This is a genomic window from Pseudoalteromonas sp. ATL1, assembly GCF_058933015.1.
Genome location: NZ_JBZYXL010000001.1, coordinates 3,651,885 through 3,882,570, shown reverse-complemented (window position 1 = coordinate 3,882,570; position 230,686 = coordinate 3,651,885). Strand labels below are relative to the sequence as shown.

Below are 230,686 nucleotides of genomic sequence, written 5' to 3'. Positions count from 1 at the left end.
GTCGCCATTCATACGTGGCATTTCATTATCGGCAATAATAACGGATATATCGGGATTGTTTGTTAAAACTTCCAGCCCTTCGACACCATCAGCTGCCTCAAGGGTTTGATACTTATGCCTAGCGAGTAAACTAGTGATATACATTCTCGCATGACGAGAGTCTTCAACAACAAGTACCTTAACATTTTCATTTCGGGGAAGACGTTGTAACTGCCTTTTAAGATATTGGTACGCCTGAGTGTTCTCTTTAGTGATGTAATCAATGATTGGGTACTTTTCGACAGTTTCTCTGGTTTTTTGGTCGATATTCCCAGTCATAACAATCGTTGGAATGTCCGCTTCAACCGTATAGGGGATCGCTTCCCCTTTTGGGGCGTCAGGCAAGATAAAGTCAACAACGGCACAAAAATACTGATTTGTTAGAAGTAGCTCTTTGGCGTGTGCAAGTGATGGCGCAATATCAACCTCATAATCACACGATTCAGCGATGTGTTTTTGAACCTTGGCGATGGCCGGTGTATCTTCAATGATTAAAATACGGCGAGTCAACGGAGTTTGCCTTAACAAAGTTGTGTCATTAAATAGTTGTAAACCGTTCTTGGTTAAAAAGCAATTTGAATAGCGAGAGAAGTCACATTAATATTTGTGAAATAAATAGTTACGGCAAAAAAGCTTAGGGAAAAGTAGGGAAGGTGCATAGAGGAATGCACCTTAAATATTTAGAGTTCGTCGTCAGCGCTACTGTATTGTATTTGAGAAGCGTCAGGTGCAATACGAGAGCGTCCAAACAGGGTGTGAAACTTGCTTTTGCAAGTTGTCAGCTTTAGGTATTTAGCCCATGCACGTTCAATTACATTGCTTGGTGGGAGTTGTCCTTCCATGACATTAACAAATTGAAGTTGAAAACTATTTTGTGGTTCGCAATCTTTGTTGTATAAGCTTTTTAATAATACACCGTGTTGCTCAAGAGCTTGAGCTTCAGCGAGGGTGAAATGACCGCTGCGGCTAAAACCTCTTGGAAAGTTGGCATCATCATAAAACGCGCGCGGGCTTACAAAAGCATTGCGTAAATTCGCTTGGTTCTGATCCATAACTCAATCCTCACATTGATATTGGGTGGAGTATGGATCAGGATTAGAGTTTTTTTAAACAAGTTTTTTTTATCGTAAGGAACAAAAGTGGACATAGATCTATTAAAAACTTTTGTCGAAGTAGTAAAGACCCGTCATTTTGGCCGCGCAGCTGAAAATTTATATATAACTCAATCAGCTGTCAGCTTTAGGATCCGCCAATTAGAGCAAAGCTTGGGGGTCAATTTATTTATCCGTCAGCGTAATAATATTCAGCTTACGGCTCCAGGCGAACGTTTACTCCCCCATGCTACGATGATTTTAACGGGTATGCAAAGAGCTAAAGTGGATGTTGCCTTAGCAAACAATATGCATAAACAACTGTCATTGTCGGGTACCCCTAATATTTGGGACGCCTTTTTGCAATTTGGAATTAACAATATTGTTGCGGCGATGCCTGGGGTATCGCTAGTCGCTGAAGTGAAAGCACAGCAGGAGAGTACAAGACTGTTACTAGAGCGTACACTTGATTTAGCGGTATTGTTTGACCCGCCTAAAGTGGATGAATTAGTGGTACAGCCAATTCGAGATCTGCCTATTATTCCTGTCAGTACTTTTGAATGTGAGGATGCATTGGCATTTTTTAATAATCAATATGTCTATGTTGATTGGGGTACGGCATTTTCACTTTGGCATGCAAAGCAGTTTTCAGGCAGCACACCACCTTATTTCAGAACAAGCACAGGTCGTATTGCACTCGATTTGATTATGCAGTGTGGCGGCAGTGCTTTTATTCCACAGGCACTTGCTCAAGATATGATAGAGCAAAAGAAACTATTTCATATTGATTGTGTTGATCAGGTTTCAAGAGAAATATTCATTGCCTATCACAAGGACAATGAACAAAAAGAGCAGATTGAAACGATAACTAGCTTGCTTACCTCTCTTGATTAGTTTCACTTTTATGAACAAAGCGTGACATGTTTTTGTTGTGGGTACTTTCATTAAGTATTTGTTTTTATTTTACTTAATGAATAAATGTCAAAATGATTTCAAAAATAAGTCAGTTTTTTTACCGTAATTGTTTGAGTGTAATATTTCTGTCACTTATCGCTGTCACACTGCGCATGTTTTGAATACTACGTGTTGCGATATTGAGGAAATACACATGAAACTGACTAAATCTGCTCTTTTGTTATCAATATTGAGTGCCCTGTCATTAAACGCCTATGCTGATGTGTCAGTGTATGGCAAAGCAAATGTATCACTACAATCAAGTGATGAAGGCGAAGGCTCTGCAACTGAGATCAAGAGCAATGCTTCTCGCTTTGGTTTTAAAGGTGGTGAAAAGCTAAATGACGGCTTGGAAGTTATTTACAAGTTAGAGTTTCAGGTGGATTTATCGGATGCCGATTCTAAAAATGGCAAAGATAACATTACGGCACGTAACCAATATGTTGGTTTGAAAGGTAGTTTTGGTGAGGTGGTTATTGGCCGAAATGACACGGCTTTCAAACAATCTCAGGGTAAGTTGGATTTGTTCAATGACCTTGAAGGCGATATCAAGAATTTATTCAAAGGTGAAAACCGTTTAGGTGACTCGATTTCATACAAATCGGCAAGCTTTAATGGCTTTAAGTTTTTGGGTACCTTTATTGCCGAAGATAGCAAAGACGGCAAAAATGGTTATTCAACAGCGCTTACCTATGGCGACAGCAAACTTAAAGACAGCGCATTGTATGCTTCTGTAGCGGTTGACAGTGAAGTGAATGGTCGTGACGCGGTACGCTTTGCTGTGCAGGGCAAAGTAGCTGATTTTAAATTGGGCGCTATGTACCAAACGCAAGAAAAAGTAGATGGCTCTGAGGAAGCGGATGGCTACATGCTAAATGCAGCCTATAGCTTTGGTGCAAATACGCTTAAAGCACAATACCAAGTACTAGACTTTGACCAAGGTGATAAGCTGGACGGCGTTTCTGTCGGGATTGATCATAAGCTAAACAAAGCAACTAAATTATACGCATTCTATTCAACGTTTGACGGTGACAGTCAAGAAGAGCGTGACTATTTTGGTATTGGTATGGAATATAAGTTCTAATCAACGAACTTATTCGAATGCGAAAAAGGCTCAACGTTTGTTGAGCCTTTTTGCGTTTTACGCTTGACCGGTTAAGCGCAAGTATTTTTCGGCCAAGGTATCCAAGTCTTCCTTATGATTAGGGTCGGGCTTGATACAATCAATCGGGCACACACTGACACAGGTAGGTGTGTCATAGTGGCCAACGCATTCGGTACATTTATTTGGGTCGATTTCATAAATCTTGTCACCAAAATAAATGGCCTGATTTGGACACTCCGGATCGCACATATCACAATTGATACACTTGCTGTTGATCATCAAAGCCATGACTAAGCCTTTTTGAATGGGTTACGCGTATCTTGGTGGTTATCTAAATTACGCATTAAGATTGCGTGGTCTAAATTGATATCCTCGGGCAGTGGTATTTTCACTATGTGGCCTGAGCCTTTTGCATCATCGATACGCTCGCCTTTTTTATTCTCCATGTGTTCAAGGTTAAAGGCGATATTGCCCTGTGGCGTCATGAGTTCCAAGCTGTGACCCGTGCAGAACTTGTTTTTTACATCAATTTCCACAAGGCCATTGTCAAGGTGGCCAAGTACTTCACCAACAAACTGCTGTTTATCAGATACCGAGTGCCCATATTCGTAGTTTTGGTAATCTTGATGTGCGTGACGCTTTAAGAAGCCTTCGGTGTAACCTCGATGTGCAAGGTTTTCAAGCGTGTGCATTAAGTTTGCGTCAAATGGCTTACCTGCCACAGCGTCGTCAATGGCTTTACGGTATACCTGAGCGGTACGCGCTACATAATAGAATGACTTAGTACGGCCTTCAATTTTTAAGCTATGTACGCCCATTTTAGTGAGCTGATCAACGTACTGTACCGCGCGCAAATCTTTTGAGTTCATGATGTAAGTGCCATGTTCATCTTCAAACGCTGGCATGTATTCCCCTGGGCGACCTTGCTCTTCAAGCATAAATACTTCAGATGTAGGCTGCCCTTCGCCCAAGGTTGGGATCACCGATTTAGGATCGATTTTATGCACCACATCGCCCGTTTCGGTTTCTTTGCCCGGTTTGACGTCATATTCCCAACGGCAGGCATTCGTGCAGGTCCCTTGGTTTGGATCGCGTTTATTAATGTAACCAGACAATAGGCAACGGCCAGAATACGCCATGCAAAGAGCACCGTGCACAAACACTTCTAACTCTGTTTGTGGGCATAGTTCACGAATTTCAGCGATTTCTTCAAGTGAAAGCTCGCGGGACAAAATAACACGTTCGATACCTTGCTTGGCCCAAAACTGCACGCTGGCATAGTTCACCGCGTTTGCTTGCACTGATAAATGAATGGGCATATCTGGCCATTTGTCACGTACCAGCATGATTAAACCAGGATCAGACATGATCAGCGCATCGGGTTTCATAGCGATAACAGGCTCAATATCGCGTAAGTAAGTTTTCACTTTACTGTTGTGAGGCGCGATATTGGATACCACATAGAGCTTTTTGTTCTGTTGGTGGGCTTCATTAATACCCAGTGCTAAGTTGTCTAAATCAAACTCATTATTACGAACACGTAAGCTGTAACGTGGTTGACCGGCGTAAACGGCGTCAGCGCCATACGCAAAAGCGTAACGCATATTTTTTAAACTACCCGCAGGTGAAAGGAGTTCTGGTACAAACATGATAAAAACCTCATACATCGAACTGGGTGCAAGCCAGCTGTTGGGGTCAAAATTGACTCGAAATAAAAAAGTGGCGCAGTATAAATGATGGCTGAGTGATGAGTTTTGATTTAGATCATGATTTATTTTACCAAGAAGGATGTTTGCTTGCGCATAAACCAAACCACATAACAGGTAAATGTAGTAGGTTTTTGCGTCTAAAACGCGTATAATTCGCGCCCGTTAATAATCACAACTTTTTTGGAGCAAAAAAGATGGCTTTAGAGCGTACTTTTTCAATCATCAAGCCTGATGCGGTAGCTAAAAACCACATCGGTGCAATCTACAACCGTTTCGAATCAGCTGGTCTTAAGATCGTTGCTTCTAAAATGGTTCACCTTTCTCAAGAGAAAGCTGAAGGTTTCTACGCAGAGCACAAAGAGCGTCCTTTCTTTGGTGCACTAGTTTCTTTCATGACTTCTGGCCCAGTGATGGTTCAAGTTCTTGAAGGTGAAGATGCAGTTCGTAAGAACCGTGAAATCATGGGTGCTACTAACCCTGCTGAAGCACTAGCTGGTACTTTACGTGCTGACTATGCAGACAGCATCGACGAAAACGCGGTACACGGTTCAGACGCACCTGAGTCAGCTGCTCGCGAAATCGCTTACTTCTTCGCTGAAGAAGAACTTTGCCCACGTACTCGTTAATTTCGAGTTTCTGAGCAAATGAAAGAAGGGCTTTCGAGCCCTTTTTTCGTCCCAGTTGCTTTTTCATAAAATATGATATGGCAAATGTTTCGCTAAATACTCATGGTTTTGAGCATTTAGCAAAGCAATTCGCTAAGATTGTTATTGTTGCATGTTTTTTGTACAATGTGCGGCTGCTTAATTAATGTTATACCGTCACTTGAATTGAGGTTGTTTCATGGCCACTACTGAAAAAAAGATTAACTTACTTGATTTAAACCGCGAGGGCATGCGTGAGCTATTTGCCACTTTCGGTGAGAAGCCATTTCGTGCCGATCAAGTAATGAAATGGATCTACCATTTTGGTGTGGATGACTTTGAACAAATGAGCAACATCAATAAGAAGTTAAAAGCCAAACTGACTGCCGAGTGTGAGATCAGAGCGCCAGAAATTTCAGTTAAACAAGTCGCAAGTGATGGCACAATCAAATATGCCTTGTTGCTTGACGGTGGCCAAGAAGTCGAGACCGTTTGGATCCCAGAAAAAGAGCGCGCAACCTTGTGTGTGTCTTCTCAAGTGGGCTGTGCGTTGGAATGTACTTTTTGTTCAACAGCCCAACAGGGCTTTAACCGTAACTTGAAGGTCTCAGAGATCATCGGCCAGGTTTGGCGTGTTGCGAAAGACATTGGACTTCACGACGGCGACAGCACCAAGCGTCCGATCACCAACGTGGTGATGATGGGCATGGGGGAGCCGTTGCTTAACATTAATAATGTTGTGCCAGCGATGGAATTAATGATGGACGATTGGGCGTTTGGCTTGTCTAAACGTCGCGTTACATTGAGCACATCAGGTGTCGTGCCCGCGCTTGATATTCTGAAAGAAAAGATTGATGTTGCTTTAGCTATTTCACTTCACGCGCCGAATAACGAGCTACGTGATGTGTTGGTGCCAATCAACAAAAAGTATCCAATTGAAGAGTTTTTGGCGGCATGTCGTCGTTATATCGATGGTTCTAAAGCTAACAAAGACGTCACTATCGAGTACGTGATGCTGCAAGGCGTGAACGACAGCACAGATCATGCTCACGAGCTGGTTAAAGTGCTAAAAGGTACACCGTCTAAAATTAACTTGATCCCATTTAACCCGTTCCCGGGTAATGAATATGGTCGTTCAAGTAACAGCCGTATTGACCGTTTTTCTAAAGTGCTACAAGCCGCGGGCTTAACGTGTATCGTACGTCGTACGCGTGGTGATGATATTGACGCAGCATGTGGTCAGTTGGTGGGTGACGTAGTGGATAGAACGAAACGTTTAGCCAAAAAACAACAGCGCGACGAGAATGCGATTGCTGTTAATGTGCAAACAGGCTAATACTTCAGTTAAAAAGCCGTCCTTATGATAAAAAAGAGATGAATTGTAAGGACTTTTAGGTAGTATAAGAGCTCAGCGTAATAACAGGATAGGTGGTGCATGCGTTCTTGGTTGAGTGTACTTTTGGGAGTAAGCCTGCTGTCAGGCTGTGTAACGCAAACGAGTTCAGTCACTCGTAACAAGCCCAGTGTACGAAGCGAAGTAAACAATCAAGAAGCGGCCAAAACCCGTATTACACTTGCTTTGCAGTACCTTAGAGTGGGCAATAATAGCCAAGCTAAGTTTAATCTTGAGAAAGCCTTACAACTTGCACCAGACCTACCGCAAGGGCACTATTCATTGGCTTATTATTATGAGCAAGTAGGCGAAACGCAGCGCGCCGATAAAGCTTATCAAAAAGCACTGAGTTTAGAGCCCAATGATCCAAATACACTCAACAACTACGGTGCGTTTTTATGTCGCATTGGTCAGTATGATGTAGCAAGTGAGCAGTTTTTCAAAGCGATAAATGTGCCAAGCTACCTGCGTGTTTCAAGTAGTTATGAAAACTTGGCGCTATGTGCCATTAAGCAAGACAATTTTAGCCAAGCGCAAGACTATCTCAACAGCGCGATTGCGCATGACGGCCGCAGCCAATCTGCGTTGATCAGCTTGGCTGCTCTGTTCTACGCTAAAAGTGATTTACATCAAGCTTTGGGGGTATTAAAAAATTATGCCGACAAAGGCTTTATTTCGGCACGAAGTTTATTACTAGAGCATTTGTTGCACGCAAGTATGGGACATCTGCAAAAGGCTCAAAAGTTAGCTGATTTACTCATTCAAACTTACCCTGATTCATATCAAGCACAAGTGCTGATAGCCAACACGCTCGAGAAAAGTGAATTTGTGCGTTTAAAAGAGCAATACCGAGTAGCTCAACTTAAAAAAATCACACAAAAGTCGCCAGCGCATATGAGTATGCAACCGCAAATTAAAATTAAGCGTAAGACGCCCAGTGACGTGACTCAGCCAAGCAAATTGGATAAAGGTGTGAATAGCGCGAGTGTTTCTTTAAAACCGCAGCCTCAGTTCACAGCGGATTCAGATAAAGCGACTAACATAGCGCAGCAACAAGCCAGCACTGTATTGCAAGAAAAACCAACTGAAACAGCGTTGACATCTAACTCGTCTGGACAAGTCCGTTTTTACGAGCCAGATCCGAGTGAAGTGCGTTTTAAACCAAACTCAGGCGTATTAGTTCAACAGCCGCAAGTGCAGCGCAATGTATCATTACATTCTTTACCTCTTTTAAATGAGGATGTGCGAACGCCGAAAGTGCCATATCATGTGCTCGAATTTGGTGAAAACTTATTTAGTTTGTCGGTAAAATACGACATAAAGCTCGCTAAATTGCTGCAATGGAATAATTTAAAGGAATCCGATAAAGTGGTTGCAGGACAAAAGATTTACTTGAATAATCCCGCAATCACCCATGCGATACAAGCTGGCGATACTTTACTCAAAATTGCGACTCAGCATGGATTGTTGATCGATGACTTAATGCGATGGAATAAGTTAACGCCCGACGTGGCCTTACGAGAAGGTCATGGCATATTGATAGTGGACCCTGATAGTTACGTCTTATGAAACCAGAAAATATAGAAATGGAAGAACAGGCACTTAGCCTCGGACAATCATTACATGCGGCCAGAAGTGCGGCCGGATTGAGCATTGAGGATATTTCTGCGCGATTAAAATTAACAGAGTCTCAGATAGTTAAACTAGAACAAGATGATTATCTCGATCTTGGCCCCATTACATTTGTGCGAGGCTATGTTAGAGCGTATAGCCAGCTGCTGGGCTTAGATGTTGAGCAGATGCTGTCTTTAGTGTCATCGCCAAGCGCGGCTGAGTCGACCAAGAAGATGCAAAGCTTTTCAAGGCGCACTGAAAAAGAAGCCAGCGATAATCGTCTTATGATCATCAGCTATTTAATTTTAGCGTTGGTGATAGGCTCGTCTGGTCTCTGGTGGTGGCAAACCAGTACTGAGACCGTGGTTCAACCCCAACCGACGCCGTCCAGCACTTTAAGCAACTCAGCCCAGTCTACAGAAAGTAGCGCGGAGAAAGGGGAGAAGCATGTTGATGATGAAACAAATGAACAAGTATCAGAACCTGAACAAGCAGATAACGCTGTTACAGCAGACAGTGTAGATGCGACAACATCAACTCTGACAACAGAGCAAACGCCAGAGACGCCAGCGTTGGAGACGCAACAAGCCGAACAGGTTGTGGCAACTCAGACTATTGAGCAGTCAAACGTGTCAGTGGCAGCGCCAAAAACACAAGAAAATGGTGACTTAAACACCGTGATTATGCGTTTTAGTGATGATAGCTGGGTCGAGATTTTTGACGCGACTGAAGAGCGCATAGCCTTTGGCATTAAAAAAGCGGGCTATATCATGACCGTGCAAGGCAAAGCACCTTTTTCGGTGGTACTTGGCAAGCATCAAGTGGTTGAGGTGGAACTTGATGGCCAGTTGATAGACTTATCAGCACTACCTCGTAATCGTTTAGCAAAATTTAAATTACCGTTAGCAGAGTAACCGTCTATGTTTTCAGAATCACCCATTAAGCGCAGAAAATCAACACGCATATACGTGGGCAATGTGCCTATTGGTGATGGTGCGCCTATCGCTGTGCAGTCGATGACGAATACCAATACTATGGATGTGGATGCCACTGTTGCCCAGATAAGAGCCATCCAAAATGCTGGGGCAGACATTGTACGTGTCTCAGTACCAACCATGGATGCTGCAGAAGCCTTCAAGAGCATAAAAGAGCAAGTGGATATCCCATTGGTTACCGATATCCATTTTGATTATCGAATTGCGCTAAAAGTGGCTGAATATGGCGCCGATTGTTTACGTATCAATCCGGGTAATATTGGCTCTGAAGATCGCATTCGCGCCGTGGTTGATGCTGCGGCTGAGCGTAATATTCCTATCCGTATTGGCGTTAACGGCGGCTCTTTAGAACGCGATTTACAAGAAAAATATGGTGAGCCAACACCAGAAGCCCTTTTAGAATCTGCGATGCGTCATGTAGAGATATTGCAGCGCTTAAACTTCGACCAGTTCAAAGTGTCGGTTAAAGCATCTGACGTATTTTTAGCAGTGGGCGCTTATCGTTTATTGGCCAAAGAAATTGACCAGCCTTTACATTTGGGGATCACGGAAGCGGGTGGTTTTCGCTCTGGTTCGGTTAAATCTGCCGTTGGTCTGGGTATGTTATTGGCCGAGGGGATCGGGGATACGCTACGTGTGTCGTTAGCGGCTGATCCGGTGCAAGAGATCAAAGTTGGTTTTGATATTTTAAAGTCACTGAGAATACGTTCTCGTGGCATTAACTTTATTGCTTGCCCAAGTTGTTCTCGCCAAGAGTTCGATGTTGTGAATACAATGAATCAACTTGAAGAGCGTTTGGAAGACATTACCACGCCTATTTCTGTATCAGTGATTGGTTGTGTTGTTAATGGTCCAGGTGAGGCTTTGGTGAGCGATATTGGTTTAGCAGGGGCTAACCGCCGTTCAGGTCTTTATATTAATGGTGAACGCCAAAAATTGAGAATTGATAACGACAACATCGTTGCACAGTTAGAAGAACAAGTGCGCGACTTTGTTGCTAAAAAAGAGCAGCAAGGCGAAATCGATATCAAGATTGTAGAGTAATCCAAGACTTATATTTTTTAGAACCTCAGTGCATCTTGCCATGTTGGCCATTAGGTCGCATTTTTAGCCGGTTTGGGTATAATGAGCGATTAATTTTTAGGTTAGTCGGGCTCATTGCGGCGATTGCATTGATAATAAACAGATTTATTTAGGAATTTCAGTGGCAAAACAAATTCAAGCAGTTCGTGGTATGAACGACTGTCTGCCGGGTACAACGCAAATTTGGCAGAAAGTAGAAGACACTTTAAGAAAAACCGTTGCATCTTATGGCTACCAAGAGATCCGCTTTCCTATTGTAGAGTCAACAGACTTGTTCAAGCGTTCGATTGGTGAAGTAACCGATATCGTAGAAAAAGAGATGTACACCTTTGAAGATCGTAGTGGTGATAGCTTAACGCTACGTCCTGAAGGGACTGCGGTATGTGTGCGTGCGGGTAACCAAGCTGGATTACTGTACAATCAGGAACAGCGTTTATGGTATATGGGTCCAATGTTCCGCCACGAACGTCCGCAAAAAGGCCGTTATCGTCAATTCCACCAGTTTGGTGTTGAAACGTTTGGGATGGCAACGGCGGACATTGATGCCGAAGTTATTTTGATGACAGCGCGTTTATGGAAAGAGTTTGGTATTAGTCAATACGTGACATTAGAGCTGAATTCTTTAGGCTCCAATGAAGCGAGAGCTACTTACCGAGATGCGCTTGTGGCATTCTTAGAGCAACATGTTGATAGCCTTGATGAAGACAGCAAGCGCCGTATGCACAGTAATCCACTACGTGTGCTTGATAGCAAAAATGCGGATGTGCAGGCACTATTAGCTGACGCACCTAAGTTATCTGAATACTTAGACGAAGAGTCACAGGCACATTTTAAAAATTTATGTGAACGTTTAGATGCGGCAGGCGTCGAATACCAAGTTAATCACAAGCTGGTTCGCGGCTTAGATTACTATAACCGTACCGTATTTGAATGGGTAACAGATAGTCTCGGCGCACAAGGTACAGTTTGTGCGGGTGGCCGTTACGATGGACTCGTTGAGCAATTAGGCGGTAAAGCAACCCCTGCAGTGGGCTTTGCGATGGGTCTAGAGCGTTTAGTGCTCATGCTTCAAGAACTTGAATGCGTAGGTGATATCCGCCGTAATGCGGATGTATATGTTGCAGCAATGGGAGATAAAGCGAGTATTCAAGCGCCTGTTATTGCTGAACAGCTACGCAATGATGTGACTGGACTACGCGTGATGGTTCACGCCGGTGGCGGTAATTTTAAGAAACAACTAAAGCGCGCAGATAAAAGCGATGCCTTGGTGGCGTTGATCTTAGGTGAAGATGAGCTAGCCGAAGGTAAAGTAACAGTGAAATATCTGCGAGAACAAAAAGAACAGATCACAGTGTCGTTGGATGAGGTTAAAACTCTATTACAAGCGCTGGTAGCATAAGAGGTTAGAATGGAAATTTACTCAACAGAAGAACAACAAGCCGAAGCAATAAAACGATTTTTTCGTGAAAATGGCGTGTCTTTAGCGTTGGGCATCGTGATTGGTCTTGGTGGTTTGTATGGCTGGAAAGCGTACAACCAACATCAAATCGACACAGCAGAAGCCGCATCTGAAGCTTACAACAAGTTTGTAGAAAGTGATGATGTTGTTGCCGCAAGCGAAAGCTTCGTAAAAGAGAATGCAGATTCTAACTATGCGGTGTTAGCTGCATTTGTTGCTGCAAAAGAAGCGGCTGACAAGCAGCAGCTTGATGTTGCAGCACAAAAACTACAATGGGCTGCTGATAACGTAAAAAGTGAAGAGTTAAAAGCAACGGCTTTAATTCGCCTTGCTCGTGTTCAACTTGCGCAAGCGCAATTTGATACGGCTGTTGCAACGTTAAACAAACCAATGCCAGAGAGTTTTAAAGCACAAGTTGCCGAAATCAAAGGCGATGTGTTCTTAGCGAAAGGTGATAAAGCACAAGCGAAAGTACAGTACCAAGCTGCTTTGGATGCGTCTAAAGATGGTGCGAACAACCTGCTAAAGATTAAGTTAGACGATTTAGCTACAGCGCAACCTGCAGCCTAGGAGTCGTCATGAGAAAGCTTAGTATGGCCACCTTGGCGCTATGTATGGCGTCGTTGTTGGGATGTTCATCGAGTGATGAAGAAGAGTTGGTGTTACCTGAAATTAATAACCAATTCGAAACACAGGTTGTTTGGCAAGAGTCGGTCGGCAGTGGTGTTGAGCACTATTTTTCTCGATTAAGTCCAACGGTATACAAAGACACTGTTTTCGTTGCAGAACGATATGGTGTGGTTAAAGCGCTGAACTTGGAGACGGGCAAAACGCTGTGGGAGACTGACACTCGTAAAGACCCTGCTTTTTGGCCTTGGGAAGATAACGATAGTGCTAAGCTTTCGGGCGGTATCTTGCAGGCTTACGGCAATATTTATATTGGTTCTGAGCATGGTGAAGTCATTGCCTTAAACAGAGATTCGGGCGAGATAGTCTGGCGTAAAAATGTACCGGGTGAAGCGCTGTCATCACCTGCAGCAGGTGACGGTTTAGTGTATGTGAACCTAGGCTCTGGTAAACTGTTGGCCCTGCATCCTGACACGGGTGAAGAACGTTGGCGCCATGAGCAGGAAGTGCCAGCACTGACACTTCGCGGACTTAGCTCACCGACAGCAGGCAATGGCGGGGTATTATTTGGCGAGGAAAGTGGCAAGCTTTCAGTATTAATTGCTGAAAATGGCTATACCGCTTGGAGTGCCGATGTATCACTTGCAGAGGGTGCTTCTGAGTTTGAACGTTTGGTTGATGTTGATACGCAACCGGTTGTGAGTGGCTCACTTGCTTATGCAATCGGCTATAATGGTAACTTAGTTGCTGTTGATGTGCGTAGTGGCAATGTTGTATGGAAACGTGAATACAGCAGCTACCGTGATTTAACCATTGAGTTAAATGTTATCTATTTGGTTGACAGTGAAGGCGTGATTTACGCTTTAGATAAAGATTCAGGTATTGAACGTTGGAGCCAACCTGCACTGAGAGGATGGTATTTAACGGCACCTGCAGTCGCGGGTAATTATCTCGCAGTTGGCGATCAAGAAGGTAACTTACATTGGTTGGATAAACAAACGGGTCAACTCGTTGCGAGAGAATCGTTTGATAGCTCAGGCTTTTTTGTTCAACCAATCACGGCTGACGACAAGCTGATTTTATACACCCGTGATGGTGAAGTGAGCGCAGTAAAAATTCCATAACACTTAATGTAAGTTAAGTATGTTAAGGCTTCGCATTGCGAAGCCTTTTGTTGTTTATTAAAGAGGTAGTCTATGCTTCCGGTGATCGCTCTTGTTGGGCGACCTAATGTGGGCAAATCCACACTGTTTAACCGCTTAACGCGTACTCGAGATGCTCTTGTGGCTGATTTTCCAGGTCTGACACGTGACCGCAAATATGGCCAAGCCAACTATGATGGCTACGAGTTTATTGTGGTTGATACAGGCGGTATCGATGGTTCTGAAGAAGGCATTGAAACAGAAATGGCTGAACAATCGCTATTGGCGATTGAGGAAGCCGATATTGTCTTGTTTCTAGTCGATGCAAGAGCCGGCATGAATGCGGCTGACCAAGCAATTGCGCAGCACTTGCGTAAGCAACAAAAGAAATGTTTTGTGGTTGCAAACAAAACGGATGGTATTGATGCTGACTCTAGCTGCGCTGAGTTTTATCAACTCGCTTTGGGTGAGGTACACCAAATCGCGGCTGCACATGGCCGAGGTGTAACTCAATTACTTGATTTAACACTTCAACCAGTGATCGCTGAGCTGGCAGAGCAAGATGATGATATTGCGCTAGACGACAGCGAGATAGCGGATCTATACCTCGAAGGTGAAGACGCTGAAGATGGCAAAACAGGCTTTGAAGATAAGCCAATTAAACTTGCTATCATTGGTCGCCCAAATGTAGGTAAATCTACGCTGACTAACCGTATTTTGGGTGAAGAGCGCGTGATTGTGTACGATATGCCGGGTACCACGCGTGACTCAATCTACATTCCTATGACTCGTAATGAGCGTGAGTATGTTCTTATTGATACTGCGGGTGTACGTAAGCGTAAAAAAGTCAGTGATGTAGTTGAAAAATTCTCAGTGATCAAAACCCTCAAAGCGATAGAAGATGCCAACGTAGTATTGCTGGTTGTAGATGCAAGAGAGGGCATCTCTGATCAGGATTTAAGCCTACTTGGTTTTGCATTAAACTCTGGACGTTCGCTGGTGATTGCGGTGAACAAATGGGATGGGCTTGATGATTACGTGAAAGAGCGTATTAAGTCAGAACTTGACCGTCGTCTTGGTTTCATTGATTTTGCGCGTTTGCATTTTATCTCAGCACTGCACGGTACGGGCGTTGGCCACCTGTTTGAATCGGTTGACGAAGCTTATGAGTCGGCAACTAAGCGTATTAGTACAGCAATGCTGCGTAGAATTATGGATATGGCGCAAGCTGACCATCAACCACCATTGGTACGAGGTCGTCGCGTTAAGCTTAAATATGCGCACGCTGGTGGTTACAATCCGCCTAGGATCGTTATTCACGGTAACCAAGTGCATGATTTACCTGACAGCTACAAACGCTATTTGATGAATTACTACCGTAAAGCATTGAATATCATGGGGACACCAATCAAGATTGAGTTCCGTGAAGGGGACAACCCATACGCTGGTCGCAGCAATAAAATGACTTTATCGCAAAAGCGCAAATTAAGGGCATTTACTAAAGAAAATCGCAACAAGTCGTAGCGATAACCTTTATGCAAATTGATAAAAGGCGGCACTTTACAGTGCCGTTTTTTATGCTTTTCTACCTAGTGCATCTCTTTTAAGAAATTGTTTTACTGATAATTTTTATACTACCGGTTGTATTTTGCCCACTTTTGACTTTATGCTTAGTATGCTGCTTTTTCTTATCTGGGTGAGTTATGACACGGTTTGCAAAAACAATCATATACGTTGATAACGTAGAAGAAGTGCTCGATTTTTACTATCAAGCATTTGGCTTGAGCACGCTATCGCTCAATGAAAATGCCAGTTATGGTGAGTTAGATACAGGTGAAGTGATCTTAGCATTTGCCAATCATCCATTGGCTCAGGCGCAGTTTAAGCAAAGTTATATTCGTGCCCAACCTAAACAACCGGCACTGGGGTTTGAACTCACTTTATGTTGTCAAAATGTCAGTGAAAGCTACGATAAAGCAGTGATTGCGGGCGCGGAGCCATTAATGCCACCCAATGCAAAAGGTGAGCACGCACAAGCTTATGTACGTGCAATAGAAGGGACTTTAGTGGCGTTAGTCAACGAGCGCACGCGCTAAGCCAACAGGCTCAATCTCTAAGCAAACGTTGTCATCATTCCAGTTTAAGCCGAATAATGCTTGGTCTTCATTCAAATCTTCGACCCATTCATCTAAAAACTCGTCCAAAGAAATCTCAATGGGCGTGTAGTCCTGCCATTCCTCTTTACATTGTGCTTTTGCTTTTTGTTCGCTGTCCCAAACGAGTAGCACATCCGTCTCTTCAAATTGATTAGACTCAACAACTACTACGCCACCATCGTCCGCACCCAATGCCCAAATTTGCGCATTCAAACGAACTTGTTCTACGAAGGTGACTAATTCTGATTCTATTTCGATGTCGCTCATTGCGGTTACCTTAAAAGTTTGGCGGTTGAATCCTAGGATCAGAAGCTTCACTACCTGCAAGTGAGTGATGCGCTTTTAGGAAGCTTTGCAACTCACTGTATTGACTAAGATCGCTTAAGCTTCTGAATTCAATCCAATCTAGCAAGCAGTATAAACTGATCTTGAGATAGTCGCAGTCTAAAAACGCACTTTTTGTGCATTGTGTATTAAGTTCAGTCAGTACCGCATCGATACGTTCGCGCTGTAAGTTAAAAAATATTACATCGCTTTGTGTATCAAAGCCTGAGCGGCTACATAACAGTAGCTCTACGAGCGAATCATTACATGCATTAATTTGTACTAGCTGATTCTCTTGCCAATATGACAACTGCGGTAACGAAAACTTGTCGACAAGGTATCGATGGATCAAATTTGAGTCGCATATGCGATGTTCACCGTCAACAATAAATGGGATTTTTCTTGCTGGATTGTTAGCGACCAGCGTCGCTCTGTCTTGCTCGTTAAAGATGTCTAGGTGTTGGTAGCTAATGTTAAGATTGTGGTGTGCGATCAACATTCTAATGCGTCGAGCGTATGGGGAAGTGTTGGAACCAAACAGTTGCATAAAAAATCCTTGTGATCATAAATACAAAAAAAGCCGCATGTAGCGGCTTCTCCAATAAATGCTAAATTACTCCGAGCGGCTTGTCACTTCAAGTAGATGAAAACCAAATTGTGTTTGCACCGGGCCTTGTACTTCGTTAATAGGCGCTGAAAAAACCACTTTATCAAATTCGGGCACCATCATACCTGGACCAAACTCTCCAAGTGCTCCGCCATCTTGACCTGATGGACAACTTGAGTACTGTTTAGCTAGTTCCGCAAAGTCTTCGCCCGCAGCAATGCGTGCTTTCAAATCTAAGCACTCGGCTTCACTTTCTACCAAGATATGTCTTGCGCTTGCAACCGTCATACACTCTCCAATATTCGCCTGTTATTTTTATTGCGTATTTTTTATTCTAATACAAGAGTGCCAAAATCACACTATTTCGCTTTCAGTGCTTTTTCAATCGCAGTAGTGAGTTCCTCCGATAGCGGCTTAGTACGACTGTTAAAACGGCTTACTGTTTTACGGTCAGCTGACACGAGATATTTATAAAAATTCCAGTTTGGTGAACTCGTTTGCTCGTTTAAATGTTTAAAAATGGGGTTCGCATCACTGCCTCTTACTTCAGAAGTCGCGAACATAGTAAAGGTAACGCCATAATTCACAAAGCACACTTTAGCGGTCTCTTTTTCATCGTTTTCTTCTTGAAAAAAGTCATCCGATGGAAAGCCTAAAACAACCAAACCTTGTTCTTTATATTTTTGATTGAGAGCTTCGAGATCTTTGAATTGATCGGTAAAGCCACAGTTGCTTGCTGTATTTACAATGAGCAAAGGCTTGTTTTTAAAGTCGCATAGATTGATCTTTTGCTCAGAGCGAAGCTTACGTAACTCGACGTTGGTAAAATCGTTACATTCACTCGCAGATAAACTGCCACTAGAGATTAAAGTACTTAGTAACAATGACAGACTTAATGATTTTTTAAACATCTGCTTTCCTTAAAATATTAACTTCACTTATCATACGCCATTATTCAGTGTGACGATCAGGTTTTATGGTGATATGACAATTAGACGAGCCAAGTTAAGCGATCTCAAGCGTATTGTGGAGATCTATAACGAGACGATAGCCAGTAGGATGGTCACCGCTGACACTGAGCCCACTACGGTGGAAAAACGACTTGAGTGGTTTCATGCGCATCACGATGAGCGGCCCTTGTTTGTTTTCGAGCATGAAGCGCAGGTAGTTGCTTGGCTCAGTTTTAAATCATTTTATGGGCGCCCAGCCTATGATGGCACATGTGAGATCAGTATTTATATCACTCAAAGTGCTAGAGGTCAGGGATTGGGAAATAAACTACTAGAGTTCGCTCACACCCATGCCCCGAGTATTAAAATTTCAAATATTCTCGGCTTTATTTTTAGCCACAACAAACCGAGTATTCGATTATTTGAGCGTCACGGCTACGTTAAATGGGGAGAGCTACCCAATATAGCCTGTATGGATAAACAACACTTCAGCCTAACTATTATGGGAAAGTCTTTGATTGAGGATTGTACAAACTCATAATTTAAAATCTCGTCTACACTAGGTAAATGCAAGGACAAAACCATGTAGACTCATGACTAACAAAGTATTGATCATCGACAGTAACAGTGTTCTGGCAATGCGTTTAAAGGTGTTATTTGAACTTCTAGGCGGAGATGTAGAGCACATCCATTATCGAATGCTCAGCCAAGTCACTGATTTCGAACAATATGATGCAATCACCATTGCCAATGGTATCCCCAATCGATATTTGGATTTGCTGTCAGAATTACGCCAGCATGAAAAACTCATTTTACTTGCACCCAAACCTGATAATGCAGCGCAACTTGAACTGTTTAGTCAGTTCAATAAAGTGCTACCTAATGGCATTGTTGTTTATCCTTTTTTCTCAAACAAAGAAATTACCAATTTACTAGAGCGGGTTTTTGAAATAGGTGGCGAGCACGGCATTATCCTACCATCTGTGCTTATTGTTGATGATGTTCTTGAGCGACTGGCTAAGTTGGCCACCAGTTTATCTGGTGCGCAACTGCATGTATACACAGCAAGCACTACCGCTGAAGCGTTGGCTCAAGCTCAAAGGCAAAGCATCGATGTACTCATTAGCGCGTTTCACTCGCATGACAAGTCAGCAATCAGTCTATTCAAAGAACTCAAGCTACTAAACCCAAATTGTCGTTGTTTGTTGTTCACAGACAAAGCGGATCAGGTGGATATGCTACAGGCTATTCGACAAGGAGTAGATGATGTTTTGATAAGTCCGTTCGACGATGGAGACATGCTTAAGTCCCTTCATAAACTTTGGCAAACGGAGTTGTTGAAAAGGCATAACCAAGAGCTTGTCGAGCGCCTGCAAGATACCGTGGATGCGCTCATAGAGCGCGATAGCCTATTACGCGTGATATACAAACATACGCCGGACCCCATTATGTTGTTTACGCGAGATGGCAACATTATCGAGGGCAATGATGCATGTGTTGAGTTATTCCACTCATCACCGGAGCAGATGCAATCTAGTTCAATATTTGACATTTTTGACCGAGAGTCAGTCGCGAATTTGAAAGCGCAGATATTTGAATTAAAAGGTGGAAGAAGTTTTGATTGTGAGCTTTTACTTCCCACTGAAGAAGCGCCCATCCCACTTATGGGCACGTTTCATGAAATAGATCATCATGGTGAATTAGCATTTTCTGTCATTTTAAAAAATGTCACATATCTTAAGAAAAAACAGCAGGTATTAGAGGAAGCGAAAGAGGTGCTTGAGGCGGAGGTGCAAGCTAGAACCGCACAACTTCAAAAAGCAAAAGAAGCAGCGGAAGCGGCGAACATCAGCAAATCAGAATTCTTAGCAAACATGTCTCATGAGCTTCGCACTCCGATGCACTCAATTTTAAGTTTTGCTAGATTCGGTATCGAAAAGCTCGAAGCGGGTGAAGTGCCAATAGACAAGCTAGAGAAATACCTATCCCGAATAGAAACCAGTGGCGAACGTTTATTAAGGTTACTTAACAACTTGTTGGATTTATCCAAATTGGATGCGGGTCGATTTCCATTCTCCCCTGAGTCACATGACTTGGTTGGTATCATTAAAACGGGTATCGATGACGTATCAGGATCGGCGTTGGCTAAGCATATAGAATTTCAACTTGAATGTGCAGAAAGCTCGCTGCTCACTTCCTGTGATAAAGAACAAATCAATCAGGTGATGAGAAATCTACTGGGGAATGCTGTTAAGTTTAGCCCTGAGTATGGGCATATTTGCATCGCTATCATGCAATTAGAAGGCAAAGTTAAAATTGAGATACGGGATCAAGGTGTTGGTATTCCAGAAGATGAGTTAAGCCAAATATTTTCAAAGTTTGTACAAAGTAGTACAACGAATAGCGGCGCAGGTGGCACCGGTTTAGGCTTAGCCATTTGTAAAGAGTTTGTGCTACTTCATAAAGGCTGTATTTGGGCAACAAACAATGAGCCTAAGGGGGCAATCATGCATATTGAACTCCCATTGAATCATCATTAGTTGATGATAATTAGCGCAATGTTAAAAGCAAGACTATAACTAATTTAGGTAACCATTTTTTAGAAGGAGTTTGTGTATGGCACTGCAACGTGTTCTCGCCGTGGATGATGAGCCATTCAACCTCGAAATTATCGAAGAAATTCTTGAAGACTTAGACTTTGACTTAAAAACTGCAAGTAGTGGCCCAGAGTGCTTAGACATGCTTAAAGAGTTTGATCCTCAAGTGGTTTTACTCGATGTCAGCATGCCTAAAATGAACGGTTATGAAGTATGTCGAGCTATCAAAGCCAACCCAGAAACGAGCCACATAGTGGTGATGTTTGTATCTGCTAGAGGCTCTGTTGAAGAAAGAATGGAAGGCTATGCGGTGGGCGCTGAAGACTACATCGTCAAGCCGTTCGGACAAGGCGAATTGACGACTAAGTTGATAAAGTTGGGTCAAATGCTGTTGGAAAAAGATATTTTAGAGCAACAGGTGGAAGACGCCACAACCACTGCGTTTAGCGCGATGGCCAACAGCAGTGAAATGGGCCAAATAGTGAATTATATTGAACATATTGGTTCAATCGATAATATTCCCAATCTTGCAAACGCACTCATAAACTGCTTATCAAACTTTGGTTTGAGCTGTAACTTAGAAGTTCGAGCTGAGGAAGATAGGCTACATTACGCCACTTCTGGCATATGTTCACCTATAGTGCTGGAGCTTTTCGAAATACTTAAATCGAAAGGGCGCTTACACGAATTTACTAATCGCATTTTAGTTAACTACGATAACATCAGTGCACTAATATTGAATATGCCCGAAGACGACAATGAGAAACATGGTCGTATCAGAGATCATATTTGTTTTATTGTGAGTGTGACTGAGCAACAGTTATTGGCCATTATGACGCGCAATGAATTGCGTTCGCAGCAACAAAATTTGAATGGTGCGATAGCGATGATCAATAGTAAATTCAAATGTTTGCTGCAACTTTTGGAGAATAATCGCAAGCAAAACGAAAAGGTTTTTAGAAAGTTACAAGAGCAATTTGAGCATCGTATCCCAACCATGGGTCTCGATGAGGATCAGGAGCTTTTCATCTATCAACACGTTGATAATGCAATTCAAAAGTCTGTTGCAAGAGAAGAGTCACTAGTGCAAGTGAAACTGGCGTTCAGTGAAATAGAATCCGACTTGTCTGCTTTAAGTCATAAAGTAGACGAAACATAAAATGCCTGAAGGTGCAGTGTGTTTTGCACCTTATGCATCTCTAGGTAAGCCCTTTTCGATAATGCGTATTAAGCGATTATGCTTTCGGTTTTCAGCATTTTGTTTTGCTGTTTGTTGGTCGATTGCCCAACGAATGTGTTCTGCTACCAGTTGAGAAGCTGAGTCTAGATTCGCTTCGAGCGCTTTAACAATCTCTGGGCTAAAAGGCGCATTGCCTAGTCCGACAGCGAGGTTGCGTAGCCACCTTTCATGGCCGATACGTCGAATAGGGCTTCCTTCTGTATTTTTCAAAAAGGTTTGTTCATCCCACATAAACAGCTCTAGTAATGTCCTGTCTTTCAAGGCAGCACGAGGAGCAAAGTCCGGCTCTTTGGTCAATTGACCAAAGCGATTCCAAGGGCAAACGAGCTGGCAATCATCACAACCATACACTCTGTTTCCTATGAGTGAGCGATACTGCTCGGGGATTGGACCTTGTAGTTCAATAGTAAGATAAGAGATACATTTACGTGCATCAACTACATAGGGCTCCACAATCGCACCAGTCGGGCAAAGGGTTATGCATGCGTTACATTGCCCACATCCTTCAGTGATTTGCGGCTCATCGATAGGGAGTGGTATATCAACAAACAACTCACCTAAAAAAAACCAAGACCCCGCTTTTTTTTGGATCAGTAAGCTATTTTTGCCACGCCACCCAAGCCCCGCTTTTTCAGCCAGTTGTCTTTCTAAAACGGGTGCCGAATCGACAAAGGGTCGAAATCCCAATTCAGAGACTTCATCCGCGATCTTTTTACCCAAATGCTTGAGCCGGTTGCGAATCAGCTTGTGGTAGTCACGACCTAAAGCATAACGGCTGATGTATGCGTTGTCTTTATTGGCGAGTGTTTTTGCAAAACTTGCATCGGGTGGCAGATAGTGCATGGTAACGCTGATCACGCGTTGCGTGCCCGGTACTAGTTCCGCAGGACGAGCACGCTTCATACCGTGTGCAGCCATATAGTCCATTTCTCCGTGATAGCCGTTATCTAACCAACGTTGTAGCTGAGCCTCATGTTTGGCAAGGTCGATATCGGTGATCGCGACATCGGCGAAGCCTAGCTCATTACCCCATTGCTTAATTTTTTTGGCCAGTTCAATATAATTAATACTATCTGTAGTCACGGAACGTTTATCTTGGAAGCTAAATACACCGCTAATTTACCACAAGTCGCCTACAGCGCACAGCAAGTGAAACAATTTGAAGAGCAGGCTGCTCAACTTGCTGGGTTTACTTTATCACAGCTTATGCAATTTGCCGGTGAGGCGCTTTTCTCTCTTTTCGATCATGAATTAGTCAGTGCTCAACGCGTACTCGTTTTAGCGGGTAAAGGAAATAACGCGGGCGATGCTTATGTACTGGCTGCGTTACTTCATCAATCGGGACGAGACGTGTTGGTTTATAGTCTTGAGCCACCTGAACAGTTAGTTGGCGACGCCAAAAATGCTTATCATGCTGCGCTAAAGCTAGCTGTACCAATGAGCGAACAACGGCCAATGCTTGATAATTTCTGTGTCATTGTTGATGGTGTGTTTGGTACCGGTTTTAAGGGGCAGCTCACGGAAGAGCTGAAGTCACTTTTTAAAGCTTGTAAGAAGAGTAATGCAATACGCTTGAGTATTGATATTCCAAGTGGGGTGAATGGTACTTCAGCCCAAGTCGCAGATGCTGCGTTTGAAGCAAATATAACCATGACGTTTATTGGTCTCAAGCAAGGATGTTTAACCGGCGCTGCAAAGGCACATTGTGGCAAGTTGTTCTATGCGCCTCTGGAAGTGGGGGAAGAATTTGCAGAACTAGTGCAAAGCTCAACCTTATTACTTGCGCAAAAAAGCTTATTCGAGTTGGCGCCCAAAAGAGCGCTCACCAGTTATAAAAACCAGTGTGGGCATGTACTTTTGGTTGGTGGTAACAAGGGAATGGCGGGCGCTATTCGTTTGGCTGCAGAGGCGTGTTTACGTAGTGGCGCAGGACTGGTCAGTGTTGCGACTCACCCTGATAATGTGGCTATGGTTTTACAAGGGCGCTACGAGTTAATGGTGCATGGTGTTGATTCTGAAAGTGATTTAGCCGCGCTACTGACAAAGGCGGATGTATTGGTAATTGGCCCTGGGATGGGACAAGATGACTGGGCACACCGTCTTTTTAACGCTTGTTTATCATTTACAAAGCCAGTTGTCTGTGATGCAGATGGTTTAAATATGCTGGCAAAAAGTGAGCTGCATTTTAATCGAGCGGTGCTTACGCCGCATATTGGTGAAGCAAAGCGCTTGATAGCCGACACAAGCGATTTTGATGAGCATGCGCGTTACCACATCGTTACGCAATTGGTGGTGCAATACGCAGCAACGGTGGTGTTAAAAGGACCGGGCTCTCTCATCGGCGATAGTCGTGGCATAAATATTAACCGTTCAGGCTGTGCTGCGATGGCTAGTGCTGGGATGGGGGACGTGTTGTCTGGTATAATCGGCGGATTATTAGCGCAGGGTATGCCGATATTTGCTGCAACTTGTTTAGCTGTGTATATTCATGGTTTAGCTGCACAAATTGCCGCCAAAGACGGTGAAAAAGGGCTCCTTGCCAGCGATTTATTTATTTATATTCGACGTTTACTGGGGTAAATATGAACAATACTTTCAGCCTTCACCTTGCTGACGAGGCGCAAACCGTTGCGATGGGCACGCGTTTAAGTCAATTGATTAAAGAAGGTGCGGTGTTGTTTTTACATGGCGATTTAGGTGCTGGTAAAACCACACTGACGCGCGGTATTGTGCAAGGCCTTGGTCATACGGGCAAAGTAAAAAGTCCAACCTATACTTTAGTTGAACCCTATGAGTTAAATGATGTCTCAATATATCATTTTGATTTATATCGTTTAGGCGATCCTGAAGAGCTCGAATATATGGGCATACGAGACTATTTTAGCCCACAAGCTGTTTGTGTGATTGAGTGGCCTGAGAAAGGTTTTGGGTTTATTCCAACGCCTGACTTGAATGTGGAAATGTCATATCAGGGCGAACAGCGAAAAATAACAATAAGCGCTGAGACACAGCGAGGACAGAAAGTCATAGATAGTTTAGGACATGATGCGTAGTTTCCAAAACATTAAATATTGGATTTGGTGTGCTCTTTTGCTCACTGTGAGTAACTTGGCATGCGCACAAAATAAGATGGAAGGCGTGCGCGTTTGGCCATCTCCAGATAGCACTCGGGTGGTATTCGATTTATCACAAAAGCCCGACTACAGCTATTTTATGCTCAAAAACCCTTTACGCCTTGTGGTGGATTTAAACGACACCAAAAAAGTGGATTCACTGCCTGAGATCCCAGTTGAGCACCGTATCATAAAGAAGCTCAGATACAGCACTGCAAAAAATTCACGTAGCACGAGAGTCGTGTTTGATTTATCCAGAAGTGCGAAACCAGTTGTGCTTGCGCTTGCTCCCGCTGGGCCTTATAAAAACCGATTAGTGATTGATTTGTATGCACAGCAAACAAGCTTGTATAGCAATGACAGCAGTCAACCGAAAAAACGCGACCGTTTGACGGACAGAGACATTATTGTTGCGATTGATGCAGGCCACGGTGGTGAGGACCCAGGGTCGATTGGTCCATCAGGTACCTATGAAAAAAATGTCACTTTGCCTATCGCAAAGCGTTTAGCTCGGTTGATTGATAAGCAACCCGGCATGAAAGCGAGGCTAACGCGTACGGGAGACTACTTTTTAAAGCTCAATACACGTACGGTGAAAGCGCGTGAAAAACGGGCTGATTTTTTTGTCTCAATTCATGCGGATGCGTTTTCAAGTCCAGGGCCGAGTGGCTCGTCTGTTTGGGTATTATCGCTGCGCAGAGCAAACTCTGAAGTGGGTAAGTGGCTAGAAGATAAAGAAAAGCACTCTCAGCTTCTGGGTGGCGCCGCTGAACTGATAAAAGACACTGAAAATGAAAAATATTTGGCAAAGGCACTGTTAGACATGTCGATGGACCACTCAATGAAAACCGCAGTTCAAGTGGCTGAAGAAGTGGTCGGCGAGCTAAAAAAGGTCACAAAGCTGCACAAGAAAAAGCCGCAGTCTGCTAATTTTGGTGTGCTTAAATCTCCTGATATACCTTCTATTTTGGTAGAAACTGGCTTTATCTCTAATCCACGAGAGGAACGTTTGTTAACGTCTTCAACCCACCAAGAGAAATTGGCGCGTGCTATTTTTAAATCCATTAAAAACTACTACAAACGTTATCCGCCCGATGACTCTTTGTTTGCTCGATTAAAAGAGCCGGATCAGCATGTTGTAAAAAGTGGTGAGTCTTTAAGTGTATTAGCAAGTCGCTATGGGGTGTCTATTTCAGCACTCAAGCAGGCTAACCAACTGAAAAATAACATACTTTATGTAGGCCAAGTGCTTACTATTCCCAAGGCGTAATTCTAATGACAATTGAAGTGTTGCCTGCTCGCCTTGCTAACCAGATCGCTGCCGGCGAAGTAGTAGAGCGCCCAGCCTCTGTGGTTAAAGAACTCGTTGAAAATAGCATCGATGCTGGGGCGACCAAAGTACATATAGATATTGAACGAGGTGGTCACAAGTTGATCCGAATTCGTGACAACGGGCATGGTATTGTAAAAGACGAACTGACATTAGCATTGTCGCGCCATGCGACAAGTAAATTGAAAAGCCTAGATGATTTAGAGTGTATTGCATCGTTAGGGTTTAGAGGCGAAGCACTGGCATCGATCAGCTCGGTCTCGCGTTTAACTCTAAGTTCTAAGCCTGCAGAGCAAGAAACTGCTTGGCAAGCTTTTGCCGAAGGGCGAGATATGGCGGTGCAAGTGCAACCAACAGCACATCCAAATGGTACCACGATTGAAGTAAAAGACTTGTTTTTCAATACACCAGCAAGACGCAAGTTTTTACGTACAGAAAAAACCGAGTTTAGTCATATCGATGAACTTGTGAAACGTATAGCATTGAGTCGTTTTGATGTCGCAATTACCTTAACACATAACCAAAAAGTAGTGCGCCAGTATCGAGCGCGCACACGCGAGGAAGGTGTTAAGCGCGTTGCTCAGGTTGCGGGAAAAGCATTTGAACAACAAGCCACCTTCATAGAATCCGGTTCTGAAGGATTGATGTTGTTTGCTTGGGTGTTGCCTGTTGGAAGTAGTAATAGCACTCAGTACACTTACGTCAATGGGCGGATGATGCGTGATAAGCTAATTCTGCATGCGATCCGTCAAGCCTTTGAGGAGATGATTGGAGAACAAGAACTACCGGGGTTTGTCGTCTATTTGGAAATTGATCCTCGGCAGGTTGATGTCAATGTGCATCCAGCAAAACATGAAGTGCGTTTTCATCAAGCGCGATTGGTGCATGATTTTATCGTGCAAGCAATCAAGCAAGCAGTCACACCCGCAGAGCAGACTTTTCAAGAAGTTGGGGCTTCTTCTTTCGTTGCAGAGGCTGACCATAACAGTTATCGAAGTAGTCTGCGGCCAAGCTTTGATTCACATATGGTGTCGTCACCAGAAAATGCGCCGACAAATTGGTCGTCAACATTTGACAGTGAGCCGAGTCAATCGAGCAAGTCTACAGCGGGAGGGGTTAGCCGAGCGGAGCAAAAAACGCAGAGCTCGCGCCAATATAATGTTAATCAACTCTATCAAGGGTTGAGTTATCATCAAGCCAACGAGTTTGAGCAACCTGTGGAAACCGAGGATATTGCGTCGTTTACTACGCATGTAACATCACTTTTACCAATTGCAGATGGTGCGGTTTTATTGTCAAAGCAAGCTCAAGTATACGTTTCACACTGTAAGTATGCATTAGAACCATATTGGCTAGAGCAATTACAACAAGATGCTAGTTTGCAAAGCAAAGCGTTACTTTTACCTGTGCGCGTTAACCTTGAGTCTTCAGAAATAGCTTTACTGACAACGCAGCAATCTTGGTTGACCTTGTTGGGCTTTGAACTACAGTGTTTCGGCGGTTATGTGATGGTTAAAAAGCTGCCCGTAAGCCTGTATAATATTGACGTTGGTGTGTTTATTTCAAAGGTATTAGACGCTTGTTCGAGTCGTCATGACAGTATTGAAAGTTGGCTAAGCTGGCTTGCGATAAATACGCCTGAAAAATACTTTATATCTGAGCAATTTACTAAAGTTCAGCAATATATGGAAAAAAGTGCTAAATGTTTGGCGCGCATTCAGGAAAAAGCAGTTAAAATAGACCATAAGATGTTTTTACAATTATTACCGCAAGAGTTTTAGAGTTGAGTAAGTTACCTGTTATCACCCTGATGGGACCAACAGCAGCTGGTAAGACAGCGTTAGCAATAGAGTTGTGCCAAAGGTTAAATACCGAAGTCATCAGTGTTGACTCAGCCTTAGTATACAAAGGAATGGATATTGGTACAGCTAAACCAGATGCGGATGAACTTGCGCTTGCGCCACATCACTTAATTAATATTCTCGATCCCAGTGAAAGTTATTCGGTGGCAGATTTTCGCAAAGATGCCTGTCGTCAAATAGATGAGCTACACCAACAAGGTAAGGTTCCCATTTTAGTGGGTGGGACGATGATGTATTACAAAGGGTTGATTGAAGGTCTCTCTCCATTGCCAGAGGCTGATCCTCAAGAGCGCGCAATACTTGAGCAAGAAGCCAACATGTTGGGTTGGCCCGCATTACATAAACAATTGGCAGAGATAGACCCAGAAGCGGCTGAAAAAATCAGCGAGAATGATTCTCAGCGTATTAATCGAGCCCTAGAGGTGTATCGTATCTCTGGTAAAACGATGACTGAGTTGCAACAGCAAAAACAGCCTCCTTTACCTTATGAATTTCACCAGTTTGCGATTGCGCCAAGTGATCGTAAAGTTCTACACGAGCGTATCGAAAAAAGATTCCAAATAATGTTGGAACAAGGGTTTAAAAACGAAGTTTTGGCCTTATATCAACGAGGTGATTTACATTCTGATCTGCCATCGATTCGCTGTGTCGGATATCGACAAATGTGGGAGCATTTAGCTGGAGAGTGCGACTACGAAGAAATGGTTTTCAAAGGCGTTGCAGCCACAAGGCAACTTGCAAAAAGGCAACTCACTTGGTTGAGAGGATGGCCTGATGTAACTTGGTTAGAAACCGATGACCAACAAAACTTGCAACGTGTACTAACTTCGCTAAGCTAATATGTAGTTGTTAAATCAAACTACTTAGATTTATTAACGGCGAAACTAATAATAACACCTAGAACGAAGGAAAAGAAAATGGCAAAAGGCCAATCGTTACAAGACCCGTTTTTGAATGTCTTACGTCGTGAGCGCATTCCTGTTTCAATTTTTTTAGTTAACGGCATAAAATTGCAAGGTAAAATTCAATCATTTGATCAGTTTGTTATTTTATTAGAAAACACAGTAAACCAAATGGTTTATAAGCACGCTATCTCAACTGTTGTGCCGGCACGCGCGGTTAATTTCCAAAGTGCAACTGGTACTGATGGCAGTGAGCACAACGACGATGGTAATTTTTAATATTTTTTAGGAGCGTAATGCTTGTTTGACCGTTATGAAGCCGGCGAACAGGCAGTCTTAGTGCATATCGACTTTCAAAACGAAGGAGATCGAGAAGATCTTCGCGAATTGGAAATGTTGGTATCTTCAGCAGGTGTTAGCAGTTTGGCGGTTGTGCAAGGCAGTCGCCAAGCACCACATGCCAAGCTTTTCGTCGGAACAGGTAAAGCAGAAGAAATCGCTGAGATTGTCAAAATCCACAATGCAGATGTCGTAATTTTCAATCACCAACTGAGTCCTTCTCAAGAAAGAAACCTAGAGCGAGTATGTCAATGCCGAGTCCTCGATAGGACGACTTTGATTCTGGATATTTTTGCCCAACGTGCACGTACACATGAAGGTAAGTTACAAGTTGAACTTGCCCAGTTGCGCCATATTTCTACACGATTGATCCGTGGCTGGACGCACTTGGAAAGGCAAAAGGGGGGGATCGGGTTACGTGGCCCCGGTGAAACTCAGCTTGAAACAGATAGACGATTGCTTCGAGAACGAATTAAAAGTATTCGTAAACGACTAGATAAAGTGGCAACCGTGCGTGAGCAAGGCCGTCGAGCGCGTAGTCGTAATGAAGTGCCTACGGTGTCGCTGGTTGGATATACCAATGCGGGTAAGTCAACCTTGTTTAATTTAGTCACCAATTCAGACGTATATGCGGCGGATCAGCTCTTCGCAACACTTGATCCCACTTTGCGCAAACTCCATATAGATGATATCGGCCCGGTTATTTTTGCCGATACGGTGGGGTTTATTCGTCATTTACCGCATGATTTAGTGGCGGCGTTTAAAGCGACTCTGACAGAAACTCGAGAGGCGGATCTGCAGCTTCATGTGATTGATGTGGCAGATAATCGACGCAAAGAAAATATCGCAGAAGTGCAGTCTGTGTTAAAGGAAATAGAAGCTGACGAAATCCCACAGTTGTTGGTTTACAACAAAATTGATTTGCTCGAGGACGTTAGGCCACGTATTGACTACAATGATGAAGGTCAACCGATCCGTGTTTGGTTGTCGGCGCATAGTGGTGAAGGAACAGAGCTGTTATCAGAGGCAATATCACAATTGCTGGCTAAAAAGATTTTTAATCATACCTTACGTATTCCACCTGCTTTTGGGCGTTTAAGAGGAGCGCTATTTAATTTAAATGCGGTCCAGCAAGAGGGATATGATGAGTCGGGCAACTGGTTGGTATCGGTACGTTTACCGGCTGTAGATTGGGAAAGACTCAAAAAAGAACAAGGTATGGAAATCGAAAAGTTTATAGAAATATAAATTTTAACCAGAAAAATGTAGATTTGTACGCATTTGGGTATGAGAAACGCGACAGATTTGTTAGATTTATCCTAATTAACTTTAATAACAATGGAGTATAGCTATGGCCTGGAATGAACCGGGTAATAATGGCAATGATAACGATCCGTGGAAAAACCGCGGGGGTCGGGATCAAGGCCCACCTGATCTAGACGAGGTATTCCGTAAATTCAGCAACAAGTTTGGTGGTCTATTTGGCGGTAAGTCCGGAGGCAATGGTGGTGGTCTAGGTGGCGCCGGTGTTACTTTTATTTTTCTTATCGCTTTAGTTGTTTGGGCATTGAGTGGTATTTACACAGTCAAAGAAGCTGAACGTGGTATTGTTCTGCAATTTGGTCAATTTGATCGCATCGCTGAGCCGGGTTTGCGCTGGAAAATGACTTTCATAGAACAAGTTATTCCAATTGATATTGAAGCAGTGCGTTCGCTGTCAGCATCTGGTTTTATGTTGACGGAAGATGAAAACGTGGTGAGCGTTGAGTTTGAGGTTCAGTATCGTGTCATGGATCCTAGACTATACAAATTCAGTGTCACCGATGCGGATCACAGCCTTCAACAGTCGCTAGATAGTGCGCTGCGCTATGTTGTTGGTCATTCTCGAATGGACCAAGTATTGACGACGGGTCGTGAACTCGTGCGTCAAAGAACTTGGGACGAATTAAACAAAATCATCGAACCTTATAACTTAGGTATTCTAGTGACTGACGTGAACTTTAAAGATTCTCGTCCGCCATCAGAAGTCAAAGATGCGTTTGACGATGCGATTGCTGCGCAAGAAGATGAAGAGCGTTTCATTCGTGAAGCTGAAGCGTATGCGAGAGAAATTGAACCAAGAGCACGTGGTCAAGTTACGCGTATGACTCAAGAAGCGGAAGCTTATCGTGAGCGTGTTACTTTAGAAGCTCGAGGTGAAGTTGAACGTTTCGAAAAACTATTGCCTGAATATCAAGCGGCAAAAGAAGTAACGAGACAGCGCTTATATATCGACGCGATGGAAGATGTACTAGGTCGCAGCACCAAGGTACTTGTCGACGTAAAAGGTGGTAATAACATGATGTATTTGCCATTAGATAAGATCATGGGTCAAAGTGGTTCTGGAAGTCAGGTAACCTTGCCAAGTAAAAATGACATCAACGAGCTACGTAAGACTTTAGGTCAATCGCGCAATAGTTCAGTGAATAGTGGTGGCGACCGCTTTTCACAAGACAGATTTAACAACGGGAGATAAGCGCAATGAAGAATTTTAGTATTGTGATTTTACTTGCCGCTGTATTGATGTCGTTCTCGTCGGTATTCGTTGTTACAGAAGGTCAGCGAGCGATTGTTTTACTTTTTAGTAAAGTTCAAAAAGACGCTGATGATAATGCTGTTGTTTATGCGCCGGGCTTGCACTTTAAAGTGCCATTTTTCAGTCAGGTTCGTAAACTAGATGCACGTATTCAAACACTCGATGGTGCACCAGATCGCTTTGTAACAAGTGAGAAAAAAGACTTAATCGTTGACTCATTTGTAAAATGGCGTGTGAACGACTTTAGTGCCTTTTACTTGCGCGCTCGTGGTGATAAGCAATATGCAGAAACACTCCTGAAACAAAAAGTGAACAATGGCTTGAGAACCAACTTTGGTTCGCGCACTATTCGCGAGATTGTGTCTGGTGAGCGTAGTGAGTTAATGGAAGAGGCACTTGTGCAAGCTTCTGAAAGTGCTCAGGAGTTAGGTATAGAAGTACTGGATGTGCGCGTTAAGCAAATCAATCTTCCTAATGAAGTCAGTAGCTCTATTTTCCAACGTATGCGTGCTGAGCGTACGGCAGTGGCAAAAGAACACCGTTCGGAAGGTCAGGAAAAAGCAGAAACAATTCGAGCTGAGGTGGACCGCCGCGTTACTGTAATGCTTGCTGATGCAGAACGAAATGCACGTGCTGTAAAAGGTCAAGGTGATGCTACGGCTGCGAAGGTTTATGCTGATGCTTACAACAAAGACCCTGAGTTTTTCAGCTTTGTGCGTTCTTTAGAAGCGTATAGACAAACTTTCAAAGACAAAGGTGACGTGATGGTGTTATCACCTGACAGTGAGTTCTTTGACTACATGAAAGCTGCAAAGGGTAGATAATACTAATTTTGTTGCTTAAATTTGAAAAGCTCTGAAATTATTCAGAGCTTTTTTTGTTTTATATCAGTTATTTTGCACACTATTTTCGTGAATGAAGAAAAAACAACCAAAACGGGATGATCTCCTCCCTGCTTTTCTGGTAAAATCTGCGCCTAATTTTTTCTAAGTGAATTTGCAATGGGTAAAAACGTCGTTGTATTAGGCACCCAATGGGGTGACGAAGGTAAAGGTAAGGTTGTAGACTTACTAACAGATAAAGCTTCTTTAGTTGTTCGTTATCAAGGTGGTCATAACGCTGGCCATACTTTGGTAATTAACGGTGAGAAAACGGTATTGCACTTAATTCCATCTGGTGTTTTACGTGATAACGTAAAATGCGTGATTGGTAATGGTGTGGTATTAGCACCGGACGCATTGATGAAAGAAATTGGTATGCTGGAAGAGCGTGGCGTGCCGGTTCGTGAGCGTTTGTTGATCAGTGAAGCATGTCCTTTAATCTTGCCTTACCATGTTGCACTTGACCAAGCGCGTGAGCTTGCTCGTGGCGAAAAAGCAATTGGTACAACGGGTCGTGGTATTGGTCCAGCATACGAAGATAAAGTGGCTCGTCGCGGTCTTCGTGTTGGTGACTTATTTAACCCAGAGCAATTCGCAGCGAAATTGAAAGAGGTACTTGAGTACCACAACTTTACATTAGTAAATTACTACAAAGTTGATGCTGTAGACTTCCAAAAAACATTTGATGATGCAATGGCGGTTGCTGAAATCTTGAAGTCAATGGTTGTTGATGTCACTGAGCTACTAGACCAAACACGTATAGCTGGTGATAACATTCTGTTTGAGGGTGCTCAAGGTACGTTACTAGATATCGACCACGGTACTTATCCATATGTAACGTCGTCTAACACTACGGCTGGTGGTGTGGCGACAGGCGCAGGCTTTGGTCCTCTACATCTCGATTATGTTTTAGGTATTGTTAAAGCTTACACGACACGCGTAGGTTCAGGCCCATTCCCAACTGAGCTTTATGATGGCCAAGATAAGCAAGACCCGGTTGGTAAGCACTTGGGTGAGAAAGGTCATGAGTTTGGCGCAACGACTGGTCGTTTACGCCGCACAGGTTGGTTTGATGCCGTTGCAATGCGTCGTGCTGTGCAAATTAACAGTATTTCAGGTTTCTGTTTAACGAAGCTAGATGTTTTGGATGGCGTTGAAACTATCAAGATCTGTACTGGCTATCAGTTAGAAGATGGTACAGTGACTAACGTTACGCCTCTGGCTGCAGAAGGCTATGAAAAAGTAACGCCAGTATACGAAGAGATGCCTGGTTGGAGCGAAAATACGTTTGGTGCGACTGCAATTGAGCAGTTACCACAAGCGGCTATCAACTACATCAAACGTTTAGAAGAAATTACAGGCGTACCAGTTGATATTATTTCAACAGGTCCAGACCGCATTGAGACTATGATCGTACGCAACCCATTTGGCGCGTAATCACAGTTAAATGAAAAAAGCTGCTTAATGCAGCTTTTTTTTGTGCCTATAATTAGGGTAACTTCGAAAGAACTTAATGAAAGATCATTGTTGGTATGTTCTTTGTATATATTTTGAGAGCATGTCAAAGATACTGGGTTAGTTATGATTAAAAAGTGGTGCTGTTTAGCGTTCTTGATGAGTACAACTGTGATAGCGCAGGAGCAAATTACTGCGGTGCCTTTGTATACGCAAGCAGAATTAATAGAATTAATTAAGAATAACCAGCACTTACAGCGTGTTAAAGATGACGAATGTCAGTTAGTCAAAGATATTGAAGCGCGCGCCGAGACAATGGCATTGCCATCTTATCAGTTCTTATATGGCGATATGCTCGCCTATGCCGTGTGTGTTGATCGAAACGTCGAGCTGGGTTTGTACTACATGCGTCAAGCTGCCGAGCAAGGTTTATCCTCTGCGCTTGAACAGCTAGGACGCTATTACGATGTTGGACAACTTGTACAAGCTGATAAAGCGATGGCGGTGGTTTATTTACGAGAGGCGGCTTCACAAGGGAACCTAAATGCACAGTTGCGTTTAGTTAACTTATTTAATGCCGGATATGGCAGCCCGAGAGATTACGAAGATGCGTATCGCTGGCTATTTCATTCTGCGGTTGCTGACAAAACGTTACATAAGCAAATCGAGCAAGCGCTTGCTTTGTTAGCACAGAAAATGCCGCAAAGCGCCATTCGCCGAGCGCGCCTTCCTATGTAGCCTTGGGTCATCAAGTGTTTGATGACCCTGATAGCGTGCTGGTTAGTTGCCTAATTTTTCTCCCAGCGATGTGTGCGTATCTTTATTTTGAGTTGGTTCTTTCAATACAGACATTTTAGGAGGTTGTAGGGCAACGATACGTTCGCCTTGCATAGGCGGTTTTTTGTTGTCTATCACAAATGGCCTGATCTGCTGTGTTTCTTCGTTGCCTGTTTCTGTGATAATAAATAACGGTATCGCTTCTTTGTTGACCTCTTGATATTGGTTCCAATCAAATTCTTCTGATAAGCGAGTCGCACTCACTTTGCCACCTTTTGCTATCAAGCTACTGAGTCGTGCGTAGTAGCCTTGCTCTCCAAATAATATTTGTCTGGACAGGAATGTCGCACTATCTTTGTTTGCTTTAGCGTGGTTGGTAGATGAACGTAGAGAAAATACGCTTTGTTCATTTAATAAATGTGAAAAGTACTGAACCCCTAACGCATTGTGATGACGGTTTGGAGAAAGTGCCAATACGGAGTTAATCGAAGTCAGAGGCAGATAACGCTCAGCATGCTCGGATTGAGGATTCCCATAGTAGCAGGGTAGCCCATCCATTCTTGCCATTTTACAGTTTTCCCAAGCCGGATCGGATAGATAAACGTCAATATTTTGCTCTTTCAAGCCCTTGGCTATGGCACGTGCAACATGATTAGCACCGATTATCAGCATGGTATTTGGACTAGGTTGACGCACGCCAAGTAATCTTGCCAGCGGTGTCGCAGTTAAGCTTTGCAAAACCACAGTCACAATGATCACCGTAAAAATCAAAGGCACCAGCTTATTGGCATCGGTAATTTGTGATTCCATCATGCTTAGCGCAAATACAGAGCCAACTGCTGCTGCAACAATGCCTCGAGGTGCTATCCAAGAGAGTAATATTCGTGATTTGAGTGGTAAGTCGGAATTATATGTTGATATAGCGATGCAGATAGGCCGTGCTACAAACAGCACAATAGCTAAAAAGATAAAGGTCTCTACGCCTAGTAGCATTAAATCGCTTAGCTGTAAACGTGCAGCGAGCAAAATAAAGAGACTAGATATTAATATCATCGAGAGATCTTCTTTAAACTCCAGCACAGAATCGATCTCTAAGTCATCTTGGTTAGCTAGCCATATGCCAAATATGGTGACGGCCAATAAACCGGATTCATGAGCAAGGTGGTTAGAAGCGGTGAAGCTAAACAAGACGAGTGCTAAAATACCAAACTTATGTAGCTCATAGGGCAGCCATTCTCGACGGATCAACGCACTGGTTATCCAACCGGCTACAATGCCCACACTTAAACCCACTCCCAGAGTAGAAAACAATGCAATGAGTGTATGGCTTAACACCTCACCTTGGCCCACAAAGCTGACTGCTTCAAATACGAGTACGGCAAACAGTGCACCGATTGGGTCAATAACAATTCCTTCCCAGCGCAGCACTCGGTCAATGTTCTGTGTTGGGCGCATAGCGTTGAGCATGGGGGCAATGACGGTAGGCCCCGTTACAACCAATACTGCCCCTAATACTGCGGCGACTCGCCAATCCAAATTAAGCACAAAGTAACCACTTAATGCCACGATCACGAAAGTGGCGAACATACCAATAGAGCACAAGTTACGAACAATACGGCCAATGCCTTTCAGTTCTCTGAAGTGAAGTGTGAGTGCGCCTTCAAATAATATGATGGCAACTGACAAAGAGACCACAGGTAATAGCAAGTCTCCTAACAAGTCATCTGGACTCAACTGACTGGTAAGCGGGCCTAAAATTAGGCCAATCAATAATAAAAACAAGATAGCGGGTACTTTTAATGCCCAAGCGAGCCATTGTGCAAGTACCGAAAAAACTGCTATTCCAGCAATATAAATAGCTGACATACATTCTCCAGTTAACCATTAAGTTAACAAAGTTGATATGGTATTCAATGGGTTATATCACAGTTATGTGGTAGCTACGACTGTGCCCTTGAAGAAAAACCAAATATAATTTTATAACCATAGTTCTTATGGGGAAAAATGGATCATATCTACACAATCCAATGTACCTATAAAGATTTATTTATTCTATTTATGATCACTATAAGCGTTAATTTCGTTTCTCAGTTGAAAGGCTTCTACAATTTACGTTAAGCTATAAAGCGTTTGGTGCGAGTCACCAAAAAGTCTCTTTGGTTTTGCTATAGCAACTATAGTGAGCTAGCTTTCGGTACGAAGTAGTAATTGATGAACATTAATTCTATGGTGTGCTGTTCAACAACTTAACAATTCTTTGCGCAATCATTCATTGCGGCTTAGGTCTTTTCAGCCTCATCAAACCATGATGTACCTGCTGAAAACGGCTCGACATTGCTCTAAAAGAGTAAGGTCACAATCCAAATTTTAGTAAAGCGACAGCCAGTGTTGGGCACTTTTGTGTGAACGCGTAAGCTGTATATATATTGTTCGACTCTGGTTGTTTTTACTCACTCATGCAGATCTTTACTCTGTATGGTGAATTAATTTTAAGTAAAGGTAACGACAGGAAACAGTATGAACATTTCTAATTCTCGGCGCATAGTGATAAAAATTGGTAGCGCATTAATTGCACCAGACCAAGATGGCTGTAGAGCTCGCTATTTATTGACCATTGCCCAGTTTATTGTGCGTTGCCGTGCTATGGGCAAAGAAGTGGTTTTGGTCTCTTCAGGTTCTGTAGCGGCAGGATCTCACTTGTTTCCAGCAGATCCTAAAAATTCATCAGTGGTATTAAAAAAAGCCATGGCCGCCGCAGGGCAAACCGAAATGATGGCAACATGGGATCGGTTTTTTGATTTTCCATCGGCGCAAATATTATTAACACACGGTGATTTACGAGATCTTGAGCGATATAACAGTATCCGTGAAACGATATTCACTTTACTTGAACATGGCATCTTACCTATTATCAATGAAAATGACGCGGTGACCACTGACGAGCTTAAAGTTGGCGACAATGATAACCTGTCGGCTATGGTTGCGGCTGCTGCGGATGCGGACATATTGTTGATGTGCTCTGACGTCGATGGTCTCTATGATAAAAACCCAAACTTACATGAAGATGCCCAGCTGATCCCTCAGGTAGCGGAGATCTCGGAAGATATTTATGCCATGGCTGGATGCGCAACCAGTCAAGTTGGCACCGGCGGGATGAAAACAAAAATTGAAGCTGCAGAGAAAGCAACATCACATGGCATAAGCACATACATAGTAAACGGTTTTAAAGAGCAAACTTTCGAGAAGTTACTCAAGGGTGAAAACCCCGGCACGGTCTTTTTACCGTACGATGAACCGATGCACGCGCAACAGCATTGGATGACGCATACCGCATCAGAGCAAGGGGAGATCGTGGTTGAACACGGTTATGCAGAAGAGCTTAAAGATCACGCCGAGCCGCTCGGTGCAGAAAATATCTCTCAGGTGAACGGAGAATTTTCGGTCGGAGACACGGTGCTCGTGCGCACAGAAAAAGGTGAGCGCTTAGCTAAAGCCACAACCAATTACAGTAGCTGTTTGCTGAACTTTTTAGCAGAGCAAGAGCAAACAGCAGATAATGGGCATTTACAGCAAAGCATAGGCCCCGTTATTTCAGAACAAGATATCGCAATTTTGGAGAAGTCGTAACTCATGAGTTTAATTACAGATTTATCACAACAAGCAGCGAAAGCAGCAAAGCAGTTAGCGTTATTGAGCACGGCACAAAAAAATGCCGTACTGAGCGATATGGCCAATGCTTTGGTTGCAAATTCTGACACTATTTTAGCTGCTAACGAACATGATCTTTCACACGCTCGCGATAATCAGTTAGCGCCGTCCATGATCGACCGTTTAACGCTGACACCTGAACGAATTCAAGATATGGCGGATGGCATTAAAACCATTGTTGAGTTAGACGACCCTGTTGGCTTAACTCGGGATATGGGAGTCAGACCAAATGGCATTAAAATCAGTAAAATGCGTGTGCCCCTTGGTGTTGTGTGCATGATTTATGAAGCGCGACCAAACGTAACGGCTGATGCGGGGGCGTTGTGCTTTAAATCGGGTAATGGGGTAATTTTACGTGGTGGTAAAGAAGCATTACAAAGCTCTCAAGCGATTGCAAAAGTGATGCATTCAGTACTTGAACAGCATAATTTACCCAGTGCGCTTATCACGGTAGTACCGGACCCTGACCGCGCGCTGTTGATGGAGTTGATGCAGCAAAAAGCGTATATCGACCTTATCATTCCTCGTGGTGGAGAAGGGTTGATTAACTTTGTTACTGAAAATAGTACTATTCCCGTGATCCAGCATTTTAAAGGTGTGTGTCACCTGTATGTTGATGACGAGGCTGATTTAGATATTGCCCTTAAGTTGGCACTTAATGGCAAAACTCAACGCACAGGTGTTTGTAATGCTCTTGAGGGGATTGTTGTGCACAAGTCGGTAGCGGCTACTTTTTTACCTCGCTTACAAAAGGTATTTGCACATAAGCAAGTTGTGATCAATGCAGATAGCAAAGCTGCAGAGTACCTTGAAGGCGCGAATGTGATAGATGAAGCGCAATTTGGTGAAGAATACCTGAGCCTTGAAGTGGCTATTCGAGTTGTTGATGACTTTAATGCGGCACTGGAACACATCGATCGTTTTGGTAGTCACCATACCGAGGTGATCTGTACTCAAAATGTTCAAACTGGAGAGCTATTTCAGCGCAGTGTTGACGCTTCGGTGGTGATGGTGAATGCTTCATCGCGCTTTTCAGATGGCTCACAACTTGGGTTAGGTGCGGAAATTGGTATTGCTACTACGAAGCTTCACGCTTATGGGCCAATGGGCCTAGAATCGTTAACGACAGAAAAGTTCTTAGTTAACGGTGAAGGGCAAGTGCGCGATTAGTACCACAGCAATTTATTCAGAGCGGGCAATTAGGTCCGCTTTTTTTGTGCCTAAAACTGACAGAAACAATAGGGAATATTTTAATATAAAGGATTAATTTGATGTTCTACGAGGAGGTAAAAGAGGAAAGTGGTGGAGCTAAGCAGGATCGAACTGCTGACCTCCTGCGTGCAAGGCAGGCGCTCTCCCAGCTGAGCTATAGCCCCACATTCCGTTTTGAACGAAGCGAAATTTAAAGGTTTTTGTAAGTTCCGTCAAGACTTCTTGGGCAAAAAATTTTCACATTTTTAAACGCACCTTTGATAGACTGAACGAAATTCTCATTTCGTATTGTTGCCAATGTATTTGAACAAATTCAACTTTTTATTTTTAAGTATCGTTTTTTGGGCCTTATCAGGATGTGTATCAGCGCCAGAGCAGCCAGAATTCCAGATTGTTGAACAAAAGCTCCATACCAAAACGGAAAACTCAGGTGCTCAGTTGTTCGTGTATATCGTGACGGTGGAAGCAACCCCCCATGTAAAAGTAAACGCCAACAAACCCATGTCACGCTCTGAGCTTAGAAAGTTTGCCGAATTTCAGCGAGTGGAAGATTCACCAGAGTTGAAGCTTCAGTTGGAAGAGCGGGCTGTAGAGCTCTTAAAAGACGAGCTAGCAGCAAAAAGCTATTGCCCAAGTGGTTACGAGATTGAACAAGTTTATTGGCGCCAACGTAGCGTGCAATTAAGAGGCACTTGTTTGTAATGACAAGTGCACAACAACAGCTCGCATTGACTTTACAGCAACTAAATATTGAACCACTTAAATATGAGCATGCGCCTTTACCGACCTGTGAAGACGCCGATAGGTTAAATCTTGAGCGAGCGGGTACTCGAATTAAGAATTTGTTTTTAAGGGACAATTACGGCCGTCGCCATGTTTTGTTACTACTACGTGCGCATTTGAAAGTGGACCTAAAAGCATTATCACAACAACAGCAAATATCGCGACTTGGTTTCGCATCCGCTGAACGCTTAGAACAATATTTACACCTCAAACCCGGTTGTGTATCTGCGCTTGCTTTAATCAACGATACGCAGCAGCAAGTTGAATTGTGGATTGATGAGGGATTATGGCAGGCAGAGCTATGGCAATGTCATCCGCTTGATAATGACAAAACCTGGGTGTTGAGCAAAGACCAGCTACAGCAGTTTTGGCAATTTACGGGTCATACGCCAGTTTTGATTGATGTGCCTTGTGTGTAGGTGAGATAGCTCAAACCAAAGCCAATTGCGCAAATACACAGCAGCGCCATTAAGAAAATGTGGTAACCCATGTACTGCAAGACTAACCCTGGTAAAAATGAGCCCAATGCGCCACCACTGTAGTAAAACGAGACATATGCCCCATTGGTAACGGTTGCGGGTGCATCACTAAGTTTGTTAGCCAGTGGCGCCGCGCTTGAGTGGATCATAAACATACAGGCGCAAAACACCGTAAACGCGACGAAAAACACAATGAGTGTATTTAGATGCATCGCGACTAAAGTGATGCAATAAAGCAAAAATAAACTAGTTAAAAATAGCCATTGATCACTAATAAACTTACTCACATAGGGGGCACTCATTGCTAATACTGCACCAATTAAATAGCCAGTGTAAACCCAACCTACTTGCTTTGGGTCAGTAATATTAAACTCGGTTTTCAAAATAAACGGCAGGTAATTGAGCAGCGCCGCAAAACAAAAAAACATACAAAATACACATAAGAATAATCGCACAAGTACTGCTTGTTTTAGTGGTGCTAAATAAGCTCGAGGTGACGCGGCTTGATGAGAGGGGGCATGTGTGCTGCTTGGTTTAATACATAGCGCCATGATAAATAATGAGGCTGCCAAAACGTAATAAAAACTTTGCCATGAAAACCAACTAGCAAAGTTGGCGGCTAACATCCTGCCTAAATACCCTCCAAGAATAGAGCTGCCAATGTAGCGGGTCATATTTTGTTGCAGCAGTGTGCCTTTGTATTGCTGACCAATGTAGCCGGTCATGGCTGTGAGCGCCGCAGGTAGGGTGAGGCCTTGAATAAAACGAATACTCAGCAACAACTCAAAAGACGGAGCAAAAGCAAACAGTAAACTACTTATTGCGAGTATCAGCATGGCTATTTTTAAAATGATCAGCGGATTCTTACGAGCAAATATCAGGCCATAGCAAATTGGGGCAATGGCAAGAGGGAGCATAGTAACGGACATCAACCCACCACTGGCTGCCATAGATACGTTAAAACTTTGGGCAAACGTTGCGAGCAAAGGCTGTGGAGCGTACAACACGAAAAAAATAAACACAGACGCAAGAAGTAATTGAAGAAAAGGCATAAGTCCATTTTTTATGACACGCAATTGAATGAATATTATGCCGTTAATTTCGCCAATTGGACAGTTTTATATCAATTACTTAGCCACTCTTTGCGCTAAATCATGATCTTGCTTGCTGTGCTTTGATAAGTTACAACAAAAGCGGAAAAAATGGCTTAACAACGGCTATTGTATATGGTCAAAAAAAACCACTGCGTTAGAATATGACAAAACGTATTTCATGGAGCATGCACAATGGGTTCATTACAAGAGCAGCTACTCAAAGCAGGGTTAACGACCGAGCATCAAGCTAAGGTTGCTAAGTCGGAAAAGCGCAAAGCACAAAAGAAGAAAAAGAAAAAGGGCGCGACCAGTGATCCAAGCGATCTACAAAAACATATTGAGCAAACAAAACTAGAGCAACAGAAGAAAGCCGAAGAGCTGAACAAAGCGAAGCAGGCTGAACTGAAAGAGAAAGAGCAAGTGGCGCGTGTTAAGCAGATCCTGGAACACCATAATCAGGATGCGATTCGTGGCGATGTGACTTTTAACTTTACCTATAAAAACAAAGTGAAAGAGCTTGATGTAAACGAACAAACAAAACAGGCGTTAGCAAAAGGTCGATTAGCAATTTGTGTGTTAGAAGAGCAGTTTTACGTGCTGCAAGATGAACCGGCTAGGAAAATTGCGGAAGTGGATGAAAAGTATATTGTTTTCCATGTGGAAGATGAAAGCAATGGCCCTGATGATGACGATCCATATGCAGGCTATGAAGTGCCAGATGATTTAGTTTGGTAAGAAAGTTTTGCCAAAAACCGTTCTCTTGATACGCACGTAAGCGGCATGGGTGTAGTTGAATAAATGGTCTACACTGTAAGGGATTTATCCATTAATTAATAAAAAGAGTAATGTTATGAGCAAGATAAAAACAATAGTCTGTGGTTTAGGGTTATCAATTGCCGCGCTAGGTGCAATGTCAGCACAAGCCGCCGACGGCAAAGCATTGTATACGGCAAAAATGTGTCAAACTTGTCATGGCGCAGAAGGTAAAGCACCGATTATGGGTATGTACCCTAAACTTAATGGTCAGAATAAAGACTACCTAGCGGCACAAATGAAAGACATTAAATCAGGTGCACGTAGCAACGGCATGTCAGCGGCAATGAAAGCGATGGTTGCCAATGTGTCTGATGCTGAAATTGATGCCATCGCGGAATACTTATCGCAAGTTAAATAACACCGCATTTGGCAGTAAAAAAACCACCGCATGTCGGTGGTTTTTATTTTGTTGAACTATCGCCCTGACTAATTTAGACTTCTATACATCTATTCGTGGGCGTTGTTGTAAGGACCCTCTATGTTTGAACTACCTAAACTCAACTTAAAAGGCAAAGTATCTGAGCAAGAATGGCAACTGCGCGTTGACTTAGCTGCTTGCTATCGTTTGGTTGAACATATGCGCTGGGGTGATTTAATTTACACCCATATGTCGGCTCGTTTGCCAGGAACCGATCAATATTTGGTGAATGCATTTGGGTTGAGTTTTGATGAAGTCACTGCGTCAAACTTAGTGAAGGTTGATTTACAAGGCAATATCCTTGACGACACACCGTTTGAAATTAATCCCGCAGGTTTTACCATTCACAGCGCGATTCACGAAGTACGAGAAGACGCCCACTGTGTTATTCATTTGCATACCAAGGAAACAGTCGCTGTGGCGAGTCTTGAATGTGGCTTATTGCCACTGAGCCAGCACTCCATGTTTTCGTTACCTTCACTTTCATATCATGGCTATGAAGGGCTTGCGGTCAATGCAGATGAGAAAAAGCGCCTACAAGATGATTTAGGCACAACCAATCATATGTTATTGGTGAATCATGGCGGTTTAACCGTTGGTCCAACCGTGGGTGATGCGTTTATGCGTTTTTACGACTTACAACGCGCCTGTGAAATTCAAGTGGCTATTCAGGCGACAGGTCAAAAAGCGGTGCCAGTGCCTCAGCCCATTATTGATAATATCTACAATCAAGCAAATGTTGTCCACAGTGGCAGTACCGGAGGTCAATTAGCCTGGCCTGCGATGCTTAGAAAAGCCTACCGTTTGGACCCCAGTTTTGCGCAATAGGAATCTATATGAAAGTTAATCGCGTCGAAGTTTTTGATATACATTGTCCAGATAGACCCGCATGGACTCCCGTGTTTGTGCGTATTCATACCGATGAAGGGATCAGTGGTGTCGGTGAGGCTGGCCTAGCGTATGACTTAGGGCATAGCGCAGCAGCAAGCATGATCAAAGAAATGGCTGAGGCTTTTTTAATTGGCCACGACCCGTTTCAAACCGAGTTGCTTTGGTCACGTATGTTACGTGAAAGCTTTTGGGGTTTAGGGGGGGGACCTGTAGTTTACGCAGCCATGAGCGCGATTGACACCGCGCTTTGGGATATCAAAGGTAAAGCGCTTAACCTGCCTGTTTATCAATTGTTAGGCGGCAAAGTAAACCCTGAGCTGAGAACTTATGCTTCACAACTACAGTTTGACTGGGATAGTGAGTTTAAAGCCCTTATTGAGCCACAGGAATACGCAGAAGCGGCATTGAAGGCCATAGCTGAGGGTTACGATGCGGTGAAGGTTGACCCTATCATGTACGATAAAAACGGTAATACCTATTACGACCGTACCAAACTGATTTCGCGCGCTGAGATGAAATTATATCGTGCGCGTATGCAAGCTATCCGTGAAGCCGTGGGTGATGAAGTGGACATTATTTTTGAATGCCACAGCTTACCAGGCGCCACTTCAGCCATTCAAATTGGCGAAATAGCAGAAGAATTCGATTGTATGTATTACGAAGAGCCGGTGAACTACCTTAATCACTCTTTGCATGCCAAAGTAGCCGATAAAGTGGCGGTGCCTATCGCCGGTGGTGAGCGCTTGTATAACCGCTGGGGTGTGCGTCCTTACTTAGAAGATCAAAGTATTGACGTATTACAACCGGATATAGGCCTATGTGGCGGCTTCACCGAAACCAAAAAAGTGTGTGACTACGCCGATATTTTTGATGTACGTATTCAAGCCCATGTGTGTGGCGGCCCGGTTGCAACAGCGGCATCATTACACTTAGAAACGGCCATTCCTAACTTTTTAATTCACGAGCACCATACGTATGCTATTAAAAAGTGGAACCGCGAGTTATGTATTCAAGACCCACAACCTAAAAATGGTGTGTTTAAAGTCTCAGAAGCACCGGGTATTGGTATTGAACTAAACGACGAAGTGGTGATGCGCTCGCAACGAGTGGAAATAAAGTAACCACCTTAGGTTAAATTGGACGCCTAAACATGAACCGGGTAAATTGTATTTTATCCGGTTTTTTAACCCCGCTTTTTTCTTCATTACAGCTTTTAACCACCTAATTTTGTTGTTATTTTTTAATTTTAAAAATTCTACTATTGCGCAATTTGGCATGTATATTTTCATATTCTTACCAATAATTTATTTGTTGAACGTACCCTGAACCAGTAACATAACTTTGGCTATACGCTTTGGACTACAAAGCTTTGCGGCGAAACTATGAAAAAATTCATACAAACCAAACTCTTGTGAGTAATTGGATAATAACTTTGTTGCTGGTTTGTACACAAAAAGTTACCATTACCACGCTGAGGTAGGGATGTATGTCGATAAATAAGGACTGGATTATGAAAACCTCAATTAAATTAAATTTAAAAGCAAAGAAATTAAAGACATTGTCGAAAGAGCATTCAGAAAAAGTTGTGGGTGGTGGCCCCGTCATTACAACTGAGCCAAATCAAATGAGAGCTGGGTATTTTGTTTTGCCGACTTTATTCGACAGTTGCAATTGTTAGGAACAGTAATTAAGGAATAATGCATGAATGATATTCTCTACGCTATTGGGTGGGTTGCTATCGGGATAGAATTATTTGTAGTCTTATTTTGGTTAAACAAGTTCTCTAGTATGCGCTGGAAATTATTTTTTGGTGTTAAAAGGGATCTAGTTACGATTCAGCATCATGAACTTCATTCATGCTTTTTAAGTTCAGTTTGTTTCTTGGCTTTTCACTTAATAGCGTACGAGTCTGAAAGTTACTTATTATCATTAGAAATGGAAAAAATGGCCCATATTGAGCTTTTTTATACGAGTATGATAGTTATACAATTTGCTTTTGCGTTAACGCTGTTTTGTGCCCACCTAGTAAGAGGGTGTACTTTTTCACCAACGGCAAGAATGTGTATGTATACGACTATTTTGGTTATGACTCTACAGACGATGCAATTAATGGCGAGGGGGTATTATAACTACCATGAGTTAAGTTTTATATATAAAGTAGGTATCTCGATTTGCAACTTTATTGCAATTAGCGCATTAGCAACTTACCCTCTGCGGTCTTTAAAAGCTTATTTTAAAGAAAGGCAACAAGCTTAAATAGGATGATGTTGTAGTAATTAATGTGCTATGCCTAATGTTTTTAAGGCAACAAAGTTATGCAAAAAGGATGATGCATCAATGAATCAGCTACTCTACCAATTAGGCTGGATCGTCAAGGGCTTTGAATTATTAGCGGTGCTATTTTTTTGCTAAAGTATTGGAAGGAACACCGCTGGGCACTGTTATTTGCTCGCCACCGAGCATTATCATCCATGCAATTGCACGACATGCATTCCTGTTTTATGACAGCGCTTGTCATTTTCTTGTTTCATCTTTTTAGCAGTGAAGTGGAGCAATATCTCGTCTCGCTGAATTTTGAGCAAGTGCATCGCATAAAGGTTTTTTACACGGGCCTGATGGTGCAGAAGTTTACTTTACTGGTGGCTATATATACGTTCCATCGAGTAAATGGGTGTTTATTTTCACAAACCGCGCGCATCTGTATGTATATGACCTTGTTTTTTATGGCACTGCTCATGATGCAACTTATCGCGAGAGGGTATTTTAACTATCACCATTTGAGCCCTTACTATAAGGTGGGTGTTTGGTGCTCTAACCTTGCCATTTTGTTTTCTCTATATATTTATCCCACTCGTGAAACGCTTAAATATTTTGTTGAACGTCGCGAACACACTGATAAGTAGGCTGGAAAAGCCACAGGCGAATTCCTACTACACCTAAAGGAACTGAAGCTATGAATGAGCTTGTTTATCAACTAGGTTGGCTCGTTAAAAAATACGAATTGCTTGTTATATTTTGGTTTTTGGTCACGCAATTACCAAAACATGGATGGTCATTCTTTTTTGCTCGCCATAGTTCCCTTAATACTCTAGAGCTCCATGAATTGCATTCTTGCTTTATGGCGGCACTTGTATTTTTTTTATTTCATGTGTTTAGTTCAGAAGTGGAGCGTTACTTACTCTCATTGAGCTTTGAAAGGGATGCGCTCATTAAGGTTTTTTACACTGGAATTATGGCGCAAAAGTTTTTATTTTTGGTGGCTTTATATGTTACTCATCGTCTACGAGGTTGTTTGTTTTCAAAAACGGCGCGTGTGTGTATGTATATGGCATTAATCTATATGGCTTTGCTGCTTGTGGAATTAATCGCTAGGGGCTATTTCGATTATCATAAGTTAGGCATGATTTATCGTGCAGGGTGTTGGCTTACGACTTTGGTGACCATATCAGCTCTCTCTATTTATCCAATCCGGCAAACACTGAAATACTTCACCGAGCGCCGTGAACAAGCTGCAAACTGAGTAGGTTGGAAAACCCGATGCGTCTGTCAACAAGGAAGAGCTAATATGAAGGAGCAGTTTACGTGAATGAGTTTTTATATGAGCTAGGCTGGATAGCCAAAAAGTATGAATTGCTGGTGATATGTTGGTTTTTAATCACGCAACTACCAAAGTATGGATGGTCATTGTTTTTTGCCCGTCACCAAGGTTTAAATTCATTAGCGTTGCACGAGTTGCATTCATGCTTTTTGGCTGCCATTGTTTTCTTCATATCTCACTTTTTAGGAACGAGCGTTGAACAAGCCTTAGTGAACTTGGATTTTGACCAACTTAACCGCATTAAGGTTTTTTATACAGGTATGATGGCGCAGCAGTTTGTGATACTCGTGATTATATACGTAGTGCATAGGCTAAAAGGTTGCTTATTTTCGCGAACTGCACGCATTTGTATGTATATGATCTTGTTCTATATGCTGTTATCGTTTATTCAGCTTATCGCCAGAGGATATTTTGACTATCATCGTTTAAACTTGGCTTATTCGATAGGGTGTTGGATGAGTAATTTAGTCGCCCTGTTGGCCATCTCCACCTATCCCGTGCGTCACACTTTAAGACACATTGCTGAGTACCGCAAACAAGATGCAAATTAGATAGGTTAAAAAAGTCGAAGGCGCCTTCCAATGTAGGAAAGCACCATCAATCTACTCAACCCCGCTAGCAGCTAAACTTAGCTATTTCCGTTTCTAGCTTCACGGTGAGCTCTTTAATACTATCGGTTGCATGGTGTGCTTTTTCTGACACGGCAGCGGTTTGTGCCGCAGTATCTGAAATGGTTACCACACGACGGGCGGTGTCTTCACCTGCTTCTAGCTGCTCTTTAGCCGCATGGGCAATTTGGTGGCTCATTTGCGATATTTCACCGAGTGAACGTGCCACGCGGCGCAGCTCTTCACCGGCTTCTTTTGACATGGTGACGGTTTTTTCACTGGTACTGATACTGACCGTTACTGACGATTTGGCCTCTTGTGTTGCCGATTGCAGCTTACCTATCATGGTATGAATTTCTTCGGTGCTGCTTTGTGTGCGTTGGGCTAGTTGCCTTACTTCATCTGCAACCACAGCAAAGCCGCGGCCTTGCTCGCCAGCACGAGCGGCTTCAATCGCGGCATTCAGTGCCAGTAGGTTGGTTTGTTCGGCAATACTTTGAATAACACTCAGCACGTTGGCAATATTGGTGACTTCTTCATCTAGGGTTTGAATATTATTGCCTGCGCTATCAATTTGTTGCTCTAACAAGGCAATGGTTTTTGCCGCCTCTGTAGTGAGCTTATCGGCATTTTGCCCTTGGTTTTCAGCTTCTTGTACAGAGTTGGCGGTTTGCTCCGCATGCTCCACTACGGTTTGCGCCGATGCGGTGAGTTCAGTAATTGCAGAAGCCACCATTTGTGTTTCATCGTTGAGGCTTAGTGTTAGCTGTTCAAGCTCGTTGGAGCGCTTTTCACCATCGTTACTTTGTGATTTTAATGTATCACTCACGGTTGCAATACCACCTACAACCCCTTGTAAGCTTTTTTGCATATAGCTCATTGCAGCGATGATACTGTCGTCTTTGGCGTTTGAGGTGTTAATTGATGAACTTAAATTACCGCGCGATACTTGTTTTACAATGGTGAGTACATCATCTAACTCGCCGCCCAATTTGTTTGAGATACCCAAGCCAAATCTAGCCAGTGCAAAAGTGAGGGCGACGGCGATAACCAGCGACAAAGTTAGCAACCAGCGTGCAGTATTCCAGTAACGTTCGTCTACTTCCTTGGCGCTGATCCCAGTGCCCACATACCAACCAAAAACAGGTGTTTTTTGCACCACAGAGGTCAAATCTACGACCTCTCCCTCACGTCTCGAATCCCATTCATAGGTGATGATTTGGTTGGTTTTGTTACCAACAAGGCGTTTTACCATTTGGCCAATACTATTGCCTCTGGAGTCTTTAAAATCGTTAAAGCTGGTGCCATGTAGTTGTGGGTCGTGTGGCGTGGCAACAAAGTTAAGCGCGTCGTCAACTACGTACACATACTCAGAGTCATGATATTTATTTTCCCTTAGCATTTGTGTTGCTAGGGTTTTAGCTTGAGCTTCACTCAAGGTGCCCGATTCCACATATTGCTCAAATTGCTCAACAATGTTGACGGTGCTTTTCATGAGTTGATTGATGCGCGCGATATTGTCTGTCTCGCTGGCATGGCGCAATGCCTGTAATCCTAAAATGGCGACTAGCAAAAGTGAGAGGAAAATAGCCGCAGCGAAAAGTATTATTTTAGTTCTTAGTGTTAAACCTGATAGCACAATACGCCCCTTTCAGATAATAGTTATTATTATCTACCATGTTTAAATGGATCATGTAAGTAACGTATAGTGGAATTTGCCTTAAATAGAGATGATATTTCCTCATGCACATGAGGAAATATGACTAATTTGCATTAATTATGTCGATTTCTTGCTGTGTTAAAGGGCGGTATTCACCACTTTGTAAATCAGCATCTAATGCGATTTCTGCAATGCTTTCTCTATGTAATTCAACTACTTTATTGCCAACCGCGGCCAGCATTCTTTTAACTTGGTGGTATTTACCTTCGCAAATAGACAAGCGAAGGCTATAGCTTGCTAAACGTTCGGCTTGTGCGGGCAACGTGAGTTCTTTTTCATTGTGTAACTGTACACCTGAACGCAATTGTTCAAGTGCTTCATCGGTAATAGCTTCTTGGGTTTCAACCAAGTAGGTCTTGTATTTTTGCTTTTTTGGAGAGGTGATTTGATGGGACCAATCACCATCGTTAGTGATCAACACTAAACCGGTTGTATCAATGTCAAGACGACCTGCAACATGAAAATCTTTTAAGTTAGGCTCATCGATTAGTTCAAACACAGTTGCGAGCATCTCATCACTATTGGCACACACATAGCCTGTAGGTTTGTTCAGCATGAAATAGCGTTTACCTAGATATTTCAAAGGCTCACCTTGCCAAGTAACATCATCATCCTGAGTAATCGAATGATCAAATTTGGTGATCACTTCACCATTAACGGTAACATAACGTTTCTTAATACCAGCTTTGACTTTGGTGCGAGGCAGCTCACACAGGTGGCTCAAAAATTTATCCAAGCGACACGGAAATTTCATAGTGTTTTATCTGTAATTTGAACAAAGGCACATTATACGCAATTGCAGTATTTTAATCAGTTCTTTGTGTAAACCTGTTGAAGTAGGTCGTATGGGTGAACACTCAACAACCAGTTATCATCAAATTCTTCTTGTAGCGCGTACAGTAGGGTATGGCTTAGCAGTTGTTTTTGTAATTCACTGCGACCATGCATGATGTGAGCTTGAATGTGTACAAAACCAGCTTTGCCAGCTTGGATTTGATAATGCTCAAAACTTTGCGCGCGCGTTTTAATGGTAGTGGCATCGAATAATGCGGTGCTTTGCGCTGCTTCATGAACCAGTGATACAAGCTCCTGCACGTCTATGGGTAGGTTATTAGAATGTTCAATGATGATGTGTGGCATGATGACTTATGGCCTCATTTATGCGTAAATGGGCGTTATAGTATGTGATTTATTTGGAAACACCAGATGTATAACAAGAAAGTTTGGCTCAGCGCTCTGGCGTGTTTTGTTTTAGCTGGCTGTAGCGATGACGCCGCTAAAGTCAGTTTAGGTTTGTTTACCACTAAAGATGTAGTGGTTTCGGCACAGCAAGATCCAATAGTGACGGGGGTGACTTGCCACATCAGCCACGTCGAGGCAAATTTGGACTTTTCAGACCCTTCGGATATGTCCATAGCCTGTCGCCAAACCGGTGAGATCACCGCTGAGCAAATGCAGCAGATTGATTTATCGAAAGACGGTGAAGTGGTTTTCAAAACCTCAAAAAGTATTTTGTTTAAATCATTAAAAGTGCGTCGTATTTATGATGCGAAAACACGTACGTTGTTGTATTTGTCTTATTCAACTAAAGAAACCAGCGGTAGCCATCATCACGCGTTGTCAACAGTGCCGCTATACAATACAAAAGCCTGGGACTGGGCAACAAGAGTAGAGAAATAAATGTTAGGGTTATTTAAATCAAAGCCGTTGCTGAGCGACCCTGAGGTTGCATGGTTAATCGATACCTTTGTTTGGGCGTGTGAAAATTTTGATGGGCAATATTTTTTGTCTAACACGCAAATTATTGAACCAACGGGTAAGTATTTTCCTGATCAGGTTTCAAGTGTTGAACAAATGGCTGAAACCGTATTTACCCGTGTGCGAGAATACGCAGGTATGCAAGCATGGCCGTTGCAGCTTGTTAGCCCTATGCAATTACCCGCACAGCAAACCATGCCGGTATTTCATTTTAACGGTGTGCAGCGTGGTGAGGGCGCGAATTTAGCAGTACAGCCTTCACATGCTTTGATGCTTTCTTATAACCCGAATCAAATCAATCAGCCACAGGACTTGGTCGCGAGTTTCGCTGGTAGTTTAGCGACTATGATGATCTATCAAAAAGGCTGTTTACCACCCGGCGGCGAAGAACAAATTGCTGCAGCCAGTGATGCGCTAGCTTGTTTTATGGGCTTTGGTGTGATGATGAGCAATACCGTCTATCAATTTAAAGGGGGCTGTGGCTCTTGTTACAACCCATACGCAAACCGCCAAGCGTCGTTGACTGAAGCGCAAACCGTGTTTATGCATGCGTTAGTTTGTCACTTTAAACCTGATGCAGATGGTAAAAAGCATCTTAAGCCCCATTTAAAGGGGGTATATAAACAGGCGCAAAAGCAAATTAAAGGCTATTTGCAAGACACGCCAAACCCTGCGTTATTGATGTTAAAGGAACAAGTGAGTGCTTGAGTATTTAGATGAGTTTTTATTAATCGCCGTTGCGCATTTTTTTGCAGTAGCAAGCCCTGGACCCGACTTTGCTATAGTGCTCAAGCAGAGTATTCAGCGAGGTCGCGCCAATGCATTGTGGACGAGCGGAGGCGTGGCGCTGGGTATCCTAGTACATGTGACATACTGCTTACTGGGCGTGGCCATTGTACTCTCGCAATCTCCAACCTTATTCAATGTTTTGAAATATGTGGCTGGTGCTTACTTGGCGTATATGGGCGTGCAGGCCCTGCGCGCTAAACCTACCGCAGCGCAAAAAGCAGAGCAAGTGACGCATAAACCTCATGAGTCTGCTTGGCATGCATTACGTCGTGGCTTTTTGGTCAACGCATTGAACCCAAAAGCGACTTTGTTCTTTTTATCGCTCTTCACCTTGGTGATAGCCCCAACAACACCTAGCTCGGTACAAGCGGTTTATGGTTTGTATATGGCATTGGCCACTTGGGTGTGGTTTTCATTTTTATCTATTATTTTAAGTAAAGAGGCGGTACGGGCGTTTTTCCAGCGTGCAGGACATTGGTTTGATAGAGGCATAGGTGTGGTGTTAATTGCACTGGCTGTGCGTGTTGTGATTTAAGGTTGTTAATCGTTGTATGAGTAATAAACCCCATATAAATTTTGCATTTGGCTCTAATTTATCAACAAAACGTTTATTGGCGCGTTTGCCTAATGCACAGTGTTTGGGCGTTGCGAAGCTAAGCGCTTATCAATTGACATTTAATATGCTCAGCACAGATGGTTCAGCGAAATGCACCATCGAGCAGACGAGTGATGATGCGGATCATGTACTTGGCGTGATGTATGCGCTGAACGATTTAGAGCTAGCCAAACTCGATGTTATTGAAGGTACGCGCTACGACCGTGTGGCGCTCAATGTTGAAACATTGCAAGGTGAACCGGTGCAAGCACATTGTTACATTGCCAATACGTTTGTAGAGACGCAGTTGCCGTTTGATTGGTATGTTCAACATGTATTGCAAGGCGCAATAGAACATGGTTTTCCTGCGCAGTATATCGATTATATTAAGTCCCATAGCCATGTGAGAGATGCACATCAGGAGCGAGCAATACGCGAGTGGCAACTACACGGTTTGACACCAAATAAATTAAAACCTTAGCAGGCAAAGCCGCAGCAGTTTACACCAAAGTCGCAAAGCGTCTAATGCTTGGCCTTGTTACACTGAGAAAAAAGACAAAGAGATCGCGATGCGTACAGCCGTAATAAGCCATCCAAATTGTAGAAAGCACAAAGTACATGCCGAGCACCCCGAATGCCCTGAGCGCGTTGATGCCATTGCCGATAGGCTATTGGCGTCAGGGCTTGATATTGCCATCACGCAATTACCAGCGCCTAAAGCCGATATATCTAAAATCGCTTTGGTACATGAGCAAGCACACATTGAACAAGTACTAAGCAGTATGCCACAAGAGGGGTTGAGCGAACTCGATGCCGATACTTGGTTATGCCCAGACTCATTTAAAGCCATTGAGCGAGCTGTGGGCGCGGGTATTTTAGCGGTTGATGAAGTGCTTGCTGGTAACTTGGATGCCGCGTTTTGTAACGTACGCCCGCCTGGACATCATGCCAATCAATCAAGCTCTTCAGGGTTTTGTGTCTTCAATAATTTAGCGATAGCGGTTGAGCATGCTAAATCATTAGGGGTTGAACGCATAGCCATATTAGATATTGATGTACACCATGGCAATGGCACGCAAGATATTTATAGAGCACGTCCTGATGTGTTATTTTGTTCTTTGTTCCAGCACCCTTTTTATCCAAACTCCGACGTTGAAAATACCGAACATATTGTGAACTCACCGCTTGCGCTCGGCAGCGATGGCGACGATCTAAAAACGCTTTTTAATCAACAATGGTTACCTAAGTTACTAGATTTTAATGCGCAATTGATTTTTATCAGTGCCGGATTTGATGCTCACCTTGAAGATGACATGGGGGGGTTAAAATTTGTTGAGGCGGACTACCAGTGGCTGACTGAGCAAGTGGTAGAACTTGCTAAAAATACACAAGCACTGGGGATTATTTCCTTTCTAGAAGGGGGTTATGATCTTTCAGCATTGGGGCGCAGTGCAGTCACGCATATTAAGGCGCTGGTGGATGCCAACTGGTAAACCTGAGAGGTTATTGCATTTGTTTGAGCAATGCAAAGGCCTGTGGGATAGTGTTTATTACGACTTTATCAACACAGCATTCACCTTCCAACATTAGGGCTTCACGAACTTTGTTAGTGAGTAGTTGCATACTAGGTGTGTCCACTAATTGTCCTCGTAAGTCGCTGCTCTGACCATTTTCAAGCAAACAAATTGCGGTGTCTATTTGTTCTGCCGGTAGGTTGTGTAAGGCGTGATCGAGCGCAACGTTGTCGCTAATGAACTCAATACTTTCTTCCAGAAGGAGCAAGAATGGGTAATATTTTAGTGTCATAGTTTGTTCTCAATCAAAGTATAAATCCTGTGCAATATTATACTGGGCAACCAAGTTAAAATGCGAGGTTGTGCTTAATGGTATCAGATAGTCGTCAATTACAAATCAAAGATATTTTCTCCAACCAATTGTTGTCATGTGATCATCAAACGCCGTTAGCAGAGGCTGTTCGCTTGATGCGAGAGCGCCGTGTTAGCTCTATTTTTGTGATGAGAGATAAACAGATAGTGGGTATTTGGACGGAATCTGACTGCGTTAAGCTGAATTTTAGCGATCCTGATTTTGCTACAATGCCAATTGCTTCAACGATGACTTCACCCGTGCACGATATTTTAATCGATAAAACTCTGAGTGAGGCCACCATTAAGTTTCATCAGCTGGGTATACGCCATTTATTGGTGAAAGATCAACACAACACCCCTGTTGGCGTGGTGTCTTTGTCTGATATTGTGCGCAATCAAGGGCTCGATCACTACCTGCACTTTCGACCGATTGACGACCACTACAATCGTAATGTGGTGATCCTAAAAGCGGACGATTGTGTCTCTAAAGTGATAGAAGTTATGCGTGTCAAACGGGTGACAGCGGTGTTGGTGTATAACCATCAACTAGCGGAGTACGGCATCATTACGCAGCGTGACATTGCTTATATGCTGCTGAATCCTGACTGGCGTATGCCGTGTTGGGATCTGGCTACATACCCTTTGCTACAAGTTTCGCCAAAAGACAGCTTATTTGATGCTTATCGTTTAATGACCGCCGAATCAATCCGTCATCTTGTGGTGAAAGAGCCGTGCTCGGGTAAAGTAATCGGCCTGTTGCCACTAAAAAATGTGCTGACCGAAATTGAAACCGCTTATTGCAGTGAGCTTGAAAAAGTCTTGGAACAAAGAGACTTAGCGCTAAAAAAATCGGAGAGTAATCTGTATTTAGCGAATCGCATTATTGATGCCTCACTCGATGGCATTATGATCACTCGCGGCGATGGTGAAATTTTACAAGTCAACCCCGCCTTTAGTGCTTTGACGGGTTATCAAGAATATGAAGTAATCGGTAAGAACCCGAGTATGTTGAGTTCAGGCGTGCATGGTAAAGATTACTACGACCAAATGTGGGCACAACTGAGAAAGAGTGGCGTGTGGCAAGGGGAGATCTGCAATCGTAAAAAAAGTGGTGATGTGTATGTTGAATGGCTCACAATCATTCAAATTAACGAGCCGTATAGCGATGAAATACTCTATGCCGCCATTTTTAGTGATATTACCGAGCGTAAGAATGCGGAAGAAAAAATAGCCCGCCTTGCTTATTTTGATGAGTTAACAGGACTGCCCAATAGACGCTTGTTCTACGATAGATTGTCGATGGCATTGGCCTCTGCCCACCGAGACAATCATAAGTTGGCGGTGATGTTTATCGATCTTGACCGCTTTAAGGAGGTCAATGATTCTTTAGGCCATAGCGCGGGTGATGAGCTGCTGGTGCAGGTGAGTGAGCGTATCAAAGGCATGCTCAAAGAAGGCGATACCTTAGCGCGCTTGGGCGGCGACGAATTTGTGGTGCTGCTGACCGAAGTAGCACACATTTCTGATGTAGTGAGCTTCGCCAATGGCATATTGGAAAAGTTGAGTGTGGCCTTCGAACTGAATGATATCTGTGTGAGTGCGACAGCGTCATTGGGGGCGGCGATTTACCCAGAGGATGGTGCTGACAGCGAAACCTTACTAAAGCATGCGGATGTTGCCATGTATCGCTCTAAAGAAGTGGGTCGTAATTCGTTCCAATTATACAAAGCATCAATGAATGCACGCTCACTTGAGCGACTTTCTATGTTAAGCCGTTTTCAACATGCTCTCGATAATGACGAGTTTGAGTTATTTTTTCAGCCCCTACAGTGTCTTGCTAGTGGTCGAGTCTCCAGTGTGGAATGTTTATTACGTTGGAATGACCCAAATTTAGGGGTGATCTCGCCTGCGCAGTTTATTCCTTTGGCCGAAGAGCTTGGCTTGATCATTAAACTCGATCAATGGGTGATCAATAAAGCGTGTGAAAAAATGGCACTTTGGCGGCGACAGGGGAGTGATGTTAGGCGTATTGCCATTAATGTATCGGCACAACATCTTTGCCAAGGTGAGTTAGCAATTACCGTCGCGGCTGCGCTGAATAAGCATGGTATCAATGGCAAATTTATTGAGTTAGAACTCACCGAAAGCAGTTTTATTAGCAACCTGCATGAGGCGAAGAGTGAATTACAAAAGCTGAAAAGTCTGGGAGTGTCCATCGCTCTGGATGACTTTGGTACGGGTTATTCCGCACTGAGCTATTTAACGAAGTTACCTATCGATACGTTAAAAATAGACGCCAGCTTTGTGGCGAAAGTACCGGACGAATATGGCAATAGTGAAATTGTCAGCGCCATCGTTGCGATGGCGAAGGCGCTGAATTTACATGTCGTGGCTGAAGGGGTAGAAAAACAAGAGCAGCACCAGTTTTTACAACGGCTGGGCTGCAACACCATTCAAGGTTATATGTTTTGTAAACCACTCAATTGTGATGATTGGTTACGTTTCTATCAGTCAGAAAAAGTCACTTCGTAAGCGGTAAACTTGCGAATATTGATCACGCCAGTATCGAAAATCAGGTACTGGCCTTTTATACCCTGCAATACGCCACTGACTTGTGGATCTTTATCAAAATTAAACGAGGTGATCTTGGTTGGAAATTGCTCGACCGGAAAGCTCAAATCTACCACTTCTTCATCTAATCGTTCGATGGCGGTTGCGCCAAAAAGCTCGGCAAGTTCGTCTAACTTGGCTTGAATTTGTGGGATCAGTTGTTCAGCCGCTTGCTTCAAATCTACGTCGTTAGTAACGCCTTTTAGCATGTTACGCCAGTTGGTTTTATCGGCGATAAACTCTGCCAATGCCACTTCCACAAGGCCCGATTGTAAGCGCGTTTGTACTTTAAAAATTGGCAGTGCTTGGGTTGCACCTTGATCTATCCATCGTGTTGGAATTTGTGTGTGGCGCGTTATCCCCACTTTTAGACCAGACGTGTTCGCCAAGTATACATAGTGAGGGATCATGCAATTTGCTTCACCCCACTCAGGCTCACGACAAGTGCCTTGCTCAAAGTGGCAAGTTTCGGGCTTCATGATACACATGTCGCAACTTGCTAGCTTTTTCATACAAACAAAGCAGTGACCCTGAGAGTAACTTTTTTTGGTTTTTTTACCACAGCTACAACAAAAAATATTACCAGTGTGCGTGAGGGTAATGTGTGTACCAAAATAGTCGTTCAGGTTGATAAGCCCATCGCCAATGGGAAGATGATATTGGATTGGTTGAGTTAACTGCGCTTTTAATTTGCTTAAAGTGCCTTGCATCTTTACGCCCCTAAAGATGTTAAAAGGGCGATACTAGCAAGCCAGTTCACAAGTCACAATATTAAAGGGTTAAAAGCAAAAAATGGTGTGCGCAGGGAGCGCACACCACAGGTTGGAACATTTAAATTAGTATTTTGCCGAGCGTGTTTGGCTTTTTAGTGATGCTTTAATAAAGTCACGTAAGTCGTCATTTGATGTTTTAAGGTCTTCATGGCGAAGATACATCATATGGCCCGAACGGTAGCCTTTAAAGCTTAAACGGTCTTTCATCTTGCCGCTTGGATCTAGCTGCCACATAGTGTACTTAGCGTCAAAATAGTTGGTTGCGCCATCGTAGTAGCCAGCTTGGATCAACACATTTAAGTATGGGTTTTCAGCCATGGCTTCGCGTAGTTGTTCTCCGGTGTGGTTGTTTGTGCTATCCCATGGATGCACATCAGCCAGCATGTTGTACTGAACATCCGTTTTGTAATTTAGCTCTTCACGCAGATAGTGGTTAAGAGCTGGTGTAAAGGCATGCAGCCAAGCACTTAGTTCAGGGAAGTAATCAGGACTATCACCCGCATCGCGTTTGTCGATACCCAAATAGCGAGAATCTAAGCGGCCAAGAATAACGCCTTTGTCGCGCAGTAACTCTTTCCAAAAAGCATCATCGCTAATTTCGATATTGTTTTGTGATACAAACTGCTTTGATAAGCCACTGAAGTAAGCCACACGCTCAACAATGTGCGCGCGCTCGTCTTTGCTAATGAATGAGCCTTTGGCCAAAGCGGGTAAGTACTCATTGAGCGTAAATACTTCGACTTCTTTAAGTACTTCTAATAAATCTTTTTGCTGCAATGCATTGGGGAGTGCTTTGTGGTGCCAAGCGGTTGCTGCAAAGTAAGGCAAGCGATTGGCCGCTTTTACAGGGCCGTCACGTTTGATGCCAATGTCAGTTGGAGATACCAAAATAACCCCGTTTAAAAACCACCAATGAGACTCTTGTAACTCTTTTGCAAGCCCTGATACTCGTGTCGTGCCATAGCTTTCACCGATTAAAAACTTAGGTGATAGCGCGCGGTTATTGCGAGTAACAAACGTGTTGATCCAACTAGCGAGGTATTCAATGTCGGCATTAACACCAAAGAACATTTTCTGCTGCTCTTCTTTACTTGGCATTTTACCTTCTTTGTTTGGCAATACACGTGAATAACCCGTGTTTACTGGGTTTACAAATACAATGTCAGCCACATCGAGTATTGAATAAGGATTATCTTTGATGCCATATGGTTGTACTGGATAGCCTTCGTCATCAATTTTCAAAATACGAGGACCCGTGTAGGCGATGTGCATCCACACCGATGCGGAGCCAGGGCCACCATTAAATGAGATAAGTAGAGGGCGTTTGCTGATGTCGTCTACTTTGTCTTTTTTGTAGTAGTTGTAATACAAGGTCGCGATTGGTTCGCCATTGTCATTCCAAACAGGTTGTGTGCCGGACGTGACTTGATAACTCAGTCTTTCGCCGTTAATCGTTGCTTTATGGTTGGTGATGACTTGGCTATCGATATCGATTTTACGTTCATGTTCAGATGCGTTACTCGCTAGGCTAACTAGCATTGTAAGCACCACGAGCACTCTTGTTAGAAACATGGTTTTCCCCGAAACATAAAAATATTCATATTAAAGTTGCTTTTAATGCAACTTTCAAAGGTTATGAGTCAAATTGCCGCTTTGACGAGTTAGTTGCCAACGACACGCGCCAAAAAACGAAAGGTTAAATGGTGCGCACCATCAGTGAGCAGGCTGGAGTATTTTGCACTTTCATGGTGCGTAATCACATTGTAAATTCAAAAGTTAAAAAGTAAGCATTTGAAAATATTGCTTTTTACTTTGTGGCACGAAGGTTGGATTAGCTGATACAACAGGATAAGCCTGTCCTAAGGGGACTAACAATGAAAATGATAAGTGCAATAATAAAACCATTTAAATTGGACGAAGTACGCGAAGCGCTTGCGGATTTAGGCGTAGAAGGGATGACAGTCGTTGATGTAAAAGGATTTGGCCGCCAAAGGGGGCATACCGAGTTGTATCGCGGTGCGGAGTATCAAGTCGACTTTATACCAAAAATAAAAATAGAAATTGCCACACGCACAGAGAATACGCAACGCGTGGTCGATACACTTACCAAAGCTGCCAGTACCGGAAAAATTGGTGACGGAAAAATATTTGTTTATGACTTAGATCAAATCGTGCGGATCCGTACCGGCGAATTAGACGAAGAAGCAATTTAAGGGGCCGATGATGGAAAGCGCAATTGTAGAACTCAAATTTTCACTTAATACTTTTTACTTTTTAATTTCAGGTGTGCTGGTCATGTGGATGGCTGCTGGCTTTGCGATGTTAGAGGCTGGGTTAGTTCGCTCGAAAAACACTACAGAAATTTTGACTAAAAATATCGCCTTGTATGCTATCGCCTGCACCATGTTCTTGCTGGTGGGCTACAACATCATGTATGTGGGCAATACCGAGGGTGGGATTGTACCAAGCTTTGGTGCCTTGATTGGTGATGCGGCGGCTGATGCGGATCATGCTCTGGAATCAGATTTTTTCTTCCAAGTGGTTTTTGTCGCTACCGCCATGTCAATTGTCTCTGGTGCAGTTGCTGAACGTATGAAGCTGTGGGCATTTTTGGCGTTTACGGTGGTGCTAACAGGTTTTATCTATCCAATTGAAGGTTATTGGACTTGGGGCGGCGGATTTTTATCTCAGCTTGGTTTTGTTGATTTTGCGGGTTCTGCCATCGTGCATGGTGCAGGAGCCGCAGCCGCTTTATCGGGCGTGCTCTTGCTAGGTGCTCGTAAAGGTAAATATGGTAAAAATGGCGAAATTTATCCAATACCTGGCTCAAATATGCCCTTGGCAACCTTAGGCACATTCATTTTATGGATGGGATGGTTTGGTTTCAACGGTGGTTCGCAGCTGTTCTTAGCGGACAAAGCGAATGCCATAGCCGTGAGCCAAATTATGTTGAACACTAATGCTGCGGCAGCGGCCGGTGCGGTAGCTGCGTTGTTAGTGTGTAAGGCTCTTTGGGGTAAAGCCGATTTAACTATGGTGTTAAATGGTGCGCTTGCTGGATTGGTTGTGATCACCGCAGAGCCTGCATCTCCAACCCCATTGTTAGCTTGCTTACTGGGTGCCTTGGGGGGGTCTTTGGTTGTATTTAGCATCGTCTTTTTGGATAAAGCAAAAATTGATGACCCTGTGGGCGCGATTTCAGTGCATGGTACTTGCGGCATGTTAGGGGCTATGTTGGTGCCATTGTCAAACTCCGACGCGACATTTATGAATCAACTCATTGGTTTGATCTGTATTCTTGGCTTTGTATTTATCATCTCTTATTTAGTTTGGGCGCTACTTAAAGCAACCATGGGTATTCGAGTTGGCGAAGAAGAAGAGATCAATGGCATGGATCAACATGACTGCGGCATTGATGCTTATCCTGAATTTGTGACTGTGCGCGGACAGTAAGCAAAATTTATTGCTCATGTGATCAATTAGAGCGGGCTTTGGCCCGCTTTTGCTTTCAGGCTTGGTTAATCTAAGGTACCCTATGCTTCGACCTATTTAATCAGATAAAACAGTCAAAGTGGCATGGTAGATAAAAGCAATAACGACACCTCAAAAGCGAAAAAAAAATCCACCAGAGCATCTTCAAAATCAGCGACAACAAGCACACGACAAAAGCCAACTAAAAAAGCGTCTACTGCGGGGCTGTCAAAATTCGCACGTTTCAAGCAACGGGTTCTGCAAACCTGCTGGAATTTGTTGTGGAAGGGAACAATTGCGGTCATCGTGCTTGTGAGCTTTTATGTGATCTACCTTGATTCAAAAGTTACACGGCAGTTTGAAGGCAGCAAGTGGCAGTTACCGGTGCAAGTATATGCCCGAGCAATGCGCTTTTATCCAGAGCAATTTTTATCTGAACAAGAGGTTCTTTGGGAGCTTAAACGCTTAAACTATTCTCAAGTAAATCGTATTAGCCGCACCGGTCAATATGTTGTGCAAGGGCGAACAATAACGATACACCGACGTGCATTTGAGTTTTATAACGGGGCAGAAAATGGCGTGGTGTTCACATTAAATTTTGCGGGTAAACGACTCGCGAGCATTGTGGACAGCAACGGCAGGCGATTGCAGCAGGCGAGGTTAGAGCCAGTACAAATTGCGCGCATAGGCAACGAATCAAAACAAGACCGCGAATTTGTGCCATTGGAAAAATTCCCAAATTTACTCAAAGACGCCTTACTTGTGGTAGAAGACCGAGATTTTTATCAACACCATGGTGTGTCTGTGTGGTCTATTCTGCGTGCCCTATATACAAACATTAAAGCGGGTCGTACCGTTCAAGGTGGCAGTACACTCACTCAGCAATTGGCTAAAAACTTTTATCTGTCACGTGAACGTTCTTTGGTGCGCAAAGTGAATGAGGCTTTTATCGCACTGATCCTCGATTATCGTTACAGTAAAGATGAAATTTTAGAAGCCTATCTCAATGAAGTATTCATGGGCCAAGCATACAACCAAGGTGTGCATGGCATGGGCTTAGCCTCTGAGTTTTATTTCGCGAAGCCAGTCGATGAATTAGAGTTTGATCAAATCGCGATGCTGGTGGCCATGGTCAAAGGGCCTTCGTTTTATAATCCGCGCCGCTATCCAGAGAGGGTGCGAGAACGTAGAGATTTGGTGCTGAGATTACTTGCCGAGCAGGGCTATATATCGCCCAATGAATTACGCCAATCTTTGGTGAGACCAATTAAAATTCAGCCACTGAAGAAAAGCCACTTACAAACTTATCCCGGGTATCTAGAACTCGTCGATCGGGAATTACGCAGCTTGCTTACCAATCAAGAACTAATAAACGCAGGTGTTCGAGTCTTTACTTACTTTGACTTGCAAAAACAAACGGCGATGGAAGAGGCGGTCAAAAGTGGTCTGCCATATCTTGAGCGCCGCTTTGATGCTGAAAAGCTCGAAACAGCGATGATCTCAGTCAATATTGAAAAGGGAGGTGTTTCCGCACTCGTTGCTGGCCGAGAGTTTAGATTTGATGGCTTTAATCGTGTGTTAGATACAAAAAGAAATATCGGTTCTTTGGTCAAGCCTGCTGTTTATCTAACCGCATTAGAAAAGCCAGAATACAACTTGGGTACTTTGCTTGAAGATGGTCCTTTGCAAGTGACCGATGAATCGGGTGACATTTGGAAGCCTGAAAACTTTGACCATAAGTATCGAGGGATTTTACCGTTATATCAGGCTTTTAGTAACAGTATTAATATTCCAGCGGTTAATCTAGGTTTGGATGTTGGCGTTCACAATGTCGCACAAACACTGAAAAAACTTGGGGTTAATGAATCAATAAACCAATATCCATCATTGTTGTTAGGTGCCTTAGAGTTATCCAGTTTTGAGGTTGCGCAAATGTACACAACGCTCGCTGGCAATGGTCAATATCGACAACTCACCAGTATTTCAGCGATGACGAATGCTACGGGTAAAGTACTGTATGAACACGAAGTCGACAGCCGAACAAGGTTTAGTGCTCAGGCCAGTTACATGACCAAGTATGGCCTCAAAAAGGTGACCAAAGAGGGCACAGCAAAACGGTTAAATGCCCATTTCCCATCTATTCAATTGGCAGGCAAAACAGGCACCAGTAATGATTTACGAGATAGCTGGTTTACGGGCTTTGATCACAATACCGTGACAGTCACTTGGCTTGGACGTGATGATAACCAAAGTACAGGATTAACGGGGGCGACTGGTGCGCTAGAGCTTTATATTCGTTACCTTAAACCACTTAATCCACAAGCCATTGCCGATAACAGGCCTGATAGTATTCGTTGGGCGTTTGTTAATCCTGCTACAGGCAAGCAAGCGCCGCCAGGCTGTGGCAAAGTCATTCAGTTACCAGTGCGAGCAAGTGAGTTTGAACCTAGGCCGAAGTGTGAGTAAAACAGGACTCACACTTTAAATTGGCCCATGGCTTTTTGTAAATTATGTGCCAACGCGGCGAGCTTTGTGGCGTCTTGCTCGGTTGCGATGGCTGAACTGAGTGTATGTTCAGCCAATTCATTTATTTCACTGGCCTCATTAAGTGCCTGTTGCGTTGCCCGTGTTTGTTGTTGCACAAGGTCAGCAATTTGATGTCCTTGTTTGTCGATGTCTTCCATACTTTGCTGAGCAAGTTGTAACACTTGGTTTGTTTGCTCCGCGGCTTCAACCCCTTGTTCCATTTTTTCTACACTGGAGCGCATTTTAGTTTGTGTATCATTTGAGGCTTTTTGCAGTGCATTGATGATGGTGTGGATCTCTTCAGTTTGTTGCTGTGTGCGCTGAGCAAGCGTACGAACTTCATCGGCAACCACGGCAAAGCCGCGACCCTGCTCACCTGCACGAGCGGCTTCAATGGCGGCGTTGAGCGCCAGTAAATTTGTTTGTTCTGCAATTTCACTGATAGCGGCGCTCACCTTGCTGATGTTCTGACTATCTTGTGCCAGTCTATCTAATGCTTCGCGGCTGTCTTCAAACTCTTGTTGTAACAAAGTCATATGTTGTGCCAGTTCAGTGGTATTCATTGAACCTTGTTTAACATGTTCAGCAGCGGTGGAAGCAAGCTCGGTGGCATGTTGTGCCGAGTGCTCAACTGAATCAGCAACATGGGCCATTTCTCCCAACGCACCATGAATGGTGCTAATTTTGTGCTGTTGTTGATCAACATCACTGCGGGTGTCTTGGCTTATTTGGCTCAATTTGGTTGTGGCATTGTCCAAGTCGACACTGCTGCTATTGACCTCTTGTAAAATAGAAATAAAGGCGCTCAGAACTTTATTGTACTGCTCAACAATGATGGACATTTCATCGTTGCCAAATGGGGTGGCTTTGACCCTAAGATCGCCCTTAGCCGCTTGTGATGCCGTATGAGAAAACGATGAAATACTGTCTACCACGGCAAAATAAAAACCTAGCATCAGATAGATGGCAATCATTAGACTCAGTGCGGCGGCAATGCCTACGCTGTTTCGAATGACTGTTTGCTCACTGACTTTTTCAGCTAATAAATCTTTAAGAAGCGGCGTACTGGTATCAATGAGCTGCTCAATGCTGGTTAATACTAGATTATGCACTTGCTTAAACTGGCTTTGTGAAAGTTGTAATTCGTCAGGGTCTAGTAGCTTTTGTTTGATGGTATTTTGGTAATTGTTTAGGCTGCGGCCAAGTGCACTGATGGTCGGTTCTAGCGCTTGCTTTGCTTGTTGATTTTCGCGCATAGCCACGGTCATTTTGCTTTTTAACTGCTCATAAAAAGTGGGTAAGACTTTATTTAAGTTGGACAAGGCAATAAAGCTGTCTGGTGTAAATTTACCTTGCTCTATGACTAACTTAGTTTGTTCAGCCAGCAAGTTTACTTGTTCAAGTAAGCGGGGCACAGATTCGACCAAAGAGCGGTTAATGTAAGAACGAGTTAGGTCATCATCAATAGCAAGCCTCGACTGGATTGAGATCTGCTCTATCACCGAATCATTCGCGTTAATGTTGTAATGAGCTTGGCGAGCAAGTGCTTCGTTCGCCTCGATATCCATTACAGTGATATTGCCAAGCAGCTTTGGATACAAACTCAGTCCCGCCTGCTGTTGGTGGCTGATATTGATCGAATGAGACAGTATATTGGTTAGGAAAAACAAACTCAGTCCAAGCGGTACCAGTAAGATACCAAATACCAGACTAATTTTGGTTTTGTACTTAAGCCCTGCCATAAGGCGAATTGCAGGTGCGCAAAATGATCTTAATCCTTGCATAGGGTTCACTTTTTATAAATATGAGCTAATAAAGACCTGTTAAATGCTAATACTAGTTCAAGTTTTTATATTAAGTGACGGTGCGAGTTGATTGAGAGAGATAATTTTAAGAAAAAATGTTGAAAAGCAGCAGGCTAGTGAAACTCACTCACCTGCTGAATTGGTAATTGTGTTTACAATTTTGCAAATGCGCGTTTAGCGGCATCAATGGTATTTTGGATATCTTGCTCGGTGTGCATGGTGCTCACAAAGCCAGCTTCAAATGCGGAAGGCGCTAAATAGACACCTTCTTCCAGCATGAAATGGAAGAACTGCTTAAAGCGCTCTAAGTTACACTCGGTCGCTTGTTGGAAACTATTCACGCTTTGTGCTTCGGTAAAGAAGAAGCCGAACATGCCACCGGCATAGTTCGTGGTTAATGGAATACCTGCTTCATCCGCCGCTTGTTGGAAGCCATCGCATAGTGCTTTACTCTTCGCTTCTAGCTGCGCATGCAAGCCTTCTTCACTGAGTAGCTCTAATGCTTTCAAACCAGCTGCCATAGCAATTGGGTTACCCGACAGCGTACCGGCTTGATACACAGGTCCTACTGGCGCGATGTAGTCCATGATTGCTTGTTTACCGCCGAATGCGCCTACAGGCATACCGCCACCAATGACTTTACCCAAACAGGTCAGATCCGGTTGGATGTTGTAATACTGCTGAGCGCCACCTAAAGCAACGCGGAAGCCCGTCATTACTTCGTCAAAAATAAGTACCGAGCCATGCTTGTCACATACTTCACGTAGGCCTTCTAAAAAGCCCGGTAGTGGTGGAATGCAATTCATGTTACCGGCGACAGGCTCAACGATAATACAAGCAATTTCGTCTTTATATTGTTCAAAAATGGCTTTCACTTCACCCAAGTTGTTGAACGAAACTGTGAGTGTATGCTTGGCAAAATCAGCAGGAATACCCGGTGAATTTGGCACCCCCATGGTCAGAGCGCCAGAACCGGCTTTGACCAAAAGAGAGTCTGCGTGACCGTGGTAACAGCCTTCAAATTTAAGAATTTTGTCACGACCGGTGTAACCACGTGCAAGGCGAATGGCACTCATGGTCGCTTCAGTACCAGAACTAACCATGCGCACCTTTTCAATAGATGGCACCAATTCTTTGACCTTTTCAGCCATTAAAATTTCGGTTTCAGTCGGCGCGCCATAGCTTAAGCCATTTTCTACCGCATCAAGCACAGCTTGCTTAATTTGTGGGTGATTGTGACCTAAAATCATTGGGCCCCATGAGCCGACGTAATCAATATATTTGTTAGCGTCAGCGTCAAAGGTGTACGGGCCTTCGGCCTTGGTAATAAATAAAGGTGTGCCACCGACACCGTTGAATGCGCGAACAGGGGAGTTCACGCCACCAGGAATTGAGGCTTGAGCGCGTGCGAATAAGTCTTGGCTAATCGTCATGATTGTTCCTATTTTTTAGCTATTACGTTTGCGGCTAAACCAAGGCACGTCTGCTTCGTACTTTTCTACTTGGTTTTCTACCCCTAAGGTCAGGGCAAACAATGCCATACGGATCAGTACACCATTTTGTACTTGGCGGAAAATAGCAAGGTTGTCGTTGTTGTTTAAATCGTTGTCTAATTCGTTTGCTTCACTGCGGCTATCGCGCGGCAATGGATGCATCAATACCGAGCTAGGCTTACAGTGTGCGTTATAAATCGCTTGGCTGATCCTATAACCGCCACGGTATTTGTTAGCTTCTTCTTGCGACGGGAAACGCTCTTCTTGAATACGTGTTTGATACACAATATCGGCGGCTAGGTTGCCTTCCATTTGTGAAACAAGCTCAATTTTATGTCCCGCATTGCTGACGCTATCCAAAATGTAGTCTGGCATTTGTAGGCCATCTGGCGCGACCATAGTAAAGCGCACGTCCTTATAGTGACACAGTAACTTGGATAATGAATGTACGGTGCGGCCGTACTTTAAGTCACCAACTAGCGCGATATGCAACCCGTCGATACCTCGCTCAAAACGGCCAAGTTCACGTTCAATAGTCAATAAATCCAGCAAGGCTTGTGTTGGGTGTTCGTTTGGACCATCGCCGCCATTGATAACAGGCACATCAGAGCCTGTTGCAAACTCGCTGACAGAGCCAGCATCAGGGTGACGCATGGCAACCGCATCTGCATACGCAGAGATCACACGAGCGGTATCATAGAGAGATTCGCCTTTTGCTAGGGCGGAGCTTTGCATGCCTGTAGTTTCTCGAACGAGGCCGCCTAATAGATTAAATGCAGTACCAAAGCTGACACGCGTACGGGTACTTGGTTCAAAAAAGAGATTCGCTAGTATTGCCCCTTCAAGCACGCGAGTACGCTTAAGCTTTTTCGCATAAGGCTCCATTTTTTTAGCGACGGCAAAGATATGTTCTATGGCTTCTCTGTCTAACTGATTGACAGAAAGAATGTTTTCACCTTGGAAACTTAACATGAGGCGGTTCCTAATCACAAATTAACAACGGGTTGTACGTTATGGATACACCCAACCGTGATAACGCGCACATAACATAGCGGTTATTTGGCGCGCTATCATAGCATAGTTATAGATTAGGTTTGAGTATTGCGAGCATCACAATGGCTAATAAAAGTAGTACTGGAAACTCGTTAAAATAGCGGTAAAAACGATCGCTGCGTTTGTTACGGTCATGTTTAAAGTCAGCAAGTAGTTTAAAGCAATAGCCATGGTAGATATAAAGTATAATCACGAGCACAAATTTATAGTGCAGCCACATGCTATGGCGGAACCATTCACGACCATATTCATAAATGGTCAGGACACCAAAGAGCAGCGTAAACAGCGCAAATGGTGTAACAAAATAGAGTAATCGCCTTTCCATAATTTTTAGCATCGCGCTGCAAGACTTCTCTTCAGTCAGCGCGTGATAGACAAATAGGCGCGGTAAATAAAAAATCCCTGCAAACCAGGCAATCATGAAAAAAACATGCAGTGCCTTATAAATTAAAAGTGCGCTCATAACATCCCCGTTAAAGTAAGCTGTTGCGAATGGTCAATATGTGGCGAATTTGGTCCCACCTCAGTATACCCATAATTTGTTGATTATCTTTTTGGTTAAACACATAGACGGCACCGCTACGCTTATCTTTTAAAATATCAAAGGCGTCTGAAAGCGTTGCTTGGCTGCTCAATCCCTCTAATGGGATATAAGATATACCAACACTTTGATCGCTCATCAAACTCAAGTCATATTCAGCAAGACGGTAGCCGTTGTCTTCATCATATACGATCAATGGCGTTTGACTGTTTACTGCACCCAGTGTTTCTTTTATTTGCTCTTTGTCACTGGAATATAAGAGCTTAAAGTTTTCATCCATTTCTTCCATTATCCCCACTTTTTGCAGGGCCTCACTGGCTGGCGAAACCTGATAGGGCAGTCCTTGAAAATCAAGCTGTTGCAAGAATATTGAGCGGTTTCCAAAAACCTGCAGTGCGGTAATATACGCGGCAGAGATGACAAGCATGGCAGGCACAATAATTTTTGGATTTGAAGTCAGCTCCATGACGGCAGTCAGTGCGGCAAGTGGCGCGTGTAATGTCGCGGCTAGTAAGCCCGCCATCCCTAATACGCCATAAGTGCCACTCACATCAGTGCCCGGAGAAATAAACTGCGCAAAAAATGCCATCAGCGTGCCCATCACAACGCCTAACCCAATCACTGGACCGATCAGGCCGCCTGGGATCCCTAAGCCAATGGCGAATAAAGTGGCTAACAATTTTGCGATAAGAACCGTCGTGAGCAGCTGCATATTATCGGGCGATTCCACCGCTAAACGAATCGCACTCATGCCTGAGCCCATTGCTTCTGGCACAAGATAACCTATAAAACCAGCGATAAGTCCTGCCAATAATAAGCGAGGAAACATATTGACGGATTTAAAGGTTTTAATGACAACCATTAAATTTTGATTAAAGGCAAAGGCAATCGCCCCAAGCACCGCACCACATAAAATCAAGTACGGGTAATGCCAAAAGCTCAATGTGGCGATACTGATCAAAGCGAGTTCACTGTCGTGACCAAACACAAACTGTGTCGCCAGCGCACCTGTCACGGCAGCAAGCATGATAGGTACAAATATGTGGACTTTGTATTCACGTAATACCACCTCCATCACAAATATAACAGCCGCGAGAGGGGTATTAAATGACGCAGCAATACCCGCTGCGACACCACAGCCAGCTAAGGTTCTTGCCGCGTTAAGAGGCAAGTGTAATCGCTCGGCTAGAATGCTTGCCCCAGTTGCCCCCATGTGTACTGAAGGGCCTTCACGACCAACGGAAAAACCGCTGATCAAGGCGACCGCGCCGCCAAAAAATTGGTTGGCAGTATTCCAAATTGGCATTTGTCCGTAATGATGTTTTATACGGTGGATCACAAAAGGAATGCCGAGTCGGTAGTGCTTAAAGCCGGTTAAATCAGCGAACACAGCAATCATTAGTGCGGCAACAACGGGAAAAATAACACGTTCAATTTGCGATAAGGTTGAAAAGTCATCGGGAGTTTCTAAGAAAAACCCTTGAACTAAGCTAATGGTGAGGCGAAATAGAATAATTAAAACAGCCGCAATTAAGCCCGCCGCAACGCCGAGTAAGCATAGTTGTACGGAGGTTTTTGGTTTTGCGAGACGGCGCCTTAATGTATCCAGCGACATGTTTGATTTCCAAGTCATAATAAGGACTTAAGTTTATCAAAAAAATGTCATACCGTCCTTAATAAACGCATAGATAAGTGAGGTTGAAGCGATAAATCTGACCAAGAGGCGACAAGAACTATACTTGATTAAAACACTCAGGTATTAGATAATCGCGACATTAAATGGTCAAGAGTTTGTGAGTATGTCTGAACAGTTACCGATTCAATTTAGTGATGCGGCAGCCAATAGAGTGAAAGAGCTTATCGCCGAGGAAGAAAACCCAGACCTTAAGTTGCGCGTATACGTCACCGGTGGTGGCTGCTCTGGTTTTCAGTATGGTTTTACGTTTGATGAAAAAGTAAACCCAGGTGATCTGGAAATTGAAAAAAATGGTGTCACTATGGTTGTTGATCCAATGAGTATTCAATACCTCATCGACGGTGTGGTAGATTACACAGAAGGTCTAGAAGGCGCACGCTTTTTTGTTAATAACCCAAATGCCACGACAACGTGTGGATGTGGTGCAAGTTTTAGCGTTTGATCACACCTTATTAAAGAAAAAAGCCACACTCTGCTGTGGCTTTTTTACGCCCATCTCTTATGCATGTCATAGTCTTTTTGTAAGCTTCAACTAATGTTGAGTAACAAAAATCATCAACGCGAAAAAGCCTAATACGAAGGTGCTAAAAGCTAAAATGTAGATAAATCCACGCTTACCTTGGCGAATTGGGACTTTATTAGTGCGTAAAAGGCAATACCAAGCGAAGCAGAGTAAAATTGGTAATAAAAACAGCAATCTAATCATTAATATTCAGCCTAGGTTATGGTTGATATGTTAATCTTATCTGTAACTATATATTTTTTAAAGAAAAATAATTTATTATTAAAAGTGGTACATTTTATAAAATTTTTGTTAAAGTTAAAGGGTTCTGTCACTTATACGAAAACTGAAAAATAAGTGAAATTTTAATTAGGTGTTAAAAGAATTTTAGGCTATACCTAATTGGGTACATAGGAACAAAGAAAGTAGATACTTTCAAAAGCTATAGTATACAATCTTAGCAACTTGAACGAGACGGGCATATTTCGTTCAATGTTTTATTAATTATCATCGAGTAGGAGATGTTTAATATGATGGGAAAAACTGTTTCTTCAGAAGAGAACGGTAAGCTAACTAAGTGGCTTAAGTCTAAGCGTCATGAAAAAGGTCATACAATGCGTAGCCTTGCTCAAGTATTGGGTACACCGCATTCTTTTATCGGTAAAATTGAAAACCAAGAACGTCGTTTAGATGTGATTGAATTCTTACGTTACTGCGAAGCATTAGAAGTAGACCCATATGAAGGTCTTCATTTATTGAAAGACGAGCAGTAAGCTGCTTGTTAGCATCAAGGTGCAAGGATTTGCACCTCCATTCTTTTTTTATCAGTCACTCAATTCTAAGATTTAACTACTTGCCTGTGTTGCTATGATAAGTCGCTTCTATTGCATATAGCTTGTGTCGTATGAGATATAAAAATGTCAATGAGGGCAATACCATCAGTGCCGTGATTGCGAAAAACACAGCCCAGTTCCCATTCAACCAATCATCAATAACCACACCGCTGTAGCTGGAAATAACCGTTCTTCCTAAACTGCTGAGTGATGCTAGTAGTGCGTAATGGGTTGCACTAAATGCGCGATCACAGAGCATGGAAATAAAGGCCACCATGGCGACTAAGGACCATGCTTGAGTAAAACCATCCACGACGATTGCCATGGCATATAAATGCTCTTTGGGGCCGGCTATTGCTATCCAAGAAAACATTAAATTGGATGCTGCCATCGCCAATCCACTGACAAATAACCCTTTCACAATGCCATATTTATGATTAAAAATACTGCCTAGGAAAGCGAAAACAATGGTGATCACGCCAGTTCCAAGCTTAGAGTATTGGGCAATTTGACTGTTACTAAAGCCGACTTCTTTATAAAACACGATGGACATTCGGGCTAAAAATGACTCACCGATTTTAAATAAAAACACGAATGCAAGTAGGGCTAGGGCGGTTTTAACGCCATTCTTTCTAAAAAAGCTTCTAAATGGCTCAACGAGTGTAACAGCAAGCCAAGCGGTGAGTTGGCTGAGTCTTCCTGGCGCTAAATCTGCAAGCTTAGCTTGGTAAGCTTGCTCTAGTTGTGCTTGCACTACCTCTCTATTTGATTGCGGCTCTTTAGCTAAAAGAGTGACGACTATCAGTGAGGCCATGATACACGCTAATATCACATAGATACCTGGCCAATTAAAGCTGGGTAGATCGGCTAAAAAGAAGGGTAAAGCGCCGAATAGCGCATATCCTGTCCACCAACCCGATGTGGCCATTGCCGCAGCTGCGGTGGCTTTCTCACTTTCGTTTTCAGGGAGAGAGTCAATACGAAAAGCGTCTATGGCAATATCGTGGGTGGCGGATGCAATAGCAATGACAAAGCACAATAATGCAGCGGTAAATAGTTGTTCTTTAAGCACTATTGTGGACATTAACAAGGTTGCGCAAGCTGTGATGAACTGACAAAGAGCAATCCAACTACGTCGTTGTCCGAGTAACTTTTCGAGCAAAGGAAGCTTGATCCTGTCAAGCAAGGGCGACCATAAAAAGTTCACTGTGTAAGCAGCAAACACAATACCAAACAAACCAATCATGCTACGGCTTAGGCCTTCATCTTTCAGCCATGCTGACATCACTGAGCCTATCAAGACCCAAGGGAAACCACTGCTGATCCCCAACATAAAAATGGTGACTAGGCGTCGGTCAGTATAGTAACTCAAATATTCGCGCAAACTGGCTTTAAGGATCATGATAGGCCTTATTAAAGTTTAGGTGCTTCGAGCATGCTTACATCAAAGATGATAACTGGCGTTTTCGGAATAAAGGTATAGCCGAGTTTGCTGTTATAGCCCGTTTCAACTTGCATAATTTTATCTAGCGTTTCAAAGCCTTCAACTACGTTACCAAAAACCGCAAAGCCCCAATCTCTGCCCGGATTTAAATGGTCGTTATCGTTCATATTAAAAAAGAACTGACGTGTGCCAGAGTGAGGTTTATTGTCTTGATATGCCATAGCGACTGAGTACATATCGTTTTTTAGGCCATTACCACTTTCGTTAAAGATAGGGGCACGCTCAAACATGCCGTCGTACTCTTTATCATAGCCGCCTCCTTGAATGACAAAGTCTGTCTCATTGGCTTCGTCTCGCTCGACGCGGTGAAATACTGAGCCTTTGTAGTCGCCATTGATCACATAAGTAAGAAAATTATTGACGGTAATAGGCGCGCGCGAACGGTCAAGCTCAATGATGATATCGCCTTTACTGGTGACCATTTTCACTCGGGGAAATAAGTTATCTTTTTGAACAAAACTGCCTTCCTTATTAGCGCTAAAGGCATGACAAGAAAGCAATAGAAGTGACAAGTAAACGACAATATTTTTCATTTTTTATCCCTGTAAAAATTCAATCAGTTCTTTATCTGACACAATGCGAGTGATCAAAAGCTCAGTCAAATTATTGAGTTGACCTTCAATTTTAGCTTGCTCATGTTTGAGTGGGCCACTCAAGTGTGATTTTGCGTTATAGCTTTTTTCAAAGTGACGGCCGCCGTTGCTGACTTCAATACGAAGTTTTGCCTTGGCGTGGCTCTGATGCTTTGTCATTGATTCGCTTACTGTTGCAACAAACTCGTCGATATGCAGGACAACTTTGTTTGTTGCATGTGGAGAGATGTTTGCACTGTTTGCTAACAAAGCTTGTTGAAATGCTTTATCAACAAGCAGTGGAAGTGCAGCATCAGGCAGGTAAAGTGCCGGTTCCTGATCTACAACTCGAATCGTGAAATTACTAGTTCTATTATCTTCAACTAGCAGGTGTAACGATGCATTTATCTGGCTCACACTTGTGCCTGAGTAACTGGGATTTAAAATCACCGCTTTGGGTGATGTGGCACATCCATTAAGTAACAATAATATTAATAAGGAGATAATTCTCATTTTTAGCCTCTTCTCGTTGCGCTTAACACAATGAATTTTTTATTATTTCCAATAACTTTACAATTTCCAAATAAGCGATTGAGTTTGTCTTGATAGTCAAGGTGACGATTACCAATGATCCTCAACTCTCCCCCTTTTTTTAACACATGCTTTGCTTGTGCAAACATCTGCCACGCTATATGGTCGGTAATAGCCTGCGCTTGATGGAATGGAGGGTTACATAACACCAGATCAACTGAACCTGACGTGAAGTCCGTTAAACAGTCGTTTTGTATAAATTCACAGCGCTCGCTTGCTTCGGGTAAGTTTTGTTCGATATTGAGCTTGGCACTGGCGACCGCCATCGCTGATTCATCAACAAAGGTGACTTGAGCATTGGGCATTTTGCTGAGTGTATGCAAGCCGATAACACCATTACCGCATCCTAAATCGACTATTTTCATGGGTTTTTTACCTTGTGGTAGGTAATTCATGAAAAATCGAGCGCCGATATCTAATGAATCTCTAGAAAATACGTTAGCGTGGTTGGTGAGTGTAAATTCACTTTTTTCCAGGGCCCAACTTATAGGAAATTTACTGTCTACCGGTTTTCCCGTGGTTTGAGAAAATATCAAACGTGCTTTTTTCACCGCGAGACTCGTGCTCGGTTCGCTCACAAAGTGACTAAAGCTTTTCAATGTTGAAGTATGGATCTCTTTTGCTTTACCAGCCGCAATAATAGTTATATCTGCGGGTAAGTGGCTGAGTTGCGATAGCTGGTACTGCAAAAAGCCAGCATTTTTAGGTACTTTGAGCAATATAAGGTCAATACCGTCGGGTAAAGTAGCTAGGCTGTCCAGATAACTTACCCGTGTACTCGGTAACTGGTTTTCTTCTAGATTATATTTGCATGCCTGTTGGCTTACAAAAGAGTCATTGCTGTGAGAGATATGAGTACTTTCGTTATTGTGCGCCAGCAAACTGCAAGTGAGTGCACCAAAGCTGTCATTAAGTACCAATACATGCTGGGCTTGGTTATGATGTTCTTGAACATACTCAATCAGGTACTCATCTGCTGCATCCCATGCTTGTAGACTGCGATTTTTTTGTTCTAGAGGAAAACGGTGTAAAGTAAGGGCACAGCCACCTAATAACGCATCAGTTGTCATATATATAAAGTAACAAGTAGTGAATAGGTAAATGGTATCATGACATTGGCTCAGCCCAAACAGCTCTTACCTAGTGGGTTTGACTATTCCCCTCAAGTGATGAGCTTATCGAAAAGCATTGCACTGTATGATTTTTTAGTGGCGAATCTGGATTGGCAGCAGCCGAGTATTCAAGTGTTTGGTAAATCACACCCCATTCCTCGTAAGCAATGTTTTATTGCTGATAGTAATGTGGCGTACGGTTATTCACAGAAAATATTAGATAACTCACCATGGCCTGATGTGTTGCTGGCTATGCGTAAACGCCTGCAAATGGCGTACGGCTGCGAATTTAATGCGCTACTTGCCAATTGGTACCGCAATGGGCATGACAAAATGGGTTGGCATAGTGACGATGAGGCTGAGCTAGGTATAGAGCCTTGTATTGTTTCTATTTCCCTAGGTGCAGCACGCAAATTTAAGATTAAGCACAAAGTGAGTGGGCAGCAGTACGAGCTATTGTTAGAAAGCGGCAGTTGCTTATTAATGCATGGACAAAGTCAATTACAATACCTACATGCATTACCTGCGCAAACCAAAGTCACAGGTGGTCGCATTAATTTAACCTTTAGAACGGTTGGTCAAGCCTCAACAAAAGCGTATAGTAGCGGCCATTAATAAATTTAAATGAAGGGGTTAGCATGTCGATGCAAGAACAAATTCACGACAAGCTGGCAAATGCCATTAGTTGTAAACATCTTAATGTGGTTAATGAAAGCCATATGCATAGTCGTGGTGAAGAGTCTCACTTTAAGGTGATAATTGTCAGCGAAGAGTTTATTGGTAAAAGGCTTTTGCAACGTCATCGAAAAATCAATGATGTATTGAAAGACGAGCTTGCTCATCACATTCATGCATTATCTATTCATGCATATACCCCTGAAGAATTCAGCGACAGAGAAGGAAGTACGCCTGACTCACCGAAATGTTTAGGCGGCTCTAAGTTAGATAATTAGCTGATCAGATCTGTGTTTTCCTGATCAACCATTAAACTATGTCAGTTTTTGAAAAATTATAGGAATAATTATGGTCGTTAAACCGAAAATTCGTGGTTTTATTTGTACCAATGCACATCCAGCTGGTTGTGCGGCACACGTACAAGAACAAATTGCTTACGTTAAAGCACAGGGCCCACTTGCTAACGGTCCAAAGAATGTACTTGTTATTGGCTCATCTACGGGTTATGGCTTAGCATCACGCATTACTGCCGCATTCGGCGCTGGCGCAAACACGCTCGGTATTTTCTTTGAAAAAGAAGGAAGCGAGAAAAAAACCGCGTCTGCAGGTTGGTACAACACGGCAGAATTCCAACGAGCAGCGGAAGAAGCGGGGCTTTGGTCAAAAAATATCAACGGCGATGCATTCTCGGACGAAATCAAGCAAAAAACAATTGATACGATTAAAGCTGAAATGGGCAAAATCGACCTAGTGGTATACAGCTTGGCGTCTCCGCGTCGTACTGACCCTAAAACAGGTGAAGTGTACTCATCTACGTTAAAGCCAATTGGTAGCGATATTACGACTAAAAACTTAAATACGTCGAAGCGCGAAATTGACTCGGTGACGGTAGAAGCAGCCAATGAAGACGAAATTGCCAACACGGTAAAAGTCATGGGCGGTGAAGATTGGGAGCTGTGGATTGATGCGTTGAAGCAAGCAGATGTACTTGCCGAAAACTTTAAAACAACCGCATACACATACATAGGTAAAGAATTAACGTGGCCTATTTATGGTCACGCCACAATTGGTAAAGCGAAAGAGGATTTGGACCGTGCAACGGCTGCCATTAAGGAGTCAACAGCGGCACTAAATGGCGAAGCTTATGTTTCTTCGTTAAATGCGGTGGTAACACAGGCAAGTTCAGCCATTCCAATCATGCCACTTTATATCTCTGCACTATTTAAAGTGATGAAAGCGGACGGTACATATGAAGGTACAATCGAGCAGATTGACGCCTTGTTCCGTGAAAACCTTTACGGCGAAACGCCGCGCTTCGATGATGGTGGCCATCTGTTCCAAAATTACAAAGAGCTTGAAGACGATGTTCAGTCTCGTGTTCAACATATTTGGGACACAGTAAAAACTGAAACCATTGATGAATTGACTGATTACGTTGGCTATCACAATGAATTCTTGCGTTTATTCGGTTTTGGTATTGAAGGCTTAGATTACGAACAAGACGTTAACCCAGATGTGAAAATCAACAATCTGATTTAATAGCTTAGCAAGCTTGAAGCTTGTTTAAGTACTTAATTGAGCGGCTAATTGAGCAGGTACTATGCGTGAACAATTAGCCGTTTTTTATTTCTTGCCCATGCTGTAATTGTTTCAAGTGATAGGGTCTGTTTACGAGAGAAATAAACATTGGAATTAATCTGTATTATTGGCAAACGATAAACGCTTCGATTCTAAAACAAGGATTTCACCTTTTTATACGGTGAACTGATTTGACCTGTCTAAGATGCGCCTTTCTATTGTGATACTTTAGTCTATACTGCTTTCATTAACTGGCACTAAAGCCAATGAAAGGCATATTAATTTTGTAATTCCCCTCGCATAGTCGGGGGGATTAATGTTAAAATCACAGAAATATGTGAGAACACAACTTCAACGCTTGTCTCGATATTCGAGCAGGTGGCTCTTTGATACCTAAAAAAATATGAGGCAGCAAGCGTTGTGGTGACTAAAGATTTTTCAATTTCTTTCCGTTAATGTAATGCAAGTGCGTATGATCAACATAAAAAAAGGTCTGGACTTACCCATAGAGGGCGCGCCTCAGCAAGTGATTCATGATGGTTCTGCTGTCAAACGAGTTGCTGTCTTAGGCGAAGAGTTTATTGGTATGCGTCCTACCATGCATGTTCGTGTGGATGACCAAGTCAAAAAAGGCCAAGTTCTTTTTGAAGACAAGAAGAACCCAGGCGTCAAGTTTACTGCACCAGCTTCTGGTGTGGTTAAAGAAATCAACCGTGGTGCTAAGCGTGTATTGCAATCCGTTGTGATTGAAGTACAAGGCAATGAGCAAATCACTTTTGACAAGTTTTCGGCTGCTGATTTAGGTGGTTTAGAGCGTGATAAAGTGAAAGAAGTGCTTGTTGAATCAGGTCAGTGGCCTGCGCTAAGAGCACGTCCTTTTAGTAAAGTAGCTGCGTTAGATGCAACACCAAGTTCTATCTTTGTGACTGCAATCGATACTAACCCGCTAGCGGCTGATCCTGCTGTGATTATTGCTGAAAATGTGGAAGCATTTGAAGCTGGTCTTGCAGTGGTATCACGTCTGACTGACGGTAAGGTATTTGTTTGTAAGAAAGCAGGTAGCAAAGTGCCAAGTTCATCACTTTCTCAAGTAGAAGTGCATGAGTTTGCAGGTGTTCACCCTGCGGGCCTAGTAGGTACTCACATTCATCACCTAGATCCAGTTTCTGCTGATAAGCAGGTATGGCACTTAGGTTATCAAGATGTGATTGCTTTTGGTCAGCTATTCCTAACTGGTGAAATTAGCTCTGACCGTGTGGTTGCATTAGCTGGCCCGCGCGTTAAGAACCCTCGCTTAGTAAGAACTCAAGTAGGTGCGTCGCTAACAGATTTAGTTGCAGGCGAGCTTGAAGAAGGTGATAACCGAGTCATTTCTGGCTCTGTGTTAGCTGGTAAAACAGCAACTGGACCTCACGCTTACCTAGGTCGCTACCATGTTCAAGTATCAGTTTTACTTGAAGGTCGCGAAAAAGAGCTATTTGGCTGGATCGCACCAGGTAGTGACAAGTTCTCAGTAACACGTACATTCATTTCACACTTAGCGCCTAGCCGTTTGTTCAAGATGACAACGTCTACGGGTGGTTCTAAGCGTGCAATGGTACCAATCGGTAACTATGAGCGTGTTATGCCACTCGATATCTTACCAACACCACTGCTACGTGACTTAATTTCACGTGATTTAGACAGTGCGATATCGTTAGGCGCATTAGAGCTAGATGAAGAAGATTTAGCGCTATGTACCTTCGTATGTCCTGGTAAGTATGAGTACGGTTCAATCCTGCGTGATTGCCTGACTACTATCGAGAAGGAAGGTTAAAAATGGCCTTAAAGAAATTTTTAGAAGACATTGAACCTCACTTTGAGCCTGGCGGTAAACATGAAAAATGGTATGCGCTGTATGAAGCTGTAGCGACTATTTTCTATACGCCTGGTTATGTAAACAAAGGGGCAACTCACGTACGTGATAACATCGACCTAAAACGTATTATGATTTTAGTGTGGATGGCAACGTTCCCTGCGATGTTCTTTGGTATGTTTAACATCGGTCACCAAGCAGCTATTGCACTTGGTAACGGTTTTGAACTAGCAAATACATGGCAAGTAGCTATTTTCCAAGCTCTTGGCGGTGAACTGACAGCACAAGCTGGTTGGGGCGCTAAGATGTTCTATGGTGCATGCTTCTTCCTACCTGTATACGCCACAGTGTTCGCTGTTGGTGGTTTCTGGGAAGTACTATTTGCATCAATCCGTAAGCACGAAGTAAATGAAGGTTTCTTCGTAACTTCCGTTCTGTTTGCATTGATCCTGCCTGCGACAATTCCTCTTTGGCAAGCTGCTCTAGGTATTACCTTTGGCGTAGTTGTTGCGAAAGAAGTATTTGGTGGTACAGGTCGTAACTTCTTAAACCCTGCACTTGCTGGTCGTGCTTTCTTATTCTTCGCATACCCTGCAAATATTTCAGGCGACACAGTATGGACGGCAGTCGATTCATTCTCTGGCGCAACATACTTAGGTCAAGCTTCGCAAGGTGTATTAGATTTCAATAACATGGTTCTTTGGTGGGATGCTTTCTACGGCTTCGTTCAAGGTTCAATGGGTGAAACTTCAACTCTAGCGCTGATGATCGGTGGTTTCTTCCTAATGTATGTACGTATTGCTTCATGGCGTATCGTGCTAGGTGTATTCCTAGGCATGGTTGCAATGGCGAGTTTATTTAACATGTTAGGTTCAGAATCAAACGCCGCATTTGCTATGCCTTGGTACTGGCACTTAGTGGTTGGTGGCTTTGCATTTGGTATGTTCTTTATGGCGACAGATCCAGTGTCTGCATCTTTCACCAATAAAGGTAAGTTTGCATACGGTGCATTGATTGGTGTGATGGTTGTTCTAATTCGTGTTCTTAACCCGGCATACCCAGAAGGCATGATGTTAGCAATTCTATTCGCTAACTTATTTGCTCCACTATTCGACCACTTTGTAGTGCAGTCAAATATTAAGAGGAGATTAGCACGTGTCTAGTAACAATGAATCTATCGGCAAAACATTAAGCGTTGTTGTTGGTCTATGTTTGGTATGTGCGATTGTTGTTTCTGTTGCGGCAGTACAATTGCGTCCACTACAAAACGCGAATAAGACGAAAGACATTCAGCGTAACATTTTGACAGCTGCTGGCTTTAACAATGTCACTGACGTTAAAGCAACCTTTGATAAGAATATCGAAGCGCGTGTTATTAACATGAAGTCAGGTGAATTTGTTGATGTTGACCCGCTTTCTTTCGATTTTGAAATGACAAAGTATGACGCAGCGCGTAGCTTTGCATTATCAAAAGAGGACGATAAAGCAGGCATTCAACGTATGACAAATAACTCACCTGTGTACCTTGTAAAAGGCGACAACGGAAAAGTGTCAACAGTTGTTCTTCCTATCCAAGGTTACGGCCTTTGGGGTGTCATGTTTGGCTTCTTAGCGTTAGACAGCGATGGCGAAACAATTAAGGCTATTCAGTTCTACAAGCACAAAGAAACTGCAGGTCTTGGTGGTGAAATCGAAAACCCTAAGTGGACTGCTACTTGGGCTGGTAAAGAACTTCCTATCGATTTGGTAAAAGGTTCAGCTGGCGACAACAAACATAAAGTTGATGGCTTGTCTGGTGCAACGCTAACTTCGAAAGGTGTAGATAACACAATCGATTTTTGGACTAGCAATAAAGGCTTTGGTCCATTCCTTGCGAACGTACGTAAAGGAGCATTGAACTAATGGCTAATACTAAAGAAATGAAAGAAGTCTTGTTTGGCCCTGTCCTTGCGAACAACCCAATTGCCCTACAGGTACTGGGTATTTGTTCTGCACTGGCAGTAACATCAAGCCTTAAAAATGCACTTATCATGTCAATTGCTTTGACTTTGGTAACCGCGTTTTCAAGCTTTTTTATCTCATTGATCCGTAATCAGATCCCTTCAAGTGTGCGTATCATCGTACAGATGACTATCATCGCGTCATTGGTAATTGTTGTAGACCAAATTTTACAAGCGGTTGTTTACTCAACGGCTAAAGAGTTATCAACGTTCATTGGTCTGATCATTACTAACTGTATCGTAATGGGTCGTGCAGAAGCGTATGCAATGAAGTCACCACCAACAATGTCATTCCTTGATGGTATCGGCAATGGTTTAGGTTATTCTGTTGTACTTCTAACTATCGGTTTCGTACGTGAATTGTTCGGCTCAGGTACTCTATTTGGTGTTGAAATCTTACCACTTGTTTCTGAAGGTGGTTGGTACCGTCCAATGGGTCTACTAGTTATGCCATTCAGTTCATTCTTCTTAGTTGGTATGTTTATTTGGGTACTTCGTACTTTCAAAAAAGACCAAGTAGAAGCGAAGGCATAAGGGGAGAGAGATGGAACAATATATTAGCTTATTCGTTAAAGCGGTTTTCATTGAAAACTTAGCATTATCTTTCTTCTTAGGTATGTGTACTTTCCTTGCGGTATCTAAGAAAGTAACAACTTCTTTAGGCCTAGGTATTGCAGTAATTTTCGTACTAGGTGTATCAGTACCTGTGAACAACCTAGTGTATTACGCTATTTTAGCGCCAGGTGCACTTGAGTGGTTAGGTTTCCCTGAAGCTGACTTAAGCTTCTTGCGCTTCTTGACTTTCATTGGTGTTATCGCTGCGCTAGTACAAATTCTAGAAATGGCATTAGATAAGTTTTTCCCTGCGCTATACAACGCACTGGGCATCTTCTTACCACTTATTACCGTAAACTGTGCGATTTTCGGTGCAGTATCATTCATGGTTGAGCGTAACCTTAACTTTGGTGAGTCGGTTGTTTATGGTATTGGCTCTGGTGTGGGTTGGGCACTGGCAATTGTTTTACTTGCTGGTATCCGTGAGAAAATGAAATACGCAGATGTGCCAGATGGTTTACGTGGTTTAGGTATTACCTTTATCACTGTAGGTTTGATGGGCTTTGGCTTTATGTCATTCTCTGGTATTTCACTGTAATAGGTAGCGAGGAAAAATCATGCTTGAGGTATATTTAGGCGTAGGGATGTTCATTGCTATCGTTGTAGTTTTAGTTTTAGTGATTATTGCCGCTAAATCTAAGCTCGTATCTAGCGGTGACATCACAATTGGAATTAACGGTGATCCTGAAAAAGCTATCACCACATCAGCTGGTAGCAAGTTACTTGGTGCACTAGCTAATTCAGGTATTTTCGTATCATCAGCATGTGGTGGTGGTGGCTCATGTGGCCAGTGTCGCGTACATATTAAATCTGGTGGTGGCGATATTTTACCGACTGAACTTGATCACATCTCTAAAGGTGAAGCTCGCGAGGGTTGTCGTCTAGCGTGTCAGGTAAACGTTAAAAATGACATGGAAATTGAACTAGAAGAATCAATTTTCGGTGTTAAAAAGTGGGAATGTACGGTTATCTCTAACGATAACAAAGCAACTTTCATCAAGGAGCTTAAGCTAGCTATTCCTGATGGCGAGTCAGTGCCTTTCCGTGCCGGTGGTTATATTCAGATCGAAGCGCCAGCGCACCACGTTAAGTACGCAGATTATGATATTCCAGCTGAATATCGCCCAGATTGGGAGCGTTTTGGCTTTTTCAATCTAGAGTCTAAAGTAGATGATGAAACAATTCGTGCATACTCAATGGCGAACTACCCAGAAGAGTTTGGCATTATCATGCTTAACGTACGTATTGCGACTCCGCCGCCAAACAACCTAACGCTTCCATGTGGTAAAATGTCATCGTACATTTGGTCACTTAAAGAAGGTGATAAGGTAACTATTTCTGGTCCATTTGGTGAGTTCTTCGCTAAAGACACAGATGCAGAAATGGTATTCGTCGGTGGTGGTGCTGGTATGGCGCCAATGCGTTCACACATTTTCGACCAACTTAAGCGTCTTAACTCTAAGCGTAAGATGTCTTTCTGGTATGGTGCACGTTCTAAGCGTGAAATGTTCTACGTAGAAGACTTCGACGGCCTAGCGGCAGAGAACGATAACTTCGTATGGCACACAGCATTGTCAGATCCACAACCAGAGGATAACTGGGAAGGTTACACAGGCTTCATCCATAACGTACTTTATGAAAACTACTTAAAAGATCATGAAGCACCAGAAGATTGTGAGTTCTACATGTGTGGTCCTCCAATGATGAACGCGGCTGTAATCAACATGCTTAAAGACTTAGGTGTAGAAGACGAAAACATCTTACTAGATGACTTCGGTGGCTAATAAGTTTTAGCGATGATCCAAAACTTAGTTTTGCGATGATATTCAAACCCCAAGGCTTATAAGTCTTGGGGTTTTTTATTATGTATGTAAGCGTTTTAGTACTAAATAGCGTCATTTTATGGGACTAAATGACAATGGTATTGAAAGTGTATTTTAAAAATGACTCTTTAAGGAAGGGAACATGAAACGCATATTTGTGCCATTTTTTATCTTTTTGGCTTTGTGTATCGTAGGATGTGATCGCGTATCTAATGAACAACCGCAGGCATTGGTGCTCCATGGTAAAACAATGGGCACAACTTATAACATTAAAGTTTTTCCCCAAAACCCAGAGATAACCGCGGAGCAGCTGCAAACGCAAATTGATGACACGCTTGTGGGCGTGAATCAGTCGATGTCTCCTTGGGTGAAAGACTCAGAGATAAATCGCTTTAATAGTCTGCCTCATGGCCAGTTTATGGCCATCAGCGACGATTTTAGAGACGTTGTTGCGGAGTCTATCCGTCTTGGTAAGTCGACAAAAACCCTTGATGTGACCATGGGGCCACTAATTGACTTGTGGGGTTTTGGCCCAGATAAGCGCCCCACGAAGCGTCCTTCACAAGCGCAATTGGATGATATGATCAGTCGTATTGGTGTTGATAAACTCATCTTAAACGAGCAAGGGCTGGCTAAAACAGTCGATGGACTTGAAGTGTCTTTTTCATCAACGGCGAAGGGATTTGGTATTGATAAAGTAGCGTCTTTACTCGAGGAGTTGGGTATCACTGATTACATGGTTGAAATTGGTGGAGAACTGCGAGTGTCTGGCTCGAAACCAAACGATGTACCATGGATCATTGCCATTGAACAACCTGATGCACCAATGGGAATGCGACAATCACATAGAGAACTTCAACTGGGTAGTACGGGTATTGCGACATCGGGTGATTATCGTATTTTTTATGAAATGGATGGTGAAACCTTCACCCATTTGATTGATCCCGCAACAGGTATGCCAGTAAAACACGAACTGGTATCCGTTACGGTTTTACACCCTTCAGCGATGACTGCGGATGGCTTAGCAACGGCATTAACAGTGATGGGTACAGAACGAGCGAAAGCGTATGCGCAGGAGCATAATCTTGCGGTTTACTTGATCAGTAAGTCACCAGAAGGGCTAAAAACGTATGCCAGTGATGCCTTCAAACCATATTTGTGAGCGGCGAATAACCGCGCTATAATGCGAGGTGATTAAAACCGTCGTTGGCCCTCAAGTAGTGGGGCCAATTATCACCTTAAAGGGGCCCATACGATGTCGCTATTTCTTCTTACTTTTGGTTTACTTATTTTGATTATTGCTGCGATGGCTGTCGGTGTGATTGTGCAGAAGAAATCAATGGCAAGTAGTTGTGGTGGCTTAGGCGCTGTAGGGGTTGAAAAAGCATGTGATTGTGATGACCCATGCGATCGACGCAAAAAGCGTATGGCAAAAGAACAAGCTTGGAAAGAAAATCAAATCTTATAATGATTTTCTCCAGCATTGAAATGCGAGCTAAGGCTCGCATTTTTGATCGCTACCTGTTTCAAAATCTAACTATGATAACGCAGTCTTAATTGGCCTGTTCACGATGGCGCAGCAAATTACGCGATCGTCTTCTTGTGACGTTACGTTCATGCAGTTTTTACAGAAGTTGTATTCTAGCCATCTAGACAGCATAATAGCCGTCATATCCTTGTTAGGAAATCTTGGGAATGAGTTGCAAATACTCAACTGTCCCCGCAACTGTGAAGGCGCGCGTAAAGCAGCCAAAGTCAGATACCAAGACTAGCAAATTAACTCTAAGCGGGCGTACTTTGAGTCACAGCCAATTCTCTTCCATTGAGTACTCTGTAAGTGTACGTGCGTCTATTGCCTGTGTTAATACTGAACCGCTTAGTTAAGCGGATAGGTATCACTATTATGTCTGTTGTTAGCATAAGGTCCACATGACAAAATCATTGGAAAAAAAACCATCGATGTTGCAAGTTCAACACCTTGGACTGACGATAAACCAAGCCACGATCCTCAGCAACATCAGCTTTGATGTAAAGTGTGGTGAATTTGTTGGTTTGCTCGGCCCGAATGGAGCGGGTAAGTCGTCATTATTAAGGTGTCTTTACAGGTACGTACAGCCAAGTCATGGTTCAATATCACTCAGTGGTGAAGCCTTAGAAGGTTACTCTCGCTTAGCGTATGCCAAGCAAGTCGCCGTTGTGCTGCAAGATGTGCCTGAGCAATTTAACCTTGATACCTATGATGTCGTTGCAATGGGGCTCACACCTCACAAATCACTTTTTTCCTCGTTAGGTCAAAAAGACCGTGATTTAGTTGCTGCCGCAATTGAGAAAGTGGGGTTAAGTGGTAAGTCTAAGCAAGTATTCACTTCATTATCTGGCGGAGAAAAGCAGCGAGTGATGATTGCGCGAGCTATGGTGCAACAGCCAGTGCTACTCATCATGGATGAACCCACGAGCCACCTTGATGTGAAGTATCAAATTCAAATTATGGAGTTAGCTAAATCTTTGGGCATTAGTGTTTTGGCTTCGTTTCACGATTTAAATTTAGCGTCAGCGATGAGCGATAGATTACTTGTGCTCAAAGCTGGGCAATTGGTAGCGCAAGGCGCGCCCGCCGAAGTACTAACGCCTCAATTATTGAGTGATGTGTTTGGTGTTTGTGCTGAGGTCACCAATGTCCCAAGTTCAAAAGACAATACACGTCTAGTGCCGCATATTCGTTATCACTACGGATATATTCAATGAGCCGTTTGACTTTCATTGCCCTTTTGGGCGCAGCGGTAGCGGTTAGCTTCATGGGAGCATTAAGTTTAGGTGCAATCCCCATCGCTTTATCCGATGTGGCACAAGCGCTTTTTGCATACTCGGACAACCAGCTGGGCCATAAGGTTATTATTGAATTGCGGTTACCACGTGCAATCTTAGCGTTTTTCGCTGGTTGTGGCTTGGCGCTGGCTGGGCTTATTTTACAAACAGTAACCCGCAATCCATTAGCCGATCCTTACCTATTTGGCGTTTCTTCTGGTGCTTCATTCGGTGTGGTGTTGTTATTCGCATTGACTGGTGTGCAAGCCGGGCTCTGGCTATCGGGGGCTGCCTTTTTAGGGAGTCTTGCCGCTATGCTCATGCTATTGCTCATCGCGAAAAGCCAAGCAAGTAGGCAGGTGGAGTCAATGCTGCTTGCTGGTGTTGCTCTATCATTCTTATTTAGTGCCTGTACAAGCTTACTTTTGTATTGGAGTGATCCGCAGGCGATCAGTGCGATTGTTTTTTGGACTTTAGGCAGTTTCAGCCGTGCGCAATGGCAATGGCTTTGGTTACCCTGTTTTGTAGTGATTGGAAGCCTACTCGTGGTGTTGCTTTATCGTCGTGTGTTAAATGCGTTACTGCTTGGAGATGAAAGTGCGATTACCTTGGGTATCAACGTTAACAGAGTAAGACTTGGCATGTTACTGATGAGTTCTTTGGTGACTGCGGTATTGGTCGCTTCTTGTGGCGGAGTGGGGTTTGTAGGGTTAATGATCCCACACATGGTGCGATTTTTTATTTCTCAGGCGACGACACAAGGGCTAATGTGTATCACCATATCAGGTGGCGTGTTTATGTTATGGGTCGATGTACTCGCTCGTACCATATTGAATAATCAAGAATTGCCAGTAGGGGTGATCACAGCGGCCATTGGCAGTGTGTTCTTTTTATCCTTGCTGGTAACAAGAAAACGCGCCATCTAGTGTGACTCGACTTTTGACGGATTGGGAGGATGACTTTGAAGACATTAATGGTACAGGGTACAACGTCAGATGCAGGTAAAAGTACGCTAGTTGCGGGTCTTTGCCGTGTATTTGCGCGCCGTGGTATCAAAGTAGCGCCTTTTAAACCACAAAATATGGCCCTAAACAGTGCGGTAACACCCTGTGGGGGAGAAATCGGCCGTGCGCAAGCGCTACAAGCAATCGCAGCCAAAGTTGAGCTAAGTACCGACTTTAATCCTATTTTACTCAAACCCAATAGTGATACTGGCGCACAGGTGATCATTCATGGTAAGGCAATTAGCAATATGGAAGCGGCTAAGTATCATGATTATAAAAAAGTGGCGATGCAAGCCGTGTTAGAGTCACATCAACGTTTGCTGAATGAGTTTGACGCGATTGTTGTTGAGGGAGCTGGGAGCCCCGCTGAAATTAATTTGCGGGAGAATGACATTGCCAACATGGGGTTTGCCTGTGAGGTTGAGTGCCCGGTAATCATCATTGCGGACATTGATAAAGGTGGCGTATTTGCGCACTTAGTTGGTACGCTTATGTTGCTGAGTGAATATGAGCAAAGCTTGGTAAAAGGGTTTGTGATTAATCGTTTTCGCGGTGATATCGGGCTGTTGCAATCCGGCTTAGATTGGCTCGAAGAAAAAACGGGCAAACCCGTTTTAGGCGTTATGCCTTATTTGCATTCACTTAACTTAGACGCTGAAGATGCGGTTGCCCTAGAAAACAATGTAACCGATGCAAAACTAAAAGTTAGCGTGCTGTTGTTACCGCATATTAGTAATCACACCGACTTTGATAGTCTGCGATTACACCCCAATGTTGACTTAAGATATGTAAAACATACGGAGCGGATCGGCGCCACTGATCTGATCATTATCCCCGGTAGTAAAAATGTGCTGGGTGATTTGGCTTTTTTGAAAGCAGAGTCTTGGGCTGACGAAATCAATCGTCATCTACGTTTTGGAGGTAAGTTATTGGGTATATGTGGTGGCCTGCAAATGTTGGGGCAGATGATTTACGATCCGCTTTGTATCGAATCTTCACGTCAAGAAATATCAGGGTTGGGGTTGGCCGATTTTGTTACGACCCTAACAGCGCACAAAACACTAACCCAAGTGACTGGAACATGCCTACTTGGCGACGCTCAAACCGCAATTGAAGGGTATGAAATACACTGTGGGATAAGTGAAGGGCAAGCACTTAAGCTGCCATTTGTTCGCTTTCATGAACATCCCAATGGGATAATGCAAGATGGTTTTATTTCAGAGGATAATCAGATAGTGGGTACTTATATACACGGTTTATTTGATACCTCAGAAGCGTCACAACATATCCTTAATTGGGCAACTAACGGACGATTTGATACCCCTGCATTTGACTTAACGTTACATCGAGAGCAACAGCTAAACAGGCTTGCAGATAGCTGTGAGCAACACTTAGATATTGACGCTATCTTAGCGTTATTTGAAAAGAAACAAAGACTTTAAGAGCATATTTTAATGACTGAAGAGAGCAATAAGAGCCAAGAAAAGCATCAGCAAAGACAGCAAAAAGTGAAAGAGCAAGTTGACGCTAAAATTGCAGCCGCGGATAAAGTGCAAGGCATTTTTCAAGTGATAACTGGGAATGGCAAAGGTAAATCGACTTCGGGGTTTGGTACCGTCGCACGTTGTATTGGTCATGGCAAAAAAGCAGCGGTGGCGCAATTTATTAAAGGCATGTGGGAATGTGGTGAGCGAAACTTACTAGAGCAAGTGGGCGTGCCGTTTGAAGTCATGAAAACAGGATTTACTTGGGAGACACAGAATCGAGAAACAGATACGCTTGCTGCACAGAAAACTTGGCAACAAGCAAAGCGTTGGTTACAAGATGACAGTATCGATCTGGTCTTGCTCGATGAGCTTACTTACATGGTGAGCTATGACTATATTGATTTAGAAGAAGTCGTGAACGCTATCGCGAACCGTCCGAAAATGCAGTCGGTGATAGTCACAGGTCGTGGCGCACACCGCAAGTTGACTGAGCTGGCAGATACAGTCAGCGAAGTACGAAATGTTAAGCATGCTTTTGAATCAGGGATTAAAGCCCTACAAGGATTCGACCATTAATGGCTAAGTTTTGGCTTTGTATATTCATTATCTCGTTTTCAAGTGTTACACAGGCGAAACCCGTTCAGCGTATCATTGCGCTAGCGCCACATATTGTTGAGAACTTATTTGCAATTGGTGCGGGTGAGCGCATTGTGGGTACGGTCGATTACGCAGACTACCCAGAGCAGGCGAATCATATTGAACGCATTGGTGGGCACAATGGTATTGCCTTAGAAAAAGTACTCGCGTTGAAACCTGATATTGTTATTGCTTGGCATTCTGGCAATAAAAAGGCGGACCTTGAGAAACTAAAACAACTGGGTATTGAGGTGGTTTATAGTGACAGTAAAGACATTAGCAAACTCAGCGATGAGCTACGTTTTTTGGGCCAATTAACGGGGCTTGAAGCGCGCGCTGATATATTGGCAAAGCAATTTTCCGAGCGGTTCGATGCGCTTGCTAAGCAATATCAAGCAATGGCCAAACTCAGCGTATTCTATCAGCTGTGGCCGGAGCCAATGATGAGCATTAATGGTAATACTGGCATTCATCAATTGCTGACGTTATGTGGTGCAACGAATGTGTTTTCAGACAGTACTGCTGATTATCCACAGGTTAGCATTGAAAACGTACTTAAAGCATCTCCTCAGGTGATCATTTTGCCATTTGAAAAAAGTGCCAAGCCCGTCGTACAGGCTAATTGGCAAGCTTGGCCAGAGATCCCAGCTGTAAAAAATCAGCAGCTGATAGAAGTGAATGCTGACTTGCTACATAGATACAGCGTTCGTGTACTTGATGGAGCGAGGGATATGTGTGATAAACTGCATCTAGCCCGTTTGCACTATCAACAACAATAAAGGGATCCACCATGACCAGTTGGCAAGACGTTCTAGGCCAAGAAAAACAACAAGGCTATTTTAAAGATACGCTGAACTATGTGGCGCAACGTAGGGAAGCTGGGGTGACAGTTTACCCCCCACACGAACAAATATTTGAAGCTTTTAAAGTTACGCCATTCGAGCAAGTCAAAGTGGTCATTTTAGGGCAAGACCCATACCATGGGCCAAATCAAGCGCATGGATTGTGTTTTTCGGTATTGCCAGGTATTAAGCCACCGCCGTCGTTAGCCAATATGTATAAGGAACTCGCGCAAGATATACCGGGTTTTACTATTCCCGAACATGGCTATTTGCTCCCTTGGGCAGAACAAGGTGTGTTGTTACTTAATACCGTATTGACCGTAGAGCAAGGTGCTGCACACTCGCACAAAAAGCTGGGCTGGGAACGCTTTACCGACGTGGTGATTGAGCAACTGAACACACACGGCGAAGGCATTGTGTTTTTGCTTTGGGGCGCACATGCGCAAAAAAAAGGTAAAGCGATCGATAAAAACCGCCACCACGTTTTGCATGCACCACACCCATCGCCGTTATCTGCACATCGCGGCTTTTTTGGTTGTCAGCACTTTTCCAAAACCAACCAGTTACTTCAGAGTATGAGCAAGCAGCCAATAAATTGGCAGGTTTAATTATCTGCAAACAATAAAAAAGGCTCCAAATCTGAGAGCCTTTTTTATTTAGATAAAATCAAGTTCATCTAAATCTAGGTTGTCTGAAAAGTAGTCTAGTTCCTGTAATTCTCTGCGAAGACGCTGTTTATCTTTTAGCGCTTCAATTTCACGCCATTTTCGTTTTTGTTTTTTTTGAGAGGCTCGTTTTTGTGTTTCAGGACCTTCTAATATTGCAATGATATCGTCTAGGCTATCCATGAATTTCTCCTATTGATTATTAACCTCAATAACGCTTATGCAAACAATTTCTCGTTGCTAGCATCTTCGGTATACCACAACTTGGGTAAAAATAAAACACAATTGTGTCTGTTAGGTTAAACCAAGGTGACAGTTTGATTAAAATCAATAATTGAAGGGGGATCAAAAAACGCCGCGATAAGGCGGCGTTTTTTTATGAGGAGGGCTTGAAATTAAAGCGCTTTAAATCGCGTCTCAAGCTCTTCTTGCGCTTTGGCAAAAGCGCGAATGCCTTCGGCTAGTTTTTCAGTTGCCATCGCATCGTCGTTATGTAGCCAACGGAATTGTGATTCTGTTAACGGTGCTGGTTTTGCTGCAACAGTGTAGTCATTATCAAGCAAATACTCTTGTGCATCAGTCAGTTCACCAAGCTCTTCAAGTAATGCAGGGCTGATGGTTAGCTTGTCACAACCTGTTAGCGCGATAATTTCACCCGTGTTACGGAAGCTTGCACCCATAACGACAGTGTTGTATCCATGACGTTTATAAAACTCATAAATACTACGTACCGATTGAACGCCAGGGTCTGCCAGTGGATCAGTCGGTTTTTCTAAACCGTTTGCAACGTGCCAATCCAAGATACGGCCAACGAACGGAGAGATCAAGAATACATTAGCGTCGGCACAGGCGCGCGCCTGTGCTTCACTGAACAATAATGTTAGGTTGCACTTAATGCCTTCTTTTTCAAGTTGCTCAGCGGCTTTGATGCCTTCCCAAGTCGAGGCAATCTTAATTAAAATTTTATCTTGGCTAACGCCTTCTTTGGCGTACAGGCTAAGCAGTGTTTTCGCTTTTGCAATGGTCGCTTGCGTATCAAAAGATAAACGTGCGTCTACTTCCGTTGAAATGTAGCCCGGCACGATATCGGCGATTTCTTTTCCGATCAAAACTGCAAAATAGTCGCAAGCTAATTCCAATTGTTTGTCTGCGTCTGTTTCTGCACTTTTGGCAAAATCCCACGCGCGTTGAAGATAAGGTTGATAGGCTGGCATTTCACTGGCCTTTAGCAACAGTGACGGGTTGGTTGTCGCGTCTTCCGGTTGGTGCTTACGAATAGCCTCAATATCGCCAGTGTCGGCAACAATCGAAGAGTGTTGTTTTAGCCTATCTAATGCTGATGTCATTGGTTTTCCTCATTCCTATTTTGCAGCAAAGTGAAAAAAAATCCTAATATACCTATGTTGCAGTACCGTGACTGGCTTTAATAGGTCAATTGTCCTCTTGCTTAAGGGATCACACTATTAACTGGGTAACTAACAACAATTATTGATGATTATTATGGATTGGTTCAGATTTATCCCTGATAAACTCGTGGTTATTCAATACTTGCAGTCCATAAGGGATAGTGTTGAAATTGACACTAAACCAATTTTAAGTCAATAGGCCTGCAATGATCACTGTTATATCTCCTGCGAAAAATTTAGATTATGAAACATTAGCACCCGTAGAAAAATTCACACAACCAGATTTACTTTCACATAGCGAAGAACTGATCCAAGTATGCAAAGAATTATCATCGCAACAAGTAGCAAGTTTGATGAAAATAAGCGACAAGTTAGCAGGTTTAAATGTAGCAAGATTTAATGAGTGGGCTCAGCCATTTGATCAGCGCAATGCAAAACAAGCCTTATTTGCATTTAATGGTGATGTTTATACTGGGTTGGAAGCGAATACTTTATCTGAGGATGCGCTAGATTACGCACAGCAACACTTGAGAATTTTATCTGGATTATATGGCGTGTTAAAACCATTAGACTTAATGCAAGCCTACCGCCTTGAAATGGGAACCAAATTGGAAAACAGTCGCGGTAAAAATTTGTATGAGTTCTGGGGGAGCATTATTGCTGAGAAATTAAATCAAGCACTTGAAGAATCAAACAGCAAACAATTAGTCAATTTAGCATCCAATGAGTATTTTAAGGCAGTAGACAAAAAAACACTTAAGGGCGAGATTATTACGCCCGTGTTTAAAGACTGCAAAAATGGCCAGTATAAGGTGATTAGTTTTTATGCAAAAAAAGCCAGAGGTATGATGGCCAGATATATTGTGGAAAACAATGTTAATTCATTACAAGGTTTAACCGCATTTGATAATGCGGGTTACTACTTTAGCGAAGCGGCAACAACAAAAGAAAATGAGCCTGTTTTTTTAAGAGAAGAGCAGAATTAATTACAACAGCACCGATAGTTGTTGCTTAAATTATTGGAAAAATAATGAATAAAAACGTGCTGTTGCTGGCGATATGCCAAGGTTTAATTACCACGGGTAATATTTTGTTGGTGACCATTTCAGCCTTGGTTGGTCAAGCGTTGAGCCCAAGTGCAGCCTATACGACCTTTCCTGTTGCGACACAAATGTTGGGATTGTTGTTGACGACAATTCCAGCGTCGTTGCTTATGGCAAAGGTGGGTCGTAAACGAGGTTTTTCGCTAGGGAATTTAATTGGTGTTGCAGGTACTTTAGTTGGTTTTTTCTCGCTTAATAGTGGTGCGTTTTGGCTATTTAGTTTTGCCACGTTCTTAATTGGTGTTGGTATCGGATTTGCGACGCTATATCGTTTTGCTGCGATTGAAGCGAGTGACAACCCTGCTACCGCCATTTCGACCATTATGGCGAGCGGTGTGGTTGCGGCCATTCTAGGCCCCAACATTGCTGTATGGGTTAATACACATTTTACTTCGATTAATTACGCAAATGTATTCATCGCCCTTTGTGCATTATACATTTTAGCCCTGTGTTTATTGCAAGCCGTCACTTTTAATGAGCTGAAAGAAGAGATGGATAAAGCGCAAAGCCGATCTCTAAAACAGATAATCGGTCAGCCCAAGTTTTTAACGGCGGTGATAGTCGCGATGACTAGCTATACAACCATGAATCTTCTCATGACAGCAACACCGTTGGCAATGCATCGTCATGGTTTTGATTTAAGCGCATCCGCGCTGGTCATTGAATGGCATGTATTAGGCATGTTTGTCCCGTCATTTTTTACTGGCAAATTGATTGCTCGCTTTGGGCAGAGCAAAGTGATGGTGGCTGGTGTAATGACCGTATTAGCGTGTTGCGTGATTAACCTAATGGGCGTGACGCACTGGCATTTCTTATTAGCGCTGTGCTTTTTAGGGATTGGCTGGAATTTTATGTTTATCTCTGCGACACAAATGGTGAGTGAAACTTATCAAGCACACGAACGTGCGAAGGCACAAGCCAGCAACGAATTTTTGGTGTTTAGTATGGTGGCACTGTCGTCGCTTGCCGCTGGATGGCTTGAATCCGTGATAGGTTGGCAGGTACTGAATATGGCTGCGATGCCAGTCATGTTGTTAACACTCGCTGTCATTATGATGTTTACGGTAAGTCAAAAGCGTCTAGTCGCGGCCACTTAAATTCAAACATAGATATTTCCTTAATTGCGCTTTGGTGACTAATTATTTGCCCAAGCGCATACCAATTCAATCGCTCTCTTCTATACTTGGTTAAAAATCCCACAAATCATAGACTTTGTGACCTCTCACGGTAAGGAAATATCAAATGACAGAGAAGCCTTCTTCTGCAAAAGTTGACCACAGTAAACGTCGGTTATTAAAAAATGCAGTGGGCTTAGGTGCTTGCGGGCTACTCAGCTTTAAAGCCCCTTATGTGTTCGCTAAGAAAACCTTTACCGTCAGGGTACTTGGTACGCATGTTACTTTACAGGCCGCTTTGAAGGAGCAAGCAGAGAAAGACTTGGGGATCCGTTTACAATTTGAGCCCAAAGGCAGTGCCGCTGTGTTGCAAAAGGCGGCTATGTCGCCAGAGTCGTTTGATTTATATGAGCAATGGTCAAATAGCATTAATGTTCTTTGGTACTCGGGATCTATTCAGCCGATCGAAAAGAAGCGTTTGACGTATTGGGATGAAATTAACCCATTGGCTAAAACCGGTAAAGTACAGCCACAAGCGAATATTGGTGCAGGCGATGCACCTTATAAACTATTGCATGTGCAGCCAGATCATAGCTTATCTGATAAAGAATCCGATTTTATTAGCTTCCTTCCTTACGTGCATAATGTGGACTCTTTCGGTTACAACACCCGTGTAATTGAACCAGGGATCCCATATAAAACAGAAAGTTGGGGCTGGCTACTCGATGAAAAATATAAAGGTAAAGTTGGCATCGTCAACGCACCAACCATTGGTCTGTTTGATTTGGCATTAGCGGCACAGGCGCAGCGACTGATGACGTTTAGCGATATTGGCAATATAACGAATCAGGAGCTTGATCAGCTATTTAAAATTCTCACTGAATTTAAACAACAGGGGCATTTTAGTGGCTTCTGGACCTCAGTCCCAGAATCTGTTGATTTTATGAAAAGCGAGCGGGTGGTGATTGAGAGTATGTTCTCACCGGCAGTGTCGGCATTGAATGGTCACAATGTGCCGGTGATCTATGCCGCACCAAAAGAAGGCTATCGCGGTTGGCATGGCGTCATGTGTTTATCTTCGGGCACGCAAGGTGCAGTTAAAGATGCCGCCTATGAATATATGAACTGGTGGTTATCGGGCTGGCCCGGTGCGTTTATTGCCAGACAAGGTTATTACATTTCCAACCCACAAAGAACTAAAAACCACTTATCGCAAGCTGAGTGGGATTATTGGTATGAGGGGTTACCAGCGGCAACAGAACTGAAGGGCACGGATGGTAAGCTTTCGGTGAAAGAGGGTGAAGTGAGAACAGGAGGGAGCTATTTAAAACGCTTTAGTAATGTGGCTGTTTGGAACACGGTGATGCCGAGTTACGATTACAGCTTACAGAAATGGTATGAGTTTATAAATTAAGGGAACAAGATGAAGTTTGTTCGCTCATTAACATTTCAACTTGGCATTGGCCTATTTTTTATCGGTGCGATGGTGCTGATATCGGCTTATTTAGCAGACGAGAGTTATCGTTTGTTAGAAGAGCGGGATGACAAGATAGCACGGTCAACACAATTAGCCGAGACAGCTTACAGATTAGAATTATCGGTTGTTGATTTACAAAGAAATGTACTGATTTATAAGCAGTCAGCAAGCGCTGTCGCAATTAACCGTAGTACGCTGTTAATTGATAAAATAGACGAAGCGTTGCATGTGTTAAAAATCGCGCCTGATCGCTCAGAGCAAGTTTCAGATATGATTGAGCGTATGCAAAGCCATGTGCGAGATTACCGAGATAATTTAAAAGTGGTGATTTCGGGGCGAGAGAAACGCCAATCGCTTTATCAAAACGAGTTACTTGGCCTTATTGATTCTGCGCAAAAAACAATAGACGCTCGTTTTAGCTCCACAGAGAAAGCGATTTTCACCTCTCATTTAGTTAGAGCCCATAACGCGGTGCTCGCGTATCTTATGACACAAAATACGCAACATGTTAGGGAGTTCAATGAGCAAATCTCGCAAGCTCAACGTGGTTTGAGCCAACTAAAGCAAACGGAGTTATCAGATCGCTTTAGTCAAATTAACATGTCTTTTCGTAAGTTACACCAAACAATTAGGGGTTATTTATATTTGACCAACGTTGTGCTTCCAGGTACGGCCAATGAAGTACTTCATTTGTCGTCTACGTTACGTGAACTGGAAGAGCAAGAAATGCAGCGTAATGTTGAGCTGGCTCAGCAAATGACAGATTCTCTGCAACAGCGTAGCGAATTGTTTGTGTTATTAGGCATCGTTTTAGTGGCCTTGTTTGCGACATTTTTAATTATAAGGGTGATCCGGCCCATCAGAACGTTGACCAGTTTATTCCAGCGTCTGAGTAACAACATGCACATTATGGATATACCCTATTTAAAGCGACGTGATGAAATAGGGCAATTATCCCTCGCTGCTAGTGTATTCCATAAAAAAAATATTCAAATAAATGAGTTGTTTGAGCGCACCAAAGAGCTTGTTATTGAACAAAAAGAGTTAAACCAAGAGCTAGATACGAAACGGCGAGAAGCTGAACAAGCAACCCTGTCAAAAAGCTTATTTCTGGCCAACATGAGTCACGAGATACGAACTCCAATGAATGGCATTATTGGCCTAGTGGAGCTACTAAAAAGCTCAACACTCAATGAGGAGCAACAAGAGTACTTAGAAAAAATAAGTTACTCGACCACTGTATTAATGGCTGTGATCAATGACATTCTGGATTTTTCTAAAATAGAAGCGGGCAAATTGGATATTGAAGAAAAGCCATTTAAGCTAGATACCATGCTGGATAATATTCTCTCCTCAACGAGTCTACGAGCCGCAGAAAAAAACTTATACCTCAGAAGTTATTGCCCGATTGAACTCACTCACCTTATTGGCGATGAAGTTAGGATCACGCAAGTCATTTTAAACTTATGCAATAACGCAATTAAGTTCACTTCTGTGGGTGGTGTTACTTTGCGTGTCACAGTAACAGAAACGGCTACAGGAGAAGCCATTTTAAGTATTGATGTACAAGATACCGGGATTGGCATTTCAGAACACCAGCAGCATCAGATGTTTGAGCACTTCTCTCAGGCCGACGTGTCGACAAGTCGGCAATATGGCGGTACGGGGCTAGGGTTGGCGATTGTTAAACAGCTATGTGAGTTAATGCATGGTAGTGTTAATGTCTATTCAAAAGAGGGGGAAGGGGCCACGTTTTCGGTATTGCTCAGGTTGAAGCTGTGTAAACCGCAAACGGTACAAAAGCTGCCGACAGAAACCCCACGTCGAATGCACTTGCTTTGCTATGATGACAACTCTGAACTTTCCCTGTTACTAACCAAATACCTTGAGTTCAATGGTTGCCAAGTTTATTTCACAACGATGAATGAATTAGAAGAAATGCCAGCTGACGAAATAGCTCAATTACAGGCGCTATTAATTTTAGATAACGAAATGTCGAAAGTTATCAACTTACCAAAAATTGCGATGCTGCAACACTACAGTGCTGGTTTTGGTACGATAATTGATAAACGTGATAGAGTTTTGCTAAGTCGAGCGGGTATTGAAGGCGAAGCACTGGTACTCGAGATGCCCTTTACGTACACTATGTTCTATCGCTATTTATGCGCTTTGTTGAAAGTGGTAAATCAAGACGCGGCTGATAAGGCGGCCTCGGCAGAGGTGTTTGAGGCTGCATTTAATGGGCGGATTTTACTGGTTGAAGATAATGCAGTGAACCAGATGGTGGCTGGCAAGTTACTTACCTCCATGGGACTACAGACTGACATTGCCGAAGATGGCCAGCAAGCCATAGATAAACTGACTAACACGCCTTATGCCTATGATTTGGTGTTGATGGACATTCAAATGCCTGTAATGGATGGCTTTACGGCAACAGATTATATTCGCAATGAACTAAACTTAACGATGCCCATTTGTGGTTTATCAGCCAATGCGATGTCGGAAGACTATAATCGTGCTATTGCACACGGCATGGATAATTTTATTACTAAGCCTATCGAAATAGATAAACTGAAAGCGGTATTAGAGCAGTATTTATCCTAGGAACTGAGCACACTATGAGCGTGCTCAGCACAGATTAAGATCACCAGGAGGTGCGAGTTACTTTTTCTTTTTTACTTTGCTCTTAAGCTTTTTCTTCGCTTTGATTTTAGCGGGGTCTTTCTTTTTCTTCGGCAGTTTTGCTTCTTTGTGTTGCGGTTCTATCCCTTTAATAACACGACGTTTTAAGCTCTGCTCAGTGTAACGCTCAATTTTTGCCAAAATAGCAACATCATGTGCTTCAACTAAAGAAATGGCTGTACCTTTGCGACCTGCTCGGCCTGTTCGACCAATTCGATGCACGTATACGTCTGCTGAACGTGGCATGTCAAAGTTAATCACATGGGTGATGTCAGGTACATCAATACCACGTGCAGCGACGTCGGTGGCAATTAAGATACGCGTTCTGCCGCTGTGAAAGCTTGCCATTGCAGCCATACGCTTATCTTGTGGCATCTCCCCACGAAGCCACGTGGTTTTAATATCTTGGGCGTATAACTCACCAACCAGTTGCTCAAGGCGTTCGCGCGTTTTTACAAATACAATGGCCTTTTGTACTTCTTCTTCATTTTTTAGAAGGTGCGTCAGCATGGCAAGTTTATGCTTGTAGTCATCTGCAAGGTGAATCCATTGATGAATTTTGGCTTTCTCTTTACGTGACGATTCAGCCTCTAACAGCGCAGGATCATTTAAGATGCGTTCCGCAAATAGCTCAACGCTATCACCTTCTAACGTAGCAGAGAATAAAAAGCATTGGCGACGGTTTTTAGCTTCGTCACAAATGCGAAGCATTTCTTTTTTGAAGCCTAAGTCCAGCATGCGGTCCGCTTCATCAAGAATAAGTAATTCTACGTTTTCTGCGTGGAAGTTCTCAGTTTCAAGATATTCCATCAGTCGTCCTGGCGTCGCGATAAGAATATCGTTATTCTTTTCAAAAATTTCTTTGTGGCTACCATAGTTGATCCCGCCAGTGACAACACCAATGCGTAAATGTGTGTTAGCGGCGAGGAGTTGACATTGCTCATGTACTTGATAGGCAAGTTCACGAGTCGGTGCCATGATAAGCACGCGAGCAAAACCTGGATCTCGGCGTGGGAAATCAAGCAAATACTGAATTGCAGGGATCAAAAATGCGGCGGTTTTACCCGTACCCGTTGGAGCCGAGGCTAAAATATCGCGTCCAATGAGCGCTTCTGGAATGGCCAACTGCTGAATACTCGTGGCTGTTTCAAAGCCCATTTTGCTAATGGCAGTTAAAACTTTAGGATCAAGATCGAATTCAGAAAATTGCATAGTGCATCAAAAATAAAGGACAATGAACGCAATTATACGCGTGATGGCTATTTTGGAAAAGGTGAATCATGTCTGGGTTTGCATTTAAACAATTTAAGGTACAACAATTGAACACCGCCATGAAGGTGTCAACGGATGGAATTTTACTTGGTGCTTGGACTAATTTGAGTGCTGCCAAGCGTTTACTGGATGTAGGCTGCGGCACGGGATTACTGTCTTTAATGTGTAAACAGCGCATGCCTGAATTGGATGTGGAAGCCATTGAAATTGACGAAGGTGCATATAAAGATGCATTTTCTAATATTTGGCAGAGTCCATGGCCTGATATTCAGTTGCATCAGGGAGATATCAGAACGTTTAGTACAGCAGATGTGTTCGATGTGGTGATCTGCAATCCGCCTTATTTTAATCAAAGCTTGAAGGGGCCTAATGAGGCGAGGAATATAGCTCGGCATACCGATAGTTTATCTTTTTCTGAGTTATTAACAGCGTTTTTAAAGCTAAGCAACCGTGACTCAAGATTGTCTGTGATTTTACCATGTGCCGAGGCTGAACAATTTATCAAGCTTGCAAAAGAGAGCTCCCTGAATTTATTACGACATTGCTTGGTGTCAAGCACGCCAGACAAAGCGCCATCGCGCAGCTTACTGGAGTTTGGCCACACTTGCTGTACCACGGTAGCATTGAGCAAGTTGGTTATTTATGAACAGGGTAAACAGTACAGCCAAGAATATATTGCACTTTGTAAGGCGTTTTATCTGAAAATGTAGTCATTAGCACTTTTAGCCATCGTTAATATCTATTAACGACAGATTCTTACAAGTACTTTGCAAAATATGGCCAGTAGTACACACTTAAATTGCACACAAGTGAGCGTTGAATAGCCATATAAGGATGAAACTATGTGTAATGACACGTCTGCTATTTTAGCGTTTTTGACGCAAATTAAATTGCCTTTTTGCTTGTCAAAAATTGAAGGGAAAACGTTTTTGCCTGGGTTAAAGTTATATCAAGGTATATTAAACATCGATCTTGAACGCTTACTGTACCCCGGTGACATTTTGCATGAGGCTGGGCATATTGCAGTTTGTGAACCAACAGAGCGACACCTGTTAAGTGGGGATGTTTATAAAAGTGGTCGCAAAAAAGACTGGATGCATGGAGAAGAAATGGCGGCCATAGCTTGGTCGGCTGCTGCCATTAAGCATATTGGCTTACCAATGTCCGTGGTATTCCATCCATATGGATACAGGGGGCACAGTGCTTATTTTGAAAAGCTTTATGAAAGTGGTCATGGGTATGGCGTGCCATTATTAAAGTTATGGGATATGCCAGATCCAGATCGCGGTTACCCTTACTTAAATAAATGGATAAGGTCCCATTCATGGTACGAGCAAGGAGCGACTCATTAATATGGCTGAAGAAATAACAGGATACACTATTGCTATAGTGTATCCGCATACTCGGTCATGATTTGCGTGATCCATGTGGCAATACGCTCGTCACTTTTGTCGTATTGGCTGTCTTCATCGAGTGCAAGTCCGACAAAATGTGTTTTGTCTTCGGTGAGTGCTTTTGAGGCTTCAAATTCGTAGTCAGGTGTATTAGGCCAGTAACCTAAAAATTGCACACCTTGTGGTTGGATTTTGTCATGCAACATACCCAAAGCATCCTGAAACCATTGACCATACCCCTGCTGATCACCCATGCCAAATAGCGCGATGGTTTTGCCCGACAGGTTTACGCTATCAATGTCATCCCAACAAGATTCCCAATCTTCTTGCAGTTCACCAAAATCCCAAGTGGAAATACCAAAAATCAGAAAGTCGTATTGCTCAGCATCATTTAGCGGCTCATCTTTAATATTGTGCAATGACACAATATCTTCGCCAATGATGTCTTTTATTTTTTCTGCTGCCATTTCTGTATAGCAAGTAGTTGAGCCATAAAATAAGCCTATTTGCATGGTATTTATCACTTTTCGTTTGACTGATATGATAGGCGCGAAGTCTACATTATGATGCACTAAATTGATACAGGAAGCCTGTGAGCAAAGAACATAGCCAATCCATGAATAAGCTCAGTGAAGAGAATGCAGAGTTTATCGAACATTTTTTAGATTCATTATTTCTTGAGCAAGGGTTAAGTGAAAACACGCTTTCTGCCTATCGTAGTGACTTAGAAAAATTCGCCTACTTTGTACAGCGAGACGGTAAGGCAAACTCTTTACTGGGTGTGCACAGCGATACCGTCGAGGCATATTTAGCTCATCGCGTTGATTTAGGGTTAAAAGCCCGCAGTACTGCACGTGCGATCAGTGCCTTAAAGCGCTTTTATTTATTTTTTTTACGAGAAAAGCAAATAACGCAAACACCACTTTTGAATATTGCACAACCTAAAACAACGCAGTCTTTACCTAAAACGTTATCGGAACAGGAAGTGGAAGCCTTATTGGATGCACCAGAACTTGCTGAGCCAATGGGACTTAGAGACAAAGCCATGCTGGAACTCTTGTATGCGACAGGCTTACGCGTCACTGAGTTAGTTGGTTTACGTATGGAGCAAATTAACTTACGCCAAGCGGTGGTGCTTGTGAAAGGTAAAGGGGGCAAAGAGCGTTTGGTCCCAATGGGCGAAGAAGCATTGCATTATGTGGAAGAATTCCTGCGCGTAGGACGTCCTGAAATGGTGAAACATGCCACCGATTTTGTGTTTCCATCAAAACGAGGTACGGGGATGACGCGCCAAACCTTTTGGCATCGAATTAAACACTATGCTATTTTGGCTAATGTAACGTCGCCATTATCACCACATACACTACGTCATGCTTTTGCAACACATTTGCTTAATCATGGCACGGATTTAAGAGTTGTACAGATGATGTTAGGTCATAGTGATTTGTCGACCACTCAGATTTATACGCATGTTGCCAGCGAGCGCTTGAAAACTCTGCATCAGCAACATCACCCCAGAGCGTGATGGAATTTTATTTAAAATCCTCGGTCTACTGGGTTAATAGGATAATAATTTTAAAGAGTATGATATGAAAAAATTAATTGTTGCAGCGGCAATGGCATGCTGCTTTACAGCTGTCGCGAATGAGACTGCTGATACAGAGATACAGCCTGTTGTGGCTCCAATGGCAGTAGAACCAATTAAAGAAAGTTTTGCCAAGCTTGGCGTGACAGTCAAAAGCATCCAAGATAGTCCAATTGCGGGGCTTAAAACGGTCTTGACAGATAAAGGCGTACTATATGCTAGTCAAGATGGTAAATATCTGATGCAAGGCAATTTAATTGATTTAGAAAATCGAGTAAACGTGACCGATCAGGCGTTGAGCGGTGTTCGTAAAGACGGCATTGCTCAGTATCAAGATTCAATGATTGTTTACAAAGCAGAGAATGAAAAGCATCAGATCACGGTATTTACTGACATCACCTGTGGTTATTGCCGTAAACTGCACCGCGAATTGGAAGATTATCTAGCACAAGGGATTACAGTTAAATACTTGGCATATCCGCGTGCTGGTATTGGTAGCGGCGGATATGAAGATCTAATGAATGTTTGGTGTGCAAAGGATGCCGCGCAAGCACTAACCGACGCAAAAGCAGGTCAAAAAGTTGAAAAAGTAGAAAGCTGTAGTGCGCCTGTTGCTGAACACTACCAGTTAGGCCAAAGCTTCGGCTTGAGTGGTACACCCGCCATCATTTTAGAAGATGGCACCCTGATCCCAGGGTATCAACCAGCCGATGCGTTAGCAAAAATGCTAGAAGACAAAGGTAACAAGTCTTAAACCTAGGTATAATGACTCAATGATTAGAAAGGGCCGCTTGGCCCTTTTTGCTTTTTTAAACATAAGGTCGTGTAGTTCATGGATACCCAGATAAAAGTTCGTAAGCGAGTTGACGACAGTCATTTACCCAGCCACTTACATCCGATTATCAAGCAAATATATGCCAGTCGTGGCGTACGTGATGCGCTTGAGCTGGACAACAGAGCCGGCACCTTACTTGATTTTCGTTTATTCAAAGACATTGAAAAGGCCTGCGATATTTTGCATTCGGCGCTTATAAAACAATCTAAGGTGCTGATTGTTGGTGATTTTGATGCCGATGGTGCGACGAGCACCACAGTGCTAATGGAAGGACTTACGCAATTTGGGTTTCAAGACGTTAATTACCTTGTGCCAGACCGTTTTAGTTTAGGTTATGGTTTAAGCCCAGCCTTAGCCGAGCAAATCGTGCAGCTAGCGCCAGATTTGGTGATCACGGTTGATAATGGTATTTCTTGTATCGCGGGTATTGATATTGTTAAGCAAGCGAATATTCAAGTTATTGTTACCGATCACCATTTGCAGGGTGAACAATTACCAAACGCCGATGCCATCGTCAATCCCAACCAATTTGATTGCCAATTTCCATCAAAATCGATCGCGGGTGTTGGCGTGGCATTTTACGTGCTGGTGGCGCTGCGACATCATCTGCGCGCGAATGACTATTTTGCAAATACGGGCCAAACAGAGCCAAATTTAGCGTCGTTGTTAGATGTGGTTGCTCTGGGCACGGTCGCGGATGTTGTGGCATTGGATGCGAACAATCGTACATTGGTTTATCAAGGTTTAGCGCGCATTCGTTCAGGCCATACTCGCCCTGGTATTCAAGCGCTTATCGAAGTGGCCAACCGCAATGCCGCGCGTTTAACTGCCAGTGACTTTGGCTTTGCACTTGCGCCACGGCTCAATGCGGCTGGGCGATTAGACGATATGAGTTTGGGCATCGCGTGCTTACTGTCAAAAGATGCACAGCAAGCAAGAAGTATTGCCAGTGAACTTGATAGTTTAAATCATGAACGCCGTGAGATAGAGCAGGGCATGCAGCAAGAAGCGCAAGCGGTATTGGAACGTTTAGTTTTCAGTACCCAAACGGTACCGGATGCATTGTGTTTATATCAAGACGATTGGCATCAAGGCGTTATAGGTATTTTAGCGGGTCGCTTGAAAGAGCAATATCATCGACCAACGGTGATTTTCGCTCAAGGCGACCACGGCGAGATCAAGGGTTCATGCCGTTCAATTGAAGGCGTGCACATGCGCGACTTACTCGAATCACTGAATACGCAATATCCCAACCTGATTGTAAAGTTTGGGGGCCATGCGATGGCAGCTGGATTGACTATCAACGAAGTGGATTTTGAACGATTTAAAACCGCCTTTACAGATGCAGTCACGCTCGTGCTGTCTGAAGAGCATAAACAAAGTATCTTACTGACTGATGGCGAATTACCCGCCGAGTGTTTTTCTATGGATTTTGCACAGTTATTGCAACAAGCGGGACCATGGGGACAACATTTTCCAGAGCCTGTTTTTAATGGCGAATTTGAACTTATTCAACAGCGTATCGTCGGCGAAAAGCACTTAAAACTCGTATTAAAACACCTCAGCGGAAAATTGGTTGATGCCATTGCCTTCAATGTGGATGTTAGAGCTTGGCCAAATACACAAGCGAGTACGGCTTTGGTTGCTTATCAGCTCGATATAAACGAGTTTAGAGGCAAGTTTTCATTACAGTTGATAGTACGAGAAATCAGCGCAATTACCGCATAAAGGCATTTATAGCGACAACAAATTTTGCTACTATGGCGCGTTTAATAATTGGGGTGTTGCTAGGTCAGAACTGAAATAGCGGCAACTCTATAAAATCGAGCAATTTTTGGAGTAATGTGCATGTTTGAAGTGAATCCTGTGATTAATCAAATCAAGGACATTCGCGAACGTACTGAACTGCTTCGGGGGTATCTTTGACTACGCTCACAAACTAGAGCGTTTAGAAGAAGTGAATGCCGAATTAGAAGATTCAGCCGTATGGAACGAACCGGAAAAAGCGCAAGCTTTAGGCCGTGAAAAATCAGCGTTAGAAGCCGTTGTTGAAACCATTGATGAACTGGTTGCGGGTGCCGATGATGTTGAAGGTCTAGTAGAGCTTGCTGTAGAAGCGGAAGATCAAGACACCTTTGATGAAGCACAGCAAGAATTAGAAACCTTGGCTGCATCACTCGATAAACTTGAGTTCCGTAGAATGTTTTCTGGTGCACATGATGACAGCGATGCCTATCTAGACTTACAAGCAGGCTCTGGCGGTACTGAAGCACAAGACTGGTGTAACATGCTTCTGCGTATGTACTTGCGTTGGGGTGAAGCAAAAGGTTTTAAAGTTGAGCTAGTTGAAGCCACTGATGGTGACGTTGCGGGTATTAAAGGTGCCACCGTGCGTTTTGTTGGTGAATACGCTTACGGTTGGTTACGCACGGAAACGGGTGTTCACCGTTTGGTACGTAAGAGCCCATTTGATTCAAGTGGCCGTCGTCATACCTCGTTTGCTTCAGCATTCGTTTATCCAGAAGTTGACGATAATATTGAAATTGATATTAACCCGGCAGATTTACGCATTGACGTATATCGTGCATCGGGTGCCGGTGGTCAGCACGTAAACACCACCGAGTCTGCGGTTCGTATCACACACATACCAACCAATACCGTGGTACAGTGTCAAAACGAACGCTCGCAGCATAAAAACAAAGCGCAAGCGATGAAGCAATTGAAAGCCAAGTTATTTGAGCTTGAAATGCAAGCGCAAAACGCTGAAAAACAGTCACAAGAAGACGCAAAATCGGATATCGGTTGGGGTAGTCAAATACGTTCATATGTACTAGATGATTCGCGTATCAAAGACTTACGTACGGGAGTTGAAAACCGTAATACGCAAGCCGTACTTGATGGTGACTTAGACAAATTTATCGAAGCTAGCCTGAAGTCAGGCCTTTAATCAACAAGCTAAATTAAGAGCTAAAAAATGACAGATCAAATCCAAGACGAAAACAAACTCATTGCTGAGCGTCGTAATAAGTTGGATGCGATTCGCGAGAATTGCAATGCCAATGGCCACCCAAACACCTTCCGCCGTGAAGACTATACGGCTGATCTACAGGCTAAGCTTGGCGATAAATCGAAAGAAGAATTGATTGAGCTAGATCAACAAGCCGCTGTTGCTGGTCGTATCTTAGCCAAACGTGGTCCTTTCTTAGTGCTACAAGACATGAAAGGCCGCATTCAGGCTTATGCTTCAAAAGATGTACAGAAAGACTTAAAAGAGAAGTATGGTCAATTAGACATCGGTGACATCATTGGTGTGAAAGGACCAGTACATAAATCTGGTAAAGGCGACCTATATGTAGACATGGTTGAGTATGAACTACTGACTAAGTCTTTACGCCCATTACCTGAGAAGTTCCACGGTTTAACGGATCAAGAAGCGAAGTATCGTCAGCGTTATGTTGATTTGATCACAAACATGGATACGCGTGAAACATTCCGTATTCGTTCTAAAGTGATTGAAGGTATTCGTCGTTTCTTAGCTGAGCGTGACTTTATGGAAGTAGAAACACCGATGCTTCAGGTTATTCCTGGCGGTGCATCTGCACGTCCATTTGTGACGCACCACAACGCACTGGATATCGACATGTATTTGCGTATCGCACCAGAGCTTTACCTTAAGCGCTTAGTGGTAGGCGGTTTTGACCGAGTATTTGAAATCAACCGTAACTTCCGTAACGAAGGTCTTTCAACGCGTCACAACCCAGAATTCACGATGATCGAATTCTACCAAGCGTACGCAGATTACAAAGATCTAATGAACCTTACGGAAGATATGTTACGTACCGTGGCACAAGACGTATTGGGCACAACAACGGTTGTGAACACCACAAAGAATGCCGATGGCGAAGTAGTTGATACGATTGAGTATGACTTTGGTCAGCCTTTTGCTCGCTTATCAATGGCGGATGCAATCATTGAACATTCTGAAGCTGCAGCGGCACAAGCGCATATTTTCAAAGACCCTGAAAACCACTTTGAAGAGCTAAAAGCGTTTGCTAAGCAAATTCACGTTAAAATTCCTGAAAACTGTGTTTGGGGCCCAGGTAAGTTCTTATGTGAGATCTTCGAGGAAGTGGCTGAGCATAAGCTTATTCAACCAACTTTCATCACTGAGTATCCGTGGGAAGTGTCGCCATTGGCACGTCGTAACGATGAAAACCCATTCATTACAGACCGCTTTGAATTCTTCGTGGGTGGCCGTGAGTTGGCTAACGGTTTCTCTGAGCTAAATGACGCTGAAGACCAAGCAGCACGTTTTGCGCGTCAGGTTGAAGAAAAAGATGCGGGTGATGATGAAGCAATGCACTTTGATGATGATTATATTCAAGCGCTTGAGTATGGCTTACCGCCTACGGCAGGTGAGGGGATTGGTATTGATCGTCTAGTGATGCTATTTACTGATTCACCAACTATTAAAGACGTTATCTTGTTCCCGCACATGCGCCCTCAAGCTGACTAATTTAATATGAGATAAAAAGCCGCTTTCACAGCGGCTTTTTTGTATCTTTAGTTTGTTTTGCACTATTTTTAGGCGCAAAGCGATGAAAAGTTAAACGCTGACATATAAATGACTTAAAAGCTGAACATTCTATGAGCATACAGTCCAATTTTACCATAAAAGTGTTTGACTTATTTTCGTAAGCCTTTATTATACGCATCCACAAGACGGAGAGGTGGCCGAGTGGCCGAAGGCGCTCCCCTGCTAAGGGAGTATAGGGTTTGTAGCCCTATCGAGGGTTCGAATCCCTCCCTCTCCGCCATGTTTTAGCATGGTTTCTTGTAACGGACGCGTAGTTAGCTAGATAGGTTATTTAGCAATGATGACTACGAACAAGTTCGCATCTGGTAAGTAAAGATGTAAAAGATACTTAAATACGGACGCGTAGCTCAGCTGGATAGAGTACCTGGCTACGAACCAGGCGGTCGGAGGTTCGAATCCTCCCGCGTCCGCCACTTTTCTCAAGTGGTAAAATACAGAGACATTGGAAAATGTAACATTCACGACGGACGCGTAGCTCAGCTGGATAGAGTACCTGGCTACGAACCAGGCGGTCGGAGGTTCGAATCCTCCCGCGTCCGCCACTTATCTTAAGTGGTTAAATATAAAGAATTGCGATGCAGGCTATCGGAGGTTCACTCTTTCAAGATACGTCCCGCGTCCGCCACTTTTCTCAAGTGGTAAAATATTGAGACATTGGAAAATGTAACATTCACGACGGACGCGTAGCTCAGCTGGATAGAGTACCTGGCTACGAACCAGGCGGTCGGAGGTTCGAATCCTCCCGCGTCCGCCACTTTTTCAAAGTGGTTAAATATATGAGTATCTTAGTTAGATATAAAACGACTATAACGGACGCGTAGCTCAGCTGGATAGAGTACCTGGCTACGAACCAGGCGGTCGGAGGTTCGAATCCTCCCGCGTCCGCCACTTATCTTAAGTGGTTAAATATAAAGAATTGCGATGCAGGCTATCGAAGGTTCACTCTTTCAAGATACGTCCCGCGTCCGCCACTCTTTTAAGAGTGAGCAATCAACCGACATGTTCTGAAAAGGCAGTCGGTTTTTTTGTGCCTGAAATTTGAGGTGTGTTTTGGTTGCATGTTATGGCGGGGTCCGTCATCATAGCGCATCGGCTTACAACACTAGTCTACCATGCGTTTTTTCTTGATTTTCCTCTCATTTATTCATGTGTTTTCAGCAGCAGCACTCCAAGTCGGCGCTGAGCGTTATGAGCAATATCTCCCATTATTAAAAAACCAACGAGTTGCCTTAGTGGTGAATCAAACTGCACAAACGCAAGATGGACATTTGCTGGATAGCTTACTTAGGAAAGGCGTTGATGTACGTAAAGTGTTTGCGCCCGAGCATGGCTTTAGAGGCAACCATGATGCTGGAGCGAAAGTGAGCTCGAGCAAAGATAGTAAAACTGGACTGCCGATTGTGTCGTTGTACGGCAAAAATAAAAAACCAACAGCAGAAGCACTTGATGACATAGATGTGATTATCTTTGATATTCAAGATGTGGGTGTGCGCTTTTATACTTATATCAGCACCATGCATTATGTGATGGAAGCAACAGCTGAACATGGTAAAGGTTTGATTGTGCTCGATAGGCCAAACCCCAATATTGCTTATGTGGATGGGCCTGTGCTTGAGCCTAAGTTTCGCTCATTTGTGGGGATGCACCCCATTCCCGTACTGCATGGTATGACGGTAGGGGAGCTTGCGAAAATGATCAGTGCTGAGGGGTGGTTAAACACGGATAAAAAGCTCAATCTGACGGTGGTGCCAGTTGCTGAATATCGTGGTGACATGCAATATGACCTACCTGTTAAACCCAGTCCAAACTTGCCGAACGCACAAGCCATTGCGCTTTATCCATCGTTGTGTTTTTTTGAAGCAACGCCAGTGTCGGTGGGCCGCGGTACAGCAATGCCTTTTCAAATTTTTGGTCATGATGTGGTCAAGCTGGGGAGCTACAGTTTTACCCCATTGCCAGTACAGGGCGCTGCAAGCAACCCAAAACTGAATGGCACAACAGCATTTGGTTTGGATTTACGCGCACATAAAGTGACTGGGCTTGATTTGAGTTGGTTTGTTGCCAGCGCACAAGCATTTGCTCAAAACGGACAAACGTTTTTCACACATCCACAGTTTATGGATAAATTGGCGGGAACGGATAAGTTGAGAAAAGCCATTTCTCAAGGGCTGCCATTGACGGAAATACAAAGCAGTTGGCAGGCTGATTTAGCTGCATTTAAGCAGCGTCGTCAGCCTTATTTACTGTATGCTCGTTAGCCGTGGCGAATTTCATACATGTGTTCATTGGCGCGCTCAGCTCTTTTTTGCCAATGTAAGTTAGATTGGGTCAAGGCGATAAACAAGACATCTATCAAGTAGCTTTGTGATGTACGAGTAAGAATTGATGCGTGCCTCACAGGCTCCTCGCCAATGACATTGAACAATTGAATATTTGCTAATTCATTCAAAGAGCTATTGCCATAGCGAGACAAAGAAAGAATGGTGCATTGATTGTTTCTAGCTTGCTTGGCTACACGCAGTACACCTTTGCTTTGCCCTGAGTCACTAACGGCAATCAACAAATCATCTTTACCCATAGTCGCCATGTAACTGGCCGCGGTGAGTTCATCGGTTTGGGCTATGGCTGGTAGGCCAAGCTTTTGCAACTTTAATGCAAAGTCTTGTGCCATAGTAAAACTACCACCCACTGCGCAAAGTAGTATTTTTTTAGCAGATTTAATGGCTGTAATTGCACGTTCAAATTGTGCCTGTGTGTTGATCTTTTGTGTTTCACTCAAAATGCTTTGCTGATGTGCTAGAAGCTTTTGTGCCATCACTTCAATCGAGTCATTGCTGGTAATATGCGTTTTGACCGTTTCAGGATAATAAGCCTGTAAATTTAAATCATCTATGACTGCTAATTTGAAGGCTGGAAAACCTTTATATCCGAGTTTTTGGGCAAACTTAACTACGCTTGATTGGCTGACCCCGGCTTGTTTTGCTAATTCTATTGAGGAAAGCGAACGAATTTTTTCACCTGAATTAAGCGTGAAATCAGCCAACTTCGCTTCGCTGCTCGATAGGCTGGGCTTGAGCGCCTTTATTTTTACAAATGTCGACATTACGATACTTCATGGTTACTTAGTTGTATTCATTATAGGTTCAATTATTTTCAATATATAGTCGCCGAATTAATTATTGTGTTTTTTTTCACACAAAAAAATTATTTAAGGTACAAATGTTGCCAATGTAATCGTTAGCGTGTAAAAGCCTTGGTTTTTGCCAATGAACTCTTTAAGCTACTAAGCCTTTATAAATAATGACTAAGCGGCGATGCTGTAAGGGAATGTATGAGTTGGTATTCAATTTTGCCACCATTAATTGCGATATTGGTGGTGTTTTGGCGTAAGGAAGTGATTCTCGCACTCCTACTTGCGCTCATTTCTTCAGAATTTTTGTTGCTTATGCAACACGGAAATAGTCAACTTTTAATGACACCTGTCAATAGTATTGAACGCATTGTTGATGTGGTGACCTCGGCAGGAAATAGCAGAATACTGCTGTTTAGCTTAATTATTGGGGCATTGCTTGCTTACATTCGTGAGTCGGGCGGGGTTGCTGCCACTGTTAACGTGTTGATGAATAAAGGTGTTGCGAAAAGTAAGCGGCAGGTTGGTTTATTAACCATGTTTACAGGCACCGCCGTATTTATTGAGTCCAATATGAGTGTGCTTACCTCTGGTATCGTGTCGCGGGGATTATTCGATAAATTTAAAATGAGTAGAGCGCGGTTAGCTTACATTATCGATAGCACCAGCGCGCCGGTCTGTATTTTAATTTTACTCAATGGCTGGGGCGCTTATGTGCTTGGTCTGTTAAGTAACTATGAGCTAGAGCAAAGCGCTGTGAGTGTGCTTTGGAGTAGTGTACCGTTTAACTTCTACGCCATTATTGCCTTGTTGATAGTGCTGTACACTATTGTTTTTGACAAAGTGCATGGTCCAATGAAGTTGGCAGAAGCGCAGTTAGAAAAACAGCAATTAGAACTGGATGCGGGGCCAAAAGCCACCAAAGCACGCTTTATGTTACTGCCTCTTTTGACGCTCATAGGCTCAATGATTGCATTTATGTTTTGGACTGGCGATGGCGTATTGGCTAATGGCAGTGGTTCAAAGTCGGTGCTCTATGCCACCATTTTAGCCCTCGCTGTGGCTTACTTTTTATTGCTATTGGATAAACGCTTTAATCACCACGAGTTAGTTGATATTGGCTTTAAGGGCATGGGCGAGTTATTGCCGCTGGTCAGTATTGTATTGTTGTCGCTTACTCTGGGTGCAAGCTTAAAAGCGTTGGGAACAGGCGTATTTGTGGCATCAATCGTTGGTGATTACTTACCTATTTATTTTATCGTACCTGTCTTGTTTTTGGCTGGGGCGATTATGTCGTTTACCACAGGCACTTCTTGGGGCACATTTGCTATTTTGATCCCCATTGGTGTGCCACTCATTCAAGCTTTAGGCCTGCCGCCTGCTTTGGTAGTGGGGGCGATTCTGAGTGGCGGGATTTTTGGTGATCACTGCTCACCCATCTCTGATACGAGCGCTGTATCGGCGTTGGCATCAGGATGTGATTTGCTAACCCATGTTAAAACACAGCTTCCTTATGCATTAGTCGGTGGCGGCTTGTCACTCATATGCTTTTTTGTCGCCAGTGTGATTATGATCTAACCACACTGAGTTGATTGATTATTTTTAAGGGTAGCAATATGAACAAGCTGCCCTTTTTCATTTCTATCAAAAGCGATTAAAACGCCCTGGGTGGCATTGTCGAAACTTTGTTTGTCCGTCACTTGTTTTACAATGTCAGCGCTCACTTCAAGTAATAGCTTTTCTTTGCAGTCGGCAATGAACCAAGTGTTATTTGCAATTTGGATTAACCTACCTCGGTTACCATGGATCTGATCAAGCATATTTTGCGATGTGGCTAACGCATCATCTAGCTGCGCTTTACGGGTGATAAAAGCGCGTTGGTACTGGCCATGGTGTAGCTCGTGTTTCTCAATATGATTAAACTGATCTAACTCTAGCGTATAAAGGGGCAGTGGTTCACTTTGGTAAGTTGTGAACACAAAATGACATAGAAATGCCGCAGCCATGCATGCACACACCCATTGCAATCGAGGTAAAAGCGATTGAGCCTTATGTGTTTTGAACACGGATTTAAAATCGTTCAGCTCAGCGTTAGTCAAAGGCTGCTGACGCTTTTGCGCTTCGTATTCAAGTTTGAGCTGTTGTTGCAGTTGTTGCTCTTTATTCATGATCTGCTCCAATACACTGTTTGAGCTGAGTTTTTGCATAGCGAAGTCGCGTTTTGATAGTTTCAGCATTGCAATGTGTGATATCTGCGATTTCATTTAGACTAAAACCTTCAAGCTGAAGTGATAGTGCTTCTTTTTGTAAAAATGGTAGCTGTGCCATTGCTTCGCTCAATGAGTGGGTAGGCTCTTCATACTCAAAATGAGCACTCGCTGTACACTGCTCATCTAACTCAATAAAGTGCTTTTGTTTGCGTAGCTCATCAATCAGTAAATTACGGGCAACAGTAAATAGCCAGGCTTTTGGGGTTTGCTGTTGTTGATATAGATGACTTTTTTCCATGGTTTTTAGCCAAGTTTTTTGGCATAAGTCTTTGGCAAGTTCAGCGTCGCTGTGACTGCGTAAAAAGTGGAAAAGATCTTGGCTATATGTATCAACCAAGATTTCCAAATAACGTGTTTTGCCAGTCGTTTTATACGCCAGAAGGAGATCGTCTTGCTCATTGGTGATATTTAGCCACGATTTTAAAGCTATTAGCATAGGCATATCTCCAAAGGGGCAAAGCCCCTATATTCTTTACTGTGCAAGCTTAAACTCTAACACAACACTTTGATTATTTTGCATTACCGCTTTGCCATCCACTATTTTTGGACGGTATTTCCAACGTCTTAATGCATTGGTTGCTGCGCGATTGAAGGTGCGCTTTGGTTCGGCATTTACCACTTCAACATTCGTGACCTCTCCTGAAGGTGAAATTGAAAAAGACAACTCTACCCAACCTTCAACACCATCTCTTGCTGCCGTCACCGGATAACTCGGTTCACTGCGCACAATTGGGGTGGCATCTCCTTGCGATGGTATACCAAAAGTGTTGCCCATGCTGACTTTTGTCGTGGGTACCTCAATACTGAATGTGTTTAAGTTAGTTAGCCCTGGCGCCTCGGTTACTTGAGTAAGTGTGCGCGGCGGTGGCGGACTGACCTTGGGTGGTTCTGGCAGCTTTTTGATCTCTTGAACTGGAGAGTCTTCTTTTGGTTGCGCAATTTCTATCACTTCAACGGGGCGTGGGTCAGGAATACGTACACTGTCTTGTGAAATCAAATAATGCATAAATACAAATGCAGCCCCCGTCATTATCGCACCACCAAACGCCGCGCTGGTTAATTTCACATAGTTGATGTTTTCTTTTTGCAATTCTATGGCAAGCATAGCGCGCTCCTTTTTATGTTTCTTTATCTACTACAACGAAAGAAAAAACCAAAAGGGGTGAAAATTTTAAAAATTTTTTTATTACTGCTTTCGCGGTACAATAAGGCAGCGTTTAGTAGGGTGGTATTATGCAGTTACAAAAAATCGATAAAGCACGTTATCGAAATCATTTAAATAAAGTTATTGCCGCTTGTGTCGTGTCTTTGACCGTGGGCAGTTTAGGTATTGCGCAGGCTTTGATCGCCTTGTTTCCTGATCAAGATGGCAGTCATTTTCATTGGAATCTGTTGGGCGTTGTGGTGAGTGTCATTGCGATTGGTGCAACGCTTAAAAAATATCGTCATCACCCATTTATGCATGAAGTAAGCTATGTTTGGGATCTGAAGCAATCGCTCAATAAAATTACCCGTAAAATGGCTAAATTGAAAAAAGCGGCTGAGCAAGGTGACATAGATGCCATGCTAGCCATACAGTTTAGTTACACAGGTTCAAAGCAATTGTGGGAGTTAGACGACAATACTATCACATTGGATGATTTAAGTATTTGGCAAGCAAGCCTTGATACGTTAGCTGCAAAACATCAGGTTAAGCTTGATATTGCAAACTATGATGAAGCGGTATTGAAAAACTATTGAGTCACTGAGGTGACTTGTTTTTTGGCAATTTAATCACCATATCTATGATATTCACAATATAATGTGATATTGTAACATTTATATATATTTAAGGTCTTTATTTAGTCGTGGCAGAAGTAAGAGCGAGAGTTCAGCTGAATGTAGGACAGCATAGTCATATCCCTGCAGAAATAGTTTCTTTTAGTGGCCTTGAAGATGGGCAAGAGCATGTTGCGCTTATTTTTAATCAAGCAGACAAAGCGCAATCGACGCCTTTGATACGAATGCACTCAGAGTGCTTAACCGGTGACGTGTTTCACTCTTCGCGTTGTGATTGTGGTGAACAACTGAACGAATGTATAGAGAGCATGCATAAAGAAGGTGGCGTTTTACTCTATTTGCGTCAAGAAGGTCGCGGCATCGGTTTGTATAACAAAATTGATGCTTATGTGTTGCAGTCGCAGGGTATGAACACTTACGAAGCAAACAACCACCTCGGTTTTGCGGATGACTTACGTGATTTTTCTGACGCGGTTCTGATGCTCAAGGCATTGGGTTTGGATAAAGTTAAGCTGATGACTAACAACCCTAATAAGCTGAAAGCACTGCGCGATTCCGGCATTGAGGTTGAAACGGTTGTCGGGACACAAGCACATATTAAATCGGGCCATGTGGGTAATCGAAGCTACCTAGAAACGAAGGTGAAACATGGCTCACATATGCTGGATATTAAGAAGATATCGAAAGACGATTAACAGCCAATATTAAAGCTGTTTTAAAGTGCGGCCTGTTGGTCGCATTTTGCGTTCTAATCGGTATAATCACAGTGTTTTTATTAATGTAGAGTGGATATGTCTGCAAACTTTAAAGTCTTTAAAGCTGCCATGGGCGTGCAGTGGTTAAAAGCAGGTTGGGAAATATTTAAAACACAGCCGTTTACTTTTATTTTTATGCATATATTTATGGTGGTGGTTGCATTGATCCCACTGGTTATGCCGCCACTTCAGCTACTCGCTGCGTTTGCTGCTCCTTTTCTTACTGCGGGTTTTTATTTAGCTGTGCTGAGCAAACAGCAAGGCCAAGTCATTTCACTTGCCAGTATTTTGGCTGCGTTTTCTGCCAAAGGGCGACGACTTAACCTATTTCGTCTAGGCCTTTATCAACTGGGTGTGGTGATTTTGCTTACTTGGGGGGCTGGCATACTGTTTGAAGAAGCGTTTGCAATTATGCAAAATGCGACACCTGAGCAATCTCCAGAACGCTTATTAGAAGCAATTTTTGCGAGTATCTCATTCACTGATCTGGCTATTTTTATTGTTTCCCACTCGTTGAACATCATGGCATTTGCGTATGCATTGCCAATTGTGTTTTTCCAAGGTGAAACACGTATTTTGAAAGCGCTAAAACAATCGTTACAGGTATTTTTTGTCAACATGGCACCGCTTAGCGTATACAGCTTACTGATCATGTTACTTATGATTGCTTCCGTACCGCTGAGTATGTTGCCATTATTGGTGATTATGCCGATTGCCTATATTAGCTTCTTTGTCTCATATCAGGCGATTTTTATGCGCGAGCAGCCAAAGGCGAAAGAAGATGGTGAACAAGCACAACAAACGCAGGTATCATCAGGACGCTTTGACGCTTAATGGAAGAGAGTGACAAGCAAAAGCTGAAGAATTACGTACTTTGGTTGTTAGGTCGACAAGAGTACTCAAAAAAAGAACTCACACAAAAACTCAAAGCTAAGCAGGCTGATGACGAATTTATTGAACAGCTACTCGCGAGGTGTGAATCACTTGGCTATATCGATGAGAATCGGTATTGTGAGAGTTTTTTAAGAAGACAAATCAACAAAGGGCTAGGACTCAATAGAGTGTTAGCCGAAGCGGGGAATAAAGGGGTTGATCGAGCCCTCCTTATGCAGCTTATTGAGAACCAAGAAATTGACTGGTTTGAGTTGGCACTAGAAGCATACATTCGAAAGTACACTTCGACCCCGGAAAAACTCGATTACAAAGATAAAGCAAAGCGCGTACGTTACATGATGTATCGTGGCTTTAGCTATGACGAAATAGATTATGCAATGCAAGCAGCAAAAATGGGTGAATAATCACATGCAGCACATGACTACCGCACAGATCAGGCAAGCGTTTTTAGACTACTTTGCCAAACAACAACACCAAGTTGTGCCTTCAAGCTCATTGATCCCGGGCAACGATGCCACATTGTTATTTAACAATGCGGGTATGGTGCAATTTAAAGATGTTTTCTTGGGTGCAGAAAGCCGCCCATATTCACGAGCAACCAGCTCACAGCGTTGTGTGCGTGCAGGTGGTAAGCATAATGATTTAGAAAATGTTGGTTATACGGCTCGTCACCATACTTTTTTTGAAATGTTAGGTAACTTTAGCTTTGGCGATTATTTCAAAAAAGATGCAATCAAGTTTGCATGGGAATTTTTAACAGAAGTTCTGCAACTACCAAAAGAAAAGCTACTTGTAACTGTGTATCACACAGATGACGAAGCGTTTGATTTTTGGAATAAAGACATTGGGTTAGAGGAAGATAAGATTATTCGTATCGACACCAATGACAACTTCTGGTCAATGGGTGATACCGGTCCATGTGGTCCTTGCTCTGAGATTTTCTACGATCACGGTGAACATATTTGGGGTGGCCGTCCGGGCACGCCTGAAGAAGATGGCGACCGTTTTATTGAGATCTGGAACCTAGTATTCATGCAATACAACCGTCATGCAGATGGCACAATGGAACCTTTGCCAAAGCAGTCGGTAGATACAGGTATGGGTCTTGAGCGTATTTCTGCCATTATGCAAGGCGTACACTCAAACTACGAAATCGACTTATTCCAAGGCTTGATCAAAGCCGCAGCAGAAGTGACCAATGCTCAAGACTTAGAAGACAAATCACTACGCGTTGTTGCCGACCACATTCGTTCATGTGCGTTTTTGGTATCAGACGGTGTGATGCCATCTAATGAAGGCCGTGGTTATGTACTGCGTCGTATTATTCGTCGTGCGGTACGCCATGGTAATAAGCTAGGTGCCAAAGGTGCATTCTTCTACAAACTAGTTGCTGCACTGATTGAGCAAATGGGTGAAGCGTACCCTGAACTTGCTAAGCAACAAGCTATCATCGAAAAAGTTCTGCGTATCGAAGAAGAACAGTTTGGTAAAACACTTGACCGTGGCTTGGCTATTTTAGAAGAAAGCTTGGCTGATATTAAAGGCGATGTGATCCCTGGTGAGTTAGTATTCAAACTTTACGATACTTACGGCTTCCCAGCTGATTTAACTGCCGATGTTGCTCGTGAGCGTTTCATGACAATCGATGAGCAGGGCTTCCAAGAGTGTATGGAAGTTCAGCGTAAAACTGCGCAGCAGGCAGGTAAGTTCGGTGCAGATTACAACGAGCAGTTGAAATCAGAAAAAACAACTGACTTTAAGGGCTATGACGCTGAGCATTACACAGGCACTGTGGTTGAGTTGTTCCACGAAGGTAAAGCGGTTTCCGTGCTAGAAGATGGTCAACAAGGTATTGTAGTACTTGATCGCACCCCATTCTATGCTGAGTCTGGTGGCCAGGTGGGTGACACGGGTGAGCTAAAAGTGGCTAATGGTGCGTTTGTTGTGAGCGATACCACAAAATTGGGTAACGCATTTGCACACCTTGGTACAGCGAATGGCCGTATTAGCATTAATGAAAAAGTGGATGCCCGTATTGATGCGGCACGTCGCGATAGCATTAAGAAAAACCACACCGCAACGCACTTAGTTCATGAAGCACTTCGTCAAGTGCTTGGTGAGCATGTTGCGCAAAAAGGCTCCTTGGTCATGCCTGATCGCTTACGTTTTGACTTCTCTCATTTTGAAGGTGTGACTAAGCAACAGCTTCGCGAAGTGGAAGATATGGTTAACGCGCAGATCCGCAGTAACTTTGCGCTGAACACCGAGCTAATGGACATTGATGCCGCTAAAGAAAAAGGCGCAATGGCGCTGTTTGGCGAAAAATACGATGATGAAGTACGCGTCGTATCAATTGGTGAGTACTCAATTGAACTATGTGGTGGTACGCACGTGAATCGCGCAGGTGATATTGGCCTATTCAAGATTGTATCTGAAGGCGGTATTGCGGCTGGCGTTCGTCGTATTGAAGCGGTAACTGGTGTTGAAGCGGTGAACTATGTGGCTGAACAAGAACAGCAACTTGCACAAATCGCAGCGCTAGTGAAAGGTGATAGCGCAAACGTACTTGAAAAAGTCGCGTCACTACTTGAGAAAAATAAAGGCCTTGAAAAGCAAATTGCACAACTGAATGACAAGTTAGCAAGTGCTGCAGGCGCGTCACTTCTTGAGTCAGCAGTTGATGTGAATGGCATCAAGCTACTCGTTGCAAACGTAGCGGGTACCGAGTCAAAAGCATTGCGTGGTATGGTTGATGACCTGAAGAACAAGATGGGTTCAGGTGTGATTGCGCTAGGCGTTGCTGATGGCGATAAAGTCAGTTTGATCGCGGGCGTGACGAAAGATTTAGTTGGCAAAGTTAAAGCGGGAGAGCTTGTTAATCACATGGCTGCACAAGTCGGTGGTAAGGGCGGTGGTCGTCCTGATATGGCACAGGCGGGTGGCTCTGAGCCAGAAAATCTAGATGCCGCACTTGCAAGTGTAAATCAATGGGTTGCTGAGAAAACTCAGTAATCCGTGGCGTTAATCGTACAAAAATTCGGTGGCACTTCGGTCGGTTCAATTGAACGGATCGAAGCGGTCGCCGAACATATCATTCACACCCAACAGCAAGGTCATCAGGTCGTCGTTGTGGTTTCAGCCATGTCTGGCGAAACAAATCGTTTGATAGACTTGGCCAAGCAGATAGACTCAAATCCAAGTTCACGCGAGCTGGATGTTCTGCTAAGTACGGGTGAACAAGTCAGTATTGCTTTACTTGCTATGGCGATTATTAAGCGTGGCCATTCCGCTGTCAGTCTATTGGCTGATCAGATCTCTATTCACACCAACAACCTGTTTGGCCGAGCGCGCATTGAACATATTGACACAGCACGTTTACGTCAAGAGCTTGAACATAATCGCATTGCGATTATCGCAGGTTTTCAGGGGCGTGATAGTGAGGATAACATCACCACTTTGGGAAGAGGGGGGACAGACACCACCGCAGTTGAAATAGCGGGTGTTTTACAAGCGGATGAATGCCAAATCTATACAGATGTAGATGGTGTTTACACCGCTGACCCAAGAATGGTTAAGGATGCGCGGCGGTTATCTCACATATCATTTCCTGAAATGCTTGAGATGGCGAGCTTAGGCGCAAAGGTACTGCATCTGCGCTCCGTCGAGGCAGCTGGTCGATACCAAGTACCGCTTCGAGTCTTATCGAGTTTTAACCCGGATCATGGCACCTTGATCAGTTATAAGGATGAATGCATGTCGCAAAATTTAGTGACGGGTATCACTGCTCAGCAGGATGTTGTTTATTATCAATTTAGCGCAACCGATAAATGCTGTTTTAGCCAAATTTTACTCGCATTGGCAAAATCTCACATAGAAATTGATATGGTGCAGCAATCTTGTCGCCAAGCGGATATTTTGGACTATGCTTTTACAGTGAGTAGCAATGACCACTTGGCTGTTTTAGAGTTATTGCAGTCTCAGCCATTTATCAATGCTATCCGTGACTTAAAGTATCAGCATCAGGTAGCAAAAGTGTCTATTGTGGGATTGGGGATAAAGTCGCACCCAGAGGTATTGGCAATGGTGCTTGGCGCGTTAGCATATGAAAATATTTATCCAATGCTAATGACGACCGCTGAAATAAAAGCTTCAGTATTAGTCACTGAAATGCAGTTACAGCAAGCTTTGCAGTGTTTGCATGTAATATTTTTGACGTAAAGTGCATGGTTTATAGGTTTTTTTGCTTACTTTTATGTTCACTTTTCATTAAAATGGCGAAGACGCGGAATCTTTTAATTATTGGAATACAGGAGCAAGAGAATGCTAATACTAACTCGTCGAGTAGGTGAAACCCTGATGATTGGTGACGAAGTTACAGTCACAGTACTAGGCGTAAAAGGTAACCAAGTGCGCATTGGTGTAAATGCACCAAAAGATGTATCAGTGCATCGCGAAGAAATCTACATGCGTATTCAAGCAGAAAAATCAAATCCTTCTGCCGGCAACATGTAGCCACCCTCAGATTCGATAAATATAGCCACTTCAGTGGCTATATTTTTGCCTTCAGATAAATAAACGCTAGTGCTTCATCACTTAACGCGCTTTTTGAGACATACTGCATCCCTTTGTTTGTCTTTAACACAATACCGCGTGATGTTGCATGGGCCTCTGTAATTTCCGGCCAAGAGAATGCATATTCTTTGTAAGGGTTAACCGCTTTGATGCCTTGTTCGTCAAAGTGTAGCGTGACTAAACTACCCGATGCTCGACTCAACATTTGTCTAGCCACCCACCAAGGTTTTTGATAATAAAAGGCAATCAATTCAAGCGTTGCAACCAAGATTAAAAAGCTAGCTAGATAGCCATTATTTAGCACAAACCAAGAGACGAGTGACAGTAATATTAAAAATACTAATAATGGATATTTTGGTTTTACCTCGTTGCTGTATGGCAACGATTCTTCAAAACATTCCCGAAAGTACGCTTTGTCTAAAGTAAACTTTTCGGTAAACATGCACGGCTCCATAGCTGTTGTAAACGCCTGCTATTGTAGCTTATTGCAATACTTATAACAGTGCACTGCGATGCGAAACTCATTAAAATATAATATGCAAACATTGATTTGGTCAGACCATTTTCGTTGTTAACATTTTATTCTTTATTCTGCTCTTTATGTTCTATTTTTACTGGTATAGCGCATTGCTATTCTGAATATTTTTCATATTTATGTCTTTGAAATGTGATTTTTACGATCGTTTTTAATGTAACTAAATGAAATGAATCAGAACTTTTCATTTGGTAATACCAATTTACAATGTTATTTACATGTCATGATGTTTTGTTATGATGGTGCATAAATATTTATAAAAAATGATTAATCAGGCGTGTTTTACATAAGCACGTGAGGGGAGAGCAGGATGGATATAGCAAGTTTACTATTGCAAGCAGCCAACCTAATGCTAACAGGCATGGTTGGTGTGTTTGTATTTTTGTCGATTCTCATTTTTGTTGTGCAGAAATTAGCGAGGTTTGCTGGTGACGAGCCAACCAATGAGCAAGCAGTGAAGCGAACGCCTCGTCCTGCTGCTAACGATGTTTCAAGCGCACACATTGCAGCAATCAGTGCCGCCATCACTCAATACAGAACAAAAAAATAACAGAGGTCAAATATGTCGCAACTCAAACTTACAGAGCTGGTTCTAAGAGATGCTCACCAATCGTTGCTTGCAACACGTATGCGCTTAGAAGATATGCTACCCATTGCAGAGCAACTTGATAAAGTCGGATACTGGTCGGTCGAATCATGGGGCGGGGCTACATTTGACGCCTGTATTCGATATATTGGAGAAGATCCGTGGCACCGCATTCGCGCTTTAAAAGAAGCAATGCCAAATACCAAACAGCAAATGCTATTACGTGGCCAAAACCTGCTCGGGTACCGTCACTACGCTGATGATGTGGTTGAGAAATTTGTGCAAAGAGCACATCACAATGGTGTTGATGTGTTCCGTATTTTTGACGCGATGAATGATATTCGCAACCTAGAAACTGCGATTAAAGCGGCGATTAAAGTGGGGGCGCATGCCCAAGGTACCATTTCTTACACGGTCAGCCCGGTTCATACTTTAGATATGTGGCTTGAACAGGCGAAAAAGCTCGAACAAATGGGTTGCCATTCTATTTGTATTAAGGACATGGCTGGCTTATTGAAACCTTACGAAGCGGAGCAGTTGATCAGTGGATTAAAGAGCACCGTGTCGGTACCTATTGCGATGCAATGCCATGCGACAACGGGGCTAAGCACTGCAACTTATCAAAAAGCCATTGATGCAGGAATCGATATGCTCGATACCGCTATCTCATCAATGAGTATGACCTATGGACATAGTGCGACTGAAACCATGGTGGCGATCACAGAGGGAACAGCTCGAGATACTGGCCTTAATCTAGCTGAGCTGGAGAATATTGCGAGCTACTTCAGAGAAGTTCGTAAAAAATATGCCGCTTTTGAAGGGAGCTTAAAAGGGGTTGATGGTCGTATTTTGTTAGCACAAGTACCTGGCGGCATGTTGACCAACATGGAAAACCAATTGAAAGAGCAAGGTGCACAAGACAAGTTAGACGACGTATTAAAAGAGATCCCAAGCGTTCGTGAAGACTTAGGTTTTTTACCTTTGGTGACACCTACTTCACAAATTGTGGGTACTCAGGCGGTATTAAACGTATTAACCGGCGAACGTTATAAAACCATTACCAAAGAGACCGCAGGCGTTTTAAAAGGTGAATATGGTGCGACGCCAGCACCGGTGAATAAACAGTTGCAACTAAAAGTACTCGAAGGAGCACAGGCCATTACCTGTCGCCCAGCGGATTTACTCAGCCCTGAATTAGGGGTATTGGAGAGTGAGCTGGTTAAACAAGCCAAAGATGATGGCATTGAGCTTGCTGACGAACAAATCGATGACGTGCTTACTTATGCGCTGTTCCCGCAAGTCGGTTTGAAGTTCCTTAAAAATAGAAACAACCCAGAGGCATTTGAGCCAAAACCAAGCCTCGTCAAACAAGCGTCTGAGCAAAGCAAGACAGGTTCGAGCAGCGCGCCTAAGTCGAGTGCGACCACTGAGCGTTACAGCGTGCAAGTAGATGGTAAAGTGTATGACGTTGTGGTCGCACCGGGTGGTGAATTACAAGAAGTCAAAGTAAAAGACAGTGAACTGATCCCTCAATCAGCGTCAGTGACTTCTAGTGAAACGTTGAATGCGCCACTTGCTGGCAACATTTTTAAAATTAAAGCCAAAGCGGGTGATCAAGTCGAGAAAGGTGATGTGGTACTTATCATGGAAGCGATGAAGATGGAAACAGAAGTGCGCGCGACGCACTCTGGTCGAGTATCACAAGTGCTGGTTAGAGAAGGTGACTCTGTGTCGTCAGGCGAAGCCATTTTAGAGTTGGCTTAGGAGTAGCATAATGGAAGGGATATTAAATTTATGGCAAGCGACGGGGCTTGCCAATTTTACCTTGCCTGCACTCATTATGATGGCTGTGGGTTGTGGCCTGCTTTACTTGGCAATAGCGCGAGGTTTTGAGCCTTTGTTATTGGTACCCATTGGTTTTGGTGCCATTTTGACCAATATTCCTGTGGCAGGTTTGGCAGATCCTGGCGGGTTACTGTATTACGTTTATTACATTGGTATTGATAGTGGTGTGTTTCCTTTGCTCATATTTATGGGCGTTGGCGCGCTGACTGATTTTAGTGCGTTGATAGCAAACCCACGTATGTTGTTGCTTGGCGCGGCTGCACAATTTGGTATTTTTGCGACCTTGTTTGGTGCTATCGCGTTGAACTTTGTACCTGGGTTTGAATTTACCCTTAAAGATGCATCGGCTATTGCGATTATTGGTGGTGCGGACGGGCCAACGGCTATCTTCTTGGCGTCAAAACTCGCGCCCGAACTATTGGGGGCAATTGCCGTAGCGGCGTATTCATACATGGCACTGGTACCCATCATTCAGCCGCCGATCATGAAAGCGCTGACCTCTGAAGAAGAGCGTAACATTGAAATGCCACAGCTTCGTCATGTATCAAAAAAAGAAAAAATCCTATTTCCTTTAGTGGTGCTTAGTCTCACGATTTTATTCTTACCGGCTGCCACCCCTTTGGTTGGTATGTTCTGTTTAGGTAATTTGATGCGTGAAAGTGGCGTGGTCGATAGATTAAGCAATACAGCTCAGAATGAGTTGATTAACATCACTACTATCTTTTTAGGCCTAGCTGTTGGCTCTAAACTGGCGGCCGATAAATTTTTGACCGTCGAAACGATTGGCATTTTGGTACTTGGCGCTTTGGCTTTTGGCATTGGTACGGCATCGGGCGTGTTTATGGCTAAGGCGATGAACCGACTGTCGAGTAACCCAATCAATCCGTTGGTGGGTGCTGCTGGTGTATCGGCGGTACCGATGGCTGCGCGTGTGGTCAACAAAGTGGGTTTAGAAGCCAATCCACACAACTTTTTATTGATGCATGCCATGGGCCCGAATGTTGCTGGGGTACTTGGTAGTGCTGTGGCTGCGGGTATATTACTTGCCCTTGTTGGATAGTTAACCCTTCGACTGATCCCAACCGTCAGCGCAGCGAAAGCTGCGCTTTTTTTATGTGAATTGTTCATGGTATAACAACACAAACAAAGAAAGCTGTGATATGCCTATGAATGTGATTATTATTTTAGTGTCTTTGCTTGTGGCGCTACTTATCCTCGTGCCGTTATTAGAACGGTATCAGCATCGACTTGGGCTGCATAAAATGCAGCGTTACGGTAAGTATGTTTTACCTTTGGTCATGATATCTTTGGTGATCAAACTACTTTATATGATGTGGTATGAAGGGTAGAGGCTGAAGACGCTAGGTCATAGCGTCTTCTTAAATTAGCATTAAATTACTCGCCTTTTTCTGGGTGAGACTGTAAATACGCTTGAATAAACTCGACTGCCTGAGAGTAGGCACTTTCTAGCCTGTTTCTGTGCTCAATTAACGCGTCAGATGTGAGCGTGCTATCTTTACAGTGTTTTTCAAACTCAATGGCAAGGTTGGCGACATTGTCTGCGCCAATGGTTTTTGAAATAGACTTGAGTTGATGGCACGCTTCAATAATGGCATCTTGGTCCATTGAAATCACCGCCCCATATACTTCACGTGTGAGTTGGTCGCTTTGCTCTAAATACATCTTAAAAAAGCGTCGCTGTTTGGCTTCATCATGATTTACATACTTGCTCAGCGTTTCTAAATTGATCGGCGGTGCGCTAGATAATCGAGTTTGCTCGCTGGTATCTTGTTCTAAGGTCACCGCTTTGTCACTTGTACTTGGTTCAACACCTTGTTTTTTAGCGATGGTGTTTGCGTAGTGTTGCAAAGTGGCTTCTAGCACGTTTAACTCTACAGGTTTTGTAATGTAGTCGTTCATACCCGCATTTAAGCAGCGCTCTCTTTCACCTTTTAATGCGTTTGCTGTTACCGCGATGATGTATGGCTGGGCATTGATGTCTTCGCTTTGCTCTGCAATATCGCGTATCTCTTTGACCATGTCGTAGCCTGACATTTTTGGCATATGCAAATCAGTTAAAATGATAGGGTAGTGGCCTTGCTTCCAGATCTCCAAGCCTTGCTGTCCATTCTCCGCGACCTCAACACCATAACCTAATAGGTGCAACTGATCGGTCAATACCTGCTGATTGAGAATGTTGTCTTCGACTAGTAACACAAGTTTATTTTCCGCTTTAGCCTGTTCAACACTCAAGTAATTATTAAGTGTTCTGGTTGGCTTAAGCTGCTTGGGTTTATGAAGGCCTGCCGCTACCAGAACCGCAGTCATAAAACTAGATTTACAAAGCGGAGATGCGTTGAGATAAAAAATATTTTTATGGTTAATCGCCGCATCGTCCATGGTGCTCAATACCACCACGTGTTGCGCGCTATTTTCTAGTGAGTAAATCAATGAGCGAAGCTGGTCGTTCACCGACGCCATATTGTCGAGGCCATCTAAAATCCAAATCACATTTTGTTTGTGATGGAACTCCTCATCACTTTGAATGTTAGCCATGCTCGCAACGCGTGCGCCCATGAATGACAAATAGCGATGAAGGGTTTTCTGCCTGTCGGCATTTTGAGTGCAAATTACAACTTCACGGTTATCCAAAACATTTTTATTTGCGTATTGAACATTACCCTGAACACTAAATGGCAACTCCACAACAAACTCACTGCCTATGCCAATATCGCTCGACACGTTGATTGAGCCTAACATGAGTTCAATTAAGCTTTTACAAATTGATAGGCCAAGCCCTGTGCCACCAAACTCTCGGGTGATAGTGCCTTCACCTTGCATAAAAGGATTGAAGATCTCTCGTAGCTGCGCTTGGCTCATGCCCTTACCATTGTCGCTAACAACAAATCTTAGGGTGTAATGTTCTGACGTGTTTTGCGCCACTTCAACGGATATTTTTACATAGCCTTGGCGTTCTTCATCCGTGGTTGTAAATTTAATGGCGTTACTGCATAGGTTGTACAGCACTTGTCGGACTCGAACCGTGTCACCCACCAAGTTGTTTGGAATGTCTGGTGCAATAGAAAGCTGTAAATCCAATTTACGCTTTTTAGCAACCGATGACAGCACCCTGGCCACTTCTTCAATGGTTTCCGATACTGAAAACGCTTTGTTTTCAATTTGTAGCTTGCCCGCTTCAATTTTAGAAAAGTCGAGAATATCGTCCAATATGCCAAGTAGTGAAAAGGCAGAATCACGGATGATTGTACTTAGGCGGTGTTGCGCACCATCCAACTCCGTTTGTCGCAACAAGTCAATTGTGCCAATAACACCGTTCATAGGTGTTCTGATCTCGTGACTCATAGTGGCAAGGAAGGTGGTTTTGGCTTCGCTCGCACGTTCGGCGTGCAAGGTAGCTTTTTCAAGCGCCAATGTTCGCGCTTGTACTTCTGTTTCTAAGCTTGTTTGTAACTGTTTAAGCTCTGTATGTACTTCTTGATCGCTTTCAATCACCGACTGAATTTGTTCCAGCAATTGATTGATAAGAATCGCAATGTCATCCAAGCCGTTACCTAACTCAGTTCTAAGCTTGGTGCGATAGTCTTGTCTATCAATGATGTCTTGTAACTGTTCTTGCAATATATCGCTTTGCTTTGTTAAATCTCGGCCAGATCGTTTTGCACAAAGCCAAGCAAAAAAAACAGCGAGGGCAATTGCCAGAGCGAATAACGCATAGGCGAGCAAAGCTTGACTAGTCGAAGTGGGCTGTGTGTAACTTAAAATCAACTCACCAACAGGTTGCCCTTCAAAATAAAGAGGTTGGTGTACGGCGACTATTCCTGATTGGGTGATCGTTTCGCGTTCTAATGCTGGCTCAATCACGTTGCTAGAGCTTTGGTATACTAATGTTGTTTCGTTTGTGTTGCCTTTTTTATATAGGTAGGCGTCAACACCGTCTGACATTAATTGGATACTCTCAAGAAGCTGCTTTGCATCATCAGTATTTGATTTGACGATTAAATGTGCCAGAGGAGTTGATAATTTAGCCGCTTGAATATCCAGCTTTGGCGCTTCTTTACTTGTAGGCAACAAGTAGCCTGCGAAGGCGCACAATATTCCAGTAAACAGTGCCGCTATTATTGTTCTTGGCATCGCACTTGCTGATTGACTCGGTGAAGATTTTTGCATTGTTTTAAATGTTCCAGTCCGTCTATTCCGCTGTAAATAAAATAAAAGCGTACAATTAGAGCAATCCTATCACTGTGGGAATACAATTTCCCCACGTTTTTACGCCTTTGTTGGGGACTCTACCGCGTTATTCTCGCCAATAATTAGGGCGCGATATGCTTAAATGTTCTGCAAAACCGCTTAATTTTAGCTGCTTTGCGCGAAAACTGTGCAAACGAACATTGCTTTTAAAAAAAGGGTTGACTTAAAAGGGCAAAACCCGTTTAATACGCCGCACGCCCAGATAGCTCAGTCGGTAGAGCAGAGGATTGAAAATCCTCGTGTCGGTGGTTCGATTCCGCCTCTGGGCACCATTTTTAGGTGCGCCGACTTAGCTCAGTTGGTAGAGCAACTGACTTGTAATCAGTAGGTCATCCGTTCGACTCGGATAGTCGGCACCATTTCCTTGCTAGGAATAAAAATATAAGCAACAAAAGATAATGCCTAGGCAGTTCAGTGAGTAGGGCTGTTGGGTGTAGTATTGAAAATCCTCGTTGGTTTAGATACGAATAAAAATAATGCCCAGATAGCTCAGTCGGTAGAGCAGAGGATTGAAAATCCTCGTGTCGGTGGTTCGATTCCGCCTCTGGGCACCATTTTTTAGGTGCGCCGACTTAGCTCAGTTGGTAGAGCAACTGACTTGTAATCAGTAGGTCATCCGTTCGACTCGGATAGTCGGCACCATTTCCTCTGCTAGGAATCAAAAAATAGCGTCTAATTTTGCCAAGATAGCTCAGTTGATAGAGCGGCTTGGAGTGCATTGAAAATCCATTTTGGGGTTTTTAAGCAAAATCAAATTTGCCCAGATAGCTCAGTCGGTAGAGCAGAGGATTGAAAATCCTCGTGTCGGTGGTTCGATTCCGCCTCTGGGCACCATTCTTTTGATTGTTAAAATCAAAAAACCATACGGTTTTAAAAAATTCGTGTGCCGACTTAGCTCAGTTGGTAGAGCAACTGACTTGTAATCAGTAGGTCATCCGTTCGACTCGGATAGTCGGCACCATTCTTCATTTAGCAATATCATGCTAAAACTTTCCAAATAACTTAGTAATTAAAGTCATTTGGAATTGTATTGAAAATCCTTGTTTGGTATTTCAATACTTATATACATTTTTGCCCAGACAGCTCAGTCGGTAGAGCTTTTGGGAATTGTATTGAAAATCTATGTTTGGTGTTTCGATACATATATACACATTTGCCCAGATAGCTCAGTCGGTAGAGCAGAGGATTGAAAATCCTCGTGTCGGTGGTTCGATTCCGCCTCTGGGCACCATTTTGAAAAAGACCTCGCAACTGCGAGGTTTTTTTATGCCAATTTTTCAAATGCACTTCTTAATTTCCTTTTAGACCTTTTATTCAAAAGGTTAGCTGTAGTGTTACGTTTCTGTGTTGTTGTCTCAGTTATTGATCCAAAGCATTGTTTTCAAATTTATGAAAATTATCTGACAATTTGCCCTTGAGGTTTTAGCAAATGGCCTCAATACTGTTAGTGAGGTAAACAAGAAAAGGAAACATGTATGAAGATAAATCTTTCGGGCCACCATGTGGATGTTACAGATGCAGTAAGAGCTCACGTTCAAGAAAAGTTTGCCAAAACAGCTATTCATTTTCCGTCTTTGTTATCGCTGGATATTATTGTCAGCAAAGAAAATAAGAAATTTTACACGGAAATTACCACAAAATATTCTGGTGTTCGTATCGGGGTCAAAGGGGAGGGAGAAGTTATGTACCCGTCGATTGCGAATGCGGCGAAAAAGCTAGAAGCCTCACTAAAACATAGAAAGGGGCAGTTAAAAGCAAATTTACATGATAAGCCGGTGAGTACAACACCGGAGATCGCACACGAAATAATTCAAGAAATGGAATTACGCTAGGCAATCAAGCCTAAGCGTTACATAAGCTAAGGGCCTTAACAGGCCCTTTTTTTATGCTAGACTGAGCAACTATTTTGTTGCTAATAAAGTTGTATACATGCCGAATTATCAAGCCGTTTTAGACGCCACTTTTGAACATATTCAACCGCTATTGAATAAAGGTAAAGTTGCGAATTATATTCCCGCGCTTGCAGAGCAACGGCTTGGCCAGTTTGCTATGGCCATTCATGTCAATGGTGATCAAACTTATACGGTGGGTGATTGTACCGCTCGCTTTACCGTGCAATCGGTTTCTAAAGTGATGACGCTCACGATGGCATTGCAGCGATATGAAGATGAAATATGGCAACGGGTAGGGAAGGAACCATCAGGTACTGCTTTTAACTCTTTGACTCAGTTAGAGTTTGAAAACGGTATTCCTCGAAATCCATTTATTAATGCTGGCGCAATTGTTACTTGTGATGCGCTATTTTCGCGTTTAGGTGCGCCCATTCATACCATGCTCGAGCAATATCGCCGTCAATCGGGCAATAATAAAGTTGTGGTAAATAAGCGGGTGGCACAGTCGGAATTTGAGCACCGCTATCGCAATGCAGCGATGGCCTATTTAATGAAATCGTTTGGCAATTTCAACAATGTGGTGGAAGAGGTATTGTGGTCTTACTTTAATTATTGCGCAATTGAGGTTAATTGTGCTGAACTTGCTCGCACCTTCTCTTACCTTTCCAATCAAGGCTATTGTGCACAAAGCCAGCAGCAGCTTTTAAGCGCAAAACAAACTAAACAACTAAATTCATTACTATTTACCAGCGGCCTATACGATGCGGCTGGGGACTTTGCTTATCGCGTTGGAATGCCTGGTAAATCGGGCGTATCAGGTGCCATTATTGCTATTGTACCAGGCCAATTTACAGTTGCTGTATGGTCTCCTGGCCTAGATAAAATAGGTAACTCAGTGGCAGGAATTGGCGCACTTGAGTATTTATCGGAACAATTGAACACGGCAATTTTTTAGTCCAGATATGTAGCTTGATTTCTTCACATTTTACGGAAGATCGCGAAAATAAGCGTTGTTTTTTGTCGTTTTAGCTGCTTTTAAATAATTTATTGATGATTTATCTGGTTTTATTGATAATTTGTCGTAAGTGTAATGCTATGTAATTGACTTTATTTAAATAATTGGGTTAAATTGCCGCCTGCTCATGGTTCCTTTTTTTGCAACTAATTCATAAGGTTAAGTAACCCTCTTTATTGGTGTCAAACCACCAAATTTTTTATTACTTACTAATAGCCCCTAATAAAGTTGCCAAAAATGCACCTACGTACTTTGTAATTTAAATTGTTTTAGCTGTCTTTAAATCACAGTGCGGGTGTTTTGCTATGGGTACGTATTCTCATATGGTATCAACACTTTTACTGAGTTAAGGAAGCTGGTGTGACAAAAAGCAATGAATCTATCCAAACTTGGGGCTCTAAACAACAGCAATTAAGTTCGGTTGATCCAAGCTTAGAGCGTCTTTTTAACCAATCTTTACGTTCACAACTTAATCGACAACTTAAAGGCGAAGCCTTTGCTAGTTCACAAGTGCTGATCGAGCATTGCTGTGCCGTTGTAGATTGCTTACTTGCTAAGACTCAAACGCATGAGCAGCTTGTTGAATGTTTTTCTGATTTTTCAGCGTCTTTATTAGAACTTTATCAAAGCCTTGAGTTGACGGAACAAGAAGCTACACATTCTTTTGTAAACGCTACGGGCTTAGTGATGGCGGTTAAAGATGCGGTATCAACCGTGAATGATATTTACCGTGTAAAAGCGTTTATTCGTGGCCTTGATAACGTGTTGGCTGACGCTGAGCAGAGAATATCTGAGCCATTACACCTCGTTTACCCAGCTTGTGGGCCATTTGCACCCCTCGTGTTGCCGTTGCTGTGCTACGTCAAAAAACATAACCGTTATCAACGACCATTAAAAGTAACGCTGATTGATATTCAACCTGGTGCGCAAAAGGTGCTTGACCGTGTGGTTGGGAGTTTGGGGTTAGAGCACGGTGTCGAGGTGCTGTGCATGGATGTCATGGACTATCAGCCTTCCCAACCTATAGATATTTTAGTGATTGAAGCAATGCAACATGGTTTGAGCAAAGAAGGGCACTTGAGTTTTATGCGTCACCTTGCGCAGTTTTTAGCACCGGATGTTTATTTGCTACCAAAGGAAATTGTGGTTGAGGCGATGCTTGCAGTGCCGCAGCGCGAATTTGTTGACCAATGGCAAGCACAAGAACGCAGTCATTCCAGCTTTATCAATGAGCAGATCAAAGCTGAGCGACTCTCACTTGGCCCAATTTTTACGCTTAATTTAGAGACTTTGAAGCAAATGACAACGATGCCACTTGGTAATGGTTTTGATTTGATTGAGGCAGGTCAAGTGACTATTCCACACAATGTGGATGATATGTCAAAACGCATTTTGTTACTCAGTGCTAACTTGCATGTTGATGAACAAGAGCAGGTTGCTCAATACGATTCAGGGATCACCCATCCTTTAGCAGATATGTCGGTATGTATTGATTTTAAACCAAAAGCTTCAGAGCCAGATGATTTGCTGGTAAAAGGCGGCGACAAGCTTAAATTTTACTACAAGCTATGCGGTATGCCGGGCTTTTTACCGACGATTGCATAAGGCAGTAGCATGAAAAAAATTATTTTAATCACTTGCTCAACGTCGGCTATCCCAGCTATTGAATGTTTAGTGCAAATGCAGGCGCTTGCTGGGGTGTTGATCACCCATTGTGCTGAGTCTCAGGCTCAGCAATTGGCGGCGGTTGCGCAGCACTTTTCGCTACCAAGTGCTTTTCAAGCAACATTAGATGCTGACTTTATTAACTCTGCGGAACACGCATGGCAGGGGGAAAATTTTGTCAGCTTTCACTTACCTTTTGCACTTTTGCAAGACCTTAAAGTTGAACAAGATATTATACAGGTACAGTTTGGTGAACATAGTAACGCCATAATTGAACATGCTTTGTTTGATGCCATTAAAGAGCAAGCTGATAGCTGTGCTTTGATTGTTGCCTCAAGCAAGCATATGCAACGATTAAGTGAGTACCAAGTGGCCGTGGAAGAAAATGACACTGCGGGTACTTTACATAAAAAACTGATGGCGCAGTTGCCTATGACATTGCAAACGCTTGCTACACAGTTTAACGCTTTAGTCCAAGCCAAACATAGCTCGCCATTTACACCTCACACACCGCCTCAATTAGACGAGTCTCATTTATTGGCTAATTTACAAACTGACAGCGCGCAGCACATTGCCTGCCTCACACGAGCTGCAAACCCTTATTTTGGTGGTGCTCGATTACGCATTGGGCAAGTGGTGTGTCAGTTATTGCAAGTAAGCGTAAGTACCCAACCAACCTTTGGCGTTAAAGCTGGCACAATTTTAACGTTGTCAAAGGCAGATGGATTGGTGATTGCGTTGAATAACCAGCAAGCCTTAAAGCTGGATATAGTGAGTTGCAACGAAGGTATTTTTGATGGCTATCGCTTTGCGATGCAGGCCAAACTGCAAGCAGGCATGATTTTAAAATAATAAATAAGGAAGAAAAATATGAGCGCTGATCCATTAATTGGTGATATTGAAATGGTGGCATACAACTACGTACCACGTGGTTATTTTGCTTGTGCAGGAGGGCTTGTCACTATCGCTACCAACTCCACTTTGTACTCTTTGTTGGGCACAATGTATGGCGGTGATGGTCGCGCAACCTTTGCTTTACCGGATTTTCGCGGTCGTAGTGCCGTAGGTGATGGTCGTGGGCTAGGTATAGAGTCATCAGTAGAACTAGTACTAGGTAACCGTTTTGGCAATTCGTACAATCACTTATCCGTTGCTCAGTTGCCGTCACATACGCATACAGCCACAGCAGAAGCGGAAGCGGAAACTGCAGTGGCAGGTTTTGCAGGTACCTTAACTGTAAACGCGAAAGACGGACTGGGTGATACCGACAATGCCAAAGGGGCTTACTGGGCTACAGGTGAGCTTGTAAATGGCCGAGCAACAACACCAGTCAGCAAGGCGTACTCGACTACTTCTGATGTGCAAATGGCAACGGATGCTGTCAAAATATCAGGGAGTTTTCATGACGCACAAACCGCTGTGCAGGTGAAAGTTGATGTGGATAGTACAGGTGGATCAGCGCCAATACTAAATTACCAACCTAGCACGGTTATTAAGTTTGTCATTGCCAATGCGGGCACTTACCCACCGCGGAGTTAACGGTTTTTGGCGCTTTAATCAAAGTGCCTTCTTTATTTTTGAGGAGTTATTCATGTATAGCGACCGAATTAAGGTTGGCTTTCTTAACACTACCATGAGTGAGTGCATTCAGTGCAAGGGAGATTATCAATGAGCATTGTTCGAATGCTAAATACGCTAGCAGTGTTGCTTATCACATCAACGTCTTTTGTAATTAGTGCAAATACAGAACAAACAATTAGCTTTGCTGACATTGGAGGTGTCGATTCTGGCGGCACAGGGTATAAAACAGTAACTAATCATAACGGCTATTTGGTATCAAATAATTTAACAGATTACGGTCCTGAAATAGGTCCTATTTATGATGCTTCACCAGGTACATTTACATTCAAAGCAGATGGCAACACTGTAACTCACTTTGATTTAAAGAATATTATTGTCTTCGCGTATGGTAGTTCTCAGGTTGATCTATCACCAAATACCAAACTTGTGTTAAGAGATGCTAAAGGGGGAGAAATCTCATCATATAAGCTAGCAAACGTGACGCGTCTTTCGAACTCACCATCGGCTGGTTTGGCTGATATATTCGGTTCTTTTTCTCCTGCGAGTGCAGTATCTACAATCGAGTTTACAATTGATGATGACAATGATTATGGCACTCTTAAGAATGTCTCGTTCCGCAGTTTGGTTGTTGAGAATGTCAATGCACAGAGCGACACCACGCCTCCTGCCGTATCGTCGATTAACCTCTTAGGTACCCCCAGCGCAGGCAGCACGTCACTCACTTATACACTGGTATTTGATGAATCAGCTGCCAATGTCTCAACAGATGACTTTACGCTAACAACCGTTTCAGGTAATGCCACAGGCACAGTGGCAAGTGTTTCTGCTGATTCAGGCACATCTATTAATGTTACTGTGAATAGTATTTCTGGCGTAGGTAGTGTGCGCTTAGATTTGAAGTCGAATACTAATATTACGGATAGCTTAGGTAACGGTAATAACACCAATGGGTATGTTGGCAGTTTTAATGGCGCTGTGCATACGGTAGATAGAGCGCCTAAGGTTACCTCTGTAACATCCCAGCAAGAGGGTGCATTTAAAGTCGGCGACACAATTAATATCAGCGTTAATTTTGATCAGTCTGTGCTGGTTACTGGCGCGCCAATACTGACTTTAGAAACCGGCACAACAGACCGTACGGCCGCTTTTGCAAGTGTATCAGGCAGCGAAGTGATCTTTAACTATACGGTACAATCAGGGGATGTCAGCGCTGATTTAGCCTATGTTTCAACATCTGCGTTGGCTCTAAATAGCGGCACGATTAAAGACAGTTTAGGAAATGCTGCGATATTGACTCTTGCCACGCCTGGGGCTGCAAATTCTTTGTCTGCGAATAAAGCTATCGTGATAGATGGTATTGTACCGAGTATCAATGTGTCTGGTTCATCATCTGCAAACGGTGGATTTGGTGTATCGGCGTCAGGTGACTTAACGCTGAAGTTTTCTGAAACGATGAAGCTGGGCTCTAGTGGCACCATCACTTTAGTGGATAGCAACGGAAGTGTGATTGAAACTTTTGCAGTTGATAGCACTCAGATCAGCTTATCGGGTGACACCTTAACCATTAATCCAAGTGCTGATTTGTCAGCGGGAGTGAGTTATGCGGTGCGCATGGACTCAGGCTTTTTAACTGATCAAAACGGCAATGCTTTTGCTGGCTTCAGTGATAACACCGGTTTTACCTTTACGGTTGCACCGACTGTTGAATTAAGTGTTGATAATGCCACAATCAGTGAGAAAAGTGGCGAGGCCACAGTTACTGCCGCGTTAAAAGATGCATCTGGCAATGCAGTGACTGCCACCAATGCAGTGACAGTCAGTTTAAATACTTCAGGTACAGCAACAGGTGCAGGTACTGATTACACCTTATCTGACAACATCAGTAGCGGTGTGACGATTGCTGCGGGGTCATCTACAAAAACATTCAAAGTGACAGCCGTTGACGATAGTGTGATTGATGATAACGAAACGATAGTGATCGACATCGTCTCAATAACGACAGACAACGCGGTTGAGTCTGGTATACAAACAGTGACTATTACGCTGGACGAAAACGATGCACCAGTATTAGCAAACTTAGACGGCACACCGGCGTTTACTGAAAATGGCTCAGCAGTAGTGCTAGATAGCAATGTTACGGTTTCTGATACCGAGTTAGATGCGCTAAATACCAACAGTGGTAACTATGATGGTGCGAGTATCACGATTGTGCGTGCTGGCGGTGCGAATGCCAGTGATGTATTTGCCAACACAGGTAACTTAGCTGTACTAACACAAGGTCAAGCACTTGCCTATAACAATACGACGGTAGGCACAGTGACGACAAATAGCGCAGGGTCGTTAAAGCTAACATTTAACGGTAGCGCAACCACAACTGTTGTGAATAGCGTGCTGCAAAATATTACCTATACAAACAGCTCGGAGGCACCGGGTACGGCGGCAACGCTTGTTTGGACATTCAACGATGGGATTGCCAATAGCAGCGGCACTAATCAGACGGTAGTGGCAATTACGCCAGTGAATGATGCGCCGACATTGGATGACACACAAACGCCAGTCTTTACTGCAATTATTGAAGATATTTCTGATGCCAATAACACGGGCGTTGATATTGCCACTTTGGTGGTAGACAACTCAATCGGTGACGAGGATGGCAGTACGGTTGAAGCCATTGCCGTCGTTAGTGTAGATAACACAAACGGGGTATGGCAATACAGTACGGATAATGGTACTCACTGGTTGAACTTGAGTGACACCACAGCACAAAGTGTCGATTTAACCACAACAGCGCGTTTGCTAGATGGTACATTAACCGCAGGAAATACACACAAGGTACGCTTTGTAGCCAATGCGCACTACCATGGTTCATCAAGCATCACGTTTGTTGCTTGGGATAAATCAGTAGGTACGGCGGGTAATGAAGCAGATGCAACAGTTAAGGGGGGCACGTCGGCATTTTCAACTAAGTCAGATGTGGCGGCAATTACAGTTTCATCTGTCAATGATGCCCCGCAACTTGCTACTAATGCGGCGATTACGCTTGCAGAAGGGGCAACCACAACCATTACCAGTGCATATTTAAACGAAGGAGATGTGGATGACAGCGGTGCAGGGTTAACTTACACCATTACTACAGCACCAACTAACGGTAACCTGTTTGTTGATGCGGATAATGACGATACGTTAGATACAGTTGAGCTACTTACGCAAAACGCTACTTTTACCCAGCAAGATATCGACAATGGTAATTTGATGTACACGCACAATAGCAGCGATACCACATCAGATAGCTTTGTGTTTAACCTTGCCGATGGTGGTGAAGATAATGCAGGGCCAGTTACAGCGCAGACCTTTAACTTTACCATTACCCCAGTGAATGACCCTGTGTCGGTAACCACACCACCTGCGAATGTATCGGTAACGGAAGATGCTAATTCAAACTTAGACTTGTCGGCATTGACCTTGATTGATGGTGACAGTGGCAGCATAACGGTGACCATTAGCGCAGATAAAGGTAAGTTTGCAGCGCCTGCGGATGGCAGCAGTGGCGGTGTTACAGCCATGCTTTCGCAAGATGGTAAAACCATTACGCTAGTGGGCTCTGCAACGGCAATTGATACCTACCTTAATACGGCTGCAAACATCAAGTATACGGGTGAAGAGAATAGCCAAGGTGATAACCAAGCAATCATCACTATCACAGGTAATGATGGTTCTGGCAGTGTTGAACTGGCGAAAGTGAATGTGGATATTACCGATGTGAACGACGCGCCTGTTATCAACAATCTAAACGGCGAGCAGTTTGATTACAATGCCTCAGCGCAAAACTTTGTGATTGTGAACCAAGACAGCGCGGCAACGGTGACGGATATTGATACAGATACCTTCAATGGTGGCACGTTACTGGTATCGATTATCAGCGGTGCGCAAGCGAGCGAAGATGTATTAACAATTGATGACAGCAGTGCAGCTATCTCACTCAACAATGGTCAGGTGGAATACAACCAAACCAGTGTGGCGAGCTATACTGGTGGTAGCAATGGCAATAATCTGGTGATTACCTTTAACAGCAACGCCACCAATGCCACGGTTGCTGCGATTATTAACGCGATTAGCTATGACAACAGCCAAGACTCAGCGGGCATTGCGGGTAATCGAGTGGTACGCTTTGCACTAAGTGATGGTGAAGGAGGAATATCAGCCAACGCCGATGTGACCATTAACCTAACGGTGAATACAGCGCCTACGCTTGTATTGGGTCAACTGCTTGATTATACAGAGAACGATGCTGCGACTATCATTGATAGCCAAGCGAGTGCTAACGATGTCGATGGCGATACTCACTGGCATAACGGTGCGAAGCTCGTTGTTTCAATCACTGCTAATGGCTTGGCAGAAGATACCCTCACGATCGACACAACAGGTGACTTTAGCATTGGCAATGAGCAGTTGAGTTATCAAAATACGGTTATTGGAACGCTTGAGGAAACCAGTGGCACCGCCAATGATGGTGTAGTAACAGGCAGTGACAGCTTAACGGTAAATCTAAGTGCGGGTAGCAACGCGATTGTGCAAGCACTGGTTAGAGCCCTTAGCTATGAAAACACCTCAGATAAGCCTTCTACAGAGCCAAGAAACGTGCAGATTCAACTGACGGATACCTTAGCTGGTAGCGTTTCTCAGTCAATCAGCATTGTAGTAAAGGCCGTGAACGATGCACCAACAATTACGGGCACGCCAGTTGTTACAGTTGCACAAGATGAGGCATATAGCTTTACTGCTGTTGGTCAAGATGTTGATTCAACGGTGCTGTCTTATTCACTGGTAAATAATCCTAAGTGGTTAAGTATTGATAAACGCACAGGTGAACTAAGCGGTACACCAAAAAATGCCGATGTGGGTACGAGCAAAGGTATTGTTGTGACTGTATCGGATGGCGAGTTAACAGCCAGTTTGAGCGCTTTTGATTTAGTTATTACAAATGTGAATGATGCACCAACCATTACTGGTTCGCCAAAAACGGGTGTGGATGAACGTCAGCTTTATACCTTTACACCGAAAGCCAGCGACATTGATGGTGACAAGCTCACCTATAGCATCGCTAATAAGCCTGTGTGGTTAAGTTTTAATCCTTCAACTGGTGGTTTATCTGGTACGCCAGAGCAAACTCATGTTGGTAGCGCTGAGGGCATTGTGATCACCGTGTCTGATGGTAAGTTGCAAGCAAGCTTGCCTGCATTCTCGCTGCGCGTGTTTAATGTGAATGACGCACCGACTATTTCAGGTCAACCAGCCAGTTCGGTGGTTGAGGGCGATAGTTACAGCTTCACCCCAGTTGCTACTGATATTGATAGTCAAAACTTGACCTTTAGTATTGAAAATAAACCGACTTGGGCCTCGTTTAACACACAAACGGGTGAGTTATCGGGCACACCTACCAGTGAACACATTGGCGTAACCGCGAACGTGTCAATCAGCGTGTCTGATGGTGAGCTCTCGGCTTCGTTAAAGCCATTCAACTTAACAGTGAGCGTACGTAACACTGCACCAAAAGCTAGCCCACAAACGGTGCAAGTAGATGAAGACGGTCGTATTAGCATTACCGCGACAGTGAGTGATGAGCAAAACGATAAACTCACGTTTACTTTGCAAACGCAGCCACAAAATGGCGCTTTAGTCGCGACCGATACGGGTTGGGTGTATACGCCAAACGCTAACTTTAATGGTCAAGATAGCTTTGCCTATATTGCCAACGATGGTGAACTCACTTCAGAGGCTGCAACGGTTACAGTAACCATTAACCCTGTTAATGATGCACCAACAGCGCAAGATGACAGCATTACGCTGACTAAAACTGCAAATGATAGCTATACGCTTGCGGTATTAGGTAATGATGCGGATATTGACGGTGATGTACTGCGTATTGAAGGGGTTACGGCGAGTATCGGTACTGCTACCGCTAATGATTCGACGATTAGTTATCAAGCACCGACGGGTTACATTGGGTCAGTGTCGCTGTCTTATTCTGTGACAGATGGTAAGAAAGGCCGTGCAAACGCTAAGGTTAACTTGGTAATTGAGGGTAACCGTAATACCCAAGCGCCAACGCTGACGGTACCCGCGGATCTTACCATCAATGCAACGGGCTTATTTACGAAAGTAAACTTAGGTGTTGCTTCAGCTAAAGATGCACTCGGCAACGTACTACCCGTCTCTTTGGTTGACTCTCAAACGGTATTTGCACCAGGTAAGCACAATGTATACTGGCGTACCGAAGATAGTGCAGGCCTTGAAACTATTGCACAGCAAGTGTTGAACGTAAAACCGCTTATTTCACTTAGCAAAGACCAAGTGGTTTCTGAGGGTTCTACCGTGACGGTACAAGTGCTATTGAATGGACCTTCGCCGACTTATCCATTAGAAATTGGCTACACCATCAGTGGCTCAGCATCACAAAATGACCATACAGCACAAAGTGGTACTGTTACTATTAATAGTGGAACACAAGCAAGCATCGTTTTTGATGTGACGCTTGATGAGGTTGCAGAGCAAGAGGAAACTGTCATTGTGACATTGGCCTCCGATCTGAACTTAGGTAGCAAGCAGCAAACGACAATCCGTATTCGTGAAAGTAATATTGCACCAACGTTGAGCTTAAACGTGCAACAGCAAGATGAAACACGTATGACGGTGAGCCAAGCTGATGGACTTGTAACGATCACGGCAACGGCAAAAGATGCCAACCCAGCTGATAAACTGGCACTTAGCTGGTTATCAGACTTAAGCAACCTTGGTACAGAACAAACCAGCTTTGTGTTTGACCCAACGGCTGTTTCACAGGGCGTTTACGCGATAAAAGCCACTATCACTGACAGCGGTTCGCCTGCTCTAAGTGCGACCGAAACTGTTTATGTTGAAGTTATCGAGCGCTTAGCTGGTTTAGCTGATGTCGACACCGATGGCGATTTAATTCCTGACAGTGAAGAAGGTTACAAAGATACGGATGGTGACGGTATTGCAGATTACTTAGATGCAATCGATGAATGTAACGTTGTACCTGCACAGGTCAACAATCAAACCGCATTCTTGGCTGAGGGCGATCCAGGCGTTTGCTTGCGTCGTGGCGCAGTTGCAGCACTCAGTAATACGGGTGGATTGCAATTGGAGTCTGATCAACAGCAAGGTATTGTGAGTGATACGCAGGCTAAAAATGTCGGTGGTATTTTTGATTACATTGCTTATGGTTTACCTGAGCAAGGTCAAAACTACTCTCTCGTTCTTCCTCAACAGTTGCCTATTCCTGCCAATGCCGTTTACCGCAAGTACACGCAAGCAAAAGGTTGGAGCGAGTTTGTTGAAGACGAAAACAACCAAGTGTTCAGTACAGCCGGTGAGTTTGGCTATTGTCCTCCGCCGGGTGACAAACTATGGCAACCAGGTTTAACTGAAGGGCATTGGTGTGTTCAGCTAGTAGTACAAGACGGCGGACCGAACGATGCGGACGGTGAAGCTAACGGTACTGTCGTTGACCCAAGTGGTGTGGCGGTTTATTTGACTGATAATACTGAGCCAGTGGCAAATGCAGATAGCGCCAGCCTATCTTGGAACAGCAGCGTAGAAATCGACGTGTTAGCGAATGACACGGATGCTGATAGCGATAACTTATCGTTGTCACAAGTATCCGCTCAGTTTGGTGAGGTGGTTATCACAGCACAACAAACGCTGAAGTACACGGCTGCTGAAAACTTTGTAGGTGCAGATGTCATTACTTACAGCATCACTGATGGCCAAGGTGGTACGGCACATAGCCAAGTTACCGTTGAAGTAATTGGTAACCGTGCACCCGTTGTACAAGGTGAGCAAGTGACGGCACTTCATCACAAGGTGACTACGATTGATGTCTTGGCAAATGACACAGATCCAGATGGCGATAGCTTAACTCTGAGCGCGGCAACAGCGAGTAACGGTGAAGTGACCATTATCGAAGGCAGTAAGCTCAGTTATGTTTCTAACGTAGGGTTTGCTGGTGTTGATACGGTTAACTATGTCGTGAGTGATGAGCAAGGCGGAAGTAGCAATGGTTCGGTACAAGTTCAGGTTACAGCAAACCGTTTACCTGTAGCACAATCAGATGTTGCTCAAGTTAATACAGGGGCAAGTATCAATATTGATGTTTTAGCCAATGATAGTGACGTTGACGGTGATGAACTGACGATTATTGAAGCTTCTGCATCTCAAGGTAGCGTAAGCATTCAACAAGGAACAGTGCTGCTTTACAAAGCAAAAGCAGGGTTTACAGGGACTGACACTATCAGCTATACGGTAAGTGATGGCTATGGAGAACCAGTCAAAAGCACAGTGAGTGTGACTGTGAAAGACATTGGTACACACGTTGATGGTCAAGGCGGTAAATCTTCAGGAGGTGCGCTTATGTGGTTGTACGTGCTGATGGGGATTGCAGCCTTAAGAAGGCGTTCACTGAAAAAATAAACTTCTTTCATTTTAATCTTTGATTTGAAGAGGGCTGGATATTAATCCAGCCCTCTTTTTTATGCGCAGAAAAGCTTGACGTTTAAATTTTGTAAGTGGTGAAAATGGAATCAATTTTTATTTATATAGTGGTGCCTTTATCAGGTAACAGCGGCTTGTTTTTGATTAAAAATTTAGCGCTTTATTTTTGTGTGACTAGACTTATGAGGAGACAGCAATGAATACAGACTGAATCTTGCCGTAATACGTTTTAGTCAAGGACCCTTGGAGCTAGGTAGCATAGATGGAAAAACCAAAAGTTGAAAACAGATCTGTGTTGGATTTCGCGGACCCCCATGTTGATGAATTACTTAAACACTCAATTCGAACACAATTAGAATCCTTATTAAAAGCAAAATTAACCACAGCGCAGCGACAACAGCTTTTACAAAAGAGCTTTGTTGATGCGATGGCTCTGGTATTGAGTGATAGCAAAGTAGAGCATAAGACTTTAGTAAAAGCATTCACAGCCATGTACGACAATGCAGTGCAATCTATGGCTTTGGCGCAGTTGAGTGAGGAGTTACTCACTAAGCAATATGTGTCAGCATCTGGGCTAATAATGTCACCCTACCATTGCAAGCACACTATCAAAGATATTTATCGAATTCAGGGTTATGCGCGCGGGGTTGATAAAGCGATTCAAAGCAAGTTATCTCATACCGACTCAATTACGATTCTTTATCCTGCTTGTGGCCCTTTTGCGCCATTGTTATTGCCTTTATTGAGTTACTACAAAGACAGTCAAAAATATACCAAGGAGCAGCTCCAAGTCATTTTGGTAGATGTGCATCCTGGTGCTGTTTTGGCGCTTAAGCAGTTAGTAAAAGACTTACAGTTAGATGAATTTATTTTGTGTATTGAAGAGGCTGATGCTACGACATATGTGCCCGAGCAGAGCATAGACTTACTGGTTTTAGAAGCCATGCAGCATGGTTTCACCAAAGAGGGTCAACTGAGCATCGCTAAGCATTTGGTACAGTTTTTAACGATAGAGGGCTTGATCATTCCACAAAATGTCTCAGTGAGGGGCATGATGGTTATTGGGGAAAACGAATTTAATCAACAGTGGAAGGAAGTGGAGTACAGTCATTCGCTGAATATGGATGCCAGTGCACAGCAAGACCGTGTGGAGTTAGGTGAAATATTAAGCATTAACAAATCTACTTTGCTCAATATGCAAACGCTTGAATTACAAGAAGGAATCAAGGTTATTCCCGCCAATCAGATCACCCTACCCGCTGGTGTTGAAGATATGAACAAGCGAATCTTGGCGATTTATGCGCAGATAGACACATTCGCAGAAGAAGGGGTTGGGCAGTATGACTCTGGGATAACTCACCCTCGACCTGACATGAGCTTTTACATTGATACTAAACCCCGTGATGTTGAGCACAGCCACTTTGTTGCAAATAGTGGTGACTCGGTGCAGTTTTATTATCAGCTAAGCGGCCTACCTGGCTTTGTGCCAGTAAAAGTGTAGGAGCAGAATATGCAGAAATATGCTGTTTTTACAGGTAGTTGTCAAAGTCTTACTGCGATTCAGTATTTACATCAAAGTGGCCAATTAGCTTGTGTTGTATTGGTTGATGCACAGCCAACCCCGGACTTGATGCAACTGCAACATTGGTTACAGCAAAGTGGTATTAAAACGCTTGCTTATAACCTTAGCGATGATAAAGACTTGCTCAGCCAGCTAGATAGCTTGGCGGTTAATCGAGGCTTGATTTACCTGTTCAGGCACAAAGTGCGCCCCGCATTAATCCAGTATTTTTCAGGTCACCTTGTCAATATTCATCCCAGTCCATTGCCCGATTACAGAGGGCCTTTTCCGTTGTATTGGCAGTTGAGAAATGGCGAAGATAAAACCAAATTGACGCTACATCAAGTAACAGAGTTGCTTGATTGTGGTGATATCGCCACAGATCTTGAAATAGAGATCCACCCATTCGATACCATAAGTTGTGTGCAATACAAAGTTGCACAGGCTTTGCCTGAGCTAGTAGCAAAATATTGTCAACTAGATGAAAAACAAGGAATCACTTGGCACAAGCAAGGTGACAAAAGTGACAAAACAGCCCCACAAATTGCACAGCAACAATTAATAGTTAATTGGCATAAGCAAACCAGCAAGCAAGTCGTCAATATGGCCCGAGCAGGCAATGCTGATGCAGGATGTGCACTATTTCAGTTCCGCCAAGAAATGTTTCAACTGTTGCAAGCAAGCGTTGTAGAGAGCCCTTTGATTGGCGTACAGGCGGGAACAGTTATTGAGGTCGATAGACACACCGGGTTAGTTATTAAAACCATTAATGGGGCACTGCGCTTAGATGTTATTGGTACACAGCAAGGCGTATTTGATGGTTATCGATTTGCGGTGCTATTTGGCTTAGAAGCTGGTTTTACATTGATGCCAGAAAATAATTAACAGTGGTTTATAGCGCTTTGTGGTGGGGTTTTACACCTAGCGTATTTGGGGGCAGTGTTTCCAAGGTTGATAAATAGAAGTGTGTGGGTGTTATCGGTTTTGGTTGTAACAGTGCTTAAGCATAACTTCAGATGTGAGATGACAAATGAAGATTAATATTAGTGTGACTAATCAATATGGTTATGACATCGCAGTATACCCATATAACAACGGCGCGCTGCCAACTAAAGAGGCTGGTGTAGTTGTTTCAAAATTAGAGGGCCGTGGTGAGCTAAGCGTTGACAGCGGAGAATCTGGGGTGATTGAGGTTCCAGGCATGGGGTCGCTGGTAGTGATGTTTTTAGGTAAACAAAAACTAGAAAGTTATCACGAAAGAAGTCCTGAGCAACAAGACGACTTTGATCAATGTGAGCAAATGGCATTGGTCCGTTATAAAACTACTGAGCTTTATTGGCGCTTTCCTACTTCTGATGAATCACCATCATTAGAAATAAGCATCAATGACCTAGGTACAGTTTGTTGCAATAAAACATCCGTTGGCAGTCTTCGCCAAGTTTCAATACCAGAGTTATTTATTCCACCTGTTTTTTCTGCGGATCCATTTGCAGAACAATCAGAAGAAGAATCTCAGCCTAATTGAGTTGAAGGTTAAATGCTGTGTGATAACGCAGATGTGTATGACAAGTAATGAATGAGTGGCACGAGTGTAGTGTTGAAGTCCGCAAGTCACGAAAGAACGCAAACAAAGAGGATTAGATATGGCTACAGATGCATATATTGGCACCATGGTACCATTTGGCGGAAGCTTTGCAATTGAGCGTTTAGCGCTTTGCTACGGTCAACTGCAAGCAATTAGTGAAAATACAGCGCTGTATTCGCTATTGGGTAATAACTTTGGTGGAGATGCAAGAACGACTTTTGGCTTACCTGATTTAAGAGGGCGTAGCCCAGTAGGCCATGGGCCAATGCCAGGAGGTATGGACTATAACTTAGGATTTAAACTTGGTGCAGAAAGAATAGCATTGAGCTTATCGAATCTCCCTTCTCACACTCACGCCGCGCAATTTGTGCCCTCAGGAAGTGGAGGAGTAATGGGGGTATTACAGGCTGCAGAGAACAATGCTAATACAAATGTACCTGACGGGACAACCTACCTAGCGGGTAATTCGACTACTCCGATGTATTACAAACAGCAGGGCCTCTCTCCTGCACCAACATTAACCCCTATAGCTGGGTTGACTGTTGACGGTAGTACTGAGGGCAGTGTTGTGGTGGGTGACACTGGTTCATCTCAAAGTTTCAGCATTATTAACCCGATACAAGTTGTAAATTGGCAAATAGTTTTGCAGGGCGTTTACCCTGCACGTAGTTGATTAATGGCCCTTGCGGTTAATACCGCAAGGGCCTATTTCGGAATGTTTTTGATTGTAAGTATATTTAACTAGAAAGTGTTTTAGCTGCCTGTCACTTAAAGCTCTTTTGAACTTTGGTCCACGGGCCATTTGGAGTAAGTATGAGGTATCAGATTAAAGCTAACGTCAAATACTGGCTTTTTGTTTGGCTATCTGTATTTAGTTTATCGGTTTCGGCTTTCTCTATTAATTATAAAGTGAAGTCGGGCAGTGGTGTTGCTAACATATCTCATACTGATAATTCTATTACATACCTAATTGATGCCGGTACTGCAACTTCCTACACGTCATCTACTATGACCGTGTATAGCGGCATTGCGGTTGCAGCAGATGCCTTTATTAATCAGGCTCCGTCTGCTTCAGCAGGCGGGTATATATTTTATACTAGTGACTCTAATAATAACTTTAGTTTTGACTCAATTACCATCTATGCCAACTTGCAGGTTTCAGCCAGTAATTACCAGATTAACTTAAAAGGGTATGATGGTGGAACGGCTGCAACCCCAGTAACTGCCACAATTACCGTACCTTTGGGAGAGATTGGGGACGTATTCACAATTACAAGAGACACTGACTTTTCAGGTGCTGACTGGCAAAATGTTGATACAGTCGTGTTGGAGTTTTATAACACGGCTAGCAATGTTTATAACAATAACTTTGCAATAGATACGATTACTGTTACACCTGTTGCGAGCAACTCGGCACCGACGAATATTTCCCTTAGTGCAACTTCGATTGATCAGTCTGCTACAGGAGCTTCTGCGTCAGTCGGCACGCTTTCTACCACAGACTCTGATGGTGGTGATAGTCATACCTATAGTTTAGTAAGCAATGGTGCAAGTGCGAATGGCACCTGTAGTGCTTCGGGTGACGATGACAATGGCAGCTTTTCAATTTCTAGCACAACTTTTCAAACCCAATCGGCATTGTCGGCGGGTAGTTATAACGTTTGTGTACAAACCAACGATGGTACAACAACTTTTCAAAAAACATTTTCGATTACGGTGAACGATGATGTAGCGCCAAACGCGCCCTCTACACCAGATTTAGATGCCGCATCTGATACCGGCTCATTCAATACAGATAATATTACCAACGATACAACTTTAACTTTAAGTGGCACTGCAGAAAGCGGCTCTACCGTCACATTATATAGCGACCAGGTTAATGGTGGCGCAACGTCAATAGGCTCGGGTACGGCCACTGGGGGGAATTGGCAAATTACCACAAGCGCGTTGAGTGCTGCCACGCATGCGATTAGTGCTAAGGCAACCGATGGGAGTAGTAATGTTAGTAGCAGTTCATCGAGCCTCAGTGTCACAATAGATACCACCGCTCCTACGGTGGCAGAAGTCGCCGCGGTGACTACACCTACGAACGATACAACACCAAACTATACCTTCAGCACAACCGAAACGGGGACATTAGCCATGGGGGGGAGTTGTGGTACATCAACCTCAACGACGATTGGCTCGACAGGTAATCAAACCATTACCCTAACTCAAACTAATAACAGCACCGCGCTAGTGGCAGGCACTTATACGAACTGTACGGTGACGGTGACTGATACTGCGGGTAATGCCAGCTCAGCTCAAGCGATTACTAGCTTTACAATCGATACAACGGCGCCTACTTTGGCAGAGGTAACGGCAGTGACAACCCCCACCAATGATACAACGCCAAACTATACATTTAGTACAACAGAGACCGGCACTTTATCGGTTGGCGGCAGTTGCGGTACGTCTAGTTCAACGACCATCAGTAGTACTGGTAATCAAACGATTACCTTGACTCAAACGGATAATTCTTCAGCGTTAGCGGCAGGCACATACAGTAATTGTACGATCACGGTGACAGACTCCTCCGGTAACGCCAGCAGCGCGTTGAGCATTTCCAGTTTTACTATCGACACAACCGCACCGACTTTAGCAGAAGTCACCGCGGTTACAACCCCGACCAATGACACAACGCCAAGCTATACATTTAGCACAACCGAGACTGGCACACTGTCTGTGGGCGGCAGTTGTGGTACATCAACCTCCACAACGATTAGCTCGACAGGTAATCAAACCATTACCCTGACGCAAACCGATAACAGCACCGCGCTCGCGGCTGGCACTTATACGAATTGTACGGTGACGGTGACTGATGCTGCGGGTAATGCTAGCTCAGCTCAAGCAATTACTAGCTTTACAATAGATACAGCGGGTCCAACTTTAGCTGAAGTAACGGCAGTGACAACCCCGACTAATGATACAACCCCAAGCTATACATTTAGTACAACCGAGACTGGTACACTGTCTGTGGGCGGCAATTGTGGTACATCAACCTCCACAACGATTAGCTCGACAGGTAATCAAACCATTACCTTGACGCAAACCGATAACAGCACCGCGCTCGCGGCTGGCACTTATACGAATTGTACGGTGACGGTGACTGATGCTGCGGGCAATGCCAGCTCAGCTCAAGCAATTACTAGCTTTACAATAGATACAACGGGCCCAACTTTAGCTGAAGTAACGGCAGTGGCAACCCCGACCAATGATACAACGCCAAGCTATACGTTTAGCACAACCGAGACGGGCACTTTATCGGTTGGCGGAAGTTGCGGTACATCAACCTCCGCAACGATTGGTTCGACAGGTAATCAAACCATTACCCTGACGCAAACCGATAACAGCACCGCGCTCGCGGCTGGCACTTATACGAATTGTACGGTGACGGTGACTGATGCTGCGGGCAATGCTAGCTCAGCTCAAGCAATTACTAGCTTTACAATAGATACAACGGTGCCCACGTTGGCAGAAGTAACGGCAGTGACAACCCCGAACAATGATACAACGCCAAGCTATACATTTAGTACCACAGAGACCGGTACACTGTCTGTGGGTGGCAGTTGTGGTACATCAACCTCCACAACGATTGGCTCCACAGGTAATCAAACTATTACCCTGACGCAAACAGATAACAGCACCGCGCTCGCGGCTGGCACATATACAGACTGTACAGTGACGGTGACTGATGCTGCGGGCAATGCCAGTGCAGCGCAAGCAATTACTAGCTTTACAATAGATACAACGGCTCCAACTGTTGACGGTGCTAATTCGACACCGAATGATAATGCGACGAATGTCACGGTAAGCAACAATATTGTTATTGATTTTAATGAAAATATAGCTTTGGGTACGGGTAATATTACCATTCGCAATGTATCTAACAGTAGTGACTTTGAAGTATTTAATGTCGCAACTGAAAGTGATGGTACAACGACAGCGCCCAGCGCTGGCCGTATCAGTATTACTAATGACAAGATTTATATAAACCCGACTTCGGATCTAACAGGTAATAGAAGTTATTCAATTCGAGTCGATGCAACTGCGGTAGATGACTCAGCAGGCAACAGTTTTGCAGGCATTAGCGATGATACAACCTTTAATTTTTCCACGGGTAATACAGCACCGAGTGTGGATTTAGATTCGGGTACTGGTGGCAATGATAGCACGGCCTCGTTCACTGAAGCTGGTGGCGCTGTCAATATCGCTGCAAGTGCAACCGTAACGGAAGCTGATGGCGATACCATAACGACTATTACGGTCAGCCTAACTAATGATCAAGATGGTGCGTCTGAAGGGTTAAATGTCACCGCAGCTGCACAAGATGCACTAAGCGGCATTTCAGGGTCATCTGCGATTACATTACAAGATACCATCACTGTGTCTGGTGCGACGGCAACGGCATCAGAAGTACAAACTTTCTTGCAAGCGGTGACTTATAACAATACTTCAAGTTCGCCTAACGAAACGGCCAGAACCGTGACTGTGGTGATCAATGATGGCACAGACAATAGCACCTCTCGTACAGCCACGATATCAGTGAGTAATGTAACTGCAGCAAGTAGCTCTGCGGCTAGCTTTAATACCACCAATGGTACGAATCTATCTCCTGCCATTACATTTACCAGTGATGATGAAACACTTACTATCGCATCTGCCAGCCATATCACTGGTTCAACTGCGGATGGTGGCACAGGAACCGATATTCTATCTGTTCCAACAGGTTCTGATTTAACTGGGTTCACTAGCTTAACAGGGTTTGAAACGTTAACGCCAGATAGCGGTGCTTCAATCACCTTAAATGAATCTCAACATGATGCGTTTAGCACTATTAATGGCGCAGGCACCAATCAATTCACCATCTCTAGTGCTGATGGTGATCAAGCATTAACAGGTGATGCCGACATTGAAAGCTATGTGTTGGGGGCTGCGATGAGCTTTACCCTAGCTGATGCTGCGCAAAATGTGACCGGCAGTACAGGTGATGATACGGTTAATGTGACGACCTTGAGCGCTACAGGTACGTTAAACGGTGGCTCAGGTACAGATACTCTACAAGCAAGCTCTGGAGCAAATATCAGTGGCGCGACAGTCTCTGCATTTGAGTCCCTCACACTTGCCAGTGGAGCTAGTGTGACGATGAGCGAGGCACAACATGATAGCTTCTCAACGATTACCGCACCAGGTTCACAAACCATTACTATTAGCTCGGCAACGGATGGATTGACGGGTAATAGTGCCGTAGAAAGCTATTCACTCTCTGTTGCTAACACCTTTACTCTTGGTAGTGCGTCACAAAATCTGGTCGGTAGTGCGAGCGATGATACAGTTAACGTTGGCACGTTGACTGCGACAGGTTCGATAGTTGGTGGCTCTGGTACTGATACACTGACGGTTGGCAATGGTGGTAGTATTGCTGGTGCGACGATATCAGGTTTTGAAAACCTGACTGTAACAAGTGGCGGATCTGCAACGGTTAGTGCATCTCAGTTATCTGCATTTTCTGGTACCGTTTCAGGGACTGGTACTGAAACCATTACTGTGTCAGGTGATGGCAGTGTCTCTACGCTCTCCGCAATTGAAAACTACACCTTGTCAGACGATAGCACTAACACGCGTTCGGTAACGGTAAACGGGGCTACACACTCTGTTACAGGGTCATCGACTACAGACGCTATTACTTTTGATATAGGCACGTTAACATATACAGGCACTTTGACAGGGGATAGCACCGTTGCTGACACTCTTTCGATGAGTTCAGGTGCAGATATTACAAGTGCCTCTATCAGTAATATTACTAATTTGACGCTCGCCTCTGGCGCATCCGTAGCGATGACTGCCAGTCAAAATGCTGCTTTCTCGGGCACTATAACAGCACCGGGCTCAGAGACAATTACCATCAGTGGAGATGGTGACTTTACTACCTTAGTTGGTGTTGAAACTTACAGCGTGGGTGATGATACAACCAATACCAGAACCATAACTGTGGCGACAGGTACAACGAGTGTGACCGCTAGTTCAGCCACCGATGCCATAACGTTTGCAATTGGCGGCAGCACTTATACTGGTACCCTCACAGGTGACAGCACAGTCGCTGACCAAGTGCAGGTCACTGATGGTGCCGATGTCAGTGGTGGCGTCTTCACAAATATTGGCAGCTTGTCTGTTGGCAGTGGCGCTACTGTCGCGATTGATTCTGCAAACCTAAGCGACTTTGCGACGGCTATTTCTGGAAGCGGAGGGTCTGAAACGCTCAAGCTAATGGATGGGGGGACATTTGATTTCTCAACCACATCTATTTCTGCAATTGAAGGCATTGCCATTGGCACCAATAATAACGCCACGATTACCCTAACAGACAATTTTAGTGCGGACGGGCAAACCGTGTCTGTTACTAATTCATCAGGCAGCGCTATCACCGCTGACTTGGTGATAAATGCTTCTGCATTTGCAACAGATGTCTTGCAAATTACTGCCGCAGACTTAGATGGTTCAGATACTATAACTGGTGGTAGTGGTGCAGATACCATTCGTCCTGGTGCTGGTACGGATACTATGACTGGGAATAGCGGCAATGACAACTTTGCTGGTGCAGCCAGTGACTTAAACGGTGATACCATTGCCGACCTTGCTGTAGGCGATACCATTACTATTACAGGAATTACAGGGCTAACTACCAGTAACGTGCGCTTTAACGGGACTGGCACGCTAGAGGTAGATACCGATGCAACAACATTTGCAAGCCCTGAAGTGTCACTCACATTAACCAATACTCCAGCGAATGATTTGGTATATACCGTGACCGATTCAGGCAGTGATACTTTAATTACATTTGCGGCCGCAAATAATGTACCTGTATTTAGTAGCTTAAATGGTGGCAGTACCTTTACGGAGAACGGTTCTTCCGTTGCAATTGATACGGATGTCACGGTTGCTGATACCGAACTCGATGCACTCAATGGCGGTAATGGTGACTATAGTGGTGCATCGGTGACGATTGCACGTAATGGCGGGGCGAATTCATCAGATGTATTTAGCAATTCAGGGTTGCTAGGTACGTTAACCCAAGGTAATACCTTCACATATAACTCCACCTCAGTTGGTACTGTAACCACTAATTCATCGGGAACCTTAGTACTGACATTTAACAGCAGTGCGACCTCCGTTATGGTTGACGGTGTTCTTCAGTCAATCAATTATGGTAATAGCTCAGAAGACCCGTCTTCTTCAGTAACGTTGAATTACACATTTAATGATGGCACTGCAAACAGTACAGGTTCCAATCAAGCAGTTGTAAATATTACAGCGGTTAACGATGCGCCTACAGATATTGCTCTAACAGCGACAAGTATTAATCAATCTGCCACTGGAACTGGTTCCACAGTTGCAACCGCATCAACAACAGATGTTGAAAGTGGTGATAGTCATACATATAGCTTGGTCAGTGCAGGTGCAAGTGATGGCGGAACCTGTAGCGCAAGCTCTGGTAACGGTAGCTTCCAATTCACTAGCAGTACTTTGCAAACACAAGGTTCTACGTCACCGGGCGATTACACCATTTGTATTCAAACAAGTGATGGTACGGCAAGCTTCCAAGAGTCATTTACTATTACCGTTAATGATGATGTGGCGCCTAATGCCCCTTCGACGCCAGACCTGGATTCAGGTTCAGATACCGGAGCATCAACGACAGATAACATTACGAGTGATGCGACGCCTACATTGAGTGGTACAGCTGAAAGTGGCGCAACGGTTAAGTTGTATAGTGATCAAGTAGGGGGGGGAACCACTGTGATTGGTAGTGCCACTGCAACAGGTGGCAACTGGCAAATCACAACAAGCTCGTTAGCATCAGGTGTATCTCACTCTATTAGTGCAACAGCGACTGATTCCGCAAATAATGTGAGTAGCAGCTCAGCTGCGTTGAGTGTGACAATAGATACGACGTCACCTAGCTCACCAAGTACGCCTGACTTAGCCGCAGCTAGCGACACAGGTAGCTCAAGTTCGGATAATATTACAAACGATACAACGCCAACCTTTACAGGAACAGGCACAACCGGTGACACCATTACGCTAATTTCAAGTAATGGCGGTACCATTGCAAGCGGGGTGGCCAGTAGTGGTGCATGGAGTATAACGCCAACTACGGCTATCAACTCTGGTACACATTCTATTTTTGCTCGAGCTTCAGATACAGCGGGTAATACAACGGATAGTTCGACTATTTCTGTGGTAGTTGATACCACTGCACCAACTGGTGTCAGTGCGACAATCGATCAAAGTCAAATCAATGCAGATAATGAAGCTGCGTTGAGCTTCTCTTTAAGTGGATTAGAAAGCTCAGGTAGTTTCACTTATCAGATTTCAGATGGTACAAGTTCAGTCAGTAGCAGTAGTGCAACTTCCATAACAAGCTCTACAGCGCAAGTAACGTCTATTGATGTGACTAATTTGGATGAAGGTACATTAACACTGACAGTATTGGTGACGGATGTCGCAGGGAACCAAAGTAGTGCCTTTAGTGATACCGTGACAAAGCAATATAATGTCGCGCCAACTGCGGTAAATGACACGCTGACCACCAATGAAGATACTGCGGGTACAGTTAATGTCGTAGCCAATGATAGTGACCCTGAAAATGCGCTATTGGTTTCATCGGTTACTGTCAAAACGTCGCCAACCAAAGGGCAAATTTCGATTAGTAATGGCAGTGTGACCTATACACCGAATGCCAATGCTAATGGTTCTGACTCATTTACCTATACGGTGAAAGATAGCGCACAAGCAGAGTCAAATGTTGCGACTGTTTCGATTACGATTACACCCGTTAACGACTTGCCTGTTGCGGCGAATTTTACACCGAGTATCAATGAAGATACACCCACATCTGCGCTAACGATACGAGCAAGTGCAACAGATGTCGAGGATACAAATCCGACGGGTAACATTGAAATTGCCACAGGTCCTAGTCTCGGCTCGGTTGCGATTAATCAAACTGCCGGTACACTCATCTATACACCGAATCCGAATGTGTCGGGTTCTGACTCGTTGACCTACACAATTTTGGACAGTGAAGGTGGGCGTTCAAATACGGCGACGATTTCGATCACCATAGCTTCAGTGAATGATACGCCGACGATTTCAGGCACACCGCAAACTTCTGTGGATGAAGATACACTTTATAGCTTTACGCCAACAGCCAGCGATGCTGATAATGACAGCTTGACCTTCAGTGTGACCAATTTACCGAGTTGGGCTAACTTTAGTACCTCTGCAGGAACGCTATCTGGCACGCCAACAGAAGGGCAATCTGGGACATATGCAGGTATTGTCATCGCTGTTAGCGATGGTCAAAGTTCACAATCGCTTAGCTCGTTTAGCATCACCGTTAACGCAGTGAATGATGCGCCAACGATTAGCGGTACACCGAGCCCATCTGTAAAACAAGACGAAGCATACAGCTATATACCTGTGGTGTCAGATGTTGACTCTACCACGCTTACATTGAGTGTTACCAACTTACCAAGTTGGGCGAACTTTAATAGTGTAACGGGTGAGTTATCTGGTACGCCTACAAGTGAAGACATAGGCACGTATACGGGCATTGTTATCACGGTCAGTGATGGCTCGCTACAAGCAAGTTTGCCAGCGTTTGATATTGTTGTTGAGTCTGTCAATGCTGCGCCTGTAGCCAAAGATATGGCGCGTAGTATTGACGAAGATAAGAGCACCAGTTTTGTTGCCGATGTGAGCGACTCCAATGGCGATACATTAACTCTGAGCGTACAAAGCCAACCTCAAAATGGTCAGGTGACTGTACAGGGCAACTTGTTGACTTACACGCCTGCACCTAACTTCAATGGCACGGATGCGTTTAGTTTCAGTGCATCAGACGGTGAACTTGTGTCAAATGTCGCGACAGTGACAATTACAATTGCGGCTATCAATGATCGGCCTGTGGCGGTAGATGATAGCTTTACGCTGGATGTGGTGCCGTCGAATCAATATAGTTTACCTGTTCTAGCAAATGATACGGATGCCGATGGTGATACCTTAACCATTATTGGTGCTAAGGCGACATTAGGCAGTGTCATCATTTCAGGCAATACATTGACATATACAGCGGTAGCAAACTCTCGAGGGCCAATAGTTGTTAACTATGTCATAGAAGATGCAAATAAAGCTCGAGCCTCAGCAAAAGCACTTGTCACGCTTACCAACGGGCTAGGTGGTGAAGCGCCAACGATTGTTGCTCCAGATGATGTCACGGTAAATGCAACCGGGTTATACTCAAAAGTTGATTTAGGTACTGCAGTGGCGACGGACTCGCAAGGGAATCCGCTATCAGTGTCATTGGTTAATGGTTTTCCATTATTTGCACCGGGTCAAAATATAGCTTACTGGCAGGCCACGGACGAGCAAGGTTTAACGGCCACTGTGAGCCAAAATGTCAACGTTAATCCATTAATATCTCTTCAAAAGAACAGTCGTATTGCGGAGGGGAGCACACACTCGGTGGTTGTTTACCTCAATGGTCGCTCACCAAGTTACCCTGTGGTGATCCCATATACTGTGTCGGGAACAGCCAATAGTGCTGATCATGACTTGGTATCTGGTGAAGCTGTGATTAATTCAGGTTTTGAAACCCGCATCGAGTTCACAACATTTACTGATAGTGAAGTTGAAGGAAATGAAACGATCGTGATTACTTTAGATGGTAGTTTGAATCTGGGTACTCGTTCGTCGTCAACCATTACTATTTCGGAAACGAATTTAGCGCCAGAGCTTCTCACTAGGGTTTTACAACAAGGTGAGGAACGAGACTTAGTTACAGCAACGGATAATGAAGTATCCATCACAGCAACTGTATCGGACGCGAATCTAAATGACCAGGTTAGCGTGGTTTGGAGCACCTCTGCGCCGTTACTCAATACATCGACTGATCCGACTCAATTTGTATTTAACCCAATTAATATCGAAAAAGGCATATATAAAGTAAGAGTCACTGCAACGGATAATGGTACGCCGAGCTTATCAACACAAAAAGATGTGTACATTGAAATTATTGAGTCGTTAGCTGCACTGGGTGAAGAAGACTCAGACGGGGATTTAATTCCTGACTCACAAGAAGGGTATACAGACTCGGATGGTGATGGCATTCCAGACTATCAGGACGCTATTTCAGAGTGTAATGTGATGCAAGAGCGAGCGCTTGAATCAACGCAGTTCCTTGTTGAAGGGGATCCAGGTGTTTGTTTACGCAAAGGTGCGACGGTGGCACAAAACCAAACTGGTGGATTACAGCTATTAGGTGAAGAGCTACCCAATGACCCTAGTGCCATTAACATCGGGGGCCTATTTGACTATATCGCAAGTGGTTTACCGCAAGCAGGGGATACATACAGTATCGTATTGCCACAGCGAGTGCCCGTGCCGTTGAATGCGGTCTACAGGAAATTGAAAGATGGTACATGGCACAACTTTGTGATTGACGGTGAAAACAAAGTACTGAGTTCACAAGGAGAGCCCGGTTTTTGTCCACCGCCAGGTGATAGTCAATGGGTTGATGGCATGGTTGAAGGCAGTTGGTGTGTTCAACTTCGTATTGAAGATGGTGGGCCAAATGATGATGATGGTATTGCCAATGGTGTCATCGTTGACCCAGGCGGTATTGCTGTGTTGCTAAATGATAATGCGTTGCCAGTTGCCAATGCGGATGCCACTCAAATCATAGCGGGCCAAACCATTATTATTGATGTACTTAATAATGACACTGACGCGGATGGCGATGTCATTACGATTACAGGTGCAACGGTTGATTTTGGTACGGTTGTTATAGAGGACAATAAGTTGCTTTATACGCCACCTTCGTTGTTTGTGGGCAATGCAACTATTCAATATAGCATTACCGATGGTCAAGGCGGCACGGCATATAGTACAGCATTGGTTACAATCATTATTAATAAGGCGCCAGTGACTGTAGCTGACACTGGGATATCTGATGGAACGGCATTGGTCATTGATGTACTTGCCAACGACAGTGATCCAGAAGGTTTATCATTATACTTAGTGTCCGCGACAGCTGAGCATGGCACTGTGAATGTAAATGTTGATAATAAACTAGAGTATCGTCCACAAGCGCTCTTTAATGGTACCGATACGATCACATATCTTGTTAGAGACGAGTTCGGCGCGACTGCGCAAGGTACGGTAACTGTAACCGTTAAACGTGTGAAAGAAACTAGTATTACTAACAGTTCGTCAGGTTCTTTGGGAGGAGTACTTATGTTATTGCTATCAGCCTTGTTTATTCGCCGGAGCAAGTTATTTTTGTCAGCTTGTGCTTTGATGGTTTGTGCCTGTTTGGTGCAAACACAGGCCTATGCTGCGCAGTGGAAAGTAATGGGCACGTTAGGCCAAGCAACTGCCGATATGCAGGTACCACCTACTGAGCTGACGGCAGTGAAAGTGGATGATACAGGCACTAGTTGGTCTTTCGGACTGTTCTATCAGGTTGCCTCCGATTGGCATGTTGGGATGAAATACATCCATTTGGGAAAAGGGAGTGTGGATTTTGAAGGGGCAGTATCGGATCCTGCATTAGTGCAAAGCTCATTAGCAAGTGTGGCGCCAGTCTTACCTGAGGGTGTGTCAGTTGAAATGGATTTTTCTAAAAGCTTGTCAGATAAGTTTGTAGGACGCATGTTTTTTGGTGCATTTAATTGGGAATATGAAATAGAAAGCTTACGTGATGGTAGTGCGCTTAATACGCAAAAAGACAGTGGTGTTAGTGGCTATCTCGGAGGGGGTATTCAGTATTCAATTTCCTCACAGCTAACAGTGGGGGTTGATTATAGTTATTACTTCATATCCAAAAATGATGTTGATGAAATTGCACTAAACGTGCAATATCGATTCTAACGATATCGAATACGTTAAAAGTAAAAAAAAGCCCAAAGGGGCTTTTTTATTATTCAAACTATAGCGACGTGCTGTTTTGCTCACTTATCCCAATAAGACTGTTCTAATGAGTCTTCACGTTCAGGTAAGCCACGAGAAAGTCGTGGTGAATGTTGCACTAATACTTCATAACTTGCGCGGTTTGCGTACTTGCTAATTTGTGCCAGTGAAGAGTAGGTGATAGCGCGTTGTTCATGTTTTGCTGAATTTGGTACGTTTAGTTTGTGATATTCATTTGCTGACAGATCATGAAGCACCGCAGCCAGTGCACAGTCGCCTGCGCCATTGGTGTTTTTGATTGTGTCAGGGCCACCCATGTAAGGTGCTGTGTGGCTGTACGCTCTAATTGGATTTTCACAATCGGCTTTGCGCATACCGCGCGAAAACTCATAGCGGTTGAACTCTGCAATAGCTCCAGGCAACAACGGATATTCAGTTTCACGCTTGAAGCTATCGTCAACGTAACCTGCCATAAATAGGCCTTTTGGCCCCGCAGTACAGATCACTAAGTCAACCCAGTCTAACGCTTTGTCAGCAGCAAGAAGCGGATCAGCAAACCCTGTAATGGCTTCGCCTTCTTCTTCGTTCATCGCAAGAATATCAACGTGTTTTTCAACAAATTCAGCCCACCAAGTTGGGTCTTGTTCAATTAAGAACTTAGTGCCGAGTGTCAGCACAACAGGGACACCTGCTTGATTGGCATAGTGAACCGCTTGCATAGTTGCTTGTGCCATGGTCTCGTCGCCACTCGTGCGCATGAGATACGCGCTGATCACCAGGGCTGATGCGTCTTCAATCAAAGATTGAGAAATAGACTCAGGACGCAGATAATTCATTAAACCGGCACTGATGGCGAATGTTCGCTCACCTGTATCGTCAATTAAGGTAAAGCAACGACCTATTGGGCCATCTACTGGTTGTAAGTAGTTTAGATCAACGCGACTTGAGGTATTACACAAGAACTTATATGCATAACTGCCTACGGTAATGTTTTCGCTCATTACACCCAGCAAAACCGAACGGTCATCAGCAAGCACAGAATAGTTGTGCATGGTATTGCCAATAGTGCCGCCAGCGAACTCGTAGTCGATCATGTCATCGCGCTTTAAACGCTCGTACAAGGCATTGGTTATATCGCTCGCAATCACTTGCGACATACCGCGTTGCAAACCAAATTCATCCAAAAAAGCCTGATCAACTTTTGCTTCTATATCTACAACGATTTGGTCAATGCCACAGATGTAACTGCGTTTCAAACCATTGTCACTACCTAACTGGTTGATTAGTGGGTCTTTATCTTCAACTGGAAAATAATGTTTATGCCTGCGGCGTCCCGGAAATTTCATGTTTTACCCGTGTGTGTTGAGCTCAAGAAATAAAAAAAGCGGCGAATTATAGCTTAAGTGTAGCCCTGAGAGCCATGTGATTTTGCGATTTTCTAGGTTGATTGCACTAAATTGGCGAAAAACTATCAATTTTTTAGGGTTTTTATCTAAGCATAGGGTTTTATTTTGAGTATTAGGGAGCCGAGTCTGGCGTCGCGCATCAATAGGGCGGTTTATCGTGATATGACTTCACGATATAATGTGTGGTGATTTAATCGCGAACAAAACAAACATGAATGAGCTAGAACAAGATCAGTACTGGATGTCACAAGCACTGAGCTACGCAGATAAAGCAGAGCAACAAAACGAGATCCCGGTTGGCGCGGTGATTGTTAAAGACAATCAATTAGTCGCTGCTGGCTGGAATGAATCTATTTGTAATCACGATCCTTCTGCTCATGCGGAAATGCAAGCCGTTCGCAAGGCGGGTCAAATTTTAGAAAACTATCGATTAGTTGACTGCACATTGTATGTCACTTTAGAGCCATGCCCGATGTGCGCAGGATTGCTGGTTCATAGTCGTTTAAAGCGTGTTGTGTTCGGTGCTAAAGATGGCAAAACTGGGGCGGCGGGGTCAATTATGAACATTGTCGCAGAGCCAAAACTCAATCATCAATTGGATGTCACTGAGGGCGTATTAGCAGAGCAATGTGCGCAAAAGCTATCGGATTTTTTTAAACGTCGTCGTAAAGAGATCAAAGAAGCCAAGAAGCAACAAAAAGCGGCTCAAGGTTGAGCCGCCATTTCTTCCATTTGTAGTAGTGCAAATAATTTTCTTCGCAGTAGCACCTTTTTGTGCATGTTTTTAAGCATGACACGACGTCTATTTGGTGAAGTATGTCGTGTGTTACGTTTAAATTGATGAGTTCGACGTCTTTTTAGCATCGGAACCTCCTTATTATGTGTGAGAGAAAACACGCGTTGCAGCTTTACAGGAGAATATTGCAACTTTATGACATATACCCATTCAGATGCAATCTATTTGCCAAAGTTCCCGGTTAATGCATTATTTTCATCTAACCAAACGAGGGCGTCATAGTAGCGGCGAATATTATCGACATATTGAACCGCCACATCTCCGCGTGCATATCCATATTTGGTCTTTCGATAGTAGCGCTTTTTAATTAGCAAAGGTAGTCGTTTTTTAACGTCTGCCCAGTTGTCGGGATCGCCACCTTGGCGCTGGGTAATTATACGCGCGTCATTCACATGCCCCCAGCCAACATTGTATGAAGCAAGTGCAAACCAGGTACGGTCTGGTTGCGGTATACGCTTAGGGATACGCTTGACTAATTTAGCTAAATAAATTGAGCCGCCACGAATATTTTGCTCTGGCTCTAGACGGTTCGTGACACCGACTTGTTTGGCGGTGGGTTGTGTCAGCATCATGATACCGCGCACCCCGGTTGGCGATTTTGCCTTTGGGTCCCACATTGATTCTTGATAGCTCAGCGCCGCAAGTAAACGCCAATCAATATTGCCCGCGTATTGTTCAAACCAAGCTTGATACTTGGGTAGTATTTCGTGGGCAGCCTCAACAAAAGCCAATGCATTGACGTAATTGAACGACTCAATATGGCCGTAGTACTTTTCTTCCAAGGTATATAAAGTATCGGTGTTACTTAAATGCGAGAAAAACGACAGCATCAAAGCATACAGTGAATCGTCATTATCATTACGTGTCACCCAAGCAACGGGTTCTTCTTTGGTAATTGAAAAGCCGATACTCACAGTTGGGTGGTAGCGCCGAAACAGCGCCAGCGTATGCGAGTCGGCGATGGTGTAATCTATTTGTTCGTCAATGACGCCAAGCAATAATTCTTCTTCGTCTAAGTCACTGATGGCGTGCCATTGCAAGCTGGGGTTAGTTTGTTTAAGTGTTTGCAATGTTAAAATATGGCTGGAGCCCGCCAGCACAGAAATGGGTTTATCGATATCAGCGATACTACGTGGCCGTGTGCGGCCTTGTTTAAAAACCAGTTTTTGACTAATCGAGCGATAAACAGGACCAAACCTGTATTTTTCAGTACGCTCAGTGTGAAAACTTATTCCAGATGCCACAATGTCTAAGTCGCCACTATCAAGGCGCGCAAACATTTCCGGCAGGCTAAAAAAGGGTACCATTTGTAATTGAACGCCCAAATAGCCCGCAAACGCTTCGCTTAGCTCATACTCATAGCCTTGCTCACCATTACGGGCTTGAAAATAGTTGCCGGGCCCAGCAAGTGTACCCACGCGAATCACTTGCTTTTGTTTAACTCGCTCTAGCTGATTCTCGTGTGATTGCTCACAAGCGGTCAATAAACACAGTAACAATAGGGCACACACCCAGCGAAGTGCTTGCATTCATCTCCCCGTTAAAACTTGATTGCATTCTCACGTTAGCCAAAATTAGCGTTGAACGCAAAATTAAACGCTTTACCTTGGCGCTAATTTTGCCCTAACAAACTGGTTTTACATTAAAAGTGTTATTTTTGTGAGTTTTAGCATGATTAGTGTTAAACCCAAGCGACATTTCTACTATAATGGCGACCCTAAATATCGTTCAATCCCTAACCCCGGATGAAAATACCTATGTTGATCTTACGTGGTGCGCCAGCACTTTCTGATTTCAAAGTTCAAAAAATCCTTAAAACTTGTGCGGATGCAAATTTACCTGTTACTGGTATCTATGCAGAATTTATGCACTTTGCAGACGTAACTGCAGAGCTAAGCGGTGCTGAACTAGACAAACTAAACAAACTACTCAAGTACGGCCCAACTATTGCCGAGCATGAGCCACAAGGTGCACTTATTTTAGTGACACCGCGTATTGGTACCATTTCTGGGTGGGCATCAAAAGCAACTGATATTGCTAACAACTGTGGCCTTGATAAAGTGCACCGTGTTGAGCGCGGTATTGCTTATTATGTAGAAGGCAACTTGAGCGCTGAGCAGCTAAACGAGGTTGCTAAACTTGTACATGACCGTATGACTGAGTCGGTACACAGTGAATTAGCAGATGCTGGCAAACTATTCCGTGTTGAAGCGCCTCGCCCAATGTCGTCGGTAGACATTTTAGGTGGTGGTCGTGAAGCCTTGGTTAAAGCAAACGTTGAGCAAGGTTTTGCGTTAGCTGACGACGAAATCGATTACTTAGTTGAGAACTTCCAAAAACTATGCCGTAACCCAAACGACATCGAGCTATTCATGTTTGCACAGGCAAACTCAGAGCACTGTCGTCACAAAATTTTCAACGCTGATTGGACAATCGACGGCGCAGAACAGCCTAAGTCGCTGTTTAAAATGATCAAGAATACTTACGAGACGCACCCAGAAAACGTACTGTCGGCTTATAAAGATAATGCAGCGGTAATGAAGGGGTCTAAAGCGGGTCGTTTCTTCCCGAATAAAGACGGTGAGTACAGCTACAATCAAGAGAACATTGAGATCTTGATGAAGGTTGAAACTCATAACCACCCAACTGCGATTGCTCCTTTTTCAGGTGCATCAACGGGTTCTGGTGGTGAAATTCGTGATGAAGGCGCAACAGGTCGTGGTTCTAAACCAAAAGCGGGCTTGGTTGGTTTTACCGTTTCTAACCTTCGCATTCCAGGCTTTGAACAACCTTGGGAAACCAACTACGGTAAACCAGGTCGTATCGTTGATGCTCTAGACATCATGATTGACGGTCCACTCGGTGGCGCGGCGTTCAACAATGAATTTGGTCGTCCTAACCTACTTGGTTATTTCCGTACTTACGAAGAAAAAGTAAACAGTCACAATGGCGAAGAGGTACGCGGTTATCACAAGCCAATTATGCTTGCAGGTGGCCTTGGTAATATTCGTACTGAGCATGTACAAAAAGGCGAAATTCCAGTAGGCGCTAAGCTAATCGCACTAGGTGGCCCTGCGATGAACATCGGTCTGGGGGGTGGTGCAGCATCGTCAATGGCATCTGGTCAGTCAAACGAAGACTTAGACTTTGCTTCGGTACAGCGTGAAAACCCAGAGATGGAACGTCGTTGTCAGGAAGTTATCGACAAATGTTGGCAACTAGGTGACGAAAACCCAATCGCGTTTATCCACGATGTGGGCGCGGGTGGTCTTTCAAACGCATTCCCTGAGTTGGTAGATGACGGTGGTCGTGGTGGTAAATTCCAACTACGTAACATCCCGAACGATGAGCCGGGCATGGCACCACATGAGATCTGGTGTAACGAATCACAAGAGCGTTATGTACTTGCAGTAGCGGCAGAAGACTTCGCACGTTTTGAAGCAATCTGTAAGCGTGAGCGCGCACAGTACGCTGTAATTGGTGAAGCAACCGAAGAGCGCCACCTAACAGTTGCGGATAGCCACTTTGATAACAACCCGGTTGACTTGCCGCTTGATGTATTACTTGGTAAAGCACCTAAGATGCACCGTGACGTTGAGTCAAAGCAAGTTGAAGGTGAAGCACTAAACACGGATAGCATCAACGTTGAAGAAGCCGCTAAGCGTTTACTTCGTTTACCAACCATTGCTGAGAAAACATTCCTTATCACTATCGGTGACCGTACAGTTACAGGCCTTGTTGCGCGCGACCAAATGGTGGGCCCTTGGCAGGTGCCAGTTGCAAATTGTGCAGTAACCGCTGCTGCGTTTGACACTTACCATGGTGAAGCGATGTCAATGGGTGAACGTACACCTGCGGCACTGCTAAATTATGGCGCGTCGGCACGTTTAGCCGTTGGTGAAGCGCTCACTAACATTGCTGGTGCTAACATTGGTGGCCTTGAAAACATCAAACTATCGGCAAACTGGATGGCCGCAGCAGGTCACCCAGGTGAAGACGCAGGTCTTTATGAAGCGGTTAAAGCTGTGGGTGAAGAGCTATGCCCCGCACTTGGCCTAACAATCCCTGTTGGTAAAGACTCAATGTCGATGAAAACGACATGGCAAGAAAATGGCGAAGATAAAGCGGTTACAGCACCACTTTCGCTTATTATTACTGCATTTGGCCGCGTGGAAGATATTCGTAAAACGGTTACACCTCAACTTCGCACTGACAAAGGTGATTCAAGCTTAATCCTAGTTGATTTAGGTGCAGGTCAAAACCGCATGGGTGCATCAAGCCTTGCACAGGTTTACAAACAACTTGGCGATAAAACGCCTGACGTTGATAACCCAGAGCTGTTAAAAGGCTTCTATAACGCGATGCAGGCACTTGTCGCTGACGAGAAGCTTCTTGCGTACCACGACCGTTCAGACGGTGGTTTATTCACAACTGTGGCTGAAATGGCATTCGCAGGTCGCACAGGTGTGACAGTTAACCTTGATAGCCTAACAGGCTCTGACATCGAAGCACTTTATAATGAAGAGCTAGGTGCGGTTATTCAGGTTCGTAACACTGATTTAGCTGCCGTTGAAGCTGTGCTGGCTGATAATGGTCTTGCAGCAATCAGCCACACAATCGGTAGCCTAAACGCAGAAGATAAAGTGATCTTCAACCGTGGCGGTGAAGCTGTTCTTGCCAATACGCGTACAGAACTTCGTACAATTTGGGCTGAAACAACGTATAAGATGCAATCTCTACGTGATAATCCTGAGTGTGCTAAGCAAGAATTTGATGCCAAATTTGATGAAAAAGACCCAGGTCTTAACGTTAAGCTGAGCTTCGATATCAACGAAGATATCGCCGCACCTTTTATTGCGACAGGTGCTAAACCACAAATCGCCATCTTGCGTGAGCAAGGGGTTAACTCACATGTTGAAATGGCTGCGGCATTTAACCGTGCAGGCTTCGCTGCAATTGACGTTCACATGAGTGACATCTTAGAAGGCCGTTTAACGCTAGAGCAGTTCAAAGGCCTAGTGGCATGTGGTGGTTTCTCTTACGGTGACGTACTCGGTGCGGGTGAAGGTTGGGCTAAGTCAATTTTATTCAATGACATGGCGCGCGATCAGTTCCAGACTTTCTTTGAGCGTCAAGATACGTTCAGCTTAGGTGTGTGTAACGGCTGTCAGATGATGTCGACATTGAAAGAGCTTATCCCAGGTACTGAACATTGGCCACGTTTTGTAACTAACAAGTCAGAGCGCTTTGAAGCGCGCTTTAGCTTAGTTGAAGTACAAGAAAGTCCATCAGTATTCTTCCAAGGTATGGCTGGTTCTCGCATGCCAATCGCAGTCTCTCACGGTGAAGGTCATGCTGAGTTTACAAACGATGCAGCGGTGAAAGCAGCTCTTGATTCTGGCACGGTGGCAATTAAGTTTGTTGATAACCACGGTAACCCAACAACACAATACCCGAACAACCCGAATGGTTCACCAGAAGGTATTACAGGTATTACATCGCTTGATGGTCGTGCAACAGTGATGATGCCGCACCCAGAGCGTGTATTCCGTGCAGTAGCCAACTCTTGGCACCCAGATGACTGGAAAGAGGATAGCCCATGGATGCGTATGTTCCGCAATGCTAGAAAGAATGTGGGTTAATTGAGAACTCAGTAGTATGCAAAGAGGTCACGTAGGTGACCTTTTTTATTGCTTTAAGAAAGCTAACTCTTGGCAGCCATACCCACGATATGAGTGGAAAGAGGACAGCCCGTGGATGCGTATGTTCCGCAATGCTAGAAAGAATGTGGGTTAATTGAGAACTTTGTAGTATGAAAAAAGGTCACTTTGGTGACCTTTTTTGTATTTGTAAGATGAAAGCGACAAAAATATCGGGAATATTTTTGAACAGCGAAGCTGGCCCGAAGCGCGAAAGGCAGAATGCTTGAAGTTATCGAAGTTTCGCAGCGTGTTTTAGGCGAGTCATCGATGACGATTACTGCGTAACGCACCGGGCTGCAGCTTCAGGACGAATTAGTCTGCAAAGCCACAACTAATCTATAGGAAAGACCGCATCAGCGGCCTTTTTGTTATGGCAACAGCTAGTAAGCACCTTCACTATAAATCAACTCATAGCTGTGGCTGTAGATCTCAAGGATGTTACCAAACGGGTCTTCCATGTAGATCATGCGATAGGGCTTTTTACCCGGGTAGTAGTAACGTGGCTTTGGCATGCGCTTTTTGCCACCGGCTGCGACGATACATTCAGCAAGGGCTTCAACGTTAGGGTCTTGCACGCAAAAGTGAAAGATACCTGTTTTCCAATACTCGAAGTTGTCCTCTGGGTTAGTTTGATTCTTAAACTCGAACAACTCGACACCAATCCTATCTCCCGTTGATAGGTGGGCAATACGAAATCTGTCCCAGCCTGCGCCAAATACATCTGTGCACATTTGGCCTATTGCGCTGTTATCTTCAGTAATATCCGTTGGTTTCATAATTAAATACCAACCTAGTACTTTCGTATAAAACTGCACAGCCTTGTCTATATCTGGCACAGAAATGCCAATATGCGAAAAGCTGCGTGGATAAGTATGATCCATTGCTTGCACTCCTAATTAGTGAATATTGGCAGGTTACAAATTCAATTTCATTAAGTAAAATTATCATTAATTATAGTTTTGAGTATTTTTTGTAATGGTTAACGTAACTTGGTTGAAAACGTTTTGTACCTTGGTCGAAGTAGGGCATTTTACACACACAGCGCAAAAGTTATTTATGACACAGTCTGGAGTGAGTCAGCAGATAAAAAAGCTTGAACAACAGCTCAGTGTGCAATTACTCATTCGAGACGGGAAGCAGTTTACGCTATCGGATGCAGGCCACCGCTTATACAAGCAAGGTACCACGGTTCTAGCTGAACTTTCATTGATAGTGCAAGAAATAAAGGAAGACCCACCTTACCAAGGCCTAGTAAGAACAATGTCACCTGGTAGTGTTGGTTTAAAGTTATATCCTAAGTTAGTTGAACTTCAGTCAAGATACCCTGAACTGTGTCTTGATTACCGCTTTGCACCCAATAAAGATATTCAGCAAGCGATAAGTGATTCCAGCATTGATTTTGGTTTTATGAGTACCAAACCCACTATACCTGAAGTGAGCTGTGAACTGGTAAGTGGTGAACCTTTGCTTTTGGTTACGCCTGCAAAGGTAGAGTCTGTCACTTGGGCTACACTCACTGAGCTTGGGTTTATCGATCACCCAGATGGTGCCCATCATTCTAGCTTATTGCTCAGTGCTAATTTTCCCGAGTTTCAGCACAGTCAGTACATAAAAACGACAGGTTTCTCGAATCAAATTGGGCTTATTTTAGAGCCTGTGAGTAAGGGGTTAGGATTTACTGTATTGCCAGCTTATGCAGTTGATGCTTTTAGTAAGCAGGAGCTGCTCAGAGTGCACACTTTAGATGAGCCCATTAGCGAGCCAATTTATTTTTGTACACATAGACAAAAACCGTTACCTAATCGGGTTAAAACAGCGATCTCAGAAGCAGTGCGTTGTCTAAAAGGTAACGAGCAAGCAGTTTAATCTAGATTTTTCGTATCATAATACAAAGGCTTTAAAGACCCACAATTTACAAACTTCAAAGTCAACTCACTGTGTTCTGGCACACGTTTTGAGGTTCGATACTTTTGCATGCAAGCACTGGTTAAATCAACAAAAATCAAATGATTGAAGCTAGGCGACTGTTCAATTTTATGGATATAAATACGTTCACTTTCACCCAAAGTGATCATGTCATACTCCTGCCATTGTGATGACGGTTTGAGATCTGACAAGGCTCTTGAGTAGAGCTTTTTACTGAAGACAATCGGCGCATCAGAAAGTAATTCGCTGCCACCTCGATCATAATGGCCGCTAAACACTTGCGCTTTAACTTCCACTTCTTCGCCGCGCATCAAACGCTCAATATTAAACGGCTTGGGCTTAATGGTTACGAGTTCTGAGTCACGTACAAGGCTTAAAAATGCTACCCCGGGGTTTTCAATTTTATAAACAATTTGCACATTGTTTGGATACTTGTAACTTGGGAAGTTTGCCGCATAAATACTTGAACCGCGATTTAATAACACCATACCGTGTTCACCGTAGTAAGCAGGGTTTAATGGTGGTGGCTCTTTTTTTTCACCTGCTTGAGAGGCGACAATTGGCAAAAGTGTCAGTAAAAATATGGCGGCTTTACGTATCATCATTGAACTTGCCCGTTATTGGTTTTAGATAGGTGTGCCGAAGTTTTCCAAGCACAATTTTTTAACTGAATAAAATATTATACGTTAAAGCGACTTGAATTGCTTGGTGAATAATGTGCACTAAACTAAGCCCAGCACTACAACTTATTACAATTACTTTGTCACATAGTGCACAATTTCATTTATGATAGCGCCTATCATTAGAATATAGGTGGAAGATAAAAGGTATGAATTTAAAGCACTTAAAGTATGTATTTGTTACTTTATGCTTTGTCATACTGTGCCTCTATCTTGTTCGTTCACCTATTTCAATGCGGGTTGCCAATCATTTTTTAGTGCCATTGAATGCGCAAGTGACTTGTTTAAGTTGGTCATTGCATAGTTGGCGAACTATCCAAATCGAACAGCTATGCATCAAAGCTGAGCAGGGCGATGTGAGGGCCACCAATGCCTTGCTGAGCTATGATAATTTATCCATTGCGCAGTTGGATGTGCAGCCAAAGGTAGCGCAGCAACAACCGCAAAGTAAGCAAGCATTTAAGCCTTTAGAACTGGCTTTACCGCAACGTCCAATGCTCAATATCACGCGTTTGAATATTGCAAAAACGCCTTATACGCCGCCACTGACTTTAAGTGTGGCGGAAAACGAACTTAATCATTTATTAGTCACAGGTGATATTAAAGCAGCGGTCGTGTTAGCAAATAATGAGATAAACGCGCGGCTCGATGCATCAAGTCCCCTAGTTCAAAGCCAATTACCGAAATTGATTTCATCATTGCGTGGTTATGCTGAGATTCAATTTTATGGCGATAAGCTACAGGCAAATATTGCGCATAGTTTACAGGCTCAGGTGCAGTATCAAGCCTGTGAGGTGAATTTAGATAGTGTAGGTGCGGGCACGTTGTTTTTTGACTTGAATACGCAGGTTGCTCAAGTCGATATGGCTAAACCAACAAACACTCTTAGCCCGTCGGGCTGTGATAGTTTGTTGCCAGAAGCGCACCGAGCAGCATTTGAAACTATGCTTACTCAACCCGTCAATATTCAGTTCGCGCAACCGATCCAATTTGACAATGGTCAGCTCAAAACGACAAACGTGAATATAACAAGTGTTGATGATCTCACCCAGTTGCAAATATCGAATATACGCTTCGAGCCTGCAATACTTTCTTTGTCTTCCGATGTGACAGTTAAACATCGGGGGGCTTATTTGGGGTCTTTACTTTGGCAAGGGTCTGTTAATTATCAAAATAACCAACTGTTCAGTGAGGGAACGTTTGAACATTCAGCGCAGCACTTAGCTTTGCTGCCTTTTAACCATCAGGGTGTTTTACTTTCAGGAAAAACGGTTCTCTCACAATTCGAAGACGATTTAAAATTTAATTATCAAGGTCGTGGTCGAGTAGATTCATTGAGCCACGCAGCGTTTTTAGGTGAACAGCTGCAATTTGATATTGCCGCTAACATGACGCTATCCAGTACGTTGCAGGGTGATGTCAATCTGGATGTGTTGTTAGAACGTGCACAATTCCAAGATATTGCGCTTAAGCAAGCTCATGCGAATATTGTTGCGGTGCTTGATACCGAGCAGCAACTTACAGCAAAGACGAAGTTGAAAGTGAGCGAAGTTGTTCATCCGCAAGTTTCGGTGAGTGGGGTAAGCGCAGACTATCAGTTTAATGCCGATGTTGGTGCAGGGGAGTTCTTTTTAGATATCGTAGGGCAAACAACACTCGCTAAGCTAAAAACATCACAATTGACCTTGAGCAATTTGCTCATTGAGAGTAAAGGCCAACAAAACAGAGGTGGGCGTTTTGAACATGCATTACAGGGGGCGGGGCTGACTGGATTGTTTTCGCATCAATATTCAACACTCCATCATGCTTATGAATTTAATTTAACCTCTGACAATGTCACCGAGCTACAACCTTTGATGAGCCAGCTCAGCCCCAAACTCAAACTTGTACAGGGAAACCTCTCATTGCACAGTCGCGGTGATCTGAACTTACAAACGGCTAATTTTGAAGCGCAAGTAGCGGATTTTTCATTGTTATATGATACCCATTACATTGACGATATGAACACCGAAATTGTTGGGGTTTTTAATTCAGGAAACGTTAATATCCCTGAAACTACAGTGACTGTAGGGCAGATCCGCTCTGGTGTGGTGTTATCAGAGTTGAAAACGCATTTGCATGTTGAAGATAACCAAGCTTATTTGTCACAAAGTCATGCCAAGGTATTTGATGGCTCGATAGACGTACCTATGATTAAATTGTCAACCGAGCCTCAAGTCATAGACGTGCAAGCACAGGCTTTAGACTTAGCGCAAATTGCGCAAGCGGGGCGAGATGCTGGCATTGAGTTGGCTGGGCGAGTATCAGGAAAATTCCCGATCAAGCTTGAAGATATGCAAATGAGCATTGAGCAAGGCCAGCTAATTAATTCGGGTATTGGGCAGTTAAAGGTCGCACAGAATGCGTCAATTGAGGCACTTAAAGCGCAACAGCCGAGCTTGAAATCTGTGATTGGTGTGTTGGACGATTTAACGATTGATAAGTTAACCAGTGATGTGGCCTTATCACCGGATGGTTGGCTTACCTTAGGCGTGAAAATAGTCGGAGAAAATAAGGCGCAAGCGCAACCCGTGAACTTTAACTACACACACCAAGAGAATATTTTTACCCTTTTTAGGGCATTGCGATTGAGTGATGAATTAACCCAAAAAGTGGAAGACGCTTTAACTAAATAGGAGCAAAGCCAATGAAATGGACCCTAGTTTTGATCAGCTTACTGGCCTTAAGCGCTTGTACACATAAAGTACAGGTGGAGACCAAAGAGCCGATCACCATCAATTTAAACGTCAAAGTTGACCACGAAATTCGTGTCAAAGTTGACAAAGAACTTGACGATTTATTTAGCGACGACAGCGAATTATTCTAAGGAGAGCATGATGAAAGCAACAAAATTAATCACCGCTGTGGCAGCGCTGGGCATGGCATTTTCTGCATTTGCGTTAACGCTTGATGATGCTAAAGGGCAGGGATTAGTTGGCGAAACCGAAGCTGGCTATTTAGCTGCAGTGAGTTCTAACGCACAAGTACAAGCGCTGATCTCGGATATTAACGCCAAACGCAAAGCAAAATATCAACAGTTAGCGAAGAAAAACGGCATCAGTTTATCGCAAGTTGAAGCGTTAGCGGGTAAGAAAGCCATTGAAAAAACAGACAAAGGCCACTTTGTTCAGGTTAATGGTCGTTGGGTGAAGAAGTAACGCTTCACCCTATTGAATGGCACGAAGGTGTCTTTAATTATTTATGGCAGTTTTTTAGCAACTGTTGCCAAAATGCCTCGCCTTTTCGACGAGCCAAACGAATGTTATTCTCGGGAATGCTTTCAGGGTCGTCGTAATTTTCCAATGCTTCGGCCATGCTGAGTTCACGAATTAAATGTAAAGTTGGGAACGGCGCACGATTGGTGTAATTGGCCGCATCATCCTCTTCGCTATCAGCAAACACATAGTCAGGATGAAAGTTTGCAATTTGATAGCGCCCTTCATAGCCCTGTACCGCAAGCATGGCATTGGCTAAATCGACCAGATCTAAAAAGTCAGCAAAGTCTTTAAATCCGTCTTTAAAAATGAGTAAGGTGGTTTCCCGTTCGGGGTAATTATCCAAAGCTGCACACGCTTCCAACATGTCCATTATGGCATCATCGTGACTTGCTGAATCTGACACTTGGTAATGAATGGTGTTTTGTTCAACTTCTTTGCGGGCGAATGGGCAAAAGTTATATTTAACAATCACTGAGCTAACCCAGTTTTGCATGATCTGTGCGGGCGTTAAGGGTGATGAAGCGCTCATTCGTGTAAGTTACCTTTGTAGATTTTGACTAATTAGTGCCAATGTTTTATTTATCGCGCCTTGGTTTTGCGCTAAGCATTGAAATGCGCGTTGGCCTTGTTGCACTCTTTTTTGTTCATCGTTGAATAGCTCAACAATGCGCTTTGCAAGCTCAGTGCTATTTTGGACAACTTGAGCACCTTCAAGCGCAATTAACTCGGGATAGACGTGGGCGAAGTTGTAGGTGTATGGCCCAGATAAAATTGGCACCGAGAAAGCCGCGGCCTCTAAAGGGTTATGCCCACCTCGCTCGATTAAACTGCCACCGATGTATGCGACATCAGCGCTACCAAAGAGCATTTTTAGTTCACCTAGAGTGTCTGCCAGTAATACTTGGCTACCAAGGTTGAATGATTTGCTACGCAGGCAATGTGTAAAAGATGATGCTTCGAGTAGCGCATTCACTTTGGCAAACTGTTCTGGATGCCTCGGAGCGATGATTAACAAAGCGTTTGGGTGCGTTTCTAATACTTGTTGATGGGCGCTCAGTACTTGTTCATGTTCACCCGGATGAGTTGAACCCGCAACCCAAACTGGTCGGCCTGCAAACTGCGTTTTTAACTGCTCTGCAGACGCTTTTTCATCGTTACTTAATTGAACATCAAACTTGATAGACCCAGTGACGGTCACTTTGTCAGAAGATAAGCCTAAGGCAATAAAACGCTCAGCATCTTGCTGATTGTGGCTAGCCAGTGCATCAATGCTTGTCATAATGGTTCTGCTCAAAGCCGCGACTTTTTGATAGCCACGAAATGACTTTTCAGACAATCGAGCATTGAGCACTTGAACATGGCAATTATTTGTTTTTGCATGTGCAAACAAGTTTGGCCACAGCTCGGTTTCAAGGACTAACAAAAGCTTAGGTTGTAGCCGCGTGATAAAGCGCTTGCTCGAGAAGTAGAAATCAATGGGTAAATAACAGCATGCTATATCGACGCCTAAACTTTGCTCTATTTGTGCGCGTCCTGTCGGCGTGTTGCATGTTACAACTACAGGCTCGTTCGGGTGTGCTTTTTGAAATGCTTTTATGAGCGGTGTCGCTGCGAGGACTTCCCCGACAGAGGCGCAATGAAATACCACTGTTTGGCTTGGAAAGTGTTTAGGGCAATAGCCCAAACGCTCGAAAAAGTGCTGACGATACCCCGCATTTTTTTTGCCACGAATACCATATAAGTAGACAAAAATAAGCGGCGAAAGTAGCGCTAATAACAATGAATAAAGTAATCGAGTCATGGCATCAAGCAGCTGTTTAAAATGTTATTTTAACGTGTTCAGCCAATAAATTGAAATAGACTAACAAAATTACACATTTGTGGGTGTGCTCCTTGCAGGGTTATTTGATAGTATGGCGGCACTTTTATCAATTATTGCTTGTAAATTTATGTCGTTAAAACTCTCAACCTGTATTGCTGGTATCGTGCTGTTTTTTTCAAGCTACGGCTATAGTGCGCCAACAGCATACTTGCCTATAGGCAAAGACAAATTACTTGAATACCAAATTGACCGTATGTTTGCCCTCACGGATGGTGTGCCTATGGCTAAACCTTATCGCATCAGTGAAATCAACATGGCGCTGCGTAAATTACATGGCATAAATAAACCACTGTATAGCAGTATTCGTAAGCGACTTGACCCCTATTTCAGCAAAGATGATGTAACGCGACAGGGAATTAAATTGCGATATGATTCGGGCGAAACGGTGCTGCTCGCTAATGACCGAAGCAATAAATCAGATGAATATGCGGAACTGACGTTAGAGGGCGTTTGGCGCGGCAGCCAAAGCACTTTGCTTCAACTTGGGATGGACTACCGTGTGGATCAAGGTGACTTAGTGCCGTATAACACCTTTTATGCCTTAGGTGGTGATACATTTCAGCTAAACTTAGGTTACAAAGAGCATTGGTTTTCCCCTTTTAAAAGCTTTGCGCAGGTTTACTCAAATAATGCGCAGCCTTCACCTTCTGTTTCTCTAGGTTTAATTGCCCCATTAAAAAACTGGTGGAACTTTGACTTTGAATTATTTTACTCAGAGTTAGAACGCGTCGAAGACGGCATTCGCTACAAAGGCGAACTACATACAGGTAAGCCAAAGTTGGCGGGTACGCACATTAGTATTGAGCCCATTGAAGGCTGGACTATTGGCGTCAACCGCATGATGCAATTTGGTGGTGGACCAAGAAAAGTAAGTACCGGCGATATTGTGAAAGCCTACTTTGATCCGAGCGGGAGTGACAACAAGTCGGCGACACTGAGTCAGGACAATGAACTTGGCGATCAGTGGGCAACTATCACCAGTACGGTTCAAACCAATTTTTATACGCCTGCCGAATGGTATTTTGAATATGGTGGTGAGGATACAAAAAATAATAAGAACTACCAGTTTGGCAATACTGTTGCGAGTTTTGGCGTTTATTTACCCCAGTTAACCAATAACACCACATTGCGTTATGAATACACCAATATGCACAGCCTTTGGTATGAAAACGAAATCTACCCAACTAAAGGTAACACCATTAAAGGGGCGGTCGTTGGACACTTTGCTGGCGATATGCGTGTGTTTGGTGATTCCGCGCCAAGCCAAATTCATACGTTGGAAATGACTTTAAGTGAAGACGTCAATTCGATGTGGAGAGCAAAATTCACGCAAGTCGAAAATGAAAGTGGTCATGTGAATGAATTTAATGAAGTCGGTATGAACTACGAAAAGGCGCAGGCACTGCAGATCAGTAACAGCAGCATGATTGATAAGCGCCAAGTTGAGACCACATTAACTGTGGGTAAAGATGTTTTTGGCCAAAGCTATACTTGGCTATCGCTCAATGTATACTGGTAGTTATACGATATAATTTACAAAATCATACCCAAAAGCGGGAATATAGGAACAAATATGTCGCAGAACGAGCAAATCGAACAAAGCTATTTAGCAAGTTTAGAACGTCACAGAGCTTTGTTTGACACTATGGCAAACTATCACCAAGAGTGTTTGAGTTTATTACAAGCGTGCCACAGTACGTTAGCGCAAGGCGGTAAAGTAATTTGGTTTGGTAATGGTGGTAGCGCAGCAGACGCGCAACATTTAGCGGCCGAATTCGTGGTTCGATACAAATTAGAACGTGGACCATTGGCATCTATTGCTTTGACGACTGATACGTCAATTCTTACCGCACACAGCAATGACTATCATTTTGATACTGTGTTTGAACGTCAGGTTCAAGCATTGTGTAAGCCTGAAGATTTGGTCATTGGCTTAACGACATCGGGCACTAGCGCGAATATTAACCTTGCGTTGGCCGCAGCGAATGAAATTGGTGCGCACACCGTAGCATTTACTGGCCGCGTCGGGGGTAAAGTAAAAGACATTGCTAAGTTGCCTATCATTATTAAAAATGACGAAACCGCGCGTATTCAAGAAGCGCATATGTTTATCGGTCATTGGTTGTGTGAAGCGGTTGATATGTTGGTTGCGGAGCGGCAGTAATGGATTTTTCACGCCTACAAAAGTTAAATCAAGCGCGTGTATTGGTTGTTGGTGATGTGATGTTAGACCGCTACTGGCACGGTGATACTGGGCGCATTTCCCCTGAAGCGCCGGTGCCAGTAGTCAAAGTGAGTAGCTTAGAAGACAAAGCCGGTGGCGCCGCTAACGTGGCGAAAAATATCGCCCATTTAGATGGGCAAGTGGGTTTGCTTGGTTTGATTGGTGAAGATGATAACGGTCAGTCACTTCAGCGCATTTTAGAGAGTGAAAAAATCGCCTCACAGCTAGTCACTATTGAAGAGTTACCTACCATCGCTAAAATGCGGGTGATCAGCCGCCATCAACAGGTGGTGCGTTTGGACCTTGAAGAAACATTCACCGAGCAACACAGTCGACTCTTACTCGCACGTTTAAAGCAAGTGCTAGACGATTACGACTTTGTTTTATTCTCTGATTACAACAAAGGTGCACTCAGTGCCATCAAGGAGATGATAAGCCTAGTGAAAGCCGCGGGTAAAACGGTGCTTATCGACCCTAAATCAAGCGATTTATCTTTGTATCGTGGTGCAGACTACATCACTCCTAACTTAAATGAATTTAAATTGGCAGGTGGTAAAGTTGACAGTGAGCATGTACTTACTGAAAGTGCAAGAAAGCTTATCGCCGACAACGGCATCGGTGCCATGTTGTTAACGCGCTCCGAGCAAGGCATGTCGCTTATCTCTGCATCTGAAAAACACGACTTTCCAGCGCAAGTATTGGAAGTCAGCGATGTGACTGGTGCCGGAGATACGGTCATTGCGACCCTCACAACCATGCTTGGCGCAGGCATGGAGCCCAAAGATGCGGTTGAAGTTGCCAATATTGCCGCTGGTATCGCTGTGAGCAAGTTAGGTGCTGCGACAGTATCGCCTGAAGAGTTAAGCCGCAAAATGGGCCAGTATCTGCGTGAAACGGGTGAACATTATCAAACGCCTTTTGATGACGTTTTAAAGCACATAGCCTTTGCGAAAAAGAATGGCGAGAAAATCGTTTTCACCAATGGCTGTTTTGATATTTTACACGCGGGTCATGTGCGTTACCTTGCTCAGGCGAAAAGCATGGGAGATAGACTGGTTGTTGGCTTAAACAATGATGAGTCCATTTCACGCTTAAAAGGCCCTGAGAGACCCATTAACGCGCTCAACGAACGTGCAATGGTGCTAAGCGCTTTGGCATCGGTTGATTGGGTGATCCCATTTGGCTCTGAAGCCGAAAATGATACCCCAGCAAAACTGATCGAACAGGTGAGTCCTGATATTTTGGTCAAAGGTGGCGACTACAAGGTTGAAGACATTGCCGGTGCCGATTATGTGCTAAGCCAAGGTGGGCAGGTTGAAGTACTTGCGTTTTTAGACGGTTGCTCTACATCGGGTATTATCGAAAAAGCAAAAATGGGTAAGTCACAAAAATCGTGAGTTACCCAATCGCGGTTTGGTAAGCGCGCATCAGCGTTTGCCAATCTTGCTCTGAATAATTAAAGGTCGGCCATTTGCCGGCCTCCTTATTAAATGAGCGCTGTAGGCGATCGATATTCGCTTGTTGCCACGTTTTTTGTGGTTCACGCAGTTGACCACGGTCAAAATCAATCAAGTACACTTTGCCATCATCACCAAACAAAATATTGTTGATGTTCAAATCAGCGTGATAAACCCCTTTGCTATGAAACTGTGCAATGGTATTGCCGACGAGCGTCAGTTCTTGCGCCGTGGCTCGGCGTGCCTGTAGAAGCTCACACAAGCTGGTGGCGCCACTAATTGCTGCTGTGATCAAGTCGCCACGATAAACTAGCCCGTGGTGGGTGACTTTTGCCGCCACTGGTTTGGGGACGTTTAAGTTTAATTCATCAAGTTTACAGAGCAGTTCAAACTCTAGATAGACACGAGTTTTTTCTAAGCCTAAGAATAAGTATTGGTCTGACAATAGCTTACCAACTAACCCGCCACGCCAATAATGCTTGAGTACATTGATCGCGTCCTCTTTTTTATAAAACCAAGCGGTTGCGCGGCCTTGTTTTGTGGCAACAATGGCGTCTAACGTCTTCCAGTAGTTTGGCTCAAACCAATCAAGTTCGACTGTGTCATTGGCGTCATTGGGGGTGAGCAAATAATGTTGGTTTATTTTCGTAATATTCATTCAATGCTGGATGGTGGGAGAGTATGTCATAAGTGTACCGTGTTTTTTATCGGCCTTAAACTTGCAAACCGCATTGATTAATTTAAGATCGCAGCCCTAACAAGTTTTAATTGCAGGAAATTAGGTGTCTTTTTCTCCGCGTTCTATTTGTATTCTCAGGCTTTCAGCGATAGGTGATGTGTGTCATGCCGTTGCTGCTGTGCAAGCTATTCAAGCAACATACCCTGATGCAGCCATTACTTGGGTGATAGGCAAAGTTGAGGCCATGTTATTGGCTGATTTGCCGGGTGTGAAGTTTGTTATTTTTGATAAAAAGCAAGGTAAGGCCGCTTATAAGACACTTAAGCAAACCTTTAAAGGTCAAAAGTTTGATGTGCTGTTGCATATGCAAGTGGCACTGAGAGCGAACCTTGCTGCTCGTTGTATTCCTGCCAAGGTTAAAATTGGCTTTGATAAAGGCCGTAGCAAAGAGTTACATTCTTTGTTTATTAACCGCAGAATTGAGCCGCAAACTGAACCGCATGTGCTAGAAGGCTTTCAAAATTTTGCGCGTGCCATTGGTGTTCAATGTGATAGGCCAACATGGAATATGCCTGTGACAGAGCACGATACTGAACAGGCTAAAACACTGCTCGCTGGATTAAATGATAGAATTTTTGTTATTTCACCAGCGGCAAGCAAAGCCGAACGAAACTGGCTTCCAGAGCGCTATGCAGCACTTGCTGAACATGCTGCCAAAAAAGGTTTCTCGGTGGTGATCACCGGCGGACCAACGCCTTTAGAAGAGTCGTTAGCTGCGGATATTATTCAGCATGCGCAATGTGAGATCACCAATTTAGTCGGCAAAACTCAACTCAAAACTCTATTGTGCGTGCTTGAACAAGCATCGTTAGTTTTGGCGCCTGACACTGGGCCTGCCCATATGGCGGTGACCGTTGGTACGCCAGTGATCGGTTTATATGCGCATTCAAATCCTGCCAGAACAGGCCCGTATTTGTACCAAGATTATGTGGTTGAGGTATATCACCAAAACCTGCTTGAACAAAAAGGTAAAACGGCGCAACAGCTAGCTTGGGGAACGCGTGTGAAAGGCAGCGATCTAATGGCTCAGATCAGCACCGAGCAAGTAATAAATATGTTTGAGCATGTGATAGAGGCAGAGAACTTATGAGTAATAGCAAGCAAAAGGCCATCTTCCTCGATAGGGATGGCGTTATAAACATTGATCATGCCTATGTGCACAAAATTGAAGACTTTGAGTTTATTGATGGGGTGTTTGAGGCATGCCAGCAATTTATTGCCATGGGTTACATCATTGTGGTTGTGACTAATCAGTCAGGCATTGGCCGAGGCTATTATGATGAGTTGCAATTTGCCAAACTCAGCGAGTGGATGTGTGATGAATTTGCGAAACACCAAGTGAATATCGCCAAAGTGTATTATTGCCCGCATCATCCAGAAAAAGCATTACCTGAGTTTAAACAAGACTGTGATTGCCGTAAGCCAAGTCCCGGCATGTTGAATCAAGCGATTGAAGAGTTTGATATTGATGTGACACAAAGCGTGATGGTGGGCGATAAAGTGTCGGATATTGAAGCCGCGCGGGCTGCTGGTGTTGGCAAAGCGATTTTAGTCGAGTCTGGTCAATCTTTTTCTGCTGATGTTAAAAGCCAAGCGGACCATGTGTGCGCATCATTAAAACTTGTACCAAACCTATTGTAACTTATCTCATCGCTATTTTATTTAACTAAATTGCGCGGGATAATCACAACTCGTGCAATTGCGGTTTGAACCTTTTACAATAACGACCCAATTTGATTTGCCCGGTATGCTGATACAGACAACATTCTGAGCGTGCCTAGGGACCCCGTGCAAATAATGGAGACTCCAAATGAGAGCATCGGCCTTTTACAGCCAGATCCAAAATCAGCTTGAAGAAGTCAAAGCTGAAGGTTTATATAAAAATGAGCGTGTTATCACTTCTTCTCAGCAAGCTGAAATTGCCGTTTCAAGCGGCGATTCAGTTATCAATTTTTGTGCTAATAACTACTTAGGACTAGCCAATCATCCAACTTTGATTGCAGCGGCTAAGCAGGGGTTAGATGCTCACGGTTTTGGTGTGGCTTCAGTTCGTTTTATTTGCGGTACGCAAGATATTCACAAAACTTTAGAAGCCAAGATCAGCGAGTTTTTACAAACTGAAGATACCATTCTTTATTCGTCGTGCTTTGATGCTAACGCTGGCCTGTTTGAAACGATTTTAGGTCCTGATGATGCGATTATTTCCGACGCGTTAAACCATGCCTCTATCATTGACGGGGTTCGCCTTTGTAAAGCAAAGCGTTTCCGCTATGCAAACAACGACATGGCTGATCTTGAGAAGCAACTGATTGCTGCTGACGAAGCGGGCGTAAAAAACAAACTCATCGCGACAGACGGCGTATTCTCGATGGATGGTGTGATCTGTAATCTAGAAGCGCTATGTGACCTTGCTGATAAATACAATGCGCTAGTGATGGTTGATGACTCACATGCTGTTGGTTTTGTTGGTGAAAATGGCCGTGGTACGCCAGAATACTGTGGTGTACTAGACCGTGTAGACATCATCACTGGCACTTTGGGTAAAGCACTTGGTGGCGCATCGGGTGGTTACACGTCAGGTAAAAAAGAAGTGATTGACTGGCTACGCCAACGTTCTCGTCCATACTTATTCTCTAACTCATTGGCACCGTCAATTGTGACGGCATCGATTGCCGTACTTGATATGCTTAAAGACGGTAAAGAGTTACGCGACACATTGTGGCGCAACGCGGCATATTTCCGTGAGCAAATGGAAGCTGCTGGCTTTACCTGTGCCGGTAAAGATCACGCCATTATTCCGGTTATGTTAGGCGATGCGAAAGTGGCGGCGCAAATGGCAGACAAATTACTTGCCGAAGGTATTTACGTCACAGGGTTTTCATTCCCTGTAGTACCAAAAGGCCAAGCGCGTATCCGTACACAAATTTCTGCTGCGCATACACGTGAGCAGCTAGACAAAGCCATTGACGCCTTTACCCGTATTGGTAAAGAACTAGGCATTATTTAATTTAAGAGCAAGCCAAAAGCTTGCTTGTCACCGAGTAACGAGTATGAAAGCTTTATCTAAGTTAAAAGCAGAACCAGGGATATGGATGACAGATGCGCCTAAACCGGAAGTTGGGCATAACGATCTGTTAATTAAGATCCGTAAAACCGCGATTTGTGGCACTGATGTACACATCTATAAATGGGATGAATGGGCGCAAAATACTATTCCTACTCCTATGGTTGTGGGGCATGAGTATGTAGGTGAAGTAGTCGACATGGGCCAAGAAGTGCGAGGCTTTAATGTGGGCGACAGAGTATCAGGTGAGGGCCATATTACGTGTGGTCACTGTAGAAACTGTCGTGCAGGACGCGTTCATTTATGCCGTAACACCACGGGTGTTGGGGTAAACCGTGAAGGGGCATTTGCAGAATATTTGGTGATCCCAGCATTTAATGCTTTTAAAATCCCAGACAATATTTCGGATGACTTAGCCTCGATTTTTGACCCATTCGGTAACGCGGTTCACACCGCTTTGTCTTTTGACTTAGTGGGTGAAGATGTGCTGATCACAGGTGCTGGCCCAATTGGCATTATGGCGGCAGCAGTGGCGAAACACGTCGGTGCTCGTCATGTGGTGATTACCGATGTGAACGAATATCGTCTCGACCTTGCCCGTAAAATGGGTGCAACCAGAGCCGTCAATGTGGCCAATGAGAAGCTTGAAGACACCATGAAAGAGCTTGGTATGACGGAAGGCTTTGATATTGGTCTAGAAATGTCAGGTGTACCCGTGGCATTTAACAGCATGCTCAATAACATGAACCATGGTGGTAAAATTGCTATGCTCGGTATTCCACCGTCAGATATGGCTGTTGATTGGAACCAAGTTATTTTCAAAGGCTTAGTGATCAAAGGTATTTATGGTCGCGAGATGTTTGAAACGTGGTACAAAATGGCAAGCTTGATCCAATCGGGTTTAAATCTAGAGCCTATCATTACGCATCAATTCCATATTGATGAGTTCCAAGAAGGCTTTGATACGATGATTTCTGGTCAATCGGGTAAAGTGATCTTAAACTGGGATTAGACCCTGCGGTTATCAATTTTTCAAAGGCGGCATAGGTCGCCTTTTTCATTCTAAGAGTTGTATTTATATGTCAATGAAGCACATTTCTGTTGCACAAACCAAAGAGTTACTCGCACGTGAAGACGTTGTTATTGCGGATATTCGTGATGAAAATAGCTTTGCACAAGGTCATATTCCGGGCGCAGAGCATTTATCTAACGCAAACATCGGTCATTTTATGCAGGAAAAAGAATTTGATCAGCCGATTATTGTTGTTTGTTACCATGGGATCAGCTCGCAAGGCGCTGCAAATTATTTAATTGAACAAGGATTTGAAGACGTTTACAGCATGGATGGCGGCTTTACACAGTGGGCCAGTGAACTACCGGACCATGTAGCCAAATGATTTTATTGGGTACCTTTAATCATCCTCGTGCAGTACAAGGCGCAGCGGATTACTTTAAATCACAAGGCGTACCAGTGAGCCTACGTTCATCGGATGGCATTTTGGTTGAGGTTTGGGTACCCAGTGAATTTCACACGCAAGCTCATGCACTTTGGCAAGAGTTTTTAGAAAACCCACATCACGATAGATATATGGCTGCGTCTTGGCACAGTGGTGAAGCAAAGTCGCCATTTAAATACGCATCGAGCGAGCTAAACTTAGTGCAGCGATTTTTAGCGTTACACTGGTTTGTGAAGCTTGTTTTTGTTCTTTGTATCTGTGTATTTTTCAGCTTTTATATTTTTGATGCCAATAGTATTTTCCATCACTTACAATTTAAAGCAGATGAACCCATCAGTTGGTTTACCCCTGTACTTTTGCACTTTGGTGCATTGCATTTGGTATTCAATTTAAGCTGGTGGCTGCATTTAGGACAGCAGATTGTGACGCGTTCAGGTGCTATCTACATTTACATGTTGTTTGTGTTTAGCGCCATAGTGAGTAACTGGGCTCAATTTTTTATGGTCGATAGCCGCTTTGGTGGACTCAGTGGTGTGGTTTATGCGTTGTTAGGGTATGCCTGGGTGTTTGGTGCAAAAAATCCATCTCAACCGGCCATAGTGAGTAAAGGTGTCGTTGGGTTCATGTTGCTGTGGATGGTATTTGGATTTACTGAGATGTTTTTCATCAGTATGGCAAATTGGGCACATTTGTTTGGTTTGTTAAGTGGTATGTTTGTGGCTTTAATACAGCCACGTCGATTAACGATCAGTGATAAAGGTATTTAGTAAACAGTACATCTCTGACTATTTCTTCACCTGTCTCTTCTTTTAAAAGCATCTTAAGTCTATCTGCACAGCGTCGGCGAATTTCTTCCCGACCAGTTAATGACTTAATGGTCTCTTCAGGTTCCTTACCCAGAATTTGCACTATGGCATCTCTTAATAAAGGTGTGTGATGCTCTACGACGCTGATGTTACTTATGTCTTCGAGCATTAAATCAACTGTGACACGGACATAGCCGAGCTTTTTGTTAGATTGACCGATGTAGTTTGTGATGATGTCAGGTTCAAAACCAAAGTAGCCTACATTCGATTCTGCGTTTGCACCGAAGCTTGCAATGGTCAAAACAAGAGCGGAGAGTAGTTTGTTAGGCTTGTTCATAACGGTTTGAATTCCCATTGGTTCATCTTCATTTTCACATTGCTAAGTGTATACGTAAATCAATTTAAATTACATATTTGTGATGTTTATGCCGTTAAAATATCAACAAACTTTTGTGAAAAGCAGTGCAATGCTATGATAGTCGGGTATTCCTCCAATATTAGACAAAAGTTATTTGATGACTCCTTTCTCAATTGATTTTGATTGGCATACTTTAGAGTTATGCCCTGAATTACCAAGTGCGGTTGCGCCAGAACTACTTGATGACGGCTCTTTAACGGCATTACTGAAAAGTAGTACCGAGCAATTTCGTGTGGATGTGTTGCGAGAAAAATGGTTAGCTTCTGAACAGCAACATAAAGAGATACTAGGCTCCCTATGCACGCAGATATTGTGCCGAGAAGTGTTGCTGATGTGTGATGAGGTTGCCCGTGTTTACGCGCAAAGTTGGATCAGCACACAAGCTTCGGATATGGGCGTTCGTCAGTTAGGCAGTAAGCCATTAGGAGAAGTATTATTTCAAGACCCTATTTGGCAGCGTTCAGAATTGGAAGTCGCTAAAGTTGACGCAGACACATCGATTAGTGCTTTGTTAAATGATTTGGAGTTACCCACAGCGCCGATGTATGCACGTCGCCGAGTGTTTAGTAATGAAAGTGCTAAGATTATGGTTTGCGAGATTTTTTTGCCAAGGAGAGATTATGCAACTCAGCGTGCTTCATAAATCGAACTTACCCGCTTACAAGCGTTTGATGAGAACAGATAGGCCGATTGGTACGCTTTTGTTACTGTGGCCGACATATTGGGCACTCTGGATTGCCAATGATGGTATACCTTCCATAGAGCTGTTCGTAATCTTTAGTTTAGGCGTATTTATTATGCGTAGTGCAGGGTGCGTGATCAATGACTTTGCAGATAGAAAAGTAGATGGTGCGGTAAAAAGAACAGCAGATAGACCGCTAGCGACAGGGGCTGTTAAACCCGGTGAAGCACTTACCTTATTTTTGCTGTTAATCAGTGTCGCGTTCGTGCTGGTGTTACAGTTATCTTGGCAAACCGTCGGCTTATCTGTCGTTGCATTGATGTTGGCTGCGTGCTACCCCTTTATGAAACGTTATACCCACTTGCCACAAGTTGTACTCGGTATGGCATATAGCTTCTCTATTCCAATGGCGTTTATGGCAAGTATTGGCGAAGTCCCCAGTCATGCTTGGCTGCTATTTTTTGCCAATATTTTATGGACGGTAGCTTACGACACGATGTACGCAATGGTGGATAGAGACGATGATTTAAAAATCGGGGTCAAATCAACAGCCATTCTATTTGGGGAGTATGATAGGCATTGGGTTGCCGCTCTATATGTTGTGCTTAGTGCAATATTGATTTTTATTGGTGTAACGCTCAATTTCAGTTGGCCATATTTTATAGGCCTTTTGGTTGCAGTCATTCTAATGGTTAAGCTACAAATTCAAATAAATAGCAGAGATAGAATGCAGTGCTTTGATGCATTTCTTAAGAATAACCGGGTCGGGTTAGTTATCTTTGTTGGTATTGCGACTTCTCTATTAGTTAGATAATTGCGACTTTAATTTAGGCAAAAAAGAGGTGCAATGCACCTCTTATGAATATATTTATACATTCGATGCATAAGCTTTACTTTTTGCCGAATGCTCAATAAGGCCAAGTAAATGCTTGATGTGACCGTCACGATTAACATGGTGGTTAGTCTGCACGACTAGTTGCTCATGATTAAGGTCTTTGTTTGTTTTGAGGATCACCAAACTTGGGTCTTGAGCGATTGTATTTGCGTGTTCAATGCTTGCAATAGCAAAGTGGTTTGATTGCTTCAAGCCGTCCATAACCTGATCAATATTACCAATTTTCATGCTGCTACTTTTATTTAGCCCTTCAACAGCTTCATTAAGCATTGATTGAACCTGCTTAGACTGTGAGAAGCAGCCGTACATTGGATAGTCTACTAACTCATCTTTTCGTAAAGAGTCTTTACTAGCAAGAGGATGATGCTTAGCGACAAACAAAATCAGCTGATCAGGTAAATAAATATCGCTCACCACGTTACTCGCACTTTGCAGGTAAACACTAATATCTATTTCACCTAATTGTAATTTACGGGTTAGCTCGTGCTCATCTTGTAATTGCATCTCAATTTTGATGTTAGGGTAATCAGCAAGAAATTGACCGCAAGACATAGGGACAATCGAGCTAGCATCGCTGGTGTAACCAATTACAAGTTTCTGTTGATCTCTGCCAAAAAGACTTTGTTTAATCGTTTTCTTGGTGAGTTCAAGTTCGGATAGAGTTGTTTTACAGTAGCTTAAAAACATCTCACCTTGCTCTGTTAACCTTACTGAGCGAGTAGAGCGTTTTACAAGCTCACATCCAATCTCGTCTTCAAGTGTTTGAATGCTACGAGTTAGGGCGGATGTACTAATTTGTGTTTGTTCAGCGGCTTGTCTGAAGTGACGTAAATTGCCAAGCGCAACAAACTGTTCTAGTTGTTCAAATCTCATTCGAAATTCCTTTTATTTCTACATACAACACAATGATAATGTGCATTTTCCTAATACTAATACAAGTAATGGAATATTGAAAGTGAAACTTTTACATTTTGCTTACATTTTTTAATCGGGATAACTATCTCTGATTGCAATAAACTGATCTAAATTGTTTATAAATAAATCAACGAGTTTGGGGTCAAATTGTTTCCCTCGCTCCGATTGTATCAGTGCCAATACTTTTTCTAAAGGCCATGACGGTTTGTAACATCTATCGCTACCTAATGCATCAAAAACGTCAGCAAGTGCAGTAATACGACCAACAACATCGATTTGTTCACCTTTTAGACCCCTAGGATAGCCTGAACCATCCCACTTTTCATGATGCTGGTGCGCTATTGTAGCGCCACATTGCAATATTTCGTTAGAAGAATGTTGTAAAATTTCGTAACCAGTTTCTGCATGGGTCATCATTACCCGCCATTCTTCTTCGGATAGCTTACCAGGCTTGTTTAATATTTGATCAGGAATACTGATCTTTCCTATGTCATGCAATGGTGAAGCAAGTTTAATAATTTCTGCTTTGTAATCGGATAAACCATAAAGTTGCGCAAGCAACATGCTGTAGTGGGCGACCCGCTTAACATGGGAACCCGTTTCTTTTGAGCGTCGCTCTACAGCTTCACCTAAAATGTAAGACAGCTCTTTTTGTGATTCTTTCACTGTTTCGCGTAGTTTAATGTTGTCATAAGCGAGCGCTATATTGTTGGCAAAGAATTCAAGCAATTGACGGTCGGTACTACGCATTTTTGATTCTTTGCCTACATAGAGCATAGTTTCACCACCACCTGCAGACGGAAAATAACCTACATATTCAGTATCCGTGGACTGGGAAGCTTTTAAGTTATGAGACTCAATAAATAAGTTTTTTACATTGTCAGGAATATCAGAAGACTTAGGTTCTACACCCACACCAGATGCAGCAAGCAGTTTAAATTTGGCACCTGATTCTTTGCAATTATTGATGGCCGCTGCGCAGTAAATATCATTATCGTGAAGGCCCATCACGTTAGATACGTGTGCCAATATTGTTGAAGCAAATTCTCTGACACTGTTACACTGTAAAAATGAGGATGATGCATTAATAATCTGTTCTAATCCTCGTTTATGCTTTTCAATAATTTGAATATCGCGATGTGCGCGTAAAGCGGAGTAGAGTAAGGTTTTTAATTTTACCGCGGTTAGCTCAGTTTTATTTTTATAATCATTAATATCGTAGTCTCTAATTACTGACTCTTCTGGGGCTTCACCCGGCTGGCCTGTACGCAATATTAGGCGAACATCATGATTAGCTAATTCATTACGAATGTACTTAATCAGATCCAGTCCAGCATGATTCGTTTCCATAACCACATCAACTAGGCCGACTGAAATGAGAGACTCTTTTTGTAATATTTCTTTGGCTTGTTGTGCAGAATAAGCATGATGGAAACGCAATGCTTTTTGTTCGAACTCAAAACCTGACAGAACAAGCTTAGTTACTTGATGAATATCCTCTTCATCATCAACAATCAATATGTCCCAATATTCTGAATTGAGGCTTGGGTTTGTTGTTTCTTCTAAGGATTCATCTGAGAAAAGAAAGCTGCTCACTCGCCGACCCCATAATCACTATTCACCTAATCAGTATAGTCATTAAAACTGGGGCCTGCTTAATCAAGACGTTGGCTTTTTCTCAATATTTTGCAATTCTATTTCAATCGCATCACAAGAAATATGTATTTCATACAATGAGATGATAAGTGAAATCGTGAGGCAACATAGGCTTGCACCAAATAAAATAATACCAGTCAGTGAGACTTCGATAAAAAGTGCAAACATGGATAAGGTGCAAAGTAAGAATGCGACAACCCCCCAAACTTGCATAAACCTGATAAGCTTTATGCGCTTTCTCAAGTTGTCGATTTGAGCTCGCACCAATGGACGAATGCTTTCTCCCTCTCTTGCATTAAGTTCTCTAATTAGCTGTGCAAGTACCAAAAAGCGATTAGTATAAGCAAGCAGCAACAATGAGATTGCAGGAAATAAAAGTCCGGGAGTAGTGAGCGTCATTGTACACCTCGTTGACGTTACGAATTGAGAAATCATTATGACAGATAATAGCTTTAAATGGCGATGTGTATTTACCACCGACAATTTGTTGGAAGCACATATTGTTCAAGGTTTATTGAACCAAGCTAAAATACAGGTCAGGATCAATGGTGAGTCACTGGTTGGCGCGATTGGCGATATTCCAGCTGAGCAAGCAAAACTCAGCGTATTGGTTTATGAGATAAAAGAGCGCGCGGCCCGTGAAATATTGTTAAACTACGCGCAAAATCAGCCCACCTCAGATTGGTGCTGTAATCACTGTACTGAATTAAATGGTCCAGCATTTCAATATTGCTGGCAATGTGGAAAACAAAATGACCAAAGCGAATAACTTTCAACGCATTAGAGAGCTCAATTACCTGCAAAAGGCGGTGTTAGCCGCCGCTATCATAGAACGCATGTTGCCAAACTATGGCCTGTTCAGTGAGGCAACTGGCTTTGGTGATGAAACCGCATTACGTAATGCGCTGAATGTATGTTGGGAAAAGATTTTACTGCCGAAAAGTAAAATTAGCCTCGAAAAACAAGTAGAAAAAGTTGAGCCAAACGTCCCCGAACTATCTGAGTTTGATATGTTTGGTACTTATCCTGCGATTGATGCGGCAACTGCATTATTGGGGTTGATGCATGGGCTAATGGCAAAAGATGAACAAGAGTTTGTCAGTATCGCCAAGATTTCCCAAGCAACCGTTGCTCGCTATGTCGAATTTTTACTGATGAATGAGGAAATTGAACCAGATAATAAATTGGTGAGAGAGCACCCAATTATGCAGTACGAAATCGACATTTTGTCTGAGCTGATTGAGTTTGTCGAAAATATGGGCCGTATTTCTGCGGAGAATGTCAAAGCGCTAAAACAGCATGCAATTGCGGATGGACAAACCAACATTGGTATTGCGATTTAACATTCGAATACTGCCTTTTACTTGCCCTTCAAATCCACCTACGGGTAGAATACGGGCCCTTTTAAAATTGGTCTTGGGAGACTTAGTGTGCGAATTTTAGGCATTGAATCATCGTGTGATGAAACCGGAATTGCGATTTATGACGATGAGCAAGGTCTACTTGCACACCAACTTTATAGCCAAGTTAAAGTGCATGCCGATTATGGGGGAGTGGTGCCGGAACTCGCTTCTCGAGATCATGTGCGTAAGACCATTCCTTTAATTGAGGCGGCGTTTAAGCAAGCCGGTTGTGGCCCAGAATCGTTAGATGGGGTTGCCTACACCGCAGGACCAGGTCTTGTTGGCGCGTTACTTGTTGGTACTTCTATTGGTCGTTCATTAGCATTTGGCTGGAACATTCCTGCTGTTGCAGTGCACCACATGGAAGGCCATTTGCTAGCACCTATGTTAGAAGAAGATGCCCCCGAATTTCCGTTTATTGCCTTACTTGTGTCTGGTGGTCACACCATGATGGTGAAAGTTGAAGGCATTGGTGAGTACGAGATCTTAGGAGAGTCTGTGGATGACGCTGCTGGAGAAGCGTTTGATAAAACAGCGAAATTACTCGGTCTAGATTACCCAGGTGGTCCTTTGTTAGCTAAAATGGCTGAACAAGGTGTGGCTGGGAGGTTTGTCTTTCCTCGTCCAATGACGGATAGACCGGGTCTGGATTTTAGCTTTAGTGGATTAAAAACAGCCGCGGCTAATACCATTCGTGCAAATGGTGATGATGCACAAACTAAAGCGGATATTGCTCACGCCTTTCAAACTGCGGTTATTGATACATTAGCAATCAAATGCAAAAGAGCGCTCAAACAAACGGGTATTAAACGTTTGGTTATTGCCGGTGGAGTAAGTGCAAATACTGAACTGCGTGGCAAGTTAGAACGTGTTATGCAAGGGATGCAAGGCAAGGTGTATTACCCCCGAACAGAGTTTTGTACCGACAATGGTGCAATGATCGCGTTTGCAGGTATGCAGCGTTTAAAAGCCAAGCAATATGCGACGCTGGACATGAAAACTCAGCCGCGCTGGCCGCTCGATAGTTTAAAGCCGCTTTAAGGTTTTTTCTGACCGACCTTGGGCTCTTTGCCTTTTAAGAGCCTTTTAATATTTTCCCTATGACGAAAAATAATTAATACCGTTAAGAAGCTCACAGGAAGAGTATAAATAGGTTTGATCAACCAAGTATAAAGTGGCGCCAAGGTGACGGTGACGATTGCAGCTAATGACGAGTAACGAGTCAGCCACACCATCAACAGCCAAGTGCAAATTAGCATTCCACCCAAAGATAAACCAATTGGTAGCAAGGCGCCAAACGCTGTTGCGACCGCTTTACCGCCGTTGAAATGAAAAAATATTGGATAGATATGACCCAAGCACGCTGCAACGGCAATTGCACCGAGCCAAATGGGTTCAATCTCTAAAAAATACGCCCCCCATACAGGGATGGTGCCTTTTAATATATCAAACACCAATACGAGTACCGCAGGTAGTTTGCCGCCAATGCGCAAAACATTCGTTGCGCCTGGATTTTGCGATCCTGCAAAGCGGGGATCGGGTAAGCCAAATACACGACATACCAATACGGCAGAAGATATTGAACCAACTAAGTAGGCACAGACGCACATTAAACTAACTAACACGTTTTTCCTTATTTTGTCTTTTGGCGTTTTCGGCTATGATCGGCGTTTATTGTTGGCTGTAGATCATGAATAAGCAGCCACAGCCTAGAGTTATGCAACCAGTGGAGTATCAATGGATAAGGTCTATATCTCACAACTACACGTCGAAACTATAATAGGAGTTTACGACTTTGAGAAGGAAAGTAAACAAAGCTTGTACTTTGATATTGAGATGTTGACCGATATTTCGGCTGCTGCAAGAGCCGATGATATTAATTTAGCGGTTGATTATGCCAAAGTGAGTGAGCGTGTAATTGAACACACCACGGCTAAACCAGTCGAGCTTTTAGAAACGCTGGTTGAGCAATTGGCTTCGTTAATTTTAAATGAGTTCAATGTTGAACAAGTAACAATAAAAGTAAGCAAACCCGCTGCAGTACCCGCAGCGAAAACCGTGGGTGTTGAGATCACAAGAGCGAAGTTGTAGCGATGGCGCAAATTTATATCAGTTTGGGCTCAAATGTTGATCGGGAAAACAATCTTAAAGCAGGCCTTATCGCATTAATAAAGCACTTTCCCGAGTTCACACATTCCAGTGTGTATGAAAGCGAAGCGGTTGGCTTTGATGGTAGCAATTTTTACAATTCAGTTTTAGGGGCACAAACAGCCATGCCTTTAGAGCAAGTCTGTGCTTTGCTTAAGCAAATTGAATTGGAAAATGGGCGTACCCGTCAGGATAAGAAATTTAGTCCCAGAACATTAGATTTGGATCTGCTGTTTTATGATGATGTGATATGCGACAGCCCAGCACAGCTACCCAGAGATGAAATTACCAAAAACGCCTTTGTGTTACTGCCTTTGTTCGAAGTTGCGCCAAATCACATTCACCCCGTAAACAAACAAACCATCGCCAGTATTTGGCAAGCGTATAACAACCCGAATCAGAAACTATGGAAAGTGGAGTTTTCAATACCATGAGTATTATTGAAATTATTGTTTTGGCGTTAGTCCAAGGATTAACGGAGTTTTTACCTATTTCTAGCTCGGCACACTTGATTTTGCCGTCGCAAATATTGGGGTGGGCTGATCAGGGTACTGCTTTTGATGTGGCGGTGCATGTCGGTACTTTGATGGCTGTGATTATTTATTTTCGTAAGGAAGTAGGGGATATTTTAGGTGCATGGTTTAAATCGTTTGGCGCGCGAGGTAAAACAGACGACAGCCAATTGGGCTGGTGGATTATTGTGGCAACTATTCCTTCCTTATTGATTGGCTTTTTGGTTAAAGATTATGTTGAAGTGTATTCTCGTAACGCTTGGATCATCGCGACCACCACAATCGTGTTTGGTTTATTACTTTGGTATGCCGATGCCAAAGCCAAACAAATTAAAACCATCTATCAAATCAATTTTATGAGTGCGTTATTGATAGGCTTATCGCAAGTTGTTGCCATGGTATTTCCAGGCACATCACGTTCAGGTATAACGATGACAGTCGGCTTGTTACTTGGTTTAAACAAACAAAGTGCCGCACGCTTTTCATTTTTGATGTCAATCCCGGTGATTGCAGCAGCTGGATCTTATTATATTTATAAGCTTTCAAGCGGTGAAGAAGTGATAGATTGGCAGGCGATAGCCTTAGGCACGGTACTCTCGTTTGTGGCAGCTTACGTTTGTATTCACTTTTTTCTAAAAGTGATTGAACGTATGGGGATGTTCCCGTTCGTTGTGTATCGTCTTGTGCTAGGTGCTGCATTATTTACTTTCTTGCTTTGGTCATAATTTGTAGAAAAGAAAGCCCAAGTTTTAAAGTTTGGGCTTTTTTTTAAATCAATATAGTTGTATAAAGTATGCAATTATATTAATTGGGTACAAAGGCAATGAAATGGAAGCGTAAGGTGTGTGTGTCTTTAGTTATTGTGGGCGCACTTTATGGAATAAACACATCTATTGGTTTGGGTGTATCGTCCGATGTTCATGATAGTGTGGCGCACAAAAGTGATGTTGAAGGTTGGCATAAATCAAAAGCCGATGATGGCTCTAGGTTAATTGATAATGAACGTACGCAATTGGATCCGCGTATTGAAGCCTTACAGCATAAATTACAAACACTTTACCTTAACACTTTCAAAGAAGGTGGTTTGGATGGTCCAACCCGATTTGAATTTGAGGACCAATGGTGTATCGCACGTCAAGATCTGTCGGAGGGCGATCAGCGAAAGCTAGAACAGCAACGTGACCAATGGAATGAATTGACAGGCACACAGGGTCGTCATCTGTATTTTGATGACGTGGCACAAGCTTTCATGCATTGGGACTTAAAAGAGCTTGCAGAGTATGGGCTTGAACATGATGATGTGGTCGCAATGAGGCTTGTTGTTGAACGATTCCAAGGCGAACAATCGGATAAATATAAAGCGGCAAGGCGTTTGTTTATTCTAGGGGAGCGACAAAGCAGTATTCATTTCTATGTAGGGAAGGAACTGGAATCTGCATCTGATCTTCAGGAATCGGGTGAAATAGAAAAAGCACGTTTGGCATTAACACGGGCGTATGCGTTTGCTGAATATAGTTTTATGCGTAGAGAAACCAATGTTTTGATCCATCTTCAAGTTCATTTCTCTGATTTATATAAACCGTTGTTGGAACTGGTGGATTCGTTAGATCCTGCACAGGTGAGTAAGATAGCACGAGGGTTTTATAACTGGGCGAATGAACAACGCCTCGCGGAGTCTTTGCCACCACTTGAAGAGTTTGATAACAGCAAGGCAGCCAAAGAGGATTTTTCGAGGGGATTAGCATCGCTGTATCATCATGAAAATGGTCGATTTATATCAGGTAAGTACTTGAATTTGTGGCGTACAAACTATTTACAAAAAACGCCATGCTTGAAGCGACGCATCGCATACAACAAATATTCCCTCGAGCAATATCCTGAAATCTTGAAGCAAATGTATGATATTGAGCAAGAGACACGTCATGAAACACCTTAGAGCGTTTCCTGACGTGTTGCTTACACAATCATTCTTTATCGTCGGTCGTATTATCATCTAGCCGAGCACGTATTGTAGACAGCCTTGTTTCTGCTAGTTGCAGTTTGATTTCAGCCCCTTTATAGCCTTGTTTGATAATCGCTTGGACATCGACGGATAATGCGCTTTGCGCAGCCTCCATGAGGTTTGTTACATGATTTTGATGCACAGGGTTAAATGTTTTTGCGACATCACAAAAGAGTGAAAAGCGCTCAGGACGACGCCAAATATCCAGAGCATTGAAACATGCCAAAAGGTCTTGCGCTTGCAATTCTTCTTGGTTTATTAAACACTTAAATTGGCAAAAATCACGGGCACTTTGTGCATATTTGATAGGCACTTTGTGGGTTTGTTCGATATCGTCTAGTGCATCAACACTCGAGTGGGCGAGCCATAAGCAAAACTGGATAAGTTGAAAGTGCTCGTGGTCGATTGACAGCGTATTTACTTTTTGTGTAAGCCAATCGCTGCGATTTTTATTCCAACCTGTAAGCATTGGAAGAACTCGCTCTAATGCGTTGATTTGCTGTAATACATCACTAAAAATCGCGATGCAGCCATCTTTTAAGCATTTTTCAATTTCTAACCATACTCGTTCCTTGGTTAATGTACCAAGTTCGCCCTTGGCCACCATGGTTGTCATCAGTTCTAATGTTTCTGGTGCAATAGTGAAGCCCAAATAGTGATAGCGTGCGGCAAAACGCGCAACACGAAGCACACGCAAAGGGTCTTCACTGAATGCAGTGCCTACGTGGCGTAGCACTTTATTATTGAGATCATCTTGGCCATTAAAGGGGTCGACCAGTTTGCCATTGTCATCTTTAGCAATCGCATTGACAGTCAAGTCGCGGCGATACAAATCTTCTTCGAGTGTAATTGACGGAGAAAAATCGCAAATAAACCCGCCATAGCCTTGCCCATGTTTACGTTCAGTGCGCGCAAGCGCATATTCATCTTTACTTGTGGGGTGTAAAAACACCGGAAAGTCTTTACCTACTTGGGTATAGCCAAGTTTAATCATTTGCGCTGGTGTGGCGCCCACCACAACATAGTCTTTGTCAATGACAGGGCGACCAAGTAGTTCATCACGTACCGCGCCACCCACCAAATACACTTTCATACAAGCCTCAAGAAAACAATTTGCGCAATTTTAGAAACAGGGTTTTAACTTAGCCTGTTTTTTTGCCATTATAGGCACCATCATAACAAGAAAGAGATGTATCGTGTATTTACGCTATTTTGGACTAAGCGAAAAACCGTTTTCTATCGCACCTAACCCTGAGTATTTGTTTTTAAGTGACAGACACAAAGAGGCGCTTGCGCATTTAACATATGGATTAGGCGATGCGGGCGGCTTTGTGCTGTTAACAGGGGAAGTCGGTACAGGTAAAACCACAGTAACACGCAGCATGCTAGCGCAGCTACCTCAAAGTACCCAAGTGGCGTTTATACTCAATCCAGCGCTTTCTGAATTGGAATTACTTGCTAGCATCTGTGATGAGCTAAAAATAGATTATCCGGCTGACTGTGCGAGCCTTAAAGTGCTCACAGACCTCATCAAAGCGCGTTTACTAGAAAATCACGCATCGGGTGGTCATACCATGCTGATAATTGACGAGGCGCAGCATTTAGCCGCGGAAGTACTCGAGCAACTCAGGCTGCTAACCAATTTAGAGACCGATCATAAAAAGCTATTGCAGATCGTACTGGTCGGGCAGCCAGAACTACAGCATTTATTGCAACGCAACGAGCTACGTCAGCTCGCGCAGCGAATTACGGCGCGTTATCACTTGCTACCGCTGACGCAGTCGCAAGTGTATGCCTATATTCAGCACCGCTTACAAAAAGCGGGTTGTGATAATATGCTTTTTGATCACGATGCGATTGCCTACATGCATAAAGTCACAGCTGGGATCCCTCGTTTGTTAAATCTATTGGCGGATAGGTGTTTGCTTGGTGCTTACTCAGCGCAACAACATGTGGTCAGCAAGTCTATTGCGGTGCAAGCGGCGAAAGAAGCTCTGCCACTTGATTTAGTGCCAGTGCAACAGCAGCAGGAAAAGTCACCCATGTGGTGGATTTCATCGGCTGCTGCCGCAAGCTTTGTGTTTGGTTTTGCTTTCTCTTTTGTATTTTAGTGGTGAGTTATGTCGTATTTAGTTAATGCATTAAAACAATCTCAACAAAGCGGGCAGGGTGAGAACGACCACTTAGCATACCAGCATCAAAAGCAGCTTAAGTTGTATCGTTCTTTGGTTATCGGTTTAACAAGCGTTATTGTTGTGGGAGGCTTTTCTTTCGCGGGTTTTGTTACTGGCAATTACGTGCAATCGGGTTTCATCAAATCGCAACATGCGCAAGTAGATATTCAGACACAATCTACGCCCCCTAAAAATGTGGCCGATGAACAGCAGCAAGCAACGCAAGGTAAGGCGGCAACATCTGTAGTCGCAGCTAATGTGACTACGCCAACACAGCAAGTGACAGCACCACAAAGTGTGATATTGCCAGCCAATGCGAATATGGCGCCTATTATGACCAACAACGCCATGACCAGCGCAGCAGTGCAATATCAATGGATGACGGTGCAAGTGGGCGTTGATAACTTAGGTCAGCCCGTATATCGTCAGCAATTAGTGCCTGTAACGACCCCGCAGCAGCTATCCGGCAATGTAGTACCAGTGATGACGCCTTCTGCTCAGTTTCAGTCTTTTGGACAGAATAACGTGAGTGTTCAGCAACCGACAGAAGACTTGAGTCAGTACCGAGTGGTAGGAAAACCGTTAACTGAACCATTACAACAAGCCTTACAAGAGAAAAAACCAGACCCAGAGCTAGCGGGGGTTTCGAGTGAGCTTAAAAAGGCATTTGCCAGAGCGGTTGCAGAAACAGAGCACTCGACTTCAAACGAAGTGACGATGAGCAGCAAAGATTCTGCGCGAGCAGTACCTATTGAGTTATTGCCTTCAGGTTTGCAAAGTAGCCTGCCATCTCTTCGCTACCAAGCGCATATTTACTCAACGGAGGTAAGCAAGCGGTGGATAAAACTGAATAACAGAGAGTTGTACGAAGGTGATAGCATAGGGGCGTTGCGTGTTGTTGAGATCACGCCTGAGCAAACGCTGTTTGATTTTGACGGTTATGAGTTCAGTATGAAAGCGATGCAGGATTGGCTGCCATAAAAATCATGGCAGCATGGAGTGCTTGAAGAATTTCAGTAGATTAAGGCTGAATTCTTCAGGCTTAATGGCTGCCTCTATTTCATCATTTTCACGTTTACAAGACAGATCCACATCTTTCACTTCTGTATAGTGCATGTGCTTAGCGTGGTAAAAGATTTTAACCACAGGTCGCAATGGCGTGTCGGGGTTACTTTGACTAATAACGCCTACTCGCTGGCTTTTTAATTTCACCAGTGTGCCGACGGGGTATACCCCCATGCAGTGGATAAAGGCATTTAGTAACGACTCATCATAATGACTCGGAACCTGTTCCCGTAGTACTTTGAATGCCACAACTGGGGTGCGGCCGTGTTTATAAACTCTATCAGCCGTGATAGCGTCATAGCTATCCACGATAGCGATCATGCGCGCATACTTCGATATTTCATCGCCTTGCTTGCCATAAGGATAACCGCTACCGTCCAAACGTTCGTGGTGAAAGCCTGCTATTTCAGTGGCAATATCACCGAGTCTCGCATTCGCAACAATGTCATAACTATACCGGGCGTGTTGCTTCATTTGCTCGTATTCTTCATTGGTGAGCGCTCCCGGCTTGTTGAGGATCTCATTCGGCACTTGGATCTTACCAATATCATGCAGTAATGCGCCTGTGGTGACCTGTTCGATAAGCGTCCTGTCTAACGATAAGTGTTTAGAGAAAATGCCAATGAGGATCGCAACATTGACGGAATGTTCGAGTAAGTATGCGTCTTTATCTTTGATCTGAGCGATACATGCCAGTGCGTCCTGATTTCTAAATATCGAGTCGATTAAGTCGCTGGCAGTGTCTTGAAAAGGTGTGAGGTCGAGTTGTTTGCCATTTTTTAAATCATCAAATGTTTTTTGCTGTAGTGCTTTCGCTTCTTTATAGAGCACATTTGCTTTATCCAGTTCGTTTTCAATAGTGGTTGATTTGTGAAATGGATCGCGCTTTTTAGCCGCTTCGGCCTTTATCTTTGTTTGTGATGATAACGCCTCATGGGGGGACTCTTGAGGTTGTTCTTCAGCTTTTTCTGGCGTGTCTGTTTTTGGCTGTAGGGTCTTATCAGGGTCGATTTCCACCGCCATAACACCTGCATTGAGCAAGTTTTCAATACCTGCTTGGGTTTTAACCCAGCCTTGGTTTTTAACTTTGACATGGCCTGTTTGTTTAGTGACGCCAACGACAAACATTCCCGGTTTTAACTCATTGATATCTATAGTTTTCACTTTTCTATCTTTTTTGAGGAGATTAATTTAAAGGTTAGCAAAGGTTTACTTAAAAGGAAGGCATGTAAAAAGAATTTATAAGACTTAATGATGAAGAATGATAAAAAAAGCCAGCATTTGCTGGCTTTTCAGAGGTTTATTTAGAGTTATTACTCTTCATCTTCCACTAGGGTCATCAGTGATGTGTTACCACCCGATGCCGTTGTGTCGATGCTGATAGTTTTCTCCGTGACGAGACGGTTGATTAACGTGTCGTAGTACTCTGCGCTGATCACTGGCAAAATTGCGCCAGTACGTGCAGCAAGTTGCTGTGAGAAGTAGCCTAATCGAGACGAACGCGCAGCGACAACCGCACCCGCTAGGTGAGGGTGTGCCAAAATTGCCTGTAGCTGATTTGGTTTAGCAACTTGGAATACACCTTCGGCAATACCTGTAGAGATAAATTTATCTCTAAATGCTTGCGCTTCTTCATAGAACAACTCAGATGCTACCGTGATCACCGTATTACCAGCTGCCAGTGCGGTGATAATTGAAATTGCCCAGAAGTTGAAAGACGTACTCTTATCCGCATAACACACAACACAACCACGTGGTTCAAGGTGAAGGGTGTTTGACTCACCCGTTGGACCAGGCAATGTGGTGTATGAACGCATACGTTTTTCAAGGCGGTTCAATTGTGCACGCGCATCCGCTAACGTTTTAGCTAAGTCATCGGCTAAGTCATCAATGATCTCTACGGTCGCGATTTTAGCGAGTAACTGGCGCACGGCGGAAACACGGTCATTCAATGGTGTGCTACGCCAGATCTTCTCGTCACGCATTGAGTTGCGCATCAGTTGATCGACTTGCTCGGCGGCACCTGGGAAGTCGTGCGTTTCTAACTCATCTGCGGTTAAATTTGTCATTTGCACGTTTTCAGGTGATGCTTTTTCTTTGACTAAGCGGTATAGGTAGTTTGGACCTCCCGCTTTAGGACCTGTACCAGATAAACCACGACCACCGAAAGGTTGCACACCGACGATTGCACCGATCATGTTGCGGTTGACGTACACGTTACCCGCACGAGACATTTTCGCTAGGTACTGACAACGTTCTTCAATACGTGAGTGAACACCCATTGTTAGGCCGTAACCCGTTGCATTGACTTGGTCGATGACTTTATCAAGATCTTGTGCTTTGTAACGTACGATGTGCACGATAGGGCCAAATACTTCACGTTTTAGCACAGATAAGTCTGCGATCTCGTATAGACGAGGTGCGAAGAAGTATGCGCCATTTTCATTGTTATCTGGGATCTGAGCTTCAAACAGCAATTTACCATTGCTCTTTAGGTACTCAACGTGTGCATTTAGCGTGTTCAGTGCCTTTTCATCAATCACAGGGCCTACATCAGTAGACAGTAACGAAGGGTCGCCTACGTGCAGTTCTTGTAGCGCACCTTTTAGCATTCTGATGATGCCATCAGCAACGTCGTCTTGTAAGAACAATACGCGTAGAGCCGAACAACGTTGACCTGCACTTTGGAAGCCAGATGAAATAACGTCATCAACCACCTGCTCTGGAAGTGCAGTAGAATCAACGATCATACAGTTTTGGCCACCTGTTTCGGCAATTAGCGGAACTTGGAGGTCGTTACGCTCGGCAAGAATCTGCGAGATCAAAGTACCGGTTTCTGTTGAACCCGTGAACATAACAGCTTGAATTCGCTCATCAGGCACAATGTGCTTACCGACTTCGCTACCGCGCGCGATAACAGGCTGTACAACGTGCTCAGGCAGACCCACAGTGTGCATGAGTTCAATACAACGCAGTGCAATATAGCTTGTTTGTTCAGCTGGTTTTGCGATAACGCTGTTACCCGTCACAATCGCAGCGGCAACTTGGCCAAGGAAAATCGCCAGAGGGAAGTTCCATGGGCTGATACATAAGATCACACCACGTGCTTCAAAGCGTTCATCTTGTGCGAGTTCTTCTGCACGCGCTGCATAGTAACGGCAGAAGTCAACGGCTTCACGCACTTCGTCAATGCTGTCTTGCGTAACTTTACCCGCTTCTTTGATACAGATAGCAACTAGCTCGTCGTGGTGACGCTCCAGAATATCAGCAACGCGACGCAGCAAGTCAGCACGCTCTTTAACAGGTGTTTGTGACCAGCTCGTAAATGCTTTATCTGCATTTTCAAGCATCGTTTGCATCTCATCGCTTTGGTGAATACGTACCTGACCTACCACTTCTTTGTGATTTGCTGGGTTGCGTACTGCTAAATGACCTTCCTGCACTAGGCTTTCGTCAATGCGGTGCTCGTTAAACCAGTTGTCTAAGTTAGCTTTGAATGGAGTTAATCCGTTAATGTCGGTTAAATCCATACCCTTTGAGTTAGGACGCTCGTCACCGTACAACTCGATAGGTAACTTAATCTGCTTATTAAACTTGTTGCGTAAACCTTGCAGCGTTTCAACAGGATCAGGTAAGAGTGATTCTACCGGTTTAGACGTATCAACAATGGCGTTCACGAATGACGAGTTTGCGCCATTTTCGAGTAAGCGACGTACTAAATAAGCGAGTAAGTCTTCATGTTGACCTACAGGCGCATAAACACGGCACTGGATCTTGTCGTTTTCTACGATTTGGTCGAAGAGAGATTCACCCATACCGTGTAGACGCTGGAATTCAAAGCCGTGGTTATCACCCTTAGCCACTTCTAGGATAGTTGCTGCGGTATATGCATTGTGTGTTGCAAACTGAGGGAAGATCACATCACGAGCTTCCAATAGTTTAATGGCACACGCTTTGTATGAGACGTCGGTAGTTGCCTTACGCGTAAATACAGGGAAGTGATTTAAACCATCTTGTTGTGTGGTTTTAATCTCGGTATCCCAGTAAGCGCCTTTTACTAAACGAACCATCATTCTGCGGCCAACACGGCGAGCTAAGTTAGCCAACCATTCAACCACAAAAATAGCGCGTTTTTGGTACGCTTGAACCGCAAGACCAAAACCTTGCCAATCACCTAGTTCTTCGTCAGAGAATACCGCTTCAATAATGTCGAGAGAGATATCTAGGCGGTCAGCTTCTTCAGCGTCAACAGTAAAGCCAATGTCATATTTTTTCGCAGCTAAGGCTAGCTCTTTTAGCTTTGGTACGATTTCACTCATCACACGGTCGCGATGGCTAAACTCATAGCGAGGGTGAATAGCGGAAAGCTTGACTGAAATGCCCGGGCTCTTGATAGGGCCACGACCATTTGCTGCTTTACCAATGGCATGGATAGCGGTCATGTAGCTGTTGAAGTAACGATCTGCATCGGCCATGGTGCGTGCACCTTCACCTAGCATATCGTATGAATATACATAGCCTTTTTGCTCTTTATCCGCAGCACGCTCAATGGCTTCATCAATGTTTTGACCCATCACGAACTGCTTACCCATGATCTTCATCGCGAAGTTCACAGATTTACGGATCACTGGCTCACCTAAACGGCCAATGGTTTTTTTCAAAACACCAAATTGTTGTTCTTTATTTTTATCTGTGTAGTTCACCATTTTACCGGTAACGAGCAAGCCCCAGCTTGATGCATTCACAAATAAAGAATCACTGCTACCAAGGTGAGAACTCCAATCCCCCTTAGCCAGTTTGTCGCGAATTAAGTTATCTTGCGTTTGTTTATCTGGTACACGAAGTAGGGCTTCTGCCAAACACATCAACACAACGCCTTCTTCTGTAGAAAGCGAGAACTCATTTAATAAGGCATCAACGCCATTTTGGCCGTCTTGGTCTTTACGAATATTTAAAACCAATTGACGTGCACGTTCCCATGCTCGGCTTCGCGCTGTAACACCTACCTCAGCAAGCGGCAAAATATGATCGATAACTTCATTTTCATCAATTCGATAGAAGTCACGGATTTTTTGTCGGATAGGACAGTTCGTTGTCAAATCGCCGTTATAAAGCATAAGCAACCCTCAATTTAGAGTAGAGTCAAAAATACATGTAATTAGCGCCTACACCCTTGGTGACAATGTAGGAGGCCTGAGCCGTTTTAATTACGACAAATTAATGCTGTGTGGTGGAGGCACCATATCATACTGATTGCCTGTTTGAAATTTAACCGCACAACATTCGGTTTTATATCAATTTTCGCGGCCATTTTATCCAAAAGACAGCAGTATATGCTGTCTTATTTTTTCCGTTTACGGTAAATTAGCGGGTGATTGTTAACTCTCACAGAATAAAATGCTGAATGACTACTTCCATCAAAACCCGCGTACTTGATCGCATTGATTTAGCTATTTTAGATGTATTACAAAAAAATGGCCGTATCTCGAACGTAAATTTGGCCAAAGCCGTTAATTTGAGTCCCAGCCCTTGCTTAGATCGGGTGAAGAAGCTTGAGTCAGAAGGCTACATTGAAGGCTATACCGCACGTCTTAATCCAACCAAGTTGGGTCAGCATTTGGTTGCGCACGTGGAGATCACACTCAAAAGTTCAACGGAGTCTGTTTTTGAAACCTTTGCCCAGCACGTTCATAAAATACCTAATGTTGTTTCTTGCGATATGGTGGCTGGGGGCTTTGACTATTTATTGAAAATTCGTGTGCAAGATATGCGACAGTATCGAGAAGTGTTAGGGCAGATTGTGGAGATCCCCGGAGTGGGTACTAATCATACCTATATGGTGATTGAGCATGTCAAATCTGATATGGGTGTAGAGGTATTAAACCTCTAACGAAAAAGGCCGCTAAATTAGCGACCTTTCTTATTTGTTACCATTCGTCGTAGCGCTTCTTACGTGACAGTAAAGAAGTCAGCGCGACGCCGAATAATAATCCCGCAAGCGCGACACCACCGCCGTATGTGAGTAGTAAATGTTGTTCTTTTTGTTTTTTCGCTTCGCTTGCTTGTGTTTGCTCATTGAGTGCGGTTTGTAGCTCAGTAATACTTTGTTGAAGACGTTGATTTTCAGCTCTTAAGCCATTATTTGCTTGCTGTAAAATGGGTTGTTCGTCGCGCAGCGCTTGGATAATTGCATCACTGTCTTCTAGCGCTTGTTGAGCACTGTCCAACTGTTGACGCAGTCCAGGTTCGATGGAGACAAACTTTTCTTCCACCCAGGCTTCTCTTCCCTTGTCATCAACAATCTGGATATAACCGTTATCAGGCTCGGAAATAATGGAAATTGGTGTGCCTGCATCGACCGAACCGAGAATACGATAGTTTTTTCCGGGACCTGAGTGAATATAGATGAACAAATTGTCATCTATGAACCCCGTGTTGATAACCTGCGCTACTGTGGATGATGTGGTCGCTGTTTCAGTGCTACCCTGTTGTTCTGTTTCTTGCGCAGTTGCATATAATGAACTTAGCATTAACAGGGACGGCAATATAATTCTGTTTAGCATATGTTTGTCCACGTTTTTTTAAGTTTTTGATAGTCTATAGAAATAGTATGGATTAAACGTCTTAATAGCAAGTGGCAGGGGAAACTTCGCTAAACTTGCAGCAAAAAGTTTGCAAACCAGCCTATCATTGTATATTTTGAGCGTTCGATAATTACATAGGTAATCACTTGCCCAAATGGACACTGAAATAGAACTGAAGTTTTTACTTTCAGACAATGAAGTTCCTCTTATCCCAGGACTTATCACGCAATTTGCAAAAACGGTTGTTAATCAACCTTCTAAGAATCTAAAAAACGCCTATTTTGATACCCCAAGCCGAGAACTCAGAGCGCTGGATATTGGTTTGCGCACACGCTGTTGTGACGATGATTGTGAGCAAACCATCAAACTTGCTGGTGAAGTGGTGGGCGGTTTACATCAGCGTCCAGAGTATAATCTGCCCTTAGATTCCGGTAGGCCAAACTTAAAGGCTTTTGATGCAGGTATTTGGCCGCATGGCATGCAAATTGATGCGATTTGTGAAAATCTATTCCCGATCTTCAGTACTAATTTTATTCGCCGCACTTGGTTAATCGAAACGGAGCAGGGCAGTAAAATAGAAGTTGTGTTAGATAAAGGTGAAATTGCCGCTCAGGGGCAAGTTGAAGCAATCTCAGAGCTTGAAATTGAGCTTGTTGAAGGCCATCGTAGTGACTTGTTTTTGTTAGCTGACCACCTTATCAACCTATCGGGTATGCGATTGGGGCTTTATTCTAAAGCCGCGCGAGGGTACCGCTTAGCTGATGATAAACCTTTGAAGCCAAATAAATTCATCGGTTTTGTGCCTTTGCCCAAAGGCGCGACGCAAGAGCAGGCTTTTATTGCGACGATGAACTACGGCATCCAATTTGTGCAAAAGCATGAGCAGTGCTATTTCGATAGACCAAGTCTTAAAATACTTAAACGTGTGATTGATGGTGTGACTTTAATACGCCATAGTTTTCGCATGTTTTCCGACATTGTAGATAAATCATCTACCGAGCACCTACGTAGTGAACTAAAATGGTTGCTCAGTGAGTTGGCGTGGGTAGAAAACGCCATTCACTTAAAAACTTACACTTCGAAGCGTCATGCTTATTATAAGAAAATCAATAATGCGCCGGAATTAGCGCAGGTAATTGATGATCTGAAAGACGTGCAGCCAACACCGACTGATATTGAAGATTTGTTCCACTGTGCTCGTTATAATCGTTTAATTTTAGCTTTGACACGTTGGCTGGTGGACAAAGGCTGGCGTCAGAACTGGGATCATAGCGCACTCAATGCGGCGCAAATGCCGGTGAGTGATATTGCTAGAACAATCTTTGATCATGATTGGCAAGAGTTGCATGACTTACTGCCAGAAGGAAAGGTGTTATGTAAAGATGACTACTTACACCTACGTAGTCGACTTGAAAATACCTTACTGAACGGAAATTGCCTCGGTGAGTTATACGATAAAGACGCACGACAAGCTTTCAGAACACCTTGGATAGACATCGTTTATGGTATTTACGAGTTAGATACGCTGTCGTATTTAATGCAGTTATGCCAAGGTCAGGAGTCTGAAGAGTTAGAAGGCATTCAGCAGTGGCTTGAAAAGAAAGCGGACTTTTTAGTGTCGGCAATGGAACAAAGCCGCGCAGCATCTTTTAATGGTTTTCCTTACTGGCGATAGGATGCGAATACATAGTCTGCATCTTTGTTAGTGCATACTTTGAAAAGCTAGGTAGCCAATATTAGGTTATCTGGCTTTTGAGTATTGGCGAAAACTCAGCTTGGGCTGTTCGGTTAAATATATTGAATTCAAGTACACGCTACATTCATCTCTAACACTTACTCAAACTTTTGCGAGGAAATCATGACGAGCTATGCCTCAAGTACACGTCAGTCAGACTCCCCATTGATCATGATGCTCGTGATGGCAATGATGCTGTGGGGAGCGAGTTGGATCTCAGGAAAACTCATTGCTGAATTAGCACCAGCCCCTGTCACCGTATTTTATCGTTTGGCGATTGCGACTGTGAGCATGTTGCCAATTTTATGGTTCGTCAATCGTTTCAAGTTGGTGAAGTTACACATATCTCGAAAAGCGCTGCTTTGGTCTTTACCTGCGGGGATTATACTAGCTTTGTATAACCAATTATTCTTTTTAGGTTTACACGATGGTCTACCGGGAAAAGGTGGGATGTTGGTCACTACAACTAATCCTGTGTTTACTTTCTTGCTCGCAATTGTCATTCATCGACAAAGCATTAATCGCTTTCAAAGCTTAGGGCTAGCGCTTGGTTTAGTGGGCGGAATGTTCATGATTGAAGTATGGCAATTTGACTTTGAACAACTGATTGCAACGGGTAATGGCTACTTTATTATGGCGTCTTTGACCTGGGCCTTTTTGACTTTGGTCAGCCAGCAGGGCACGCGTTTTGCCGATTTTTTGATTTTTAGTACCTTAATGTATGCCAGTGCATCGGTGGTGAGTTATGGATTTGCCTATGATTATTCACCTTTGAGTACGGTGACGGACTATTCAGTATTTTATTGGCAGCATATGCTATTTTTGTCTGTCGTTGTGGTGAGCATTGCTACCAGTGTGTTCTTTTTGGCAAATCAACAGTTGGGATCAGGTCGTTCGAGTTCATTTATTTTTGTGGTACCAGCCTCGGCGATGGGACTATCGGCTTGGTATTTTTCTGAGCCTTTATCATTGCCCGTGGCTTGCGGTGCACTGATGGCGCTAGGTGCGGTATATTTGATCAACCGCCGGTAACTTGAACTCATAAAATGCTGGCTTGTTATTCTAACAAGCCAGCGGTATTGAACAATGTAAGCTCGTTAATCTATTTGTTTAAGGTGTTTTGGTTTATCCACTAAGACCTTAAGCTTTTCCCTCCAACTGCTTTTTTCTTGTATGTTCAGCCATAAAATTCGCCATGGCGTTAACAGGGCATCATTAAGACTCAGCTGATAGGTCCGTTCAGCAACACCATATCGTGGTGTTTGCGAACAAATCGGCTCTACAAAGGTGCCAAATAACTTGTCCCAAATGATGAGTACGCCCGCAAAGTTTTTATCTATGTAATAGCTATTTTTAGCATGATGCAAACAGTGGTGAGTGGGGGTATTAAATATGAGTCCTAACCATTTTAGTTCGGGACTTTGCTCGGTGTGTACAAAAAACTGAAACGCGAGATTCAGCGCAACAATGGCAAATACTAATTCAGGTGGGTAACCCAAAATAACGAGTGGTAACCAAAAGACCCACATGCCAACGACAGGGTAAAACAGGCTTTGGCGCATTGCTGTTGAAAAATTCATATGCTCAGAGCTGTGATGTACGACATGCGCAGTCCATAACCAATTAAAGCGGTGGCTGGCACGATGAAACCAGTAGTATAAGAAATCTTGCACGATGAATGCGCTGATCACGTTGAGTGTGTTGAGTTCGATATTGAATAGAGCAAGATTCTGATATACATAACTAAATAAAGGTATGAGCAGCAACAGCGAGCATATTTCTGAAGCTTGGTGTGAGAGCGCCAAACAGGTGTTGAGTATAAACTCTCGTAGCGAATAGCTGCGGCTCGATTTGCAGTACTCTGCGATGATGGCAATGGCAAACAGGGGACTGAGTGCCAGCAATATGTAATCAACTGGCATGGTATAACTTCCTTAAACGTTTGATGGCGAGCTTAAAGTCAATTAACAACACGAGCTTGAGTAACAAGGTGGGTAGCCAAGTATTACTGCGGCCGTAAATTTGATAACGAAGTAAATGCTGATTATGTGCTTTAGTTAGACTTATAATGCCACGATGTAGCCTTATGGGCCCATGACCTTCAATTTGATAATGTAACTGTTGTGAGCACTGATGTGTGATCACTTCAATAAATGTATGGCCGCGCAGGGTGACTTCACGTCGTTGTAAACCACATTTGTCAGCTAACGGAATAAATTGGCCGTTAAAGATTTTACTAAGCTCTGCACAATCGGTTAGTTTTTCGAGAGAAAACAGAGTGTTTTTGCCTAACGTTTGGGTAATATCGAGTAATGGCATGCTGGTAAAAACTGGTTCATCGTCAAACTAGCATATCTGTATCCGACAGGGCATACTTGACTATACGAGTCATTTTTTTGTCTTTTCACGCCATTATGTTCGATGTATGTCGTCAGTATTGTCAGTCGTTAGAGCTTTACTTACCTGCACAGAGTTTGCATAAGAATCGTATTGATATGCAACTTTATTTTGATGCGCTCGATCAGGCCGCCAAAGTACATCAAGACCCTTTATGGGGCTTTGAACTCGGCAAGCAAATAAACAATGCGAGTTATGGCTTGCTTGGCTATTTTGTTGAATCGGCCAACACGCTCAATGAGGCATTACAAGCACTCCTGTCGTTCGATAAAACAGTGGCGAATATTGGTGAATGTCATTTCTCAGAGCAAGGAGAGTGCGCGTCTATTTCTTGGCAACCATTTGAAGAAAATTTGCAGGCGGTGTTACGTAATATGACGGCTTGGGTGGCAACCGTGCGGCGTCTAACAGGCCAGTCTGTTAAAGCAAATAAAGTGTTTTTTAAGAGTAAGTTAAGTTATGAACAACAACAGCGTTTAGCGAGTTGGTTTGGCTGTACCGTGGTTGTAAATGCGGCTGAAAATCGTATTACTTTTGACAAAGCGTTGTTGTCACTTCCGATTTTGACATCTAACGAATTGGTTGCGGCGAGTGTATATGCAGCACTGAGTGAGTTACAACATGCCTACGATTGCGAGCGAAATTGGCTGAGACACTTGCAAAGCGTACTGCACAGTTGCGATTTGCATACAATGTCATTAACGTCCTTAGCAACTGCACTTGCTATGTCGACCAGAACACTGCAAAGACATTTAAAATCACATGAGTTAAGTTTTTCAGACTTGCTCGATAGAGAGAGGAAGCGTCGGTTTGCGCAGTTTTGTGCGGTGATGAGCAAGCAAGCGTTAAGTGATTTACTCGGTTACACAGAGCAAGCGTCGTTAAATCGCGCGGTAAAACGCTGGTATGGCATTTCGCCAAGTGCCTATGTGAAGCGATTGCACTGCGATAATCGGCGCTAAAATACGGTCATTAAAAAAGGTGCCATTGGCACCTTTTTATTCAGATATGGATGACTACAGGCCAGCTGACGCTTTAAGTGCTTCTGCTTTGTCTGTTTTTTCCCAAGGGAATTCATCACGACCAAAGTGACCATATGCAGCTGTAGGCTGATAGATTGGACGCTCAAGGTCAAGCATCGTCAAGATGCCGTATGGACGTAGGTCGAAGTGTTCACGAATGATCTCGATTAAACGTGACTCTTCTAACTTGCCTGTGCCAAACGTTTCAACGCTGATTGATGTAGGCTCTGCAACACCGATCGCATAAGATACTTGGATCTCACACTTATCAGCAAGGCCAGCCGCAACGATGTTTTTAGCAACATAACGCGCTGCATAAGCCGCGGAACGGTCAACTTTTGAAGGATCTTTACCAGAGAAAGCACCACCACCGTGACGAGCCATACCACCGTATGTATCAACGATGATTTTACGACCAGTTAGACCACAGTCACCCATTGGGCCACCGATAACGAAACGGCCAGTTGGGTTGATGAAGAACTTTGTTGCTTCAGTGATTAACTCTGCAGGTAGAGTTGGCTTGATGATAGTTTCCATCACCGCTTCTACTAAATCGTTTTGTGAAATAGTGTCACAGTGTTGGGTTGAAAGTACAACTGCATCGATACCAACTGCTTTACCATTTTCATAAGCAAACGTGACCTGAGATTTTGCATCTGGACGTAACCAAGCTAGCTCACCGCTTTTACGAACTTCAGCTTGACGCTGAACTAAACGGTGTGAATAGGTGATTGGTGCAGGCATGAGTACGTCAGTTTCGTTACAAGCGTAACCAAACATTAGACCTTGGTCACCAGCGCCTTGATCTTCAGGACGCGAACGGTCAACACCTTGGTTGATATCCGGAGATTGCTTACCAATGGTGTTTAAAATGGCACATGAATCTGCATCAAAACCCATGTCTGAATGTGTGTAGCCGATTTCACGAACAGTTTTACGTGTTAGCTCTTCGATATCAACCCATGCGCTAGTAGTGACTTCACCACCAACCATAACCATACCGGTTTTTACGTAAGTTTCACATGCTACACGTGCTTTTGGATCTTGTTCTAAAATCGCATCAAGAACTGCATCAGAGATCTGATCGGCAATTTTATCCGGATGACCTTCAGAAACAGACTCAGAAGTAAATAAATGTTTTGCCATTGTATTTATGCTCACAAATACCGCGCTTCACAAACATCTGGACAGCGCTAAAAAAAATAGGCGGGTATTTTAACCAAATCTACCTCGCATGCATAGTTTTTTTACACCTAGACGTCTAAATAACTTTTGAGCTGATTAAACGAGTTAGCTCAACAATATGATTTTGCGCATTCACGGGCTTACTTCCCTATTGAGTGACTTGCTAACACAACTGGAAACGCCTTGATAATGAAATAAATATTACAGTCTAAAGCTGAAAAATTCAGCGCTACAATACGATACTGTTTCAAAGCGCGCATCCAAATTTAAGGCTAAATAAAGTAATTTTGTCGACGCAGGAATAAAAACACTAAGCTTAGACCTTTTTCTGGGAATTATCATTGCAGTGTGGACCAAAAATAAGTCAGAATGGAGCTCTAGAAACCCGGCATAGACAAATAAAAGGTAGGAGAACCCATGCCCTCTCGCAAAGAGCTAGCAAATGCAATTCGTGTCCTGTCAATGGATGCAGTTCAAAAGGCCAAATCAGGCCACCCAGGCGCCCCAATGGGAATGGCAGACATTGCAGAAGTGCTTTGGCGCGATTATCTAAAGCATAATCCTAGTAACCCTCTATGGGCTGATCGTGACAGATTCGTATTATCTAATGGTCACGGCTCAATGCTTATTTACTCACTTTTACACCTAAGTGGTTATGACTTATCGATTGACGATTTAAAAAACTTCCGTCAAATGCATTCTAAAACTCCTGGTCACCCAGAATATGGCTACGCACCAGGTGTTGAAACAACGACAGGCCCACTAGGTCAAGGTATCACTAATGCCGTTGGTATGGCGATTGCCGAAAAAGCATTAGCAGCACAATTTAACCGTGATGAGCATAATATTGTTGACCACTATACCTATGCATTTTTAGGTGATGGCTGTTTAATGGAAGGTATTTCTCACGAAGCATGTTCACTTGCTGGCACATTGGGCCTAGGTAAACTGATCGCATTTTGGGATGACAATGGCATTTCAATCGACGGCGAAGTTGAAGGTTGGTTCAGCGATGATACGCCGAAGCGTTTCGAAGCATATGGCTGGCATGTTATCGCAGGTGTTGATGGCCACGATAGCGACGCAATTAAAGCGGCGATTGAAGCGGCACGCGCCGAATCTGACAAACCTACATTAATTTGTTGCAAAACCGTCATTGGTTACGGCTCACCAAATAAATCGGGTAGCCACGACTGTCATGGTGCGCCATTAGGTGATGAAGAAATTCAAGCAGCACGTGAATTCTTAGGTTGGCAGCACGGTGCATTTGAAGTACCTGAAGATATTTACGCTAAGTGGGATGCAACAGCGCGTGGTCAGCAGCAGCAAAGCGAGTGGCAAATTAAATTCGCGCAATACCAAGTAGAGTACCCTGAACTAGCGGCAGAGTTTGAGCGTCGTATGGCGGGTGATTTACCAGCAAACTGGGCAGAACACACAGAAGCGTATATTGCAAAGCTGCAAGCAAACCCTGCCAACCCAGCAACGCGTAAAGCGTCACAAGATGCCCTAAATGCTTATGGCCCAATCTTACCTGAATTTATGGGCGGCTCTGCTGACTTAGCGGGTTCAAACTTAACAATATGGGAAGGCTCAAAAGGCCTAACGGCAGACGATGCATCAGGCAACTACATCTTCTACGGTGTACGTGAGTTTGGTATGTCAGCCATCATGAACGGTATTGCACTACACAAAGGTTTTGTGCCTTACGGTGCAACATTCTTAATGTTCATGGAATATGCGCGTAATGCGGTACGTATGGCTGCATTAATGAAGCAACCAAGTATTTTTGTTTACACGCACGATTCAATTGGTCTAGGTGAAGATGGTCCAACACACCAACCGGTAGAACAAATCGCTAGCATGCGTTTAACACCGAACTTAGTTAACTGGCGTCCGTGTGACCAAGTAGAGTCAGCGGTTGCATGGCAACAAGCGGTTGAGCGTAAAGACGGCCCAACGTCATTGATCTTCACGCGTCAGGGCTTAGAGCAGCAATCACGTGATGCGCAGCAAGTTCAAGCAATTAAGCAGGGCGGTTACGTACTAAGTTGTGACGGTAATCCTGAACTTATCTTCATTGCGACAGGTTCAGAAGTTCAACTAGCAGTCGAAGCGGCTCAAGAGCTACGTAATGCAGGCAAAAAAGTACGTGTTGTTTCTATGCCGTCTACAGATGTGTTTGATGCACAATCGGCTGAATACAAAGAAAGCGTTCTTCCTGCATCGGTAACACGTCGTGTTGCGGTTGAAGCCGGTATTGCAGATTACTGGTACAAATACGTTGGCTTAAACGGCGCTGTGGTAGGCATGGAGACCTTTGGTGAATCAGCACCAGCAGGCGAGCTATTCGCCCACTTCGGCTTTACCGTTGAAAACGTAGTAGCCAAAGCAAACAGCTTGTTCTAATAACACCCCACTGCATGCAGTGGATTGTTAGACATAGACAATGATTTTAAAACCCGCCTCGGCGGGTTTTTTTGTGGGCGTGGTATTAATCAGCGGCGCAGGGAGTTTTATTGTGCAGCATATTTGTCACCAGATTGTTGGATGGCGCCTTCGGCTTATCTAACCTACTCTTTATCAAAGTAGGTCGGATAAGTGGCGAAGCCACGCCATCATTGGCACATCGAGAACCAACAGCACTGGGTGTTGGACGTGGTGTTTAAAGAAGATGCCTGTCAGATAAGTGAGCCGATTTCTGCGGAAAATATGGCGCTATTCAGACGGGTTGTTCGCAATCTGGTAAAACAGCACACGGGCCGTAAAGATTCGATACTTGGTAAATGCGTTGGGGCTAGTTTTGACGATGAATTTAGGGCAGAGCTTATCTTCGGTTAATGGTTGTTAACGAAGTATGCTCTCACCCTGGGGGTATATGAAATTACCTCAGATTTCGAACAAAAAAATAGTGCCATTTTTTCACAGTTCAAACAGAGAGATGAAAACCAAAAGTATGAACTAAACGAAAGAATGGAGCTGACACACTGTGAACTTGAACAGCAGTAAGGATATATTGGGATAGCGAAAGTGAGAGAAAATAAATCATTTAATATCAATGATATACTGTCTTTGGTTGAAAAGAATACGGATCAATATCAAGAGCTCAGCATTGCTTTGCTAAGTGTCAAAAGACATATGGACCATTGCTGGTATCATTATCAGGAGTTTAAAAATGCTACTAAGATGCACAAAGAAGCAATGTTTGGAATATTACCCAAGAGTATTGATATTCAACACCCCGAATATTATAGGTGTGTATTTGAAGCAAACTGCTTTGCATTTTTTAGGGCGTTGCATGCGTTAATAGATAGCTTACCTTTAATATTATATCTCTTGAGTAACGATCTTGATTTTAGAGAGAGAGTACAATGGAAGCCAGCTAAAGCATCTTTAAAGGATTCGACATTAATAGATTTAGCGGACAAATTAGAGATGCTTACCAAAAGTGATATATTCAATGAATTGAAAGGCTTGGTTGACATCACAAAGCATCGTAGGTTACCAAGGATAGACAGTTGTTTATTAACAAATGAACCTGCCAAATTTTTAGCTCAAGACTTAGATGACATGTTGAGTGAAAACTCAATCATATCTTTCATGGAAAGAGCTCATAAGGTGATCATTGAGGAATTTCTCATAGGTTTTGTTCACGAACTTGGTTGCCGCTTAAAGGAAGTAAATATGAGAGATCATTAAAATCTAAAACCATTATTGGAATAACAAAACTTCTAATTTTCCTTTAACTAGATCTCACCAAACATAAAAAAACCGCTTTCGCGGCTTTTTTATGTTTAGCAAAAGGCTGATATTACACCTTAAACTGCTCAACCGATTGGCGTAGTTCTTCGGCCAGTTTGGCGACTTCACTACTTGAAATTGAGGTTTGGCTTGCGCCCTCAGCGGTTTGTTCGGCAATGGATACGATTGACTCTAAGCGCTCGCTAATTTCTTGTGCTACTTGCTGCTGCTCGTTTGCCGCATTTGAGATCTCTTCACTCACATCATGGGCTTGTGATACCGCGAGTGTAATAGAGTTAAGCGCCTCGTTGGCCAAATCGCTTTGCTCCACACAAGATTCAGCTTGTTGCTTGCCTTTAGACATGGCGCGTACCGCTTCTTCTGCACCGGCTTGCAGTGACTCAATCATTGATTGGATCTCTTGGGTCGATTCTTGTGTTTTACTGGCAAGAGAACGTACTTCGTCAGCTACCACAGCAAAACCACGGCCTTGTTCACCGGCACGGGCCGCTTCAATGGCTGCGTTCAGCGCCAGTAGATTGGTTTGCTCAGCAATACCTCTAATTACATCTAAGATGCCACCAATAGAAGCGCTATCTTGGTGCAGTTTGTTGATAACACCGGATGCTTCATCTACTTCACGTGCAAGTTGTTCAATGGTGTGTTTGTTCTCGTGAGAGATACCTTTAACTCGCTCAGCTTCTTTGTCGGCATTTTTAATTTCAAGCAATGCTTGATGCGCGCTGTTGCTCACACCATGCGCGGTACTACTCATTTGTGTGGTTGCTGTTGCTGCTTGTTCAACTTGTGCTTGTTGGTCGCGAATGGCTTGGCTTGACTCACTGGTAATGGTTGAGGTTTGTTCTGATGCCGCTGCTAGTTGTGTCGAGCGAGATACGATACCTGTGATCAATTCACGAAGACTGCTAATGAGTGTATTACAGCTGCGTGAAAGCTCGCCAAATTCATCTTTTGCCGTATCATCCAGTCTTTGCGTCATGTCACCACCGGCAACGATGGTAAGCACGCGGTTTACCTCCGCAAGCGGCTTAGTGATCAGGTTTACTGTGATATAAGCAACACCAATCGCGATTAACGTAGCGATGATCATACCCGCCCAAGTCCAAATGTTTGCTTTACTGACATCTGTTTGTACTTCTTGTTGTAGGTCAAATGCTACTTTACTGGCTTCATCTAACAATTCGTCTAGTTGCTTTAAGGCGGCGGTCGTTGCGCGTTCCGCATCTTGTAGTTCTTTTCGTGTCATTTCTGTTGCGTCAATCGAGCGCTTTTTGTTATTGAACAGGCTGTTGTTACCCGAAAGCTGCTTTTCCAATTCTTTGTAGTAGGATTCAAGATCTGCAAACAAATCAGCATCCAGTTGTTCAACCGGGCCTTTCATGAGTGCCATGTTGCGACCAAGTTCTTCGACTAAGTAGCTTTGATCTTTTTTAACGATAGATAAGGTATTCAAGTTGTCTATTGCCAGCATGTCGGTGGCGTTAGTAACCACAGAAGAAAAATTATTTTCCATGCTCGTTGCGGCTTGATAAGCACGAGAGTTTTGCTCTTTTAGGCCTTCTAAATCGATAATATCAAGTACCGCTGTGGTAGCATCTTCCGCATTGAGTTCGATATTTTCAAGCTGCACTTTGAGTGTTTTACGCAAGTTCAACTCCAACGCTTTGTCTTTTTGTAAGCTCTCAACAGACGCAATAAAGGTTTCAAAAGTTCTACCCACATCGTTGGCACTTTTCGACAGCTTAGGGTCATTACTTACTACTTGTTGCAGTTGAGCATGGCTTTGTTCAAACGTCTTCCGTCTTTTTTCGAACTGTGATTTCAGCGAATCTAGTTCCGTAGCAACTTGAGTGTAGAAAGTGCCTTGCGCCATCTTACTCATTAAAGAAAACTCAACCTGCAACTCTGCACTTTTATCTAGTGCTGGAAGGGAGAGGGTGTTGACTAATTGAGTTGATTGATCGATGTTGGCAATCCTGAGCAACGAGTTTCCGCCAATTAACAGCAGTAAAAGGGTGATAAATATAAAGCCACCCCAAATTCTTTGGCTTACAGTCAAGTTCATACAGTTTCCATAAATTTACTAATAGGATTGAATAACTTATCGGTTTTATGACGAATAAGTTAAGTATTTTATAGCAGATGTGACTAAAAAATTCAGTAAAACTGCGCTAGTTTACCTTATTTGCTTGAAAAATGCTCACCGGAAAATAAATCAATCAATGTCATCGGTCCACCCCATACACATCCGGTATCAAGCGCAATGATATTTTTCAAGTCTGTTTTCCCTTCTAGCGCAGCCCAGTGACCAAATACATAACGTGTGTTATCACGCTTAAAGCGTTCATGTTTAAACCAAGGTGTGAGTTGTTCAGCAGAACCCGCAGGGCCTTTTTGTTTTAAATTGAGTTGCGCGTCAGGTGTTAAAAAACGCATGCGAGTGAATACGTTAACGATGGCTTTGAATTTATCTATTTCGTCTAATTGGGAAAGTGGTTGGCTCGGATGTTCGCCATACATGTTTTTATAAAAATATTGAGCTTGTTCCGATTGATAGCATTGCTGCGCAAACTCGGCATATTCGAGCGCTTCATCTACTGACCAGCTCGGATGAATTCCTGCGTGTGAAACAAAGGTATTGAGCTTAGGTAAAAATAGTGCCAATGGCTGTGCTGTTAAAAATTCAATGTACTGTGGAAGTTTGTTGCTGGCGAAAATAGCATCCAGTTGATCTTTTGGGTTAGGCGCTTTATTTAATGCCGTGCAAGCGAGAAAGTGGAGGTCATGATTGCCTAAGGTGATCGTGACGGCATGTCTATTTTGGTACAAAAAATCTAGGCAGGCATGGGAGTCTGGCCCTCGCGCAATTACATCACCAACGAGATATAAATGGTCTTTACTGGGATTAAAATCTGCCATATCAAGTAGTTGCATAAAGGGTGCGAAGCACCCTTGTAAATCGCCGATCGCGTATTGAGCCATAACAACTAATGTAAAATATTAGGGCAGGCTAAGCGAAATACATCAATCGGGGCTTTGAATTCGCTGCCAAATTCATTGCGCATGACGTAATGGCCTTGCATTGTGCCCAGTGGTGTGTCTAATACTGCGCCACTGGTGTATTTATAACTTTCGCCAGGACCAATCGTAGGTGTTTCACCAACGACCCCTTCGCCTTCAACTTCCGTTTCTTTACCATTAGCATCTGTAATTAACCAATATCGGCTGTGTAGCTTGGCGCTACACAAACTGTGGTTTTTAATGGTAATCGTGTACGCAAAAACATACTTGTCTTTTTCGGGTTGAGATTGCGCCTCCACATAAAAGGTTTCTACTGAAACCTTAATTGGAGATCCTAAATTACTGCTTGTTGTCATAAATCCAATTAGCTATATCGATAAATTGAGCAAGTGATAGATTCTCAGCACGTTTGGCTGGATCGACCCCTAAACTTTCTAATTCTTCGCTGCTTAGCAAGTTAGATAAACTATTGCGCAACGTTTTACGGCGTTGATTGAATGCCTCTAGGCAGACGGTATTGAGCAACTTAGTACTTTTAGCAGTACGTTGCTCCGGCTTTTTAGGGAGCAAACGTATTACCGCTGAGTCAACCTTTGGCGCAGGTTTAAAGCACTCAGGCGGTACGTCAATGACAGGCATTGCGTGACAGTAATATTGTGTCATGACGCTTAAGCGACCAAATGCTTTTGAATCAGGGCTTGCAACCATACGTTTCACAACTTCTTTTTGCAGCATAAAGTGCATGTGTTCTACGTTGTCTGCAAATTCGAACAGGTGAAACAATAACGGTGTTGACACGTTATAGGGCAGGTTGCCGAAGATTTTCAACTTTTCATCACCTTTGATAAGACTAGAAAAGTCAAACTTCATTGCATCGCCTTGATGCACGGTTAACTTGGGCCCCATAAATGGGTGATGGATCAGACGCTCTGCCAGATCTTTATCAAGTTCTACCACCGTCAGGTGGCCACTTAAATCGACAACAGGCTCGGTGATTGCACCAAGACCCGGGCCAATTTCTACCAGGTTATCACTTGGTTTAGGGTCAATGGCGGTCACTATTTTATCGATGATCATGTCATCGTTTAAAAAGTTTTGGCCAAAACGTTTACGGGCGCGGTGGCCCAAATGTACTTTGTCTGTCATGAACTCTGTGCTTTTTCAGTGGCGAGCTTGATAGCTTCGCGGATCGCTAAATCAAAACTACCCACCTCAATGTTATTTGTTGCAGCTAAATCAAGCGCGGTACCATGATCAACTGAGGTGCGTATAAAGGGTAATCCAAGGGTAATGTTCACCGAATTACCAAATCCTTTATATTTTAACACAGGTAAGCCTTGATCGTGATACATAGCCAGCACAGCATCGGCATTATCTAAATATTTTGCTTGGAATAGGGTATCGGCTGGCAATGGACCGATAAATTTCATGCCTTGTTGATTAAGCGATTCCAGTGTAGGCGAGATAGTATCAATTTCTTCACGGCCGAGATGGCCGCCTTCTCCAGCATGTGGGTTTAGGCCACACACCAACACTTTTGGATCTTCAATGCCAAACTTGCTTTGTAAGTCGTGATGTAAAATAGTCGCAACTTTGCTCAAACGCGCCGATGTTACCGCTTTTGACACATATTCTAGCGGAATATGGGTCGTAACAAGGGCAACTCTCAATCCCTCAGTAGCAAGCATCATGACGACATCCGCTGTATTGGATTGTTGCGCGAAGTATTCAGTATGACCACTAAATGAAATACCTGCACGATTGATGATGCCTTTATGAACAGGACCTGTGACAACGGCGTCAAAGGTGCCATCCATGTTTTTCTCAGAGGCCAAGCGCAGTGTTTCAAGTACATATTGGCCATTCTTCTCGTCTAAAGTGCCAGCAACAACATCGCTGCCTTTATCAACTTGAAGATAATAGAGGCTACCAGCAGGCGCTGGTGCGGGTACATCGCTCGCATCGAACTCAAGCATATTAATGCTCATGCCCAGTTCAGTTGCTCGTTTTTCCATTACCGATTTGTCAACAACGGCCACAAGCTGAGCAGGCCAGCTCTTTTGAGCGAGCCTAATTACTAAATCAGGACCAATACCCGCAGGTTCTCCCGGCGTAATGGCAATTCTTAAACACTTAGTCATCTATCATTACTCTTGCGGGAAAATATCAATGTGTGCTTGTTCTCTGATCTCGCTTTGCCACTTGAAGGCTTCTTCTTTAAATTTGCGGTTGTAAAGCAGACCGTGAGCACGATTTAACTTAGCTTGTTCCGTTTTGTCGGCTACGCGTTTATCTAGTAACTGCACGATATGCCACCCGTAAGAGCTTCTAAATGGCTCACTGATCTCGTCTTTATTCAATGACAATAGTGCATCTCTAAACGCTGGAACATATGTTGTTGGATCAGTCCAATCATATTCGCCGCCTTTTAGCGCAGAGCCAGGATCTTCTGAGTGCTTTTTAGCAAGTTCCGCAAAATCAGCTTTACCTTCACGAAGGTCTTTAACAAATCCTGTTAGCATGTCTCGAGCCTTCTCTTCGCTCAAGATGATGGACGGTTTGATTAATATGTGACGTGAACGAACTTCTGTGGTTTCAACAACTTGTCTACCACGAATATCTTGTATTTTAAGAATATGGAAGCCAGCACCAGAGCGCACAGGGCCTATAATATCCCCTTTTTTCTGACCTTTTACCGCTTCTGCGAATAGAGATGGCATCTCGTTGATACCCATCCAGCCAAGCTGACCACCTTCAAGAGCTTTTGCGCCGCTAGATGATGCAATTGCAATACGCTTAAACTCTTTACCTTCATTTAAGAATTCAATTACTTTGTCGGCTCGCGTGCGTGCATCTTCTATCTCTGCGGGGGTCGCTTTGTTTGGGATCTTAATTAAAATGTGACCTAGGTCGAACTCTTCAGAGTTACCGGTTTGTTTGGCCAATATTTCCTGTAGATTGGAAATTTCTCGAGGACTGATATAAACACGGCGGTCCACGTTAGCGCGACGTACTTGGCTTATCGTGATCTCTTTACGAATTTGTTCACGATATTGCGCAAAGCTTTCACCACTTGCTTCTACGGTGCGACGTAGATCAGCGATGGTACCACTTTGTTCTGCAGCGATGCTGGCTAAGGTTTGATCAAGTTGCGCATCGGAAATCTCCATACCCATGCGTTCACCTAGTTGTAACATCAGCGTTTGGTCAACTAAGCGGTCAACGGCTTGAATGCGTAATGTTTTATCAGACGGCAATTCGGTGTTTTGCTGTTTCGCTTGTTCCTTTACACGTGAAATGATTTGTTCTACTTCACTTTGTAAAACAACGCCATCGTTTACAACGGCAACCACTTTGTCTACTTCAACTCGCTCGGCAAGCGCATTTTGGTTAAACCCAAGCCCAATCAGGGCTGTCAATAACAACTTCTTAAAATTCATCATATTCTAATATTTATCAATTATTTAAAAAATAGGGGCGACGATAGTGGAACAAACCTTGCTGTAAGACCTTGTTAATATCGTATTTTGATTTACCACCTAGACCTTTGAGTACAAAGCTAATATCTATACTGCTATCAAACTTTACATCTTGATTTATAGTTCGGTTTAAATCTGTTTCGATCTGTCTTTTACCTGTTACTTGAATTGCCCAGCAGCAGCTTTCGTAACGCACACCTGCAAATACCTCAACGCTTCTGGCTGTTGTCAGGTCACGATGATAGCTTGCTACCATCTGCCAGTTATCATTTATCGGTAAACTGGTAAAAAGACCCACTTGATCGATTTCATATCCTGAGACATCGCTTGCATAACGATGGTTCAATTGAACCAGCTTATTCTTATCTCCTTTGTAATCGATAGTGGTGTGAGATTCGATGATATCTTTCGCATCTGCATCATACTGTACTCCTGCAGAGAAGTACCAACGTCTATGCCAATGTATCATGGTTTCAGCTGCAAACAAGGCGTTGTAGTTTGTTTGATTGTCTAAGCTCTGTGCACTTGGCTTTACGTCATCTTCAAGATAGATAATTTGTCCAGCGCTGAAATTAAACCGCTCTTGGTTTTTGTCATCAAAAATTCGTGTTGTCGCGCCCAGTGTTATCTGGTTCGCTTCAGCAATTCGGTCAACACCAGAAAAGCGTTGTTCTCGGAACAAGCCATGAAAATCGTCCTGCATTTTAGTGGTGTCGTATAGCGCGATGTTTTGCTGATTTCTGTCTGGGGTATATAAATATTGAATTTGTGGCTCAAGTGTTTGAATACCCTCTTTAACGAACATCGCCGTATCTCTTTCAAAGTTCAGTTGCGCATGCATGCGTAACTTTGGCAACGTGCGAGATACGTCTTCTTCATAAGGTGTATTTTGTAAGTCACCTTTTTGTTTATATCTGGTGTGCAGCAAACTGAGTTCACTTATGAATGACCACGCATATTCGTTAAGTTTATAACTGGCTTTCGGCTCAATATGAAATCGCGTTGCTTCTGTGATTTGTAATGTATCATTTTGAAAATGCGCTAACTCACCTTGAAGATCAAAGTCGATACCATATACATTGTAAGCTGAGCGGTTTCTCCAACTAATTTGTGGCAACGCGGCATAAGACTCGGTGTGGTCACCCAATACTTCAAATGTTTGCAGTTTGATGTCTGTTAACCAGTGCGAACCCAAGTAGCTAAGCACACCCGTTCTATCAAGCTGAGTACCTGTCTCATTCGCGTAATCAGAATTCAAGTCAGTCAAATAGTTATCATCACTGACATTGGTGACATCAACGCTCATACGCCATTGTTCACTGAGGTAACTTTGTTGATTCCAATGAACTAAGTAACGTTCATCTAAACTTGGTTCTGAGTCATCCTTTTCTAAAAATTCAACACCTAACAAGCCTTGATGCTGTTCAGTAAGGTAACGGAACTCGGTAATGAGCTGAACCCCTTGATTCGCCATGTACCTTGGTGTGATTGTTGCGTCATAGTTTGGCGCGATATTCCAATAATAAGGTAACGCGATTTCTAAGCCATAGTGACTAGAAGGAGAAATCTTGGGCATAAGCAGTCCCGATTTCCTTCTATCATCAATGGGAAACGTGAAGTAGGGGATATATAAAACTGGTGCGTCGAGTATTTTAAGCACGGCATTATGTGTTTCACCCCAGCCCTCTTCTTTGGATAGAGTGATGTTGTCTGCTTCAAGTGCCCAAAATGGTTTGTCGGATGGACAGGTTGTAAAACTGGAGTTGATCAATGCGACTTGTTTATCTGAAGCCGAGAGTTTTTCTGCTCCACCACGACCTTGCTGCTGAGTAAGTTGATAGTCAGCACCGAGTAAGCTTATCTCGTTATTATTTAAATTTGCGTATAAGGCATTGGCTCTTACGTAAGTAAAAGGGTCTTGATAATTAAGCGGGCCAGTTGCGTTAAGTAAACTTTGTTTTTTATCAATGAGTGCACTGCTGGCTTGTAGCGACATTTTGTTGGTATTTATTTCAACATTACCAGAAAATTCAGCACTGTCTTTGCCTTGCATTTCAACATCATCCGCTTGGATGTCGATCGCGTCTTTAGGTAAAGCGCTCAAGGGCTGCCAATTTTTGGGTTGTAAGTATTCGCTACAGAGTTTTGGTGCAGGTACTGTTCCGGCTATCGCATTGGTACTGGCAAATACTACCGCGATGGCCCCCCATGTTTTAGTCATTGATTAACCTTGAACGCCATTATTGATATTAAGCAAGACATGATAAAGTAAAACTTAGTGAAATACAGTAATTAAGAGTGGAATTTTGTGACAAAAGAGCAAAATAGACAAAGCATGTTAGAGAGCTTTTTACAGCGGTATTTTTCAACAGACCCCTATGACTGGTGCGCAATAACTAGTGATGCGAGCTTTCGACGTTACTATCGAGTGGAGTCTGCTCAGAAGCGCTATATTGTAATGGACTCGGACCCAAGCAAAATAAACAATGCGCCTTTTGTTGAGTTAAATCGATGCTTTAGTGACGCTGGTTTACGTGTGCCTCGCATTCTTTATACCGAACTTGAACATGGCTTTTTGCTCTTAGAAGATTTAGGTCAGGCGCATTTGGCAGATAGGTTGCAACTGTCATCACTCGAACATGATTACGAAGATGTCTTAAGCCTTTTACCGCACATAGCAGGTACACCAGCATCGGCCAGCATGAAGCCTTACGATGCCGATTTTATTGCGATGGAGATGGATATATTCTGGCAGTGGTTATTGCTCGAATGGTTGGGGTTGGATGAGCAAAACCTGCCACTACGTCAGTGGCAAAACCTGAAAGAACAGCTTGTGAGTAATATGCTGGCGCAGCCACAAGTGACCATGCATCGAGATTTTCATAGTCGAAACATCATGTATGTAGATACGCAGTGGGCACTAATCGATTATCAAGATGCTGTGCAAGGGCCGGTGACTTATGACGCTGTCTCTTTATTGCGAGACTGTTATTTTAAGTTACCCGACGAGCTATTCAAGCGTTTGCAAAAAGTCAGTTATGCCCAATTAAATAGCGCCGAGTTGCTCGATAACATGAGCTTTGAGTCGTATTGTCGCTACTTCGATTTAACGGGTATGCAAAGGCATTTAAAAGCGGCCGGTATTTTTTGTCGACTGTTGATACGTGATGGGAAATCGGGATATCTCAAAGATGTATTACCTACTTTGGAATATGTCTGCGAAGTTGCAAAGTGTTACGAGCCATTTCAATGGCTTGAAACTTGGTTGCGCCATGACATAATGCCAAAAGTAAAAGCCAAGCTGGACCTGATAACTGAATGAAAGCCATGATCCTTGCCGCAGGCCGCGGTAAACGAATGATGCCGCTCACGGCTGAGTTACCAAAGCCGATGTTAGAAGTGGCTGGAAAGCCATTGCTTTATTATCATTTGATGCGGTTAAAAGCCGCTGGCATCAAAGAGGTGGTAATAAATCTTGCATGGCAAGGCGAGAAAATAAAGCAGTTTTTTGCTGATGGCACGCTATTTGGAATAAAAATTACCTATAGTCAAGAGCCTGAGGGCGGCCTTGAAACAGCGGGTGGTATCATTAATGCGTTAGCCCAATTATGCCAAGAGGACGATACGTTTGTTGTTATTAACGGCGATATTTTTACTGACTATGATGTGAGCGCGATGCTGCAGTTACAGCTGTTTGAAGCGCAAGCACATATCGTGTTGGTTGAGAACCCTGAACATCACCCTGACGGAGATTTTTGTTTGGCGAGTCAACCCCATAATGAACAGAAATATACCTTTGCTGGCATTGGTTTGTATCACAAATCATTTTTTGAAAAGCAGGCAGGTGGCTTTGTTCCTTTAGGTCCTATGTTACGTGAAGGGCTCACAAGCGGACAGGTGTCGACCGAGCTTTATTTGGGGCAATGGAGTGATATTGGTACGCCAGAACGCCTAGCACAGATAAACCTCGAACAGGAGCAGCAGCATGTGGGGTAAATTACTAGGCACGTGTTTTGGTTTTATGTTTGGCCGTTGGTTAGGCGCTATTTTGGGGTTTTGGCTTGGTCATATGTTTGATAAAAGCTTAAAACAAAGCTTTGACAAGGTCGGTGGCTTTCAAGGTTTTTTCAGTGGAGACGATTTACATCAGCGACAGGCACTGTTTTTTTCCAGTTGTTTTGCGGTGATGGGGCATATCGCAAAGTCAAATGGGCGAGTCAGCGAAACTCATATTCGTGCAGCGACCGCATTTATGGATGAAATGGGGTTACATGGAGAGGACAGAACCGAGGCACAAAATGCATTTCGTGCTGGGAAAGAACAAGATTTCAAATTAAAAGAAGCGATCGCTGATTTTAAAGAAGTGTTTGCAAGGCGTTACGATTTAGTTCAATTGTTTTTAGAGATCCAAATTCAAATGGCGTTTTCGGATGGTCATCTTGCAGCCAGTGAAAAACAGTTACTGCAAAAAGTGAGTCAATACCTTGGTATTTCCGCGACGCACTTTAAATTTATCCTGAAGCGTTACCAAGCAGAATTTAGCTTTCGACAACATCAACAGAGCCAACAGCAACAATACAGACAACAGCATAGACAAACCGCAAGCTCTGAGCCCGCTTTTTCTAAAACGCAGGCCTTGGCGGTGTTAGGTTTATCAAGTAATGCGACGGAGAAAGATATTAAGCGGGCATATAGAAAGCTTATGGCGCAGCATCACCCCGACAAATTAGTCTCTCAAGGGTTGCCAGAACATATGATGGAAGTTGCTAAGCGCAAAAGCCAAGATATTCAATCGGCTTATGAATACTTGAAAAAAGCAAGCTAATTTATAGTTGCCTCAAGAATCCATCAACTTCCTTGCGCAAGCGCTGGTGCTGCCTGATTTCGGTACTGGCGCCAAACAATTCACGCTGGCGGTAGTCAAATTTACTGTTGCGTTTCACCCAGCGTTTTCTCTGCTCGGCGCTTCTCAAGATAGTATCATTGTCTTGAGAGTAGACAACGTCGAGTAACGGCGGACTGACTAATGAAATAATCGCGGGCAGGTGTTTGTTTCGCTCACTGTTGGGTAACTGAGCGCTGATTGCGACAAATGCATCGATACGAAGGTTGGGCAGAGAGGCGAGATGTTCAGAAAAAACGCCAGCGCTAACGCCCTCTGCAATAACAACCAGTTGCTCTTTACTGGTCATTTGTAACTGAGCATAAAGCGCCTCAAAGTTGGCGATTAAACGCTTTTTGTAATCATTAAGCACCGCTTCCGACCAACCTGTGTTTTCTTGTGGTAACTTACCATCGTTTAATGGGTCAAACGCATCGGCTAGCCAGTTTAGTTCGGGTGTTTGAAGCGTATAGGTATCAAACCCGTCGTCGGTCAGTGATTCAAATAAATAGCCCGAACTATGGGGTGACAAAGGTGTATGCTCGGCTTCTGGAAGTAATATAACAATCCCCCGCTTGTATGCACTCATGTACGGAGAAAAAAGTGCCATCACTTCACCATTTTCGGTATCTAAGCTAATAATACGCTCTTCAGAAAAGTGTTCTTTAATATCATTTTGCTCTATTGCAGTTCTAGCTGGAGGCATGATGAAAGCGGCTCTTTCAGCATCGCTTTTAAAAGACGCGCAACTGAGCAGAGCACAAATAAAAAGCATAAACGTACGCATAGCGTTAGGCACACCTTGAAGATAACAAATAAGCTAAATGCTATATCGGCAATCTTGGCGTTTTTTTTAGCTTAAATTGTTGATTAATTTAGCCGCTTCAAAGCCGTTGCTGTCTGTTGTTGAGCAAATCAGTTAAACTAGGCGCAAAATAATTATGGAGTACTGTGAGTGGCACAACATTTGGATTCAAAAAAAGACTACTTATGGCTATTTTTAAAAGGAGCTGGAATGGGCGCTGCTGATGTCGTGCCTGGTGTATCCGGTGGTACAATTGCATTTATTACTGGTATTTATGCTCGTTTTCTCAATGCATTAAAAAGCTTTGATCTCAAAGCATTAAATATACTCAGAACCCAGGGGATTAAAGCCTGTTGGCAGCATGTAGATGGCGCTTTTCTGTTAGCCGTATTTTCAGGTCTTATCACCAGCGCGGCGTCACTGGCCAAGCTAATTACTTATCTTTTGGACAATCACCAGTTACTGGTCTGGTCATTCTTCTTTGGACTCATCGTCGCTTCTTTTGTGCATGTGGCAAAACAAGTCAAAAATTGGCATTGGCAAGCGGTTGTCAGCTGTCTTCTAGGCGCAGTTATTGCCTTTGTTATCACTACCATCGCTCCGTCTGAAGCTCAACCTCATTGGTGGATGTTTTTTGTAGCGGGTGCTATCGCAGTGTGTGCGATGATACTACCGGGTATTTCAGGAAGTTTTATTTTATTGCTAATGGGCATGTACGGCCATGTGTTGTCTGCGGTGACACAAAAAGACGTCATGCTGGTTGGATTGTTTATAGTAGGTTGTGTGTGCGGATTAATGCTGTTTTCTCGCTTTTTGTCTTGGTTGCTAGCAAAGTTTGAACAGCTAACTTTTGCTTTGCTGGCTGGTTTTTTACTTGGGTCACTCAATTTGCTTTGGCCATGGAAACAGGTCGTATCGACTTATACCAATTCTCACGGTGTTGAAAAGCCGCTGTTGCAGAAAAATATTAGCCCGATGGAGTTTGCAAGCGTAACGGGAGTTGAGCCTCAAACGCTCGTGTGTATTGCATTGGCAGTTGCAGGTTTGTTGCTCATTTTGATGATTGAAAAGATGAGTCGTGATCAGTAATATTTGCGCCAATATACAAACTATTTATTTATAAATCAGACTGATATGTGCTGTTCCCAATGGTGTTCAGCACAATTTACCTTTCCCGCTATTTGACTACTATATTTCGTCTTTTTAAAAGTTAACTTACTAGTTATGCAAGAAAAATAGTCGACGTTGACGCAATCCGTGCT

The 230,686-nt window shown here is 43.5% G+C and carries 202 protein-coding genes, 13 tRNA genes, 1 pseudogene and 1 riboswitch (1 of these 217 running past the window's edge); of the genes and pseudogenes, 151 read left to right on the top strand and 65 right to left on the bottom strand.

Annotated elements, in window-relative coordinates:
• A protein-coding gene (locus AC5FX4_RS17100; protein ID WP_493607843.1) for a GGDEF domain-containing response regulator crosses the window boundary here: on the bottom strand, positions 1-549 show its start. The gene continues 687 nt to the left of window position 1, outside the view; only the first 549 of its 1,236 coding nucleotides appear in the window; its start codon is at positions 547-549; its stop codon lies beyond the left edge, outside the window.
• 170 nt (positions 550-719) lie between these two features.
• Complete coding sequence (locus AC5FX4_RS17095; RefSeq protein WP_493607525.1) at positions 720-1,091, bottom strand: MaoP family protein; 372 nt, start codon at positions 1,089-1,091, stop codon at positions 720-722.
• Between the two features lie 87 nt (positions 1,092-1,178).
• Here AC5FX4_RS17095 and AC5FX4_RS17090 point away from each other — a divergent pair, with 87 nt between their 5' ends.
• Both AC5FX4_RS17090 and AC5FX4_RS17085 read left to right on the top strand, forming a co-directional pair.
• A complete protein-coding gene (locus AC5FX4_RS17090; RefSeq protein ID WP_493607524.1) occupies positions 1,179-2,024 on the top strand; it encodes a LysR family transcriptional regulator in 846 nt (281 codons plus the stop codon).
• Positions 2,025-2,238: 214 nt separating this feature from the next.
• On the top strand, positions 2,239-3,168 hold the full coding sequence (locus AC5FX4_RS17085; RefSeq protein WP_493607523.1) for a porin: 930 nt from the start codon (positions 2,239-2,241) through the stop codon (positions 3,166-3,168).
• 57 nt (positions 3,169-3,225) lie between these two features.
• On the opposite strand, the gene AC5FX4_RS17080 is transcribed toward AC5FX4_RS17085, so the two are convergent.
• Positions 3,226-3,477, bottom strand: a complete 252-nt coding sequence (locus AC5FX4_RS17080; RefSeq protein WP_493607522.1) for a YfhL family 4Fe-4S dicluster ferredoxin — start codon at positions 3,475-3,477, stop codon at positions 3,226-3,228.
• A gap of 2 nt (positions 3,478-3,479) precedes the next feature.
• Complete coding sequence (gene trhP, locus AC5FX4_RS17075) at positions 3,480-4,838, bottom strand: prephenate-dependent tRNA uridine(34) hydroxylase TrhP (RefSeq protein WP_493607521.1); 1,359 nt, start codon at positions 4,836-4,838, stop codon at positions 3,480-3,482.
• A 254-nt stretch (positions 4,839-5,092) separates the two neighbouring features.
• Here trhP and ndk point away from each other — a divergent pair, with 254 nt between their 5' ends.
• From ndk to AC5FX4_RS17025, 10 genes are all read left to right on the top strand, one after another.
• Entirely contained in the window at positions 5,093-5,524 is a 432-nt protein-coding gene (ndk, locus tag AC5FX4_RS17070) for a nucleoside-diphosphate kinase (RefSeq protein WP_476290479.1), read from the top strand.
• A gap of 217 nt (positions 5,525-5,741) precedes the next feature.
• The gene (rlmN, locus tag AC5FX4_RS17065) at positions 5,742-6,878 is read left to right on the top strand and encodes a dual-specificity RNA methyltransferase RlmN (RefSeq protein ID WP_493607520.1); all 1,137 of its coding nucleotides are present in this window, start codon (positions 5,742-5,744) and stop codon (positions 6,876-6,878) included.
• A gap of 99 nt (positions 6,879-6,977) precedes the next feature.
• Positions 6,978-8,504, top strand: coding sequence for a type IV pilus biogenesis/stability protein PilW (gene pilW, locus AC5FX4_RS17060; RefSeq protein WP_493607519.1), 1,527 nt, complete (start codon positions 6,978-6,980; stop codon positions 8,502-8,504).
• Positions 8,501-9,463: a RodZ domain-containing protein gene (locus tag AC5FX4_RS17055; RefSeq protein ID WP_493607518.1), complete on the top strand. Its 963-nt coding sequence runs from the start codon at positions 8,501-8,503 to the stop codon at positions 9,461-9,463. The genes pilW and AC5FX4_RS17055 overlap by 4 nt, the downstream gene beginning before the upstream one ends.
• 6 nt (positions 9,464-9,469) lie before the next feature.
• Positions 9,470-10,588, top strand: a complete 1,119-nt coding sequence (ispG, locus tag AC5FX4_RS17050) for a flavodoxin-dependent (E)-4-hydroxy-3-methylbut-2-enyl-diphosphate synthase (protein WP_493607517.1) — start codon at positions 9,470-9,472, stop codon at positions 10,586-10,588.
• Between the two features lie 160 nt (positions 10,589-10,748).
• A complete protein-coding gene (gene hisS, locus AC5FX4_RS17045) occupies positions 10,749-12,026 on the top strand; it encodes a histidine--tRNA ligase (RefSeq protein WP_493607516.1) in 1,278 nt (425 codons plus the stop codon).
• Positions 12,027-12,035: 9 nt separating this feature from the next.
• On the top strand, positions 12,036-12,656 hold the full coding sequence (locus AC5FX4_RS17040; protein WP_493607515.1) for a YfgM family protein: 621 nt from the start codon (positions 12,036-12,038) through the stop codon (positions 12,654-12,656).
• An 8-nt stretch (positions 12,657-12,664) separates the two neighbouring features.
• Positions 12,665-13,837: an outer membrane protein assembly factor BamB gene (bamB, locus tag AC5FX4_RS17035; protein WP_493607514.1), complete on the top strand. Its 1,173-nt coding sequence runs from the start codon at positions 12,665-12,667 to the stop codon at positions 13,835-13,837.
• A 72-nt stretch (positions 13,838-13,909) separates the two neighbouring features.
• On the top strand, positions 13,910-15,379 hold the full coding sequence (der, locus tag AC5FX4_RS17030; RefSeq protein WP_493607513.1) for a ribosome biogenesis GTPase Der: 1,470 nt from the start codon (positions 13,910-13,912) through the stop codon (positions 15,377-15,379).
• 179 nt (positions 15,380-15,558) lie between these two features.
• A complete protein-coding gene (locus AC5FX4_RS17025; RefSeq protein ID WP_493607512.1) occupies positions 15,559-15,951 on the top strand; it encodes a VOC family protein in 393 nt (130 codons plus the stop codon).
• On the opposite strand, the gene AC5FX4_RS17020 is transcribed toward AC5FX4_RS17025, so the two are convergent.
• The 4 genes from AC5FX4_RS17020 to AC5FX4_RS17005 all read right to left on the bottom strand — a co-directional run bounded on the left by AC5FX4_RS17020 (position 15,928) and on the right by AC5FX4_RS17005 (position 17,853).
• Entirely contained in the window at positions 15,928-16,278 is a 351-nt protein-coding gene (locus AC5FX4_RS17020; RefSeq protein WP_493607511.1) for a DUF2750 domain-containing protein, read from the bottom strand. The genes AC5FX4_RS17025 and AC5FX4_RS17020 overlap by 24 nt on opposite strands.
• A gap of 10 nt (positions 16,279-16,288) precedes the next feature.
• Complete coding sequence (locus tag AC5FX4_RS17015; RefSeq protein ID WP_493607510.1) at positions 16,289-16,882, bottom strand: glutathione S-transferase family protein; 594 nt, start codon at positions 16,880-16,882, stop codon at positions 16,289-16,291.
• Positions 16,883-16,948: 66 nt separating this feature from the next.
• Positions 16,949-17,230 carry a peptidylprolyl isomerase gene (locus AC5FX4_RS17010; protein WP_070989863.1) on the bottom strand — a complete coding sequence of 94 codons (282 nt, stop codon included), beginning with the start codon at positions 17,228-17,230 and terminating at the stop codon, positions 16,949-16,951.
• A 71-nt stretch (positions 17,231-17,301) separates the two neighbouring features.
• On the bottom strand, positions 17,302-17,853 hold the full coding sequence (locus tag AC5FX4_RS17005) for a glutathione peroxidase (protein ID WP_493607509.1): 552 nt from the start codon (positions 17,851-17,853) through the stop codon (positions 17,302-17,304).
• A gap of 73 nt (positions 17,854-17,926) precedes the next feature.
• Here AC5FX4_RS17005 and AC5FX4_RS17000 point away from each other — a divergent pair, with 73 nt between their 5' ends.
• The 3 genes from AC5FX4_RS17000 (at position 17,927) to AC5FX4_RS16990 (ending at position 21,648) form a co-directional block, all read left to right on the top strand.
• Positions 17,927-18,433 (top strand): GNAT family N-acetyltransferase, encoded by a 507-nt coding sequence (locus AC5FX4_RS17000; RefSeq protein WP_493607508.1) that lies wholly within the window; start codon positions 17,927-17,929, stop codon positions 18,431-18,433.
• A gap of 52 nt (positions 18,434-18,485) precedes the next feature.
• Complete coding sequence (locus tag AC5FX4_RS16995) at positions 18,486-20,432, top strand: PAS domain-containing sensor histidine kinase (protein ID WP_493607507.1); 1,947 nt, start codon at positions 18,486-18,488, stop codon at positions 20,430-20,432.
• 76 nt (positions 20,433-20,508) lie between these two features.
• Positions 20,509-21,648: a response regulator gene (locus tag AC5FX4_RS16990; protein WP_493607506.1), complete on the top strand. Its 1,140-nt coding sequence runs from the start codon at positions 20,509-20,511 to the stop codon at positions 21,646-21,648.
• Between the two features lie 30 nt (positions 21,649-21,678).
• Here AC5FX4_RS16990 and queG read toward each other — a convergent pair whose 3' ends face one another.
• A complete protein-coding gene (gene queG, locus AC5FX4_RS16985; RefSeq protein WP_493607505.1) occupies positions 21,679-22,812 on the bottom strand; it encodes a tRNA epoxyqueuosine(34) reductase QueG in 1,134 nt (377 codons plus the stop codon).
• 12 nt (positions 22,813-22,824) lie between these two features.
• On the opposite strand from queG, the gene AC5FX4_RS16980 reads away from it, so the two are divergent.
• The 11 genes from AC5FX4_RS16980 to AC5FX4_RS16930 all read left to right on the top strand — a co-directional run bounded on the left by AC5FX4_RS16980 (position 22,825) and on the right by AC5FX4_RS16930 (position 34,924).
• Positions 22,825-24,309, top strand: coding sequence for an NAD(P)H-hydrate dehydratase (locus AC5FX4_RS16980; protein WP_493607504.1), 1,485 nt, complete (start codon positions 22,825-22,827; stop codon positions 24,307-24,309).
• Between the two features lie 2 nt (positions 24,310-24,311).
• Entirely contained in the window at positions 24,312-24,782 is a 471-nt protein-coding gene (gene tsaE, locus AC5FX4_RS16975) for a tRNA (adenosine(37)-N6)-threonylcarbamoyltransferase complex ATPase subunit type 1 TsaE (protein ID WP_493607503.1), read from the top strand.
• Complete coding sequence (locus AC5FX4_RS16970; protein ID WP_493607842.1) at positions 24,775-26,112, top strand: N-acetylmuramoyl-L-alanine amidase; 1,338 nt, start codon at positions 24,775-24,777, stop codon at positions 26,110-26,112. The genes tsaE and AC5FX4_RS16970 overlap by 8 nt, the downstream gene beginning before the upstream one ends.
• 5 nt (positions 26,113-26,117) lie before the next feature.
• A complete protein-coding gene (gene mutL / locus AC5FX4_RS16965; protein WP_493607502.1) occupies positions 26,118-27,953 on the top strand; it encodes a DNA mismatch repair endonuclease MutL in 1,836 nt (611 codons plus the stop codon).
• Positions 27,954-27,955: 2 nt separating this feature from the next.
• Entirely contained in the window at positions 27,956-28,873 is a 918-nt protein-coding gene (gene miaA, locus AC5FX4_RS16960) for a tRNA (adenosine(37)-N6)-dimethylallyltransferase MiaA (protein WP_493607501.1), read from the top strand.
• Positions 28,874-28,951: 78 nt separating this feature from the next.
• Positions 28,952-29,215, top strand: coding sequence for an RNA chaperone Hfq (hfq, locus tag AC5FX4_RS16955; RefSeq protein WP_493607500.1), 264 nt, complete (start codon positions 28,952-28,954; stop codon positions 29,213-29,215).
• A 21-nt stretch (positions 29,216-29,236) separates the two neighbouring features.
• On the top strand, positions 29,237-30,523 hold the full coding sequence (hflX, locus tag AC5FX4_RS16950; RefSeq protein ID WP_493607499.1) for a ribosome rescue GTPase HflX: 1,287 nt from the start codon (positions 29,237-29,239) through the stop codon (positions 30,521-30,523).
• 103 nt (positions 30,524-30,626) lie between these two features.
• Positions 30,627-31,790, top strand: coding sequence for an FtsH protease activity modulator HflK (gene hflK / locus AC5FX4_RS16945; protein ID WP_493607498.1), 1,164 nt, complete (start codon positions 30,627-30,629; stop codon positions 31,788-31,790).
• Positions 31,791-31,795: 5 nt separating this feature from the next.
• Entirely contained in the window at positions 31,796-32,674 is an 879-nt protein-coding gene (hflC, locus tag AC5FX4_RS16940) for a protease modulator HflC (protein ID WP_493607497.1), read from the top strand.
• A 177-nt stretch (positions 32,675-32,851) separates the two neighbouring features.
• Positions 32,852-34,168: an adenylosuccinate synthase gene (locus tag AC5FX4_RS16935; RefSeq protein ID WP_493607496.1), complete on the top strand. Its 1,317-nt coding sequence runs from the start codon at positions 32,852-32,854 to the stop codon at positions 34,166-34,168.
• Between the two features lie 177 nt (positions 34,169-34,345).
• Complete coding sequence (locus tag AC5FX4_RS16930) at positions 34,346-34,924, top strand: tetratricopeptide repeat protein (protein ID WP_493607495.1); 579 nt, start codon at positions 34,346-34,348, stop codon at positions 34,922-34,924.
• 42 nt (positions 34,925-34,966) lie between these two features.
• Here AC5FX4_RS16930 and AC5FX4_RS16925 read toward each other — a convergent pair whose 3' ends face one another.
• Entirely contained in the window at positions 34,967-36,829 is a 1,863-nt protein-coding gene (locus tag AC5FX4_RS16925) for a cation:proton antiporter (RefSeq protein ID WP_493607494.1), read from the bottom strand.
• A gap of 651 nt (positions 36,830-37,480) precedes the next feature.
• Here AC5FX4_RS16925 and proB point away from each other — a divergent pair.
• Both proB and AC5FX4_RS16915 read left to right on the top strand, forming a co-directional pair.
• Positions 37,481-38,590 (top strand): glutamate 5-kinase, encoded by a 1,110-nt coding sequence (gene proB, locus AC5FX4_RS16920; protein ID WP_493607493.1) that lies wholly within the window; start codon positions 37,481-37,483, stop codon positions 38,588-38,590.
• Between the two features lie 3 nt (positions 38,591-38,593).
• Entirely contained in the window at positions 38,594-39,841 is a 1,248-nt protein-coding gene (locus AC5FX4_RS16915) for a glutamate-5-semialdehyde dehydrogenase (protein WP_493607492.1), read from the top strand.
• A 130-nt stretch (positions 39,842-39,971) separates the two neighbouring features.
• On the opposite strand, the gene AC5FX4_RS16910 is transcribed toward AC5FX4_RS16915, so the two are convergent.
• Positions 39,972-40,047: transfer RNA gene (locus tag AC5FX4_RS16910), tRNA-Ala, on the bottom strand.
• Positions 40,048-40,180: 133 nt separating this feature from the next.
• On the opposite strand from AC5FX4_RS16910, the gene AC5FX4_RS16905 reads away from it, so the two are divergent.
• Together AC5FX4_RS16905 and AC5FX4_RS16900 are read left to right on the top strand one after the other, a co-directional pair.
• A complete protein-coding gene (locus tag AC5FX4_RS16905; RefSeq protein ID WP_493607491.1) occupies positions 40,181-40,585 on the top strand; it encodes a hypothetical protein in 405 nt (134 codons plus the stop codon).
• Positions 40,585-41,085: a prolyl-tRNA synthetase associated domain-containing protein gene (locus AC5FX4_RS16900; protein WP_493607490.1), complete on the top strand. Its 501-nt coding sequence runs from the start codon at positions 40,585-40,587 to the stop codon at positions 41,083-41,085. The genes AC5FX4_RS16905 and AC5FX4_RS16900 overlap by 1 nt, the downstream gene beginning before the upstream one ends.
• Here AC5FX4_RS16900 and AC5FX4_RS16895 read toward each other — a convergent pair.
• On the bottom strand, positions 41,049-42,197 hold the full coding sequence (locus AC5FX4_RS16895) for an MFS transporter (RefSeq protein WP_493607489.1): 1,149 nt from the start codon (positions 42,195-42,197) through the stop codon (positions 41,049-41,051). The two genes, AC5FX4_RS16900 and AC5FX4_RS16895, sit on opposite strands and share 37 nt — an antisense overlap.
• Positions 42,198-42,431: 234 nt before the next feature.
• On the opposite strand from AC5FX4_RS16895, the gene AC5FX4_RS16890 reads away from it, so the two are divergent.
• The 9 genes from AC5FX4_RS16890 to AC5FX4_RS16850 all read left to right on the top strand — a co-directional run bounded on the left by AC5FX4_RS16890 (position 42,432) and on the right by AC5FX4_RS16850 (position 48,513).
• The gene (locus AC5FX4_RS16890) at positions 42,432-42,974 is read left to right on the top strand and encodes a DUF2058 domain-containing protein (protein ID WP_493607488.1); all 543 of its coding nucleotides are present in this window, start codon (positions 42,432-42,434) and stop codon (positions 42,972-42,974) included.
• A 115-nt stretch (positions 42,975-43,089) separates the two neighbouring features.
• Entirely contained in the window at positions 43,090-43,413 is a 324-nt protein-coding gene (locus tag AC5FX4_RS16885; RefSeq protein WP_493607487.1) for a c-type cytochrome, read from the top strand.
• A gap of 120 nt (positions 43,414-43,533) precedes the next feature.
• On the top strand, positions 43,534-44,301 hold the full coding sequence (locus AC5FX4_RS16880) for a class II aldolase/adducin family protein (protein WP_493607486.1): 768 nt from the start codon (positions 43,534-43,536) through the stop codon (positions 44,299-44,301).
• Between the two features lie 8 nt (positions 44,302-44,309).
• Positions 44,310-45,485 (top strand): mandelate racemase/muconate lactonizing enzyme family protein, encoded by a 1,176-nt coding sequence (locus AC5FX4_RS16875; RefSeq protein WP_493607485.1) that lies wholly within the window; start codon positions 44,310-44,312, stop codon positions 45,483-45,485.
• Between the two features lie 389 nt (positions 45,486-45,874).
• Complete coding sequence (locus AC5FX4_RS16870) at positions 45,875-46,042, top strand: hypothetical protein (protein WP_493607484.1); 168 nt, start codon at positions 45,875-45,877, stop codon at positions 46,040-46,042.
• 23 nt (positions 46,043-46,065) lie between these two features.
• Positions 46,066-46,620 (top strand): hypothetical protein, encoded by a 555-nt coding sequence (locus AC5FX4_RS16865; RefSeq protein ID WP_493607483.1) that lies wholly within the window; start codon positions 46,066-46,068, stop codon positions 46,618-46,620.
• 245 nt (positions 46,621-46,865) lie between these two features.
• Complete coding sequence (locus AC5FX4_RS16860) at positions 46,866-47,267, top strand: hypothetical protein (RefSeq protein WP_493607482.1); 402 nt, start codon at positions 46,866-46,868, stop codon at positions 47,265-47,267.
• A 50-nt stretch (positions 47,268-47,317) separates the two neighbouring features.
• The gene (locus tag AC5FX4_RS16855) at positions 47,318-47,884 is read left to right on the top strand and encodes a hypothetical protein (protein WP_493607481.1); all 567 of its coding nucleotides are present in this window, start codon (positions 47,318-47,320) and stop codon (positions 47,882-47,884) included.
• Positions 47,885-47,946: 62 nt separating this feature from the next.
• Entirely contained in the window at positions 47,947-48,513 is a 567-nt protein-coding gene (locus tag AC5FX4_RS16850; RefSeq protein ID WP_493607480.1) for a hypothetical protein, read from the top strand.
• A 64-nt stretch (positions 48,514-48,577) separates the two neighbouring features.
• Here the strand turns inward: AC5FX4_RS16850 and AC5FX4_RS16845 are convergent, their stop codons facing one another.
• The 3 genes from AC5FX4_RS16845 to AC5FX4_RS16835 form a co-directional block, all read right to left on the bottom strand.
• Entirely contained in the window at positions 48,578-50,209 is a 1,632-nt protein-coding gene (locus AC5FX4_RS16845; RefSeq protein ID WP_493607479.1) for a methyl-accepting chemotaxis protein, read from the bottom strand.
• A 124-nt stretch (positions 50,210-50,333) separates the two neighbouring features.
• Entirely contained in the window at positions 50,334-51,044 is a 711-nt protein-coding gene (rsuA, locus tag AC5FX4_RS16840; RefSeq protein WP_493607478.1) for a 16S rRNA pseudouridine(516) synthase RsuA, read from the bottom strand.
• Positions 51,045-51,100: 56 nt separating this feature from the next.
• Complete coding sequence (locus AC5FX4_RS16835) at positions 51,101-51,430, bottom strand: 5-carboxymethyl-2-hydroxymuconate Delta-isomerase (RefSeq protein ID WP_493607477.1); 330 nt, start codon at positions 51,428-51,430, stop codon at positions 51,101-51,103.
• 66 nt (positions 51,431-51,496) lie between these two features.
• Here AC5FX4_RS16835 and AC5FX4_RS16830 point away from each other — a divergent pair, with 66 nt between their 5' ends.
• The 5 genes from AC5FX4_RS16830 to AC5FX4_RS16810 all read left to right on the top strand — a co-directional run bounded on the left by AC5FX4_RS16830 (position 51,497) and on the right by AC5FX4_RS16810 (position 54,925).
• Entirely contained in the window at positions 51,497-51,970 is a 474-nt protein-coding gene (locus tag AC5FX4_RS16830) for a CreA family protein (RefSeq protein ID WP_493607476.1), read from the top strand.
• On the top strand, positions 51,971-52,756 hold the full coding sequence (locus AC5FX4_RS16825; RefSeq protein WP_493607475.1) for a hypothetical protein: 786 nt from the start codon (positions 51,971-51,973) through the stop codon (positions 52,754-52,756).
• A complete protein-coding gene (locus tag AC5FX4_RS16820) occupies positions 52,749-53,372 on the top strand; it encodes a LysE family transporter (RefSeq protein ID WP_493607474.1) in 624 nt (207 codons plus the stop codon). Before AC5FX4_RS16825 ends, AC5FX4_RS16820 begins: the two co-directional genes overlap by 8 nt.
• Positions 53,373-53,388: 16 nt before the next feature.
• Positions 53,389-53,913, top strand: a complete 525-nt coding sequence (locus AC5FX4_RS16815) for a gamma-glutamylcyclotransferase family protein (protein WP_493607473.1) — start codon at positions 53,389-53,391, stop codon at positions 53,911-53,913.
• A gap of 88 nt (positions 53,914-54,001) precedes the next feature.
• Positions 54,002-54,925 carry a histone deacetylase family protein gene (locus AC5FX4_RS16810; protein WP_493607472.1) on the top strand — a complete coding sequence of 308 codons (924 nt, stop codon included), beginning with the start codon at positions 54,002-54,004 and terminating at the stop codon, positions 54,923-54,925.
• A gap of 10 nt (positions 54,926-54,935) precedes the next feature.
• Here the strand turns inward: AC5FX4_RS16810 and AC5FX4_RS16805 are convergent, their stop codons facing one another.
• Positions 54,936-55,238: a DUF4144 family protein gene (locus AC5FX4_RS16805; protein WP_493607471.1), complete on the bottom strand. Its 303-nt coding sequence runs from the start codon at positions 55,236-55,238 to the stop codon at positions 54,936-54,938.
• 77 nt (positions 55,239-55,315) lie between these two features.
• Here AC5FX4_RS16805 and AC5FX4_RS16800 point away from each other — a divergent pair, with 77 nt between their 5' ends.
• Positions 55,316-57,832, top strand: a complete 2,517-nt coding sequence (locus tag AC5FX4_RS16800) for an EAL domain-containing protein (protein WP_493607470.1) — start codon at positions 55,316-55,318, stop codon at positions 57,830-57,832.
• Here the strand turns inward: AC5FX4_RS16800 and AC5FX4_RS16795 are convergent.
• Both AC5FX4_RS16795 and AC5FX4_RS16790 read right to left on the bottom strand, forming a co-directional pair.
• Positions 57,808-58,620, bottom strand: coding sequence for a DUF2797 domain-containing protein (locus AC5FX4_RS16795; RefSeq protein WP_493607469.1), 813 nt, complete (start codon positions 58,618-58,620; stop codon positions 57,808-57,810). The genes AC5FX4_RS16800 and AC5FX4_RS16795 overlap by 25 nt on opposite strands.
• 126 nt (positions 58,621-58,746) lie before the next feature.
• Complete coding sequence (locus tag AC5FX4_RS16790; protein ID WP_493607468.1) at positions 58,747-60,255, bottom strand: S10 family peptidase; 1,509 nt, start codon at positions 60,253-60,255, stop codon at positions 58,747-58,749.
• Between the two features lie 302 nt (positions 60,256-60,557).
• Here AC5FX4_RS16790 and AC5FX4_RS16785 point away from each other — a divergent pair, with 302 nt between their 5' ends.
• From AC5FX4_RS16785 to mrcB, 3 genes are all read left to right on the top strand, one after another.
• On the top strand, positions 60,558-60,896 hold the full coding sequence (locus AC5FX4_RS16785) for a P-II family nitrogen regulator (RefSeq protein WP_493607467.1): 339 nt from the start codon (positions 60,558-60,560) through the stop codon (positions 60,894-60,896).
• Positions 60,897-60,906: 10 nt separating this feature from the next.
• Positions 60,907-62,136: an ammonium transporter gene (locus AC5FX4_RS16780; RefSeq protein ID WP_493607466.1), complete on the top strand. Its 1,230-nt coding sequence runs from the start codon at positions 60,907-60,909 to the stop codon at positions 62,134-62,136.
• A 123-nt stretch (positions 62,137-62,259) separates the two neighbouring features.
• Positions 62,260-64,620 carry a penicillin-binding protein 1B gene (mrcB, locus tag AC5FX4_RS16775; protein ID WP_493607465.1) on the top strand — a complete coding sequence of 787 codons (2,361 nt, stop codon included), beginning with the start codon at positions 62,260-62,262 and terminating at the stop codon, positions 64,618-64,620.
• A gap of 8 nt (positions 64,621-64,628) precedes the next feature.
• Here the strand turns inward: mrcB and AC5FX4_RS16770 are convergent, their stop codons facing one another.
• The 5 genes from AC5FX4_RS16770 to AC5FX4_RS16750 all read right to left on the bottom strand — a co-directional run bounded on the left by AC5FX4_RS16770 (position 64,629) and on the right by AC5FX4_RS16750 (position 71,187).
• Positions 64,629-66,464: a methyl-accepting chemotaxis protein gene (locus AC5FX4_RS16770; RefSeq protein WP_493607464.1), complete on the bottom strand. Its 1,836-nt coding sequence runs from the start codon at positions 66,462-66,464 to the stop codon at positions 64,629-64,631.
• Between the two features lie 173 nt (positions 66,465-66,637).
• A complete protein-coding gene (gene hemL, locus AC5FX4_RS16765; RefSeq protein ID WP_493607463.1) occupies positions 66,638-67,918 on the bottom strand; it encodes a glutamate-1-semialdehyde 2,1-aminomutase in 1,281 nt (426 codons plus the stop codon).
• A gap of 15 nt (positions 67,919-67,933) precedes the next feature.
• Positions 67,934-68,950, bottom strand: a complete 1,017-nt coding sequence (locus AC5FX4_RS16760; RefSeq protein ID WP_493607462.1) for an aspartate carbamoyltransferase — start codon at positions 68,948-68,950, stop codon at positions 67,934-67,936.
• Between the two features lie 109 nt (positions 68,951-69,059).
• Entirely contained in the window at positions 69,060-69,494 is a 435-nt protein-coding gene (locus AC5FX4_RS16755) for a CopD family protein (RefSeq protein ID WP_493607461.1), read from the bottom strand.
• Positions 69,495-69,504: 10 nt separating this feature from the next.
• On the bottom strand, positions 69,505-71,187 hold the full coding sequence (locus tag AC5FX4_RS16750) for a chloride channel protein (RefSeq protein ID WP_493607841.1): 1,683 nt from the start codon (positions 71,185-71,187) through the stop codon (positions 69,505-69,507).
• Between the two features lie 184 nt (positions 71,188-71,371).
• On the opposite strand from AC5FX4_RS16750, the gene erpA reads away from it, so the two are divergent.
• Positions 71,372-71,710: an iron-sulfur cluster insertion protein ErpA gene (gene erpA / locus AC5FX4_RS16745; RefSeq protein WP_493607460.1), complete on the top strand. Its 339-nt coding sequence runs from the start codon at positions 71,372-71,374 to the stop codon at positions 71,708-71,710.
• A 590-nt stretch (positions 71,711-72,300) separates the two neighbouring features.
• Complete coding sequence (locus tag AC5FX4_RS16740) at positions 72,301-72,543, top strand: helix-turn-helix domain-containing protein (RefSeq protein WP_070983810.1); 243 nt, start codon at positions 72,301-72,303, stop codon at positions 72,541-72,543.
• 76 nt (positions 72,544-72,619) lie between these two features.
• Here the strand turns inward: AC5FX4_RS16740 and AC5FX4_RS16735 are convergent, their stop codons facing one another.
• Genes AC5FX4_RS16735 through AC5FX4_RS16720 form a run of 4 tightly spaced genes read right to left on the bottom strand, consistent with a single transcriptional unit; the run spans position 72,620 to position 76,340 of the window.
• On the bottom strand, positions 72,620-74,005 hold the full coding sequence (locus AC5FX4_RS16735; protein ID WP_493607459.1) for an AmpG family muropeptide MFS transporter: 1,386 nt from the start codon (positions 74,003-74,005) through the stop codon (positions 72,620-72,622).
• A gap of 11 nt (positions 74,006-74,016) precedes the next feature.
• Positions 74,017-74,640, bottom strand: a complete 624-nt coding sequence (locus tag AC5FX4_RS16730; protein WP_493607458.1) for a peptidylprolyl isomerase — start codon at positions 74,638-74,640, stop codon at positions 74,017-74,019.
• A 3-nt stretch (positions 74,641-74,643) separates the two neighbouring features.
• The gene (locus tag AC5FX4_RS16725; protein WP_493607457.1) at positions 74,644-75,192 is read right to left on the bottom strand and encodes a YajG family lipoprotein; all 549 of its coding nucleotides are present in this window, start codon (positions 75,190-75,192) and stop codon (positions 74,644-74,646) included.
• Between the two features lie 2 nt (positions 75,193-75,194).
• Positions 75,195-76,340, bottom strand: coding sequence for a methyltransferase (locus tag AC5FX4_RS16720; RefSeq protein WP_493607456.1), 1,146 nt, complete (start codon positions 76,338-76,340; stop codon positions 75,195-75,197).
• A 39-nt stretch (positions 76,341-76,379) separates the two neighbouring features.
• On the opposite strand from AC5FX4_RS16720, the gene AC5FX4_RS16715 reads away from it, so the two are divergent.
• The 17 genes from AC5FX4_RS16715 (at position 76,380) to ung (ending at position 92,310) form a co-directional block, all read left to right on the top strand.
• On the top strand, positions 76,380-76,997 hold the full coding sequence (locus AC5FX4_RS16715; protein ID WP_493607455.1) for an alpha-ketoglutarate-dependent dioxygenase AlkB family protein: 618 nt from the start codon (positions 76,380-76,382) through the stop codon (positions 76,995-76,997).
• Between the two features lie 23 nt (positions 76,998-77,020).
• Positions 77,021-77,335 carry a BolA family protein gene (locus AC5FX4_RS16710; RefSeq protein ID WP_493607454.1) on the top strand — a complete coding sequence of 105 codons (315 nt, stop codon included), beginning with the start codon at positions 77,021-77,023 and terminating at the stop codon, positions 77,333-77,335.
• Between the two features lie 70 nt (positions 77,336-77,405).
• A complete protein-coding gene (gene fabV / locus AC5FX4_RS16705; RefSeq protein WP_493607453.1) occupies positions 77,406-78,596 on the top strand; it encodes an enoyl-ACP reductase FabV in 1,191 nt (396 codons plus the stop codon).
• A 511-nt stretch (positions 78,597-79,107) separates the two neighbouring features.
• The gene (locus AC5FX4_RS16700; RefSeq protein ID WP_493607452.1) at positions 79,108-80,451 is read left to right on the top strand and encodes a Na(+)-translocating NADH-quinone reductase subunit A; all 1,344 of its coding nucleotides are present in this window, start codon (positions 79,108-79,110) and stop codon (positions 80,449-80,451) included.
• 2 nt (positions 80,452-80,453) lie between these two features.
• Positions 80,454-81,653, top strand: a complete 1,200-nt coding sequence (locus AC5FX4_RS16695) for an NADH:ubiquinone reductase (Na(+)-transporting) subunit B (protein WP_493607451.1) — start codon at positions 80,454-80,456, stop codon at positions 81,651-81,653.
• The gene (locus tag AC5FX4_RS16690) at positions 81,646-82,392 is read left to right on the top strand and encodes a Na(+)-translocating NADH-quinone reductase subunit C (RefSeq protein ID WP_493607450.1); all 747 of its coding nucleotides are present in this window, start codon (positions 81,646-81,648) and stop codon (positions 82,390-82,392) included. The genes AC5FX4_RS16695 and AC5FX4_RS16690 overlap by 8 nt, the downstream gene beginning before the upstream one ends.
• Positions 82,392-83,024: an NADH:ubiquinone reductase (Na(+)-transporting) subunit D gene (locus AC5FX4_RS16685; RefSeq protein ID WP_493607449.1), complete on the top strand. Its 633-nt coding sequence runs from the start codon at positions 82,392-82,394 to the stop codon at positions 83,022-83,024. The genes AC5FX4_RS16690 and AC5FX4_RS16685 overlap by 1 nt, the downstream gene beginning before the upstream one ends.
• A gap of 10 nt (positions 83,025-83,034) precedes the next feature.
• The gene (nqrE, locus tag AC5FX4_RS16680; protein ID WP_493607448.1) at positions 83,035-83,643 is read left to right on the top strand and encodes an NADH:ubiquinone reductase (Na(+)-transporting) subunit E; all 609 of its coding nucleotides are present in this window, start codon (positions 83,035-83,037) and stop codon (positions 83,641-83,643) included.
• A 19-nt stretch (positions 83,644-83,662) separates the two neighbouring features.
• Entirely contained in the window at positions 83,663-84,889 is a 1,227-nt protein-coding gene (gene nqrF, locus AC5FX4_RS16675; protein ID WP_493607447.1) for an NADH:ubiquinone reductase (Na(+)-transporting) subunit F, read from the top strand.
• A 181-nt stretch (positions 84,890-85,070) separates the two neighbouring features.
• Entirely contained in the window at positions 85,071-86,090 is a 1,020-nt protein-coding gene (locus AC5FX4_RS16670) for an FAD:protein FMN transferase (protein ID WP_493607446.1), read from the top strand.
• A 93-nt stretch (positions 86,091-86,183) separates the two neighbouring features.
• Positions 86,184-86,396: a (Na+)-NQR maturation NqrM gene (gene nqrM, locus AC5FX4_RS16665; protein ID WP_476290324.1), complete on the top strand. Its 213-nt coding sequence runs from the start codon at positions 86,184-86,186 to the stop codon at positions 86,394-86,396.
• Between the two features lie 192 nt (positions 86,397-86,588).
• Positions 86,589-86,714, top strand: a riboswitch (cobalamin riboswitch).
• Between the two features lie 143 nt (positions 86,715-86,857).
• A complete protein-coding gene (locus tag AC5FX4_RS16660; protein ID WP_493607445.1) occupies positions 86,858-87,673 on the top strand; it encodes an ABC transporter ATP-binding protein in 816 nt (271 codons plus the stop codon).
• Positions 87,670-88,659 carry a FecCD family ABC transporter permease gene (locus AC5FX4_RS16655; protein WP_493607444.1) on the top strand — a complete coding sequence of 330 codons (990 nt, stop codon included), beginning with the start codon at positions 87,670-87,672 and terminating at the stop codon, positions 88,657-88,659. Before AC5FX4_RS16660 ends, AC5FX4_RS16655 begins: the two co-directional genes overlap by 4 nt.
• Before the next feature lie 35 nt (positions 88,660-88,694).
• Positions 88,695-90,179, top strand: coding sequence for a cobyric acid synthase (locus tag AC5FX4_RS16650; protein ID WP_493607443.1), 1,485 nt, complete (start codon positions 88,695-88,697; stop codon positions 90,177-90,179).
• Positions 90,180-90,191: 12 nt separating this feature from the next.
• Entirely contained in the window at positions 90,192-90,800 is a 609-nt protein-coding gene (cobO, locus tag AC5FX4_RS16645; RefSeq protein WP_493607442.1) for a cob(I)yrinic acid a,c-diamide adenosyltransferase, read from the top strand.
• Positions 90,800-91,639 carry a cobalamin-binding protein gene (locus tag AC5FX4_RS16640; protein ID WP_493607441.1) on the top strand — a complete coding sequence of 280 codons (840 nt, stop codon included), beginning with the start codon at positions 90,800-90,802 and terminating at the stop codon, positions 91,637-91,639. Before cobO ends, AC5FX4_RS16640 begins: the two co-directional genes overlap by 1 nt.
• An 11-nt stretch (positions 91,640-91,650) precedes the next feature.
• Positions 91,651-92,310 carry a uracil-DNA glycosylase gene (ung, locus tag AC5FX4_RS16635; RefSeq protein ID WP_493607440.1) on the top strand — a complete coding sequence of 220 codons (660 nt, stop codon included), beginning with the start codon at positions 91,651-91,653 and terminating at the stop codon, positions 92,308-92,310.
• Between the two features lie 48 nt (positions 92,311-92,358).
• On the opposite strand, the gene AC5FX4_RS16630 is transcribed toward ung, so the two are convergent.
• Together AC5FX4_RS16630 and tal are read right to left on the bottom strand one after the other, a co-directional pair.
• Positions 92,359-92,550: a DUF3545 family protein gene (locus tag AC5FX4_RS16630; RefSeq protein ID WP_493607439.1), complete on the bottom strand. Its 192-nt coding sequence runs from the start codon at positions 92,548-92,550 to the stop codon at positions 92,359-92,361.
• A 212-nt stretch (positions 92,551-92,762) separates the two neighbouring features.
• The gene (gene tal, locus AC5FX4_RS16625) at positions 92,763-93,713 is read right to left on the bottom strand and encodes a transaldolase (RefSeq protein WP_493607438.1); all 951 of its coding nucleotides are present in this window, start codon (positions 93,711-93,713) and stop codon (positions 92,763-92,765) included.
• 266 nt (positions 93,714-93,979) lie between these two features.
• On the opposite strand from tal, the gene yaaA reads away from it, so the two are divergent.
• The 4 genes from yaaA (at position 93,980) to AC5FX4_RS16605 (ending at position 100,072) form a co-directional block, all read left to right on the top strand.
• On the top strand, positions 93,980-94,759 hold the full coding sequence (gene yaaA / locus AC5FX4_RS16620; RefSeq protein WP_493607437.1) for a peroxide stress protein YaaA: 780 nt from the start codon (positions 93,980-93,982) through the stop codon (positions 94,757-94,759).
• A gap of 44 nt (positions 94,760-94,803) precedes the next feature.
• Positions 94,804-95,973 carry an MFS transporter gene (locus AC5FX4_RS16615; protein ID WP_493607436.1) on the top strand — a complete coding sequence of 390 codons (1,170 nt, stop codon included), beginning with the start codon at positions 94,804-94,806 and terminating at the stop codon, positions 95,971-95,973.
• Between the two features lie 145 nt (positions 95,974-96,118).
• Positions 96,119-97,405, top strand: coding sequence for an ABC transporter substrate-binding protein (locus tag AC5FX4_RS16610; RefSeq protein ID WP_493607435.1), 1,287 nt, complete (start codon positions 96,119-96,121; stop codon positions 97,403-97,405).
• 9 nt (positions 97,406-97,414) lie between these two features.
• A complete protein-coding gene (locus AC5FX4_RS16605; RefSeq protein WP_493607434.1) occupies positions 97,415-100,072 on the top strand; it encodes an ATP-binding protein in 2,658 nt (885 codons plus the stop codon).
• Positions 100,073-100,129: 57 nt separating this feature from the next.
• Here the strand turns inward: AC5FX4_RS16605 and srmB are convergent, their stop codons facing one another.
• Positions 100,130-101,362 carry an ATP-dependent RNA helicase SrmB gene (gene srmB, locus AC5FX4_RS16600; RefSeq protein WP_493607433.1) on the bottom strand — a complete coding sequence of 411 codons (1,233 nt, stop codon included), beginning with the start codon at positions 101,360-101,362 and terminating at the stop codon, positions 100,130-100,132.
• Between the two features lie 68 nt (positions 101,363-101,430).
• Between srmB and AC5FX4_RS16595 the strand changes: the two genes are divergently transcribed.
• Together AC5FX4_RS16595 and AC5FX4_RS16590 are read left to right on the top strand one after the other, a co-directional pair.
• Complete coding sequence (locus AC5FX4_RS16595; protein ID WP_493607432.1) at positions 101,431-102,132, top strand: tRNA1(Val) (adenine(37)-N6)-methyltransferase; 702 nt, start codon at positions 101,431-101,433, stop codon at positions 102,130-102,132.
• 132 nt (positions 102,133-102,264) lie between these two features.
• Positions 102,265-102,774: a hypothetical protein gene (locus tag AC5FX4_RS16590; RefSeq protein WP_493607431.1), complete on the top strand. Its 510-nt coding sequence runs from the start codon at positions 102,265-102,267 to the stop codon at positions 102,772-102,774.
• A gap of 32 nt (positions 102,775-102,806) precedes the next feature.
• On the opposite strand, the gene fldB is transcribed toward AC5FX4_RS16590, so the two are convergent.
• Positions 102,807-103,328, bottom strand: coding sequence for a flavodoxin FldB (gene fldB / locus AC5FX4_RS16585; protein ID WP_493607430.1), 522 nt, complete (start codon positions 103,326-103,328; stop codon positions 102,807-102,809).
• 104 nt (positions 103,329-103,432) lie between these two features.
• Between fldB and xerD the strand changes: the two genes are divergently transcribed.
• The 11 genes from xerD to AC5FX4_RS16530 all read left to right on the top strand — a co-directional run bounded on the left by xerD (position 103,433) and on the right by AC5FX4_RS16530 (position 112,091).
• On the top strand, positions 103,433-104,341 hold the full coding sequence (gene xerD, locus AC5FX4_RS16580) for a site-specific tyrosine recombinase XerD (RefSeq protein ID WP_493607840.1): 909 nt from the start codon (positions 103,433-103,435) through the stop codon (positions 104,339-104,341).
• Positions 104,342-104,405: 64 nt separating this feature from the next.
• A complete protein-coding gene (dsbC, locus tag AC5FX4_RS16575) occupies positions 104,406-105,155 on the top strand; it encodes a bifunctional protein-disulfide isomerase/oxidoreductase DsbC (RefSeq protein WP_493607429.1) in 750 nt (249 codons plus the stop codon).
• A 78-nt stretch (positions 105,156-105,233) separates the two neighbouring features.
• A complete protein-coding gene (gene recJ / locus AC5FX4_RS16570) occupies positions 105,234-106,964 on the top strand; it encodes a single-stranded-DNA-specific exonuclease RecJ (protein ID WP_493607428.1) in 1,731 nt (576 codons plus the stop codon).
• Positions 106,965-107,084: 120 nt separating this feature from the next.
• A protein-coding gene (prfB, locus tag AC5FX4_RS16565) for a peptide chain release factor 2 (RefSeq protein WP_493607427.1) occupies positions 107,085-108,183 on the top strand; the annotation gives its coding sequence in 2 pieces (ribosomal slippage) (positions 107,085-107,159 and positions 107,161-108,183; 1,098 coding nt in all).
• A gap of 27 nt (positions 108,184-108,210) precedes the next feature.
• Positions 108,211-109,752, top strand: a complete 1,542-nt coding sequence (gene lysS / locus AC5FX4_RS16560) for a lysine--tRNA ligase (RefSeq protein ID WP_493607426.1) — start codon at positions 108,211-108,213, stop codon at positions 109,750-109,752.
• 208 nt (positions 109,753-109,960) lie between these two features.
• Positions 109,961-110,053, top strand: a tRNA-Ser gene (locus AC5FX4_RS16555).
• Positions 110,054-110,169: 116 nt separating this feature from the next.
• Positions 110,170-110,246, top strand: a tRNA-Arg gene (locus AC5FX4_RS16550).
• A 52-nt stretch (positions 110,247-110,298) separates the two neighbouring features.
• Positions 110,299-110,375 (top strand) — tRNA-Arg (locus tag AC5FX4_RS16545).
• A gap of 135 nt (positions 110,376-110,510) precedes the next feature.
• Positions 110,511-110,587: transfer RNA gene (locus AC5FX4_RS16540), tRNA-Arg, on the top strand.
• Between the two features lie 57 nt (positions 110,588-110,644).
• A tRNA-Arg gene (locus AC5FX4_RS16535) sits at positions 110,645-110,721 on the top strand.
• Between the two features lie 224 nt (positions 110,722-110,945).
• On the top strand, positions 110,946-112,091 hold the full coding sequence (locus AC5FX4_RS16530) for an exo-beta-N-acetylmuramidase NamZ family protein (RefSeq protein ID WP_493607425.1): 1,146 nt from the start codon (positions 110,946-110,948) through the stop codon (positions 112,089-112,091).
• On the opposite strand, the gene AC5FX4_RS16525 is transcribed toward AC5FX4_RS16530, so the two are convergent.
• Positions 112,088-112,936: a MurR/RpiR family transcriptional regulator gene (locus AC5FX4_RS16525; protein WP_493607424.1), complete on the bottom strand. Its 849-nt coding sequence runs from the start codon at positions 112,934-112,936 to the stop codon at positions 112,088-112,090. The genes AC5FX4_RS16530 and AC5FX4_RS16525 overlap by 4 nt on opposite strands.
• 228 nt (positions 112,937-113,164) lie before the next feature.
• On the opposite strand from AC5FX4_RS16525, the gene AC5FX4_RS16520 reads away from it, so the two are divergent.
• Entirely contained in the window at positions 113,165-114,541 is a 1,377-nt protein-coding gene (locus AC5FX4_RS16520; RefSeq protein WP_493607423.1) for a Na+/H+ antiporter NhaC family protein, read from the top strand.
• On the opposite strand, the gene AC5FX4_RS16515 is transcribed toward AC5FX4_RS16520, so the two are convergent.
• The 3 genes from AC5FX4_RS16515 to AC5FX4_RS16505 are packed head-to-tail and all read right to left on the bottom strand — an operon-like array spanning position 114,538 to position 116,338.
• Complete coding sequence (locus tag AC5FX4_RS16515; RefSeq protein WP_493607422.1) at positions 114,538-115,131, bottom strand: hypothetical protein; 594 nt, start codon at positions 115,129-115,131, stop codon at positions 114,538-114,540. The two genes, AC5FX4_RS16520 and AC5FX4_RS16515, sit on opposite strands and share 4 nt — an antisense overlap.
• Entirely contained in the window at positions 115,124-115,669 is a 546-nt protein-coding gene (locus AC5FX4_RS16510) for an RNA polymerase sigma factor (RefSeq protein ID WP_493607421.1), read from the bottom strand. The genes AC5FX4_RS16515 and AC5FX4_RS16510 overlap by 8 nt, the downstream gene beginning before the upstream one ends.
• Before the next feature lie 36 nt (positions 115,670-115,705).
• A complete protein-coding gene (locus AC5FX4_RS16505; RefSeq protein WP_493607420.1) occupies positions 115,706-116,338 on the bottom strand; it encodes an energy transducer TonB in 633 nt (210 codons plus the stop codon).
• A gap of 128 nt (positions 116,339-116,466) precedes the next feature.
• Here AC5FX4_RS16505 and AC5FX4_RS16500 point away from each other — a divergent pair, with 128 nt between their 5' ends.
• The 7 genes from AC5FX4_RS16500 to csrA all read left to right on the top strand — a co-directional run bounded on the left by AC5FX4_RS16500 (position 116,467) and on the right by csrA (position 123,173).
• Positions 116,467-116,973 carry a DUF3087 domain-containing protein gene (locus AC5FX4_RS16500; RefSeq protein ID WP_493607419.1) on the top strand — a complete coding sequence of 169 codons (507 nt, stop codon included), beginning with the start codon at positions 116,467-116,469 and terminating at the stop codon, positions 116,971-116,973.
• Positions 116,974-117,080: 107 nt separating this feature from the next.
• Entirely contained in the window at positions 117,081-117,707 is a 627-nt protein-coding gene (locus tag AC5FX4_RS16495; RefSeq protein ID WP_493607418.1) for a GTP cyclohydrolase II, read from the top strand.
• 96 nt (positions 117,708-117,803) lie between these two features.
• Positions 117,804-118,601, top strand: coding sequence for a BPSS1780 family membrane protein (locus tag AC5FX4_RS16490; protein ID WP_493607417.1), 798 nt, complete (start codon positions 117,804-117,806; stop codon positions 118,599-118,601).
• Positions 118,601-119,065: a regulatory protein RecX gene (locus tag AC5FX4_RS16485; protein ID WP_493607416.1), complete on the top strand. Its 465-nt coding sequence runs from the start codon at positions 118,601-118,603 to the stop codon at positions 119,063-119,065. Before AC5FX4_RS16490 ends, AC5FX4_RS16485 begins: the two co-directional genes overlap by 1 nt.
• Before the next feature lie 4 nt (positions 119,066-119,069).
• Positions 119,070-121,673 (top strand): alanine--tRNA ligase, encoded by a 2,604-nt coding sequence (alaS, locus tag AC5FX4_RS16480; protein WP_493607415.1) that lies wholly within the window; start codon positions 119,070-119,072, stop codon positions 121,671-121,673.
• A gap of 3 nt (positions 121,674-121,676) precedes the next feature.
• The gene (locus tag AC5FX4_RS16475; RefSeq protein ID WP_493607414.1) at positions 121,677-122,879 is read left to right on the top strand and encodes an aspartate kinase; all 1,203 of its coding nucleotides are present in this window, start codon (positions 121,677-121,679) and stop codon (positions 122,877-122,879) included.
• A gap of 102 nt (positions 122,880-122,981) precedes the next feature.
• Positions 122,982-123,173, top strand: coding sequence for a carbon storage regulator CsrA (csrA, locus tag AC5FX4_RS16470; RefSeq protein WP_493607413.1), 192 nt, complete (start codon positions 122,982-122,984; stop codon positions 123,171-123,173).
• Positions 123,174-123,210: 37 nt separating this feature from the next.
• Here the strand turns inward: csrA and AC5FX4_RS16465 are convergent, their stop codons facing one another.
• Positions 123,211-123,675, bottom strand: a complete 465-nt coding sequence (locus AC5FX4_RS16465) for a YcxB family protein (RefSeq protein ID WP_493607412.1) — start codon at positions 123,673-123,675, stop codon at positions 123,211-123,213.
• A 403-nt stretch (positions 123,676-124,078) separates the two neighbouring features.
• On the opposite strand from AC5FX4_RS16465, the gene AC5FX4_RS16460 reads away from it, so the two are divergent.
• The 4 genes from AC5FX4_RS16460 (at position 124,079) to AC5FX4_RS16445 (ending at position 127,548) form a co-directional block, all read left to right on the top strand.
• Positions 124,079-124,318, top strand: a complete 240-nt coding sequence (locus tag AC5FX4_RS16460) for an OadG family transporter subunit (protein WP_493607411.1) — start codon at positions 124,079-124,081, stop codon at positions 124,316-124,318.
• A 12-nt stretch (positions 124,319-124,330) separates the two neighbouring features.
• Positions 124,331-126,118: a sodium-extruding oxaloacetate decarboxylase subunit alpha gene (oadA, locus tag AC5FX4_RS16455; RefSeq protein ID WP_493607410.1), complete on the top strand. Its 1,788-nt coding sequence runs from the start codon at positions 124,331-124,333 to the stop codon at positions 126,116-126,118.
• Positions 126,119-126,128: 10 nt separating this feature from the next.
• Positions 126,129-127,259, top strand: coding sequence for a sodium ion-translocating decarboxylase subunit beta (locus tag AC5FX4_RS16450; protein WP_493607409.1), 1,131 nt, complete (start codon positions 126,129-126,131; stop codon positions 127,257-127,259).
• 106 nt (positions 127,260-127,365) lie between these two features.
• Positions 127,366-127,548 carry a hypothetical protein gene (locus AC5FX4_RS16445; protein WP_493607408.1) on the top strand — a complete coding sequence of 61 codons (183 nt, stop codon included), beginning with the start codon at positions 127,366-127,368 and terminating at the stop codon, positions 127,546-127,548.
• A gap of 46 nt (positions 127,549-127,594) precedes the next feature.
• Here the strand turns inward: AC5FX4_RS16445 and AC5FX4_RS16440 are convergent, their stop codons facing one another.
• On the bottom strand, positions 127,595-130,387 hold the full coding sequence (locus tag AC5FX4_RS16440) for a hybrid sensor histidine kinase/response regulator (RefSeq protein ID WP_493607407.1): 2,793 nt from the start codon (positions 130,385-130,387) through the stop codon (positions 127,595-127,597).
• Between the two features lie 277 nt (positions 130,388-130,664).
• Between AC5FX4_RS16440 and AC5FX4_RS16435 the strand changes: the two genes are divergently transcribed.
• From AC5FX4_RS16435 to AC5FX4_RS16350, 18 genes are all read left to right on the top strand, one after another.
• Positions 130,665-130,740, top strand: a tRNA-Phe gene (locus tag AC5FX4_RS16435).
• An 11-nt stretch (positions 130,741-130,751) separates the two neighbouring features.
• Positions 130,752-130,827: transfer RNA gene (locus AC5FX4_RS16430), tRNA-Thr, on the top strand.
• Positions 130,828-130,946: 119 nt separating this feature from the next.
• A tRNA-Phe gene (locus AC5FX4_RS16425) sits at positions 130,947-131,022 on the top strand.
• A gap of 12 nt (positions 131,023-131,034) precedes the next feature.
• A tRNA-Thr gene (locus AC5FX4_RS16420) sits at positions 131,035-131,110 on the top strand.
• Positions 131,111-131,226: 116 nt separating this feature from the next.
• A tRNA-Phe gene (locus AC5FX4_RS16415) sits at positions 131,227-131,302 on the top strand.
• A gap of 51 nt (positions 131,303-131,353) precedes the next feature.
• Positions 131,354-131,429, top strand: a tRNA-Thr gene (locus tag AC5FX4_RS16410).
• Between the two features lie 194 nt (positions 131,430-131,623).
• A tRNA-Phe gene (locus AC5FX4_RS16405) sits at positions 131,624-131,699 on the top strand.
• 244 nt (positions 131,700-131,943) lie between these two features.
• A complete protein-coding gene (gene hpf, locus AC5FX4_RS16400; RefSeq protein WP_493607406.1) occupies positions 131,944-132,300 on the top strand; it encodes a ribosome hibernation-promoting factor, HPF/YfiA family in 357 nt (118 codons plus the stop codon).
• A gap of 97 nt (positions 132,301-132,397) precedes the next feature.
• Positions 132,398-133,315 (top strand): glutaminase B, encoded by a 918-nt coding sequence (glsB, locus tag AC5FX4_RS16395; protein WP_493607405.1) that lies wholly within the window; start codon positions 132,398-132,400, stop codon positions 133,313-133,315.
• Between the two features lie 420 nt (positions 133,316-133,735).
• Positions 133,736-134,980 (top strand): SAM-dependent methyltransferase, encoded by a 1,245-nt coding sequence (locus AC5FX4_RS16390; protein ID WP_493607404.1) that lies wholly within the window; start codon positions 133,736-133,738, stop codon positions 134,978-134,980.
• A gap of 9 nt (positions 134,981-134,989) precedes the next feature.
• Positions 134,990-135,892, top strand: a complete 903-nt coding sequence (locus tag AC5FX4_RS16385) for a hypothetical protein (RefSeq protein ID WP_493607403.1) — start codon at positions 134,990-134,992, stop codon at positions 135,890-135,892.
• Positions 135,893-135,910: 18 nt separating this feature from the next.
• Positions 135,911-136,579 carry a phage tail protein gene (locus AC5FX4_RS16380; protein WP_493607402.1) on the top strand — a complete coding sequence of 223 codons (669 nt, stop codon included), beginning with the start codon at positions 135,911-135,913 and terminating at the stop codon, positions 136,577-136,579.
• Between the two features lie 129 nt (positions 136,580-136,708).
• Positions 136,709-145,111 (top strand): Ig-like domain-containing protein, encoded by an 8,403-nt coding sequence (locus tag AC5FX4_RS16375; RefSeq protein ID WP_493607401.1) that lies wholly within the window; start codon positions 136,709-136,711, stop codon positions 145,109-145,111.
• A 283-nt stretch (positions 145,112-145,394) separates the two neighbouring features.
• Positions 145,395-146,633 carry an SAM-dependent methyltransferase gene (locus AC5FX4_RS16370; protein ID WP_493607400.1) on the top strand — a complete coding sequence of 413 codons (1,239 nt, stop codon included), beginning with the start codon at positions 145,395-145,397 and terminating at the stop codon, positions 146,631-146,633.
• Between the two features lie 9 nt (positions 146,634-146,642).
• The gene (locus tag AC5FX4_RS16365; protein ID WP_493607399.1) at positions 146,643-147,578 is read left to right on the top strand and encodes a formyltransferase family protein; all 936 of its coding nucleotides are present in this window, start codon (positions 146,643-146,645) and stop codon (positions 147,576-147,578) included.
• Positions 147,579-147,723: 145 nt separating this feature from the next.
• The gene (locus AC5FX4_RS16360; RefSeq protein ID WP_493607398.1) at positions 147,724-148,218 is read left to right on the top strand and encodes a hypothetical protein; all 495 of its coding nucleotides are present in this window, start codon (positions 147,724-147,726) and stop codon (positions 148,216-148,218) included.
• A 118-nt stretch (positions 148,219-148,336) separates the two neighbouring features.
• Entirely contained in the window at positions 148,337-148,951 is a 615-nt protein-coding gene (locus tag AC5FX4_RS16355; RefSeq protein ID WP_493607397.1) for a phage tail protein, read from the top strand.
• Positions 148,952-149,091: 140 nt separating this feature from the next.
• Positions 149,092-161,247 carry an Ig-like domain-containing protein gene (locus tag AC5FX4_RS16350; RefSeq protein WP_493607396.1) on the top strand — a complete coding sequence of 4,052 codons (12,156 nt, stop codon included), beginning with the start codon at positions 149,092-149,094 and terminating at the stop codon, positions 161,245-161,247.
• Between the two features lie 80 nt (positions 161,248-161,327).
• Here the strand turns inward: AC5FX4_RS16350 and AC5FX4_RS16345 are convergent, their stop codons facing one another.
• Positions 161,328-162,632, bottom strand: coding sequence for an inosine/guanosine kinase (locus AC5FX4_RS16345; RefSeq protein WP_493607395.1), 1,305 nt, complete (start codon positions 162,630-162,632; stop codon positions 161,328-161,330).
• A gap of 271 nt (positions 162,633-162,903) precedes the next feature.
• Between AC5FX4_RS16345 and tadA the strand changes: the two genes are divergently transcribed.
• On the top strand, positions 162,904-163,407 hold the full coding sequence (gene tadA / locus AC5FX4_RS16340; RefSeq protein WP_493607394.1) for a tRNA adenosine(34) deaminase TadA: 504 nt from the start codon (positions 162,904-162,906) through the stop codon (positions 163,405-163,407).
• Here tadA and AC5FX4_RS16335 read toward each other — a convergent pair.
• Both AC5FX4_RS16335 and mltF read right to left on the bottom strand, forming a co-directional pair.
• A complete protein-coding gene (locus AC5FX4_RS16335; protein WP_493607393.1) occupies positions 163,398-163,556 on the bottom strand; it encodes a hypothetical protein in 159 nt (52 codons plus the stop codon). The genes tadA and AC5FX4_RS16335 overlap by 10 nt on opposite strands.
• A 93-nt stretch (positions 163,557-163,649) precedes the next feature.
• Positions 163,650-165,017, bottom strand: a complete 1,368-nt coding sequence (mltF, locus tag AC5FX4_RS16330; protein WP_493607392.1) for a membrane-bound lytic murein transglycosylase MltF — start codon at positions 165,015-165,017, stop codon at positions 163,650-163,652.
• Positions 165,018-165,245: 228 nt separating this feature from the next.
• Between mltF and purL the strand changes: the two genes are divergently transcribed.
• Complete coding sequence (gene purL / locus AC5FX4_RS16325) at positions 165,246-169,130, top strand: phosphoribosylformylglycinamidine synthase (protein WP_493607391.1); 3,885 nt, start codon at positions 165,246-165,248, stop codon at positions 169,128-169,130.
• 440 nt (positions 169,131-169,570) lie between these two features.
• On the opposite strand, the gene AC5FX4_RS16320 is transcribed toward purL, so the two are convergent.
• Positions 169,571-170,071 carry a lactoylglutathione lyase family protein gene (locus AC5FX4_RS16320; protein ID WP_493607390.1) on the bottom strand — a complete coding sequence of 167 codons (501 nt, stop codon included), beginning with the start codon at positions 170,069-170,071 and terminating at the stop codon, positions 169,571-169,573.
• Positions 170,072-170,165: 94 nt separating this feature from the next.
• Between AC5FX4_RS16320 and AC5FX4_RS16315 the strand changes: the two genes are divergently transcribed.
• Positions 170,166-171,056: a LysR family transcriptional regulator gene (locus tag AC5FX4_RS16315; protein WP_493607389.1), complete on the top strand. Its 891-nt coding sequence runs from the start codon at positions 170,166-170,168 to the stop codon at positions 171,054-171,056.
• On the opposite strand, the gene AC5FX4_RS16310 is transcribed toward AC5FX4_RS16315, so the two are convergent.
• Positions 171,053-171,721: a hypothetical protein gene (locus AC5FX4_RS16310; RefSeq protein ID WP_493607388.1), complete on the bottom strand. Its 669-nt coding sequence runs from the start codon at positions 171,719-171,721 to the stop codon at positions 171,053-171,055. The two genes, AC5FX4_RS16315 and AC5FX4_RS16310, sit on opposite strands and share 4 nt — an antisense overlap.
• A 224-nt stretch (positions 171,722-171,945) precedes the next feature.
• Between AC5FX4_RS16310 and AC5FX4_RS16305 the strand changes: the two genes are divergently transcribed.
• From AC5FX4_RS16305 to AC5FX4_RS16295, 3 genes are read left to right on the top strand one after another with little or no spacing between them, the layout of a single operon-like run.
• Positions 171,946-174,471, top strand: coding sequence for an intermembrane phospholipid transport protein YdbH family protein (locus AC5FX4_RS16305; protein WP_493607387.1), 2,526 nt, complete (start codon positions 171,946-171,948; stop codon positions 174,469-174,471).
• Positions 174,472-174,482: 11 nt separating this feature from the next.
• Positions 174,483-174,662: a YnbE family lipoprotein gene (locus AC5FX4_RS16300; RefSeq protein WP_152085184.1), complete on the top strand. Its 180-nt coding sequence runs from the start codon at positions 174,483-174,485 to the stop codon at positions 174,660-174,662.
• A gap of 10 nt (positions 174,663-174,672) precedes the next feature.
• On the top strand, positions 174,673-174,993 hold the full coding sequence (locus AC5FX4_RS16295) for a YdbL family probable chaperone protein (protein WP_493607839.1): 321 nt from the start codon (positions 174,673-174,675) through the stop codon (positions 174,991-174,993).
• A 37-nt stretch (positions 174,994-175,030) separates the two neighbouring features.
• On the opposite strand, the gene AC5FX4_RS16290 is transcribed toward AC5FX4_RS16295, so the two are convergent.
• Together AC5FX4_RS16290 and waaA are read right to left on the bottom strand one after the other, a co-directional pair.
• Complete coding sequence (locus AC5FX4_RS16290) at positions 175,031-175,582, bottom strand: DUF1415 domain-containing protein (protein ID WP_493607386.1); 552 nt, start codon at positions 175,580-175,582, stop codon at positions 175,031-175,033.
• A 9-nt stretch (positions 175,583-175,591) separates the two neighbouring features.
• Entirely contained in the window at positions 175,592-176,854 is a 1,263-nt protein-coding gene (waaA, locus tag AC5FX4_RS16285; RefSeq protein WP_493607385.1) for a lipid IV(A) 3-deoxy-D-manno-octulosonic acid transferase, read from the bottom strand.
• 79 nt (positions 176,855-176,933) lie between these two features.
• On the opposite strand from waaA, the gene AC5FX4_RS16280 reads away from it, so the two are divergent.
• Genes AC5FX4_RS16280 through hldE form a run of 3 tightly spaced genes read left to right on the top strand, consistent with a single transcriptional unit; the run spans position 176,934 to position 180,556 of the window.
• Positions 176,934-178,454: a capsule assembly Wzi family protein gene (locus AC5FX4_RS16280; protein ID WP_493607384.1), complete on the top strand. Its 1,521-nt coding sequence runs from the start codon at positions 176,934-176,936 to the stop codon at positions 178,452-178,454.
• Between the two features lie 54 nt (positions 178,455-178,508).
• Positions 178,509-179,099, top strand: coding sequence for an SIS domain-containing protein (locus AC5FX4_RS16275; RefSeq protein WP_493607383.1), 591 nt, complete (start codon positions 178,509-178,511; stop codon positions 179,097-179,099).
• Positions 179,099-180,556, top strand: coding sequence for a bifunctional D-glycero-beta-D-manno-heptose-7-phosphate kinase/D-glycero-beta-D-manno-heptose 1-phosphate adenylyltransferase HldE (gene hldE, locus AC5FX4_RS16270; protein ID WP_493607382.1), 1,458 nt, complete (start codon positions 179,099-179,101; stop codon positions 180,554-180,556). The genes AC5FX4_RS16275 and hldE overlap by 1 nt, the downstream gene beginning before the upstream one ends.
• Before the next feature lies 1 nt (position 180,557).
• Here the strand turns inward: hldE and AC5FX4_RS16265 are convergent, their stop codons facing one another.
• Positions 180,558-181,274, bottom strand: coding sequence for a 3-deoxy-D-manno-octulosonic acid kinase (locus AC5FX4_RS16265; protein ID WP_493607381.1), 717 nt, complete (start codon positions 181,272-181,274; stop codon positions 180,558-180,560).
• 124 nt (positions 181,275-181,398) lie between these two features.
• On the opposite strand from AC5FX4_RS16265, the gene AC5FX4_RS16260 reads away from it, so the two are divergent.
• The 6 genes from AC5FX4_RS16260 to glpG all read left to right on the top strand — a co-directional run bounded on the left by AC5FX4_RS16260 (position 181,399) and on the right by glpG (position 186,643).
• Complete coding sequence (locus AC5FX4_RS16260) at positions 181,399-182,445, top strand: glycosyltransferase family 9 protein (protein WP_493607380.1); 1,047 nt, start codon at positions 181,399-181,401, stop codon at positions 182,443-182,445.
• On the top strand, positions 182,442-182,996 hold the full coding sequence (gene gmhB, locus AC5FX4_RS16255; RefSeq protein ID WP_493607379.1) for a D-glycero-beta-D-manno-heptose 1,7-bisphosphate 7-phosphatase: 555 nt from the start codon (positions 182,442-182,444) through the stop codon (positions 182,994-182,996). Before AC5FX4_RS16260 ends, gmhB begins: the two co-directional genes overlap by 4 nt.
• Before the next feature lie 169 nt (positions 182,997-183,165).
• The gene (locus AC5FX4_RS16250) at positions 183,166-184,362 is read left to right on the top strand and encodes a glycine C-acetyltransferase (RefSeq protein WP_493607378.1); all 1,197 of its coding nucleotides are present in this window, start codon (positions 183,166-183,168) and stop codon (positions 184,360-184,362) included.
• 43 nt (positions 184,363-184,405) lie between these two features.
• Positions 184,406-185,431 (top strand): L-threonine 3-dehydrogenase, encoded by a 1,026-nt coding sequence (tdh, locus tag AC5FX4_RS16245; RefSeq protein ID WP_493607377.1) that lies wholly within the window; start codon positions 184,406-184,408, stop codon positions 185,429-185,431.
• A 67-nt stretch (positions 185,432-185,498) separates the two neighbouring features.
• On the top strand, positions 185,499-185,816 hold the full coding sequence (gene glpE / locus AC5FX4_RS16240; RefSeq protein WP_493607376.1) for a thiosulfate sulfurtransferase GlpE: 318 nt from the start codon (positions 185,499-185,501) through the stop codon (positions 185,814-185,816).
• Complete coding sequence (glpG, locus tag AC5FX4_RS16235; RefSeq protein WP_493607375.1) at positions 185,813-186,643, top strand: rhomboid family intramembrane serine protease GlpG; 831 nt, start codon at positions 185,813-185,815, stop codon at positions 186,641-186,643. Before glpE ends, glpG begins: the two co-directional genes overlap by 4 nt.
• Here the strand turns inward: glpG and AC5FX4_RS16230 are convergent.
• A complete protein-coding gene (locus AC5FX4_RS16230; protein ID WP_493607374.1) occupies positions 186,624-187,019 on the bottom strand; it encodes a flagellar basal body-associated protein FliL in 396 nt (131 codons plus the stop codon). The genes glpG and AC5FX4_RS16230 overlap by 20 nt on opposite strands.
• A gap of 178 nt (positions 187,020-187,197) precedes the next feature.
• On the opposite strand from AC5FX4_RS16230, the gene AC5FX4_RS16225 reads away from it, so the two are divergent.
• A complete protein-coding gene (locus AC5FX4_RS16225; RefSeq protein ID WP_493607373.1) occupies positions 187,198-187,743 on the top strand; it encodes a chorismate--pyruvate lyase family protein in 546 nt (181 codons plus the stop codon).
• Positions 187,721-188,596 carry a 4-hydroxybenzoate octaprenyltransferase gene (gene ubiA, locus AC5FX4_RS16220; protein ID WP_493607372.1) on the top strand — a complete coding sequence of 292 codons (876 nt, stop codon included), beginning with the start codon at positions 187,721-187,723 and terminating at the stop codon, positions 188,594-188,596. The genes AC5FX4_RS16225 and ubiA overlap by 23 nt, the downstream gene beginning before the upstream one ends.
• A gap of 54 nt (positions 188,597-188,650) precedes the next feature.
• Here ubiA and AC5FX4_RS16215 read toward each other — a convergent pair whose 3' ends face one another.
• The 3 genes from AC5FX4_RS16215 to AC5FX4_RS16205 all read right to left on the bottom strand — a co-directional run bounded on the left by AC5FX4_RS16215 (position 188,651) and on the right by AC5FX4_RS16205 (position 191,647).
• Positions 188,651-189,550 carry a LysR family transcriptional regulator gene (locus AC5FX4_RS16215; RefSeq protein ID WP_493607371.1) on the bottom strand — a complete coding sequence of 300 codons (900 nt, stop codon included), beginning with the start codon at positions 189,548-189,550 and terminating at the stop codon, positions 188,651-188,653.
• A gap of 111 nt (positions 189,551-189,661) precedes the next feature.
• Positions 189,662-191,188, bottom strand: coding sequence for a DUF3369 domain-containing protein (locus tag AC5FX4_RS16210; RefSeq protein WP_493607370.1), 1,527 nt, complete (start codon positions 191,186-191,188; stop codon positions 189,662-189,664).
• A gap of 63 nt (positions 191,189-191,251) precedes the next feature.
• A complete protein-coding gene (locus tag AC5FX4_RS16205) occupies positions 191,252-191,647 on the bottom strand; it encodes a DUF2721 domain-containing protein (RefSeq protein ID WP_493607369.1) in 396 nt (131 codons plus the stop codon).
• A gap of 37 nt (positions 191,648-191,684) precedes the next feature.
• Between AC5FX4_RS16205 and AC5FX4_RS16200 the strand changes: the two genes are divergently transcribed.
• From AC5FX4_RS16200 to tsaD, 3 genes are all read left to right on the top strand, one after another.
• Positions 191,685-192,017: a putative signal transducing protein gene (locus tag AC5FX4_RS16200; RefSeq protein ID WP_493607368.1), complete on the top strand. Its 333-nt coding sequence runs from the start codon at positions 191,685-191,687 to the stop codon at positions 192,015-192,017.
• Positions 192,001-192,591 carry a YjaG family protein gene (locus AC5FX4_RS16195; protein WP_493607367.1) on the top strand — a complete coding sequence of 197 codons (591 nt, stop codon included), beginning with the start codon at positions 192,001-192,003 and terminating at the stop codon, positions 192,589-192,591. Before AC5FX4_RS16200 ends, AC5FX4_RS16195 begins: the two co-directional genes overlap by 17 nt.
• 87 nt (positions 192,592-192,678) lie before the next feature.
• A complete protein-coding gene (gene tsaD, locus AC5FX4_RS16190; protein WP_476292030.1) occupies positions 192,679-193,692 on the top strand; it encodes a tRNA (adenosine(37)-N6)-threonylcarbamoyltransferase complex transferase subunit TsaD in 1,014 nt (337 codons plus the stop codon).
• Here tsaD and plsY read toward each other — a convergent pair.
• Positions 193,689-194,276 (bottom strand): glycerol-3-phosphate 1-O-acyltransferase PlsY, encoded by a 588-nt coding sequence (gene plsY / locus AC5FX4_RS16185; protein ID WP_493607366.1) that lies wholly within the window; start codon positions 194,274-194,276, stop codon positions 193,689-193,691. The genes tsaD and plsY overlap by 4 nt on opposite strands.
• A 112-nt stretch (positions 194,277-194,388) precedes the next feature.
• On the opposite strand from plsY, the gene folB reads away from it, so the two are divergent.
• From folB to AC5FX4_RS16165, 4 genes are all read left to right on the top strand, one after another.
• Positions 194,389-194,742 carry a dihydroneopterin aldolase gene (gene folB, locus AC5FX4_RS16180; RefSeq protein WP_493607365.1) on the top strand — a complete coding sequence of 118 codons (354 nt, stop codon included), beginning with the start codon at positions 194,389-194,391 and terminating at the stop codon, positions 194,740-194,742.
• Between the two features lie 2 nt (positions 194,743-194,744).
• On the top strand, positions 194,745-195,233 hold the full coding sequence (folK, locus tag AC5FX4_RS16175) for a 2-amino-4-hydroxy-6-hydroxymethyldihydropteridine diphosphokinase (protein WP_493607364.1): 489 nt from the start codon (positions 194,745-194,747) through the stop codon (positions 195,231-195,233).
• A complete protein-coding gene (locus tag AC5FX4_RS16170; RefSeq protein WP_493607363.1) occupies positions 195,230-196,036 on the top strand; it encodes an undecaprenyl-diphosphate phosphatase in 807 nt (268 codons plus the stop codon). Before folK ends, AC5FX4_RS16170 begins: the two co-directional genes overlap by 4 nt.
• Positions 196,037-196,134: 98 nt before the next feature.
• Entirely contained in the window at positions 196,135-197,247 is a 1,113-nt protein-coding gene (locus AC5FX4_RS16165) for a hypothetical protein (RefSeq protein WP_493607362.1), read from the top strand.
• 28 nt (positions 197,248-197,275) lie between these two features.
• Here the strand turns inward: AC5FX4_RS16165 and AC5FX4_RS16160 are convergent, their stop codons facing one another.
• Positions 197,276-198,406, bottom strand: coding sequence for a tRNA nucleotidyltransferase/poly(A) polymerase-related protein (locus tag AC5FX4_RS16160; RefSeq protein WP_493607361.1), 1,131 nt, complete (start codon positions 198,404-198,406; stop codon positions 197,276-197,278).
• Between the two features lie 103 nt (positions 198,407-198,509).
• Here AC5FX4_RS16160 and AC5FX4_RS16155 point away from each other — a divergent pair, with 103 nt between their 5' ends.
• Positions 198,510-199,424, top strand: coding sequence for an ExeA family protein (locus AC5FX4_RS16155; protein WP_493607360.1), 915 nt, complete (start codon positions 198,510-198,512; stop codon positions 199,422-199,424).
• Between the two features lie 9 nt (positions 199,425-199,433).
• On the top strand, positions 199,434-200,468 hold the full coding sequence (locus AC5FX4_RS16150; RefSeq protein WP_493607359.1) for a general secretion pathway protein GspB: 1,035 nt from the start codon (positions 199,434-199,436) through the stop codon (positions 200,466-200,468).
• 3 nt (positions 200,469-200,471) lie between these two features.
• On the opposite strand, the gene AC5FX4_RS16145 is transcribed toward AC5FX4_RS16150, so the two are convergent.
• The gene (locus AC5FX4_RS16145; RefSeq protein ID WP_493607358.1) at positions 200,472-201,716 is read right to left on the bottom strand and encodes a cyclic di-GMP phosphodiesterase; all 1,245 of its coding nucleotides are present in this window, start codon (positions 201,714-201,716) and stop codon (positions 200,472-200,474) included.
• A gap of 149 nt (positions 201,717-201,865) precedes the next feature.
• Positions 201,866-205,669, bottom strand: a complete 3,804-nt coding sequence (gene putA, locus AC5FX4_RS16140) for a bifunctional proline dehydrogenase/L-glutamate gamma-semialdehyde dehydrogenase PutA (RefSeq protein ID WP_493607357.1) — start codon at positions 205,667-205,669, stop codon at positions 201,866-201,868.
• A 287-nt stretch (positions 205,670-205,956) separates the two neighbouring features.
• On the opposite strand from putA, the gene AC5FX4_RS16135 reads away from it, so the two are divergent.
• On the top strand, positions 205,957-206,442 hold the full coding sequence (locus AC5FX4_RS16135) for an Lrp/AsnC ligand binding domain-containing protein (protein WP_493607356.1): 486 nt from the start codon (positions 205,957-205,959) through the stop codon (positions 206,440-206,442).
• 37 nt (positions 206,443-206,479) lie between these two features.
• On the opposite strand, the gene AC5FX4_RS16130 is transcribed toward AC5FX4_RS16135, so the two are convergent.
• Positions 206,480-207,082 carry a TIGR04211 family SH3 domain-containing protein gene (locus AC5FX4_RS16130; protein WP_493607355.1) on the bottom strand — a complete coding sequence of 201 codons (603 nt, stop codon included), beginning with the start codon at positions 207,080-207,082 and terminating at the stop codon, positions 206,480-206,482.
• A 208-nt stretch (positions 207,083-207,290) separates the two neighbouring features.
• Here AC5FX4_RS16130 and AC5FX4_RS16125 point away from each other — a divergent pair, with 208 nt between their 5' ends.
• On the top strand, positions 207,291-208,811 hold the full coding sequence (locus AC5FX4_RS16125) for a CYTH and CHAD domain-containing protein (RefSeq protein WP_493607354.1): 1,521 nt from the start codon (positions 207,291-207,293) through the stop codon (positions 208,809-208,811).
• Positions 208,812-208,994: 183 nt separating this feature from the next.
• The gene (locus AC5FX4_RS16120) at positions 208,995-209,903 is read left to right on the top strand and encodes a DMT family transporter (protein ID WP_493607353.1); all 909 of its coding nucleotides are present in this window, start codon (positions 208,995-208,997) and stop codon (positions 209,901-209,903) included.
• A gap of 65 nt (positions 209,904-209,968) precedes the next feature.
• On the opposite strand, the gene AC5FX4_RS16115 is transcribed toward AC5FX4_RS16120, so the two are convergent.
• Positions 209,969-210,793, bottom strand: coding sequence for a sterol desaturase family protein (locus AC5FX4_RS16115; RefSeq protein WP_493607352.1), 825 nt, complete (start codon positions 210,791-210,793; stop codon positions 209,969-209,971).
• On the bottom strand, positions 210,783-211,190 hold the full coding sequence (locus AC5FX4_RS16110; RefSeq protein WP_493607351.1) for a hypothetical protein: 408 nt from the start codon (positions 211,188-211,190) through the stop codon (positions 210,783-210,785). Before AC5FX4_RS16110 ends, AC5FX4_RS16115 begins: the two co-directional genes overlap by 11 nt.
• A 77-nt stretch (positions 211,191-211,267) precedes the next feature.
• Between AC5FX4_RS16110 and AC5FX4_RS16105 the strand changes: the two genes are divergently transcribed.
• Positions 211,268-212,230: an AraC family transcriptional regulator gene (locus tag AC5FX4_RS16105; RefSeq protein WP_493607350.1), complete on the top strand. Its 963-nt coding sequence runs from the start codon at positions 211,268-211,270 to the stop codon at positions 212,228-212,230.
• Between the two features lie 54 nt (positions 212,231-212,284).
• Here the strand turns inward: AC5FX4_RS16105 and metK are convergent, their stop codons facing one another.
• Positions 212,285-213,436, bottom strand: coding sequence for a methionine adenosyltransferase (gene metK / locus AC5FX4_RS16100; RefSeq protein WP_493607349.1), 1,152 nt, complete (start codon positions 213,434-213,436; stop codon positions 212,285-212,287).
• Between the two features lie 456 nt (positions 213,437-213,892).
• Here metK and tkt point away from each other — a divergent pair, with 456 nt between their 5' ends.
• The 3 genes and pseudogenes from tkt to AC5FX4_RS16085 all read left to right on the top strand — a co-directional run bounded on the left by tkt (position 213,893) and on the right by AC5FX4_RS16085 (position 217,174).
• The gene (gene tkt / locus AC5FX4_RS16095; RefSeq protein WP_493607348.1) at positions 213,893-215,884 is read left to right on the top strand and encodes a transketolase; all 1,992 of its coding nucleotides are present in this window, start codon (positions 213,893-213,895) and stop codon (positions 215,882-215,884) included.
• 204 nt (positions 215,885-216,088) lie between these two features.
• Positions 216,089-216,316: pseudogene (locus AC5FX4_RS16090) on the top strand (transposase); the annotation flags it as partial.
• Between the two features lie 189 nt (positions 216,317-216,505).
• Positions 216,506-217,174, top strand: coding sequence for a hypothetical protein (locus AC5FX4_RS16085; protein ID WP_493607347.1), 669 nt, complete (start codon positions 216,506-216,508; stop codon positions 217,172-217,174).
• Between the two features lie 112 nt (positions 217,175-217,286).
• Here AC5FX4_RS16085 and AC5FX4_RS16080 read toward each other — a convergent pair whose 3' ends face one another.
• The 7 genes from AC5FX4_RS16080 to lptD all read right to left on the bottom strand — a co-directional run bounded on the left by AC5FX4_RS16080 (position 217,287) and on the right by lptD (position 225,958).
• Entirely contained in the window at positions 217,287-219,302 is a 2,016-nt protein-coding gene (locus AC5FX4_RS16080) for a methyl-accepting chemotaxis protein (protein WP_493607346.1), read from the bottom strand.
• A 116-nt stretch (positions 219,303-219,418) separates the two neighbouring features.
• Positions 219,419-220,219 (bottom strand): symmetrical bis(5'-nucleosyl)-tetraphosphatase, encoded by an 801-nt coding sequence (locus tag AC5FX4_RS16075; RefSeq protein ID WP_493607345.1) that lies wholly within the window; start codon positions 220,217-220,219, stop codon positions 219,419-219,421.
• 5 nt (positions 220,220-220,224) lie between these two features.
• Positions 220,225-220,614 (bottom strand): Co2+/Mg2+ efflux facilitator ApaG/CorD, encoded by a 390-nt coding sequence (gene apaG, locus AC5FX4_RS16070; protein WP_493607344.1) that lies wholly within the window; start codon positions 220,612-220,614, stop codon positions 220,225-220,227.
• Positions 220,598-221,404, bottom strand: coding sequence for a 16S rRNA (adenine(1518)-N(6)/adenine(1519)-N(6))-dimethyltransferase RsmA (rsmA, locus tag AC5FX4_RS16065; RefSeq protein ID WP_493607343.1), 807 nt, complete (start codon positions 221,402-221,404; stop codon positions 220,598-220,600). Before rsmA ends, apaG begins: the two co-directional genes overlap by 17 nt.
• On the bottom strand, positions 221,401-222,399 hold the full coding sequence (gene pdxA / locus AC5FX4_RS16060; RefSeq protein WP_493607342.1) for a 4-hydroxythreonine-4-phosphate dehydrogenase PdxA: 999 nt from the start codon (positions 222,397-222,399) through the stop codon (positions 221,401-221,403). Before pdxA ends, rsmA begins: the two co-directional genes overlap by 4 nt.
• A gap of 6 nt (positions 222,400-222,405) precedes the next feature.
• On the bottom strand, positions 222,406-223,698 hold the full coding sequence (surA, locus tag AC5FX4_RS16055; RefSeq protein ID WP_493607838.1) for a peptidylprolyl isomerase SurA: 1,293 nt from the start codon (positions 223,696-223,698) through the stop codon (positions 222,406-222,408).
• 16 nt (positions 223,699-223,714) lie between these two features.
• Positions 223,715-225,958: an LPS assembly protein LptD gene (gene lptD / locus AC5FX4_RS16050; protein WP_493607341.1), complete on the bottom strand. Its 2,244-nt coding sequence runs from the start codon at positions 225,956-225,958 to the stop codon at positions 223,715-223,717.
• Between the two features lie 114 nt (positions 225,959-226,072).
• Here lptD and AC5FX4_RS16045 point away from each other — a divergent pair, with 114 nt between their 5' ends.
• The 3 genes from AC5FX4_RS16045 to djlA are packed head-to-tail and all read left to right on the top strand — an operon-like array spanning position 226,073 to position 228,562.
• Positions 226,073-227,059: an aminoglycoside phosphotransferase family protein gene (locus AC5FX4_RS16045; protein WP_493607340.1), complete on the top strand. Its 987-nt coding sequence runs from the start codon at positions 226,073-226,075 to the stop codon at positions 227,057-227,059.
• Positions 227,056-227,733, top strand: a complete 678-nt coding sequence (gene murU, locus AC5FX4_RS16040) for an N-acetylmuramate alpha-1-phosphate uridylyltransferase MurU (protein WP_493607339.1) — start codon at positions 227,056-227,058, stop codon at positions 227,731-227,733. The genes AC5FX4_RS16045 and murU overlap by 4 nt, the downstream gene beginning before the upstream one ends.
• Positions 227,723-228,562 (top strand): co-chaperone DjlA, encoded by an 840-nt coding sequence (djlA, locus tag AC5FX4_RS16035; RefSeq protein WP_493607338.1) that lies wholly within the window; start codon positions 227,723-227,725, stop codon positions 228,560-228,562. The genes murU and djlA overlap by 11 nt, the downstream gene beginning before the upstream one ends.
• A gap of 1 nt (position 228,563) precedes the next feature.
• Here the strand turns inward: djlA and AC5FX4_RS16030 are convergent, their stop codons facing one another.
• Positions 228,564-229,406 (bottom strand): DUF3530 family protein, encoded by an 843-nt coding sequence (locus tag AC5FX4_RS16030; protein WP_493607337.1) that lies wholly within the window; start codon positions 229,404-229,406, stop codon positions 228,564-228,566.
• A 168-nt stretch (positions 229,407-229,574) separates the two neighbouring features.
• Here AC5FX4_RS16030 and AC5FX4_RS16025 point away from each other — a divergent pair, with 168 nt between their 5' ends.
• On the top strand, positions 229,575-230,513 hold the full coding sequence (locus tag AC5FX4_RS16025; RefSeq protein ID WP_493607336.1) for a polyprenyl-phosphate transporter: 939 nt from the start codon (positions 229,575-229,577) through the stop codon (positions 230,511-230,513).
• The last annotated feature ends 173 nt before the right edge of the window (positions 230,514-230,686 follow it).

Excerpts from the sequence above, each read along its gene's own strand:
- AC5FX4_RS16125 (WP_493607354.1), top strand. The coding sequence starts at position 207,291 with ATGGACACTGAAATAGAACTGAAGTTTTTACTTTCAGACAATGAAGTT.
- AC5FX4_RS16825 (WP_493607475.1), top strand. The coding sequence starts at position 51,971 with ATGTTAGGGTTATTTAAATCAAAGCCGTTGCTGAGCGACCCTGAGGTT.
- AC5FX4_RS16605 (WP_493607434.1), top strand. The coding sequence starts at position 97,415 with ATGAAGTTTGTTCGCTCATTAACATTTCAACTTGGCATTGGCCTATTT.
- AC5FX4_RS17020 (WP_493607511.1), bottom strand. The coding sequence starts at position 16,278 with ATGAGCGACATCGAAATAGAATCAGAATTAGTCACCTTCGTAGAACAA.
- folK (WP_493607364.1), top strand. The coding sequence starts at position 194,745 with ATGGCGCAAATTTATATCAGTTTGGGCTCAAATGTTGATCGGGAAAAC.
- AC5FX4_RS16710 (WP_493607454.1), top strand. The coding sequence starts at position 77,021 with ATGTCGATGCAAGAACAAATTCACGACAAGCTGGCAAATGCCATTAGT.
- lptD (WP_493607341.1), bottom strand. The coding sequence starts at position 225,958 with ATGACTAAAACATGGGGGGCCATCGCGGTAGTATTTGCCAGTACCAAT.
- AC5FX4_RS16640 (WP_493607441.1), top strand. The coding sequence starts at position 90,800 with ATGGCTAAGTTTTGGCTTTGTATATTCATTATCTCGTTTTCAAGTGTT.
- AC5FX4_RS16890 (WP_493607488.1), top strand. The coding sequence starts at position 42,432 with ATGGGTTCATTACAAGAGCAGCTACTCAAAGCAGGGTTAACGACCGAG.
- ubiA (WP_493607372.1), top strand. The coding sequence starts at position 187,721 with ATGCAACTCAGCGTGCTTCATAAATCGAACTTACCCGCTTACAAGCGT.
- fabV (WP_493607453.1), top strand. The coding sequence starts at position 77,406 with ATGGTCGTTAAACCGAAAATTCGTGGTTTTATTTGTACCAATGCACAT.
- waaA (WP_493607385.1), bottom strand. The coding sequence starts at position 176,854 with ATGACTCGATTACTTTATTCATTGTTATTAGCGCTACTTTCGCCGCTT.
- AC5FX4_RS16805 (WP_493607471.1), bottom strand. The coding sequence starts at position 55,238 with ATGACACTAAAATATTACCCATTCTTGCTCCTTCTGGAAGAAAGTATT.
- tal (WP_493607438.1), bottom strand. The coding sequence starts at position 93,713 with ATGACATCAGCATTAGATAGGCTAAAACAACACTCTTCGATTGTTGCC.
- AC5FX4_RS16715 (WP_493607455.1), top strand. The coding sequence starts at position 76,380 with ATGACATTGGCTCAGCCCAAACAGCTCTTACCTAGTGGGTTTGACTAT.
- AC5FX4_RS16855 (WP_493607481.1), top strand. The coding sequence starts at position 47,318 with ATGAATGAGCTTGTTTATCAACTAGGTTGGCTCGTTAAAAAATACGAA.
- gmhB (WP_493607379.1), top strand. The coding sequence starts at position 182,442 with ATGAGTAATAGCAAGCAAAAGGCCATCTTCCTCGATAGGGATGGCGTT.
- AC5FX4_RS16265 (WP_493607381.1), bottom strand. The coding sequence starts at position 181,274 with ATGAATATTACGAAAATAAACCAACATTATTTGCTCACCCCCAATGAC.
- ndk (WP_476290479.1), top strand. The coding sequence starts at position 5,093 with ATGGCTTTAGAGCGTACTTTTTCAATCATCAAGCCTGATGCGGTAGCT.
- pdxA (WP_493607342.1), bottom strand. The coding sequence starts at position 222,399 with ATGACTAAGTGTTTAAGAATTGCCATTACGCCGGGAGAACCTGCGGGT.
- AC5FX4_RS17005 (WP_493607509.1), bottom strand. The coding sequence starts at position 17,853 with ATGTTTAAAAAATCATTAAGTCTGTCATTGTTACTAAGTACTTTAATC.
- AC5FX4_RS16800 (WP_493607470.1), top strand. The coding sequence starts at position 55,316 with ATGGTATCAGATAGTCGTCAATTACAAATCAAAGATATTTTCTCCAAC.
- AC5FX4_RS16345 (WP_493607395.1), bottom strand. The coding sequence starts at position 162,632 with ATGAAATTTCCGGGACGCCGCAGGCATAAACATTATTTTCCAGTTGAA.
- AC5FX4_RS17085 (WP_493607523.1), top strand. The coding sequence starts at position 2,239 with ATGAAACTGACTAAATCTGCTCTTTTGTTATCAATATTGAGTGCCCTG.
- AC5FX4_RS16630 (WP_493607439.1), bottom strand. The coding sequence starts at position 92,550 with ATGGATAGCCTAGACGATATCATTGCAATATTAGAAGGTCCTGAAACA.
- AC5FX4_RS16150 (WP_493607359.1), top strand. The coding sequence starts at position 199,434 with ATGTCGTATTTAGTTAATGCATTAAAACAATCTCAACAAAGCGGGCAG.
- proB (WP_493607493.1), top strand. The coding sequence starts at position 37,481 with ATGAACATTTCTAATTCTCGGCGCATAGTGATAAAAATTGGTAGCGCA.
- AC5FX4_RS16810 (WP_493607472.1), top strand. The coding sequence starts at position 54,002 with ATGCGTACAGCCGTAATAAGCCATCCAAATTGTAGAAAGCACAAAGTA.
- AC5FX4_RS16360 (WP_493607398.1), top strand. The coding sequence starts at position 147,724 with ATGAAGATTAATATTAGTGTGACTAATCAATATGGTTATGACATCGCA.
- hldE (WP_493607382.1), top strand. The coding sequence starts at position 179,099 with ATGGATTTTTCACGCCTACAAAAGTTAAATCAAGCGCGTGTATTGGTT.
- tadA (WP_493607394.1), top strand. The coding sequence starts at position 162,904 with ATGAATGAGCTAGAACAAGATCAGTACTGGATGTCACAAGCACTGAGC.
- AC5FX4_RS16200 (WP_493607368.1), top strand. The coding sequence starts at position 191,685 with ATGACAGATAATAGCTTTAAATGGCGATGTGTATTTACCACCGACAAT.
- metK (WP_493607349.1), bottom strand. The coding sequence starts at position 213,436 with ATGGCAAAACATTTATTTACTTCTGAGTCTGTTTCTGAAGGTCATCCG.
- AC5FX4_RS16250 (WP_493607378.1), top strand. The coding sequence starts at position 183,166 with ATGAGAGCATCGGCCTTTTACAGCCAGATCCAAAATCAGCTTGAAGAA.
- AC5FX4_RS16905 (WP_493607491.1), top strand. The coding sequence starts at position 40,181 with ATGTATTTGAACAAATTCAACTTTTTATTTTTAAGTATCGTTTTTTGG.
- AC5FX4_RS16230 (WP_493607374.1), bottom strand. The coding sequence starts at position 187,019 with ATGAACAAGCCTAACAAACTACTCTCCGCTCTTGTTTTGACCATTGCA.
- hflK (WP_493607498.1), top strand. The coding sequence starts at position 30,627 with ATGGCCTGGAATGAACCGGGTAATAATGGCAATGATAACGATCCGTGG.
- AC5FX4_RS16110 (WP_493607351.1), bottom strand. The coding sequence starts at position 211,190 with ATGCCATTACTCGATATTACCCAAACGTTAGGCAAAAACACTCTGTTT.
- nqrE (WP_493607448.1), top strand. The coding sequence starts at position 83,035 with ATGGAACAATATATTAGCTTATTCGTTAAAGCGGTTTTCATTGAAAAC.
- glsB (WP_493607405.1), top strand. The coding sequence starts at position 132,398 with ATGCCGAATTATCAAGCCGTTTTAGACGCCACTTTTGAACATATTCAA.
- AC5FX4_RS16320 (WP_493607390.1), bottom strand. The coding sequence starts at position 170,071 with ATGGATCATACTTATCCACGCAGCTTTTCGCATATTGGCATTTCTGTG.
- AC5FX4_RS16500 (WP_493607419.1), top strand. The coding sequence starts at position 116,467 with ATGCAGTTACAAAAAATCGATAAAGCACGTTATCGAAATCATTTAAAT.
- AC5FX4_RS16755 (WP_493607461.1), bottom strand. The coding sequence starts at position 69,494 with ATGAGCGCACTTTTAATTTATAAGGCACTGCATGTTTTTTTCATGATT.
- AC5FX4_RS16615 (WP_493607436.1), top strand. The coding sequence starts at position 94,804 with ATGAATAAAAACGTGCTGTTGCTGGCGATATGCCAAGGTTTAATTACC.
- AC5FX4_RS16385 (WP_493607403.1), top strand. The coding sequence starts at position 134,990 with ATGAAAAAAATTATTTTAATCACTTGCTCAACGTCGGCTATCCCAGCT.
- AC5FX4_RS16735 (WP_493607459.1), bottom strand. The coding sequence starts at position 74,005 with ATGATCCTTAAAGCCAGTTTGCGCGAATATTTGAGTTACTATACTGAC.
- AC5FX4_RS16365 (WP_493607399.1), top strand. The coding sequence starts at position 146,643 with ATGCAGAAATATGCTGTTTTTACAGGTAGTTGTCAAAGTCTTACTGCG.
- AC5FX4_RS17010 (WP_070989863.1), bottom strand. The coding sequence starts at position 17,230 with ATGACGGTTGCAAGCGCAAGACATATCTTGGTAGAAAGTGAAGCCGAG.
- trhP (WP_493607521.1), bottom strand. The coding sequence starts at position 4,838 with ATGTTTGTACCAGAACTCCTTTCACCTGCGGGTAGTTTAAAAAATATG.
- hemL (WP_493607463.1), bottom strand. The coding sequence starts at position 67,918 with ATGACGATTAGCCAAGACTTATTCGCACGCGCTCAAGCCTCAATTCCT.
- AC5FX4_RS16375 (WP_493607401.1), top strand. The coding sequence starts at position 136,709 with ATGAGCATTGTTCGAATGCTAAATACGCTAGCAGTGTTGCTTATCACA.
- AC5FX4_RS16720 (WP_493607456.1), bottom strand. The coding sequence starts at position 76,340 with ATGACAACTGATGCGTTATTAGGTGGCTGTGCCCTTACTTTACACCGT.
- glpE (WP_493607376.1), top strand. The coding sequence starts at position 185,499 with ATGTCAATGAAGCACATTTCTGTTGCACAAACCAAAGAGTTACTCGCA.
- AC5FX4_RS16685 (WP_493607449.1), top strand. The coding sequence starts at position 82,392 with ATGGCTAATACTAAAGAAATGAAAGAAGTCTTGTTTGGCCCTGTCCTT.
- cobO (WP_493607442.1), top strand. The coding sequence starts at position 90,192 with ATGACTGAAGAGAGCAATAAGAGCCAAGAAAAGCATCAGCAAAGACAG.
- AC5FX4_RS16785 (WP_493607467.1), top strand. The coding sequence starts at position 60,558 with ATGAAAATGATAAGTGCAATAATAAAACCATTTAAATTGGACGAAGTA.
- bamB (WP_493607514.1), top strand. The coding sequence starts at position 12,665 with ATGAGAAAGCTTAGTATGGCCACCTTGGCGCTATGTATGGCGTCGTTG.
- AC5FX4_RS16215 (WP_493607371.1), bottom strand. The coding sequence starts at position 189,550 with ATGAGATTTGAACAACTAGAACAGTTTGTTGCGCTTGGCAATTTACGT.
- AC5FX4_RS16135 (WP_493607356.1), top strand. The coding sequence starts at position 205,957 with ATGACTACTTCCATCAAAACCCGCGTACTTGATCGCATTGATTTAGCT.
- AC5FX4_RS16460 (WP_493607411.1), top strand. The coding sequence starts at position 124,079 with ATGGATATAGCAAGTTTACTATTGCAAGCAGCCAACCTAATGCTAACA.
- yaaA (WP_493607437.1), top strand. The coding sequence starts at position 93,980 with ATGATCACTGTTATATCTCCTGCGAAAAATTTAGATTATGAAACATTA.
- AC5FX4_RS17000 (WP_493607508.1), top strand. The coding sequence starts at position 17,927 with ATGACAATTAGACGAGCCAAGTTAAGCGATCTCAAGCGTATTGTGGAG.
- AC5FX4_RS16750 (WP_493607841.1), bottom strand. The coding sequence starts at position 71,187 with ATGTCGCTGGATACATTAAGGCGCCGTCTCGCAAAACCAAAAACCTCC.
- AC5FX4_RS16520 (WP_493607423.1), top strand. The coding sequence starts at position 113,165 with ATGAGTTGGTATTCAATTTTGCCACCATTAATTGCGATATTGGTGGTG.
- nqrF (WP_493607447.1), top strand. The coding sequence starts at position 83,663 with ATGCTTGAGGTATATTTAGGCGTAGGGATGTTCATTGCTATCGTTGTA.
- AC5FX4_RS16275 (WP_493607383.1), top strand. The coding sequence starts at position 178,509 with ATGTCGCAGAACGAGCAAATCGAACAAAGCTATTTAGCAAGTTTAGAA.
- AC5FX4_RS16300 (WP_152085184.1), top strand. The coding sequence starts at position 174,483 with ATGAAATGGACCCTAGTTTTGATCAGCTTACTGGCCTTAAGCGCTTGT.
- AC5FX4_RS16465 (WP_493607412.1), bottom strand. The coding sequence starts at position 123,675 with ATGTTTACCGAAAAGTTTACTTTAGACAAAGCGTACTTTCGGGAATGT.
- AC5FX4_RS16505 (WP_493607420.1), bottom strand. The coding sequence starts at position 116,338 with ATGCTTGCCATAGAATTGCAAAAAGAAAACATCAACTATGTGAAATTA.
- AC5FX4_RS16205 (WP_493607369.1), bottom strand. The coding sequence starts at position 191,647 with ATGACGCTCACTACTCCCGGACTTTTATTTCCTGCAATCTCATTGTTG.
- AC5FX4_RS16835 (WP_493607477.1), bottom strand. The coding sequence starts at position 51,430 with ATGCCACACATCATCATTGAACATTCTAATAACCTACCCATAGACGTG.
- tdh (WP_493607377.1), top strand. The coding sequence starts at position 184,406 with ATGAAAGCTTTATCTAAGTTAAAAGCAGAACCAGGGATATGGATGACA.
- fldB (WP_493607430.1), bottom strand. The coding sequence starts at position 103,328 with ATGCAAATAGGCTTATTTTATGGCTCAACTACTTGCTATACAGAAATG.
- AC5FX4_RS16450 (WP_493607409.1), top strand. The coding sequence starts at position 126,129 with ATGGAAGGGATATTAAATTTATGGCAAGCGACGGGGCTTGCCAATTTT.
- AC5FX4_RS16740 (WP_070983810.1), top strand. The coding sequence starts at position 72,301 with ATGATGGGAAAAACTGTTTCTTCAGAAGAGAACGGTAAGCTAACTAAG.
- AC5FX4_RS16895 (WP_493607489.1), bottom strand. The coding sequence starts at position 42,197 with ATGCCTTTTCTTCAATTACTTCTTGCGTCTGTGTTTATTTTTTTCGTG.
- AC5FX4_RS16370 (WP_493607400.1), top strand. The coding sequence starts at position 145,395 with ATGGAAAAACCAAAAGTTGAAAACAGATCTGTGTTGGATTTCGCGGAC.
- AC5FX4_RS16695 (WP_493607451.1), top strand. The coding sequence starts at position 80,454 with ATGGCCTTAAAGAAATTTTTAGAAGACATTGAACCTCACTTTGAGCCT.
- AC5FX4_RS16160 (WP_493607361.1), bottom strand. The coding sequence starts at position 198,406 with ATGAAAGTGTATTTGGTGGGTGGCGCGGTACGTGATGAACTACTTGGT.
- AC5FX4_RS17015 (WP_493607510.1), bottom strand. The coding sequence starts at position 16,882 with ATGCAACTGTTTGGTTCCAACACTTCCCCATACGCTCGACGCATTAGA.
- AC5FX4_RS16900 (WP_493607490.1), top strand. The coding sequence starts at position 40,585 with ATGACAAGTGCACAACAACAGCTCGCATTGACTTTACAGCAACTAAAT.
- glpG (WP_493607375.1), top strand. The coding sequence starts at position 185,813 with ATGATTTTATTGGGTACCTTTAATCATCCTCGTGCAGTACAAGGCGCA.
- mutL (WP_493607502.1), top strand. The coding sequence starts at position 26,118 with ATGACAATTGAAGTGTTGCCTGCTCGCCTTGCTAACCAGATCGCTGCC.
- AC5FX4_RS16315 (WP_493607389.1), top strand. The coding sequence starts at position 170,166 with ATGGTTAACGTAACTTGGTTGAAAACGTTTTGTACCTTGGTCGAAGTA.
- AC5FX4_RS16515 (WP_493607422.1), bottom strand. The coding sequence starts at position 115,131 with ATGAATAAAGAGCAACAACTGCAACAACAGCTCAAACTTGAATACGAA.
- AC5FX4_RS16995 (WP_493607507.1), top strand. The coding sequence starts at position 18,486 with ATGACTAACAAAGTATTGATCATCGACAGTAACAGTGTTCTGGCAATG.
- ispG (WP_493607517.1), top strand. The coding sequence starts at position 9,470 with ATGTTTTCAGAATCACCCATTAAGCGCAGAAAATCAACACGCATATAC.
- djlA (WP_493607338.1), top strand. The coding sequence starts at position 227,723 with ATGTGGGGTAAATTACTAGGCACGTGTTTTGGTTTTATGTTTGGCCGT.
- AC5FX4_RS16875 (WP_493607485.1), top strand. The coding sequence starts at position 44,310 with ATGAAAGTTAATCGCGTCGAAGTTTTTGATATACATTGTCCAGATAGA.
- AC5FX4_RS17040 (WP_493607515.1), top strand. The coding sequence starts at position 12,036 with ATGGAAATTTACTCAACAGAAGAACAACAAGCCGAAGCAATAAAACGA.
- AC5FX4_RS16355 (WP_493607397.1), top strand. The coding sequence starts at position 148,337 with ATGGCTACAGATGCATATATTGGCACCATGGTACCATTTGGCGGAAGC.
- ung (WP_493607440.1), top strand. The coding sequence starts at position 91,651 with ATGACCAGTTGGCAAGACGTTCTAGGCCAAGAAAAACAACAAGGCTAT.
- folB (WP_493607365.1), top strand. The coding sequence starts at position 194,389 with ATGGATAAGGTCTATATCTCACAACTACACGTCGAAACTATAATAGGA.
- pilW (WP_493607519.1), top strand. The coding sequence starts at position 6,978 with ATGCGTTCTTGGTTGAGTGTACTTTTGGGAGTAAGCCTGCTGTCAGGC.
- rsuA (WP_493607478.1), bottom strand. The coding sequence starts at position 51,044 with ATGAAATTTCCGTGTCGCTTGGATAAATTTTTGAGCCACCTGTGTGAG.
- hflC (WP_493607497.1), top strand. The coding sequence starts at position 31,796 with ATGAAGAATTTTAGTATTGTGATTTTACTTGCCGCTGTATTGATGTCG.
- mrcB (WP_493607465.1), top strand. The coding sequence starts at position 62,260 with ATGGTAGATAAAAGCAATAACGACACCTCAAAAGCGAAAAAAAAATCC.
- AC5FX4_RS16815 (WP_493607473.1), top strand. The coding sequence starts at position 53,389 with ATGAGTAATAAACCCCATATAAATTTTGCATTTGGCTCTAATTTATCA.
- AC5FX4_RS16595 (WP_493607432.1), top strand. The coding sequence starts at position 101,431 with ATGTCTGGGTTTGCATTTAAACAATTTAAGGTACAACAATTGAACACC.
- AC5FX4_RS16880 (WP_493607486.1), top strand. The coding sequence starts at position 43,534 with ATGTTTGAACTACCTAAACTCAACTTAAAAGGCAAAGTATCTGAGCAA.
- AC5FX4_RS16075 (WP_493607345.1), bottom strand. The coding sequence starts at position 220,219 with ATGGCTCAATACGCGATCGGCGATTTACAAGGGTGCTTCGCACCCTTT.
- AC5FX4_RS16725 (WP_493607457.1), bottom strand. The coding sequence starts at position 75,192 with ATGAGAATTATCTCCTTATTAATATTATTGTTACTTAATGGATGTGCC.
- AC5FX4_RS16760 (WP_493607462.1), bottom strand. The coding sequence starts at position 68,950 with ATGTTAAGTTTCCAAGGTGAAAACATTCTTTCTGTCAATCAGTTAGAC.
- AC5FX4_RS16130 (WP_493607355.1), bottom strand. The coding sequence starts at position 207,082 with ATGCTAAGTTCATTATATGCAACTGCGCAAGAAACAGAACAACAGGGT.
- oadA (WP_493607410.1), top strand. The coding sequence starts at position 124,331 with ATGTCGCAACTCAAACTTACAGAGCTGGTTCTAAGAGATGCTCACCAA.
- AC5FX4_RS16655 (WP_493607444.1), top strand. The coding sequence starts at position 87,670 with ATGAGCCGTTTGACTTTCATTGCCCTTTTGGGCGCAGCGGTAGCGGTT.
- der (WP_493607513.1), top strand. The coding sequence starts at position 13,910 with ATGCTTCCGGTGATCGCTCTTGTTGGGCGACCTAATGTGGGCAAATCC.
- AC5FX4_RS16970 (WP_493607842.1), top strand. The coding sequence starts at position 24,775 with ATGCGTAGTTTCCAAAACATTAAATATTGGATTTGGTGTGCTCTTTTG.
- AC5FX4_RS16795 (WP_493607469.1), bottom strand. The coding sequence starts at position 58,620 with ATGCAAGGCACTTTAAGCAAATTAAAAGCGCAGTTAACTCAACCAATC.
- mltF (WP_493607392.1), bottom strand. The coding sequence starts at position 165,017 with ATGCAAGCACTTCGCTGGGTGTGTGCCCTATTGTTACTGTGTTTATTG.
- AC5FX4_RS16790 (WP_493607468.1), bottom strand. The coding sequence starts at position 60,255 with ATGTTTCTAACAAGAGTGCTCGTGGTGCTTACAATGCTAGTTAGCCTA.
- AC5FX4_RS17055 (WP_493607518.1), top strand. The coding sequence starts at position 8,501 with ATGAAACCAGAAAATATAGAAATGGAAGAACAGGCACTTAGCCTCGGA.
- tkt (WP_493607348.1), top strand. The coding sequence starts at position 213,893 with ATGCCCTCTCGCAAAGAGCTAGCAAATGCAATTCGTGTCCTGTCAATG.
- surA (WP_493607838.1), bottom strand. The coding sequence starts at position 223,698 with ATGAATTTTAAGAAGTTGTTATTGACAGCCCTGATTGGGCTTGGGTTT.
- AC5FX4_RS16530 (WP_493607425.1), top strand. The coding sequence starts at position 110,946 with ATGCGTTTTTTCTTGATTTTCCTCTCATTTATTCATGTGTTTTCAGCA.
- AC5FX4_RS17025 (WP_493607512.1), top strand. The coding sequence starts at position 15,559 with ATGACACGGTTTGCAAAAACAATCATATACGTTGATAACGTAGAAGAA.
- recJ (WP_493607428.1), top strand. The coding sequence starts at position 105,234 with ATGGATACCCAGATAAAAGTTCGTAAGCGAGTTGACGACAGTCATTTA.
- AC5FX4_RS16830 (WP_493607476.1), top strand. The coding sequence starts at position 51,497 with ATGTATAACAAGAAAGTTTGGCTCAGCGCTCTGGCGTGTTTTGTTTTA.
- murU (WP_493607339.1), top strand. The coding sequence starts at position 227,056 with ATGAAAGCCATGATCCTTGCCGCAGGCCGCGGTAAACGAATGATGCCG.
- rsmA (WP_493607343.1), bottom strand. The coding sequence starts at position 221,404 with ATGACAGACAAAGTACATTTGGGCCACCGCGCCCGTAAACGTTTTGGC.
- AC5FX4_RS16295 (WP_493607839.1), top strand. The coding sequence starts at position 174,673 with ATGAAAGCAACAAAATTAATCACCGCTGTGGCAGCGCTGGGCATGGCA.
- AC5FX4_RS16080 (WP_493607346.1), bottom strand. The coding sequence starts at position 219,302 with ATGAACTTGACTGTAAGCCAAAGAATTTGGGGTGGCTTTATATTTATC.
- AC5FX4_RS16445 (WP_493607408.1), top strand. The coding sequence starts at position 127,366 with ATGAATGTGATTATTATTTTAGTGTCTTTGCTTGTGGCGCTACTTATC.
- AC5FX4_RS16165 (WP_493607362.1), top strand. The coding sequence starts at position 196,135 with ATGAAATGGAAGCGTAAGGTGTGTGTGTCTTTAGTTATTGTGGGCGCA.
- AC5FX4_RS16290 (WP_493607386.1), bottom strand. The coding sequence starts at position 175,582 with ATGAGCGCTTCATCACCCTTAACGCCCGCACAGATCATGCAAAACTGG.
- xerD (WP_493607840.1), top strand. The coding sequence starts at position 103,433 with ATGAATAAGCTCAGTGAAGAGAATGCAGAGTTTATCGAACATTTTTTA.
- AC5FX4_RS16120 (WP_493607353.1), top strand. The coding sequence starts at position 208,995 with ATGACGAGCTATGCCTCAAGTACACGTCAGTCAGACTCCCCATTGATC.
- AC5FX4_RS16780 (WP_493607466.1), top strand. The coding sequence starts at position 60,907 with ATGGAAAGCGCAATTGTAGAACTCAAATTTTCACTTAATACTTTTTAC.
- AC5FX4_RS16660 (WP_493607445.1), top strand. The coding sequence starts at position 86,858 with ATGACAAAATCATTGGAAAAAAAACCATCGATGTTGCAAGTTCAACAC.
- hpf (WP_493607406.1), top strand. The coding sequence starts at position 131,944 with ATGAAGATAAATCTTTCGGGCCACCATGTGGATGTTACAGATGCAGTA.
- AC5FX4_RS16115 (WP_493607352.1), bottom strand. The coding sequence starts at position 210,793 with ATGCCAGTTGATTACATATTGCTGGCACTCAGTCCCCTGTTTGCCATT.
- AC5FX4_RS16510 (WP_493607421.1), bottom strand. The coding sequence starts at position 115,669 with ATGCTAATAGCTTTAAAATCGTGGCTAAATATCACCAATGAGCAAGAC.
- AC5FX4_RS16195 (WP_493607367.1), top strand. The coding sequence starts at position 192,001 with ATGACCAAAGCGAATAACTTTCAACGCATTAGAGAGCTCAATTACCTG.
- AC5FX4_RS16170 (WP_493607363.1), top strand. The coding sequence starts at position 195,230 with ATGAGTATTATTGAAATTATTGTTTTGGCGTTAGTCCAAGGATTAACG.
- AC5FX4_RS16490 (WP_493607417.1), top strand. The coding sequence starts at position 117,804 with ATGTCTGCAAACTTTAAAGTCTTTAAAGCTGCCATGGGCGTGCAGTGG.
- apaG (WP_493607344.1), bottom strand. The coding sequence starts at position 220,614 with ATGACAACAAGCAGTAATTTAGGATCTCCAATTAAGGTTTCAGTAGAA.
- AC5FX4_RS16525 (WP_493607424.1), bottom strand. The coding sequence starts at position 112,936 with ATGTCGACATTTGTAAAAATAAAGGCGCTCAAGCCCAGCCTATCGAGC.
- AC5FX4_RS16590 (WP_493607431.1), top strand. The coding sequence starts at position 102,265 with ATGTGTAATGACACGTCTGCTATTTTAGCGTTTTTGACGCAAATTAAA.
- AC5FX4_RS17080 (WP_493607522.1), bottom strand. The coding sequence starts at position 3,477 with ATGGCTTTGATGATCAACAGCAAGTGTATCAATTGTGATATGTGCGAT.
- putA (WP_493607357.1), bottom strand. The coding sequence starts at position 205,669 with ATGCTTTATAACGGCGATTTGACAACGAACTGTCCTATCCGACAAAAA.
- tsaE (WP_493607503.1), top strand. The coding sequence starts at position 24,312 with ATGAACAATACTTTCAGCCTTCACCTTGCTGACGAGGCGCAAACCGTT.
- AC5FX4_RS16730 (WP_493607458.1), bottom strand. The coding sequence starts at position 74,640 with ATGAAAAATATTGTCGTTTACTTGTCACTTCTATTGCTTTCTTGTCAT.
- purL (WP_493607391.1), top strand. The coding sequence starts at position 165,246 with ATGTTGATCTTACGTGGTGCGCCAGCACTTTCTGATTTCAAAGTTCAA.
- AC5FX4_RS16930 (WP_493607495.1), top strand. The coding sequence starts at position 34,346 with ATGAGTACAACTGTGATAGCGCAGGAGCAAATTACTGCGGTGCCTTTG.
- AC5FX4_RS16925 (WP_493607494.1), bottom strand. The coding sequence starts at position 36,829 with ATGTCAGCTATTTATATTGCTGGAATAGCAGTTTTTTCGGTACTTGCA.
- AC5FX4_RS16915 (WP_493607492.1), top strand. The coding sequence starts at position 38,594 with ATGAGTTTAATTACAGATTTATCACAACAAGCAGCGAAAGCAGCAAAG.
- AC5FX4_RS16225 (WP_493607373.1), top strand. The coding sequence starts at position 187,198 with ATGACTCCTTTCTCAATTGATTTTGATTGGCATACTTTAGAGTTATGC.
- AC5FX4_RS16045 (WP_493607340.1), top strand. The coding sequence starts at position 226,073 with ATGTTAGAGAGCTTTTTACAGCGGTATTTTTCAACAGACCCCTATGAC.
- alaS (WP_493607415.1), top strand. The coding sequence starts at position 119,070 with ATGCAGCACATGACTACCGCACAGATCAGGCAAGCGTTTTTAGACTAC.
- AC5FX4_RS16770 (WP_493607464.1), bottom strand. The coding sequence starts at position 66,464 with ATGCAAGGATTAAGATCATTTTGCGCACCTGCAATTCGCCTTATGGCA.
- AC5FX4_RS16380 (WP_493607402.1), top strand. The coding sequence starts at position 135,911 with ATGAGCGCTGATCCATTAATTGGTGATATTGAAATGGTGGCATACAAC.
- AC5FX4_RS16990 (WP_493607506.1), top strand. The coding sequence starts at position 20,509 with ATGGCACTGCAACGTGTTCTCGCCGTGGATGATGAGCCATTCAACCTC.
- AC5FX4_RS16700 (WP_493607452.1), top strand. The coding sequence starts at position 79,108 with ATGATCAACATAAAAAAAGGTCTGGACTTACCCATAGAGGGCGCGCCT.
- erpA (WP_493607460.1), top strand. The coding sequence starts at position 71,372 with ATGTCTGAACAGTTACCGATTCAATTTAGTGATGCGGCAGCCAATAGA.
- AC5FX4_RS16935 (WP_493607496.1), top strand. The coding sequence starts at position 32,852 with ATGGGTAAAAACGTCGTTGTATTAGGCACCCAATGGGGTGACGAAGGT.
- srmB (WP_493607433.1), bottom strand. The coding sequence starts at position 101,362 with ATGCAATTTTCTGAATTCGATCTTGATCCTAAAGTTTTAACTGCCATT.
- AC5FX4_RS16885 (WP_493607487.1), top strand. The coding sequence starts at position 43,090 with ATGAGCAAGATAAAAACAATAGTCTGTGGTTTAGGGTTATCAATTGCC.
- AC5FX4_RS16350 (WP_493607396.1), top strand. The coding sequence starts at position 149,092 with ATGAGGTATCAGATTAAAGCTAACGTCAAATACTGGCTTTTTGTTTGG.
- rlmN (WP_493607520.1), top strand. The coding sequence starts at position 5,742 with ATGGCCACTACTGAAAAAAAGATTAACTTACTTGATTTAAACCGCGAG.
- AC5FX4_RS16860 (WP_493607482.1), top strand. The coding sequence starts at position 46,866 with ATGACAGCGCTTGTCATTTTCTTGTTTCATCTTTTTAGCAGTGAAGTG.
- nqrM (WP_476290324.1), top strand. The coding sequence starts at position 86,184 with ATGTCGCTATTTCTTCTTACTTTTGGTTTACTTATTTTGATTATTGCT.
- lysS (WP_493607426.1), top strand. The coding sequence starts at position 108,211 with ATGACAGATCAAATCCAAGACGAAAACAAACTCATTGCTGAGCGTCGT.
- AC5FX4_RS16865 (WP_493607483.1), top strand. The coding sequence starts at position 46,066 with ATGAATGATATTCTCTACGCTATTGGGTGGGTTGCTATCGGGATAGAA.
- AC5FX4_RS16870 (WP_493607484.1), top strand. The coding sequence starts at position 45,875 with ATGAAAACCTCAATTAAATTAAATTTAAAAGCAAAGAAATTAAAGACA.
- AC5FX4_RS16440 (WP_493607407.1), bottom strand. The coding sequence starts at position 130,387 with ATGCAAAAATCTTCACCGAGTCAATCAGCAAGTGCGATGCCAAGAACA.
- AC5FX4_RS16030 (WP_493607337.1), bottom strand. The coding sequence starts at position 229,406 with ATGCGTACGTTTATGCTTTTTATTTGTGCTCTGCTCAGTTGCGCGTCT.
- AC5FX4_RS16670 (WP_493607446.1), top strand. The coding sequence starts at position 85,071 with ATGAAACGCATATTTGTGCCATTTTTTATCTTTTTGGCTTTGTGTATC.
- dsbC (WP_493607429.1), top strand. The coding sequence starts at position 104,406 with ATGAAAAAATTAATTGTTGCAGCGGCAATGGCATGCTGCTTTACAGCT.
- hfq (WP_493607500.1), top strand. The coding sequence starts at position 28,952 with ATGGCAAAAGGCCAATCGTTACAAGACCCGTTTTTGAATGTCTTACGT.
- csrA (WP_493607413.1), top strand. The coding sequence starts at position 122,982 with ATGCTAATACTAACTCGTCGAGTAGGTGAAACCCTGATGATTGGTGAC.
- AC5FX4_RS17095 (WP_493607525.1), bottom strand. The coding sequence starts at position 1,091 with ATGGATCAGAACCAAGCGAATTTACGCAATGCTTTTGTAAGCCCGCGC.
- AC5FX4_RS16610 (WP_493607435.1), top strand. The coding sequence starts at position 96,119 with ATGACAGAGAAGCCTTCTTCTGCAAAAGTTGACCACAGTAAACGTCGG.
- AC5FX4_RS16335 (WP_493607393.1), bottom strand. The coding sequence starts at position 163,556 with ATGCTAAAAAGACGTCGAACTCATCAATTTAAACGTAACACACGACAT.
- AC5FX4_RS16485 (WP_493607416.1), top strand. The coding sequence starts at position 118,601 with ATGGAAGAGAGTGACAAGCAAAAGCTGAAGAATTACGTACTTTGGTTG.
- AC5FX4_RS16305 (WP_493607387.1), top strand. The coding sequence starts at position 171,946 with ATGAATTTAAAGCACTTAAAGTATGTATTTGTTACTTTATGCTTTGTC.
- AC5FX4_RS16310 (WP_493607388.1), bottom strand. The coding sequence starts at position 171,721 with ATGATGATACGTAAAGCCGCCATATTTTTACTGACACTTTTGCCAATT.